The sequence below is a fragment of the Streptomyces sp. enrichment culture genome (genome assembly GCF_964272895.1).
In the GTDB taxonomy this organism is placed as follows: domain Bacteria; phylum Actinomycetota; class Actinomycetes; order Streptomycetales; family Streptomycetaceae; genus Streptomyces.
On the sequence record NZ_OZ186832.1, the window covers coordinates 1,813,537 to 2,041,794 of the forward strand.

195 protein-coding genes, 1 tRNA gene, 4 pseudogenes and 1 riboswitch (2 of these 201 cut by a window edge) are annotated in these 228,258 nt (G+C 72.0%); of the genes and pseudogenes, 86 read left to right on the plus strand and 114 right to left on the minus strand.

Annotated features, from left to right (window positions below; genetic code table 11):
- Window positions 1–445, minus strand: the 5' end (the start) of a protein-coding gene (uvrC, locus tag ACSU6M_RS08260) for an excinuclease ABC subunit UvrC (RefSeq protein WP_437068331.1). 1,679 nt of this gene lie to the left of the window's left edge; only the first 445 of its 2,124 coding nucleotides appear in the window; it begins with the start codon at window positions 443–445; its stop codon lies beyond the left edge, outside the window.
- Between the two features lie 534 nt (window positions 446–979).
- On the opposite strand from uvrC, the gene ACSU6M_RS08265 reads away from it, so the two are divergent.
- Window positions 980–1,927 (plus strand): hypothetical protein, encoded by a 948-nt coding sequence (locus ACSU6M_RS08265; protein ID WP_437068333.1) that lies wholly within the window; start codon window positions 980–982, stop codon window positions 1,925–1,927.
- A gap of 22 nt (window positions 1,928–1,949) precedes the next feature.
- Here ACSU6M_RS08265 and ACSU6M_RS08270 read toward each other — a convergent pair whose 3' ends face one another.
- The gene (locus ACSU6M_RS08270) at window positions 1,950–2,390 is read right to left on the minus strand and encodes a Rieske (2Fe-2S) protein (RefSeq protein WP_437068335.1); all 441 of its coding nucleotides are present in this window, start codon (window positions 2,388–2,390) and stop codon (window positions 1,950–1,952) included.
- A 322-nt stretch (window positions 2,391–2,712) separates the two neighbouring features.
- Here ACSU6M_RS08270 and ACSU6M_RS08275 point away from each other — a divergent pair, with 322 nt between their 5' ends.
- Together ACSU6M_RS08275 and ACSU6M_RS08280 are read left to right on the plus strand one after the other, a co-directional pair.
- On the plus strand, window positions 2,713–3,843 hold the full coding sequence (locus ACSU6M_RS08275) for a LacI family DNA-binding transcriptional regulator (RefSeq protein WP_437068337.1): 1,131 nt from the start codon (window positions 2,713–2,715) through the stop codon (window positions 3,841–3,843).
- Window positions 3,840–4,757, plus strand: a complete 918-nt coding sequence (locus tag ACSU6M_RS08280; RefSeq protein ID WP_437068338.1) for a carbohydrate kinase family protein — start codon at window positions 3,840–3,842, stop codon at window positions 4,755–4,757. The genes ACSU6M_RS08275 and ACSU6M_RS08280 overlap by 4 nt, the downstream gene beginning before the upstream one ends.
- A gap of 15 nt (window positions 4,758–4,772) precedes the next feature.
- On the opposite strand, the gene ACSU6M_RS08285 is transcribed toward ACSU6M_RS08280, so the two are convergent.
- On the minus strand, window positions 4,773–5,636 hold the full coding sequence (locus tag ACSU6M_RS08285; protein WP_437068339.1) for a helix-turn-helix domain-containing protein: 864 nt from the start codon (window positions 5,634–5,636) through the stop codon (window positions 4,773–4,775).
- A gap of 101 nt (window positions 5,637–5,737) precedes the next feature.
- On the opposite strand from ACSU6M_RS08285, the gene ACSU6M_RS08290 reads away from it, so the two are divergent.
- Complete coding sequence (locus ACSU6M_RS08290) at window positions 5,738–6,301, plus strand: YceI family protein (RefSeq protein WP_437068340.1); 564 nt, start codon at window positions 5,738–5,740, stop codon at window positions 6,299–6,301.
- A 242-nt stretch (window positions 6,302–6,543) separates the two neighbouring features.
- Here ACSU6M_RS08290 and uvrA read toward each other — a convergent pair whose 3' ends face one another.
- Window positions 6,544–9,591, minus strand: a complete 3,048-nt coding sequence (gene uvrA, locus ACSU6M_RS08295; RefSeq protein ID WP_437068342.1) for an excinuclease ABC subunit UvrA — start codon at window positions 9,589–9,591, stop codon at window positions 6,544–6,546.
- Between the two features lie 222 nt (window positions 9,592–9,813).
- Here uvrA and ACSU6M_RS08300 point away from each other — a divergent pair, with 222 nt between their 5' ends.
- On the plus strand, window positions 9,814–10,500 hold the full coding sequence (locus tag ACSU6M_RS08300) for a maleylpyruvate isomerase family mycothiol-dependent enzyme (RefSeq protein ID WP_437068344.1): 687 nt from the start codon (window positions 9,814–9,816) through the stop codon (window positions 10,498–10,500).
- Window positions 10,501–10,578: 78 nt separating this feature from the next.
- Window positions 10,579–11,235 carry an MBL fold metallo-hydrolase gene (locus ACSU6M_RS08305; protein WP_437068345.1) on the plus strand — a complete coding sequence of 219 codons (657 nt, stop codon included), beginning with the start codon at window positions 10,579–10,581 and terminating at the stop codon, window positions 11,233–11,235.
- A gap of 315 nt (window positions 11,236–11,550) precedes the next feature.
- Here ACSU6M_RS08305 and aroQ read toward each other — a convergent pair whose 3' ends face one another.
- The gene (gene aroQ, locus ACSU6M_RS08310) at window positions 11,551–12,024 is read right to left on the minus strand and encodes a type II 3-dehydroquinate dehydratase (protein WP_437068347.1); all 474 of its coding nucleotides are present in this window, start codon (window positions 12,022–12,024) and stop codon (window positions 11,551–11,553) included.
- Window positions 12,025–12,127: 103 nt separating this feature from the next.
- Here aroQ and ACSU6M_RS08315 point away from each other — a divergent pair, with 103 nt between their 5' ends.
- Window positions 12,128–13,174, plus strand: coding sequence for a S66 family peptidase (locus ACSU6M_RS08315; protein ID WP_437068348.1), 1,047 nt, complete (start codon window positions 12,128–12,130; stop codon window positions 13,172–13,174).
- 104 nt (window positions 13,175–13,278) lie between these two features.
- A complete protein-coding gene (locus tag ACSU6M_RS08320; RefSeq protein ID WP_437075048.1) occupies window positions 13,279–14,556 on the plus strand; it encodes an MFS transporter in 1,278 nt (425 codons plus the stop codon).
- Window positions 14,557–14,574: 18 nt separating this feature from the next.
- Here the strand turns inward: ACSU6M_RS08320 and ACSU6M_RS08325 are convergent, their stop codons facing one another.
- The 7 genes from ACSU6M_RS08325 to ACSU6M_RS08355 form a co-directional block, all read right to left on the minus strand.
- Complete coding sequence (locus ACSU6M_RS08325) at window positions 14,575–15,675, minus strand: calcium:proton antiporter (RefSeq protein ID WP_437068349.1); 1,101 nt, start codon at window positions 15,673–15,675, stop codon at window positions 14,575–14,577.
- Between the two features lie 94 nt (window positions 15,676–15,769).
- A complete protein-coding gene (locus ACSU6M_RS08330; protein ID WP_437068350.1) occupies window positions 15,770–16,072 on the minus strand; it encodes a hypothetical protein in 303 nt (100 codons plus the stop codon).
- Between the two features lie 159 nt (window positions 16,073–16,231).
- Window positions 16,232–17,233: a TerC family protein gene (locus ACSU6M_RS08335; RefSeq protein WP_437068351.1), complete on the minus strand. Its 1,002-nt coding sequence runs from the start codon at window positions 17,231–17,233 to the stop codon at window positions 16,232–16,234.
- Between the two features lie 281 nt (window positions 17,234–17,514).
- The gene (locus ACSU6M_RS08340; RefSeq protein ID WP_437068353.1) at window positions 17,515–19,623 is read right to left on the minus strand and encodes a TerD family protein; all 2,109 of its coding nucleotides are present in this window, start codon (window positions 19,621–19,623) and stop codon (window positions 17,515–17,517) included.
- Window positions 19,624–19,792: 169 nt separating this feature from the next.
- Entirely contained in the window at window positions 19,793–20,371 is a 579-nt protein-coding gene (locus tag ACSU6M_RS08345) for a TerD family protein (RefSeq protein ID WP_437068354.1), read from the minus strand.
- A gap of 183 nt (window positions 20,372–20,554) precedes the next feature.
- Entirely contained in the window at window positions 20,555–22,708 is a 2,154-nt protein-coding gene (gene uvrB / locus ACSU6M_RS08350; protein WP_437068356.1) for an excinuclease ABC subunit UvrB, read from the minus strand.
- Window positions 22,709–22,906: 198 nt separating this feature from the next.
- Window positions 22,907–23,761, minus strand: a complete 855-nt coding sequence (locus ACSU6M_RS08355; RefSeq protein WP_437068357.1) for an MHYT domain-containing protein — start codon at window positions 23,759–23,761, stop codon at window positions 22,907–22,909.
- A gap of 311 nt (window positions 23,762–24,072) precedes the next feature.
- Here ACSU6M_RS08355 and ACSU6M_RS08360 point away from each other — a divergent pair, with 311 nt between their 5' ends.
- Entirely contained in the window at window positions 24,073–24,627 is a 555-nt protein-coding gene (locus ACSU6M_RS08360) for a methylated-DNA--[protein]-cysteine S-methyltransferase (protein WP_437068359.1), read from the plus strand.
- A gap of 9 nt (window positions 24,628–24,636) precedes the next feature.
- On the opposite strand, the gene ACSU6M_RS08365 is transcribed toward ACSU6M_RS08360, so the two are convergent.
- The gene (locus ACSU6M_RS08365) at window positions 24,637–25,065 is read right to left on the minus strand and encodes a VOC family protein (RefSeq protein WP_437068361.1); all 429 of its coding nucleotides are present in this window, start codon (window positions 25,063–25,065) and stop codon (window positions 24,637–24,639) included.
- A gap of 120 nt (window positions 25,066–25,185) precedes the next feature.
- Between ACSU6M_RS08365 and ACSU6M_RS08370 the strand changes: the two genes are divergently transcribed.
- A complete protein-coding gene (locus ACSU6M_RS08370; RefSeq protein WP_437068363.1) occupies window positions 25,186–26,094 on the plus strand; it encodes a pseudouridine-5'-phosphate glycosidase in 909 nt (302 codons plus the stop codon).
- A complete protein-coding gene (locus ACSU6M_RS08375; protein ID WP_437068365.1) occupies window positions 26,091–27,056 on the plus strand; it encodes a carbohydrate kinase family protein in 966 nt (321 codons plus the stop codon). Before ACSU6M_RS08370 ends, ACSU6M_RS08375 begins: the two co-directional genes overlap by 4 nt.
- 159 nt (window positions 27,057–27,215) lie before the next feature.
- On the opposite strand, the gene ACSU6M_RS08380 is transcribed toward ACSU6M_RS08375, so the two are convergent.
- The gene (locus ACSU6M_RS08380) at window positions 27,216–28,151 is read right to left on the minus strand and encodes a methyltransferase domain-containing protein (protein ID WP_437068367.1); all 936 of its coding nucleotides are present in this window, start codon (window positions 28,149–28,151) and stop codon (window positions 27,216–27,218) included.
- A 259-nt stretch (window positions 28,152–28,410) separates the two neighbouring features.
- Between ACSU6M_RS08380 and ACSU6M_RS08385 the strand changes: the two genes are divergently transcribed.
- Window positions 28,411–29,538 (plus strand): magnesium and cobalt transport protein CorA, encoded by a 1,128-nt coding sequence (locus ACSU6M_RS08385; protein WP_437068369.1) that lies wholly within the window; start codon window positions 28,411–28,413, stop codon window positions 29,536–29,538.
- 116 nt (window positions 29,539–29,654) lie between these two features.
- On the opposite strand, the gene ACSU6M_RS08390 is transcribed toward ACSU6M_RS08385, so the two are convergent.
- Window positions 29,655–30,074 (minus strand): CBS domain-containing protein, encoded by a 420-nt coding sequence (locus ACSU6M_RS08390; RefSeq protein ID WP_437068371.1) that lies wholly within the window; start codon window positions 30,072–30,074, stop codon window positions 29,655–29,657.
- A gap of 195 nt (window positions 30,075–30,269) precedes the next feature.
- Window positions 30,270–30,902 carry a uridine kinase gene (locus ACSU6M_RS08395; protein WP_437068373.1) on the minus strand — a complete coding sequence of 211 codons (633 nt, stop codon included), beginning with the start codon at window positions 30,900–30,902 and terminating at the stop codon, window positions 30,270–30,272.
- Between the two features lie 121 nt (window positions 30,903–31,023).
- Here ACSU6M_RS08395 and ACSU6M_RS08400 point away from each other — a divergent pair, with 121 nt between their 5' ends.
- The 7 genes from ACSU6M_RS08400 to ACSU6M_RS08430 all read left to right on the plus strand — a co-directional run bounded on the left by ACSU6M_RS08400 (window position 31,024) and on the right by ACSU6M_RS08430 (window position 40,774).
- Window positions 31,024–31,722, plus strand: a complete 699-nt coding sequence (locus ACSU6M_RS08400; RefSeq protein ID WP_437068375.1) for a DUF2293 domain-containing protein — start codon at window positions 31,024–31,026, stop codon at window positions 31,720–31,722.
- A gap of 274 nt (window positions 31,723–31,996) precedes the next feature.
- Entirely contained in the window at window positions 31,997–32,476 is a 480-nt protein-coding gene (locus tag ACSU6M_RS08405) for a DUF1772 domain-containing protein (RefSeq protein WP_437068376.1), read from the plus strand.
- Window positions 32,477–32,626: 150 nt separating this feature from the next.
- Window positions 32,627–34,114 carry a glutamate synthase subunit beta gene (locus ACSU6M_RS08410; protein ID WP_437068378.1) on the plus strand — a complete coding sequence of 496 codons (1,488 nt, stop codon included), beginning with the start codon at window positions 32,627–32,629 and terminating at the stop codon, window positions 34,112–34,114.
- 121 nt (window positions 34,115–34,235) lie between these two features.
- Window positions 34,236–35,702, plus strand: a complete 1,467-nt coding sequence (locus tag ACSU6M_RS08415) for a PLP-dependent aminotransferase family protein (RefSeq protein ID WP_437068380.1) — start codon at window positions 34,236–34,238, stop codon at window positions 35,700–35,702.
- A gap of 318 nt (window positions 35,703–36,020) precedes the next feature.
- Window positions 36,021–38,855 carry a PEP/pyruvate-binding domain-containing protein gene (locus ACSU6M_RS08420; protein ID WP_437068381.1) on the plus strand — a complete coding sequence of 945 codons (2,835 nt, stop codon included), beginning with the start codon at window positions 36,021–36,023 and terminating at the stop codon, window positions 38,853–38,855.
- The gene (locus tag ACSU6M_RS08425; RefSeq protein WP_437068383.1) at window positions 38,852–39,772 is read left to right on the plus strand and encodes a hypothetical protein; all 921 of its coding nucleotides are present in this window, start codon (window positions 38,852–38,854) and stop codon (window positions 39,770–39,772) included. The genes ACSU6M_RS08420 and ACSU6M_RS08425 overlap by 4 nt, the downstream gene beginning before the upstream one ends.
- A gap of 363 nt (window positions 39,773–40,135) precedes the next feature.
- Window positions 40,136–40,774, plus strand: a complete 639-nt coding sequence (locus ACSU6M_RS08430; RefSeq protein ID WP_437068385.1) for a fused DSP-PTPase phosphatase/NAD kinase-like protein — start codon at window positions 40,136–40,138, stop codon at window positions 40,772–40,774.
- A gap of 169 nt (window positions 40,775–40,943) precedes the next feature.
- Here the strand turns inward: ACSU6M_RS08430 and ACSU6M_RS08435 are convergent, their stop codons facing one another.
- Both ACSU6M_RS08435 and ACSU6M_RS08440 read right to left on the minus strand, forming a co-directional pair.
- The gene (locus ACSU6M_RS08435) at window positions 40,944–41,219 is read right to left on the minus strand and encodes a DUF397 domain-containing protein (RefSeq protein WP_437068386.1); all 276 of its coding nucleotides are present in this window, start codon (window positions 41,217–41,219) and stop codon (window positions 40,944–40,946) included.
- Window positions 41,220–42,080: a helix-turn-helix domain-containing protein gene (locus tag ACSU6M_RS08440; protein WP_437068387.1), complete on the minus strand. Its 861-nt coding sequence runs from the start codon at window positions 42,078–42,080 to the stop codon at window positions 41,220–41,222.
- 286 nt (window positions 42,081–42,366) lie between these two features.
- On the opposite strand from ACSU6M_RS08440, the pseudogene ACSU6M_RS08445 reads away from it, so the two are divergent.
- The 3 genes and pseudogenes from ACSU6M_RS08445 to ACSU6M_RS08455 all read left to right on the plus strand — a co-directional run.
- Window positions 42,367–42,969, plus strand: a pseudogene (locus ACSU6M_RS08445) (ATP-binding protein); the annotation flags it as partial.
- Window positions 42,970–43,334: 365 nt separating this feature from the next.
- Entirely contained in the window at window positions 43,335–43,763 is a 429-nt protein-coding gene (locus ACSU6M_RS08450) for a hypothetical protein (RefSeq protein ID WP_437075049.1), read from the plus strand.
- A 423-nt stretch (window positions 43,764–44,186) separates the two neighbouring features.
- Window positions 44,187–45,998: an ABC transporter ATP-binding protein gene (locus ACSU6M_RS08455; RefSeq protein ID WP_437075050.1), complete on the plus strand. Its 1,812-nt coding sequence runs from the start codon at window positions 44,187–44,189 to the stop codon at window positions 45,996–45,998.
- A 46-nt stretch (window positions 45,999–46,044) separates the two neighbouring features.
- Here ACSU6M_RS08455 and ACSU6M_RS08460 read toward each other — a convergent pair whose 3' ends face one another.
- From ACSU6M_RS08460 to ACSU6M_RS08485, 6 genes are all read right to left on the minus strand, one after another.
- Window positions 46,045–46,218, minus strand: a complete 174-nt coding sequence (locus ACSU6M_RS08460; RefSeq protein WP_437068389.1) for a hypothetical protein — start codon at window positions 46,216–46,218, stop codon at window positions 46,045–46,047.
- Between the two features lie 177 nt (window positions 46,219–46,395).
- Window positions 46,396–47,085: a DUF899 domain-containing protein gene (locus ACSU6M_RS08465; protein ID WP_437068391.1), complete on the minus strand. Its 690-nt coding sequence runs from the start codon at window positions 47,083–47,085 to the stop codon at window positions 46,396–46,398.
- Between the two features lie 67 nt (window positions 47,086–47,152).
- On the minus strand, window positions 47,153–48,343 hold the full coding sequence (locus ACSU6M_RS08470) for a cytochrome P450 family protein (RefSeq protein WP_437068393.1): 1,191 nt from the start codon (window positions 48,341–48,343) through the stop codon (window positions 47,153–47,155).
- A 10-nt stretch (window positions 48,344–48,353) separates the two neighbouring features.
- Window positions 48,354–49,742 carry an amidohydrolase gene (locus ACSU6M_RS08475; protein WP_437068395.1) on the minus strand — a complete coding sequence of 463 codons (1,389 nt, stop codon included), beginning with the start codon at window positions 49,740–49,742 and terminating at the stop codon, window positions 48,354–48,356.
- Window positions 49,743–50,049: 307 nt separating this feature from the next.
- Window positions 50,050–51,960 (minus strand): FUSC family protein, encoded by a 1,911-nt coding sequence (locus tag ACSU6M_RS08480; protein ID WP_437068396.1) that lies wholly within the window; start codon window positions 51,958–51,960, stop codon window positions 50,050–50,052.
- A gap of 108 nt (window positions 51,961–52,068) precedes the next feature.
- Entirely contained in the window at window positions 52,069–52,842 is a 774-nt protein-coding gene (locus ACSU6M_RS08485) for a nucleotidyltransferase domain-containing protein (protein ID WP_437068397.1), read from the minus strand.
- A 372-nt stretch (window positions 52,843–53,214) separates the two neighbouring features.
- On the opposite strand from ACSU6M_RS08485, the pseudogene ACSU6M_RS08490 reads away from it, so the two are divergent.
- Together ACSU6M_RS08490 and ACSU6M_RS08495 are read left to right on the plus strand one after the other, a co-directional pair.
- Window positions 53,215–53,547: pseudogene (locus ACSU6M_RS08490) on the plus strand (RidA family protein); the annotation flags it as partial.
- 39 nt (window positions 53,548–53,586) lie between these two features.
- Window positions 53,587–54,063 carry an N-acetyltransferase family protein gene (locus ACSU6M_RS08495; RefSeq protein ID WP_437075051.1) on the plus strand — a complete coding sequence of 159 codons (477 nt, stop codon included), beginning with the start codon at window positions 53,587–53,589 and terminating at the stop codon, window positions 54,061–54,063.
- A 96-nt stretch (window positions 54,064–54,159) separates the two neighbouring features.
- On the opposite strand, the gene ACSU6M_RS08500 is transcribed toward ACSU6M_RS08495, so the two are convergent.
- On the minus strand, window positions 54,160–55,032 hold the full coding sequence (locus tag ACSU6M_RS08500) for a uracil-DNA glycosylase (protein WP_437068399.1): 873 nt from the start codon (window positions 55,030–55,032) through the stop codon (window positions 54,160–54,162).
- A 138-nt stretch (window positions 55,033–55,170) separates the two neighbouring features.
- Here ACSU6M_RS08500 and ACSU6M_RS08505 point away from each other — a divergent pair, with 138 nt between their 5' ends.
- Window positions 55,171–55,695: an RNA-binding S4 domain-containing protein gene (locus ACSU6M_RS08505; protein WP_437068401.1), complete on the plus strand. Its 525-nt coding sequence runs from the start codon at window positions 55,171–55,173 to the stop codon at window positions 55,693–55,695.
- 24 nt (window positions 55,696–55,719) lie between these two features.
- Here the strand turns inward: ACSU6M_RS08505 and ACSU6M_RS08510 are convergent, their stop codons facing one another.
- From ACSU6M_RS08510 to rpsA, 6 genes are all read right to left on the minus strand, one after another.
- Complete coding sequence (locus ACSU6M_RS08510) at window positions 55,720–56,196, minus strand: DoxX family protein (RefSeq protein ID WP_437068403.1); 477 nt, start codon at window positions 56,194–56,196, stop codon at window positions 55,720–55,722.
- 126 nt (window positions 56,197–56,322) lie between these two features.
- Window positions 56,323–57,027, minus strand: coding sequence for a class I SAM-dependent methyltransferase (locus tag ACSU6M_RS08515; RefSeq protein WP_437068404.1), 705 nt, complete (start codon window positions 57,025–57,027; stop codon window positions 56,323–56,325).
- Window positions 57,028–57,261: 234 nt separating this feature from the next.
- On the minus strand, window positions 57,262–57,642 hold the full coding sequence (locus ACSU6M_RS08520) for a tetratricopeptide repeat protein (RefSeq protein WP_437068406.1): 381 nt from the start codon (window positions 57,640–57,642) through the stop codon (window positions 57,262–57,264).
- Window positions 57,643–57,743: 101 nt separating this feature from the next.
- Window positions 57,744–58,358 carry a dephospho-CoA kinase gene (gene coaE, locus ACSU6M_RS08525; RefSeq protein WP_437068407.1) on the minus strand — a complete coding sequence of 205 codons (615 nt, stop codon included), beginning with the start codon at window positions 58,356–58,358 and terminating at the stop codon, window positions 57,744–57,746.
- A gap of 262 nt (window positions 58,359–58,620) precedes the next feature.
- Complete coding sequence (locus tag ACSU6M_RS08530) at window positions 58,621–59,559, minus strand: PAC2 family protein (protein WP_437068409.1); 939 nt, start codon at window positions 59,557–59,559, stop codon at window positions 58,621–58,623.
- 186 nt (window positions 59,560–59,745) lie between these two features.
- Entirely contained in the window at window positions 59,746–61,236 is a 1,491-nt protein-coding gene (rpsA, locus tag ACSU6M_RS08535) for a 30S ribosomal protein S1 (RefSeq protein ID WP_437068410.1), read from the minus strand.
- Window positions 61,237–61,794: 558 nt separating this feature from the next.
- Between rpsA and ACSU6M_RS08540 the strand changes: the two genes are divergently transcribed.
- Window positions 61,795–62,430 carry a class I SAM-dependent methyltransferase gene (locus ACSU6M_RS08540; RefSeq protein WP_437068412.1) on the plus strand — a complete coding sequence of 212 codons (636 nt, stop codon included), beginning with the start codon at window positions 61,795–61,797 and terminating at the stop codon, window positions 62,428–62,430.
- A 192-nt stretch (window positions 62,431–62,622) separates the two neighbouring features.
- On the plus strand, window positions 62,623–65,148 hold the full coding sequence (gene hrpB / locus ACSU6M_RS08545; RefSeq protein ID WP_437068414.1) for an ATP-dependent helicase HrpB: 2,526 nt from the start codon (window positions 62,623–62,625) through the stop codon (window positions 65,146–65,148).
- 82 nt (window positions 65,149–65,230) lie between these two features.
- On the opposite strand, the gene ACSU6M_RS08550 is transcribed toward hrpB, so the two are convergent.
- From ACSU6M_RS08550 to ACSU6M_RS08560, 3 genes are all read right to left on the minus strand, one after another.
- The gene (locus ACSU6M_RS08550) at window positions 65,231–66,223 is read right to left on the minus strand and encodes a DUF3068 domain-containing protein (protein ID WP_437068416.1); all 993 of its coding nucleotides are present in this window, start codon (window positions 66,221–66,223) and stop codon (window positions 65,231–65,233) included.
- 20 nt (window positions 66,224–66,243) lie between these two features.
- The gene (locus ACSU6M_RS08555; RefSeq protein WP_437068417.1) at window positions 66,244–66,378 is read right to left on the minus strand and encodes an SPW_0924 family protein; all 135 of its coding nucleotides are present in this window, start codon (window positions 66,376–66,378) and stop codon (window positions 66,244–66,246) included.
- Window positions 66,379–66,538: 160 nt separating this feature from the next.
- The gene (locus ACSU6M_RS08560; protein WP_437068419.1) at window positions 66,539–68,314 is read right to left on the minus strand and encodes a lytic transglycosylase domain-containing protein; all 1,776 of its coding nucleotides are present in this window, start codon (window positions 68,312–68,314) and stop codon (window positions 66,539–66,541) included.
- 365 nt (window positions 68,315–68,679) lie between these two features.
- Between ACSU6M_RS08560 and ACSU6M_RS08565 the strand changes: the two genes are divergently transcribed.
- Entirely contained in the window at window positions 68,680–69,525 is an 846-nt protein-coding gene (locus ACSU6M_RS08565) for a DUF4184 family protein (protein ID WP_437068421.1), read from the plus strand.
- On the opposite strand, the gene ACSU6M_RS08570 is transcribed toward ACSU6M_RS08565, so the two are convergent.
- Together ACSU6M_RS08570 and polA are read right to left on the minus strand one after the other, a co-directional pair.
- Complete coding sequence (locus ACSU6M_RS08570) at window positions 69,455–69,889, minus strand: hypothetical protein (protein ID WP_437068422.1); 435 nt, start codon at window positions 69,887–69,889, stop codon at window positions 69,455–69,457. The genes ACSU6M_RS08565 and ACSU6M_RS08570 overlap by 71 nt on opposite strands.
- Window positions 69,890–70,248: 359 nt before the next feature.
- A complete protein-coding gene (polA, locus tag ACSU6M_RS08575) occupies window positions 70,249–72,975 on the minus strand; it encodes a DNA polymerase I (protein WP_437068423.1) in 2,727 nt (908 codons plus the stop codon).
- A 425-nt stretch (window positions 72,976–73,400) separates the two neighbouring features.
- On the opposite strand from polA, the gene ACSU6M_RS08580 reads away from it, so the two are divergent.
- The 7 genes from ACSU6M_RS08580 to ACSU6M_RS08610 all read left to right on the plus strand — a co-directional run bounded on the left by ACSU6M_RS08580 (window position 73,401) and on the right by ACSU6M_RS08610 (window position 82,680).
- Window positions 73,401–75,680 carry an FdhF/YdeP family oxidoreductase gene (locus ACSU6M_RS08580; protein WP_437068425.1) on the plus strand — a complete coding sequence of 760 codons (2,280 nt, stop codon included), beginning with the start codon at window positions 73,401–73,403 and terminating at the stop codon, window positions 75,678–75,680.
- 52 nt (window positions 75,681–75,732) lie between these two features.
- Entirely contained in the window at window positions 75,733–76,221 is a 489-nt protein-coding gene (locus ACSU6M_RS08585) for a hotdog fold thioesterase (RefSeq protein WP_437068426.1), read from the plus strand.
- A 781-nt stretch (window positions 76,222–77,002) separates the two neighbouring features.
- A complete protein-coding gene (locus tag ACSU6M_RS08590) occupies window positions 77,003–78,235 on the plus strand; it encodes a branched-chain amino acid ABC transporter substrate-binding protein (protein WP_437068427.1) in 1,233 nt (410 codons plus the stop codon).
- 113 nt (window positions 78,236–78,348) lie between these two features.
- On the plus strand, window positions 78,349–79,278 hold the full coding sequence (locus tag ACSU6M_RS08595; RefSeq protein ID WP_437068429.1) for a branched-chain amino acid ABC transporter permease: 930 nt from the start codon (window positions 78,349–78,351) through the stop codon (window positions 79,276–79,278).
- 5 nt (window positions 79,279–79,283) lie between these two features.
- Window positions 79,284–81,095 (plus strand): branched-chain amino acid ABC transporter permease, encoded by a 1,812-nt coding sequence (locus ACSU6M_RS08600; protein WP_437068430.1) that lies wholly within the window; start codon window positions 79,284–79,286, stop codon window positions 81,093–81,095.
- Window positions 81,092–81,967 carry an ABC transporter ATP-binding protein gene (locus ACSU6M_RS08605; RefSeq protein ID WP_437068432.1) on the plus strand — a complete coding sequence of 292 codons (876 nt, stop codon included), beginning with the start codon at window positions 81,092–81,094 and terminating at the stop codon, window positions 81,965–81,967. Before ACSU6M_RS08600 ends, ACSU6M_RS08605 begins: the two co-directional genes overlap by 4 nt.
- Window positions 81,964–82,680 carry an ABC transporter ATP-binding protein gene (locus tag ACSU6M_RS08610; protein WP_437068434.1) on the plus strand — a complete coding sequence of 239 codons (717 nt, stop codon included), beginning with the start codon at window positions 81,964–81,966 and terminating at the stop codon, window positions 82,678–82,680. The genes ACSU6M_RS08605 and ACSU6M_RS08610 overlap by 4 nt, the downstream gene beginning before the upstream one ends.
- A gap of 78 nt (window positions 82,681–82,758) precedes the next feature.
- On the opposite strand, the gene ACSU6M_RS08615 is transcribed toward ACSU6M_RS08610, so the two are convergent.
- Entirely contained in the window at window positions 82,759–83,427 is a 669-nt protein-coding gene (locus tag ACSU6M_RS08615) for an ANTAR domain-containing response regulator (protein WP_437068435.1), read from the minus strand.
- A gap of 102 nt (window positions 83,428–83,529) precedes the next feature.
- On the opposite strand from ACSU6M_RS08615, the gene ACSU6M_RS08620 reads away from it, so the two are divergent.
- Window positions 83,530–83,602 (plus strand) — tRNA-Leu (locus ACSU6M_RS08620).
- A gap of 288 nt (window positions 83,603–83,890) precedes the next feature.
- Here ACSU6M_RS08620 and pyk read toward each other — a convergent pair.
- Together pyk and ACSU6M_RS08630 are read right to left on the minus strand one after the other, a co-directional pair.
- A complete protein-coding gene (pyk, locus tag ACSU6M_RS08625) occupies window positions 83,891–85,321 on the minus strand; it encodes a pyruvate kinase (RefSeq protein WP_437068437.1) in 1,431 nt (476 codons plus the stop codon).
- Between the two features lie 196 nt (window positions 85,322–85,517).
- Window positions 85,518–86,237, minus strand: a complete 720-nt coding sequence (locus tag ACSU6M_RS08630) for an SIMPL domain-containing protein (protein WP_437068438.1) — start codon at window positions 86,235–86,237, stop codon at window positions 85,518–85,520.
- A 208-nt stretch (window positions 86,238–86,445) separates the two neighbouring features.
- Between ACSU6M_RS08630 and ACSU6M_RS08635 the strand changes: the two genes are divergently transcribed.
- Entirely contained in the window at window positions 86,446–88,251 is a 1,806-nt protein-coding gene (locus ACSU6M_RS08635) for a bifunctional metallophosphatase/5'-nucleotidase (RefSeq protein ID WP_437068439.1), read from the plus strand.
- A gap of 38 nt (window positions 88,252–88,289) precedes the next feature.
- Here ACSU6M_RS08635 and ACSU6M_RS08640 read toward each other — a convergent pair whose 3' ends face one another.
- The 6 genes from ACSU6M_RS08640 to ACSU6M_RS08665 all read right to left on the minus strand — a co-directional run bounded on the left by ACSU6M_RS08640 (window position 88,290) and on the right by ACSU6M_RS08665 (window position 96,310).
- Window positions 88,290–89,711 carry a lysine N(6)-hydroxylase/L-ornithine N(5)-oxygenase family protein gene (locus tag ACSU6M_RS08640; protein ID WP_437068440.1) on the minus strand — a complete coding sequence of 474 codons (1,422 nt, stop codon included), beginning with the start codon at window positions 89,709–89,711 and terminating at the stop codon, window positions 88,290–88,292.
- Window positions 89,708–91,075 (minus strand): pyridoxal phosphate-dependent decarboxylase family protein, encoded by a 1,368-nt coding sequence (locus ACSU6M_RS08645; protein WP_437068441.1) that lies wholly within the window; start codon window positions 91,073–91,075, stop codon window positions 89,708–89,710. The genes ACSU6M_RS08640 and ACSU6M_RS08645 overlap by 4 nt, the downstream gene beginning before the upstream one ends.
- Window positions 91,076–91,461: 386 nt before the next feature.
- Window positions 91,462–93,957, minus strand: a complete 2,496-nt coding sequence (gene pepN, locus ACSU6M_RS08650) for an aminopeptidase N (protein ID WP_437068443.1) — start codon at window positions 93,955–93,957, stop codon at window positions 91,462–91,464.
- A gap of 449 nt (window positions 93,958–94,406) precedes the next feature.
- Window positions 94,407–94,925, minus strand: a complete 519-nt coding sequence (locus tag ACSU6M_RS08655; protein ID WP_437068445.1) for a response regulator — start codon at window positions 94,923–94,925, stop codon at window positions 94,407–94,409.
- A gap of 200 nt (window positions 94,926–95,125) precedes the next feature.
- Window positions 95,126–95,476 (minus strand): chorismate mutase, encoded by a 351-nt coding sequence (locus tag ACSU6M_RS08660; RefSeq protein WP_437068447.1) that lies wholly within the window; start codon window positions 95,474–95,476, stop codon window positions 95,126–95,128.
- A 399-nt stretch (window positions 95,477–95,875) separates the two neighbouring features.
- Window positions 95,876–96,310 (minus strand): GNAT family N-acetyltransferase, encoded by a 435-nt coding sequence (locus tag ACSU6M_RS08665; RefSeq protein WP_437068449.1) that lies wholly within the window; start codon window positions 96,308–96,310, stop codon window positions 95,876–95,878.
- Between the two features lie 167 nt (window positions 96,311–96,477).
- Between ACSU6M_RS08665 and ACSU6M_RS08670 the strand changes: the two genes are divergently transcribed.
- A complete protein-coding gene (locus ACSU6M_RS08670; protein WP_437068450.1) occupies window positions 96,478–97,389 on the plus strand; it encodes a hypothetical protein in 912 nt (303 codons plus the stop codon).
- A gap of 56 nt (window positions 97,390–97,445) precedes the next feature.
- Here ACSU6M_RS08670 and ACSU6M_RS08675 read toward each other — a convergent pair whose 3' ends face one another.
- Window positions 97,446–99,854, minus strand: coding sequence for a polysaccharide lyase 8 family protein (locus ACSU6M_RS08675; RefSeq protein WP_437068452.1), 2,409 nt, complete (start codon window positions 99,852–99,854; stop codon window positions 97,446–97,448).
- Window positions 99,855–100,071: 217 nt separating this feature from the next.
- Between ACSU6M_RS08675 and ACSU6M_RS08680 the strand changes: the two genes are divergently transcribed.
- The 6 genes from ACSU6M_RS08680 (at window position 100,072) to ACSU6M_RS08705 (ending at window position 107,570) form a co-directional block, all read left to right on the plus strand.
- A complete protein-coding gene (locus ACSU6M_RS08680) occupies window positions 100,072–101,142 on the plus strand; it encodes a substrate-binding domain-containing protein (RefSeq protein WP_437068454.1) in 1,071 nt (356 codons plus the stop codon).
- Between the two features lie 47 nt (window positions 101,143–101,189).
- Window positions 101,190–102,980 carry a glycoside hydrolase family 35 protein gene (locus ACSU6M_RS08685; RefSeq protein ID WP_437068455.1) on the plus strand — a complete coding sequence of 597 codons (1,791 nt, stop codon included), beginning with the start codon at window positions 101,190–101,192 and terminating at the stop codon, window positions 102,978–102,980.
- A gap of 124 nt (window positions 102,981–103,104) precedes the next feature.
- Entirely contained in the window at window positions 103,105–104,421 is a 1,317-nt protein-coding gene (locus ACSU6M_RS08690) for an ABC transporter substrate-binding protein (RefSeq protein ID WP_437068457.1), read from the plus strand.
- A gap of 292 nt (window positions 104,422–104,713) precedes the next feature.
- Window positions 104,714–105,634, plus strand: coding sequence for a carbohydrate ABC transporter permease (locus ACSU6M_RS08695; RefSeq protein WP_437068459.1), 921 nt, complete (start codon window positions 104,714–104,716; stop codon window positions 105,632–105,634).
- Between the two features lie 2 nt (window positions 105,635–105,636).
- Window positions 105,637–106,551: a carbohydrate ABC transporter permease gene (locus ACSU6M_RS08700; protein ID WP_437068461.1), complete on the plus strand. Its 915-nt coding sequence runs from the start codon at window positions 105,637–105,639 to the stop codon at window positions 106,549–106,551.
- A gap of 38 nt (window positions 106,552–106,589) precedes the next feature.
- Window positions 106,590–107,570 (plus strand): hydroxyacid dehydrogenase, encoded by a 981-nt coding sequence (locus ACSU6M_RS08705; RefSeq protein ID WP_437075052.1) that lies wholly within the window; start codon window positions 106,590–106,592, stop codon window positions 107,568–107,570.
- A gap of 63 nt (window positions 107,571–107,633) precedes the next feature.
- On the opposite strand, the gene ACSU6M_RS08710 is transcribed toward ACSU6M_RS08705, so the two are convergent.
- Together ACSU6M_RS08710 and ACSU6M_RS08715 are read right to left on the minus strand one after the other, a co-directional pair.
- Complete coding sequence (locus ACSU6M_RS08710) at window positions 107,634–108,545, minus strand: SDR family oxidoreductase (protein WP_437068463.1); 912 nt, start codon at window positions 108,543–108,545, stop codon at window positions 107,634–107,636.
- 65 nt (window positions 108,546–108,610) lie between these two features.
- The gene (locus tag ACSU6M_RS08715) at window positions 108,611–109,387 is read right to left on the minus strand and encodes an SDR family oxidoreductase (protein ID WP_437068465.1); all 777 of its coding nucleotides are present in this window, start codon (window positions 109,385–109,387) and stop codon (window positions 108,611–108,613) included.
- 98 nt (window positions 109,388–109,485) lie between these two features.
- Between ACSU6M_RS08715 and ACSU6M_RS08720 the strand changes: the two are divergent.
- The 4 genes and pseudogenes from ACSU6M_RS08720 to ACSU6M_RS08735 form a co-directional block, all read left to right on the plus strand.
- A pseudogene (locus ACSU6M_RS08720) lies at window positions 109,486–110,217 on the plus strand (enoyl-CoA hydratase family protein); the annotation flags it as partial.
- A gap of 469 nt (window positions 110,218–110,686) precedes the next feature.
- Window positions 110,687–111,499, plus strand: a pseudogene (locus tag ACSU6M_RS08725) (CoA transferase subunit A); the annotation flags it as partial.
- Window positions 111,500–111,721: 222 nt separating this feature from the next.
- Entirely contained in the window at window positions 111,722–112,408 is a 687-nt protein-coding gene (locus ACSU6M_RS08730; protein ID WP_437075054.1) for a CoA-transferase subunit beta, read from the plus strand.
- On the plus strand, window positions 112,408–113,457 hold the full coding sequence (locus ACSU6M_RS08735; protein ID WP_437068466.1) for an NAD(P)H-dependent flavin oxidoreductase: 1,050 nt from the start codon (window positions 112,408–112,410) through the stop codon (window positions 113,455–113,457). Before ACSU6M_RS08730 ends, ACSU6M_RS08735 begins: the two co-directional genes overlap by 1 nt.
- 90 nt (window positions 113,458–113,547) lie before the next feature.
- Here ACSU6M_RS08735 and ACSU6M_RS08740 read toward each other — a convergent pair whose 3' ends face one another.
- The 3 genes from ACSU6M_RS08740 to ACSU6M_RS08750 form a co-directional block, all read right to left on the minus strand.
- Window positions 113,548–114,705: an acetyl-CoA C-acetyltransferase gene (locus ACSU6M_RS08740; protein WP_437068467.1), complete on the minus strand. Its 1,158-nt coding sequence runs from the start codon at window positions 114,703–114,705 to the stop codon at window positions 113,548–113,550.
- Window positions 114,706–114,875: 170 nt separating this feature from the next.
- Complete coding sequence (locus ACSU6M_RS08745) at window positions 114,876–115,487, minus strand: TetR/AcrR family transcriptional regulator (RefSeq protein WP_437075055.1); 612 nt, start codon at window positions 115,485–115,487, stop codon at window positions 114,876–114,878.
- 262 nt (window positions 115,488–115,749) lie between these two features.
- Window positions 115,750–116,535 carry an SDR family oxidoreductase gene (locus ACSU6M_RS08750; protein ID WP_437068469.1) on the minus strand — a complete coding sequence of 262 codons (786 nt, stop codon included), beginning with the start codon at window positions 116,533–116,535 and terminating at the stop codon, window positions 115,750–115,752.
- A 49-nt stretch (window positions 116,536–116,584) separates the two neighbouring features.
- Here ACSU6M_RS08750 and ACSU6M_RS08755 point away from each other — a divergent pair, with 49 nt between their 5' ends.
- Both ACSU6M_RS08755 and ACSU6M_RS08760 read left to right on the plus strand, forming a co-directional pair.
- Window positions 116,585–117,724 (plus strand): acyl-CoA dehydrogenase family protein, encoded by a 1,140-nt coding sequence (locus tag ACSU6M_RS08755; RefSeq protein WP_437075057.1) that lies wholly within the window; start codon window positions 116,585–116,587, stop codon window positions 117,722–117,724.
- Window positions 117,724–118,713, plus strand: a complete 990-nt coding sequence (locus ACSU6M_RS08760) for an acyl-CoA dehydrogenase family protein (protein WP_437068471.1) — start codon at window positions 117,724–117,726, stop codon at window positions 118,711–118,713. The genes ACSU6M_RS08755 and ACSU6M_RS08760 overlap by 1 nt, the downstream gene beginning before the upstream one ends.
- Here the strand turns inward: ACSU6M_RS08760 and ACSU6M_RS08765 are convergent.
- Complete coding sequence (locus tag ACSU6M_RS08765; protein WP_437068473.1) at window positions 118,691–119,026, minus strand: MerR family transcriptional regulator; 336 nt, start codon at window positions 119,024–119,026, stop codon at window positions 118,691–118,693. The two genes, ACSU6M_RS08760 and ACSU6M_RS08765, sit on opposite strands and share 23 nt — an antisense overlap.
- 73 nt (window positions 119,027–119,099) lie before the next feature.
- Here ACSU6M_RS08765 and ACSU6M_RS08770 point away from each other — a divergent pair, with 73 nt between their 5' ends.
- Complete coding sequence (locus tag ACSU6M_RS08770; RefSeq protein ID WP_437068475.1) at window positions 119,100–119,963, plus strand: aldo/keto reductase; 864 nt, start codon at window positions 119,100–119,102, stop codon at window positions 119,961–119,963.
- 1 nt (window position 119,964) lies between these two features.
- Here the strand turns inward: ACSU6M_RS08770 and ACSU6M_RS08775 are convergent, their stop codons facing one another.
- The gene (locus ACSU6M_RS08775) at window positions 119,965–120,687 is read right to left on the minus strand and encodes a vWA domain-containing protein (RefSeq protein WP_437068477.1); all 723 of its coding nucleotides are present in this window, start codon (window positions 120,685–120,687) and stop codon (window positions 119,965–119,967) included.
- 250 nt (window positions 120,688–120,937) lie between these two features.
- Between ACSU6M_RS08775 and ACSU6M_RS08780 the strand changes: the two genes are divergently transcribed.
- A complete protein-coding gene (locus ACSU6M_RS08780; RefSeq protein WP_437068479.1) occupies window positions 120,938–121,852 on the plus strand; it encodes a chitosanase in 915 nt (304 codons plus the stop codon).
- Window positions 121,853–121,971: 119 nt separating this feature from the next.
- Here the strand turns inward: ACSU6M_RS08780 and ACSU6M_RS08785 are convergent, their stop codons facing one another.
- The 3 genes from ACSU6M_RS08785 to ACSU6M_RS08795 all read right to left on the minus strand — a co-directional run bounded on the left by ACSU6M_RS08785 (window position 121,972) and on the right by ACSU6M_RS08795 (window position 129,120).
- Window positions 121,972–123,432, minus strand: coding sequence for a glutamate synthase subunit beta (locus tag ACSU6M_RS08785; RefSeq protein ID WP_437068480.1), 1,461 nt, complete (start codon window positions 123,430–123,432; stop codon window positions 121,972–121,974).
- Complete coding sequence (gene gltB / locus ACSU6M_RS08790) at window positions 123,425–128,017, minus strand: glutamate synthase large subunit (RefSeq protein WP_437068481.1); 4,593 nt, start codon at window positions 128,015–128,017, stop codon at window positions 123,425–123,427. Before gltB ends, ACSU6M_RS08785 begins: the two co-directional genes overlap by 8 nt.
- Window positions 128,018–128,388: 371 nt before the next feature.
- Complete coding sequence (locus tag ACSU6M_RS08795; RefSeq protein WP_437068483.1) at window positions 128,389–129,120, minus strand: VIT1/CCC1 transporter family protein; 732 nt, start codon at window positions 129,118–129,120, stop codon at window positions 128,389–128,391.
- A gap of 274 nt (window positions 129,121–129,394) precedes the next feature.
- Between ACSU6M_RS08795 and ACSU6M_RS08800 the strand changes: the two genes are divergently transcribed.
- The 7 genes from ACSU6M_RS08800 to ACSU6M_RS08830 all read left to right on the plus strand — a co-directional run bounded on the left by ACSU6M_RS08800 (window position 129,395) and on the right by ACSU6M_RS08830 (window position 137,569).
- Window positions 129,395–130,477, plus strand: coding sequence for an ADP-ribosylglycohydrolase family protein (locus tag ACSU6M_RS08800; protein ID WP_437068485.1), 1,083 nt, complete (start codon window positions 129,395–129,397; stop codon window positions 130,475–130,477).
- Window positions 130,474–131,880 (plus strand): ADP-ribosylglycohydrolase family protein, encoded by a 1,407-nt coding sequence (locus ACSU6M_RS08805; protein WP_437068487.1) that lies wholly within the window; start codon window positions 130,474–130,476, stop codon window positions 131,878–131,880. The genes ACSU6M_RS08800 and ACSU6M_RS08805 overlap by 4 nt, the downstream gene beginning before the upstream one ends.
- Entirely contained in the window at window positions 131,880–133,175 is a 1,296-nt protein-coding gene (locus ACSU6M_RS08810; protein WP_437075058.1) for an ADP-ribosylglycohydrolase family protein, read from the plus strand. The genes ACSU6M_RS08805 and ACSU6M_RS08810 overlap by 1 nt, the downstream gene beginning before the upstream one ends.
- Window positions 133,163–134,521 carry an ADP-ribosylglycohydrolase family protein gene (locus ACSU6M_RS08815; protein WP_437068489.1) on the plus strand — a complete coding sequence of 453 codons (1,359 nt, stop codon included), beginning with the start codon at window positions 133,163–133,165 and terminating at the stop codon, window positions 134,519–134,521. The genes ACSU6M_RS08810 and ACSU6M_RS08815 overlap by 13 nt, the downstream gene beginning before the upstream one ends.
- Window positions 134,518–135,411, plus strand: a complete 894-nt coding sequence (gene rbsK / locus ACSU6M_RS08820) for a ribokinase (protein ID WP_437068490.1) — start codon at window positions 134,518–134,520, stop codon at window positions 135,409–135,411. The genes ACSU6M_RS08815 and rbsK overlap by 4 nt, the downstream gene beginning before the upstream one ends.
- A gap of 119 nt (window positions 135,412–135,530) precedes the next feature.
- Window positions 135,531–136,748 carry a CaiB/BaiF CoA transferase family protein gene (locus tag ACSU6M_RS08825; protein ID WP_437075059.1) on the plus strand — a complete coding sequence of 406 codons (1,218 nt, stop codon included), beginning with the start codon at window positions 135,531–135,533 and terminating at the stop codon, window positions 136,746–136,748.
- Entirely contained in the window at window positions 136,745–137,569 is an 825-nt protein-coding gene (locus ACSU6M_RS08830; RefSeq protein WP_437068492.1) for an HpcH/HpaI aldolase/citrate lyase family protein, read from the plus strand. The genes ACSU6M_RS08825 and ACSU6M_RS08830 overlap by 4 nt, the downstream gene beginning before the upstream one ends.
- 111 nt (window positions 137,570–137,680) lie before the next feature.
- Here the strand turns inward: ACSU6M_RS08830 and lgt are convergent, their stop codons facing one another.
- The 11 genes from lgt to hisI all read right to left on the minus strand — a co-directional run bounded on the left by lgt (window position 137,681) and on the right by hisI (window position 146,710).
- On the minus strand, window positions 137,681–138,688 hold the full coding sequence (lgt, locus tag ACSU6M_RS08835) for a prolipoprotein diacylglyceryl transferase (protein ID WP_437068494.1): 1,008 nt from the start codon (window positions 138,686–138,688) through the stop codon (window positions 137,681–137,683).
- A 98-nt stretch (window positions 138,689–138,786) separates the two neighbouring features.
- Complete coding sequence (locus ACSU6M_RS08840; RefSeq protein ID WP_437068496.1) at window positions 138,787–139,557, minus strand: DsbA family protein; 771 nt, start codon at window positions 139,555–139,557, stop codon at window positions 138,787–138,789.
- 77 nt (window positions 139,558–139,634) lie between these two features.
- Complete coding sequence (gene trpA, locus ACSU6M_RS08845; protein WP_437068498.1) at window positions 139,635–140,450, minus strand: tryptophan synthase subunit alpha; 816 nt, start codon at window positions 140,448–140,450, stop codon at window positions 139,635–139,637.
- The gene (gene trpB / locus ACSU6M_RS08850) at window positions 140,447–141,730 is read right to left on the minus strand and encodes a tryptophan synthase subunit beta (RefSeq protein ID WP_437068499.1); all 1,284 of its coding nucleotides are present in this window, start codon (window positions 141,728–141,730) and stop codon (window positions 140,447–140,449) included. Before trpB ends, trpA begins: the two co-directional genes overlap by 4 nt.
- 110 nt (window positions 141,731–141,840) lie before the next feature.
- Entirely contained in the window at window positions 141,841–142,014 is a 174-nt protein-coding gene (trpM, locus tag ACSU6M_RS08855; RefSeq protein WP_437068501.1) for a tryptophan biosynthesis modulator TrpM, read from the minus strand.
- Between the two features lie 19 nt (window positions 142,015–142,033).
- Window positions 142,034–142,843, minus strand: a complete 810-nt coding sequence (trpC, locus tag ACSU6M_RS08860; protein ID WP_437068503.1) for an indole-3-glycerol phosphate synthase TrpC — start codon at window positions 142,841–142,843, stop codon at window positions 142,034–142,036.
- A gap of 140 nt (window positions 142,844–142,983) precedes the next feature.
- Window positions 142,984–143,520, minus strand: a complete 537-nt coding sequence (locus tag ACSU6M_RS08865) for a DUF2752 domain-containing protein (protein WP_437068505.1) — start codon at window positions 143,518–143,520, stop codon at window positions 142,984–142,986.
- 137 nt (window positions 143,521–143,657) lie between these two features.
- The gene (locus ACSU6M_RS08870; RefSeq protein ID WP_437068507.1) at window positions 143,658–143,936 is read right to left on the minus strand and encodes an HGxxPAAW family protein; all 279 of its coding nucleotides are present in this window, start codon (window positions 143,934–143,936) and stop codon (window positions 143,658–143,660) included.
- Between the two features lie 191 nt (window positions 143,937–144,127).
- On the minus strand, window positions 144,128–144,787 hold the full coding sequence (locus tag ACSU6M_RS08875) for a TIGR02234 family membrane protein (RefSeq protein WP_437068509.1): 660 nt from the start codon (window positions 144,785–144,787) through the stop codon (window positions 144,128–144,130).
- Between the two features lie 52 nt (window positions 144,788–144,839).
- Window positions 144,840–146,318, minus strand: coding sequence for an anthranilate synthase component I (locus ACSU6M_RS08880; RefSeq protein ID WP_437068511.1), 1,479 nt, complete (start codon window positions 146,316–146,318; stop codon window positions 144,840–144,842).
- A gap of 11 nt (window positions 146,319–146,329) precedes the next feature.
- Entirely contained in the window at window positions 146,330–146,710 is a 381-nt protein-coding gene (gene hisI, locus ACSU6M_RS08885; RefSeq protein ID WP_437068513.1) for a phosphoribosyl-AMP cyclohydrolase, read from the minus strand.
- 98 nt (window positions 146,711–146,808) lie between these two features.
- On the opposite strand from hisI, the gene ACSU6M_RS08890 reads away from it, so the two are divergent.
- Window positions 146,809–147,444 (plus strand): TIGR03085 family metal-binding protein, encoded by a 636-nt coding sequence (locus tag ACSU6M_RS08890; protein WP_437068515.1) that lies wholly within the window; start codon window positions 146,809–146,811, stop codon window positions 147,442–147,444.
- A gap of 111 nt (window positions 147,445–147,555) precedes the next feature.
- Here ACSU6M_RS08890 and hisF read toward each other — a convergent pair whose 3' ends face one another.
- Genes hisF through hisD form a run of 8 tightly spaced genes read right to left on the minus strand, consistent with a single transcriptional unit; the run spans window position 147,556 to window position 153,266 of the window.
- Complete coding sequence (gene hisF, locus ACSU6M_RS08895) at window positions 147,556–148,311, minus strand: imidazole glycerol phosphate synthase subunit HisF (RefSeq protein ID WP_437068516.1); 756 nt, start codon at window positions 148,309–148,311, stop codon at window positions 147,556–147,558.
- Entirely contained in the window at window positions 148,308–148,727 is a 420-nt protein-coding gene (locus tag ACSU6M_RS08900; RefSeq protein ID WP_437068518.1) for a RidA family protein, read from the minus strand. The genes hisF and ACSU6M_RS08900 overlap by 4 nt, the downstream gene beginning before the upstream one ends.
- Complete coding sequence (gene priA / locus ACSU6M_RS08905) at window positions 148,724–149,449, minus strand: bifunctional 1-(5-phosphoribosyl)-5-((5-phosphoribosylamino)methylideneamino)imidazole-4-carboxamide isomerase/phosphoribosylanthranilate isomerase PriA (protein ID WP_437068519.1); 726 nt, start codon at window positions 149,447–149,449, stop codon at window positions 148,724–148,726. Before priA ends, ACSU6M_RS08900 begins: the two co-directional genes overlap by 4 nt.
- A complete protein-coding gene (hisH, locus tag ACSU6M_RS08910; protein WP_437068521.1) occupies window positions 149,446–150,090 on the minus strand; it encodes an imidazole glycerol phosphate synthase subunit HisH in 645 nt (214 codons plus the stop codon). Before hisH ends, priA begins: the two co-directional genes overlap by 4 nt.
- Window positions 150,087–150,251, minus strand: a complete 165-nt coding sequence (locus ACSU6M_RS08915) for a hypothetical protein (RefSeq protein ID WP_437068522.1) — start codon at window positions 150,249–150,251, stop codon at window positions 150,087–150,089. The genes hisH and ACSU6M_RS08915 overlap by 4 nt, the downstream gene beginning before the upstream one ends.
- Complete coding sequence (gene hisB / locus ACSU6M_RS08920; RefSeq protein ID WP_363158125.1) at window positions 150,248–150,841, minus strand: imidazoleglycerol-phosphate dehydratase HisB; 594 nt, start codon at window positions 150,839–150,841, stop codon at window positions 150,248–150,250. Before hisB ends, ACSU6M_RS08915 begins: the two co-directional genes overlap by 4 nt.
- The gene (locus ACSU6M_RS08925) at window positions 150,838–151,947 is read right to left on the minus strand and encodes a histidinol-phosphate transaminase (protein ID WP_437068524.1); all 1,110 of its coding nucleotides are present in this window, start codon (window positions 151,945–151,947) and stop codon (window positions 150,838–150,840) included. Before ACSU6M_RS08925 ends, hisB begins: the two co-directional genes overlap by 4 nt.
- Window positions 151,944–153,266, minus strand: a complete 1,323-nt coding sequence (gene hisD, locus ACSU6M_RS08930) for a histidinol dehydrogenase (RefSeq protein ID WP_437068525.1) — start codon at window positions 153,264–153,266, stop codon at window positions 151,944–151,946. The genes ACSU6M_RS08925 and hisD overlap by 4 nt, the downstream gene beginning before the upstream one ends.
- Before the next feature lie 159 nt (window positions 153,267–153,425).
- Between hisD and ACSU6M_RS08935 the strand changes: the two genes are divergently transcribed.
- The 4 genes from ACSU6M_RS08935 to ybaK all read left to right on the plus strand — a co-directional run bounded on the left by ACSU6M_RS08935 (window position 153,426) and on the right by ybaK (window position 157,699).
- Window positions 153,426–154,994, plus strand: a complete 1,569-nt coding sequence (locus tag ACSU6M_RS08935) for an oxidoreductase (protein WP_437068527.1) — start codon at window positions 153,426–153,428, stop codon at window positions 154,992–154,994.
- A 378-nt stretch (window positions 154,995–155,372) separates the two neighbouring features.
- Window positions 155,373–156,422, plus strand: coding sequence for a hypothetical protein (locus ACSU6M_RS08940; RefSeq protein ID WP_437068528.1), 1,050 nt, complete (start codon window positions 155,373–155,375; stop codon window positions 156,420–156,422).
- A gap of 11 nt (window positions 156,423–156,433) precedes the next feature.
- Entirely contained in the window at window positions 156,434–157,174 is a 741-nt protein-coding gene (locus tag ACSU6M_RS08945; protein WP_437068530.1) for an LON peptidase substrate-binding domain-containing protein, read from the plus strand.
- A 24-nt stretch (window positions 157,175–157,198) separates the two neighbouring features.
- Complete coding sequence (gene ybaK, locus ACSU6M_RS08950; protein WP_437068532.1) at window positions 157,199–157,699, plus strand: Cys-tRNA(Pro) deacylase; 501 nt, start codon at window positions 157,199–157,201, stop codon at window positions 157,697–157,699.
- A 200-nt stretch (window positions 157,700–157,899) separates the two neighbouring features.
- On the opposite strand, the gene ACSU6M_RS08955 is transcribed toward ybaK, so the two are convergent.
- From ACSU6M_RS08955 to ACSU6M_RS08970, 4 genes are all read right to left on the minus strand, one after another.
- Window positions 157,900–158,574 (minus strand): AAA family ATPase, encoded by a 675-nt coding sequence (locus tag ACSU6M_RS08955; RefSeq protein WP_437068533.1) that lies wholly within the window; start codon window positions 158,572–158,574, stop codon window positions 157,900–157,902.
- A 34-nt stretch (window positions 158,575–158,608) separates the two neighbouring features.
- Window positions 158,609–159,433: an ABC transporter permease gene (locus ACSU6M_RS08960; protein WP_437068535.1), complete on the minus strand. Its 825-nt coding sequence runs from the start codon at window positions 159,431–159,433 to the stop codon at window positions 158,609–158,611.
- A 67-nt stretch (window positions 159,434–159,500) separates the two neighbouring features.
- Window positions 159,501–160,475: an ABC transporter ATP-binding protein gene (locus ACSU6M_RS08965; protein WP_437075061.1), complete on the minus strand. Its 975-nt coding sequence runs from the start codon at window positions 160,473–160,475 to the stop codon at window positions 159,501–159,503.
- 305 nt (window positions 160,476–160,780) lie between these two features.
- Window positions 160,781–161,992: an NYN domain-containing protein gene (locus ACSU6M_RS08970; protein ID WP_437068537.1), complete on the minus strand. Its 1,212-nt coding sequence runs from the start codon at window positions 161,990–161,992 to the stop codon at window positions 160,781–160,783.
- 224 nt (window positions 161,993–162,216) lie between these two features.
- Between ACSU6M_RS08970 and ACSU6M_RS08975 the strand changes: the two genes are divergently transcribed.
- Entirely contained in the window at window positions 162,217–162,381 is a 165-nt protein-coding gene (locus tag ACSU6M_RS08975) for a hypothetical protein (protein ID WP_437068538.1), read from the plus strand.
- 88 nt (window positions 162,382–162,469) lie between these two features.
- On the opposite strand, the gene dnaE is transcribed toward ACSU6M_RS08975, so the two are convergent.
- Window positions 162,470–166,009, minus strand: a complete 3,540-nt coding sequence (gene dnaE, locus ACSU6M_RS08980) for a DNA polymerase III subunit alpha (RefSeq protein ID WP_437068540.1) — start codon at window positions 166,007–166,009, stop codon at window positions 162,470–162,472.
- Window positions 166,010–166,212: 203 nt separating this feature from the next.
- Between dnaE and ACSU6M_RS08985 the strand changes: the two genes are divergently transcribed.
- From ACSU6M_RS08985 to ACSU6M_RS09005, 5 genes are all read left to right on the plus strand, one after another.
- Window positions 166,213–167,538, plus strand: coding sequence for a DUF2252 domain-containing protein (locus tag ACSU6M_RS08985; protein WP_437068542.1), 1,326 nt, complete (start codon window positions 166,213–166,215; stop codon window positions 167,536–167,538).
- A 71-nt stretch (window positions 167,539–167,609) separates the two neighbouring features.
- On the plus strand, window positions 167,610–168,305 hold the full coding sequence (locus tag ACSU6M_RS08990) for a hypothetical protein (protein WP_437068544.1): 696 nt from the start codon (window positions 167,610–167,612) through the stop codon (window positions 168,303–168,305).
- 87 nt (window positions 168,306–168,392) lie between these two features.
- Window positions 168,393–169,193, plus strand: coding sequence for a DsbA family protein (locus tag ACSU6M_RS08995; RefSeq protein WP_437068545.1), 801 nt, complete (start codon window positions 168,393–168,395; stop codon window positions 169,191–169,193).
- A 123-nt stretch (window positions 169,194–169,316) separates the two neighbouring features.
- Window positions 169,317–170,978 carry an alkaline phosphatase D family protein gene (locus ACSU6M_RS09000; protein ID WP_437068547.1) on the plus strand — a complete coding sequence of 554 codons (1,662 nt, stop codon included), beginning with the start codon at window positions 169,317–169,319 and terminating at the stop codon, window positions 170,976–170,978.
- A gap of 351 nt (window positions 170,979–171,329) precedes the next feature.
- The gene (locus tag ACSU6M_RS09005) at window positions 171,330–172,298 is read left to right on the plus strand and encodes a zinc metalloprotease (protein ID WP_437068549.1); all 969 of its coding nucleotides are present in this window, start codon (window positions 171,330–171,332) and stop codon (window positions 172,296–172,298) included.
- A 36-nt stretch (window positions 172,299–172,334) separates the two neighbouring features.
- Here ACSU6M_RS09005 and ACSU6M_RS09010 read toward each other — a convergent pair whose 3' ends face one another.
- On the minus strand, window positions 172,335–172,904 hold the full coding sequence (locus ACSU6M_RS09010) for a dienelactone hydrolase family protein (protein WP_437068551.1): 570 nt from the start codon (window positions 172,902–172,904) through the stop codon (window positions 172,335–172,337).
- Window positions 172,905–172,939: 35 nt separating this feature from the next.
- On the opposite strand from ACSU6M_RS09010, the gene ACSU6M_RS09015 reads away from it, so the two are divergent.
- The gene (locus ACSU6M_RS09015) at window positions 172,940–174,043 is read left to right on the plus strand and encodes a mechanosensitive ion channel family protein (protein ID WP_437068552.1); all 1,104 of its coding nucleotides are present in this window, start codon (window positions 172,940–172,942) and stop codon (window positions 174,041–174,043) included.
- A 7-nt stretch (window positions 174,044–174,050) separates the two neighbouring features.
- Here ACSU6M_RS09015 and ACSU6M_RS09020 read toward each other — a convergent pair whose 3' ends face one another.
- From ACSU6M_RS09020 to ACSU6M_RS09045, 6 genes are all read right to left on the minus strand, one after another.
- Complete coding sequence (locus ACSU6M_RS09020) at window positions 174,051–174,791, minus strand: SDR family NAD(P)-dependent oxidoreductase (RefSeq protein ID WP_437068554.1); 741 nt, start codon at window positions 174,789–174,791, stop codon at window positions 174,051–174,053.
- A gap of 31 nt (window positions 174,792–174,822) precedes the next feature.
- Window positions 174,823–176,397 carry a Na+/H+ antiporter gene (locus ACSU6M_RS09025; RefSeq protein ID WP_437068556.1) on the minus strand — a complete coding sequence of 525 codons (1,575 nt, stop codon included), beginning with the start codon at window positions 176,395–176,397 and terminating at the stop codon, window positions 174,823–174,825.
- Between the two features lie 72 nt (window positions 176,398–176,469).
- Window positions 176,470–176,940, minus strand: a complete 471-nt coding sequence (locus ACSU6M_RS09030; RefSeq protein WP_437068558.1) for a GNAT family N-acetyltransferase — start codon at window positions 176,938–176,940, stop codon at window positions 176,470–176,472.
- Entirely contained in the window at window positions 176,937–177,881 is a 945-nt protein-coding gene (locus ACSU6M_RS09035; protein WP_437068560.1) for an RluA family pseudouridine synthase, read from the minus strand. The genes ACSU6M_RS09030 and ACSU6M_RS09035 overlap by 4 nt, the downstream gene beginning before the upstream one ends.
- A gap of 53 nt (window positions 177,882–177,934) precedes the next feature.
- On the minus strand, window positions 177,935–178,597 hold the full coding sequence (lspA, locus tag ACSU6M_RS09040; RefSeq protein ID WP_437068562.1) for a signal peptidase II: 663 nt from the start codon (window positions 178,595–178,597) through the stop codon (window positions 177,935–177,937).
- A 61-nt stretch (window positions 178,598–178,658) separates the two neighbouring features.
- Window positions 178,659–179,804 carry a TraR/DksA family transcriptional regulator gene (locus tag ACSU6M_RS09045; protein ID WP_437068564.1) on the minus strand — a complete coding sequence of 382 codons (1,146 nt, stop codon included), beginning with the start codon at window positions 179,802–179,804 and terminating at the stop codon, window positions 178,659–178,661.
- A gap of 586 nt (window positions 179,805–180,390) precedes the next feature.
- On the opposite strand from ACSU6M_RS09045, the gene ileS reads away from it, so the two are divergent.
- Entirely contained in the window at window positions 180,391–183,528 is a 3,138-nt protein-coding gene (ileS, locus tag ACSU6M_RS09050) for an isoleucine--tRNA ligase (protein WP_437068566.1), read from the plus strand.
- A 160-nt stretch (window positions 183,529–183,688) separates the two neighbouring features.
- Here the strand turns inward: ileS and ACSU6M_RS09055 are convergent, their stop codons facing one another.
- The 17 genes from ACSU6M_RS09055 to rsmH form a co-directional block, all read right to left on the minus strand.
- Complete coding sequence (locus ACSU6M_RS09055) at window positions 183,689–184,804, minus strand: DivIVA domain-containing protein (protein WP_437068568.1); 1,116 nt, start codon at window positions 184,802–184,804, stop codon at window positions 183,689–183,691.
- Window positions 184,805–184,859: 55 nt separating this feature from the next.
- A complete protein-coding gene (locus ACSU6M_RS09060) occupies window positions 184,860–185,147 on the minus strand; it encodes a YggT family protein (protein ID WP_004001943.1) in 288 nt (95 codons plus the stop codon).
- A gap of 59 nt (window positions 185,148–185,206) precedes the next feature.
- Window positions 185,207–185,848, minus strand: coding sequence for a cell division protein SepF (locus ACSU6M_RS09065; RefSeq protein ID WP_437068569.1), 642 nt, complete (start codon window positions 185,846–185,848; stop codon window positions 185,207–185,209).
- 128 nt (window positions 185,849–185,976) lie between these two features.
- Window positions 185,977–186,696 carry a YggS family pyridoxal phosphate-dependent enzyme gene (locus tag ACSU6M_RS09070; protein ID WP_437068570.1) on the minus strand — a complete coding sequence of 240 codons (720 nt, stop codon included), beginning with the start codon at window positions 186,694–186,696 and terminating at the stop codon, window positions 185,977–185,979.
- Between the two features lie 6 nt (window positions 186,697–186,702).
- Complete coding sequence (gene pgeF / locus ACSU6M_RS09075) at window positions 186,703–187,434, minus strand: peptidoglycan editing factor PgeF (protein WP_437068572.1); 732 nt, start codon at window positions 187,432–187,434, stop codon at window positions 186,703–186,705.
- Window positions 187,431–188,621 (minus strand): cell division protein FtsZ, encoded by a 1,191-nt coding sequence (ftsZ, locus tag ACSU6M_RS09080; RefSeq protein WP_437068574.1) that lies wholly within the window; start codon window positions 188,619–188,621, stop codon window positions 187,431–187,433. Before ftsZ ends, pgeF begins: the two co-directional genes overlap by 4 nt.
- Window positions 188,622–188,909: 288 nt before the next feature.
- Window positions 188,910–189,701 (minus strand): cell division protein FtsQ/DivIB, encoded by a 792-nt coding sequence (locus ACSU6M_RS09085; RefSeq protein ID WP_437068576.1) that lies wholly within the window; start codon window positions 189,699–189,701, stop codon window positions 188,910–188,912.
- Between the two features lie 35 nt (window positions 189,702–189,736).
- Window positions 189,737–190,834: an undecaprenyldiphospho-muramoylpentapeptide beta-N-acetylglucosaminyltransferase gene (gene murG, locus ACSU6M_RS09090; protein WP_437068578.1), complete on the minus strand. Its 1,098-nt coding sequence runs from the start codon at window positions 190,832–190,834 to the stop codon at window positions 189,737–189,739.
- Window positions 190,835–190,840: 6 nt separating this feature from the next.
- Window positions 190,841–192,205: a putative lipid II flippase FtsW gene (gene ftsW / locus ACSU6M_RS09095; RefSeq protein WP_437068580.1), complete on the minus strand. Its 1,365-nt coding sequence runs from the start codon at window positions 192,203–192,205 to the stop codon at window positions 190,841–190,843.
- 20 nt (window positions 192,206–192,225) lie between these two features.
- On the minus strand, window positions 192,226–193,644 hold the full coding sequence (gene murD, locus ACSU6M_RS09100) for a UDP-N-acetylmuramoyl-L-alanine--D-glutamate ligase (RefSeq protein WP_437068581.1): 1,419 nt from the start codon (window positions 193,642–193,644) through the stop codon (window positions 192,226–192,228).
- A complete protein-coding gene (gene mraY / locus ACSU6M_RS09105; protein WP_437075063.1) occupies window positions 193,626–194,696 on the minus strand; it encodes a phospho-N-acetylmuramoyl-pentapeptide-transferase in 1,071 nt (356 codons plus the stop codon). The genes murD and mraY overlap by 19 nt, the downstream gene beginning before the upstream one ends.
- Complete coding sequence (locus tag ACSU6M_RS09110; protein WP_437068582.1) at window positions 194,696–196,111, minus strand: UDP-N-acetylmuramoyl-tripeptide--D-alanyl-D-alanine ligase; 1,416 nt, start codon at window positions 196,109–196,111, stop codon at window positions 194,696–194,698. The genes mraY and ACSU6M_RS09110 overlap by 1 nt, the downstream gene beginning before the upstream one ends.
- A gap of 4 nt (window positions 196,112–196,115) precedes the next feature.
- Window positions 196,116–197,636, minus strand: coding sequence for a UDP-N-acetylmuramoyl-L-alanyl-D-glutamate--2,6-diaminopimelate ligase (locus tag ACSU6M_RS09115; protein WP_437068584.1), 1,521 nt, complete (start codon window positions 197,634–197,636; stop codon window positions 196,116–196,118).
- Between the two features lie 183 nt (window positions 197,637–197,819).
- On the minus strand, window positions 197,820–199,781 hold the full coding sequence (locus ACSU6M_RS09120) for a peptidoglycan D,D-transpeptidase FtsI family protein (protein WP_437068586.1): 1,962 nt from the start codon (window positions 199,779–199,781) through the stop codon (window positions 197,820–197,822).
- A gap of 5 nt (window positions 199,782–199,786) precedes the next feature.
- A complete protein-coding gene (locus ACSU6M_RS09125) occupies window positions 199,787–200,293 on the minus strand; it encodes a hypothetical protein (RefSeq protein ID WP_437068588.1) in 507 nt (168 codons plus the stop codon).
- Entirely contained in the window at window positions 200,290–200,910 is a 621-nt protein-coding gene (locus tag ACSU6M_RS09130; protein WP_437068590.1) for a hypothetical protein, read from the minus strand. Before ACSU6M_RS09130 ends, ACSU6M_RS09125 begins: the two co-directional genes overlap by 4 nt.
- Before the next feature lie 86 nt (window positions 200,911–200,996).
- Window positions 200,997–201,953 carry a 16S rRNA (cytosine(1402)-N(4))-methyltransferase RsmH gene (gene rsmH / locus ACSU6M_RS09135; RefSeq protein ID WP_437068591.1) on the minus strand — a complete coding sequence of 319 codons (957 nt, stop codon included), beginning with the start codon at window positions 201,951–201,953 and terminating at the stop codon, window positions 200,997–200,999.
- A gap of 273 nt (window positions 201,954–202,226) precedes the next feature.
- Between rsmH and ACSU6M_RS09140 the strand changes: the two genes are divergently transcribed.
- The 4 genes from ACSU6M_RS09140 (at window position 202,227) to ACSU6M_RS09155 (ending at window position 208,058) form a co-directional block, all read left to right on the plus strand.
- Entirely contained in the window at window positions 202,227–202,778 is a 552-nt protein-coding gene (locus tag ACSU6M_RS09140; RefSeq protein WP_437068593.1) for a beta-class carbonic anhydrase, read from the plus strand.
- 287 nt (window positions 202,779–203,065) lie between these two features.
- Complete coding sequence (locus ACSU6M_RS09145; protein ID WP_437068594.1) at window positions 203,066–204,100, plus strand: AAA family ATPase; 1,035 nt, start codon at window positions 203,066–203,068, stop codon at window positions 204,098–204,100.
- Window positions 204,100–205,575, plus strand: coding sequence for a DUF58 domain-containing protein (locus ACSU6M_RS09150; protein ID WP_437068595.1), 1,476 nt, complete (start codon window positions 204,100–204,102; stop codon window positions 205,573–205,575). Before ACSU6M_RS09145 ends, ACSU6M_RS09150 begins: the two co-directional genes overlap by 1 nt.
- Window positions 205,572–208,058 carry a transglutaminase TgpA family protein gene (locus ACSU6M_RS09155; RefSeq protein WP_437068597.1) on the plus strand — a complete coding sequence of 829 codons (2,487 nt, stop codon included), beginning with the start codon at window positions 205,572–205,574 and terminating at the stop codon, window positions 208,056–208,058. Before ACSU6M_RS09150 ends, ACSU6M_RS09155 begins: the two co-directional genes overlap by 4 nt.
- A 439-nt stretch (window positions 208,059–208,497) precedes the next feature.
- On the opposite strand, the gene ACSU6M_RS09160 is transcribed toward ACSU6M_RS09155, so the two are convergent.
- The 3 genes from ACSU6M_RS09160 to ACSU6M_RS09170 all read right to left on the minus strand — a co-directional run bounded on the left by ACSU6M_RS09160 (window position 208,498) and on the right by ACSU6M_RS09170 (window position 210,763).
- The gene (locus ACSU6M_RS09160; RefSeq protein WP_437068599.1) at window positions 208,498–208,890 is read right to left on the minus strand and encodes a DUF3040 domain-containing protein; all 393 of its coding nucleotides are present in this window, start codon (window positions 208,888–208,890) and stop codon (window positions 208,498–208,500) included.
- A gap of 277 nt (window positions 208,891–209,167) precedes the next feature.
- Complete coding sequence (locus tag ACSU6M_RS09165) at window positions 209,168–209,938, minus strand: methyltransferase (protein WP_437068600.1); 771 nt, start codon at window positions 209,936–209,938, stop codon at window positions 209,168–209,170.
- Between the two features lie 243 nt (window positions 209,939–210,181).
- The gene (locus ACSU6M_RS09170; RefSeq protein ID WP_437068601.1) at window positions 210,182–210,763 is read right to left on the minus strand and encodes an SAV_6107 family HEPN domain-containing protein; all 582 of its coding nucleotides are present in this window, start codon (window positions 210,761–210,763) and stop codon (window positions 210,182–210,184) included.
- Between the two features lie 236 nt (window positions 210,764–210,999).
- Between ACSU6M_RS09170 and ACSU6M_RS09175 the strand changes: the two genes are divergently transcribed.
- From ACSU6M_RS09175 to ACSU6M_RS09190, 4 genes are all read left to right on the plus strand, one after another.
- The gene (locus ACSU6M_RS09175; protein WP_437075065.1) at window positions 211,000–211,908 is read left to right on the plus strand and encodes an ATP-binding cassette domain-containing protein; all 909 of its coding nucleotides are present in this window, start codon (window positions 211,000–211,002) and stop codon (window positions 211,906–211,908) included.
- Window positions 211,880–214,024 (plus strand): YhgE/Pip family protein, encoded by a 2,145-nt coding sequence (locus tag ACSU6M_RS09180; RefSeq protein ID WP_437068602.1) that lies wholly within the window; start codon window positions 211,880–211,882, stop codon window positions 214,022–214,024. Before ACSU6M_RS09175 ends, ACSU6M_RS09180 begins: the two co-directional genes overlap by 29 nt.
- Before the next feature lie 23 nt (window positions 214,025–214,047).
- Window positions 214,048–214,677, plus strand: coding sequence for a TetR/AcrR family transcriptional regulator (locus ACSU6M_RS09185; RefSeq protein WP_437068604.1), 630 nt, complete (start codon window positions 214,048–214,050; stop codon window positions 214,675–214,677).
- 382 nt (window positions 214,678–215,059) lie between these two features.
- A complete protein-coding gene (locus tag ACSU6M_RS09190) occupies window positions 215,060–216,577 on the plus strand; it encodes a phytoene desaturase family protein (RefSeq protein ID WP_437068605.1) in 1,518 nt (505 codons plus the stop codon).
- 92 nt (window positions 216,578–216,669) lie between these two features.
- Here ACSU6M_RS09190 and ACSU6M_RS09195 read toward each other — a convergent pair whose 3' ends face one another.
- The 6 genes from ACSU6M_RS09195 to ACSU6M_RS09220 form a co-directional block, all read right to left on the minus strand.
- The gene (locus ACSU6M_RS09195) at window positions 216,670–217,626 is read right to left on the minus strand and encodes a hypothetical protein (protein ID WP_437068607.1); all 957 of its coding nucleotides are present in this window, start codon (window positions 217,624–217,626) and stop codon (window positions 216,670–216,672) included.
- A gap of 56 nt (window positions 217,627–217,682) precedes the next feature.
- Window positions 217,683–218,606, minus strand: coding sequence for a methylenetetrahydrofolate reductase [NAD(P)H] (metF, locus tag ACSU6M_RS09200; protein ID WP_437068608.1), 924 nt, complete (start codon window positions 218,604–218,606; stop codon window positions 217,683–217,685).
- Window positions 218,607–218,752: 146 nt separating this feature from the next.
- Window positions 218,753–219,400 carry a thiamine phosphate synthase gene (gene thiE / locus ACSU6M_RS09205; RefSeq protein WP_437068610.1) on the minus strand — a complete coding sequence of 216 codons (648 nt, stop codon included), beginning with the start codon at window positions 219,398–219,400 and terminating at the stop codon, window positions 218,753–218,755.
- A gap of 76 nt (window positions 219,401–219,476) precedes the next feature.
- The gene (locus tag ACSU6M_RS09210; protein WP_437068612.1) at window positions 219,477–219,842 is read right to left on the minus strand and encodes an Rv2175c family DNA-binding protein; all 366 of its coding nucleotides are present in this window, start codon (window positions 219,840–219,842) and stop codon (window positions 219,477–219,479) included.
- A 155-nt stretch (window positions 219,843–219,997) separates the two neighbouring features.
- Entirely contained in the window at window positions 219,998–221,218 is a 1,221-nt protein-coding gene (locus ACSU6M_RS09215; RefSeq protein WP_437075067.1) for an NAD(P)/FAD-dependent oxidoreductase, read from the minus strand.
- A 59-nt stretch (window positions 221,219–221,277) separates the two neighbouring features.
- Window positions 221,278–221,628 (minus strand): hypothetical protein, encoded by a 351-nt coding sequence (locus tag ACSU6M_RS09220; RefSeq protein ID WP_437068613.1) that lies wholly within the window; start codon window positions 221,626–221,628, stop codon window positions 221,278–221,280.
- Between the two features lie 54 nt (window positions 221,629–221,682).
- Window positions 221,683–221,794, plus strand: a riboswitch (TPP riboswitch).
- Between ACSU6M_RS09220 and thiO the strand changes: the two genes are divergently transcribed.
- The 6 genes from thiO to ACSU6M_RS09250 all read left to right on the plus strand — a co-directional run bounded on the left by thiO (window position 221,792) and on the right by ACSU6M_RS09250 (window position 227,699).
- The gene (gene thiO, locus ACSU6M_RS09225) at window positions 221,792–222,940 is read left to right on the plus strand and encodes a glycine oxidase ThiO (protein ID WP_437068615.1); all 1,149 of its coding nucleotides are present in this window, start codon (window positions 221,792–221,794) and stop codon (window positions 222,938–222,940) included. (Overlaps the previous riboswitch by 3 nt.)
- Complete coding sequence (thiS, locus tag ACSU6M_RS09230) at window positions 222,937–223,137, plus strand: sulfur carrier protein ThiS (RefSeq protein ID WP_437068616.1); 201 nt, start codon at window positions 222,937–222,939, stop codon at window positions 223,135–223,137. The genes thiO and thiS overlap by 4 nt, the downstream gene beginning before the upstream one ends.
- A 3-nt stretch (window positions 223,138–223,140) precedes the next feature.
- Window positions 223,141–223,938: a thiazole synthase gene (locus ACSU6M_RS09235; protein WP_437068618.1), complete on the plus strand. Its 798-nt coding sequence runs from the start codon at window positions 223,141–223,143 to the stop codon at window positions 223,936–223,938.
- Window positions 223,939–224,109: 171 nt separating this feature from the next.
- A complete protein-coding gene (pknB, locus tag ACSU6M_RS09240) occupies window positions 224,110–226,035 on the plus strand; it encodes a Stk1 family PASTA domain-containing Ser/Thr kinase (RefSeq protein WP_437068620.1) in 1,926 nt (641 codons plus the stop codon).
- Window positions 226,036–226,082: 47 nt separating this feature from the next.
- Window positions 226,083–226,973 carry a deoxyribonuclease IV gene (locus ACSU6M_RS09245; protein WP_437068622.1) on the plus strand — a complete coding sequence of 297 codons (891 nt, stop codon included), beginning with the start codon at window positions 226,083–226,085 and terminating at the stop codon, window positions 226,971–226,973.
- 198 nt (window positions 226,974–227,171) lie between these two features.
- Window positions 227,172–227,699: a DUF4396 domain-containing protein gene (locus tag ACSU6M_RS09250; protein ID WP_437068623.1), complete on the plus strand. Its 528-nt coding sequence runs from the start codon at window positions 227,172–227,174 to the stop codon at window positions 227,697–227,699.
- 19 nt (window positions 227,700–227,718) lie between these two features.
- Here ACSU6M_RS09250 and ACSU6M_RS09255 read toward each other — a convergent pair whose 3' ends face one another.
- Window positions 227,719–228,258: the 3' portion of a sulfite oxidase-like oxidoreductase gene (locus ACSU6M_RS09255; RefSeq protein ID WP_437068624.1), read on the minus strand. The gene runs 93 nt beyond the window's last position; only the last 540 of its 633 coding nucleotides appear in the window; its start codon lies beyond the right edge, outside the window; the stop codon is at window positions 227,719–227,721.

Consider the following 228,258-nt stretch of genomic DNA (forward strand, 5'->3'; position numbering starts at 1 on the left):
GCAGCAGCAGGTCGACGGTGTCCCGGATCGCCCACGCGTGCGCGTACGGCCCGAAGTAGCGGACGCCCTTCTTCTTGTGGCCGCGCATGACCTGGACACGCGGGAACTCCTCGTTCATCGTCACCGCGAGGTAGGGGTAGCTCTTGTCGTCGCGGTACTTGACGTTGAACCGGGGGTCGTACTCCTTGATCCAGGAGTACTCCAGCTGCAGGGCCTCGACCTCCGTGGACACGACGGTCCACTCCACGGACGCGGCCGTGGTGACCATGGTGCGGGTGCGCGGGTGGAGGCCCGCCAGGTCCTGGAAGTAGTTCGCCAGGCGCTGGCGCAGGCTCTTCGCCTTTCCGACGTAGATCACCCGGCGGTGCTCGTCGCGGAACCGGTACACCCCGGGGGAGTCCGGGATCTCACCCGGCCTGGGGCGGTAGCTGGAGGGGTCGGCCATGTCTCACACCCTACTGGCGAGCAGTGACACTCCGGTGGGGCTGTGGACAAGCGTCCGGGATCGTCGATCGGCAGTCCGGGGCGGGGTGCCGGACCGGGGTCGGGAGGGCGGGGCGCCGGACGCGGTCTGGGAGCAGCGGGGCGGCCGGAGGAGGTCGGAGGAGCGGGACGGCGGGCGCCCGGCGCGCCCGGAAGGGGCCTGGTGACGCTGCCGGAGGGCGCCTGGTGACGCTGCCGGGGGGTGCCTGGTGAGGCTGCCGAAGGGTCCCGAGCGGGACGGGGGAATCTCCGGTCAATCGGCCGCTCCCCGTGTCGACTTGGTCCCTTGGTGACACGGCGTGGCCCATAGTGCGCCGCGGTTGGCCCCGCGGTGTTGTCGGGACCAGGTCAACACGCTTCAATGCGGGGGAACTCGGGGCCGTGCACGACGGCGCGCGGACGTGAGGAACCTCCCGGCGCCGTGACGGGGTGGCCCCGGCAGCACTCGCGTGAACGGTCTGACCAGCCGTTGTGAACCACACAGAAAGGCCCCCGCATGCCGCACGCCACACAGCACGCGGACGTCGCCCCCACGGAACTGGACTCGGCTCTGCGCGGCGGCCCCTTCCATGTCGCCCTGCGCGCCGCCATCGCCGCCCGTGGTCTGCCGTTGCAGCGCGTGCAGCACCATCTGTCGCGCTACGGGGTGAGAGTGGGCGTGACCAGCCTGAGCTACTGGCAGCAGGGCGCCCGCCGACCGCAGCGCCCCGAGTCGCTGCGGGCCGTCCGCGCGCTGGAGGAGATACTCCAGCTGCCGGACGAGTCCCTGATCCGGCTGCTCGCCAAGGCCGACGACGGCACCCCCGGCCAGCACCCCGCCGCCCGCTCCTACCGCTCGCTGGTGGAGGCATCCGGCGTCCTGGAGCGCCTGCTGCGCGAACTGGAGTCCCCACGGGACGGCGGACTGCACATGCTCGGCCACCACGAGCAGGTCCGCATCGGGGCGCGCCGCCAGCTGCTCCGCCGCGAGTCCCACCACGTCGTGCGCGCCCACCGCGACGGGGTGGACCGTTTCCTCGCCGTGCACCAGGGCGACCCCGGCTGCGCACCCGAGCACATGTCCGTGCACGCCCTGGAGAACTGCCGTACCGGCCGGATCCGCCGCCACCACGACACCGGCGTCCTGGTCGCCGAACTGCTCTTCGACACGCGCCTGCGCGCGGGCGACACCTTCCTCTTCCGGTACGCCGTCCAGGACGGCACGGCCGGTGTCTCGTACGAGTGCGTGCGCGGTTTCGGTCCCCCCGGCGGTCAGTACGTCCTTCAGGTGCGGTTCGACGAGCGCGCCCTGCCGGTGCGCTGCCACCGGTTCACCCAGCACTCCGCGGCGGCCCCGCGCAGCGGCCGTCAGGCGCTGCCGCTGACCGCCCGCCACCACTGCGCCCACCTCGTGGAACCCCGGGTGCGCTCCGGGATCGTCGGGATCGGCTGGGACTGGGAGTAACCGGTCCCCCGCGGCGCCGCCGTCAGACCTCGGGCCCCGCGACGACCCTGCCGTTCTCCACCCTGACCGGCAGCTCCGCCAAGGGGACCGTCGCCGGGCGTTGCAGCACCTCTCCGGTCGTCGCGTCGAACCTGCTGCCGTGGCAACGGCACACCAGGGTCGTGCCCTCCAGGTCGCTGATGGGGCAGCCGCCGTGGGTGCAGATCGTGCTGTACGCCTTCAGGGTGCCGTCCGCGGTCCGGCTGACCACCACGTTGTGGTCGAGGTGCAGATCGGCGCCGTCCTCGGCGACCTCGCCCTCGGCGCCGAGGTCCACGGGCGCGGTCGGCCCGGCGGGCCTCCGCTCAGCTCCCGCGCCCGGCGAGCAGGCGGTGAGCCCCGCGGCCGTGGCCAGGCCGGCGACCGGGGTGAGGGCCGCTCCGCGCAGGACGGTACGACGGCTGGCGGACGGGCGGCCGGGCATGCGGAACTCCACTGGTCGGGGGCGGTGCGGCCGACGATACCGGGAGGGGGTGGGGGTGGGTCGGGTGGGTCACCTGTGAGACGTAAACGCTTGCGTAAGCGTTTACGTCGGGCGCCGAATGGGATACGTTCCCGCCCTGAAGGCCGATGGTGGCGAGCGCCGTGGGTCAAGGCCGGCGGTGGCAGTCCGTGGGTCAAGGCCGACGGTGGCGAGTCGTACGGCAAGGCCGACGGTGGTGATCCGCAGGTCGTGGCGGGCCGCCGTTGAAAGCCCACCGCGGCGGGCGCCGGTCCGCCGTGGCCCGCGTCGAGGAGGGGTGTGCATGCCGACCATGGCCGATGTCGCGCGCAGCGCAGGCGTCTCCGTGGCGACCGTCTCGCATGTGCTCAACGGCACCCGGCCCGTGCTGCCCCACACCCGGCAGGCCGTACTGGACGCCGTCGAGCAGCTCGGGTACACGCCCAACACGCTGGCCCGATCGCTGGTGACCTCGCGCACCCGCTCCATCGGCCTCGCGGTGTCGGCGATCAGCAACCCGTACTTCACGGAGATCCTGCAGGGCGTCGAGGCGAGCGCCCTGGAGCAGGGCTACAGCCTCCTGCTCGCGGATCCGCACGACGACCCCGGCCATGAGCGCAAGGTGGTCCAGCTGCTGCACGAGCGCCGGGTGGACGGCGTGATCGTCGCCCCGTCCGCGGACCCGCGCGAGCTGGTCGCCTACCTGCGCCGCCATGACGTACCGGCGGTGTTCCTGGACCGGCTGGCCGGCACCCGCGCGGACGGCGGCCCGCCCTTCGACCAGGTGTGCGCCGAGAACGCCGGGCCGATGGCGGAGCTGGTCACCCATCTCGCGGGGCTGGGGCACCGCCGGATCGGCCTGGTCGCCGGTCTGCCCGGACTGAGCACCACGAGCGAGCGGATCACCGGCTACCGGCACGGCCTGGCCGCCGCGGGCCTCCCCCACGACGAGCGGCTGGTGGTCCACGGCGACTCGGCCGCGACCGGCGGTGAGCGCGCGACCGCCGCCCTGCTGTCCCTCGGCGCTCCACCGACCGCGCTGGTCACCGCCAACAACGCGATGACCATCGGCGCGCTGCGCGCCCTGCGCGACCGGGGGCTGTCCGTCCCGGACGACATCGCCCTGTGCTGCTTCGACGACTTCGCCTGGGCCGACCTGTTCTCCCCGCGGCTCACCGCGATCGCCCAGCCCAGCAGGGAGATCGGCGCGCGGGCGGTCCAGGTCCTGCTGGACCGGCTCGCCGAGCCCGGGCGCCCGGCCCGGACCGTCCGGCTCCCGTGTGCCTTCGTGCACCGCACCTCGTGCGGATGCCCCGAGCGGCCGTCCGCCCGGCAGACCTCTTCCCAGCAGACCTCTTCCCAGCAGCCCCTTTCGCAGCAGACCTTTTCGCAGCAGACCTTTTCCGAGCAGCCCCCGAAAGGAACCGCATCGTGATCGTCGTCGCCGGTGAGGCCCTGATCGACCTGGTACCGCGGGGCACGGGTGCCCTCGCCGACCTGCGGCCCGCGCTCGGCGGCGGCCCGTACAACACGGCCGTGGCCCTCGGCCGCCTCGGCTCCCCCACCGCCTTCTGCTCGCGCACCTCGGAGGACCCCTTCGGTGAGGCGCTGCTGGACGGGCTGCGGCGGGCCGGAGTGGACGTGTCGGGTGTCCAGCGCGGTCCGGAGCCGACCACGCTCGCCGTCGCCACGATCGACGACGGCGGTTCGGCCGCCTACTCGTTCTACGTCGACGGCACCGCCGACCGCATGTTCAGCACTCCCGCGGCGCTGCCGGCCGGGACCCGCGCGGTGTCCTTCGGGACCTGCTCACTCGTACTGGAGCCGGGGGCGAGCGCGTACGAGGAGCTGATGCGGACGGCGGCGGCGCAGGGCGTGTTCACCGCCCTCGACCCGAACATCAGGCCGGGCCTGATCCCGGACGCGGACGCCTACCGGGCCAGGTTCCGCGGCTGGCTGCCGTCCGTGTCGCTGCTCAAGCTGTCCGAGGAGGACGCCCTGTGGCTGGGCGGCAGCCCGAAGGAGTGGCTCGCCGCCGGGCCCTCCGCCGTCGTGATCACCCACGGCGGCGACGGGCTGAGCGCGTTCACCCCTGACGGCGCGGTGCACTCCGTGCCCGGCGAGCAGATCGACGTCGTGGACACCATCGGCGCCGGGGACACGGTGAACGCGGCCCTGCTGCACGGGCTGGCCGTACGGGACGCCCTGTCCGCCGAGGGGGTCGCCGGCCTCGGGCGCGACGGGTGGACCGAGCTGCTGCGGTTCGCGGCGCGCGCGGCGGCGATCACGTGCTCACGGGCGGGGGCGGAGCCGCCGTACGCCCATGAGCTGGAGGCCGTGCGTCCCTGACGAGCCCCGAGGAGGTCAGCCCGCGTCCCCCACCGCGCGCAGCGCGCCGGGGCGGCGGCCGGTGAGGTGGTCCAGGGCGGTGGCCGTGGCGTCGTCGGCGGGCAGGTGCACCACGACGTGCTGGCCGTCGTCCGGCAGCGTGAGCGTCTCGTGCAGCAGCCGCAGCGGCCCGGCCTCGGGGTGCTCGATCTGCTGGGTCCCGACGCTGCGGGGCGTCACGGCCAGGTCCGCGAACCGGTCGGCGAACTCCGCCCCCGCGATCACCGTCAGCTCCTCGGCCAGCTCGGTGAGGTAGGGGTCGCGCAGGGGTACGGCGTGCCGCAGGCGGGCGATCAGGTCGTCGGCGACGCGGTCCCAGTCGGGGTAGGCGGTGCGGGCGCGCGGGTCGGTGAACAGGTGGCGGAGCAGATTGGGGCGTTCCGCGTCGAGCAGCCCGATCGGGCCGAACAGGAGTGCGTAGCCGTCGGTGTGGGCGATGACGTCGCCGATCCAGTTGATCACCGCGGCCGGGGCGGGCTCCAGGCGGTCGAGCACGGCCCGTACGGTGGGCCGCGGGGTGCGGCTGAGCGGCGGTGCCGCCGCGCAGAGCAACGGGTCGCCGCCCTCCGCCTCCTTGGTCAGGCGGCGCAGCAGGACGCGGTCGGTCAGGGACAGGTTCAGCGCGTCGGCGAGCGCTCCGAGCACCTGGGGGGAGGGGTTGCGGTCGCGGCCCTGTTCGAGCCGGGTGAGGTATTCGACGCTGATGCCGGCGAGCATGGCCAGTTCGGCGCGGCGCAGACCGGGCGTACGGCGTCGGGGGCCGGCGGGCAGACCCACCTCGGCCGGGGTGACGGCTTCGCGCCAGGTGCGCAGGAACGTGCCCAACTCGTTGTCGCTCACGACGTCGAACGTACCAATCGCCGCGCGCCGAAGGGTGGCCCCGCGACTACCAGGCTCAGCCCGGTCTCCCTCCGGAGCCGCCGACTCCGCAGGGTGGAGGCATGACACATGACACCGCTGCTTCCACCGCTGTCCCCGCCCTGCCGCTCGTTCCGGGCCACTGGGCCCTGGATCCCTTCCACTCCTCCGTCAACTTCGCCGTTCGCCACCTCGGCATCGCCAAGGTGCGCGGGCAGTTCACCTCCCTGCGCGCCGAGCTGTACGTGGGGCGGACGGCGGAGGAGATCCGGGTGTCCGCGACGGTCGACCTGGCCTCGATCGACACCGGGAACCCCGACCGGGACGCGCATGTGCGCGCTCCCGACCTGCTGGACGTGGCCAGGCGCCCCACCATGACGTACCGCTCGACCCGGGTGTCGGGCGAGGGCGAGGACTGGACGATGGAGGGTGAGCTGACGATCGGGGACGTGACCCGGCCGGTGACGTTCGCCGTGGAGTTCGGCGGGCTGGTCGACGTGCCGATGGACGGCAGCCGGCATGCCGGGTTCGAGGCGACGGGCGAGATCCGGCGCAGCGAGTTCGGGCTGGACTTCGCCCCCGGTCTGCTCGGGGACGTGATCAAGGTCCAGCTCGACATGCAGTTCGTGGAGCCGAAGGAGGCGTGAGGACGCGCCGACGCCTCGGGCCCCGCGGGAGCTGTCCCGCGGGGCCCGAGGCGTCATGGGGTCGGAGGCGTCGTGGCCCCCTGTCCGTGCGGCCGGCCTCGGCCGACGTCAGCCGTGGGCCACTCGGTCTTGGGCGACCTCGGTCTCGGCCGGCGCCGGTCTCGGCCGACGTCAGGTCTCGGCCGACGCCGTACACGGCTGACGTCGTACACGGCCGACGTCGGCCTCGGGGCCGCGCCGCGTCAGGCCTTGGGCGACCTCGTCGACTTCTTGGCGGCCGCCTTGGTGGCCGTCTTCGTCGCGGTCTTCTTCGCGGTCCCGGCCTTCTTGGCCGCGGCCGTGCTGTCGACCGCCTTGGTGGCCGTCCTACGGGCGGTGGACTTGGCGGCGACGGTCTTCTTCGCCGGCGCCTTCGAGCGCGCCGCGGGAATGGCCGCGTCGCTGATCCGGTCGGCGCCGAGGATCTCCCGCAGGAACTTGCCGGTGTGGCTCGCCGGGACCCCGGCGACCTCCTCCGGCGTGCCCTCGGCGACGACCAGGCCGCCGCCCGCGCCGCCCTCGGGACCCATGTCCACGATCCAGTCCGCGGTCTTGATGACATCGAGGTTGTGCTCGATGACGATGACCGTGTTGCCCTTGTCGACCAGTCCGGCGAGGACCTTCAGCAGCTTGCTGATGTCCTCGAAGTGCAGACCGGTGGTCGGCTCGTCCAGGACGTAGACGGTACGGCCGGTGGAGCGCTTCTGCAGCTCGCTGGCGAGCTTGACGCGCTGCGCCTCACCGCCGGACAGCGTGGTCGCGGACTGGCCCAGGCGGACGTAGCCGAGACCGACGTCGTGGAGGGTCTTCAGGTGGCGGTTGATCGCCGGGACCGCCTCGAAGAAGTGCATCGCCTCCTCGATCGGCATGTTCAGGACCTCGGCGATGGACTTGCCCTTGTAGTGGACCTCCAGGGTCTCCCGGTTGTACCGGGCGCCGTGGCAGACCTCGCACGGGACGTAGACGTCCGGGAGGAAGTTCATCTCGATCTTGATGGTGCCGTCACCGGCGCAGTTCTCGCAGCGGCCGCCCTTGACGTTGAAGGAGAAGCGGCCCGGCAGATAGCCGCGCACCTTCGCCTCGGTGGTCTCCGCGAACAGCTTGCGGATGTGGTCGAAGACGCCGGTGTACGTCGCCGGGTTCGAGCGCGGGGTGCGGCCGATGGGCGACTGGTCGACGTGCACGACCTTGTCGACGAGGTCGTCGCCGTCCACGCGCGTGTGCCGCCCCGGAACATTGCGGGCACCGTTCAGCTCGCGCGCGAGGTGCGTGTAGAGGATGTCGTTGACCAGCGTCGACTTGCCGGAGCCGGAGACGCCGGTGACGGCGGTGAAGACGCCGAGCGGGAAGGAGACGTCGATGTCCTGGAGGTTGTTCTCGCGGGCGCCGTGCACCGTGAGCTGCCGGGACGGGTCGATCGGGCGGCGGATGTCGGGTACCGGGATGGCCTTCTTGCCCGACAGGTACTGCCCGGTCTGGGACTCGGCGTTGGCGAGCAGTTCCTTCAGGGAGCCGCTGTGCACGACCTTGCCGCCGTGCTCGCCGGCGCCGGGGCCGATGTCGACGATCCAGTCGGCGACCTTGATGGTGTCCTCGTCGTGCTCGACGACGATGAGCGTGTTGCCCATGTCGCGCAGCCTGACCAGGGTCTCGATCAGCCGGTGGTTGTCGCGCTGGTGCAGACCGATGGACGGCTCGTCGAGGACGTAGAGCACGCCGACGAGTCCGGAGCCGATCTGGGTGGCCAGGCGGATGCGCTGGGCCTCGCCGCCGGAGAGGGTGCCGGCCGCGCGGTTGAGCGAGAGGTAGTCGAGGCCGACGTCGACCAGGAACCGCAGCCGTTCGTTGACCTCCTTCAGCACGCGCTCGGCGATCTTCTTGTCGCGGGCGCTGAGCTTGAGCTCGCCCAGGAAGTCCGCGCAGTCGCTGATCGACATCGCGGAGACCTCGGCGATCGACTTCCCCATGATCGTGACCGCGAGGACGATCGGCTTCAGGCGCGTGCCCTCACAGGTGGGGCAGGGCACCTCGCGCATATAGCCCTCGAAGCGCTCACGGCTGGCGTCGGACTCGGCCTCGCTGTGGCGTCGCTTGACGAACGGCACGGCACCCTCGAAGGGGGTGGTGTAGACGCGCTCGCGGCCGTACCGGTTGCGGTAGCGCACCTCGATCTGCGTCTTGTGCCCGTACAGCAGGGCCTTCTTGGCGCGCTGGGGCAGACCGGCGAACGGGATGTCCGTACGGAAGCCGAGGGCGTCGGCGAGGGCGCCGATCAGGCGGCCGAAGTAGTCCTTGGTGTGGCCGTGCGACCAGGGGTGGATGGCGCCCTCGTCGAGGGACTTGTCCTCGTCCGGGACGATCAGCTCCGGGTCGACCTCCATGCGCGTGCCGATGCCGGTGCACTCGGGGCAGGCGCCGAAGGGCGAGTTGAAGGAGAAGGAGCGCGGCTCCAGTTCCTCGAAGGAGAGGTCGTCGTACGGGCAGTACAGGTGCTCCGAGTACATCCGCTCGCGCTCGGGGTCGTCCTCGGGGAGGTCGACGAAGTCGAGCACGACCATGCCGCCGGACAGGCCGAGGGCGGTCTCGACGGAGTCGGTGAGGCGGCGCTTGGCGGAGTCCTTCACGGTGAGGCGGTCGACGACCACCTCGATGGTGTGCTTCTCCTGCTTCTTCAGCGTGGGCGGGTCGGACAGCTGGATGGTCTGGCCGTCCACGCGCGCGCGGGAGTAGCCCTTGGTCTGGAGATCGGCGAAGAGGTCGACGAACTCGCCCTTGCGCTCGCGCACCAGCGGCGACAGCACCTGGAAGCGGCTCCCCTCCGGCAGCTCCAGGACCTTGTCGACGATGGCCTGCGGCGACTGGCGCGAGATGGGCCGGCCGCACTCGGGGCAGTGCGGCTTGCCGATGCGCGCGAAGAGCAGACGGAGGTAGTCGTAGACCTCGGTGATGGTGCCGACCGTGGAGCGCGGGTTGCGCGAGGTCGACTTCTGGTCGATGGAGACCGCGGGCGAGAGGCCCTCGATGAAGTCGACGTCCGGCTTGTCCATCTGGCCGAGGAACTGGCGCGCGTACGAGGAGAGCGATTCCACATAGCGGCGCTGGCCCTCGGCGAAGATGGTGTCGAAGGCCAGGGAGGACTTGCCCGACCCGGACAGGCCCGTGAAGACGATGAGCGAGTCACGGGGCAGGTCGAGCGAGACGTTCTTCAGGTTGTGCTCGCGCGCGCCACGGACGATGAGACGGTCGGCCACGCCGGTCCGCACCTTTCTTGAGAGAAGTGACAGGGGCGGGGCCCCCGTCTTTCCCAGACTAGGGGGAGCCACTGACAGCGCCGGTCGGATTCACCGGTTGTCAACAATCCCCGGCCTTCCAGCATGCCCGACGCCGAGACCGACCATATAGCACGTGCATTCGATTTGCGGGCGTGGCCGGAGTCCTTCACCCGAACGTGTGGCGGCACTAAGGTCAGCACCATGATTGATCACGCTCATGACCTGGCCTCTGTACAGGACGCGACCGAGCGGCTCCTCACCGCAGTCGCCAAGCTGGACAACGCCGCTGTGGCGGAACCGTCACGCCTGCCCGGCTGGAGCCGGGGCCATGTGCTCGCCCACCTCGCGCGCAACGCGGACGCGCTCGTGAACGTCCTGGAGGGGCGCCCCATGTACGTCTCCGCCGAGGCCCGTGACGCCGACATCGACGAGGGCGCCCCGCGTCCCCTGCAGGCGCAGCTGACGGACGTGCGCGAGAGCGCCGCCCGCCTCCGGGCGGCGGCCGAGGTGCCCGCCGACTGGTCGCGCACGGTGGAGCTGCGCAACGGTGTGACCGACACGGCGGCCCGCCTGCCGTTCCGGCGCTGGGTCGAGGTCGAGCTGCACCACGTGGACCTCGGGATCGGCTACGAGCTGGAGGACCTGCCGGCGGAGTTCACCGAGCGGGAGATCGACTTCCTCGCCGACCGGTTCTCGGGGCACCCCGACGTCCCGCCGACCCGGCTGACCGACGGCACGCGCGCGTGGAGCACGGGCCGGGCGGCGGAGCGGCCCGAGGTGACGGTCACCGGCACCCCCGCCGACCTGCTCGGCTGGCTCGCCGGACGCCGGGACGGCTCGGCCCTGTCGGTGGAGGGCGGCTCCCTGCCGAAGCTGCCGCCGCTGTAGCGCGGCGACGGGCGGGCGCCCCTGGGGCGAGACCTCCTCCGCGGGCCCCGCCCACCCTCCCGGCGATAGGCTGCCGCCATGACGTACAGCGGACAGGTGACGGTCGGCGGCCCGGCGGACGTGCACGAGCTGAAGGACCTGATGATCACCAAGATCGCGGTCGGCCCGATGGACAACAACGCCTATCTGCTGCGCTGCCGGGCCACGGACGAGCAGCTGCTGATCGACGCCGCCGCCGACCCGGAGGCACTGCTCGGCATGATCGGTGACGACGGGATCGCCTCCGTCGTCACCACCCACCGGCACGGGGACCACTGGCAGGCGCTCGCCCGGGTCGTCGCGGCCACCGGCGCGCGCACCTACGCCGGCCGGTACGACGCCGAGGGCATCCCCGTGCCGACCGATGTGCTGGTCGACGACGGCGACACCCTCCGCGTGGGACGCGTGGAACTGACGGCACGCCACCTCGTGGGCCACACACCGGGATCCATCGCCCTGGTCTACGACGACCCGCACGGCCACCCGCATGTCTTCACCGGGGACTGTCTGTTCCCGGGAGGTGTGGGCAACACCCATAAGAATCCCGAGGCGTTCGCCAGCCTCATCCGCGACGTGGAGACGAAGATCTTCGACGTGCTTCCCGACGAGACCTGGGTCTATCCGGGACACGGCAACGACACCACGCTCGGCGCGGAGCGCCCGCACCTGCCGGAGTGGCACGCGCGCGGGTGGTGAAGTCCCCGCACAGGTACGGCGGCGTGCGGGTCGTGAGGTCCCGCACGCGTACGACGGCATACGGGTGGTGAGGTCCCGCACGCGTACGACGGCGCGCGGGTGGTGCGCCCCCGTTGCCGCGCGGCGCGCGCCGCACAGCGCGCGCCCCGTGTGAATCGTGTGCACGCGCCGGGCAGGCGCACGCGCTCCCGGCGCGCGCCCTCGCGCGGTCCACTGGAGGCAGCCCCGCGCGGGACGACGGCGCCTGTGCGGCAGGGGCCGCCGGTCTCCCGAATTCCCCGCCCTCGACCGGCGGCCCGGGCGTACGCCCCCGTCTCAGCCCTCGGCGCCGCCCGCCCCCACCAGCGCCGCCACGCGCTCCACGCCGAACACGTACCCCTGCACCCCGCAGCCCGCGATGACACCGTCGGCGCGCAGCGACACATAGGAGTGGTGCCGGAACGACTCCCGCCGGTGGATGTTGGAGATGTGCACCTCGATCACCGGCATCCCGTCGCAGGTGTTGAGCGCGTCCAGGATGGCGACCGAGGTGTGCGAGTAGGCGCCGGGGTTGATCACGATGCCGCAGTGGTTCAGCCGGGCCTCGTGGATCCAGTCGACCAGCTCGCCCTCGTGGTTGGACTGCCGCAGGTCCACCGTGCCGCCGTGCGCGGCCGCCGCCTTGGCGCACATCGCCTCGACGTCGGCGAGCGTGTCGGAGCCGTAGATCTCCGGCTGGCGCTGCCCGAGCAGGTTCAGGTTGGGGCCGTTGAGGATCATGATCGGGGCGTTGGCCAGGGTGCGGGGCACGGCTTCCTCCGGTCCGTCGGGATGGGGCGGCCCTGCCGGGACCGCTGTCGGCACCCGGTTTATCACGGTGCACCGGAGCCGCGGGCGCTCCTAGCATCCCGTCATGACCCTGCCCGAGTACCCTCCCAAGCCCGCCCCGGGCGACCGCATAGCCGTCGTCTCCCCGTCCGCCGGTCTGCCGGAACTCTTCCCCCGCCCCTACGAACTGGGCCTGGAGCGGCTGCGGAAGGACTTCGGCCTGGAGCCGGTCGAGTATCCGACGACCCGGAAGATGGGCGCCACGCCCCAGGAGCGCGCCGCCGACCTGCACGCCGCGTTCGCGGACCCGGACATCAAGGCGGTCATCGCGTCGATCGGCGGCGACGACCAGATCACGGTGCTGCCGTATCTGGACCGGGAGCTGATCCGGGCGCACCCGAAGCCGTTCTTCGGCATGAGCGACAACACCAACCTGCTGGCGTTCCTCCACAACACCGGCATCGTCGGCTACCACGGCGCCACCGTGATGTGCGAGCTGGGCCGGCCCGGCGCGATGCACCCGCTGACCGAGGAGTCTCTGCGGGCCGCGCTGTTCACCTCCGGCCCCTACGAATTGCGGCCCGCCGAGCGGTGGAACGACGTCAACGGCGACTGGGCGGACCCCGCGACCTTCGCCTCGGAGCCCCGGATGCGGCCCGGCACCGGGTGGAGCTGGGTGAACCCCGACCGCGTGGCGGAGGGCCGCAGCTGGGGCGGCTGTCTGGAGATCGTGGCCTGGCTGCTGATGGCGGACCGGGAGATCGCGCCCGATCCCGCGCGGTACGACGGTGGCGTACTGATCCTGGAGACCTCGGAGGAGATGCCGAGCGCCACCGAGGTCTTCCGCACCCTGCGCACCATGGGCGAGCGCGGGCTGCTGGGCCGGTTCTCGGCGCTGCTGATGGGCCGTGCCAGGACATGGTCCTTCGCGCACCCCAACACCCCGGAGGAGGCCGCGCGTTACGCCACCGACCAGCGCGAGGCCGTACTGCGGGCCATGCGTGTGTATGCGCCCAACACCCCGATCGTCTTCGACGTGGACTTCGGACACACCGATCCTCAGCTGGTACTCCCCTACGGCGGCCTGGTCCGCGTCGACGGGCCCGCGCGGCGCATCACGGTCACCTACTGAGACGCGGTCCGCACCTCCGCGCGCCCCCGTAACCCATGGTCACTGTGGGTAGTTGACGCGGCATGCACGACGTACGCACCGTAAGGAAGCCCGGCACGCCCAGCATGCTGCGGCTCGCTGCCGCCTCGCTCGCCGGGACGGCCATCGAGTTCTACGACTTCTTCGTCTACGGGACGGCGGCGGCGCTCGTCCTGGGCCCGCTGTTCTTCCCGACGTTCTCTCCGCTGGCGGGGACGCTGGCCGCCTTCGGGACGTTCGGGGTGGGGTTCGTGGCGCGGCCGCTGGGGTCGGTGCTGTTCGGGCACATCGGGGACCGGCACGGCAGACGGCCGGTTCTCGTCGTCTCCCTGTTGCTGACCGGGGCCTCGACGGTCGCGGTGGGCTGCGTCCCGACGTACGACACCATCGGGGTGGCGGCGCCGGTGCTGCTGCTGGTGCTGCGCTTTCTGCAGGGGCTGGGGCTCGGCGGGGAGTGGGGCGGGGCGGTGCTGCTGACCGCCGAGCACGCCCCCGCCGCGCGGCGCGCGCTGTGGTCGAGCTTTCCGCAGGTGGGGCCCGCGGTGGGCTTCGTACTCGCCAACGGGGTGACGCTGGCGCTGGCGGCCTCGCTGTCCGAGGCGCAGTTCGCGCAGTGGGGCTGGCGGGTGCCGTTCTGGGCGGCCGGGGTGCTGGCCCTGCTGGGGCTGTGGCTGCGCTCCTCGCTCACCGAGAGCCCCAGCTTCCTGGCGATCGAGGACCACGCGCGCGTGCCGCTCGCCGAGGTGGTGCGCGACCACTGGCGGCTGGTGCTGCTGACGGCCGGCGGTCTCGCCATCGGCTACGCGATCTTCTACGCGGTGACGACGTGGTCGCTCGCCTACGCGACCGAACGGCTCGGGGTGAGCCGTACCGTCATGCTGGTCTGCATCATGGCCGTGGTGGTCGTGAAGGGAGCGCTCACACCGGTCGCGGCCCTACTGGGCGACCGGTACGGGCGGCGGCCCATGTGTCTGGCCGGCTGCTCGGCGGGCGCGCTGTGGATGTTCCCGATGGTGGCGCTGCTGGCGACCGGGGAGCCGCTGCTGATCTTCCTGGGGTTCCTGGGGGCGATGCTGTCGTTCATCACCATGTTCGCGGTGATCGCCGCGTATCTGCCGGAGCTGTACGCGCCGCGGGTGCGCTGCACGGGTGCGGCCGTCGGCTACAACCTCGGCGGGGTGCTCGGCGGCGCCCTCACCCCCATCGCCGCGACCGCGCTCGCCGAACAGGGTGGCCGGGTGCCGTGGGGGGTGGCCGGCTATCTGACGGGTATCGCGCTGGTCAGCCTGTGCTGCTTCGCGCTGCTGCCGGAGACGCGGCCGGTGGAGGTGCGCGGCGTGGAGGCGGAGGCGACGGTCGGGTGAGCGGGCGCGCGCTCGGCGCTACGGGTTGATCGCCAGCTCCAGGTACGCCGCGAACAGCACCAGGTGCACGCCGCCCTGGAGCGGGGTGGCCCGGCCCGGTACGACGGTCAGCGAGCCGACGACGACGGTCAGGGCGAGCAGCACCATGTGGGTGGCACCGAGGCCCAGGACGAGTGGGCCGGACAGCCAGATCGTGGCCAGGGCGACCGCGGGGATGGTCAGGCCGATGCTGGCCATGGCGGAGCCGAGGGCGAGGTTGAGGCTGGTCTGGACGCGGTCGCGGCGGGCGGCGCGCAGCGCGGCGATCGTCTCCGGGAGCAGCACCAGCAGCGCGATGATCACACCGACGACGGCTTGCGGCAGCCCGGCCGCCTCGACCCCGGACTCGATGGTCGGTGACACGCCCTTGGCGAGTCCGACCACGCCGACCAGCGCGAGTCCCAGCAGACCGAGGCTGATCAGGGCGGTGCGTGCGGACGGCCTGGAGGCGTGGTCCTTGGCGGTGATCACCTCGCCCTCGCGGGTTATCGGCAGGAAGTAGTCGCGGTGGCGGACGGTCTGGGTGGCCACGAACAGCCCGTAGAGGACCAGCGACGACAGTGCGGCGAAGGTCAGTTGGACGGAGGAGAACTCGGGGCCGGGCTTGCTGGTGGTGAAGGTCGGCAGCACCAGGCTGAGGGTGGCGAGGGTCGCGACGGTCGCCAGGGCGGCGCCGGTGCCCTCGGAGTTGAACACCGCGGTGCCGTGGCGCAGCGAGGACACCAGCAGACAGATACCGACGATGCCGTTGCAGGTGATCATCACGGCGGCGAAGACCGTGTCCCTGGCCAGCGTCGAGCTCTTGTCGCCGCCGTCCGCCATCAGGGTGACGATGAGGGCGACCTCGATGACGGTCACGGCGACGGCCAGGACCAGGGAGCCGAAGGGTTCGCCGACGCGGTGGGCGACGACCTCGGCGTGGTGGACGGCCGCCAGTACGGCCCCGGCGAGGACCAGCGTCACCACCGCGACGACCGGTCCGGGCAGATCGCGTCCCCAGGTGAGGACCAGCAGGATCACCGCGAGCACCGGCACGAGAGCCGTCCAACGAGCGACGAGCGACCGGAGCCTGACGATCATGCGGTGATCCTCCCAGAGGTGATCGGGCCCCGCATGCGGGGCGTCGTGTGGTGCGCACGACCTGGGTGTCGTGCGCGGCCCGCCGTTCGCGTGGCTATCTCAGGTCGCGCGAGTCCAGCAGGTCGCAGTTGGTGTAGCGGCGCTCGCCGACGCACAGGGCGCCGAGCCGTTCGGCGAGCTCGGTGGTCTCCGGGGCGTCGCTGTTGCGCATGGCCTCGTCGTAGGAGTCGAACTCGATCAGCGCCAGATAGCGGTTCGGCTTGTCGCGGTCCTTGAGGAGCATGCGATGGGTGGGGCCGCCGGTCCGACCGGCCGCGCGCTGCCCGGCCTCCTGGAGCAGCTGCTCCATCTCGTCCAGGCGCTCGGTCTCGAAGTCGATGATCTGTACGAACTTCATGGATGCCTCCCTGTGGCGCGGCACCCCCAGGGCCGGGAGTGCGCTCGGCACCCCCGAGCCGGGAGTGCGCTCGGCACCCAAGCAAGCACCGGGAGGGGAGCTCGGCAATCCGACGCGGCTCCCCTCCCGGTGTGCTGGCTGTTCCCGCGGCGAACGCCGTCAGACGTCGACGCTGTCCTTCCGGGCGTCTTCGCCGCCGTCCGGTGCCGTCGCCAGCGCCGCCTGCTTCTTCGACGCCATCAGGCTGGTGATCGTGGTGACGATCAGGACCGCGCAGATCACGCCGAGCGAGACGGGGATGCTGATCTCCGGGACATGGACGCCGGACTCGTGCAGCGCGTGCAGCACGAGCTTGACGCCGATGAAGCCCAGGATGATCGACAGGCCGTAGGACAGGTGGACCAGCTTCTTCAGCAGGCCGCCGATGAGGAAGTACAGCTGCCTGAGACCCATCAGGGCGAACGCGTTGGCCGTGAAGACGATGTACGGGTCCTGCGTCAGGCCGAAGATCGCGGGGATCGAGTCGAGGGCGAAGAGCACATCGGTGGTGCCGATGGCGAGCATCACGACCAGCATCGGGGTCATGACCCGCTTGCCGTTCTGCTGGATCCACAGCTTGGTGCCGTGGTAGCGGTCGGCCACGCCGAACTTGCGCTCGGCCGCCTTGAGCAGCTTGTTCTCCTCGTACTCCTCGTCGTCCTGCTCCGCGCGGGCCTCCTGGATGAGCTTCCAGGCGGTCCAGATCAGGAAGGCGCCGAAGAGGTAGAACACCCACGAGAAGCTGGCGATGATCGCGGCTCCGGCGGCGATGAAGACGGCGCGCAGGACCAGGGCTATCAGCACACCGATCAGCAGCACCCGCTGCTGGTACTGCGACGGCACCGCGAACTTCGCCATGATCAGGACGAAGACGAAGAGGTTGTCGACGCTCAGCGACTTCTCGGTGATGAAGCCCGCGAAGAACTCACCGGCGGGCTGGCCGCCGCCGAAGATCAGCAGGCCGACTCCGAAGAGGGCGGCCAGCACGATCCAGACGACCGTCCAGATTCCGGCTTCCTTGATGGACACGTCGTGCGGCTTGCGGCCGATGAAGAAGTCGACCGCGATCAGGGCGGCGAGGCCCACGACCGTGAGGACCCAAAGGGTCACGGAAACATCCACTGCGCCTCCGGCAGTACGTAACGGCAAACAGTCAGTCAGCGTCGTCGCTGCCGGAGGTCTCTTCCACCCGGGAGCACCGTACGGGCTCGGGCCGACGCCCCGGGATCTGGCCTGATCCGTATTGACGGGGTCGCCGCAGTTGGCAGGGAGTACTCCCCTCCGTGTGGAAAAGAGTACCCCAATCACCAAGGAAAGGTAAAGAGCAAGGTAAAGGAAAGGGTAAATGGCCAGGTCAGGCAGGCTTTACCGGTGCTTGGTCGAGGCGGTGGTCCAGGACCGGGTCAGGGGTTCCACGATCGGCGGGCCGCCGCGACCTGGGTGAGCACCTGCTGGAGCACCTGGCTGCCGGGCGGCACGAGCGGCGGCTCGTACGTCCAGCAGTGTCCGACCCAGGGGTCGGCCAGGTGGTCGTCGGGCACCGGCGTCAGTCGCATCAGCGAACGCCACAGCGGGTCCAGCAACGGGCCGTAGGCCGCCGCGTCCTCGCGGTCGGCGACCATCATCAGGTGGACGCCGACGGCAGGGCCCTCGTCCGCGAGATAGCGCAGCTGGGTGACGGCACGGTCGTCGAAGCCGTGCGGGAAGTCGTTGACCACCAGCAGCTGCTGGGAGGTGTCAAAGCCGGGCGGGAGCGCGTCGGACGCGCCGCCGCGCACCGCCATCTGCACCAGGTCGACCCGCTGGGTGAGCCGGGTCAGCACGTCCGTGACCCCGGCCGCGCCGAGGGCGGGCGGGCCCGCCAGCACGCCGGTCCCCACCAGCGGGGCGAGCGCCTGGGCGCCGGAGCCGGCCGGGTCGATGACATGCACCGTGAACTCGCCCGCCGGGTAGGCCGCGAGCAGCCGTGCCGTGTGCGCGACGGCCGTCTCCATCGCCAGGCGCCGCCGGTCGTGGGCGTCGGTGAAGGCCCCGTCCTCAAGGCCCGCCCGACCGCTGTCGATCCACAGGCCGCGCTCCAGCGGCAGCCGGAGCAGCATCGGGATGCGCAGCTCGGCGCACTCGGGCAGATGGAGGTCGCCCAGACGCACGGCCATCGGCATCTCCATCGGGACGCGGTAGCCGTGCCACACCGGGCTGTCCCAGCGGGCGTAGGCGGCGGGCAGCGCCGGCTCGACGACCTCCGCCTCGGCGACGAGCTGGGCGACGTCCCGGTCCAGGGCCTGGCGGGCTTGGTCGACGAGCTGCGTGCGCTTGGCCTGCGCGGCCTGCCGGGCGGCGTCGCCCTGGCCGCCGATCCGCGCGCGCGGGTCGGACAGCACCTGGTCGAGTTCCTTCTCCATTCGGGAGTCGGCGAAGTCGACCGCGCTGCGGTACGAGGCCGTGGTGCGGGCCAGGTCCTCGAACATGCCCCACACCTGGTTGTACAGCCGCTCGTCCATGGACCAGCCGCTCGCGTCCCCCGCCACCGGTGTGGCGGGCTGCCCGGGCTGGGCCGGGGGCGCGGTGGGCGGGGGCGGCGGCGGGGCCGCGTTCCGCCGGCGCGGGTGGCTGTAGTCGATGGGGCCGCCGGAGGCGGGGGTGCCGGGCGTGGACGCGCCGGGCAGGCCGCCGGAGGTGGGCATCGAGGGCTGGGTGACGGCCGAGGGGTCGACGGGGGCCGGTCCACCGGGGTGGCCCGGGGTCGGCTGGGGAGTGCCCGGAGCGGGTGCCTGGCCGGTGTGCGCGTTCGGTCCGCCGTAGGGCGGTCCCGGCTGCGGGCTCACACCGCCGTACGGCGATCCTGACTGCGGGCCGGCGCCACCGTACGAGGCGTCCGCCACGTCGGGACCCGGTGCGGCCGGCTGCCGGGAACGGTCGCCGTCCGCCGTACGGGCCGGGGGTGCCGCCACGGACCGGGCGACGCCCTGGACCACGGCCTCGTGGATGGCGCCCGCGAGCTGCTGGGCCTCGGCGAGGCCCTGGTCGGCGAGGAGTTCGGCGAGGCCGCCCGCGTAGCCCTGGCCGACCGCGCGCACCTTCCACGCGCCCTGCCGGCGGTACAGCTCCAGGGCGACGACGGCCGACTCGGCGTCGAGGCCCGTGATGGTGTACGTGGCGATCTCGCCGCCGTCGAGGCCGGTGACGGCGGCGAACGGGGCGGCCAGGGCGCCGAAACTGGCCGGACCCCCGACGCCCGGCGGGAGGGCGAGCAGGACGCTGACGCGGTGCACGGCGTCGGGCAGGGCGTCCAGGTCCACGCCGAGACGGTGATCGGCGGCCGCCTGGCGGGATGCCTCCAGCCCCGGCACGGTGGGCGCGCCGGGATGGGCGACCCATGCGGCGCCGTGCACCGTGCCCTGCTCGTCGCTCAGCGTGGCCGCGGCCACGATCGGCTTGCCGGCCGAGACCCGGATCTCAAGACGGGTCTGGGAGAGCGGGTGGTTCTGCCCCCGCACCAGCTCGGCCGTCATCGCCTTCGTCCCCCTGTGTCGCTGTATGTCGCTGTGTCGCTGGTGGTGGTGCGGTGCGGTGCGGTGTCGTGTGCCGCTCGCGGTCCGGACGGTGTCCCGTCGGACCGGGTCGGCCGTGAGGTGCGGAGCGCGCTCCGGCCGGCACCGGTCCGAACGGCGGGTCCGGGTCCTACAGGACCGGCAGGATGGCCGGCATCAGGTCCTGGAAGGTGCGGCCGTTGGCCGGGGTGCCCAGGGCCGTCATCGACCAGCCGGTGCCGGTGCGGTGCACCTTCGCCATGATCTGGGCGGTGTACGCGCCGCCGCCGGCGAGGGTGTAGCGGGCCAGCTCCTGGCCGTTGGTCTCGTCGACCAGACGGCAGAACGCGTTCTGCACCTCCTGGAAGGTCTGGCCCGTGAAGGAGTTGACGGTGAACACGATCTGGTCGATGTGGACCGGGACACGCTGGAGGTCGACGAGGATGGCCTCGTCGTCACCGCCCTGGCCGACACCGCCGACGAGGTTGTCGCCGGTGTGACGCACCGAGCCGTCGTCGCTCACCAGGTGGCGGAAGAAGACCACGTCGACCGGCTGCTTGTCGGCGAAGAGGACCGCGGAGGCGTCCAGGTCGACCTCCCGCGTCCGCGAGCCGAACAGGCCACGCCGGGGGGCCGCCTGCCAGCCGAGACCCATGCGCACCGCGGTCAGGCTGCCGCCGTCGTTCTTCTGCAGACTGATGGCCTGACCCTTGGTCATGTTGACGGTCACGCGCTGATTCCCCTCTCGAACTTCCCCTGTTGCCGCGAAGTGGGCGGCTGACCGAAACCCTACGCAGGGGCACTGACACTGCCGAACCCCGCCCCGTACTTTGTGTCGGTCTTGCAACACAGCGCGTGCCGTGCTGCGCCGCGGGCGCCGGCCGCAGTGCCGGCCGGCGCCGCACGAGCCGCGTCAGGCCAGACCGGCCTCGCGCATCTGGCGCAATTCCTTCTTCATCTCGGACACCTCGTCGCGCAGCCGTGCCGCGATCTCGAACTGGAGGTCCGCGGCGGCGGCCCGCATCCGCGCGGTCAGCTCCTCGATCTGCTCGGCGAGCTCGGCGGCCGGGCGGTCGGTCGGCACCGTCTCCTGGGCCTTGCCCCTGGCGGGCTTTCCGGCCTTGCCCTTCGCCGCCTTGGCGGCCTTGTCGCCCAGCGAGGGCACGGGCGCCTTGGTGCCCCGGCCGTCCTTCTTGGCGCGGTAGCCGCTGCCGAGCAGCTGCTCGGTGTCGACCTCCTCGCGGGCGATCTGCGCGACGATGTCGTTGATCTTCTTGCGCAGCGGCTGCGGGTCGATGCCGTTGGCCTTGTTGTAGGCGATCTGCTTCTCCCGGCGGCGATTGGTCTCGTCGATGGCCTTCTCCATCGCCGGGGTGATCTTGTCCGCGTACATGTGCACCTGGCCGGAGACATTGCGCGCCGCGCGGCCGATGGTCTGGATCAGGGAGGTCCCCGAGCGCAGGAAGCCCTCCTTGTCGGCGTCCAAGATCGCCACCAGGGACACCTCGGGCAGGTCGAGGCCCTCGCGCAGCAGGTTGATGCCGACCAGGACGTCGTACTCGCCCGCGCGCAGTTCGCGCAGCAGCTCGACACGGCGCAGGGTGTCGACGTCGCTGTGCAGGTAGCGGACGTGGATGCCGAGTTCCAGGAAGTACTCGGTGAGGTCCTCGGCCATCTTCTTGGTCAGGGTGGTGACCAGGACGCGTTCGTCGCGCTCCACGCGGGTGCGGATCTCGTGCACCAGGTCGTCGATCTGTCCCTCGGTGGGCTTGACGACGACCTCGGGGTCGACCAGGCCGGTCGGGCGGATGATCTGCTCCACGACACCGTCCGCGCGGGACAGTTCGTAGGTGCCGGGCGTCGCCGACAGGTACACGGTCTGGCCGATGCGCTCCTGGAACTCCTCCCACTTCAGCGGGCGGTTGTCCAGCGCGGAGGGCAGCCGGAAGCCGTGCTCGACGAGGGTGCGCTTGCGGGAGGCGTCGCCCTCGTACATGGCGCCGATCTGCGGCACCGTCACATGCGACTCGTCGATGACGAGGAGGAAGTCCTCCGGGAAGTAGTCCAGGAGGGTGTTGGGCGGGGAGCCGGGCTGCCGGCCGTCGAAGTGCATCGAGTAGTTCTCCACGCCGGAGCAGGTGCCGATCTGGCGGAGCATCTCGATGTCGTAGGTGGTGCGCATGCGGAGGCGCTGGGCCTCCAGGAGCTTGCCCTGCTTCTCCAGCTCGGCGAGGCGCTCGGTGAGCTCCTTCTCGATGTCGTTGACGGCCCGCTCCATGCGCTCGGGACCGGCGACGTAGTGGGAGGCCGGGAAGACGTACAGCTGCTGGTCGTCGCTGACGATCTCGCCGGTGATGGGGTGCAGCGTGGACAGCGCCTCGATCTCGTCGCCGAACATCTCGATGCGGACGGCGAGCTCCTCGTAGACCGGGAAGATCTCGATGGTGTCGCCGCGCACCCGGAAGGTGCCGCGGGTGAAGGCCATGTCGTTGCGCGTGTACTGGATGTCCACGAAGCGGCGCAGCAGCTGGTCGCGGTCGATCTCGTCGCCCACGCGGAGCGGGACCATGCGGTCGACGTACTCCTGGGGGGTGCCCAGGCCGTAGATGCAGGAGACGGAGGCGACCACGACGACGTCGCGGCGGGTGAGCAGCGAGTTGGTCGCGGAGTGCCTGAGGCGCTCGACCTCCTCGTTGATCGAGGAGTCCTTCTCGATGTAGGTGTCCGACTGCGGGACGTACGCCTCGGGCTGGTAGTAGTCGTAGTACGAGACGAAGTACTCGACGGCGTTGTTCGGCAGCAGCTCGCGGAACTCGTTCGCCAGCTGCGCGGCCAGCGTCTTGTTCGGCGCCATCACCAGGGTGGGGCGCTGGAGCTTCTCGATCATCCACGCGGTGGTGGCGGACTTGCCGGTGCCGGTCGCGCCCAGCAGCACGACGTCCTTCTCACCGGCCTCGATGCGCTTGGCCAGGTCGGCGATCGCCGCCGGCTGGTCGCCGCTGGGCTGGTAGGGGCTGACGACCTCGAAGGGCGCCACCGTGCGTTCGATGTTGGAAACGGGCCGCATGGAATCCACCGTACGACCCGCCACTGACAACCGGGCGGGCTCAGGGGTTCCGCCGGGCCGGATCAAGGGGTGCGAGAGGCGGCCTCAGGAGCTCTGCGGGGGGCGGGCCGGGGTTGCCGCCGGGCGGGCTCAGGGGTTGCGCGGGGCTCGGTCGGTCGGTGCCGTCCCTCGGGGCCGGGCCCGCCGGGTGGGGGTGCCCTAGCGGTTCTGCGGGGTGCGGTGGGCGTGGACGTTCGCCGGGCGGCCGGGGCGGCGGCGGGGGGTGGAGGTGAGCGGCGGGTGGGCGGGGACTCCGGGTTTGGGGTCCGCGCGGGGAACGGGCTTGCCCATGATCATCAGGGGGTCGAAGAGCACGACGACGCCCGCCAGGCACAGGAAGGCCAGCGGACCGATCATCATCGGGGCGAGCAGGGCCGCGGGGGACTCGCCGGCGGCCGGGTCGGCGGTGCCGTGCAGATGCACGCTGAGCGCGGCCATGCCGGTGTAGTGCATGCCGCTGACGGCCAGCCCCATGACGAGGCTCGCACCGACGCTCCAGGCGAAGCCCCTGACCTGACCGGCGGCCCACAGCGCGGCGGTGGCGGCGGCCATGGCTATGACGACGGAGGCGGCGACGGTGAGGGTGTTGTACTGCAGCCGGCCGTCCAGGCGCATGCCGGCCATGCCCAGGTAGTGCATCGAGGCGACGCCGAGTCCGGTGATGGTGCCGCCGGTGAACAGGGCGGCCCCGCGCGCGCCCTTGTAGCCGACGATGAAGATCCCGATGCCGACCATGACGACGGCGACGCCGAGGCTGGCGTAGGTCGTGGGCCGGTCGTAGTGGATCGGGGCCTCCTCGACGGTGAAGCCCATCATGGCGATGAAGTGCATCGTCCAGATGCCGGAGCCGATGGCGGCGGAGCCCAGGGCGAGCCATCCGGGCCGCCAGGACTGCGTGACCAGCATGGACCTCGTGGTGCAGCGCAGGCCGAGGGCACCGCCGAGGCAGGCCATCAGATAGGCCACCACCGGGGTGACCAGGCCGTAGCTGAATCCGTCGACCGTGCCTTGCATGCGCGGCTGCCCTTCCGCCCTTTGCGTCCCGCAAATCTCTGAATGCGCCCCTGCCCGACCGCTCGGGCGGTCAGGGCCGAGTGCAGGAAGTATGACTCCCACAGGAATGCTCGAACGACTTTCCGGAAAACAAACACGGCCCCGTTTCAGTTGTGCGGCGGGCGTGAGCGGCCGCAGGCCGGTCCCTCCCCTGTGTGTCCGTGCCGTACCCGCCGCCGGTGTCCGTCCACGGCCTGGCGCGGAGGGTCCGCGATGGGGGTGAAATCCCTGGTCAGGGGGCGTTGTCAGTGGCGGGTCGTACGGTGGGGCGCATGGACAGCCATGGGCGGTACGGGCAGCAGGTCGTGTGGACCGTCGTCGGGACCGACATCGGTCCGCTGCTGCTCGCGGCGACCGGCGAGGGTCTGGTCAACGTCGTGTTCCACGCCGACGAGGCGGTGCGCGGCAAGGCGCTGGAGCGGCTGGCGTCCCGGCTGGGCGCCGACCCGGTGGAGGATCCCGGCTCGCCGCTGCTCGCCGAGGCGATACATCAGGTGCGGGCGTACTTCGCGGGTGAGCGGCGGGACTTCGAGCTGCCCCTGGACTGGTCGCTGATCTCGGGCTTCAACCGGCAGGTGCTGCGCGAGCTGGCCTCGGGTGTCCCCTACGGCACGGTGGTCGGCTACGGGGATCTGGCCAAGCGGGTCGGCGAGCCGAGAGCCGCGCAGGCGGTCGGCGTCGCGATGGGATCCAACCCGCTGCCCGTGGTGGTGCCCTGCCACCGGGTGGTGGAGAGCGACGGCGGCATCGGGGGCTTCGGCGGCGGCCTGGAGACCAAGCGGAAGCTGCTCGCCCTGGAGGGTGTGCTGCCCGAGCCCCTGTTCTGAGGCGCGCGGTCAGTCGTAGTGCCGTACCTCGACGACATTGGCGTCGGGGTCGCGGAAGTAGAAGCTGCGCCGAGCGTGGCCGCGGGCCCCGAAGGCGCCGTGGGCGTAGTCCGAGACGGGCACGGAGCTGTCCTGGAGACGGGCGCGCAGCGCCTCGAAGCGCTCCGCAATGAGGGCCAGGCAGATGTGGTTGACGGGGTGGCCCGCGCTGTCCGCGGCGCCCGGCAGCATGGTCATGCGGGCGGCCGCGTCGAGGGGCATGAGGTCGAGCAGGCTGTCGTCGTTCAGGCGCACGGAGGGGAAGGGCGCCTCGCCCTTGAGGTAGTCGGTGAGGCGCACGGGGAGGAGACCGACCGTCGTCTCGTAGAAGCGTGCCGAGGCGACGGGGTCGCGCGACCAGAGGACGACATGGTCGAGACGTGCCGTGTTGTCCGTCATGTACCCCAGGCTGCGGGTCCGCCCGGCCTGCCGCAAGGGTCGGCCGGGGCGTCGCGGGGGTTTGGCCGGGGGTGCCGCCCGCCAGAGATGAGGGAAGACCGACAGACAGGAGGCAGGCGCGTGGTGCTGGTGGTGTCGGAAGAGGTGCGGGAGGCGGTCGAGGCACGGCGACCGGTGGTGGCGCTGGAGTCCACGATCATCGCGCACGGGCTGCCCCGCCCGCGCAATCTGGAGGTGGCGCAGGAGCTGGAGGCGGCGGTACGGCGGGAGGGCGCGGTACCGGCCACGATCGCGGTGCTGGACGGGCGGCCGCTGGTCGGCCTGGACAAGCTGCAGCTGGAGAGGGTCGCCAACGAGGAGGGGATCCGCAAGCTGGGCCACCGTGATCTGCCGCTGGCGGTGGCGTCCGGGGCGAGCGGCGCGACCACGGTGTCGGCGACCGCGGCGCTGGCCGCGCTGGCCGGCGTGCGGGTGTTCGCGACGGGCGGGCTGGGCGGTGTGCACCGGGAGTGGACGGTGACCCAGGACGAGTCGGCCGACCTGGGGCTGCTGGCGCGCACCCGGATCACGGTGGTGTGCGCGGGGGTGAAGTCGATTCTCGACGTACCGGCGACGCTGCAGCGGCTGGAGACGCTGGGCATCGCGGTGGCCGGCTACGGCACGGACCGCTTCCCCGGCTTCTACCTGTCCGACTCGGGGCATCCCGTGGAGTGGACGCTGGACAGCCCCGAGCAGGTGGCCGCGGTGATGCGGGCGCAGGACGCGCTCGACGCGGCGGAGTCGGCGCTGATCGTGGCCAACCCGGTGCCGCAGGCGGAGCAACTGGATCCGGAGCTGCACGCGCGTGTGCTCGCCGACGCGTTGCGGGCCTGCGAGGTGGAGGGGGTCAGCGGCCAGGCGGTGACGCCGTTCCTGCTCGACTATCTCGTGCGGCACACCGACGGTGCCTCGCTGAGCGCCAATCTCGCGGCGGTGCGCGGCAATGTGCGGCTGGCCGCGCGGATCGCGGCGGCCTGGACCGAGGAGTGACCCGGCCGCGGGGTGCGGCGGCGGAGCGGGGGGCGCTGCTGGTGGTGGGCGATGTGATCACCGATGTCGTCGCCCGCCATCGGGGGCCGCTCGCCGCGGGCACCGACACGGCCGCGGCGATCCGGTCGGTGCCGGGCGGGGCTGGCGCCAATGTGGCCTGCTGGGCGGCGTACCGGGGGTGCCCGCAGGTGCGGATGTTCGGGCGGGTCGGCGTGGACTCGGCCGCCTGGCACGAGGGGGAGCTGAGAGCGCACGGCGTCGAGCCCCTGCTGGTCGTCGATCCGGAGGCGCCGACCGGGACCGTGGTGTGCCTGGTCGACACCGAGGCGTTCGCGGAGCGGACGTTCCTCACCGACAGCGGCGCGTCCCTGCGGCTCTGCGCCGACGACTGGTCGCAGGCGCTGCTGGACGGGGTGGGCCGGCTGCATCTGTCGGGCTATCTGCTGTTCTCCGAGCCGAGCCGCGCGCTGGTGGCGCGGGCGATCGAGTCGGCCCGCGCGCGTGGGGTGCCGGTCAGCCTGGACCCGGCCTCGGCGGGCTTCCTCAAGGGGCTGGGGGTGGAGCGGTTCCAGGCGCTCGTGGAGGGGGTGGACGTGCTGTTGCCGAGCCGGGACGAGGCGTGCCTGCTGACCGGTCTGCCGGACGCGGAGGACGCGGCGGCCGAGCTCAGCCGCCATGTTCCGCTGGTCGTCGCCAAGCAGGGCGCGGCGGGGGCGCTGGTGGCCTGGTCGGGCGCGGTACGCGCGCGTGTGCCGGCCGTGCCCGCGGTACCCCGTGACACCACCGGCGCCGGTGACGCCTTCACCGGCGCCTTCCTCGCCGCGCTCCTCGGGGGCGCCGAGCCCGCGGCCGCGGCGGCGGAGGGGGCGCGGGCCGGGGCAGCGGCGGTCGAGCGGGTGGGGGGACGGCCGCCGAGGGGTGGGGGCGGCCGAGGAGACGCGTGCCGGGGAGACGCCCGCTAGGGATGCGTCCACCGCGGGGAGACGCCCTCTGGGGAGACGTGCGCCGGGGAGACGCCCTCTGGGGAGACGTCCGCCGGGAGACGCCTGAACGGCGGTGCCGGCGCGTCGGAGCCCGCCTCCCCCCGGCCCGACGTGGTTCGACGCAGGGGGCCGCCGGTCCTACGGCTTGCGCCCCCACGCCGAGATCATCGCCGGTGCGGCCAGGTCCAGGCGGCCGGCGGAGACGTGGGAGAGGTGGAGTTCGATGTCGTGGTCGGTGGCGAGGCCCGCGGCGACGAGGGGCTTGCGCAGTTGACGGATCGTCGTCGTCTCCAGGGCGGCGCAGGCCGGGGAGGTGACGGGGAACGAGGCGTCGGCCTCGACCTGGCGCAGGCCGGCGGCGCGGAGCAGGCGCGGCAGGGTGCGGCCGTGGGCCAGGGCCACGCCGTGGTCGGCGAGGAGGGTGCGGACGCTCTGCCGCAACCGGTTGGCCAGTTGCTGCTCGGGGCCGTGCTCGTCGGGGCAGATCAGCGGTTGGAGGGCGGCGTCGGTGTCCTCGACCAGGAGTCGCCCGCCCGGCCGCAGAGCCTTGACCATGGAACGCAGCGCCCGCTCCCGGTCGGGGACGCGACCGAGGACGAGTCGGGCGTGGACCAGGTCGAAGCCCTCCCCCGGCGGCTCCTGGGCGGCCACGTCGTGCACCCGCACCTCGACCGGGGGGCGGGAGGGCGAGTCGGCCCAGGACGTGTCGGTGGCGGTCGCCACGACCTTGCCGGTGGGGCCGACCCTCTTCGCCAGCCAGGAGACGACGGTCGTCCCGCCCGCGCCGACCTCCCAGCAGCGCCAGCCGGGTCCGACGCGGAACTCCTCGAAGTGCCGGAAGGTGACGGGGTCGTAGAGCGCGGCGAAGGCGGCGCGCCACTCGGCCGCCTCGGCGCGTCGGCGGGCGCGCTCCTCGCGGCGAGGGTCGGGCTCGCGCTGTTCCTGGGGCTCGCGCGGGGCGAGATGGCCGAGGAGTCCGGCGTGGTCCTCGTGCGGGACGGGCTGTTCGCCGGGTTCGGGGCGGTGGTCGCGGTGATCCAGGTCGTCGAGCAGGTGTCCGTCGGTTTGCGTCATGCCGCGATCATCCCAGTTGTCCGTGTTGTCACGATGTGGCGACGCTCGGGGACGACCGGATGTCCACCGGCCGCGCAGGCCGACGGCACGTCAGCCGGCGGCGGAGGCCCGGAAATCGACCGATCGGCCCCGTCGTCCACAGGCGGGAACAAAGCGGAATCCGTGCTACCCACAGGCTCCCCCGCGGCGTGCGGCTTGCTGGCACACTGACGCGACAAGGCGCGGGAAGGTGGCGCGAAAGAACCACGCAAGGAGTCCGATGTCCATGGCTGGGAATCTGCGAAAGGTCACGAGCCTCGGCGCGGTCGACGGCCTGCGCAGAGTGGCACGCCTGGCGCGGCGGCGGCGCCGGGTCGACCTCAGCCACCCCGCCCGGTCACCGCTGGGTTCCTCGGTGGTCAACTGCGTCGCCTACGAGGACGGCGCTCGCGTGCCCGTCGACGGCGACCTGGCCGACGCCGTGAAAAGGGTCCGCAAAGGCGGCACGGGATTCGTCTGGCTGGGGTTGCACGAGCCGACGAACCGTGAGTTCGCGGGCGTGGCCGAGCTGTTCGACCTGCATCCGCTGGCCGTCGAGGACGCGGTCGAGGCGCATCAGCGCCCGAAGGTCGAGCAGTACGGCGACATACTGTTCGCCGTCTTCAAGACCGTCTGCTACGTCGAGCACGAGGAGTTGACGGCCACCAGCGAGGTGGTCGACACCGGCGAGATCATGGTCTTCGTCGGCCCCGACTTCGTCGTCACGGTGCGCCACGGCCGGCACGGCTCGCTGGGACCGCTGCGCGAGGAGTTGGAGGCCGACCCGGACCAGCTGGCCAAGGGCCCCTCGGCGGTCCTGCACGCGGTGGCCGACCATGTGGTCGACGACTACCTCGGCGTCATCGAGTCGGTGCAACTGGACATCGACCAGGTGGAGACGGACGTCTTCGCGGAGAACGGGGCACGGGCGGATCCCGGCCGTATCTACCAGCTCAAGCGCGAACTCCTTGAGCTGAAGCGCGCCGTGGTCCCGCTGGGCCGTCCGCTCCTGGACCTCGCCGACCGGCCCATGCGCGTGATCGACCCCGAGATACAGGCATACTTCCGCGACGTGTCCGACCACCTGATACGGGCGACCGATCAGATCGCGTCGTTCGACGAACTGCTCAACTCGATCCTCCAGGCGCATCTCGCCCAGGTGACGGTGGCGCAGAACGAGGACATGCGGAAGATCACGGCGTGGGCGGCCATCGTCGCCGTACCGACGATGGTGTGCGGGGTGTACGGCATGAACTTCGAGCACATGCCGGAGCTCCGCTGGCGCTACGGCTACGGCATGGTCCTCGGCCTGATCACCCTGGCCTGCCTCGCGCTCTACCGGGGCTTCCGGCGCAACGGCTGGCTCTGAGGGGCCGGGCGGACCCTCGCGCCGCACGGTCGGTCCGGGCCGTCCCAGGCCGTCCCGCCCGGCGTCGCGGTCCGGGCGGAACGGGGGCTGAGGCGACGAGGGGGGAGGGGCGAGGGTCAGGGCCGGGCGTAGACCCGTTCCGCCCACTCGGCGATCTGGTCCTCCGGCAGGTGCCGGGCCAGGTCGGCCTCGCTGATCATGCCGACGAGACGCTTGTTCTCGATGACGGGCAGCCGGCGGATCTGGTGGTCCTCCATCTCCCGGAGCACCTCGCTGATGTCGGCGTTCGCGTCGATCCAGCGGGGCGTTCCCTGGGCCATCTCGCCGCAGGTCACCCTGGACGGGTCGCGCCCCATCGCCACACAGCCGACGACGATGTCGCGGTCGGTGATGATGCCGCAGAGGCGGTCGTTCTGGTCGCCGATGGGCAGGGCGCCGACGTTGAGCTCACGCATCAGCTGCGCGGCTCGGTCGAGGGTCTCGTGGGCGGGGATCCACTGTGCACCGCGGTGCATGATGTCTCCGGCGGTGGTCATGAAGGTACCTCCCGGTGCCGGACGGCCGGCGCGGAGCGGGACGCACCGCTAGTCCCGGCGCCCTCATTCTCACCGCGCGGCAGAAGCCCCGCACCCCGAGCCCGGACCCCTGGCACACGGCCGGAGCACGCGCGGTTCGCAGCCGCGGACGCATCGGCTCCCCGCCGCCTCGGCCCCGCCGCGTCGAAGCGGTGGTCAGCCGCTCCACGCCGGATGGCGCGGATCGTCGGCCCGTACGACCACGTCCGCGACCGCCGCCGGATCGGTCTCCTGGGCGTAGCGCTCGTAGGCGGGCAGGGTCCAGCGTTCGGGCTCGGGGGTGCGGCGGTGCAGGGCGGCCGGGGAGAGGAGGACGTGGACGGTCAGATCGAAGGGGAACCAGTTCTTCAGCAGGAGCGGACCATGGAGCAACAGCAGGGAGCCCGGAGCGAGCTGGACGTAGGGGCTGCGGGTGGCGCGATCGGTGGCCGGGTCCCACAGGTCGGGCAGGACACGGCCGTCGCCGCCCGGTTCGAGGGGGCCGAACACCTCGCGCCACAGGGCCCCGGTGTCGAACCAGCCTCCGTAATACGCCTCCACGTCCTGGCGGCCGTATTCCAGGCGGAGGGAGGCGGGGCGCAGAAAGCCCTCGGCCCCCACGACGAGCGACGAGCGCCCCCGGAGGCGCAGCGCCTCGGACACGCGTTCGGCCAGCTCGCCGGGGCGGGCCGCCGGTGCCCCGTCGAAGCCGACGCGCGGCCACGGGCTTCCGTCGGCCGGTTCCAGGTCCAGCAGCCGATCGGCGAGGGTGTCCGCGAGCCGGTCCCAGGTGATCGCTTCGAGTCGCACACGGCCATGATGCCGCGCGCGCGGGGTGTCCCCGCCGCAGGGTACGGCCAGGGCTCGGGCGGGCGGTCTCATGTGGGCACGTGCGAGTGGAGAGGGGGTGGTCGAAGGGCATGAAGCGGGTATGGCAGTTCCCGCAACGCACCCGTACCGGCCGGGACTTCTCGTCATCCAGCCGCTGAAGAGGAAACGCTGCTCCGTGTGCCGTCGTGGGCCGCTGTCCATGGTCGTCCTGGAGGAGCGGGCGCCACGCTGCCTCGACTGCGCGGACCTCGGGCACCTGGTGTTCCTGCCGCGCGGCGACACGGCGCTGACGCGCAGGTCACGGGAGGAGAGCGGGCTGTCGGCGGTGGTGGTGCGGTTCAACCGGCGCAAGAGCCGCTACGAACGTCAGGGCGTCCTCGTGGAGGAGGCGGCGCTGGCGCGGGCCGAGGCCCGGTGTCTGGCGGACGCGGAGGCACGGCGTCGGCGCCGGGCGCGGGACGCGCGTCGGCGGGCCGTGGAGGACGCGCGGTTCGTGGAGGCGTTCGCGGCGGAGATACGGCGGCTGTTCCCCGGCTGCCCCGAGGGCCGGGCCCGGCGGATCGCCGGGCACGCCTCGGTGCGCGGCAGCGGGCGGGTGGGGCGCAGTGCGGCCGGGCGGGCGTTGTCCGAGGGTGCGGTGATCTCGGCGGTGGTGGCGTCCGTGCGGCATGTGGACACGCCGTACGACGTGCTGCTGATGAACGGCGTGCCGCGGCACGAGGCCCGGCGGCGGATCATGCCGGCCGTGGAGACGGTGCTGCGGGGGTGGCGGGAGGCGGGGGCCGAGGCGGCGGGGTGAGTCGCCTGACGCGCCGCCCGGCGGAGGGGGCCGCACGGTGTTGCGGGGGGGCGCCCAGCGTGAGGGGGCCGGACGGCGTTGCTGGGCTGCCCAGCGTGAGGGGACGCCCGGTGTTGCAGGGCCGCCCGGTGTTGCTTGGGCCGCCCAGCGTGAGGGGGTCGCTCGGGCCGTGATGGACGCTCGCGTATGTCCGCGCGCTCGTCGGCCATGGTCCGGACGGGCGCGACGGCATTGACTGAGGGCAACGGGACGGAGAGGGAAGGAGGCGGTGGGCGTGATCGAGGGACCGTTCTTCTGGCTGACGGTGCTGGGGGTGCTCGGGACAGGGCTGGTGGCGGGGGCGTTCTGCGCCTTCTCGACGTTCGTGATGCGAGGACTGGCCGCGCTGCCGCCCGCTCAGGGCGTGGCGGCGATGAACGCGATCAACAGGGCGGCGCCGAGACCGGCGTTCATGAGCGTGTTCATCGGGTCGGCGGTGCTGTGTGCGGTGCTGGCGGTGGTGACGTTCGTGGTGTGGCCGCAGGAGGGGAGGGCGGAGGTGCTGGCGGGCAGTGCGTTGTATGTGTTCGGCTCGTTCGGGGTGACGGTCGTGGCGAACGTGCCGCGCAACGACGCGTTGCTGAGGCTGACGCCCGGGACGGCGGAGGCGGACGCGTACTGGTCGGCGTATGTGCGCGAGTGGACGCGCTGGAACCACATACGCACGGTCGCCTCGGCGGCCGCGGCGGTGCTCTTCGTCCTCGCCCTCGCCTGAGCGCCGGTCTGCCTCGGCAAAGTACCGGGGTCGGCCTCCTCCGGGCGCCGCTCACGCCTCTGCGATCCGGGCGAATGGGACGTATCGTTGCCGCAGGCGTGCCGCCGGACGGGGCACGGCCGGTCGGACGCGCAGGCAAGGAAGACGGCCATGGCAGATCCCAAGGGGTTCATGACCACGCCCCGCCAGGACTGGCCCCGGCGGCCGGTTCAGGAGCGGGTCCGGGACTGGGACGAGGTGTATGTGCCGGGGGCGCTGCTGCCGATCATCAGCAAGCAGGCGGACCGGTGCATGGACTGCGGGATCCCGTTCTGCCACGAGGCGTGTCCGCTGGGGAATCTGATCCCGGAGTGGAACGACCTCGTGTCGCGGGAGGACTGGCGGGCTGCGGCGGACCGGCTGCACGCGACCAACAACTTCCCGGAGTTCACGGGGCGGTTGTGCCCGGCGCCGTGCGAGGCGGGATGTGTGCTGGCGATCAACCAGCCCGCGGTGACGATCAAGAACGTGGAATGTGCGATCGCCGACCGGGCGTGGGAGGAGGGGTTCGCGCCGGCCCGGCCGCCGGACCGGCTGTCAGGGAAGACGGTCGCGGTGATCGGGTCGGGGCCCACGGGACTCGCGGCGGCGCAGCAGCTGACCCGTGCCGGGCACACGGTCGCGGTGTACGAGAAGGACGACCGGATCGGCGGGCTGCTGCGCTACGGCATCCCGGAGTTCAAGATGGAGAAGCGCCATCTGGAGCGGCGGCTGGAGCAGATGCGGGCCGAAGGGACCCGCTTCCGCGCGTCGACGGCGGTCGGGCGGGACGTCGGGGCGGACGAATTGCGGGCACGGTACGACGCGGTGGTGGTCGCGACCGGGGCGACGGCATGGCGGGAACTGGACGTGCCGGGACGCGAGTTGGCCGGGGTCCATCAGGCCATGGAGTATCTGCCGCTGGCCAACCGGGTGTGCGAGGGCGACCTGGAGACGTCGCCGTTGTCGGCGGCAGGACGGCATGTGGTGATCGTCGGCGGCGGTGACACCGGGGCGGACTGCCTCGGCACCGCGGTCCGGGAGGGCGCAGCCTCTGTCACCCAGCTGGACATCTACGCGCAGCCCGGTGAGGAGCGCGACCAGGACACCGAGCCGTGGCCGACGTATCCCAGGATCTACCGGCTGTCCGCCGCGCACGAGGAGGCCGGTGCGCTGCGGACCGCGCCGACCGCCGACGCGGACGCCCGGTTGTTCGCGGCGTCGACGCTGCGGTTCACCGGGGACGCCGAGGGGCGGGTACGGGCGCTGCGCCTGGTGGAGGTCGACGAGCGGCGCAGGCCGGTGCCCGGTACGGAGCGGGAACTGCCGGCCGACCTGGTGCTGCTCGCGCTCGGCTTCTCCGGGCCGGACCGGAAGGACGGGCTGGTGGAGCAGTTGGGGCTGGCGCTGGAGCCCCGCGGCACGATCGCCCGCGACGCGGGCTTCGCCACGAACGTGCCGGGGGTGTTCGCCGCGGGGGACGCCGCGCGCGGGCAGTCGCTGGTCGTGTGGGCGATCGCGGAGGGCCGGGCGGTGGCGGCGGCGGTGGACCGCTTTCTGACGGGGAGTTCGCGGCTGCCGGCGCCTGTCTCGCCGTACGACCGCCCGATGTCGGTGTGAACGCCTCGTCCGCACGGCACCCCGCCCGCGTAGCAGCCTGCGGCCCGCCCCACCGGCCGCACAGGCCACCCACCCCACAGGCCACCGACTGTAGAGGCCACCGACTGTAGGGTCCCGATCCATGACGGAGTCATGGGCCGACGCGGCGGAGCGGATCGGGGCCGACCTGCATCTGGAGCTGTCGGGGCCGGGGGGCCGGCGGGCGGCGCTGATCGGGGCGCTGCGCGAGGCCGTACGCAGCGGGCGGCTGGCGCCGGGGACGCGGCTGCCGCCGTACCGGTCGCTGGCGGCGGATCTCGGGGTGGCCCGCAACACGGTGGCCGACGCGTACGCGGAGCTGGTCGCGGAGGGGTGGTTGACGGCCCGTCAGGGTTCGGGCACGCGGGTGGCCGAGCGGGCGGAGGCGGTGCGCCCCGCCGTACGGGTGGCCCCGAGGACCCGCGCGCGTGGGGTGCGGCACGATCTGCGGCAGGGGACGCCGGACGCGTCACGGTTCCCGCGGACGGCCTGGCAGGCGTCCTATCGGCGGGCGTTGCAGCAGGCTCCGAACGAGGTGTTCGGGCCCGGCGATCCGGCCGGCCGGATCGAGTTGCGCGAGGCGCTGGCCGAGTATCTGGCCCGCGCGCGTGGGGTGCGCACGGAACCGGGGCGGATCGTGGTCTGCTCGGGGTTCGCGCACGCGCTGCGGCTGCTGTTCGGAGGCGGGGTGCTGCGCGGGCCGCTGGGGGTGGAGGCGTACGGCCTGGGCTTCCACCGGGAGCTGCTGGCGGGCGCGGGGGTGCGGACGGTTCCGCTGCCGCTGGACGAGCACGGGGCGCGCGTCGATCTGCTGGGGCGCGAGCGCGCGGTGCTGCTCACGCCGGCGCATCAGTTCCCGACGGGCGGACCGCTGCACGCGGCACGGCGCTCGGCGGTCGTGGACTGGGCCCGCACGCGGGGCGGCGTGGTGCTGGAGGACGACTACGACGGCGAGTTCCGCTACGACCGCAAGCCGGTCGGCGCGCTCCAGGGCCTCGATCCGGAGCGGGTCGTGTACATCGGCTCGGTGAGCAAGAGCCTGTCACCGGCGTTGCGGCTGGGCTGGATGGTGCTGCCGGGGCACCTGGTCGATCAGGTCCTCGGCGTCAAGGGCGAGCGGGAGGGCTGGGCGAGCGTGCTGGACCAACTGGCGCTCGCCGACTTCCTCGCCGCCGGGTCGTACGACCGTCATGTGCGGCGGATGCGGCAGCACTACCGTGGCCGCCGGGACCGGCTGACCGCGGCGCTGGCCGCGCAGGCCCCGCACATCGAGGTCACGGGCGTGGCCGCCGGGCTGCACGCGGTGCTGCGGCTGCCGCCGGGGACCGAGCCGAGCGCCGTCAAGGGGGCGGCGTGGCAGGGGATCGCCCTGGACGGTCTGGCGGAGTTCCGTCATCCGGAGACGGACATGGAGCCGATGGACGGCCTGGTGGTGGGCTACGCAACTCCGCCAGAGCACGCCTACGCCGCGGCGTTGGAGGCGCTGTGCGGTGTGCTGCCGGCGGCCCCGGACGGCGATGGCCACCACGGGGGTCTCGGGACCGGACGGGAGGGCCGACGCGTCGGGTGAGCAAGAGCCCACGTCCCCGCGCCGACGCGTCGGGTGAGAGCCCACGCCCCCACGCAGACGCGGCGGGTGAGCAAGAGCCGACGCCCTGCGACGGGTAAAAGTTGAGCGAATTCCAGGCGAGCCCGAATTGGCCGGAATGTGACATCGAACAGAGGTGTTCCCCTGGAGTAAGTGGGATCATTTGGTCCCAGGAGGTGTTTCGTCGCCGCAGCCCGTGAAACGGCTCGGCAGCGCTCGCCCCATCCTTCGTTCCGCCGTCAGGCGCAGGGCCAACCCCGCGCGTCCCCCCTGTTGGCGGTCGGTCCTGGAGGGTGCTCGATGACGACTCTCGACGAACGTCACGGAGAAGGTGCGTACGAGGGAGAAGGTCCGCGGGGCCCGGCCGCGCGCGGCGCGTCGTCGCCGGCGCACGGCGCGGTGGCCGTCGCGCTGGACCAGCCCGCCGCGTCGGACCCGGCCGTGGCCGGTTCCAAGGCCGCCAATCTCGCCCGTGCGGCCCGCGCCGGACTCCCTGTACTCCCCGGTTTCGTGATCCCGGCCGGTGTACCCGAGGCCTCCCCCGCCCTGCGCGACGCCTGGCACGAACTCTCCGACGGAGGCGAACGCCCCCTGGTCGTGCGGTCCTCCTCCTCCCAGGAGGACACCGGTGAGTCGTCCCAGGCGGGGCGCTTCGACTCGGTGCTGGACGTGCGGGGACTCGCCGACTTCCGCGCCGCGGTACGGGCCGTGCGGGCCTCGGCCGAGCTGCCGGACGGCACGAGGGCGCCGATGGCGGTGCTGGTGCAGCCGATGCTCAGGGCACGGGTGGGCGGTGTGATGTTCGGGGCCGACCCCGTCGCGGGTCGAACGGACCGGCTGCTGGTGAGCGCGGTGCCCGGCGGGCCGGACACCCTGGTCGGCGGGGTGCTGGCGGGTACGGACCACTGGCTGAGCCCGCGCGGACGGCTGCTGCGGGTCGAGGCGCCGGCCGATACGACGGCGTCCACCGGTTCCGGCCCGCTGCTCGGCCGCGCCGAACTGGGCCGGCTGGCACGGCTCGCGCGGCGGGCGCGGCGGGTGTTCGGCGGACCGCAGGACATCGAGTTCGGATTCGACGGGGACGGCCGGCTGTGGCTGTTCCAGAGCCGGCCGATCACGGCGATGGCCGCCCGGCCGCCGCGTGGCGCCCGGCTGCTGGGCCCCGGCCCCGTCGCGGAGACGCTGCCCGACCCGCTGGCCCCGCTGGAGGAGGACCTGTGGGTGGCGCCGATGGCCCGCGGTCTCGCCGCCGCGCTGGACCTCGGCGGCACCGCGCCGCGCCGGCTGCTGCGGTCGGTGCCGGTCGTGACGTCGGTCGGCGGGCGGGCGGCCGCGGATCTACGGCTGCTCGGCGCGCTGCCGCCCCGCCGGCGATGGCTGGCGCTGCTCAACCCGGCGCCGGGTGCGCGGCGGCTGGCCGCGGCCTGGCGGGTGGGCCGGCTGACGGGGGCGCTGCCCGGACTCGCCCTGGACCTCGTCGCCGACGTCGACCGCCGCCTCGCGGAGATACCCCGGCCCTCCGAGCTGCCCGGCACGGAGCTGGTGGCCACGCTGCGCTGGACGCGCGCCACGCTGGTCTCCCTGCACGCGCAGGAGAGCCTCGCGGGTGCCCTGCTGCGCGACGCGGCCCACAGTACGGCCGCGGGAGCGGCCCTGGCCGCGCTGGCGGACGCGCGGGCCCGGCGAACGCCGGACGACCAGGTCGTCAGCAGCGAGCCGGTGGTCCTCGCCCTGACCACCCCGAGCCTGCGGGGGAAGCCCCTGCCGCGGGAGACGGGAGGGTCGGGTCCGTACGGGCCCGACGCTGGCGTCCGGACGTCCGGGACGGGGACCGCAGAGGCGTTCCCGTCAGGGACAGGGACCGCAGAGGTGTTCCCACCGGGGTCGGGGACCGCAGAGGCGTTCCCGTCGGCGCCGCTGCCCCCGGTCGAGGGCGTGAGCGACAGCTCGTACCGCGGCTCCGGCGGCCCGTCCCGCACGGCGACCCCGACCACCGGGCCCGCCGGCAACGGCCACGCGCGCGTGCGGGCGCTGACCACTCCGGGCGCGATGGACGTCGTACGCCCCCGCCGGGACCCGGGCGAACCTGCCGGCCCTTACGACCCTTACGACCGGGGTGGTGTCCCCGCCTCGCCACGCCCCGCGACCCTGCCCTCGCTGCCGCCCCGCGAGGCCCTGCGGCTGCGGATCCGGTGGGTGCAGGAGCTCCAGGTGCGGCTGGTGCGGGAGGGAGCGCGCCGACTGGCGGTGCGCGGCGTGCTGGACGACCCCGCGCGGGTCGGCCTGCTGCGGTGGCCGGAGCTGATCGCGGCCCTGGAGGGCGGTCCGCTCCCCGGTGACGTACGGGAGCGGGTGCCGAGGCCGCTGTCCGCCCCCTTGCCGGACGCGTTCCGGATCGCCGCGGACGGCGCGATCGTCGCCGAGCGGCCGCGGGGCCGCGGGGCGGAGCGGCACGGGTCGGCCGGCGCCGGCGCGGGCCGGGGCGTGTCCGGCGGGCGCGCCGTCGGCACGGCCTGGGACGGCACCGGGCCCTGCCCCTCCGACGCGGTGCTGGTCGTCCGCACACTGGACCCCGCGCTCGCCCCGCTGCTCCCCCGGCTGACCGGCCTCGTCGCCCAGACCGGCAGCCCGCTCTCCCACCTCGCCGTCCTGGCCCGCGAGTTCGGGCTTCCGGCGGTCGTCGGCGCCACGGACGCCGTGGACCGCTTCCCGCCCGGCACCCGGCTGACCCTCGACGGCAGGACCGGCGACCTGCGCGCGGAGGCCGCGCCGCCCGACGACCCGCTCCCCGAGGCGCGCCCCGGCCCGGTCGACGGCGGCCGATTCCCCGACGCGCACCCGGCCCCGGTCGACGGCCGAAACCTGGACGCGGTCCCCGGACCGCCGTCGCCCCCGGTGGACGGCCACCCCGTCGGCAGACACGCCCAGCCCCCGAAGGGTCTGACCCCCACCCGGCTCACCGGCGACGCTTCCCCGCCCCCGGCGCCCGGCCGCCACGTCGACACGCCCCCGACCTCCACGCACGATCGGCACGTCGACACGCCCCCGTCTCCCCGGCACGACTGGCACGTCGACACGCCCCCGTCCCCCGTACACGTCCACCGTGCCGACACGCCCCCGGGAGGCCCCCGATGAGACGGCTGGCCTATGCCTTCGGGGCTGCTGCCGCGGCGGGCGCGGCGGTGTACTTCGTCGTGTATCTGTACCGCTGGCAGTGGCAGCGCGCGGTGCTGTGCGGTGTGGTGCTGCTGGTGGTGGAGGTGCTGATGCTCGGGCTGGTGATGCTGGGGCGGCTGTCGCGCATCGAGGAGCGGGTCCGGGACACCGACCGCCGTCAGCGCGAGTTCACCGAGCGGCAGCGGGACGTACTGGCGCGGCTGCGCCAGGGGCAGCGGGCCGAGGAGAGCGGGCCGCGGTTCCGCTGGCTGGACGAGCCCGCCGAGCGCACCTTCGTCTTCGTGCCGGTCCTGATGGTCACCGGTGTGCTGCTGTCGGGCATCGCGTGGCTGGTGCAGCGGGTCGCGGCGTCGACGTCCCGGCCTGCGGAGCGGCATCTGGCCGGGCGGCTGGCGGTGCTCGCCGCGCCCGACCCCGCCGTCGGCGCCGACCTGGACGACATACCGCCGCCGGGCGGCCGGCGCTCCCCCCGCCGGACGGCCCGGCTGGTGGTCGCGGGCGCCGTGGGCACGGCCCTGCTGGGCGGGCTGGTCGTCGGCCTGGCCGAGCTGACCCAGACCCGGCACGAGCCGGAGGACGCCTCCGCCGCGACGTCGGTACTGGTCCGTATCGACGTACGCGGCGACGACATGACACCGGAACGCCGGGCCCTCGCCGCACGGCAGCTGTGGGAGGGCTGCCGCGACTCCACGTCCGTGCCGCTGAGCAAGGCGACGCTGGGCGATCTCGGCGACGGAGTGTTCGCCGGGGTGGTGCGGCCGGCGCTGACCGAGCACGACCGCCTGCGGCTGCGCGGCTGCCTGGAGGACACGGGCCTGGAGCGGGCCCACCTGACGGTGGTGGGGATGGGCGACGCGGAGGCGTACGGGCGCTGAGGACCACGAAGGAGCGGGAGGAGCGGGGACGGGGCAGCCCGCGCGCGCGTGACGGGAGCAGCCCCCGCGTGCGACGGGCGCAGCCCGCGGACGGGACGGGAGCAGCCCGTACGTGTACCACGTGCGCGGCGCGGTACTCGTACCCTGCAGGCATTCCGAAATGAGAGATAGGTCATATCTATCTTTATCGGACATGCCGGGCAACGCTACGATGCCACAGATCTCCCCGTCCCCTAGCCCCCTGGGCCCTTCATGGCTGTCACCGCCGAAACCATTTCCGCCGAAACCCATCCCCTCTCCACCGCCCCCGTCCCCACCGTCCCCGTTCCGGTCCGTCCGAAGCGCAGCGTCAAGAAGCGCGTCGTGCGGGCTCTGGTCGCCGTCGTGATCGGTTATCTGGCCCTGTGGGCCGTCGGTACGCTCGGCATCCTCGCCGTCCACCAGTGGGCCAAGGCGGATGTCCCGGCGCCGGCCGGCACGCGGACGGTCCAGGGCGTCCACAACTTCCAGCCGGTCGACTCCCAGGGCCATCTGTGGCGTGGTGCCGCGCCCTCCCCCACCGGCTACCGCAACCTCGCCGACATGGGCATCACCACCGTCGTGGACCTGCGCGCCGAGAAGCTGAGCGCGCACCAGCTCGCCGGACCGGAGAAGGCGGGCCTGGAGGTCGTGCGCATGCCCATCCGGGACGGCCAGACGCCGACGCCGGACCAGGTGAAGCAGTTCATGGACACGGTGAACTCGTCCGCCGGACCGGTCTTCGTCCACTGCGGCGCGGGCGTGGGCCGGACGGGCACGCTGGCCGCGGCCTATCTGGTGCAGAGCGGCGAGGAGCCGGCGTCGACGGCGGTCTGGCGCAACCTCTCGGTCGGCCCGCCGTCGATCGAGCAGATCTGGTACGGGCTGCACCTGGACAAGGACAAGGCCGAGCAGCCGCCGGCCGGCGTGGAGGCGCTGAGCCGCCTGGTGGACGCGCCTCGCCGGATCTGGTCGTACCTGTAACGCTTCCTGTACGACGTTGCGCGGTCACCCTCGGCGGGGTGGCCGCGCAACTGCATGTTCGGCCCGAGCCAACCGCCCCATGAGACAGCGGCTCCGCAGGACAACAGCTCGGGCCCGGGTTTAAAAGGCGCTCGCGCACAAAGTCGCTCAGGACAGCAGGAAGTGTCGCTCAGGACAGCAGAAAGTCCGCCTCACCCGCCTTCGCGCCCTCGATGAACGCCGTCATCTCGGCGGAGGTGTAGATCAGCGCCGGCCCGTCGGGATCGGTGGACTGCCGCACCGCGATACGGCCGTCGGCGAGCTTCATCGCCTCAAGACAGTTGCCCCCATTGCCGCCGCTCCACGGCTTGTGCCAGCCCTCGCTGCCCAACTCCCGCGCGGGCATGCCGTTGTAGATCCGCTTTCCGCGGATCCGCGGGGAGGACTGGGGGTTGATGCGATCCATTCAGAGCTCCTTGCGGAGATCCCGGAGGATCTCCTTCGTGCGTGGTGCCGTAGCGGCCTGCGCCGCCATGCGGTCCATGACCTCGAGGTAGGTGGCCACCTCGGAACGCGCGTCGAGATAGACGGCTCCGGTCAGGTACTCGCTGTAGACCATGTCCGGGAGTTCGGGCACGGCGAATCGGAACAGCACGAACGGCCCGTACGTTCCGGGGTGCGGCCCCGTGGCGAACGGGACGACCTGGAGCGTCACGTTGGGCAGCTTCGTCGCGTCGAGCAGTTTGTCGATCTGGGCACGCATCACCTCCGGGCCGCCGACGGGGCGGCGCAGTACGGTCTCGTCCATCACGACCCAGAACCGCGGGGCGCCCTCGCGGGTGAGCAGTTCCTGGCGTTGCATGCGCAGGGCGACATGGCGCTCGATGTCGTCCGGACTGGTCTGGCCGACGGCGCCGGAGAGCATCACCCCGCGCGCGTAGTCCTCGGTCTGCAACAGGCCGGGGACGAAGTGGGGTTCGTAGCCGCGGATGAGGCTCGCGGCCCCCTCCAGGCTGACGTGCATGGAGAACCAGCCCGGCAGGATGTCGTGGAACCGCTGCCACCAGCCGGGTTTGTTGGCCTCCTCGGCCAGCCGCACGAATGCCTCGGCCTCGTCCTCGGGTACGCCGTACGCCTTCAGCAGCAGTTGCAGATACGGGATCTTGAGCGCGACCTCGGCCATCTCCATCCGGCGGACGGTGGCCGGGGCGACATGGAGGACACGGGCGGCCTCCTCACGCTTGAGGCCCGCGCGTTCCCGCAGGTCCAGCAGGCGCCGACCGAGGACGACCTGTCCCACCGTCGGCGCGGACCGCGGCTCGCTCACCCTCCACCTCCACCTCCACCGAAGACTCCCGACAGCCCTGCGGCGCCATCCGAAGACCCGTTCGAAACCTCGGGTCGTCACCTTCGACGCCCGTCACACCGGTCGGATCCGGACGCATGACGTACAGATCAGGCCGGGCCGGACATGTCCGGCCGAGGTCTCGGCGATCCCAAGTGGCGCCGCTCGACGTGCTGTTGCGAGCAGTGTGCCACGGCCGTCCACCGCGTCACACAGCACTCTGCAATTTTCAGAGTGACACTTGCCAAGTGTTCACGGCGGGGAGATAGTGGCAAGCGTGATTCCGTCCGCGCCCTTAGGAACAGACGCCGCGCGAGGTTCTTACGACCTCGGCGCCGCCTCAGGAGCCGCTCCCCACGGGGACGGGCCAGAGCGCCGGTTCCGCTTCGAGCTGGCCGCACATCCGGGCTCTCCCGCGCAGGCCAGACGCCTGACGCGGGCACGGCTGGCCGGCTGGGCGGTCTGCGAGGACACCCGTGACACCGCGGCCCTGGTCATATCCGAGCTGGTCACCAACGCCGTCGTGCACACGGCGAGCACCGTCGTCGCCTGCGAGCTGCAGGACGGCGTCGACATCGTGCGCATAGCCGTGCGCGACGAGGGCTGCGCGCCCACCGAGCCGCATCCCTGTGCGCAGCGCACGGAGGAGGAGCAGGGGCGGGGACTGCTCCTCGTGGAGCACCTCTGCCGTGCCTGGGGCGCCCAGGAGAGCGGCACGGGGCTGCTGGTCTGGGCGGAGGTACCGCGTCAGACGACGGCCGACGAGCCCCGCGGCGACCTGGGCTGGGGCGCCCGCCCGAAGCCGGGGCCCGCGCAGGACGACTCCGAGGAGGAGGACGAGGCGGAGGCATACGGCCGCGACGCGGGGCGTACGCAGGGCCTCGGCCGTGACGCCGGGCATGCGCAGGGCTTCGGTCGCGACGCCGGGCGTGCGCAGGGCTTGGGTCGCGACGCCGGGCATCCGCAGGGCTTCGGTCGCGACGCCGAGCAGATGGAGAGCTACGGCGACGGGCACATAGAGAGCTACGGCGCCACGCACGCCGAGGGCTACGGCCGCGACGTCCCGCACGCGGAGAGCTACGGCCGCGACGCCCGGCGAGGCGCAGGTCACGGCCACGGCATCGGCATCGGCATCGGCGGAGCCGAGGGCCCCGACCATCACGCCGGGCGAGCCGAGACCCACGGGCACCGCCCCGGCCACGGCACGGGCTACGGCCATGACGCCGGGCGGAGGATCTGGTGAGTGCCGCCGTCTCGGGCCGGGTGCTCAGCCTGGACACGCTGATCCGCCTCGGGCGCGACGCCCGACCCACCCCCTCACCGCGGCCCCTGTCCGTACCCGCGGGCATGACCGCCCCGCTGGGCTGCGACGCGGTGGTGATACCCGCGCGGCTCGGCCCGCTGCTCATGCCGCGCCTGCCCCGCGTGGGGTGCGTCTACGCCGACGACGACCAGTGGTGGTGGCTCGTCCCCTCCGAGTCCGACTACGCCCTGGACTGGCCCTCCCCCGCGCACTACGCCCGCGGCGCCGTCGCCCCCGACGCCCCGCGCCTCATCCACCGCCCCGAGGGCACGCTCCCGTACACCCCGCCCATCCCCCTCTACCTCGCCCTGTGCCGGCTGACGGGGACCGCACCGAGCTGGTCGCACCCGGTCACGGCGTAGGGCCGCCGCAGTGCCCGCCGCCCGGTCACTTGGGAGCCGTGACCGGGCGGCAACGTTCACCCCGGCGCATCCCCCGCCCCCACCACCCCAGCCGAATCCGCGCCTCCGCTACAACCCCAGGCGCGTCCGCACTTCCAACACCACCCCGGACCCATCCCGCACCCCGCCCCCGCCCGGCGCACGCCCGCGCACAGCCGGCCCCCGGTCCCGCGCCCTCCCCAGCACCCACGCGTCTCGCGATAGTGGCCCTCCGCAGGCGAGCGGTCACGGGGAGGTCGGCGGGTGGGAAAGGCGGGACGGAAGGACGACGTGGGGCGGACGGACACGTCCGAGTCGGAGCGGCTGCTGTTCGGCGGGCCGCTGCGGTACGACACGGGATGGAACCAGCACTCGGACGCCTTCCTGGAGCTGGGCTTCCGGGCGATGATCACCCGGCTGCCGTCCCTGCTGGGCGCCAGCGTGACCCTCGCCTGGCACGCCGACCGGCGTGCCGCGCGGGTCGTGCTGGCCGCCGAGGCGGGCCGGGGTGTCGCGCAGGCGGTGAGTCTGCTGGCGATGAACAGCGTGCTGGCCCGGCTGATGACCGGCGGCCCGATCGAGGACCGGTTGCGCGGCGCCGCCCCCGCGCTCACCGCCATCGCCGCCGTCCTGCTGCTCGGGGCCCTGCTGCGCGCGGCGTCCACGTACGCCACCGGCCGCCTGGAGCCCAAGGTGGAGCGGCTGGCCACCGAGCGGTACCTGGAGCGCGCCGCCGCCGTCGAGCTCGCCGCGATCGAGGACCACACCTTCCACAAGCTGCTGGACACCGCGCAGTACGGCGCCTCCGCCTCCCGGCGCATGATCGCGCACGCGACCCGGCTGGTGAACGCGATCATCTCGCTGATCGCCGCGGCCGGCGTGCTCACCGTGCTGCACCCGGCCCTGCTGCCGCTGCTGATGACGATGACGCTGCCGAGCGCGTGGGGCGCGCTGACCAACGCTCGCCGCCGCTACGAGTCCTTCCACGCCTGGGTGCAGCACGCGCGCGCGGGCTATCTGCTCCAGGGCCTGCTGACGGAACCCGCCGCCGCCCCCGAGATCCGGCTGCACGGCGTCGGCCCGTTCCTGCTGCGCCACTTCCGCGCGATGTCGGAGACCGCGGAGGCGGAACAGGCCCGGCTGGCCCGGCTCGCGGCCCGGACCGGGCTGATCGCGGCGGCGTGGACGGGCCTGGCCACGGTGGCGACGTACGCGACACTCGGCGGCCTGCTGCTGTCCGGCGCGATGGCGCTGTCGGTGGCGGGTACGGCGGTGATCGCGATCCGTACCGGTTCAGGCAGCCTGGACAGCCTCGTCCTGGAGGTGAACCAGCTGCACGAGGAGGCCCTGTTCGTGGGCGACCTCCAGCGGCTGAACGTGGAGGCGGCCGCGCGCGCGATCCCGGTCGGCGGGGTGGCGCTGCCGGAACGTCCACGGGAGATCAGATTCGAGAACGTCACGTTCCGCTACCCGGGTGACACCGCCCGCCCGGCCCTGGACCGCGTCAGCCTCACCTTGCCCCTGGGCCGGATCATCGCCCTGGTCGGGGAGAACGGGTCCGGCAAGACGACCCTGGTCAAACTGCTCGCCGGGCTCTACACACCCGACGAGGGCCGCATCCTGTGGGACGGCGTGGACGCGGCGACCGCGGACCGTGCGCGGCTGGCCGAGCGCATCGCCATGGTCGCGCAGGACTTCAAGCGGTGGCCGTTCACCGCGAAGGTCAACGTCGCGATCGGCCGCCCCGCCGCGCCCCTCACCGAGGAACGGCTGGCGGCCGCGACAGCCCAGGCGGGCGCCGAGAACGTGGTGGCGGATCTGCCGCGCGGCCTGGACACCCTGCTGGCCCGCAACTTCAGCGGCGGGCACGAGCTGTCCGGTGGCCAGTGGCAGCGGCTGGGCATCGCGCGGGCGGCGTACCGGCGCGGAAGCATCCTGATCGTCGACGAGCCGACCGCCGCCCTGGACGCGCGCGCCGAACTGGAGGTCTTCGACAGGATCCGGGCACTGGCCGGCACCGGCCAGACCGTCGTCCTGATCACCCACCGGCTGGCGTCCGTCCGCCACGCCGATCTGGTGCACGTACTGGCGGAGGGCCGGCTGGTGGAGTCCGGCAGCCCGGACGAGCTGCTGGCCTCCGGCGGTGTCTACGCCGAGCTCTACGGCCTGCAGGCCGAGCAGTTCACCACGCGACTGCCGACGCCCGAGCCCGGCTGAACGGCCCGCCGGCACCCGAGGCCGACTGAGCCCACCGCAGGCGCCCTCAGTCCGTCCCGTCGCCGCGGACGATCACCAGGAACGTGTCCGTCGACAGGTCCATCACGACCTCGGCCGGCAGGCCCTCCATGCGGCGCGCGTGCGCGAACTCCTCCGCGGGCCAGGAGCCACGGGGCCCGCCTGCGGGAAAGCGCTCGAGCACCTTTCGCCCGTTCACCATCCTGCACCTCCACAAAGCGTCGTACTTGTATGAGTTAACGCCCGCGGAAGCCCAAGGGCCTCGCTCGGAGACAGGACTGAGACATAGTTGACACTCGTCCACCGCAGAATGTGAGCCGCGTCTCAGAAACGTACGCATACCGGCTACGGTGCGCCTCGGCCGCGGCACTCGGCGTGATCAGTCCTCGTATTCGTCGTGATACCGGATCCTCTCGCTCCCCGCAGGCGCCCCGAAGACCGACGCGCGCCCCTTGGGCTCCTCCCACTCCTCCTGCCGACCGAGTGCCGTCAGGTCGAGCAGGGTCGTGGTCGAGCCGAGTCCGTCCAGGCCGCGCTCGAAGGCCGAGTAGGTGTGGAAGATCCGGTCGAAGTCGCGCAGGAAGCAGCTCACCCCGGGCCGCTCCACCAACTCGCCCTCCCGCTCCAGGGTCACCTCGAAGTCCAGGTTGAAGTCACTGTCGTAGGACGAATACCAGGGCAGCGTCCACCCCATGCGTGCCTTGAACGGCAGGATCCGGGTGTACGGCGCCCGGGAGACGGCCGCGAACGACGTGTTCCGGGCATGCAGATGCGCCAGATGTCCGATCTGGTCCAGGAACGCGGAACAGCTGCGGCAGCCCGCCTCCCACTCGGGGGCGAACATGAAGTGGTAGACGACGAGTTGGTCCCGCCCCTCGAACAGGTCGAACAGTGTGGCCTTGCCGTCGCCGCCCTCGAAGAAGTAGTCCTTCTCCACCTCGACCATGGGCAGTCTGCGCCGCTCGGCGTTCAGCGCGTCCCGCGCGCGCGTCACCGCCTTCTCCTTGAGCAGCAGTTCCTCGCGCCGCGCACGCCACTCGGCGCGCGAGACGATCTGCGGAAGCGACATGGCCCCTCCTGTGCAACGGTCCCGTTGCGTGTGGTGACCGGCAGGAGGGGCCGAACTCATCGCCGCGTCACAAGATTTTTTCCCGCACCGTCGCGTACGTCACCGGGAGCGCCGTCAGACCGCGGGCGCGCAGCGACGGACGCCACCGCGGTTCGGGCTCGGCGAGGGCGAGCTCGGGGAACCGGTCCAGGAGCGCGGCCAGCGCGATCTCGGTCTCCGCGCGGGCCAGCGGGGCGCCGAGGCAGTAGTGGATGCCGTGGCCGAGGGCGAGATGGCCGGAGGTGTCGCGGTCCAGGAGGAGCCGGTCGGGGTCGGGGAAGCGGGCGGGGTCGCGGTTGGCCGCGGCGAGCGAGAGCAGCACGGTCTCCCCGGCGGGCACGGTGACGCCGCCGAGGGTGACGTCCTCGGTGGCGAAACGCCGGATCGCGAGGAGGGCGGGGCCCTCATGGCGTACGAACTCCTCGACCGCCGCGGGGATCCGCGCCGGATCCTCGCGGAGCAGGTCCAGCTGCTCGGGGTGCCGGAGCAGCCCGAGGACGGCGTTGCCGATGAGCTGGACGGTGTTCTCGTAACCGGCGAAGAGGATGAGGAAGGCGAGCGAGGTCAGTTCGTCCTCGCTGAGCCGGTCGCCCTCGTCGCGTACGGCGATGAGGTCCGAGAGCAGATCGTCCGCGGGCTTCTCCCGCTTGGCGGCGAGCAGTTCGGTGAAGAACCCGAGCAGTCCCCCGACCGCCTCCTTGGCGGCGTGCGGGCGGCTGGGGTCCGGATGCACCAGGGTGTCGGTCCAGCCGCGGAAGTCCCGCCGCTGGCCGTCCGGCACGCCGAGCAGGTCGCAGATGACGGTGATGGGCAGCGGCGCGGCGTAGGAGCCGATCAGGTCGGCGGTGCCGTGCGGGCCGAGCGCGTCGAGCAGCCGGTCGGCGGTACGGCGGATGGGGGCGCGCAACCTCTCGACACGGCGCGGAGTGAACGCCCGCACGACCAGCCGGCGGATGCGGGTGTGGTCGGGCGGGTCCATGTTGAGCAGATTGGCGTCGAGGGCCGACGGCAGCGCGAACCCCTGGTAGTTGCCGGGCGCCGCATGTCGTTTGTCGAGGGAGAACCTAGGGTCGGCGAGGGCCTGGCGCACATCGTCGTACCGGGTGACGAGCCAGGCGGGGTTGCCGTCGGTGCCGGTGATCCGGTGCACCGGCGCGCTCTCACGCAGGCGTCGGTACGTGTCGTGCGGGTGGTCGATGAGGCCGTCGGCGGGATCCATGGAGGTCAGCCTAGGCGCCGTACTCCTGGATCCGCTTACCGTGCCCGCGGTCCACGAGCGCGGGCAGCCGCCGGTTCAACTCCCCCACCACCGCGGGCACATCGATGGTCAGCAGCTCGCGGTCGCGCATCAGGACCCGGCCGTCGACGATCGTGGTGGTCACGTCCGAGGCGCGGGCGCTGTGCACCAGGGTGGCGGCGAGGTCGTGGACGGGCTGGGTGTGCGGTCCGGACAGGTCCACCAGGACGAGGTCGGCGCGCATACCGGCGGTGATCCGGCCGACGCGGTCACCGAGCCCGACGGCCTGGGCGCTCTGCACGGTGGCGTGGTGCAGGGCCTGGCGCGAGGTCAGCCAGCGGGGGTCGCCCTCGGTGGACTTCTGCACCAGGGCGGTGAGCGCCATCGACTCCCACACGTCCAGGGAGTTGTTGGAGGCGGCTCCGTCCGTGGCGAGCCCGACCGGGATACCGAGGGCGCGCAGGGCTCGCACCGGGGTCGTGGTGGGCCACGCGAACTTCAGATACCCGCGCGGCGCACTCGCCACCGCGACCCGGCCGCCCGCCCGCCCCAGTACGGGCAGGTCGCGGTCCAGGATGCCCGTGCCGTGGGCGATGAGCAGGTCGGTGTCCAGGAGGCCGGTGCGGTCGAGGACCTCGACGGGGGTGACACCGTGGCGGGCGAGGCCGGCCTCCGCCTGGTCGCGGTTCTCGGCGGCGTGCAGGTGGACGGGCAGGCCGTGCTCGTGGGCCAGTTCGGCGGTCGCGGCGAGGTCGGCGTCGGTGACCGTGTAGGGGGCGTGCGGGGCGAGGGCGGTGGTGATACGTCCGTCCGCGCCCCCTCGGTGGCGCAGCGCGAACTCCAGTGACTCCTCCCGCCCTTGCGGCCCCTGCGACGAGAAGTACGCCTGCCCCAGGTGCGCCCGCATCCCGCACTCCGCGACGACCGCCGCGACCGCGTCCATGGCGAAGTAGTGGTCCGCGAAGCAGGTCACGCCTCCCCGGATCATCTCCGCGCACGCCAGCCGTGCGCCCAGCTCCACGTCCCGCTCGGTCAGGTTGACCTCGACCGGCCACACCACCTCGTTGAACCACTCCTCGGTCGGCAGATCCTCCGCCAGACCCCGCAGCGCCACCATCGAGGCGTGCGTGTGGCAGTTGACCAGGCCGGGCAGGGCGACCTGGCCTCGGGCGTCGATGTGCTCGGTGCGGCGGGTGGTGGGGGCGGGCGGGGGTGTGGGGGCGGGCGGGGGCGCGGGCGTGGTGTCCCCCGTGGTGACGGAGACGATCACTCCGTCCCGTACGGCGATCGTGGCGTCCTCCTGGAACGCGATCTGCTCGTTGTCGTCGTGCACGAGGACCGTGCAGCCGGTGATGAGGAGGTCGGCGGCAGACTGACTCACCACGCCAACGTACGCCGGGGTGGTGGGGGTGTGTGGGGTGAACTGCGCATCTGGTCGGGGGTGAGGGGGCGGGGGGACGCTACGGTGGCGTCGCTACGGCGGGACCGTCGGAACGGGGCCGTTACGTCGCTACGACTCCGCCCTCGGGACGCGACCGTTGCGTCGCTACGGGCGGGACCGCCGGAACGCGACCGTTGCGTCGCTACGACTCTACCCTCGGGACACGACCGCTGCGTCGCCACGAAGCCGTCGCGACGCAACCGTTGCGTCGTAACGCCCCCGCCCCGCAACCTGAGCCCCAGCCCCGTCACCCGGTAGCGCACTCGGGAAGCCGCACCTGGCCAGGAGCCGGAATCCGCAGCTCCGAGCGGGCCCGGTGGGCCGTGAGCCGGTCCAGGAGTTCGGTGAGGCGGCGGGCGTGGCGCGGCGTGAGCCGACCGGTGTCGTCGAGGTGCACGGCGCAGGCGGTGGCGGTGTCGACGAGCCGCTCCAGCAGGGCCGCGACCTCGTCGGCGCCGTGGCTGTGGCGGGCGAGGGCGGGCAGTTCGGCGGCGGTGAGGGCGATGGCGGCGCGGGCCTCGGCGAGGGTGCGGTATGCCTCGCGGCGCAGGACCCAGCGCCGGGCGCGGTCGTCGGAGCCGCTGAGAACGTGCGCGAGGTAGCGCTGGGCCGCCTCGGCCGCCACGGCGAGCCGCCCCCGTACACCCCCGCCCCGCTCGCCCGGCACCGGCAGATGGCCGACGAGGAGGACGATCGCGCAGGCCAGCAGGGTCTCGCCGATGCGGCCGGCGGATGCTTGCGGTTCACCGCCCACCATGACCAGCGCGAGCACCAGGACGGTCACCACTGCGGTCTGGGCGGCGAAGTGCCGCGTGGCGACGGGGATCAGCGCCCCGCACACCGCCACGACCGCCACGAGTCCGGCCGGCCGGGGAAGCACGGCGGCGAGCGCGGCGAAGGCGAGCGCCCCGAGCACGGTGCCCGCCGCGCGGCACAGCACTCGGGAGACCAGCGGCCCGAGGTCGGGTTTGACGAGGAAGACGGCGGTCGCGGGCAGCCAGTACCAGTGCGGGTGGGCCCCGTACCACTGGGCGTGGTGGAGCCACTGGGCCACGGCCGCGCCGGCTCCGAAGGACAGCCCGACCCGGAATCCGTACTCGCGTCCGGCGGGCCCGAACGCCGTCCGGACCAGCTCGGCCGGCCCGCGCGCGCGGGTGTGCAGATCGCCGCCGTCCCCTTGGTCGAATGCCTCGGCGGCGGCGAGCAGCGCGTCGTCCAGTGCGCGCAGCGCGGGCCCTGAGCGGCGGGGCGCGGGCAGCGGGCCGGGATGGGTGCCGCGGCGCACGGCCGCGGCGAGGCGGCGGGGCCCGGCCGAGGCGCGGGGCGTGAGCTTCCGCCCGGTCCACGCGAGCGCGGTGGCCGCCTCGGCGAGCGGCAGGGCGGCGGCGTACTGGGCGTGCAGTCGCCGTTCGGCCGTGGAGGAGGCGAATCGGCGCAGTCGGGGGCCGCCGAGGGCGTCCTGTGCCTGGTCGAGTGCGGCGGTCAGGGCGGCACGGCGGGCGTCGGCCTCGGCGGTCCCCGCCGCGTCGAGCAGGTCGGCCGTCGCGTCGTACACCCGCGCGACGGCGACCCTCTCCCCGTCGAAGCGGAAGTCACCGGCGAGCGAGCCGGGCGTGGGCAGTACGAGCCGCAGCACCAGGAGCCACCCCGCGCCGGCGAGAAAGGCGAGCGCCCGCTGCCATCCGCTCTCGGGCAACGGCATCCCGGCTCCGACCGCCGCGGCGACCAGCACCTGCGTACCGGCGGCGGACGCCACCGGCCCCACCGCACTGGCGCAACCGGCGAGCAGCCCGAGCACCAGCAGAGCGAGCGTCAGCGCGAAGGCCCCCGTGTACGGTCCGCCACGCCCGTCCAGCCCGTCGGCGAACTGCCCGGCGTACGTCCCCCCGGCCAGCCCCGCCGCACCCGCGAGCGCGGGCACGCCCAGCCGCTTCACTGCCGAACGCCGGCTGCCGGGCCGGTCGTTGATCCCGGCCAGCATCGCCGCGATCGCCGCCACGACACCCACCGAGGCCCGCCCGACCAGCACGGCCGCCGCCAGCAGGGGTCCGGCGGCCAACGCTCCCCGCAGCACCGCGTTCCACGGGACCGGCCCCTTCTGCGCACGCAGGGCGTGGGCCAGCCAGGGCGGAAGAACGACGGCGGCGCGGCGCGACACGGGGCTCCTGTTCTCCGGGGATGGGTGATCCACCGTAGAGCGCCCTCTTGGAAACGAAGGTACGAACGTGTTTCCGGCGTGTGACAGATGGCGGTGCAGCGGTTTTCTTTATGAACTAAAGGGATCGGGAGGTGTGCCGAGCAGGGCCTCGACGGCCTCCACCACCGCGACCAGCCGACCGGGATCGGGCTCCAGCCCGCTCAGCAGGCGGTCCACCTCCCGCAGTCCCGCCCGCTCCAGCAGCCGCTTCTCGTTCGTCACCCACTCACCCCGCGCCGCCAGCAGGGCGTGCGCGGCCTGGGCGGCGGCCGTGGCGACGGCGCCGGCGACCTCGGTGAGGCGGCCGGCGGGAGCGTGGTGGGCCTTGGCGTAGCCGAGGGTGGCGAGGGCGGTGCCGTGCCAGCGCTCGGCGGCGGAGGCACGCAGCTTGTCGGGGTAGGCGGCGGGCCGGGGCAGTTGCCCGCGCAGCACCTGGTTGACGGCCAGTTCGGCGACGACCAGATAGCTGGGGATCCCGGCCAGATGGAACAGCAGCGGCTCGGCCCGGAACCGCCCCGCCTCCGCCTCCGCCAGCTCGTGCTCGACCACGTCGAGGTCCCGGTAGTGCACGTCCACGCGCCGCCCGTCGATCGTCAGCCAGGCGCCGCCGTTGAAGACACCTCCGCCCCAGCCCCCGACCTCGGAGACCTCGCCCTCCCAGCCGACGGCACGCAGGTCCTCGGGGTCGAAGGGGCCCCGGTAGTAGACGGCGAGGTCCCAGTCACTGTCCGGACGGTGCGTGCCCTGCGCCCGGGACCCGCCGAGAGCCACGGCGCGGACGGCGGGGAGAGCGGCGAGGCGGTCGGCGGTCGCGTCGAGGAAGGCGCGGTCGGCGGATGGCATACGGGCAGCCTAGGGAGCGGTGTCGGCCGCCTCCACCGGTTTGGACCGGCACGCTCACCGCGCTGCCGGGGCGAGGGCGGGCGGCCGAGAAGCGCAGGCATTTCCGTGCCGCTCCGCGGACGCGGCTCCGTCTCCACGGCATATCCCGACCTGGCCCAGGAGTGCGAACGGCGGCTACGGGAGAAGGGGTTCGGCTCGGTGCGCGAGTGATGCCGATGCCGGTACGGCCGCTCCCTCGCCGCCCGCGATCCCCAAGTCCTGCTCGGCCGCAAAAAGAAGGTGCGAAGGTTCTCCGCGTCCCGGAGGATCGAGGGTCGGCGTGCCGAGCATCCACACGCCCACCCGTCCGACGCTCACGAGGAGCCGCCCCGCATGATCCGGCGCGTCACCGTCCCCACCCTCTTCCCGCCGCCCACGTACTCCCATGCCTCCGTCGTCGAGGCCGGCACCAGACTCGCCTTCCTCGCGGGCTCGGTGCCGGTCGACGCCGACGGAAAGGTGGTCGGCGAGGGCGACCATGTACGGCAGGCCGAGCAGGTGATCGCCAACCTCGGGGAGCAACTGCGGGCCGTGGGCAGCGGTTTCGCCCACGTCGTGGCCACCGAGGTGTACGTGGTCGCCCATGAGCCCTCGGTGCTGACATCCGTGTGGGACGTCGTCGAGGCGTCCGGCCTGAGCACGGGACCGCACTCCTCCACGCTGCTCGGTGTGACCTGCCTCGGCTACAGCGGCCAGCTCGTGGAGATCACGGCCACGGCGGTCGTCCCGGACCCGGCGGACGTCACGCTGCGCCGGGCGGACGCCGCCGACGCGGACGCCGTGGCCGAGGTGTATCTGCGGTCCTTCGACAGCGCGCTGCCCACCGTCGTAAGGCCGCACTCCGACGACGAGGTACGCGCCTACCTCCGCGATGTCGTCGTGCCCCGGGGGACGACCTGGGTAGCGGAGGCGGAGGGCGTGATCGTGGGGCTGATGGTCCTCGACGGTGAGGAGATGGCGCAGCTCTATCTCGACCCCGACTGGCGCGGTCGCGGCATCGGCGACCGGTTCGTCGCACTCGCCAAGGAGCGCTCTCCGCGGGGGCTGAGCCTGTGGACCTTCCAGGTCAACAAGCCCGCCCACCGCTTCTACGAACGTCACGGCTTCCGCGCGGTGGAGCACACCGACGGCAGCCGCAACGAGGAACGGGAGCCGGACATCCGGTACGAGTGGCGGCCGTAGGCCAGGCGCCGGGTGGGCAGCTCTTGACCGCGTCGACGCCGACCACCGCTCGGCGATGCGGCACCTGTCCGGCGCGGACGCCGCCTTGCGCCCCCTTCACCGCGTCGGCCGCAACCCCGCCGCCTCGGCCGCACTGCCCAGCACCTCCCGCAGCATCTCCGGCGTCAACCGGCCGGTGAAGGTGTTGCGCTGGCTGACATGGAAGCAGCCGAAGAGCGCGAGCGGGTCACCGCCCTCACCGTCCCGAAGGCTCACCCGCGCCCCGTGCGCGAACGCCGGCCGTGGTCGCGGCACCGTCCACCCCGCCTCCGCCAACGCCGGCAGCGTCGCCTGCCAGCCGAACGCGCCCAGCACCACCACCGCCCGCACCGTCGGCCTGAGCAACCGCAACTCGCGCACCAGCCACGCCCGGCACGTGTCCCGCTCGCCGGGCGTCGGCCGGTTCTCCGGCGGCGCACAGTGCACCGGCGCGGTCACCCGCACCCCGTACAGCTCCAGCCCGTCGCCGACCGCCACCGACGTCGGCTGCGACGCCAGCCCCACGTCGTACAGCGCCTGATACAGCACGTCCCCCGACCGGTCCCCGGTGAACATCCGCCCGGTCCGATTGCCCCCATGCGCCGCCGGAGCCAACCCCACCACCAACAGCGCCGCATCCTCGGCCCCGAACCCGGGAACCGGCCGCCCCCAGTACGTCCACTCCGCGAACCCGGCCCGCTTGGTCCGCGCCACTTCCTCCCGCCACTCCACCAACCGGGGGCAGGCCCGACAACCGGTGATGCGGCGGTCGAGGGCACGCAGGTTCGTGGGGTCGGTGGGGTGGGAGGGGCCAGAGTGGTTCGGGAGCGGGCGGTCAGGCAGTGGGGGGTCGTTCAGGAGCGGGCGGTCCGGCAGTGGGGGGTCGCTCCGGTCGTGGGGATCAGGCAGTGGGAGGTCGCTCCGGTCGTGGGGATCAGGGGTGGGGGTCATGGTTCCACGGTAGGGCCGGGCGGCCCGTCGCCCCGGAGGGCCCAGGGCCCTGCCGGGCCGCGTCACAGGCGGCAGCTCTCCCTCACCGCGTCGAAATGCAGTCCAGGTCTCGGCTCCTGGCGAGCTAAGGTCGATGCCATGGTTTCCTCGGACGCGGACGACACGCAGCAGGCCGTCGCCGGTGACGGCGCCACCCCGCCCGACCCGAAGATCGCCGCTGCCGTGGCCGCGGCCGAGGCGGCGGGTCCGGCGAACGGTGAGAGCGTACGGGTCGACAGCTGGATCTGGTCCGTACGGCTGGTCAAGACCAGGTCCATCGGCGCCACCGCCTGCAAGGGCGGCCACGTCCGGGTGAACGGCGACCGCGTCAAGCCCTCCCATTCCCTGCGCGTCGGCGACGAGGTCCGCGTCCTGCACGAGGGCCGGGAACGCGTCGTCGTCGTCAAGCGCCTGATCCGCAAGCGGGTCGGTGCCCCGGTGGCCGCCCAGTGCTACGTCGACAACAGCCCGCCCCCGCCGCCCCGCGAGGCCGTCACGCCCGTCGGCCTCCGCGACCGCGGCACCGGCCGCCCCACCAAGCGCGACCGCCGCGAGCTGGAGCGGCTCCGTGGCATCGGCGGCCTGGGCTTCCTCCCGGACGGTCGGTCTCCTCGGGACCGCTGACGTACGGGCGGGTGCCCTGGGCTCTCAAGCACCCCGACGGACCAGTCGAAGCAGCTCCGCGTTGTGGCTGCGCCGAGCCCAGGCGATCAGAGCGAGCGGCACGATCAGGATCAGCGGGGTCGCCGCGTTCTCCCCGTCGAAGACGGTCAGCTGGAAGACGAACGCCCCGACCATCAGACCGCTCAGCGCCACGGCCGCCACCGACTGAAGCACCGGCACCAACAGCGCGACCGCACCGGCCAGTTCGAGCACCCCGATGCCGTACATCCCCACGCTGCCCCAGCCGATCTCGTCGAAGACCTCGGCCGCGGACGAGTGACCGATGAGCTTGGGCAGGGCACTCGCGATGCCGAAGAAGAGCGTGAGCACGATCTGCAGGCCACGCAGGGCGATACGAGCGCGGCGCCCGCGGGTGCCGGCGGACTCGGCGACACCCGTACCACGGACCGCGGGTCCAGCAGGGGAATCGGCGGCGGTGACGGCGGCGGTGGTCTCGGACATGAGCTTCTCCTGCACAGGCGATCCGTTCTTCTGTCACAGGGACAGACCCGCTCACCTACCAGAACTCATCGCTCGCCGAGGCCAGAACTCATCGCTCGCGAGGCGCTGTCCGAACGATCCCTAGCCCTAGCCCTCCCGCACCTCCACCGCGGGCACCGCCGGTACGGCCCGCACCCATATCCGGTCCGGCGTCAGATACTTGTCCACTCTCAACCCCGCCTCCGCCAACGCCTCCTCGAACTGCTCCTGCGTCAGCGGACGCGCCAGGAACGTCTGGGTCCACACGGCGTCGGGGAAGACGTACTCGGCACGGACCGAGTTGACCCCCTCGCCGACCGGCTCCGAGGACAGCATGCGCACGGTGAAGCCGGTGGGGTCGACGCGCTCGCGCGGCAGGTTCGTGTGGTAGTCCTCCCCTTCGCGCTGGATGAGCACACAGCCACCGTCGGCGACATGCCGTGCGCAGGTACGCAGCATCCCGCGCCGCACCTCGACGTCCCCGGCGTGGACCAGGAACGACGCGAGCAGCACCACGTCGAACGTCTCGCCCAGGTCGAGGTCCTCGATGGAGCCGCATATCGTGCGCGCCCCGCGGACCCGGGCGAGCATCTCCGGTGACTCGTCCACCGCGGTGACCGTGAAGCCGCGCTCCACCAGGGGGTGCGTCATGCGCCCCACTCCGCTGCCCAGCTCCAGGATGTGCGCGCCTGCCGGGACGGCCCCGGCGACGATCTCCGGCTCGTCCCCGATCGGCAACCGGGAGTAGAGCTCCACCGCACAGCCGTCGGGGGTGATCGCGCCCGGCCCCGTACCTTCGTATCCGTCTCGCATGTCCAGCCTCATGCCCGTCCAACGGCCCACGCCGGCACGGCCGTTCCCCACCCCGCGCTCGTTCACTCGTTCGTGTGAGTGCGCCACGATGAGGCAACCGATCGAGACCGGAGGCGGTCCGCCGAGGCATGCGCACGCCCCCGATGCACGCACAGTGAACCATCGATCACGGGCCGGATCCACCTGTCGGACGCCGGGCGACGCCGTCACCGTCCCCGCACTCCCGCGACCCGGTCACGCGTCGAAGCGGGCCGCCTTGAGGTACTGCGGGTTCGGATCGAGCGCGGCAGCCAGCCGGAAGTGGCGCTTGGCCTGGTCCGGGCGCCCCTGGCGTTCATAGGTGCGGGCAAGGGCGAAGTGGGCGAAGGCGTTGTCCGGCTCCCGCTCCAGCACGACGGTGAACTCCAGCTCGGCGGGTCGCAGTTGCGCCGCCGCGAAGAAGGCGCGCGCACGCAGCAGCCGGGCGGCCGTGTTCTCGGGGTGCGCGGCGATGACCCGGTCGAGCAGCTTCACCGCGCCCCTGGGGTCCCGTGCGGCGAGCAGCTGCTCAGCGGCACGGAAGTCGATGACATGCGTCTCCGGAGTACGTCCGGTCGAACCGCTGATCTCGGGCACGGCACAGTCCTTCCCACGCTGCAGCGTCCAACGCCCGCGGCGGACAGCGCTATTCCCCGCCCGTCCCTCCGCCTCGCCGCGACGGCACCCCGCGGGGCGTGTCAGGACCGGCTCGTACGAGCGCGGGCCCGCTCCGCGAGGTCCTCCCACACCTCGTGTACCCGGCGACGGAGTTCCGGAAGCGGCACGTCGTTGTCGATGACGATGTCGGCGATCTCCCGGCGCTGCTCTCGGGTGGCCTGGGCGGCCATACGCGCGCGTGCGTCGCCCTCGGACATGCCGCGCAGCCGTACGAGCCGGTCGAGCTGGGTCTCGGGTGCCGCGTCGACGACGATGACGACGTCGTACATCGGCGCCAGCCCGTTCTCGGTCAGCAGCGGCACGTCATGAACGACGACGGCGTCCGCGGGGGCCGCCTCCTCCAGCTCACGGGAACGGGCGCCGACCAGGGGGTGGACGATGGAGTTGAGCAGGGCCAACTTCTCCGGGTCGCTGAAGACGACGGAGCCCAGCTTGGGCCGGTCGAGACCGCCGTCCTCGGCGAGGATGTCCTTGCCGAAGGCGTCGACGACGGCCGCGAGGCCGGGCGTCCCCGGTGCGACGACCTCGCGCGCGATACGGTCCGCGTCGATCAGTACGGCTCCGCACTCCACGAGCAGCCGCGACACCTCGCTCTTGCCGGCACCGATACCGCCGGTCAGGCCCACTGTCAGCATGAGCGGAAGCTTAGGGCCTGCCACCGCGGCCCCCCGCACCAGCACCGGCGGAGCCGACGGCACGGCGCCGGTACGGCGGTACGGCGGTACGGCGATACGGCGTGGCGGTACAGGAATACGGCAGTACGGCCGTCCCGTACGACCGTAGGCCCGTACCGCAGCCCCGACAGGACCCGACGACCACCACCGGCAGCCCTCAGCAGCCCCCGCCCACTCGCCTCACGCGGGCCAGCACAGCGCTCCCCCCGCCGCCCCGGTCGCCTCAGAGGTCTCCCTCCCGCTCCGCCAGGAACCGCTCGAACTCCCGCCCGATCTCGTCCGCCGACGGGATGTCCACGGGTTCGGCGAGCATGTTCCCCCGCGTCTCCGCGCCCGCGACGGCGTCGTACTGGTGCTCAAGGCCCTGCACGAGCGCGGTGAGCTCCTCGTCCCCCTCCCGGATCTGCCGGTCGATCTCGGTCTGGGTGCGCTGGGCGTCGGTGCGCAGCGCGTGGGCGATGCCCGGCAGGACGAGTCCGGTGGCCCCCGTGATGGCCTCCAGCACGGTCAGGGCCGCGTCGGGATACGCGGACCGGGCGATGTAGTGCGGGACGTGCGCGGCGACGCCGAGGACGTCGTGACCGGCCTCCATGAGGCGGAACTCGACCAGCGACTCCGCGCTGCCGGGCACCTGGGCCTCGTCGAAGGGGCTGCGGTGGCCGGGGATCAGGTCGGTGCGGTTGCCGTGGGGCGTGAGCCCGACGGGCCGGGTGTGCGGGACGCCCATGGGGATGCCGTGGAAGTTCACGGCGAGCCGGACACCGAGCCGCTCCACGATCTGCTCCACGGCGGCGGCGAAGCGCTCCCACTCCACGTCCGGCTCGGGTCCGGACAGCAGCAGGAACGGCGCTCCGGTCGCGTCCTGGACCAGGCGTACGGCGAGCGTGGGCTCCTCGTAGTCGGTCCAGCGGTCGCGCCGGAAGGTCAGCAGCGGGCGACGGGCCCGGTAGTCCACGAGCCGGTCGTGATCGAAGCGCGCCACGACCTGGTGGGGCAGCGCGTCGAGGAGCCGGTCGACGATCTGGTCGCCGGTCTCACCCGCGTCGATGTATCCGTCGAAGTGGTAGAGCATGACAAGGCCGGCGGACTCCTGGGCGAGCGCCATGTCGACGACGCCCAGGCCCTTCGGTTCCCACGTGTACAAATCCTGCGGATCAAGCACAGTGACCGCTCCTCCTCGTGTTCACAGTGAACAACGAGGCACAGCCGGTACTCATTCCCGAGATCAACGACAACGCCCTCAAGGGCTGCGGGGCACTGCGCGACACCCCGAGAACCGCACGACGAAGGGGCCGCACCCCGAAAGGTGCGGCCCCTCACATCAGCGGCTAGGCCGAGCGGCGAGCGATCAGCTCTGGCCGCCCGCCAGCTTCTCGCGCAGAGCGGCGAGCGCCTCGTCCGACGCCAGGGCGCCGGAGTTGTCGCCACCCTCGGAGGAGTACGAGCCACCGGTCGCGGCCGGAGCCGCAGCCTCGCCACCCTCGGCCGCGGCAGCGGCGTCGGCCTCGCGGGACTTGATGACCTGCTGCTGGTGCTGCTCGAAGCGGGCCTGCGCCTCGGCGTACTGGCGCTCCCACTCCTCGCGCTGCTTCTCGTAGCCCGGCAGCCAGTCGTTGGTCTCCGGGTCGAAGCCCTCGGGGTAGATGTAGTTGCCCTGGTCGTCGTAGGACGCGGCCATGCCGTACAGGGTCGGGTCGAACTCGACCGCCGACGGGTCGGCACCGAAGGACTCGTTGGCCTGCTTCAGCGAGAGGCTGATGCGGCGGCGCTCGAGGTCGATGTCGATGACCTTGACGAAGATCTCGTCGTTGACCTGGACGACCTGCTCCGGGATCTCCACGTGGCGCTCGGCCAGCTCGGAGATGTGGACCAGACCCTCGATGCCCTCGTCCACGCGGACGAACGCACCGAACGGAACCAGCTTCGTGACCTTACCGGGCACGACCTGGCCGATCTGGTGGGTGCGGGCGAACTGCTGCCACGGGTCTTCCTGGGTCGCCTTCAGCGACAGGGAGACGCGCTCGCGGTCCATGTCGACGTCGAGAACCTCGACGGTGACCTCCTGGCCGACCTCGACAACCTCGGAGGGGTGGTCGATGTGCTTCCAGGACAGCTCGGAGACGTGGACCAGACCGTCGACGCCACCCAGGTCCACGAAGGCACCGAAGTTGACGATCGAGGAGACCACACCGGAGCGGACCTGACCCTTCTGGAGGGTCGTGAGGAACGTCTGGCGGACCTCGGACTGGGTCTGCTCCAGCCAGGCACGGCGGGACAGGACCACGTTGTTGCGGTTCTTGTCCAGCTCGATGATCTTGGCCTCGAGCTCCTTGCCCACGTAGGGCTGGAGGTCGCGAACGCGGCGCATCTCGACCAGGGAGGCCGGGAGGAAGCCACGGAGGCCGATGTCGAGGATGAGACCACCCTTGACGACCTCGATGACGGTACCGGTGACGATCCCGTCCTCTTCCTTGATCTTCTCGATGGTGCCCCAGGCACGCTCGTACTGGGCGCGCTTCTTCGAGAGGATCAGGCGGCCTTCCTTGTCCTCCTTCTGGAGGACCAGGGCCTCGATCTCGTCACCGACGGCGACGACCTCGTTGGGGTCGACGTCGTGCTTGATCGAGAGCTCGCGGCTCGGGATCACGCCTTCGGTCTTGTAACCGATGTCGAGCAGGACCTCGTCCCGGTCGACCTTCACGATGACGCCGTCGACGATGTCGCCGTCGTTGAAGTACTTGATCGTCTCGTCGATCGCTGCGAGGAAGGCTTCCTCGTTACCGATGTCGTTGACCGCTACCTGCGGGGTGGTGGCGGTGGTCTCGGTGCTGCTCGTCATGTGGGAAAGGGCTCCGGTACGGACATTGAAGTCGTAGGTACTGCTACGCCGGGAGCCCGTTTCGCTCTGCAGAAGCCGGACAGCCAAGGAAGCGCCCCACCTGGTGAAACCGGTGGTGCGCCTCGACAACCGAGGGGACATACAACAGATGCGAGCGCAGCCTGCTACGTCTGAGGTGCGCAGGCCCGCAGCGCAACTTGTAGCATACGGGGGCAGCCGGGCAGGGTCAATGCGCGAAGGCGCACACCCGGGGCGGAACACCGCATACCCGGCACAATTCCTGTCTTCTGAGGCCACGCAGGGCTCGGGGCGCCCCTCTTGTGACGCCACCGGGACGAGGCTGGACGGAAGAGTACGACGAGGGAGCCGATCATCCAAGAGCCCGTTTCTTCCGAGTACGCCGCCGAGCCGGAGGCCACCCGGCGGGAGGCCGGCGCGGCCGAGAGCTCCCGGGCCAACCGCGGCTGGTGGGACCGCAACGCCGACGAGTACCAGACCGAGCACGGCACGTTCCTCGGCGACGACCGCTTCGTCTGGGGTCCCGAGGGCCTGGACGAGGTGGAGGCGGAGCTGCTGGGGCCGCCGGAGGACCTCAAGGGCAAGGACGTCCTGGAGATCGGTGCCGGCGCCGCCCAGTGCTCGCGCTGGCTGGCCGCCCAGGGCGCCCGCCCGGTCGCCCTGGACCTCTCCCACCGCCAGCTCCAGCACGCGCTGCGCATCGGCGGAACGTTCCCCCTGGTCTGCGCCGACGCCTGCGCCCTCCCCTTCGCGGACGCCTCCTTCGACCTGGCGTGCTCGGCCTACGGGGCGCTCCCCTTCGTCGCCGACCCGGTCCAGGTGCTGCGCGAGGTCCACCGGGTGCTGCGGCCCGGCGGCCGCTTCGTCTTCTCGGTGACCCACCCGATCCGCTGGGCCTTCCCCGACGAACCCGGCCCCGAGGGCCTGAGCGTGTCCGGGTCCTACTTCGACCGCACGCCCTACGTCGAGCAGGACGAGGACGGCCGCGCGGTCTACGTCGAACACCACCGGACGATCGGCGACCGGGTGCGGGACGTCGTCGCCGCGGGCTTCCGGCTGGTGGACCTCGTGGAGCCGGAGTGGCCCGCGTGGAACACCGCGGAGTGGGGCGGCTGGTCACCCCTGCGCGGAAATCTGATCCCCGGCACGGCGATCTTCGTCTGCACACGAGACTGATCGACCGCACATGAGGCCGATCGTCACCTGCGCATGAGGCCGATCCTCGTCTGCGCACGAGACTGATCGTCGTCTGCGCATGAGACTGGTCGTCGTCTGCGCATGAGACTGGTCGTCGTCTGCGCATGAGACTGGTCGTCTGCTCACGAGACTGATCGACTGATCGTTCGCGCTCGTACGAGACTGAGAACCGTGATCCGTTACGACGCCCTGGACGCGCTGCCCGTCCGCAGCGCCCTGCCCGGTCTGGACGACGCCCTGGAGGGCCACGGCACCGCCGTGCTGGTCGCGCCGCCCGGCACGGGCAAGACCACGCTGGTGCCGCTCGCCCTGGCCGGACTGCTCGGCGAGGGGCCCGCTCGGCGGGTGGTCGTGGCCGAACCCCGGCGCATCGCGGCCCGCGCGGCGGCCCGGCGCATGGCATGGCTGCTGGGCGAGAAGGCCGGCGACAGCGTCGGCTACACCGTGCGCGGTGAGCGGGTGGTGGGACGGCACACGCGCGTGGAGGTCGTCACGACCGGTGTGCTGCTGCAGCGGCTGCAGCGTGATCAGGAGCTGACGGGCGTGGACGTGGTGGTGCTCGACGAGTGCCACGAGCGGCATCTGGACGCGGACACCGCAGCCGCCTTCCTGTGGGACGTGCGCGAGGCCCTGCGCCCCGAGCTGCGGCTGGTGGCGGCCTCGGCGACGACGGACGCCCAGGGCTGGGCGCGGCTGCTGGGCGATGCGCCGGTGGTGGAGGCGCCGGGCGTCTCGCACCCGGTGGAGGTGGTGTGGGCGCCGCCCGCGCGTCCGGTGCGGCCGCCGCACGGCATGCGGGTGGATCCCGCGCTGCTGACCCATGTGGCGTCGGTGGTGCGGCGGGCGCTGGCCGAGCGGGAGGGGGACGTGCTGTGCTTCCTGCCCGGAGTGGGTGAGATCGCGCGGGTCGCCGGGCAGCTCGGTGATCTGGGGGACGTCGAGGTGCTCCAGGTGCACGGCCGGGCTCCGGCAGCCGTTCAGGACGCGGTGCTCTCGCCGGGTGTGCGGCGCCGGGTGGTCCTGGCCACGGCGGTGGCGGAGTCGTCGCTGACGGTTCCCGGCGTACGGGTGGTCGTGGACGCGGGCCTCGCGCGTGAGCCACGGGTCGACCACGCGCGCGGGCTGAGCGCGCTGACGACGGTACGGGCCTCACAGGCCGCGGGACGGCAGCGGGCGGGGCGTGCCGGGCGTGAGGCTCCGGGCACGGTCTACCGCTGCTGGGCGGAGGCCGAAGACGCGCGTCTGCCGCGGTTCCCCTCCCCCGAGATCAAGGTGGCCGACCTGACGGCATTCGCCCTCCAGGCGGCGTGCTGGGGTGATCCGGACGCCTCCGGGCTGGCGCTGCTCGACCCGCCGCCGGCCGGGGCGATGGCGGCGGCACGCACCGCTCTGACGGCGGTGGGCGCGGTGGACGCGGCCGGGCGGGCCACCGAGCGGGGCCTGCGGCTGGCGCGGCTGGGCCTGCACCCAAGGCTCGGACGGGCGCTGCTGGACACCTCCGGTGCGGGCGCGGAGGTCGTGGCCCTGCTGTCCGAGGAAGCGCCTCGGGAGTACGGCGACGACCTCGCGGGCGCTCTGCGCGCCGCCCGGCGTGGCGGTGACGCCTACTCCGCACGGTGGCGTGCGGAGGTACGGCGGCTGCGGGCCGCGGTCGGCGAGACGCCCTCCGCGCCCGAGGGGGGCTTCCCCGCCGGGGACGGGCCTGAGGCCGGCTCCCGCACCGGGGACGACCGGGTCGCCGGGGTCGTCGCGGCCCTCGCCTTCCCCGAGCGCGTGGCCAGGCTGGACGGCGGGTCCTACCTCATGGCGTCCGGCGCCCGCGCCGAGCTGCCCGACGGCTCCGCGCTGCGCGGTGGCCCGTGGCTGGCGATCGCCGTGGCCGACCGGCCCGTCGGCAGGGGGCACGCGCGCGTGCAGCTCGCCGCCGTGATCGACGAGGACACGGCCCGGTCCGCGGCGGCACCGCTGCGCTCGGAGGCCGAGGAAGTCCTCTGGGCGGACGGGGACGTCGTCGCGCGCCGGGTGGAACGGCTCGGGGCGATCGAGGTGGCGGTGCGCCCGCTGAGGGACCCCGGCCCGGCGCTCGTCCGCGAGGCGCTTGTGGAGGGGCTGCGGCAGGAGGGGTTGGGTCTGCTGCGCTGGTCCCCCGACGCCGAGGTGCTCCGGCAGCGGCTGGCGTTCCTGCGGCTGCACCTGGGGGACCCGTGGCCGGACGTCTCGGACGCATCGCTGCACGCGCGCGTGGACGAGTGGCTGGAGCCGGAGCTGAGCCGGGCCCGGCGGCGGGCGGACCTGGCGCGGATCGACGCCGGTGAAGCCCTCGGCCGGCTGCTGCCCTGGGCGTCGGGCGAGGCGGCGCGCCTGGACGAGCTGGCGCCGGAGCGGATCACCGTACCGAGCGGGTCCAGAATCCGGATCGACTACACGGACCCCGAGCGGCCGGTGCTCGCGGTGAAGCTCCAGGAGATGTTCGGGCTGGACGATTCTCCGAAACTCGCCGGGGTGCCGGTCCTGGTGCATCTGCTGTCGCCCGCCGGACGGCCCGCCGCCGTGACGGCCGATCTGGCCTCCTTCTGGCGGGACGGCTACAAGGCTGTACGGGCGGAGCTGCGCGGCCGGTACCCGAAGCACCCGTGGCCCGAGGATCCGGCCGGAGCGCAGCCGACCCGGCACACCAACGCGGCGCTCAGGCGCTGAGCCGTTCACACGCTCAGCCGCTGGACGCGTGACCGTTCAGCCACGTGGCGCTCGAACGCTCAGCCGCTGGGCGTTTGACCGCTCAGCCGCCGACCGGCTCCGTCGTCACCGCCGTGTCCGGCGCCGCTCGCGACGGACGCCGGCCGCGTGCCTCCAGCCACAGGGCGAGAACGAACAAAAGGACGCCGAGCGTCAGGAACGACCAGGGCAGGTACGAGACGAGCAGCAGAACGAGCATGCGCTGGGACCTGACCAGATCGACCGTGTGCTCGATGTAGTCCTCGCGCATTTTCACGTGCCCGGCGAACGCCGTGACCCTGTCGCGGTCGCCGAGCAGCGTGCCACCGCGCAGTTCCTCCTGGTGGATCTCCTCGCCGTAGACGGGGGCGCCGGTGACGGGCTCTACCCAGAAGCGGCGGACGGTGGTGTACCAGCGGGTGGTGCCGGTGGCGGCGACGGACTCGGGGGTGATGCCCTCGACGGGCATGGTCCGGGGGAACTTCACCTGGGTCCAGGGGACGGTCTGCTCGAAGTAGTAGACGTCCAGGCCCCGGAACGTGCGGGTGCCTCGGTAGTGGATGGGTGCGGAGGTGCGAGTCTGGGCGTCGAAGTACTCGTAGTTCCGTTTTTCGGTCAGAAACGGCCATTTGAACTCGATGCCCTCGCGTCTGACCGGATCGCCGTCGACCATCTCACCGGTGACGTGGACGGGCTCCTGGGTGTGGGCGTCGAAGATGTAGCGCTCGGGGATGCGGGAGACCATCCGGCCGTCGGGTCCCTGGACGTAGGAGAGGGTGTCCCAGACGACCACATCCCGGCCCGCTGTTCGTTCGATCCGCTCGGATGCCTCCACGTTCCCTTTGAGCGTTTGCACGATGGTGACTTTGGGAACCTTGCGCGCCTTCATGGTGCCGTAGTCGAGGAGGGTGGCGTCCTCGGCCTCCAGCACCATGTCCTGGTACTGGTGCGGCGGGACCTTGGCGAGGCGCGGGAAGGCGTACCAGCGCAGCAGCGGGGACAGGGCGGCGAAGAACACGGCGAGGGCGAGCAGGACCAGTCCGGACGTGCGGCGCATCTCGGCCTCCCTCGGGGCGGCTACGGGCGGGCGGGGACCGTGGTCAGCAGAGGCTTGTCGGACGTCTCGCCGGCGGGTGAGCCGAGGGCGGTGAGGGCGAGGACGACGGCGAGCGCGAGGGCGAGACCGGTCGCGGCGGCGATGAGGGCGCGCATGCGGGCCTCCCGGCGGCGGGGACGTTCGATCGAGCTGACATACCGTCAGGTCCGGGCACCGTAGCAACGGGCCGCCGAGATGAGAACACGTCGGTGCGCACGGACGAGGGCGCCCCCATCGCCGTAGCGGAAGGGGCGCCCTGGTGATGTGCGCGGCCGGTCAGGCGGTCGCCGACGGGGAGGGGCTCGTCGTCTCACCGGTCGTCGGGGTCGGCGACGGCGACGCGGTGGCCTCCACCGTCAGTTCGACGGTGAGTGTGGCACCGCCGGTGGTGGTGATGCGCAGCAGATACGTGCCGGCGGCGTCGTCGGCGTACAGCTTCGGCAGCGTCAGCAGGCCGTCGGCGCCCGTCTCCAGGCCGGCGAGGGTGCGGACGGGCTTGCCCTCGGCGTCCTTGAAGTAGGGGCCCTTGTCGTTCTCGGTCGGGTCCTCCGCCGACTTGATCAGGGTCGCGGTGGCCGCGACGCGGTCCGCGACGGCACCCTTGTACGTCGCCTTCAGCTGCACCTGTTCGGCGAACTCGCCGCCCGCCGGGCAGGTCAGCGGGGCTGTGCCGACGCGGGTGAGTGTGTCGGCGGCGCGGGCGGTGACCGTGGCGGTGTAGTCGACACCGGGGACCGACCGGCCGACGACGGTGGCCCGCACGGTGAACGTGCCGGTCTTCTCCCCGGCGCGCAGCACGGGCGCGGCGGCGACACCGGAGCCGTCGGTGACGATCGTGGCGACGTTCTCGCCGCCGGTGAAGGTGGCGTCGGTGTCACCGGTGATCGTGAACCGGACGCGCACCTTGCCGACGGCCTCGCCGGACCGCGTCTCCGCCCTGGTGCTGATCCGCTGGGTGAAGGCGTCGCCCGCGGTCGCGGTGAGCTTGGGCGTGTCCGCGTCCTCCAGGTGGTGAACGGTGTCGGTGGGCGTGGCCGGCGGGATCGTCGGGACCGGCGGTGTCGTCGGGCGGGTGGGGTTCGGGGTCGGCGTACCGCCGCCCGGCTTGTCGCTCGGCCTGTCGCTCGGCTTGTCGCTCGGCCTCTGGCTCGGCCGGGTCGGCGACGGCTTCGGGTCCGGGCGCGCGGACGGCGGCGTAACGGGGCGTCCGCCGGGCCTGTTGTCGCTGCGGTCGGCGGGCAGCGCGCCCGTGCCGTCGGGGATCTCGTGGGTGCCCTTGCGGTAGTACTCCAGCCACGACAGGACCGTGTTCAGGTAGTCCCGCGAGTTGTTGTAGCTGAGGATCGCTCGGTCGAGGTCCTGCTGGCTGGACAGGTCCCAGCCGAAGCGGCACAGGTAGTGGCCGGCGGCGAGTGCGGCGTCGTAGATGTTGTTGGGGTCCTTCAGACCGTCGCCGTTGCCGTCGCGTCCCGCCCACTCCCAGGTGGAGGGGATGAACTGCATGGGCCCGACGGCCTGGTCGTAACTCGCGTTGCCGTCGTAGGCGCCGTCGTCGGTGTCCTTGATGAGCGCGAAGCCGTTGCCGTCGAGCTGCGGGCCGAGGATCTGGCTGGTCGTGGTGCCGGTGGCGTCCACGCGGCCGCCGCGCGCCTGGCCGGACTCCACCTTGCCGATGGCGGCGAGGAGCTCCCAGGGCAGGTTGCAGCCGGGCTTGGACGCGTTCAGCCGGGCCGCGGCCTTCTTGTACGCGTCCAGGACCGTCGCCGGTATGCCGGCCTCGGCGCTGCCGGTGCCCAGCGGGGTGCCCGACGCGGTGGGCGCGGGCGCCGGGGTGTTCAGCGGCGGCAGGTCCGTGTAATAGGGCGAATTGCCGGTCGCGCTGTCGTCGGCGCTGACATCGGGTGTGGGCTGGGAGTCGGCGGTGGTCTGTCTGACCTCGCCGTCGGTCGTCACTCCGGGAGCCTGGGACGCGGACAGAGCCGCGACCGCTGCCGCGGCCACAGCGGTCGTGGCCGCTCCCTTGCGCAGACGCCTGCTGATTTGCGCCGCCATGAAGTGAACCCCTCCTGTGGGCGCCGAGCGCCCGACTCTGCCTGTTGTTCCCGCCACTGATGTGACTGCCGAGGCCCGGGGGCGGTTGCATCGGCGTCCGTTTTCAGCGCTTTGTTCGTTTGCACTTCCGGATGCGCGCGTCCGATCGGTCGCACCCTCCGACATATGGCCCCAGGTGACCCTACGACAAGTTCCTCGACGGGGGGACCGGTTGGTGTTCCGTTTTCACCGGTTGGCCACATGATGTCGACCCATGTCCGTATGCCCAGGTCGGCGGCCGTTCGTTCACACCGGTTCACGCATACTGAACTGCCCGGACGACCACCGGGCGACGACTCGCTCAACTTTCATCACGGGGAGCACACTTGCCGTTCACCTTGAGCCATGCGGCGGCCGTGCTGCCCCTTGTGCGCGGCGACGGAACCGGCCGAGGAGCGTTCGTACCGTCCGTCCTGATCGCGGGTACGTTCGCACCCGATCTGACCTATTACGCGGCAAGTGTGCTGCCCGGTGCGATGGAGTTCGGCGATGTGACGCATTCCTTCCCCGGGGTGTTCACGATCGATGTGCTCATCTCCTGGGCGCTGGTGGGCCTGTGGCTGCTGGTGCGCGAACCGCTGGTGGCCCTGCTGCCGCGATCCCGGCAGCAGGGCCCGGCCGCACTGCTGCGCTGCGGGGCGCCCCGCGCCCGTGTGCGGGCGAGGACGGTGGCGTGGTGGTACGCCTCCGCCGCGCTCGGCGCGCTCACGCACGTGGTGTGGGACGCGTTCACCCATCTCGACCGGTGGGGCATGCGGCTCTTCCCCGTGCTCGGCCGGGAGTTCGCGGGCTCGCCCCTGTACTGGTACCTGCAGTACGGCGGTTCCGCGGTCGCCGCCGCGGTGATCGCCGTGTTCCTGCTGCGGGCCCTACGGCGTATGCCGGCGGCCGAGCCGGTGGGTGTGCCGTCGCTGTCCCCGCGCGACCGATGGGCGGCGGGTCTCCTCATCGGTGGCTGTGCGCTGGTCGCCGCGGTGCAGCGGGCGGCGCGGTGGTGGGCCCACTGGGGATCCGCCGCCAAGCCGTGGGAGCTCGTCCCGACGCTGTGCTTCGGGGCGGGCGCGGGAACGCTGCTGGGCGTACTGCTGTACGCGGGTGCGGTCAGGGTGTGGCGCCCGGCCCCGGTTCCCAGCCGGACCAGCAGGGAGCCGAGCCGTCCGGCGGCCCGCTGAGGGCGGGGACACTCGCCACGAACACCGTCAGGGTGCCGGCCGGGCGGCTGCGCGGCAGCAGGGTCAGCAGCAGCGCGAAGTAGCCGCGGGCCAGGTCGGCCCACACCCGCCAAGGGGCGGTCTCCCCCGTGCGCTCCTCGGCGTCGGCGGATCGGACCCCGCCGAGCACGCCGGGAGGGAGGCATCGGCCGAGCGCGAGCACTGGCCGACATCGGCAGATCGCGCGCCCCAGGTCCACCGCGGCGAGCCGTACGGCTTCCGCCGGGCCGAGGACGATACGGGCGGTGCTTGCACCGACCGCGAAGGCCGGGACCGGCGCGAGCGGCGGATGCGCCGGCCGGCGGTTGAGCATGCGTATACCCATGCCCGCATCCTCAGGGCGAACGGCCCCCGCCTGCTTTTCCGCGGGGGCCACGCGGGTGACGGCCTTCCGGGGGTGGGGAGGGGTTCGGGGGCGTCGGGCGGCCCGTCGGCACGGTGCCGGGCGGCACAGCCGATCTGGGCACCGGGCAGCCGACCTGAGTGCCGGAACAGCCGGCCTGAGTGCCGGCACAGCCGGCCTGGGCACCGGGCGGCCGACGTGGGTGCCGGCACAGCTGACCTGCGTACCTGACGGCCGACCCGGATACCGGGCGGCCGACCTGATGCCGGGCGGCCGACCTGGATGCCGGGTGGCCGGCCGACGGGGGTGTCGGCCGGCCGGGCGGTCCCCGTTGTGTCCCGCTAGTGCGCCGCCGACTCCCAGTCCGGGCCCAGGCCCACCGAGACGTCCAGGGGAGCGCGGAGCTGGACGGCGTTCGCCATCTCGCGCCGGACGAGTTCCTCGGCCGCGGCGCGCTCGCCGGGGGCGATCTCCAAGACGATTTCGTCGTGGACCTGGAGGAGCATGCGGGACTTCAGGTCGGCCTCGCGGAGCGCACGGTCCACGTTGAGCATGGCGATCTTGACGATGTCCGCCGCCGTGCCCTGGATCGGCGCGTTGAGGGCCATGCGCTCGGCCGCCTCACGGCGCTGGCGGTTGTCGCTGTTGAGGTCGGGGAGGTAGCGGCGGCGGCCGAAGAGCGTGGCCGTGTAGCCCGTCGCCCGTGCCTCGTCGACGGCGCGGCGCAGATAGTCGCGCACGCCGCCGAAGCGCTCGAAGTAGGCGTCCATCAGCGCGCGTGCCTCACCCGCGTCGATGTTCAGCTGCTGGGAGAGGCCGAACGCCGACAGGCCGTACGCCAGGCCGTAGGACATCGCCTTGATCTTCCGGCGCATCTCGGCGTCCACCGCGGCCGGTTCCACGGCGAACACCTGGGCGGCGGCCGTGGTGTGCAGGTCCTCGCCGGAGGTGAACGCCTCGATCAGGCCCTCGTCCTCGGACAGATGGGCCATCACGCGCAGTTCGATCTGGCTGTAGTCCGCGGTCATCAGGGACTCGAAGCCCTCGCCGACCACGAAGCCGCGGCGAATGGCCCGGCCCTCGTCGGTGCGGACGGGGATGTTCTGCAGGTTGGGGTCCGTCGACGAGAGGCGGCCCGTGGCGGCAACGGTCTGGTTGAACGTCGTGTGGATCCGGCCGTCGGTGGCGATCGTCTTGATCAGTCCCTCGACGGTGACCCGCAGCTTCGCCTGCTCACGGTGGCGGAGCATGATCACCGGCAGCTCGTTGTCCGTCTGGGTCGCGAGCCAGGCCAGCGCGTCGGCGTCGGTGGTGTAGCCGGTCTTCGTCTTCTTCGTCCTGGGCAGGCCCAGTTCGCCGAAGAGGACCTCCTGGAGCTGCTTGGGCGAGCCCAGGTTGAACTCGTGCCCGGCCGCCGCGTGCGCCTCCTTCACCGCCTGCTGCACGGCGCCCGCGAACATCTGCTCCATCGCCTCGAGGTGGGCGCGGTCGGCCGCGATGCCGTGCCGCTCCATCCGCGCGAGCAGCGCCGAGGTGGGCAGCTCCATGTCGCGCAGCAGCTCGGCGGCGCCGACCTCCTCCAGACGGCTCTCGAAAGCCTGGCCGAGGTCGAGGACCGCGCGGGCCTGGATCATCAGCGCCTCGGCCTCGGCGCCGTCGTCCGCGCCGAAGGCCAGCTGACCGTCGGCGGTGGCCGCGGGGGCCAGCTCGCGGTGCAGGTACTCCATGGACAGCGCGTCCAGGTCGAAGGAGCGCCGGCCGGGCTTGACCAGGTAGGCGGCGAGTGCGGTGTCCATGGTGACGCCGGCGATGCTCCAGCCGTGCTCGGCGAAGACGCGCATCGCGCCCTTGGCGTTGTGGAACGTCTTGGGACGCGTCTCGTCCGCCAGCCAGGCCGCCCACGCCCGCTCGTCGGCCTCGTCCAGCTGGGACGGGTCGAACCAGGCGGCGGCACCGTCCGGCGCGGCCAGCGCGATCTCCGCGACCGAGCCGGAGCCCAGCGCCCAGGCGTCGACGGTGGCCACACCGAGCACCCCGGTGCCGTGCTCGGCGAGCCACCCGGCCAGCTCGCCGGTGCCCAGCACGGTGCCGTCCAGCTCGACGCCCTCGGCGACGACCGGGGCCGCCTCGGCCTCCTCGGCGCCCGGGTCGACGGCGAGCAGCCGCTCGCGCAGCGAGGGGTTCCTGATCTCCAGCGTGTCCAGGATCATGGCGACGGCCTTGCGGTCGTACGGCACGCGCGCGAGGTCCGCGACGGTCTTCGGCAGCTCCACCGTGCGCACCATCTCGGTGAGCCGCCGGTTGAGCTTGACCGCCTCCAGGTGGTCGCGCAGGTTCTGCCCCGCCTTGCCCTTGACCTCGTCGACGCGCTCGACCAGCTCGGCGAACGAACCGAACTGGTTGATCCACTTCGCGGCCGTCTTCTCGCCGACGCCCGGGATGCCGGGGAGGTTGTCGGACGGGTCACCGCGCAGGGCGGCGAAGTCGGGGTACTGGGCGGGCGTCAAGCCGTACTTCTCGAAAACCTTCTCCGGGGTGAACCGGGTGAGCTCCGAGACGCCCTTGGTCGGGTACAGCACCGTGACGTTGTCGGTGATCAGCTGGAAGTTGTCGCGGTCGCCCGTGACGATCAGCACCTCGAAGCCCTCGGCCTCGGCCTGGGTGGCGAGGGTGGCGATGACGTCGTCCGCCTCGTAGCCGTCGATCGCGAAGCGGGAGACGTGCATCGCGTCGAGCAGCTCGCCGATCAGCTCGACCTGCCCCTTGAACTCGTCCGGGGTCTTGGAGCGGTTCGCCTTGTACTCGGCGAACTCCTCCGAGCGCCACGTCTTGCGGGAGACGTCGAAGGCCACCGCGAAGTGCGTGGGCGACTCGTCACGGAGGGTGTTGGCCAGCATCGACGCGAAGCCGTAGATCGCGTTCGTCGGCTGGCCTGTCGCGGTGGTGAAGTTCTCCGCGGGCAGCGCGAAGAACGCGCGGTAGGCCAGCGAGTGCCCGTCCATCAGCATCAGCCGCGGACGGTCGCCGCCGGAGGTCTTGTCGGTCTGCTTCGGTGCTGTCTCTGCCACGCCCCCGATCCTGCCACGCCCCACTGACACTCCGGTCCCCAGCGAACCGGCACGACGTCTCCGCCACGGCCGCGGGCCCCGAGATCCGCCCACCGCCCCCTCGCGCCCGCCCCGCCCGCACACCAGCCGCCACCTCGGCCCGCCCCTCGTGGCCGACTCGCCGCACGCTCGCCGTCCCCTGGGCCCGCCCCAGACGCCCGCTCGCGGTCACTTTTGCCAGCACGCTCACCACCCCGCCCCCAGCCACCATCCCGGCCCGCCCCCTCACCGCCACCCCACCGCGCACCGCCGGTCACCCCCGCCCGGCCCCCGCGGACACCGGCCCGCCCCTCCCCCCGCTCACCCCGCCCGCCCCCTTCCCCTGTCAGTCCCCCGTGCGAGGATCGGAGACGTACCTCACAGCCACAGTCGAAGGAGACCGTGCGATGGCAACGAAGCCGCCCAAGGCCGATCCTGTCCAGGACGCGCCCCAGGTCGCCGGCCCGCAGCATGTGGCGGCGGGGCTTCCGGCCATCGGGCACACCCTGCGCGTCGCCCAGCAGCAGATGGGTCTCAAGCGCAGCGCGCTGACACTGCTCAGCGTCAACCAGAAGAACGGCTTCGACTGCCCCGGCTGCGCCTGGCCGGAGCCGGACCACCGGCACAAGGCGGAGTTCTGCGAGAACGGCGCGAAGGCGGTCGCCGAGGAGGCCACCCTGCGCCGGGTCACCCCGGAGTTCTTCGCGGCGCACTCGGTCGCCGACCTGGCCGACCGCAGCGGCTACTGGCTGGGCCAGCAGGGCCGGCTCACCCACCCCATGTATCTGCCCGAGGGCGGCGAGCACTACGAGCCGATCACCTGGGAGCGCGCCTTCGACATCGTCGCCGAGGAGATCGCCGGCCTCTCCTCCCCCGACGAGGCCGTCTTCTACACCTCGGGCCGTACGAGCAACGAGGCGGCGTTCCTCTATCAGCTCTTCGCGCGCGAGCTGGGCACGAACAACCTGCCGGACTGCTCGAACATGTGCCACGAGTCCTCCGGCTCGGCGCTCAGCGAGACCATCGGCATCGGCAAGGGCAGCGTCCTGCTGGACGACCTCTACCAGGCCGACCTGATCATCGTCGCCGGGCAGAACCCCGGCACCAACCATCCGCGCATGCTCTCCGCCCTGGAGAAGGCGAAGGCGAACGGCGCGCGGGTCATCAGCGTCAACCCGCTGCCCGAGGCGGGCCTGGAGAAGTTCAAGAACCCGCAGACCGCCAAGGGCCTGACCGCCGGCGCCTCGCTCACCGACCTGTTCCTGCAGATCCGCATCGGCGGCGACCAGGCCCTGTTCCGCCTGCTGAACAAGCTGATCCTGGAGACCGAGGGCGCGATCGACGAGACGTTCGTACGCGAGCACACCCACGGCTTCGAGGAGTTCGCCGCGGCCGCCCGCGCCGCCGACTGGGACGAGACGCTCGCCGCGACCGGCCTCACGCGCGCGGAGATCGACCGGGCCCTGGAGATGGTGCTGGCCTCGCAGCGCACCATCGTGTGCTGGGCGATGGGCCTCACCCAGCACAAGCACGCCGTGCCGACCATCCGCGAGGTGGTCAACTTCCTGCTGCTGCGCGGCAACATCGGCCGCCCCGGCGCGGGTGTGTGCCCGGTGCGCGGTCACTCCAATGTGCAGGGCGACCGCACCATGGGCATCTTCGAGCGGCCCGCGCCCGCGTTCCTGGACGCCCTGGAGAAGGAGTTCGGGTTCGCTCCCCCGCGCGAGCACGGCTTCGACGTCGTCCGCGCCATCCAGGCGCTGCGCGACGGCGAGGCGAAGGTCTTCTTCGCCATGGGCGGCAACTTCGTGGCCGCCTCCCCCGACACGGAGGTCACCGAGGCGGCCATGCGCCGCGCCCGGCTGACCGTGCACGTGTCCACCAAGCTGAACCGCTCGCACGTCGTCACGGGCGCGCGTGCCCTGATCCTGCCGACGCTCGGCCGCACCGAGCGCGACCTCCAGGCGAGCGGCGAGCAGTTCGTCACCGTCGAGGACTCGATGGGCATGGTGCACGCCTCCCGCGGCCGCCTTGAGCCCGCGAGCCGCCATCTGCTCTCGGAGCCGGCGATCGTGTGCCGGCTGGCGCGCCGGGTGCTGGGCGAGCGTTCGCGGACCCCGTGGGAGGAGTTCGAGAAGGACTACGCCGCGATCCGCGACCGCATCGCGCGCGTGATCCCCGGTTTCGAGGACTTCAACGCGCGCGTGGCCCGCCCCGGCGGCTTCACCCTGCCCCACGCCCCGCGCGACGAGCGCCGCTTCCCCACGGCCACCGGCAAGGCCAACTTCACCGCCGCGCCGGTGGAGTACCCCGAACTGCCCGAGGGACGGCTGCTGTTGCAGACGCTGCGCTCGCACGACCAGTACAACACCACGATCTACGGCCTGGACGACCGTTACCGGGGCATCCGCGGCGGCCGCCGGGTGGTGCTGGTCAACCCCGAGGACGCGCGGGAGCTGGGCGTCGCGGACGGTGCGTACGTGGACCTGGTCAGCGAGTGGAAGGACGGCGTGGAGCGCCGGGCGCCGGGCTTCCGGGTCGTGCACTACCCGACCGCGCGGGGCTGTGCCGCCGCCTACTACCCGGAGACCAATGTGCTGGTGCCGCTGGACGCCACCGCGGACACCAGCAACACCCCGGCCAGCAAGTCGGTCGTGGTCCGTCTGGAACAATCGGCCACCGACTGAGCGTTCGCTCAGTCAAGGTAGCCGTACTGATCGGACGAACGGAGCCGCACCCATGGGCGAGCAGCAGCATGTGAAGTTCCCGCAGGAGGTCATCGACGAGTACGCCTCCCTCGGCGTCGACCTGCCCGCCCTGTTCTCCGCCGGGCACCTGGGCACGCGAATGGGCGTGCAGATCCTGGAGGCGTCCGCCGAGAAGGTCGTCGGCACCATGCCGGTCGAGGGCAACACCCAGCCCTACGGTCTGCTGCACGGCGGCGCCTCCGCGGTGCTGGCCGAGACGCTCGGCTCGGTCGGCTCGATGCTGCACGGCGGCGTCTCCAAGATCGCCGTCGGTGTCGACCTGAACTGCACCCATCACCGTGGGGTGCGCTCCGGCCTGGTCACCGGCGTGGCCACGCCCGTGCACCGGGGCCGGTCGACGGCAACGTACGAGATCGTGATCAGTGACGAGGAGGGGCGGCGCGTGTGCACCGCGCGGCTGACCTGTCTGCTGCGCGAGGTCGGCCCGAAGGACGCCGAGCAGGTCGGCGCCGCCGGCTGACCGGCGTAGCGCAACGCCGCCGGCCGACTCCCGCAGGGGAACGCCGCCGGCCGACCGGCGCTGCGGATCCCGGACACCCGGACACCCGGCACTCCCGGACACCAAGGGGCGGTCGCCAAGAGGCGACCGCCCCTTCGGCGTCTCACCGCAGCCCGACGGGCCCCGTCGAAGCCCGGCGGGCCCGCCACCCCGCGTCAACGACCCGCCGTCCGAAGGCGGTTGACGCGCCGTCGGCCCCCACACCGCGGACGCGGACGGTCACCGGATCGTTCGCAATGCGCGGGTGCGATTCCCCCACCTGGTGATCGAATACGGAAAAGTGCCCCAGAACGCCGGACTCCCTTTCGCGCCCGTAACCCTGCGTAATTCACAAGCAATCAAGGAAAGCGGAATCCGAAGCTCCATGGGGGCTTCCTTTTCGGGCCGAACGTGGCATACTCCCCGCCCCTCTCCGGCCCCCAGTAGCCTCCGGCAACAAGTCGCGTCAGTACCAAAACAAAGAAACGGTGCTGCATTCCTTCAAGGCGCACGCTGCGCATTCTCACTATGCGGACAGCGCGAACCGGCCGGAATTCCCCCCTACCACCCGCGGTGTCGCGCTCTCCGATACTCCGCGGCATAACAAGAGCGTCACAGCCTTGGCCAGACCACTCCTGCATTTCCGTCGACGCGCCTAGAGTCACCGCCAGTCACCGCGCCACCGGATTCGAAGCCACTTCGGTCCAGCGCTCGACTCGGCGCGTTCCATGGGGAACCGCCGTGCCAGGGAAAGGACTGACTCGTGCGTCAACGTTCGCTCATAGCCATCACCGCCGCCCTCGCGGCGGGATCGCTCACCCTGACCGCCTGTGGGTCGCGCGACGACGACGGCGGCGGCAGTGGCGGCGGCGACAAGACCACTGTTGTGATCGGCCTCGACGCTCCGCTGACCGGCGACCTGTCGGCCCTCGGCCTCGGCATGCGCAACTCTGCCGATCTCGCCGCGAAGACCGCCAACAAGCAGGAGTACGTCAAGGGCATCGAGTTCAAGATCGAGCCCCTCGACGACCAGGCCCAGCCCTCCGTCGGCCAGCAGAACGCCCAGAAGTTCATCAGCAACAAGGACGTCCTCGGCGTCGTCGGCCCGCTGAACTCCAGCGTCTCCCAGCAGATGCAGAAGCCGTTCAACGACGCCGGCCTCACCCAGATCTCCCCCGCCAACACCGGCACCGAGCTGACCCAGGGCGACGGCTGGAAGACCGGCAACTCGGTCCGGCAGTTCAAGACGTTCTTCCGCACCGCCACCACGGACGAGATCCAGGGCGCCTTCGCGGCCGAGTACCTCTACAACAAGGCCGGCAAGAAGAGGGTCTACCTGATCGACGACCAGAAGACCTACGGCGCGGGCCTGGCCGCCTCCTTCAAGGAGAACTTCACCAAGCTCGGCGGAAAGATCGTCGGCAGCGACCACATCAACCCCGACGACCGCGACTTCAACTCCGTCGTGGCCAAGATCAAGAAGACCGGTGCCGAGGCGCTCTACTACGGCGGCGAGTACCCGGCCGCCGCGCCCCTGAGCCAGCAGCTCAAGGACAGCGGCCAGAACATCCCGCTCATGGGCGGCGACGGCATCTACTCCGGTGAATACCCGAAGCTGAACAAGAAGGCCGAGGGTGACCTCGCCACCTCCGTCGGCAAGCCCGTCGAGCAGCTCGACTCCGCCAAGGAGTTCATCAAGAACTACGAGGCCGAGAACTACGAGGACGCCTACGAGGCGTACGGCGGTCTGACCTACGACGCCACCTGGGCCATCATCGAGGCCGTCAAGCTGGCGGTCGAGGGCAACGACGGCAAGCTCCCGTCCGACGGCCGCAAGGCGGTCCTGGACGCCATGGCCAAGGTCAAGTTCGACGGCGTCACCGGCACCATCTCCTTCGACGAGTTCGGTGACACCACCAACACGCTGATGACCGCCTACAAGGTCACCAAGGGCGCGTGGGCGCCCGAGTACAGCGCCTCCCCCAAGGTGGGCTGACCAGGGGACGAGTAAGAGACCCCCACTCACACATTGATCCAGGCCGCGCGGGTAGCGCCCATCCAGCGCTCCCGCGCGGCGCCATATCCGAACCACTCCACGGAGGCCCTGCGGTGAACGAACTGCCGCAACAGCTGGCCAATGGACTCATCCTCGGCGCGATGTACGGACTCATCGCGATCGGCTACACGATGGTCTACGGCATCGTCCAGCTCATCAACTTCGCCCACGGCGAGATCTTCATGGTCGGGGGCTTCGGGGCCCTCACCGTCTGGCTCGTGCTCCCCGACGGCTTCGGCCTCGGCGCGGCCGTCCCCCTCATGATCATCGGCGGAATCATCGTCTCCGTCGCCGTCGCCACCGCGGCGGAACGCTTCGCCTACCGGCCACTGCGCACCGCGCCACGGCTCGCACCACTGATCACCGCGATCGGTCTGTCCATCGTCCTGCAGCAGGTCGTGTGGATGTGGTACCCCGACGCGAAGAAGGACCACCCCTTCCCACAGTTCGAGGGCGAGGCATTCGACATCCTCGGCGCCACCATCCAGCGCGGTGACGTGTTCGTCCTGATCGCCGCCCCGCTCTGCATGGTCGCCCTCGGGTTCTTCGTCACCAAGACCCGCTCCGGCCGCGGTATGCAGGCCACCGCCCAGGACCCCGACACGGCCAAGCTGATGGGCATCAACACCGACCGCATCATCGTCATGGCCTTCGCCATCGGTGCCGCGTTCGCCGCCATCGCCGCCGTCGCCTACGGCCTCAAGAACGGCCAGGTCGGCTTCCGCATGGGCTTCCTGATGGGCCTCAAGGCGTTCACCGCGGCCGTCCTCGGCGGCATCGGCAACATCTACGGCGCCATGCTCGGCGGCATCGTCCTCGGCGTGGCCGAGTCCCTCGCCACCGGCTACATCGGCGACATCCCCGGCATGGACCTGTTCGGCGGTGGCGCCTGGAAGGACGTGTGGGCCTTCTCCCTGCTCATCCTCGTCCTGCTCTTCCGGCCGCAGGGCCTGCTCGGCGAACGCGTCGCGGATCGGGCGTGATACCCATGACCAACACCACCGACACCACCAAGGTCTCCACCACCGAGGCCGCTCCGATCATCCCGCTGCCGCCGACCGCGGCACGCGCCCTCACCGTCCTCGGCTCGGCCGTCGCCCTCACCGGCACCTTCCTGGCCTGGACCTGGACCAGAGAGTTCCCCGGCAACCTCACCGTCACCGGCTACCCGGGCGGCCTTCAGGTGCTCACGCTCGTGGGGGCACTGCTCACGCTGCTCTTCGCCCTCGCCGGCTACGGCATCCGGGGCCTGGGCTGGCTCACCCCCGGCGGCAAGAACAGCCCCGTCCGGCTCGCCGCCCTCGGTGTCCTCGGCACCACCGGGTACGCCATGGGAGCCATCAGCGACGCCCTCGGCGGCCTCGTCAACCTCGAACCCGGCGCCTGGGTCTCCGGCATCGGCGCCCTGGTCGCCGTGATCGGCGCCCTCGGCCTGCCCGCCGACCTGCCCCACGACGCCCACGACCCGAACCCCAACCTCTGGGTCCGCCTGCGCCACGCGCTCAAGGCCCCCGAGCCGGGCCGTGCCGGGGAACTCCCCTCCTGGGCGGAGATCCTGATCATCGCCGCGGGCTTCGGCGTCGGCCTGTACGTCTTCGCGTTCGGCATCGGCACCGAGTACTCCGAGCTCTTCATCGGCTTCCTGATCATCGCGGGCTTCGGCTTCACCGCCGTCACCCGCGCGGGTCTCCTCAAGCGCCTGTCGGCACTGACCGCCAAGCACCGCAACGTGGCCATGGCGGCCGCGTTCGTCGCAGCGATCTGCTTCCCGTTCACTCAGTCGAACGATCAGTTCGCCCTGATCGGTGCGAACATTCTGATCTTCGCCACGGTCGCTCTCGGCCTCAACGTCGTCGTCGGCCTCGCCGGCCTCCTTGACTTGGGATACGTCGCCTTCCTCGGCGTCGGCGCCTACGCCGCCGCCCTGGTCTCCGGCTCGCCCCAGTCGACCATCGGCGTGGAGTTCCCGTTCTGGGCGGCGGTCCTCACCGGCGCGGCCGCCTCGCTGATCTTCGGCGTGGTGATCGGCGCACCGACCCTGCGGCTGCGCGGCGACTACCTCGCCATCGTGACGCTCGGCTTCGGTGAGATCTTCCGCATCACCATGAACAACCTGAACGGCAACAGCGGACCGGACGTCACCAACGGCTCCAACGGCATCCCGAACATCCCCGACCTGGAGATCTTCGGCTTCAACCTGGGCCTGCCGCACAACGTCCTCGGCCACGAGCTCACCCGCTCCGGCAACTACTACCTGCTGATGCTGCTGTTCACGGCCGTCGTCGTGCTGGTCTTCCGCCGCTCCGCGGAATCCCGCATCGGCCGCGCCTGGGTCGCCATCCGCGAGGACGAGACCGCCGCCACCGCCATGGGCATCAACGGCTTCCGCCTCAAGCTCCTCGCCTTCGCCCTCGGCGCCGCGCTCGCCGGCCTCGCCGGCACCGTCCAGGCCCACGTCTCCTACAGCGTGACGCCCGAGCAGTACCAGTTCGCCGGCTCCGTGCCGCCCAACTCGGCCTTCCTGCTCGCCGCCGTCATCCTCGGCGGCATGGGCACCATCAGCGGCCCGCTCATCGGCGCCGCGCTGCTCTACCTGATCCCGGCCAAGCTCCAGTTCATGGCGGAGTACCAGCTCCTCCTCTTCGGTGTCGCGCTCATGCTCCTCATGCGCTTCCGCCCCGAGGGCTTGGTCGCCGACCGCAGGAAGCAGCTCGAATTCCACGAGACCGGACAGCTCGACGTACCGGAGGACAAGCCGCTGCCCGAGGGCGCGACCGGCGTCGCGAAGGCAGGTGCGTGACCGCCATGACCACCACCGCAACCACCAGCACGACGGTCCTCGACGCCACGGGTGTCACCATGCGCTTCGGCGGCCTGACCGCCGTACGCTCCGTCGACCTCACCGTCAACACCGGCGAGATCGTCGGCCTCATCGGACCCAACGGCGCCGGCAAGACGACCTTCTTCAACTGCCTCACCGGCCTGTACGTCCCCACCGAGGGCACCGTCAAGTACAAGGACACCGTCCTGCCGCCCAAGCCGCACCTGGTCACCCAGGCCGGCATCGCCCGCACCTTCCAGAACATCCGGCTCTTCGCCAACATGACCGTTCTGGAGAACGTGCTGGTCGGACGGCACAGCCGCACCAAGGAGGGCCTGTGGTCGGCCCTCCTGCGCCTCCCCAGCTTCAAGAAGGCCGAAGAGGCGTCCCGCGAACGGGCCATGGAACTCCTGGAGTTCACCGGTCTCGCCGCCAAGGCCGACCACCTCGCCCGCAACCTGCCCTACGGCGAACAGCGCAAGCTGGAGATCGCCCGAGCCCTCGCGAGCGAGCCGGGTCTGCTGCTGCTCGACGAGCCCACCGCGGGCATGAACCCGCAGGAGACCCGGGCGGCCGAAGAGCTGATCTTCGCCATCCGCGACCAGGGCATCGCCGTCCTCGTCATCGAGCACGACATCCGGTTCATCATGAACCTCTGCGACCGGGTCGCCGTGCTCGTCCAGGGCGAGAAGATCGTCGAGGGCCCCGCGGAGGTCGTCCAGGCCGACGAGCGCGTCATCGCCGCCTACCTCGGTGAGCCCTTCGAGGGCGCACCGGGCACGGAGGAGGCCGCCGAGGTCGAGGCCGCGGAGGCCGACGCGCAGAGCACCACGGAAGGGGACGACAAGTGACCGCACTGCTGGAGGTCGAGGACCTCAGGGTCGCCTACGGCAAGATCGAGGCCGTCAAGGGCATCTCGTTCAAGGTCGACGCGGGCGAGGTCGTCACCCTCATCGGCACCAACGGCGCCGGCAAGACCACCACCCTGCGCACCCTCTCCGGGCTGCTCCAGCCGGTCTCCGGCGACATCCGCTTCGACGGCAAGTCGCTCAAGAAGGTCCCCGCCCACAAGGTCGTCTCCCTGGGACTCGCCCACTCCCCCGAGGGGCGGCACATCTTCCCCCGGATGACGATCGAGGACAACCTCCGCCTCGGCGCCTTCCTCCGCAACGACAAGGAAGGCATCGAGAAGGACATCCAGCGCGCCTACGACCTCTTCCCCATCCTCGGGGAACGCAGGAAGCAGGCCGCGGGCACCCTCTCCGGCGGTGAGCAGCAGATGCTGGCCATGGGCCGCGCGCTCATGTCCCGGCCCAAGCTGCTGATGCTCGACGAGCCCTCCATGGGCCTGTCGCCGATCATGATGCAGAAGATCATGGCCACCATCCAGGAGCTGAAGTCCCAGGGCACCACTATCCTGCTCATCGAGCAGAACGCCCAGGCCGCGCTGTCCCTCGCGGACCACGGCCATGTCATGGAGGTCGGCAGGATCGTCCTCTCGGGCACGGGCCGGGACCTGCTCCACGACGAGTCGGTGCGCAAGGCGTACCTCGGCGAGGACTAGAGGTCTCCCGTACGTGACTGAGGCCCGCGCCCCTGGTGTACACAGGGGGCGCGGGCCTCGGCCATGTCCGCGGGGCGTTCAGCCCTTGTCGCCGGCCTTAGCGGCCTTCTTCTCCTCGGCGTCCTGGATGACCGCCTCGGCGACCTGCTGCATCGACATCCGTCGATCCATGCTGGTCTTCTGGATCCACCGGAACGCGGCCGGCTCGGTCAGCCCGTACTCCGTCTGGAGGATCGACTTCGCCCGGTCCACCAGCTTGCGCGTCTCCAGGCGCTGGCTGAGGTCGGCGACCTCCTTCTCCAGCTCCTTCAGCTGCGTGTACCGCGAGACGGCCATCTCGATCGCCGGGACGACGTCGCTCTTGCTGAAGGGCTTGACGAGGTACGCCATGGCACCGGCGTCGCGGGCGCGCTCCACCAGGTCGCGCTGCGAGAAGGCGGTCAGCATCAGCACCGGGGCGATGGACTCCTCGGTGATCTTCTCCGCCGCGGAGATGCCGTCGAGCTTGGGCATCTTCACATCGAGGATCACGAGGTCGGGCTTGTGCTCCCGGGCCAGCTCGATCGCCTGCTCACCGTCGCCGGCCTCACCGACGACCGTGTAGCCCTCCTCCTCCAGCATCTCTTTGAGGTCGAGACGGATCAGCGCCTCGTCCTCGGCGATGACGACACGGGTCGTCAGCGGAGGCACGTGCGACTTGTCGTCGTCGGGCGCGTCTACGGGCTGGGGCGACTCGGGCGCGGTCACGGGGGCTCCTTGTTCAGGGCAGGGGTACTGCTGACAAGAGCCTACCTAGCTGCGGTAAGGTGGGGGCACGGCGGGTGACCGTCGTCCTTTATTTCAAAGGGAGCCCCGGTAGCCCAGCGGTAGAGGCAATGGTCTCAAACACCATACAGCGTCGGTTCGAATCCGACCCGGGGTACTTTTCCTCCGAATCCAAGGTCGCCATTATTCAGCGGATGTTCCCCTTCTCGTGAACATCCGCTTTTCGCTGTCCGCCGAAGCGATCGCTTTCTTCGAATGATCGACCGAGCGATCAGACTTACGGGATCCGATCAGACGCATGCCACCCGATCAGACGCATGTCATCCGATCAGACCACGTCAGCACGATCACACCACGTCATCACGATCAGATGCCCGACATCACGATCAGACGGCACGACATTCCATCAGGTCTACGACGTCAGCGCTCGGTCGCTGACGAGGTGTCACCCGGACGCCTCTCCGATGCGATGGACGCGGACCATGTTGGTCGTGCCCGACACCCCGGGCGGGGAGCCGGCCGTGATGACGACCATGTCGCCCTTCTGGCAGCGGCCGTACTTCTGCAGGAGTTCGTCGACCTGGTCGACCATCGCGTCGGTGGAGTCCACGCTCGGGCCCAGGAACGTCTCCACGCCCCAGGTGAGGCTGAGTTGGGAGCGGGTCGCCGGGTCGGGGGTGAAGGCCAGCAGCGGGATCGGCGAGCGGTAGCGGGAGAGGCGGCGGGCGGTGTCGCCGGACTGGCTGCACGCGACCAGGAACTTGGCGCCGAGGAAGTCGCCCATCTCCGCCGCCGCGCGGGCGACCGCGCCGCCCTGGGTGCGGGGCTTGTTCCGTTCCGTCAGCGGCGGCAGGCCCTTCGCCAGCATGTCCTCCTCGGCCGCTTCGACGATGCGGGCCATCGTCCTGACCGTTTCCACGGGGTACTTGCCGACACTCGTCTCACCGGACAGCATCACCGCGTCCGTGCCGTCGAGCACCGCGTTGGCGACATCGGACGCCTCCGCCCTGGTCGGACGTGAGTTGTCGATCATCGAGTCGAGCATCTGAGTCGCCACGATCACCGGCTTGGCGTTGCGCTTGGCCAGTTTGATCGCGCGCTTCTGAACGATCGGCACCTGTTCGAGCGGCATCTCGACGCCGAGGTCTCCGCGGGCGACCATGATGCCGTCGAAGGCGGCGACGATGTCGTCGATCGCCTCGACGGCCTGGGGCTTCTCGACCTTGGCGATGACGGGGAGCCGACGGCCCTCCTCGTCCATGATGCGGTGGACGTCCTCCACATCGCGTCCGCTGCGGACGAACGACAGGGCGATGATGTCGAATCCGGTGCGCAGGGCCCAGCGGAGGTCCTCCTCGTCCTTGTCGGACAGGGCGGGCACGGAGACCGCGACGCCGGGGAGGTTGAGGCCCTTGTTGTCGGAGACCATGCCGCCTTCGACGACGGTGGTGCGGACGCGGGGGCCGTCGACGGAGGTGACCTGGAGGCAGACCTTGCCGTCGTCGACGAGGATGCGCTCACCGGCTGCGACATCGGCGGCGAGGCCCTTGTACGTCGTTCCGCACTGCTCCCGGTCGCCTTCGGCGCCGTCCTCGACGGTGATGGTGAAGGTGTCGCCGCGTTCGAGGAGTACGGGCCCTTCGGCGAATCGGCCGAGGCGGATCTTCGGGCCTTGAAGGTCGGCGAGGATGCCGACGCTGCGGCCGGTCTCGTCGGCGGCCTTGCGGACGCGCTGGTAACGCTCCTCGTGATCGGCGTGGCTGCCGTGGCTGAGGTTGAAGCGGGCGACGTCCATTCCGGCTTCGACCAGTGCCTTGATCTGGTCGTACGAATCGGTGGCGGGGCCCAGGGTACAGACGATCTTTGCTCGGCGCATGGCCCGACCCTATGCCTTACCGACGGGTAGAGAATTGGCCGGGCGTGACCACTCAACAACCTTTGAATGAAGGGGTGTTGACAAGTGCTGAATTGTGCGGCGGCCCGCTCTGATGAGCATTCTCGTGGGGTGCGCGATCGGCATTCCGTCCTCCATTCGAATTCCGCTTCGGTGCATGAATTCCTACGGGAGGGCGCTAGAGCCGTGGTGGGTTCATCGTGAACCGCGCGTTGACCGCCGCGTACACGTGCTGGCGCTCGGGTTCGAGGTCCAGGGGTGCGGCCGCGGTGTCGGCCTCGGCGGCCATGGCGTAGGCGGCGGAGCGCATGCGGCCGGGGGCGGGTGGGTGGTGGGCGGGGTCCTCGGCGCCGATGTCGGCGAGTTCGACGAGGGCGGCGAGGGTGGCCCCGAGGGCGTCGGCGTAGTCGCGGGCGCGCTGGACGGCCTCGCGTACGGCCTGGCGGCGGGCCTCGCGGTGGGCGGGCGAGTCGGGGCGCAGGGTCCACCAGGGGCCGTCGACATGGGTGAGGTCATGGTCGGCGAGGCGGGTGGTGAGCTCGCCGAGGGCGGTGAAGTCGGTGAGTTCGGCGGTGATGCGGACGGCGCCGTGGTAGGTGCGGACGCGCTCGCCGCGGCCGTGGCGGGTGAGTTCGGGGCTGATGGAGAAGGCGCCGGTCTCCAGGCGTTCGACGGCGTCGCCGTAGGACTTGACGAGATCGAGGACGGCGGTGTTGCGGCGGGTCAGGTCGTCGAGCGCGGAGCGGCGGTCGCGGCCGCGGGCGCTGACGGTGATGCCGATGCGGGCGATCTCGGGATCGACTTCGAGGTGGGCCTCACCACGTACGGCGAGACGGGGGGCCTCGGGGGTGCCGTAGGGGACGGGGGGTCGGGGGGTGGCTCCTTCAGGCGGGGTCATACGTCCCACTCTGTCACCGCTCGCCCTGGTCAATGCCCCTCCTGCACCGGCCAGGTCACTCAATCGCAACCTGCGAGGTCTATTGCCGGTCGGGGTGGGCGGGTCAGAATCTACGCGCGTTATCCACGCGTGTTTCGAAATCTACGCGCGTTGTGCACGCGTCTCGTGTTCGTTTGATCGTTGTCTCGCTGGCCGAGGAGAGTTCGACATGGCGTTGGACCGCCGGAAGTTCCTGAAGAAGTCCGCCGTGACCGGGGCGGGGGTGGCGCTGGCGGGTGCCGCGGCGGCTCCGGCGGCCGAGGCCGTGGAGGCGCGCAAGGGCCCCCGGCCGGCCAAACGGTACTCGCTCACGGTGATGGGCACGACCGATCTGCACGGCAACATCTTCAACTGGGACTACTTCAAGAACGCGGACTACTCCGACGCCAAGGGCAACGCCAAGGGTCTGGCCCGGGTGGCGACGCTGATCGAGCAGGTGCGGCAGGAGAAGGGCCGGGAGAACACGCTGCTGATCGACGCGGGCGACACGATCCAGGGCACGCCGCTGACCTACTACTACGCGAAGGTCGACCCGATCACGGCGCCGGGCGGTCCGGTCCACCCCATGGCGCAGGCGATGAACGCCATCGGCTACGACGCGGTGGCGCTCGGCAACCACGAGTTCAACTACGGCATCGAGACGCTGCGCAAGTTCGAGGAGCAGTGCGACTTCCCGCTGCTGGGTGCGAACGCGCTGGACGCGAAGACGCTGAAGCCGGCCTTCCCGCCCTACTTCATCAAGACGTTCCGGGTGAAGGGCGCTCCGCCGGTCAAGGTCGCCGTGCTCGGTCTGACCAACCCCGGCATCGCCATCTGGGACAAGGCGTACGTGCAGGGCAAGATGACGTTCCCGGGCCTGGAGGAGCAGGCGGCGAAGTGGGTGCCGAAGCTGCGGTCGATGGGCGCGGACGTGGTGATCGTGTCGGCGCACTCCGGCTCCTCGGGCACGTCGTCCTACGGTGACCAGCTGCCGTACATCGAGAACTCCTCGGCGCTCGTCGCGCAGAAGGTGCCCGGCATCGACGCGATCCTGGTGGGTCACGCGCACACGGAGATCGCCGAGCTGAAGGTGACGAACGAGCAGACGGGCAGGACGGTGATCCTTTCGGAGCCGTTGTGCTACGCGCAGCGTCTGTCGCTGTTCGACATCGAGCTGGTGTTCGCCAAGGGCCGGTGGACGGTGGAGTCGGTCGCGGCGACGGTGCGCGACTCGAAGACGGTCGCCGACGACCCGGAGATCACCCGGCTGCTGGAGGCCGAGCACGAGATCGTCGTGGCGTATGTGAACCAGGTGGTCGGCAAGGCCACGGAAACGCTCACGACGGTCGAAGCGCGCTACAAGGACGCTCCGATCATCGATCTGATCACAAAGGTTCAGGAGGACGTCGTCAAGGCGGCGCTGGCCGGAACCGAGCATGCCGCGCTGCCGGTGATCTCGCAGGCATCGCCGTTCTCCCGGACCTCGGGGATCCCGGCCGGCGATGTGACGATCCGGGATCTGTCGAGCCTGTACGTGTACGACAACACGCTGGTCGCGAAGCTGATGACGGGCGCGCAGCTCAAGGCGTACCTGGAGTACTCGGCGGAGTACTTCGTGCAGACGCCGGCCGGCGCGCCGGTGGACGTGGCGAAGCTGACGAACGCGAACAACCGCCCGGACTACAACTACGACTACGTGTCGGGGCTGTCGTACGAGATCGACATCGCCCAGCCGGCGGGTTCGCGGATCAAGAAGCTCACGTACAACGGTGCTCCGCTGGACGACGCGCAGAAGTTCGTGTTCGCGGTGAACAACTACCGTGCGAACGGCGGCGGGGCGTTCCCGCACGTCGCCTCGGCCCAGGAGCTGTGGTCGGAGTCGACGGAGATCCGGACCCGGATCGCGGAGTGGGTGACCGCGAAGGGTGTGCTGGACCCGAAGGACTTCGCGTCGGTGGACTGGAGGCTGACGCGTGAGGGCACGCCGGTGTTCTGATCGTTTGTCGCTTTGAGCGTCTGGGTCTGAGCGTAGCCTCAGATTCCGTCCGCGAGGGGTGTGAGTGCCCTCGGCTGTCGTGCGGGCGGGATCTGGGGCTGCCGCTGTTCCAGGCCGAAGGTGGTGAAGGCGGTACGGGTGGGCAGGGGGTAGGGCTCTTTGCCGGTGAGGGTGTTGAGGATGGTGGCGCTGCGCCAGGCGGCGAGGCCGAGGTCGGGGGCGCCGACTCCATGGGTGTGACGTTCGGCGTTCTGGACGTAGATCGAGCAGCCGGCGCCGCTGACGGAGGGGTCGAGGACGAGGCGGAACTGCTCGTCGACACGGGGGCGTTCGCTGCTGTCGCGGCGCAGGTAGGGGTCGAGGGCGGCGAGGAGACGGCCGAGGGGGCGTTCGCGGTAGCCGGTGGCGAGGACGACGGCGTCGGTGGTGAGGCGGCTGCGGGTGCCCTGCTGGAGGTGTTCGAGGTGGAGCTCCACCTTGGTGGTGGCGATGCGTCCGGCCGTGCGGACGTGGACGCCGGGGGTGAGGACCGTGTCGGGCCAGCCGCCGTGCAGGGTGCGGCGGTAGAGCTCGTCGTGGATGGCGGCGATGGTGCCGGCGTCGATGGCCTTGTGGAGCTGCCATTGGGAGGCGACGAGCCCGTCGCGGACGGGTTCGGTCAGGGCGTGGAAGTAGCGGGTGTAGTCGGGCGTGAAGTGTTCCAGGCCGAGCTTGGAGTACTCCATGGGCGCGAAGGCGGAGCTGCGGCCCATCCAGTGGAGCTTCTCGCGGCCGGGTGGGCGGTTGCGGAGCAGGTCGAGGAAGATCTCGGCGCCTGACTGTCCGGAGCCGATGACGGTGACGTGCTCGGCCTTGAGCAGCGCCTCACGGTGGTCGCGGTAGTCGGCGGCGTGCAGGACGGGGACGCCGGGCGCGTCGGCGAGGGGCTTCAGCGGCTCGGGGACGTACGGCTCGGTGCCGATGCCGAGGACGATGTTCTTGGTGGTGGTGCGGCCGAGGGCCTCGGCTTCGCCGTCGTTGTCGAGCTGGGTGTAGTCGACTTCGAACACATCGCGTTCGGGGTTGAAGCGGACGGCGTCGACCTGGTGGTGGAAACGCAGGCCGGGGAGGTTTTCGGCGACCCAGCGGCAGTAGGCGTCGTATTCGGCGCGGTGGATGTGGAAGCGCTCGGCGAAGTAGAAGGGGAAGAGCCGCTCGCGCGTCTTGAGGTAGTTGAGGAAGCTCCAGGGGCTGGCGGGGTCGGCGAGGGTGACCAGATCGGCCAGGAAGGGCACCTGGATGGTGGCGCCGTCGATGAGCAGGCCGGGGTGCCAGTCGAAGGTGGGGCGCTGTTCGTAGAAGACGGCGTCGAGTTCGGCGAGGGGGTGGGCGAGGGCGGCGAGGGAGAGGTTGCTGGGGCCGATGCCGATGCCGACGAGGTCGCGTGGGCTGTCGCCGTCGGGGTGTGGGGGGTGGTTCATGGCGTGGCGTGTCCTTCCACGAGCTTGAGCAGTGCGGCCAGGTCCTCGGGCCGCGTGTGGGGATGGAGCAGGGTGGCCTTGAGCCAGAGGCGGCCGCCGCGGTGGGCGCGGCCGAGCACCGCGTGGCCGTCGGTGAGCAGGCGGCGGCGTACGGCGGCGACAGTGGTGTCGTCGGCGTGCACGGGTCGGAAGAGGACCGTGCTGATGGTGGGCCGGTCGTGGAGTTCGAAGCCGGGGTGCGCGGTGATCAGGTCGGCGAACTCTTCTGCTCGTTCGCACACGGCGTCGACGAGTGCGCCGAGTCCGCTGCGGCCCAGCGTTTTGAGGGTGACCGCCGTCTTGAGGATGTCGGGGCGGCGGGTGGTGCGCAGGGAGCGGCCGAGGAGGTCGGGCAGGCCCGCTTCGGTGTCGTCGTCGGCGTTGAGGTAGTCGGCGCGCTGGTGCAGTGCGGTGAGGTCGCTCGGGTCGCGTACGGCGAGGAAGCCGGCGGCGACCGGCTGCCAGCCGAGTTTGTGCAGGTCCAGGGTGACGGTGTGGGCGGCGTCGAGGCCGTCGAGCAGCGTGCGGCGGCGGTCGCTGAACAGCAGGGTTCCGCCGTAGGCGGCGTCGATGTGGAGCCGGGTGCCGTGGGCGCGGCAGAGGGCGGCGATCTCCGGGAGCGGGTCGATGAGGCCGGCGTCGGTGGTTCCGGCGGTGGCGGCGACGAGGCGGGGGCCGGTGACGCTGTCCAGGGCGGCGTCCAGCGCGGCGGGATCGAGGGTGCCGGCGGGGGCGGGCACGATGATCGGTTCGGGTAGTCCGAGCAGCCAGGCTGCGCGCATGAGCGAATGGTGAGCGTTCGCTCCGCAGAACAGCTGGACGCTTCCGCCGTGTGCCTCGCGGGCGAGGAGCAGGGCGAGTTGATTGGCCTCGGTGCCGCCCGTGGTGACGAGGGCGTCGCCCGCGCGGCCGGGGAAGACCTGGTCGGCCACCGTGCGGGTGACGAGTGCTTCGAGGGCGGAGGCGGCGGGGGCCTGGTCCCAGGAGTCGAGGGAGGGGTTGAGGGCGCTGGCGGCGAGGTCCGCGGCGGTGGCGACGGCGAGGGGCGGGCAGTGCAGGTGGGCGGCGCACAGGGGGTCGGCCGGATCGGCGGAGCCTTCGGCGAGGGCGCGGACGACGGTGTGCAGGGCGTCGGGGTGCGGGCTGTCGGGCAGTACGTCGCCGACGGCGGCGTTCAGCCGTGCGGCGACGGCGGTGGGGCCGCCCGCGGGCAGGGGGCCTCCGCGGGCGCGGCGGCCCGCGTCGAGGGCGTCGAGGACGGTGTCGAGCAACGGCCGCAGGGCGCCGGGGCCTTCCGGGCCCGAGGCGAGGGGTGGCGTGCTCATGGGCTTCCTCCTCGGCCGCGTCACGGGGTCTCCCAGCTTGTACCGGGATGGGGTGGCGCGTCCGGAAAGCCCAACGATCGGAACCCGAAAGGGGGTACTTCCGTGCGGGAATCGCGTGTCGGGTGTACGGGGGTGGGGTGGCGCGGGGTGGCGGGCCGAGGTCCGTCGGGGTCGGCCCGCCACCGTCGTAGGGGTGTTGCCTTTGGGGCGGCGGATGTTGCTGGTGCCGGTGTGCTGTTCGCCGGCGCGGCTGTTCTTGCTGCGACGCGAGTTGCCGGCGCGGCTGTTGTTGCTGGCGCGCCAGTTGCTTGGACGGCTGCTGTTGGGGCCGCTGTTGGGCGAGATGCCCGCCGTTGTCAGCGGCCCCTGTTGCGCTTGGCGCCCCGCTACATCTCGCCGCGCACCCGCAGGGCGCGGGCGAGGTCGTCGAGCTGGTCGACGAGCTTGCGGCGCAGGGCGGGGATGGGCTCGGCGTCCTTCAGGCACTGTTCGCCCAGGCGCAGCGTCTCGGTGTCGACGGCGTGCGTGGGGAAGGCCCAGCGGCCGGCGGCGTCCGCGATGGCGGGGCCTCGGCGGTCGGCGAGGGCGACGGCGTCCTGGTAGTAGCGCGGGATGTACGGCCGTACGAGATCGGCCTGTTCGGGCTGCCAGAAGCCCTGGGCGGTGGCGGTGAACAGGTAGTTGGACAGGTCGTCGCTGCCGAACATGGCCTCCCACGCGCGTGCCTTCGCCCCGGCGTCGGGCAGGGCGGCGCGGCAGCGGGCGGCGCCCTCCTGGCCGGTGGCGCTGGGATCGCGTTCGAGTTCGGCGGCGATGGCGGCCTCGTCGGTGGCACCGAGGACGGCGAGGCGCTCCAGGATGCGCCAGCGCAGCTCGGGGTCGAGTTCGGGCCCGCCGGGCACGGTGCCGTCGGCGAGCCAGGTGGCGATGGCCTCGGGCTGGACCGCGACGTCGATGAAGTGGCGTACGGCGATCAGGCGCAGGCCGGGGTGGTCGCCGTCCTCGGTGCGGCGGATGAGGTCGCGGCACAGGGCGCTGAGCGTGGACTGGGCGACGGGGCGGGCGTCCGGGGTGAGGTACCGGTCGGTGATCTGGGTGGCGGCGAAGCCGAGGACGCCCTGGACGAGGGCGAGGTCGGTCTCGTGCGGGAGGTGGGCGCGGGCGGTGTCGAGGTAGGCGGCGGGCGGGAGTTCGCCGTCGCGCACGGCGTCCCTGAGGGCGTTCCAGACGACCGCGCGGGTGAGGGGTTCGGGCAGGCCGGACAGGCTGGTGCGCAGGGTCTCGAAGGACTCGGGGTCGAAACGGATCTTGGCGTAGCTCAGGTCGCCGTCGTTGAGCAGCAGCAGGGCGGGCGGCTTGCCGAGGGGCAGCGGGGTGGTGTGGGGGATGTCGAGGTCGAGGCGTTCGCGCAGGGCGAGGCGGCCGTTGTCGGTGAGGTCGCGGTCGTAGAGGCCGACGGCGATGTGGTGGGGGCGGTCGCCGACGCGGTCGACGGTGAGGGCGCAGGTGCCGTTCTCGCCGGAGGTGATGCGGGGGGTGAGCTTGTCGACTCCGGTGGTGCGCAGCCAGGCGTCGGCCCAGGCGTGGACGTCGCGGTCGGTGGCGGCGGCGAGGGAGTCGATGAAGTCGGCGAGGGTGGCGTTGGCGAACTTGTGCCGGGCGAAGTGGTTGTTGATGCCGGTGAGGAAGTCCTTCTCGCCGAGCCAGGCGACGAGCTGGCGCAGCGCGGAGGCACCCTTGGCGTAGGAGATGCCGTCGAAGTTCAGCAGCGCGGAGGCGGTGTCGTCGACGGCCTCGGGGGCCACCGGGTGCGTGGAGGGGCGCTGGTCGGCGTCGTAGCCCCAGCCCTTGCGGACGACGCCGAAGTCGGTCCAGGTGTCGGTGAAGCGGGTGGCCTCGGTGAGGGTCTGGTAGCCCATGTACTCGGCGAAGGACTCGTTCAGCCAGATGTCGTCCCACCACCTGAGGGTGACCAGGTCGCCGAACCACATGTGGGCCATCTCGTGCGCGATCACCATGGCGCGCGTCTGGCGCTCGGCGTCGGTGACGGCGGAGCGGTAGACGAACTCGTCGCGGAAGGTGACCAGGCCCGGGTTCTCCATGGCGCCGGCGTTGAACTCGGGCACGAACGCCTGGTCGTAGGAGTCGAACGGGTACGGCTCGTCGAACTTCTCGTGGTAGCGGTCGAAGCACGCGCGCGTGACGTCGAGGATCTCGTCGGCGTCCGCGTCGAGGTAGGGCGCGAGCGAGCGGCGGCAGTGCAGGGCGAAGGGCAGTCCCCGGTGTTCGGTGCGTACGGAGTGCCAGGGGCCCGCCGCGACGGCGACGAGGTACGTGGAGATCAGCGGGGTCGGCGCGGCCTTCCAGCGGCCGTCGCCGAGGTGTTCGGTGACCGTGTTGGCGAGGACGGTCCAGCCTTCGGGGGCCTTGACGGTCAGCTCGAAGACCGCCTTGAGGTCGGGCTGGTCGAAGGCCGCGTAGACGCGCTGGACGTCGTCGAGGAACAGCTGGGTGTAGAGGTAGGTCTCGCCGTCGGTGGGGTCGGTGAAGCGGTGCATGCCCTCGCCGGTGCGCGAGTAGCGCATGGCGGTGTCGACGATCAGTTCGTGCTCGCCGGGGGTGAGGTTCTTCAGGGGCAGCCGGTTGTCGTCGAGGCTGTCCGGGTCGAGGGGCTGTCCGTCGAGGGTGGCGGAGCGCAGTACGGCGGGCTTGAGCTCCACGAAGGTGTCCGTACGGTCCTGGCCTTCGCGCACGGAGAACGTGATGCGGGTGCGGGAGTCGAAGGTGTCGTCGCCGGTGGTGAGGTCGAGGTCGACGCGGTAGCGGTGGACGTCGAGGAGCTGGGCACGGGTCTGCGCTTCGTCGCGCGTGAGTACGGACATGGTGGACATGCTGCCTGATGGCTCGGAGCGGGCACAGGGGCGGTTCGGTTCGTGAGCGGTCCGTGACACGGCGTGCGGGTTTCGGTGTGCGCCTGTGGGGGCGCTGGGTGTTCGTCCCTGGGGTGTGTGTTTTGGGTGGGCGGCGGGTGTTTCTCGGGTGGTGGGCGTTTGGGTGTGCGGGGCGGTGTTTGCGTGCGGGGCGGTGTTCGTTCGGGTGGTGCGTGGGTGTTTGTGGAGGGTGTGTTCGTTCAGGCGGAGGGCGTGGGCGCTTGTGGAGTATGTGTTCGTTCAGGCGGGGCATGCTCGTATGCGCGGCAGATGCTCGTTCGTGGGGTTTGTGCTCGTATGCATGGTGGGTTTCGTTTTGCCGCGCGCGTGTGCCGGGCGTGTTCGTGCGCCCGGTGATGTTCGTGCGCGCCGGTGATGTTCGTCTGCGCGGTAAGTGTTCGCTACGTCCGGTCGGGTGCGGCCGTGCTGCGGGGCTCGCGTTGCGGCGGGACTCGGGTCGGCGGGGATGGCGGCGGTGCGGCGAGCGGCCCGACCTGGGCGCGCAGTTCGCGCAGTTGCCGTTCCAGGGCGAGGTGGCGCTGGTGGGCGTCGTAGAGGTAGCGGACCTTGGTGCGCAGGGACCAGGGGTCGACGGGTTTGGGGATCAGGTCGGCGACGCCGAGTCCGAAGGCCGCGGTGGTCAGTTCGTGGTCCTGGCCGAAGCCGGTGAGCAGAACGACCGGAATGTGCTGGGTCAGCTCCAGGCGGCGCATGTAGCGCACCACCTCAAGGCCCTCGGCGCCGGGTGTGCGGACGTCGAGGAGCAGCAGGCCGACCCGGCCGCGCAGCACCTGTTTGAGGGCCTCGTCGTCGCTGGTGGCGCGGGTGAGGCGGTGGCCTAGCGGGGCGAGGGCACTCTCCAGTGCGTACAGCGTGTCCTCGTGGTCGTGGACGATGAGGATCGTGGCGTCCGACGCCATGGCCGGACCTCCCTCCCACTGGGTCCGCCGGGGGTGGTCCCGGGCCGGCGCGCCGTGCCTGTGGGCGGCGGGGAGTGCACGGCTCGGGTGGTGCGCGGCTCGGGTGGTGCGCGGCTCGAGGTGTGCTGCGGCGCCGGGCGTCTGCCTCGCCCGGCGGGGCGTGCGCCGGGCGCGGTCTCGCGCCCGGAGGGGCTGCCGGTTCAGCTCGTCGGGGCGGTGTGACCGTTGACGGTGTCCTCGGCGATGCGTTCGTGGTGGCGGATGACCTCGGCGATGATGAAGTTCAAGAACTTCTCCGCGAAGGCCGGGTCGAGCTTGGCGTTCTCGGCGAGCGTGCGGAGCCGGGCGATCTGACGTGCCTCGCGGGCCGGGTCGGCGGGCGGCAGCTGGTGGACGGCCTTGAGGTGACCGACCTGCTGGGTGCACTTGAAGCGCTCGGCGAGCATGTGGACGACGGCCGCGTCGATGTTGTCGATGCTCTCGCGCAGCCGGGCGAGCTCCTCGCGCACGGCGGGGTCGACCTCACCGGTTCCGTTGTTGCTGGTGGTCATGAGCGTCCACCCTACGTGGGGGGCGGGGGTCGGATCACCGGCGCACGGGGTGGGAGCGGGGCCGCTGGCCGAATCGGGCGCCTGGGCGGAGGCCGGAGGCGCGGTCGGCGGCGGTGTGCGGGGCGCGGCGGCGTGGGCTGTGGCCGGATCCTGCCAGGCGCGAGGTGACGGGCGCATGGGCGGGCGCGTGTGCGCCCACGCGCTCGGGATGCTGTTCCTCTTGCTCGGGCTTTGGGCGTCTGGGCCTTGTGCGCTGACCTGGACCTGATCGGTCGGCAGTGCGTGCGCGGGCCTACGCGTGCGCGTGCCTATGCGTCTGCGGGCCTGCGGGCGGCCTGTCGTCTGTGCGTCGTCTGTGCGTCTACGGGGCCTGCCGCCTGCGCGTCTGCTCGGTTGTGTTCAGTTTCCGATCGTCTTGTGCAGGTGGACGTCCTGGTGTCCGCCGGGGATCCCATCCGTGCGGCCGGTCTCGCGGAAGCCGAGGCGGCGGTAGAAGTCGGGGGCCTGGAAGGTGAAGGACGAGACGATCATGTCGGTGCAGCCACGGCGCACGCCTTCTTCCTCCGCGGCCCGCATGAGGCGGCCGCCCAGTCCGGTGCCGCGTGCGTCCTCGCGGACCCACAGCATGTCCACGGCGCACAGGCTGCCCCAGACCCAGCCGGTGAGCCCGCCGGCCGTCGCCCCGTCGGCGTCGGTGACGGCCACGCTGAACTCCTCGGGCGTACCGGCGCCGGTCGCCCGGTCGTTGAAGGCCGTCAGCTGTTGATCGAGGAGCTTCTCGAGCGCGTCGTCCTGGCCGCCCACGCGGAGCGTGAAGTCGTGATCACCGGTCATGGGGTCGGAGTATGCCAGCGGTGGGTGGGGCGCGACCAAGGGGCCCCGCTGGCCGGGCGGCCGGTGCCGGCGCATTTCCGCCCGCCCCGGCCGCCCGCCTCGCCTGGGGCAAACCGTCACTCTCCTCGTAGAGTGGAATCGGGTTCAGGCGTCTTGGGGGTACGGGCGTGGCGAACGGCGGGCCGGTCGAGCACGGCTACCCACATCTGGAGACGGTGCGGGCCGCCATCACCGCGCTGTATCGGCGGCTGTCGTACGACACGGTGCAGACGTTCGCGACGAGTGTGGCCCCGGCCGATGTGGCGTTCTGCGACACGGACGATCTGTACCTGGGCACGCAGCGGGTCGCACACGAACTCGTGCGGCACTTTCGGCTGCCGGATGCTCGAATGATCGTGAGTTTTCGTGAGATGACGCACGCGGCGAATGTCGAACTGACCGCGGGTCCGGAGTACTTCGTCGAGCTCAATGAGCGTTTTCGCACGCATCGCCGGGACATCGGAGCGGCGCTCGCGCACGAGATCATGCATGTCTATCTGCACAGACTCGATCTGTCGTTCGCCGGTACGCGGGACAACGAGATCCTCACGGACACGGCGACCACCTATCTGGGCGCGGGTTGGCTGCTGCTGGACGCCTACCGGGAGAACGGGACATCGTCGCAGAAACTGGGGTATCTCACGCCGGAGGAGTTCGGTTACGTCCTGGCCAAACGGTCATCGGTGTTCGGTGAGGATCCTTCGATCTGGTTCACCAGCGCGCAGGCGTACTCGGCCTATGAGAAGGGGATGGCACGGGCCCGGCGGGACGAGCAGCAGCCTCCGCTGACGGCGGCGGGCTGGGTGGGCCGCCGCCGCTATGCGCGCGACCGGCGGCATGCCCAGGAACGGTGGCGTGGGCCCGGGCAGGTCCCGGTCGCCGCGCCGGATGTGCCGTACGCCTTCACTCCGCAGGAGCCGGGTGCGCTGCGGGTGTCCTTCCCGTGCCCCACCTGCCATCAGCGAATCGGGGTGCCGGTGCGGGGGCGGGTGCGGGCGCGGTGCGGGTTGTGCCGGACGGTGTTGGAGTGTGACACGTAAGGGTCTGGTCGGCTGGGCTCGGGCGGTCCGGCGCGGCTCGGACCGTCCGGCCCCGTTCAGGCCAGGGTGACCACCGCCTTGTGCACGGCGCCGAGGGTGCCGGGCGTGATCCGCAGGGTGAGGGCGGCGCCGGTGCCGAGCACCTGGACCGTGGAGTCCTTCGACGTCACCGCGGACACCGGACGGTTCCAGGTGAGGTCGATGGTCGCGCCGTCGCGCAGCGGGCCGGAGACGCAGACGGTCGCCGAGCCCGCGCTCTCGCGGATCATGACGCTGGCGGGCGCGCCCGCGGTGACGTCTCCCGCGGTGCCGGCGAGCCAGAAGTTGACGCCGGTGTAGCCGAGGGCGGGGACGCGGATGCCCTGGAGTTCGTTCGTGTTGGCGAGGACGGTGATCCGGCCGGTGTCGGCGGCGCGGGCGGCGGTCTGCGCGCCGGTGGCGCCGGGCAGGACGGCGTAGGCGTAGTCGGCCCAGGTGGGGTCGGTGCCGTGGTCGAGCCAGAGGGTGAGGTAGCGGCGGGTGACGGGGGTGGTGGTGCCGCCGGTGTTGATGTCCGACCAGGCGCCGGTGCGGGCCTCGCGCTTGGCCTTGAGGGTGGCGCCGCCGAGGAGGACGTAGCCGCCGAATCCGGCGAGGTGGGCCCAGCGGGTGCCGGTGAGGGTGGCGGTCCAGCCGAGCGTGGTGGGCTGGACGGTGCCGTCGACGGTGAGGGCGTGGGTGCCGCCGGCGCCGAGGTTGCGGTTGTCGACGATCGTCTCGACGCCGGTGCCGTCGCGGCCGTGGATGCCGGCGCCGAGGCAGACGATCGTGTCGTCGAGGAAGAACCAGGACTTCTTGGCCAGCAGGGTGGAGGACAGGCCCTTGAGGTACTGGCCGACGGCGGCGTACGTGCCGTCGGTGGCGCCGCCGACCCAGCGCACGTCGGGACGGGGGGCGCCCCAGGCGCCGCCCTCTCCGTCGGCGAGTGCCTTGCGGGAGACGGTCGTGCCGGGCAGGCGCAGCGGGTCGACGGTGGGCCAGAAACTGTCGCTGTACTGGCCGTTTCCGTAGGTGTCGCCCCACCAGTAGAGCATTCCGGAACCGGTGTGCCAGCCGTGGAGGTTCTCGCCGTTGCCGTTCTCGTAGTGGGTGATGCGGTGCGAGGCCATGGAGACGGCGGCGGCCCAGCCGGGTCTGCGGTGGACGGCGCGGTCCATGGCGGGGAAGAGACGGTGGCCGGTGGGCTCGGGGGTGGCGCCGGCCGTGGAGTCGGCGATGGTCTTGAGGCGGGCGAGCTGGGCGACGCCGAGGGCGTCGGAGGTGAGGATCGGTCGGTAGTAGTCACGACCGATCCAACCCTTGATCATTCCTTCCCAGCGTGTTCGTTCGGCGGTGGAGGCACTCTGGGCGAGCAGTGCGACGCAGGCGATGATCGAATGACCGCGCAGATGGTCGTCCTGGAGGATCGCGCGTGTATCGCTCTTGGACACGCCACGGCTGATCGCCCGACCGGAGACACCGTCCATGACCAGGCCGTTGAACAGGAAGGGTGCGTACGCCTTTTCGACCGAGTCGAGGATGATCTGCCGCTTGGGGTCGGTGACTTCCCAGGTCGATCCCTTCAACAGGGCGAAGAGGAGAGACAGTCCCCCGAGCATGACCGCGCCGTAGGTGCCGGCGTAGGGGACGTAGGTGTGCTGGATGAAGCTGCCGTCGGCGTAGAGGCCGTCGCCCGATGTGACGTACGGGAAGACGGGGCTGAGGGCGTCCCTCGCGAGGGTGATCTTGGCGGGGTTCTTGCCGATGACGCCGCGCAGGGCGAGGACGCGGCACAGGTCGACCCGGTTGGCTCCGGTCGAGGTGCCGGTGTAGTTGGCGACCGCGCTGTCGGGGACGAAGTGGTCGACGGCCGCTGTCCAGTCGGCGATGCGGGTGGCGCCGAGGTGGTCGTGGAGGAAGGTGCTGATGTCCAGCAGCGCCTGGGGGATGCCGATCTGCCAGTTCCACCAGTTGCCGTAGCGGGTCTGGCCGGCGTTGTACGCCTCGTCGTGGAGGTGGTCGAGGCCCCTGAGGAGGTCGGCCAGCACGCCCGCGTCGCCGGTGAGGCCGGTTCCGGGCTGGGCGTATGCCTCGGCAAGGGTGCGCAGGCGGTTGTAGCTGGTGCCGAGGTTGCCGGAGTAGGTGTAGGACTCGCTGTCGGTGTCGGGTTCCGGGTCGGCGTAGACCAGGTCGGGCCACAGCGAGCCGGAGGTGGGGTTCATGGTGGCGCGCAGGTCGGCCGCGGTGGCGCCGAGTGCGGCGAGCCGGGTCTTGTAGGGCTCGGTGGTGGGGTCGTAGCCGGTGCCGAGGAGGAGGTCGCGCCATCTCAGGCGGAGCGTGTCGTAGGCGTCGGCGGCGTGGGCCGTGCCGGTGGCCGTCAGGGTGAGAGGGGTCAAGGTGGCGAGGGCGGCGCGCAGCAGGGTGCGGCGCGGCAGGAAGGAGGGCATGCGCTGGTACCTCCGAAGAGGGATGGGGGTGCGTCGTCGGGCCCGATTCCGCGCTAGGGTGAGCGGTTTCTAACACAAGCGCACACAGTGCAGCAATGAAGTGTGCGTTCCGCGCTCGAATTGATTGTTCGAGCATAAACGTTCACATTCGATCAGATGGGCACTAGACTCCAGGTCAGCCCGGACGACGACCGATGACGAGGGGAGCCCGGTCACCGTGCATGCCGAGGAAAGGCACCTGGAGATCCTCCACAGGGTGCGCGAGCGGGGATCGATCAGGGTCACCGATGTGGCCACGGAGCTCAATGTCTCACCGATCACGATCCGCCGTGATGTGGAGGCGCTGGCCGAACGCGGGTTGGTCACCCGAGTGCACGGGGGCGCGGTCCTGCCGGAGAACCGGCCGGAGCGGGCGGGCACGACGGAGCGCGGAGCCCCGTCGACCCGGATGCCGGGGCGGGAGTTCGTGGTCGGTCTGATCGTGCCGGCCGCCGACTACTACTACCCCGAGGTGATCAAGGGCGCCCGCGAGGCCGCGGCCGAGCGCGGTATCCGCCTGGTGCTGGGCATCTCCCAGTACAGCCCCGACGAGGAACGCGCCCAGGCGCGGCAGATGCTGACCGACGGCATCGACGGCCTGCTGATCACGCCGTGCGGCCCGGAGGGCACCCGCGACTGGCCGGCTGCGGAGCTCAAGGTCCCGTACGTCCTGGTCGAGCGGCGCCCCGACCACGACACCGGCGCCGAGCGGGTGGTCACCGACCATGCGCACGGAGCCCGGATCGCCGTACGCCATCTGGCCGACACCGACCGGATCCTGATCGGTCTGCTGCTGCGCGAGGACAGCCCGCACAGTTCGCTCGTCCTGGAGGGCTACCGGGCCGGACTCGCCGACGCCGGTCTTCCGGTCAACGACAACGCCCTGTTCCGGCTGCCGCCGCCGGGCGGTGACGCGGCCGAACGCGAGCGCGTGCTGGCCGAGTTCACCGAGACCGTCGCGGGCGGGCGGATGGAGGGCGCGCTCGTGCACAACGACCACGACGCCATCGTCGTCCTCCAGCGGCTGCGCTCGCGCGGCATCCAGGTGCCCGAGGACATGGCGATCGTCGCCTACGACGACGAGGTCGCCGCGCTGGCCGACATCCCCCTGACCGCGGTCGCGCCGCCCAAGCACGCGGTGGGCGCGGCGGCCGTGGAGCTGCTCGCGCAGCGCCTCGCCGACCCCGCGCGGCCCCGGCACCGCGTCGAGATCCTGCCGGAGCTGCATGTGCGCGCGTCCAGCGCGTAGCCGTACCGCTCCACCGACATCCCGGCTCCCCGACTGGAGAGACCCTCATGTTCGAGATATCGCCCGAGGGTTTCTCCCTCGGCGGCCGTCCGCTGCGCCTGCTCTCGGGCGCCCTGCACTACTTCCGGGTGCTGCCCGAGCAGTGGCCGCACCGGTTGCGGCAGTTGCGGGCCATGGGCCTGAACACGGTCGAGACGTACATCCCGTGGAATCTGCACGAACCACGCCCCGGTGTCTTCGACTTCGCGGGAATCGCCGACATTGATCGTTTTCTGCACGCATCACGGGAAGCGGGCTTGCACGCGATCGTTCGTCCATCCCCGTACATCTGCGCGGAGTGGGACAACGGCGGCCTGCCGTGGTGGCTGCTCACCGATCCCCAGGTGAAGGCGCTGCGCTGCTCCGATCCGGCGTATCTGGCGCATGTGGACCGCTGGTACGACCGGCTGGTGCCGCTGCTGGCCGAGCACCAGGCCACTCGGGGCGGAAACGTGCTCATGGTGCAGGTGGAGAACGAATACGGCTCGTTCGGCTGCGACACCGCGCATCTGGAGCACCTGGCGGACTCGCTGCGTTCGCGCGGAATCGACGTGCCGATGTTCACCTCGGACGGTCCGGACGACTTCTTCCTGACCGGCGGCACCCTTCCGGGCACCCTGGCGACGGTGAACTTCGGCAGCAGGGCGACGGAGGCGTTCGCGTCGCTCGCCCGGCTGCGGCCCAAGGATCCGCCGATGTGCATGGAGTTCTGGTGCGGGTGGTTCGACCACTGGGGCACCGAACACGTCGTCCGCGATCCGCGCGACGCCGCCGACACGCTCGCCGAGATCCTGCGGTCGGGGGCGTCGGTCAACGTCTACATGGCCCACGGCGGCACGAACTTCTCCACCTGGGCGGGCGCCAACACCGAGGACCCGGCGACCGGCGAGCGCTACCGGCCGACGGTGACCTCCTACGACTACGACGCCCCCATCGACGAGCGCGGGGCGCCGACGGAGAAGTTCCACGCCTTCCGTGAGGTGCTGGCCGCGTACGCGGACGGCCCGCTGCCCGAACCGGAGCCCGCCGCCGCGCTGCTGCCGCCGACGCGGGTGCACCTCGGCGAGGCACTGCCGCTGTTCGACGCGCTGGACGCGCTGGCCGGCCCGGAGCGTACGGCCCCGCAGCCGCCGTCCTTCGAGGAGCTCGGCATCGGACAGGGCCTCGCGCTCTACACCTCGCGCGTGCCCGGACCCCGGGGCCCTTACCCGCTGTCGGTGCAGGGGCTGGCCGACCGGGCGCATGTCTACGTCGAGGGCGCGTACGCGGGTGTGCTGGAGCGGGACGGCGTCGAGGCGATCGCGGACGTGACCGTGCCGGACGTGGGGGCGCGGCTGGAGCTGCTGGTGGAGTCCATGGGCCGGGTCAACTACGGGACGGCGCTGGGCGAGAGCAAGGGCGTGCGGCGCGTGCTGCACACCCAGCAGCAGGTGCACGGCTGGCGGGCGCGGCCGGTGCCGCTCGGGCACGGGACGACCGAGCGGCTCGACTGGGGGCTCGCGGGTGCCGCCGGGCAGCGGCCGGGCGGGCGGGGGCCGGTGTTCCTGCGTGGGTTCCTGGAGGTGGCCGAGCCGGGTGACGCCTACCTGGCGCTGCCGGGCGGCGGCAAGGGCTATGTGTGGGTCAACGGCTTCTGTCTGGGCCGGTACTGGGAGACGCGCGGCCCGCAGCGCGCGCTGTATCTTCCCTGGCCGCTGCTGCGCGCGGGGCGCAACGAGGTCGTGGTCCTGGAACTGGACGCCGACGCGGGGACGGTACCGGTGACGGTTCAGACGCGGGAACGACAGGAGCTGGGCTGACAGATGTTCGTTTCCCTGGAGCGATCCCAGGGAAACGAACACTGCACGATCGTTTGTGGCGCTTTCGCTGATTGATTGTTCGTTCCTATTGACTCTGATCGGTCCTGAGCGAAAGATGTGCGCCATGAAGCCCTCCTCCCTCGCTCTCGCCGCCGCGCTCGCGGGCCTCTCCCTCCTCGCCACCGCCTGCGGCTCCGATGGTTCCGACGACGCCCAGGCGGGCACCGGCACCGCCGGCAACCCCGTCGAGATCACGTACTGGTCCTGGATGCCCGGCACCAAGGAGATGGCCGCCGAGTTCAACAGAACCCACCGGAACATCAAGGTCTCGTTCTCCGAGATCCCGGCCGGCCTCAACGGCGGCTACGACAAGCTCGCCAAGGCGGTCAAGGCGGGCAACGCGCCGGACGTCGTCAACGTCGAGTACCAGGCGCTGCCCGACCTGGTCACCCAGGGCCTGCTGCGCGACTCCTCCACCGAGTTCGCCGGTCCGGTCGAGGAATACGCGCCCGATTCCGTGCGCGACCTGGTCACGCTCGGCGGCAAGAGCTGGGCCGCCCCCTACGACGTCGGCCCGCAGACGCTCTACTACCGCAAGGACCTGTTCCGGCGGTACGGCGTCCAGGTGCCCACGACGTGGGAGGAGTTCGAGGCCGCGGCCCGCAAGGTGAAGACCGCGTCCAAGGGCAAGGCCCGCATCCTCGACTTCTGGGGCGACGACACCGCCATCTGGGCGGGCCTCGCCCAGCAGGCCGGCGCCCGCTGGTACGGCGTCTCCGGGGACGCCTGGAAGGTGAACATCGCCGACCCGGCCACCAAGAAGGTCGCCGACTACTGGAAGAACCTGGTCCGCGACGACCTGGTGCTCAACCACAAGGCATGGAGCCCCGAGGCCACCAAGGCCGTCACCGACTCCAGGGCCATCGCCCTGATCGGCGCCTCCTGGAGCGCGGGCGGCATCAAGACGACGTACCCCGGGCAGGCCGGCAAGTGGGCCGAGGCGCCCCTGCCGCACTGGGGCACACCCGCCACGGGCGCCGTCGGAGGATCCTCCTTCGCACTGACCAAGGACACGAAGAAGGCCGCGGCCGCCGCCGAGTTCGCGCTGTGGGCGACCACCGACAAGGCCGCCGTCAGCTCGCGGCTCGCCGCCGGCACCTCCAGCGGCCTGCCCGCCGCCGAGGAACTGCGCGCCACCGCCAAGGAGTCCTTCGACGCGTCCTTCTTCGGCGGCCAGGACATCTACGCCGTCGCGGGCGCCGAAGTGCCGAAGATCGCCGCGGGCTGGGTGTGGAGCCCCGTGCACAACTCGACCACGCTCACCCTGCAGAGCGAGTTCGGCAAGGTGGCCAAGAGCGGTGACTTCTGGGCGGCGTTCCAGGCCGGCCAGCGCGCCGCCGAGAAGGCGATCACCGACCGCGGGCTCAAGCTCGCGGAGTGACCGCCCGGCGCGGGGACCCGCGACGCGCACACCGTCGCCACGCGCAGCACGAGCACCGTCCGTAACGCACACCGCGAAAACCCGTCGCCGTGCGCAGCACGAACACCGTCGTCACGCGCAGCACGAAGACCGTCGCCACGCGCGGCACGAACACTGTCGCAACGCACACCGCGAACACCGTCGCCATGCGCACCGCGAACACCACCCCCACGCCCTCGGCGTCCCCGCGCCCCTCCGAGCGCCCCGCCCCTCCCCCGCGGCCGGGCCGCACCGGCCCCAAGGAGTTCCACCCATGGCACAGTCGACAGCCCCCGCGCCGAGCCGCCTCGGGCGCGGCCGGCGCGCCGCACCCGCCCTCTTCCTCGCCCCCTTCCTGCTGCTCTTCGCCGCCACCCTGCTGGCCCCCATCGGCTACGCGGTCTGGATGAGCCTCTTCCGCGAACAGGCCGCCTCCGGGCTCGGCTTCGGTGGCACCGAGACCCTCTTCGTCGGCTTCGACAACTACCTGCGGGCCGTGGACGATCCAGGTTTCCGACGGGGTTTTGTTCATATCGCGCTGTATTGCGCGATCTACATCCCGGTGATGGTCGGCGGTGCGCTCGCGCTGGCGCTGATGCTGGATTCGGCACTCGCACGCGCGAGACGGTTCTTCCAGCTGGCGTACTTCCTGCCGCACGCGGTGCCCGGTCTGATCGCGGCCATGGTGTGGGGCTTTCTGTACACGCCGGGCCTGAGTCCCGTGATCGATTTCCTGTCCGTGTTCGGTTCGGACTGGGATCTGCTCGGACCTGATGCGGTGATCTTCTCGATGGCCAATGCGGCCACCTGGCAGTGGCTCGGCTACAACATGGTCATCTTCTACGCGGCGCTCCAGGCCGTTCCGCGCGAGACGCTGGAGGCTGCCGTGATGGACGGCGCGGGCGGGCTGCGCACGGCGTGGTCGGTGAAGGTCCCGATGATCCGCTCGTCGGTGGTGCTGACCGTGCTGTTCACCGCCGTGGGTTCGATCCAGCTGTTCAACGAACCCGAGGTGCTGCGCACGCGCGCGTCCTCGATCTCTCCGGAGTGGAGTCCGGTGATGTTCATCTACCAGGCCGCGTTCACCGAGCACGACTACGGCCTGGCGGCAGCGGCCTCGCTGTTGCTGGCGGTGCTGGGCGCCGCGCTGTCCTTCGTCATCACCCGTCTGGGCAACCGCTGGAAGGAGGCGTGAGCATGGCCGTCGACACCGCCCCGAGGGCGACTCGCCCACCCGCGCCCGCACCGGCCGAGGCGGGGCTCCCCCGCCGCACGGGCACCGGCTGGTCCTCGCGGATCGCCGTCAACACCCTGCTGGCCGTGGTCGCGGTGTACACCTTGATGCCGCTGAGCTGGCTGCTGGTGAACGCCACGAAGGACAACGGCGATCTGTTCGGCCGACCGGGTTTCCGGCTCGGTGAGTTCCATCTGTTCGCGAACATCGCGGATCTTTTCAGCTACCAGGACGGCATCTTCGGCCGCTGGCTCGCCAACAGCCTGCTCTACTCCGGGGTGGGGGCGCTCGCGTCCACGCTGGTGTCGCTGCTGGCCGGGTACGCCTTCGCCACGTACGACTTCAGGGGCAAGGAGAAGCTGTACGGGCTGGTGCTGCTCGGCATCCTGGTGCCGCACACGGTGGTGTCGCTGCCGATGTATCTGCTGGCCTCGGAGGCGGGGCTGGTGAACACCTACTGGGCGGTGCTGATCCCGGGCTTGGTCAATCCGTTCGGTGTGTACCTCGCGCGGGTGTTCTGCGAGGGCTATGTGCCGGGCGAGACGCTGGAGGCGGCCCGTATGGACGGAGCCGGCGAACTGCGCGTTTTCCGCTCAGTCGCGCTGCCGATGCTGTCCCCCGCGTTCGTCACGATCTTCTTGTTCACTTTCACCGGTAGCTGGAACAATTTCTTCCTGCCGCTCGTCATGCTCAATGACTCGTCCCTGTACCCGGTCGGCCTCGGCTTGTTCGGCTGGAACGCGATCCTGCCGCAGGAGCCGCAGCTGTACGCGCTCGTCATCACGGGCTCGCTGCTGTCCGTCGTCCCGCTCGCCGTCGCCTTCCTCACGCTGCAGCGCCACTGGCGCTCCGGCCTGACCGCGGGAGCCGTCAAGTGACCTCTCCTTCCGTCCGCCGTCCGACCACCGTCCTCGCCATGGACGCGCCCGTGCGCGAGGCCCTCTTCGACACCGCCGCGCTCGAACGCCTGATCGCCGTCGCCGACACCGACCCTTCGCTGGTCGTACAGGACTTCAGCGATCCGGTGGCGGCCGAGGCCCTGGCCGGGGCGGAGGCGCTGCTGACCGGCTGGGGCTGCCCGCCGCTGACCGCCGAGGCGCTGGAGCGTATGCCCAGGCTGCGTACGGTCGTGCACGCGGCCGGCTCGGTCAAGCACCACATCACCGACGCCTGCTGGGAGCGGGGCCTGACGGTCGCCTCCGCGGCGCGGGCGAACGCGCTGCCGGTGGCCGAGTACACGGTCGCCGCGATCCTCTTCTCCGGCAAGCGAGTCCTGCACTCCGCGCGCGTGTACCGCGAAAAACGATCCTGGGTGAGCCCGCTCGACGTGATCGGCGCGGGCGGCAACCACCAGCGCACCGTGGGTGTCGTCGGCGCCTCACGGATCGGCCGCCGGGTCATCGAACTGCTGCGGCCGTACGACCTGAGGGTGCTGCTGTACGACCCGTACGTCGACGCCGAGCAGGCGGCCGCCCTGGGCGCACAGGCCGTCTCCCTGGACGTCCTGGCGCGTTCGAGCGACATCGTCACCGTCCACGCGCCGGAACTCCCCGAGACCCGGCATCTGTTCGATCGCGCGCGGCTCGCCCTGCTGCCGGACGGGGCGACGCTGATCAACACCTCCCGCGGCTCCCTCGTCGACACCGCGGCGCTGACCGAGGAACTGCTCACCGGCCGCCTCAACGCGGTGCTCGACGTCACCGATCCGGAGGTGCTTCCCGCCACGTCCCCGCTCTACGACCTGCCCAACGTCCTGCTCACCCCGCATGTCGCCGGTTCACTGGGCAACGAGCTGCCGCGGATGGCACACGCCGCCCTGGACGAACTCGAACGGTACGCGCGCGGTGTGCCGTATCTGGACCCGGTCCGCGCGGAGGATCTGACGCGCTCGGCGTGAGCGCCGGCCGTGCGGGCCGATCCGCGCACGGCCCCGGTGACAGCGCGCGGACCGCCGTACCGGCTAGCCCTCGGCCCCGTAGACCGGCCACGGCCGCTCGGCGGCCGACAGCAGTTCGCGGGCCCTCTCCCCCGCCTCCGCCGGGGTCCACCGCGCCGCCTTGTCCGCGGTGGGCCCCGGCCGCCAGCCCTCCATGACGGTGATCCGCCCGCCCTCGGCCTCGAACACCCGCCCGGTCACCCCGGCGCTGGCGGCCGAGCCCAGCCAGACGACGAGCGGGGAGACGTTCTCGGGCGCCATGGCGTCGAATCCGGACGCCGGTGCCGCCATGGCGTCGGCGAAGGTGCGCTCCGTCATCCGGGTGCGGGCGGCCGGTGCGACGGCGTTGACCTGGACGCCGTATCGGCCGAGTTCGGCCGCCGCGACGAGGGTCAGCCCCACGATCCCGGCCTTCGCGGCGCTGTAGTTCCCCTGTCCGACCGATCCGGCGAGCCCGGCCCCGCTGGCCGTGTTGACGATCCGCGCGACGGGCGTACGTCCCGCCTTCGCCTCCGCCCGCCAGTACGCGCCCGCGTGCTTCAGCGGCAGGAAGTGCCCCTTGAGGTGGACGCGTACGACGGCGTCCCAGTCGTCCTCGTCCAGGTTGACCAGCATCCGGTCGCGCAGGAAGCCCGCGTTGTTGACCAGGGTGTCCAGCCGTCCGTACGTGTCCAGGGCGCAGCGCACCAGGGAGGCGGCGCCCTCGCTGGTGGCGATGTCCCCGGCGTGCGCGACGGCCGCGCCGCCCGCGGCCCGGATCTCGGCGGCGACCCGGTCGGCCGGGCTGCCGGAGCCGGGACTGCCGTCGAGGCGGACGCCGAGGTCGTTGACGACGACCCGCGCGCCCTCGGCGGCGAAGGCGAGCGCGTGGGCCCGGCCGAGCCCACGGCCGGCGCCGGTGATCGCGACGATCCGGCCCTCGCAGATTCCGCTCACGTCGGTGCCCTCCCTTTCCGTACCGGCAGGTTCGGCCCGCGTGTCCGTGTCTCTCTCTTCGCCGCTCATGTCCGTCCCGGCCTCCTTCGCCCCACGTCGTCCCGCTCGCCGGATGTCGCCGCGGCCAGGAACGCGGGCCGCTCCCCGCCCCCGTGGACGAGCAGGGAGGCGCCCGTGATGTACGCGGCGGCCGGGGAGGCGAGGAAGACGGCGGCGGTGCCCACGTCGGAGGGTTCGGCCAGGCGTCCGAGGGGGACGGTGCGGGCGACGGCGGCGACACCGGCCTCGTCGCCGTAGTGCAGAGAGGACTGCTCGGTGCGGACCATGCCGACGACCAGGGTGTTGACGCGGACATCGGGCGCCCACTCCACGGCCATCGAGCGGGCGAGACTCTCCAGGCCCGCCTTGGCCGCCCCGTAGGCCGCCGAGCCGGGCGAGGGGCGGCTGCCGCTGACACTTCCGATCATCACGATCGAGCCGCGGGTCCGGCGCAGTCGGCCGTACGCCGCGAGCGAGGCGGTCAGCGGTGCGAGGAGGTTCAGTTCGACGACCCGGGCGTGCCGTTCGGGTTCCGCGTCGGTCAGGAGCCGGTGAGGAGTCCCGCCCGCGTTGTTGACGAGGACGTCGAGGCGGGGCAGCGCCGCGAAGAAGGAGTGCACGGCGGTCGTGTCACGCAGGTCGAGCGGGCGGAACGCGACTCCCTGGATCGGGACTTGGGGAGGGCGTCGGGCACAGACCACGACCTCGGCCCCGGCCTGCGCGAACGCTCTCGCGATCCCGGCGCCGACGCCTCTGGTGCCGCCGGTGATGACGGCGGTCCTGCCTCGCAGCGAGTTATCCACAGGCTCTCCCACTCGGTTGCGCCGGCTGCTAGCTTCGAAGCGTCACCTAACAAATGTTTGGTGGAAAGGTGTCGAGTGCGAAGGTAGCTGATGTGCCGATGGGTGTCTCCACATCGAGCCCGGAAATCGGGATCCGTGTCATCACGGTCGACTTCCCGCCGGTGAACGCGCTGCCGGTGGCCGGCTGGTTCGCCCTGGCCGACGCGGTGCGGGCGGCCGGCCGTGACCCGGAGGCGCGGTGCGTGGTGCTGGCCGCCGCGGGGCGGGGGTTCAACGCGGGCGTGGACATCAAGGAGATACAGGCGCAGGGCCGCAGCGCGCTCATCGGGGCCAACCGGGGCTGCTTCGCCGCCTTTTCGGCGGTGTACGAGTGCGAGGTCCCCGTGGTGGCGGCGGTACGGGGCTTCTGTCTGGGCGGGGGGATCGGGCTGGCCGGGAACGCGGACGCGATCGTGGCGAGCGAGGACGCCGTCTTCGGGCTTCCCGAGCTGGACCGGGGAGCGCTGGGTGCGGCCACGCATCTGGCCCGGCTCGTCCCGCAGCACCTGATGCGCGCCCTGTACTTCACCTCGCGCACGGCGACCGCGGCGGAGCTGCACGCGCACGGGTCGGTGTGGCGGGTGGTGCCGGGGGACGAACTGGAAGGGGCGGCCATGGAGTTGGCCGGTGAGATCGCCGCGAAGGACGGCGAGTTGCTGCGGCTGGCCAAGGCAGCGATCAACGGCATCGATCCGGTGGACGTGCACCGCAGCTACCGCTTCGAGCAGGGCTTCACCTTCGAGGCGAGCGTGAGCGGAGTGGGCGACCGGGTCAGGGACGGCTTCGGGAGGGGGTGGGGGAGGTCTGAGCGGGGGCGGGGGGCGGACGCGTCAGCGCCCGCGCAAGGGCCGGGGACCAGCGCATCGGCGCCTGCGCAAGGGCCGGGAACCACCACCCCAGCGCCCGCACAAGGGCCAGGGACCAGCACCTCAGCGCCCGCACAAGGGCCGGGAACCACCACCTCAGCGCCCGCACAAGGGCCGGGAACCACCACCCCAGCGCCCGCACAAGGGCCGGGAACCACCACCCCAGCGCCCGCACAAGGGCCGGGAACCACCACCCCAGCGCCCGCACAAGGGCCGGGAACCGCCGCCTTGACGCCCGCGCACCGGACCGCCGCCGCGGCCACCCAAGAGTCGCGCGCCGATGCCTCCGCGCCTGCGCAAAGTCCACGCACCGACGCACCGGCACCGGCACCGGCACCGGCACCGGCACCGGCACCGAAAGCAACGTCCCGAGCACGGGAAGGGCGGTGACCGAGTGAGCGACAAGACGATGACCGCCGAGGAGGCCGTCTCCCGGCTGGCCGACGGCATGACCCTGGGCATCGGCGGCTGGGGTTCGCGCCGCAAGCCGATGGCGTTGGTGCGGGCGCTGCTCCGGTCCGGGGTCACCGACCTCACGGTGGTCTCGTGCGGCGGCCCGGACGTGGGGATGCTCGTCGCCGCCGGACGGGTCCGCAGACTGGTCGCGCCCTTCGTCACGCTCGACTCCATCGCGCTGGAGCCGCACTACCGGGCCGCCCGCGAGCGCGGCGCCCTGGAGCTGACGGAGATCGACGAGGCGATGTTCCTGTGGGGCCTGCGCGCGGCCGCGTACCGGCTCCCCTTCCTCCCGGTGCGCGCCGGACCCGGCTCCGATGTGATGCGGGTCAATCCGGGCCTGCGCACGGTGGACTCGCCCTACGAGGACGGGGAGACGTGCGTCGCGGTGCCCGCCCTGCGGTTGGACGCGGCCCTGGTCCACGTCAACCGGGCGGACCGTCAGGGAAATGGCCAGTATCTGGGGCCCGACCCGTACTTCGACGACCTCTTCTGCGAGGCGGCCGACGCGGCGTACGTCTCCTGCGAACGGATCGTGGACACGGCGGAGTTGACGCAGCAGGCCGCGCCCCAGACCCTCCTGATCGGGCGGCACACGGTCACGGGCGTGGTCGAGGCCCCGAACGGCGCGCACTTCACGTCCTGCGCCCCGGACTACGGCCGGGACGAGGCCGCGCAGAGGGCGTACGCGACGACACCATGGCCGGAATTCGCCGAGCACTACCTCGCAGGGGACGAGCGCGATCTCCGGGGCGGACCGACAGACGGTCCCAGCCCGACCAGCGCCCTCCGCCGTACAGCTCCCCAACCCGCCGCCACGGCCGCACAAGCCCCCGCGCCCGGCGAGGCAGAACGCCTCGGGGAGGCAGAACCCCTCGGGGAGGCAGAACCCCTCGGGGAGGCAGAACCCCTCGGGGAGGCAGAACCCCTCGGCGAGGCCACCGCGCCCCCCACCCGTGCCGAGTACTGCGTCATCGCCTGCGCGGAGGCGTGGCGGGGCGCGGGGGAAGTCCTCGCGAGCCCCATGGGGCTGATCCCGTCCGTCGGTGCGCGTCTGGCCCGGCTCACGTTCGCTCCCGATCTGCTGCTGACCGACGGGGAGGCGATGCTCGTCCGCGCGGACGGCACGGTGGAGGGCTGGCTGCCCTACCGGCGGCATCTGACCCTGCTCATGGGCGGCTGGCGGCACGTGATGATGGGGGCGAGCCAGATCGACCGCTTCGGCAACCAGAACATCTCCTGCATCGGCGACTGGGAGAAGCCGCGACGGCAGCTGCTCGGTGTGCGCGGGGCGCCCGTCAACACCCTGAACAACTCGACGAGTTACTGGATCCCACGGCACTCTCGACGGGTGTTCGTCGAGCAGGTCGACATGGTGTGCGGAGTGGGCTACGACCGCGCCGGCGGCGCCCGCCACCACCGCATCGCGCGGGTCGTCACCGACCTGGGCGTCTTCGACTTCGCGACCCCCGACCGCTCGATGCGCCTGGCCTCTCTGCACCCCGGAGTCGGCGTCGAAGAGGTCCAGGAGGCGACCGGCTTCGCGCTGACGGTCCCGGAGCAGGTGCCGTACACCCGTGACCCGACGCCCGAGGAGCTGCGCCTGATCCGCGAGGTGATCGATCCGGGGAACAGCCGGGCGAGGGAGGTCGACCGCTGATGGAGACGGCACTGACGAGGCTGGTCGGCGTCCGGTACCCGCTCGTGCAGACCGGCATGGGATGGGTGGCGGGCCCCCGTCTGGTCTCCGCGACGGCGAACGCGGGTGCGCTCGGGATCCTGGCCTCCGCGACCATGGGCGTCGACCGGCTGCGCGAGGCGATACGGGAGGTCAAATCCCGTACGGACGCGCCGTTCGGGGTCAACCTGCGCGCGGACGCCGCCGACGCGGGCGACCGGGTCCGGGTGATCGTCGAGGAGGGGGTGCGCGTCGCCTCGTTCGCCCTCGCGCCCTCCCCGGAACTGATCGCCGAGCTCAAGGGGGCCGGGGTGGTGGTGATCCCGACCGTCGGGGCCCGCCGGCATGCCGAGAAGGTCGCGGCCTGGGGTGCGGACGCGGTGATCGTGCAGGGCGGTGAGGGCGGCGGTCACACCGGCGAGGTGGCGACGACGGTGCTGCTGCCGCAGGTGGTGGACGCCGTGCGGATCCCGGTCGTGGCGGCGGGCGGCTTCTTCGACGGGCGGGGGCTGGTCGCCGCGCTGGCGTACGGGGCGGCGGGGGTGGCGATGGGAACGAGGTTCCTGCTGACGTCGGACTCCACCGTGCCGGACACGGTGAAGGCGCGGTATCTGGCGGCGACGGTCCGGGACGTCACGGTCACCACGGCGGTGGACGGCCTGCCGCACCGCATGCTCCGCACCGACCTGGTCGAGACGCTGGAGCACTCCGGGCGCACGCGGGCCCTGTTGCGCGCGGTGCGTCACGCGGCCGCTTTCCGGCGGCTGTCGGGGCTGTCCTGGCTCCGGATGATCCAGGACGGCCGGGCGCTCAGACACGGCAGGGACCTGACCTGGAGCCAGGTGCTGCTCGCCGCGAACACGCCGATGCTGCTCAAGGCGTCCATGGTGGACGGCCGTACCGACCTGGGGGTGATGGCGTCCGGTCAGGTCGCCGGGGTGATCGACGACCTGCCGTCGTGCGCGGAACTGGTGGAACGGATCATGAAGGAGGCCGAGGTGATACGGGACCGGCTCATGGCCTCACGCTGACCAGCCCGTCACTGCCCACCGCCCACTGCCCACCGCCCACCACCCCCGCCCACCGCCCACCGCCACGGGCAACGGGCGACGCGCCCGTCCTCACAGCCTCTCGATGATCGTCACGTTCGCCTGGCCGCCGCCCTCGCACATCGTCTGGAGCCCATAACGCCCGCCCGTGCGCTCCAGTTCGTGCAACAGGGTCGTCATCAGCCGCACCCCCGTGGCGCCCAGGGGATGGCCGAGGGCGATGGCACCGCCGTTGACGTTGACCTTGTCGGGATCCGCGCCGGTCTCCTTGAGCCAGGCGAGGACGACCGGTGCGAATGCCTCGTTGATCTCGACGAGGTCGATGGCGTCGATGGTCATGCCGGTCTTCTTCAGGGCGTGCGCGGTGGCGGGTATGGGCGCGGTGAGCATACGGATGGGGTCCTCGCCGCGTACCGAGAGATGGTGGACCCGGGCGCGCGGCCGCAGCCCGTGCTCGCGTACCGCCCGCTCGGAGGCGAGCAGCATGGCGGCGGCGCCGTCGGAGACCTGGGAGGAGCAGGCGGCGGTGATGGTGCCGCCGTCGACGACCGGCTTCAGCGCGGCCATCTTGTCGAGGGAGGTGTCCCGGCGCGGCCCCTCGTCGGCCACGACGGCCCCGTAGGGCACGAGCTCGCGGTCGAAGCGGCCCTCGTCGATCGCGCGCACCGCCCGCTGGTGCGACCGCAGCGCGAACTCCTCCTGCGCGCGCCGGCCGATGCCCCACTTGGCGGCGATCATCTCGGCGCCGGCGAACTGGTTCACGGGCTGGGAGCCGTATCGCGCGCGCCAGCCCTCGCTGCCGGCGAAGGGTCCTTGGGTGAGGCCGAGCGGTTCGGCGGCCTGCCGGGTGGCGAAGGCGATGGGGATCATGGACATGTTCTGGACGCCGCCGGCGACGACCAGGTCCTGGGTCCCGGACAGTACGGCCTGCGCCGCGAAGTGCACGGCCTGCTGGGAGGAGCCGCACTGCCGGTCCACGGTCACGCCGGGGACCTCCTCGGGCAGCCCGGCCGCGAGCCAGCTGGTCCTGGCGATGTCCCCGGCCTGCGGGCCGACCGCGTCCAGACAGCCGAGGACGACGTCGTCGACGGCCGCCGGGTCGACGCCCGAGCGTTCTATCAGCGCGCGCAGCGCATGGGCGCCGAGGTCGGCGGGGTGGACACCGCTCAGCCCTCCCCCGCGCCGCCCGACGGGCGTACGGACCGCTTCGACGATGTATGCCTCGGCCATGGCGACTCCCCTCAGCTGATCTCCCCGAAGCTCCCCGAAGCTCCAAAGCTCCCCGAACCTCCGAAGCTCCCTGAACCCCGAAGTTCCGTGAACCTCCCGGAACTCGTCGGAACTCGAAACTCGTCAGAACTCGGAACTCGTCGGAACTCACGGAAAGACCGCATCAACGGCTATGTACGTACGGCGATCCCGTCCAGCACCATCGACAGGTACTGCCGGGCGATCTCCTCCGGGCTGTGGTGTCCGCCCGGCCGGTACCAGGACGCGGCGACCCACACCGTGTCCCGGACGAACCGGTAGGTGAGCCGGACGTCGAGATCGGAGCGGAAGACCCGGTCCGCGACGCCGCGCTCCAGCGTGGCCAGCCACGCCTCCTCGAATCGGCGCTGGGACTCGGCGAGGAACGCGAACCGCTCCTGCGCCACCAGCTGTCTGCTCTCCTTCTGGTAGATCGCGACGGCGGCGCGGTGCCGGTCGATCTCCCGGAACGACTCGGTGACCAGTGCTTCAAGGGTCTCCCGCGGTCCGAGCCCGGCGCCCAGGACGGCGTCGTAGCCGCCCCACAGTTCGTCGAGGAAGGTGCGCAGGATCTCCTCCAGCATCGACTCCTTGGAGTCGAAGTGGTAGTAGAGGCTGCCCGCGAGCATCCCCGCGTGGTCGGCGATCTTGCGGACGGTGGTGGCGTTGTAGCCCTGCTCGGCGAAGACGTCGGCGGCGATGTCGAGGAGTTCGCGGCGGCGGGCGGCGGCCGGGGCGGAGCCACCCGCGGTCCGGCCGGCCACGGGCTTGCCCACCGCGCCCTTACCGGCCGCAGGCTTGCCCACCGCACCCTTACCGGCCACAGGCTTGCCCGCACCGCCACCGGCCGCGGACGTCCCCGCGCTCTCCCTGGCCGAGCTCCCGCTCCCCGCGCTCTCCCTGGCCGAGCTCCCGCTCACCGCGCTCTCCCTCACCACCCTCCCGCTCACCGCACCCTCACCAGCCGCACTCTCACTCACCACGTTCACCTGGGGCTTCTTCTTGGTCGGCACGCCGCTCATTGTCCTAGGGATGCCGGCTGCTGACGGAGACGACCTCGCCCGTCATGTACGAGGAGTAGTCCGAGGCCAGGAACACGATCACGTTGGCCACCTCCCAGGGCTCGGCGTGCCGCCCGAATGCCTCGTGGGACGTCAGCTCGGCCAGCAGTTCGGGGGTCGTCACCTTGGCGAGATGGGGGTGCAGGGCGAGGCTCGGGGCGACGGCGTTGACCCGCACGCCGTACGCGGCCGCCTCGATCGCCGCGCAGCGGGTCAGGGCCATCACGCCGGCCTTCGCGGCGGCGTAGTGGGCCTGTCCGGCCTGGGCGCGCCAGCCGAGGACGGAGGCGTTGTTGACGATCACACCGCCGGTGTCCCGCATCCGGCGCAGGGCGGCGCGGACGCAGCGGAAGGTGCCGTTCAGGGTGACGTCGAGGACCTTGGTCCACTGCTCGTCGGTCATGTCGAGGAGCGGGGTGGTCCCGCCGAGGCCGGCGTTGTTGACGACGACGTCGAGGCGCCCGTGTTCCCTCAGCGCCGCGTCGAACAGCGCGCGGACCTGGGTCTCGTCGGTGACGTCACAGGGCCGTGCGGCCACCGCCCGAGCCCCGAACTCCCCGGCCAGCTCCGCCTCGTACTCCTTCAGCCGCCGCACATGGGCGTCGCTGATCAGGACCCGCGCGCCCTCCTCCAGCAGGCGCCGGGCGGTGGCGCCGCCGATCCCGGCGCCGGCCGCCGCGGTGACGACGGCCGTGCGCCCCGCCAGCAGCCCGTGCCCCGGCACGTACGCCGGACTCTCGACGACTGTCATACCCCCACGCTAACCTACCAAACACTTGTTAGGGAAGGACGGGGTGACGATGGATCTGGCGTTCACACAGGAGGAGACGGCCTTCCGCGCCGAAGCCCGCGCCTGGCTGCGCGCGCATGTGCCGCCGGATCCGCTGCCCTCCCTGGAGACCGAGGAGGGCTTCGCGGCGCACCGCGCGTGGGAGGCCGAACTCGCCGCGGACCGCTGGTCGGTGGTGACCTGGCCGGCGCGCTACGGCGGCAGGGACTCCGGTCTGATCAAGTGGCTGCTGTTCGAGGAGGAGTACTGGGCGGCGGGCGCGCCCGGCCGCGTCGGGCAGAACGGCGTCAGCCTGCTGGCCCCGACCCTCTTCGACCACGGCACGCCGGAGCAGCGGGACCGGGTGCTGCCGCCGATGGCCACCGGCGAGGTGGTGTGGGCGCAGGCGTGGTCGGAGCCCGAGGCCGGTTCCGACCTGGCGTCCCTGCGCTCGCGGGCCGTGCGCACGTCCGGCGGCTGGCTGCTCAGCGGCGTCAAGACGTGGTCGTCGCGCGCGGCCTTCGCCGACCGCGCCTTCGGGCTGTTCCGCAGCGACCCGCACACCCCGAGACGCCACCAGGGGCTGACGTATCTGATGTTCGACCTGCGCGCACCCGGAGTCACCGTGCGCCCGATCGCCCGCCTGGACGGCAGACCCGCGTTCGCCGAGCTCTTCCTGGACGAGGTGTTCGTCCCCGACGAGGACGTCATCGGCGCCCCCGGCGACGGCTGGCGCATCGCGATGTCGACGGCGGGCAACGAGCGCGGCCTGATGCTGCGCTCCCCCGGCCGCTATCTCGCGAGCGCCGACCGGCTGCACCGCCTGTGGCGGGACCGGGGCCGCCCCGAGAGCACGGCAGGGCGCGTGGCCGACGCCCTGATCGGCGCCCGCGCCTACCAGCTGTTCACCTACGCCGCCGCCTCCCGCCTCCTCGACGGGCACGCGACGGGCCCGGAGTCCAGCCTGAACAAGCTGTTCTGGTCCGAGTACGACATCGCCCTGCACGAGACGGCCCTCGACCTCCTCGGCGAGGACGGCGAGTCGGCCGGCTCCGCCTGGGCCGAGGGCTATGTCTTCGCGCTCGCCGGCCCCCTGTACGCGGGCACCAACGAGATCCAGCGCGACATCGTCGCCGAACGCCTGCTGGGCCTGCCGAAGGGACGCCGCTGATGCGCTTTCTCCTCGACGCCGAGCAGCAGGCGTTCGCCGGCTCGCTCGCCGCACTGCTGAAGGCCGCGGACACCCCGTCGGTGATACGGGACTGGAGCCGCGGCGAGCGGACGAGCGGGCGCGCGCTGTGGTCGCGTATCGCCGACCTGGGCGTGTTCGCCCTGGCCGCGCCGGAGGAGTGCGGCGGACTGGGGCCGCGTCCCGTGGAACTCGCCGCCGCGTTCGTGGAGTTGGGGCGGTACGCCGTGCCGGGCCCGCTGGCCGAGACGGTCGCGGCGGTCGCGCTGCTGGCCGAGGCCCGCACCGACACCGGCGCCGGGCGCCTCCTTCCCGCCCTCCTCGACGGCACCCGTCTGGCCACCGTCGCCCCGCACGGCGCGTACGCCCTGGACGGCGACGCGGCGGACCTCCGTCTCTCCCTCACCCCCGAGGGCCCGCGGCTCGCCCCCGGGCACGGCCCGGTGCGCCCGTCCCTGGACCCCGCCCGCCGCCGCACCCTGCTCTCCCCCGGCGGCGAACTCCTCACCACGGGGACCGGTGGGCAGCACCTGGCCCGTACCCTCGCCCGCCTCACCACCGCGGCCCAGGCACTCGGCGTCGGCGAGGCGCTGCTGGAGCGGACGGTGGCGTACGTCCGCCGGCGCACGCAGTTCGGCGTGCCCGTCGGCTCCTTCCAGGCGGTCAAGCACCGTCTGGCCGACGCCAAGCTGGCGCTGGAGTTCGCCCGGCCGCTGGTGTTCGGGGCCGCGCTGACGCTGGCCCCGTCCGACACCGCCGCCGCGAAGGCGAGCGCCGGCGAGGCGGCGTACGCCACCGCGCGCGCCGCGCTGCAGTGCCACGGCGCGATCGGCTACACCGCGGAGTACGACGTGTCGCTGTGGCTGACCAAGGCCCGCGCCCTGCGCACCGCCTGGGGCGACCCGGACACCTGCCGGGCCGAGGTGCTCGACGCCCGTGCCCGTGAGGCTACGAGGCGAGCAGCCGGGTGAGCGACCGCCGTGAGACCTCCAGGGTCGCGATGCGCTCCTCTATGCCCTGGAGCTGCTCCCGCAGCATCGGTGTCAGACAGGGCTCGACCTCGGCGTCACTGCCGCACACGCAGTCCAGCACCTCGCGGATCACCTTGGTGGGCAGACCCGCGCCGAGCAGGGTGCGGATGCGGCGTACCGTCTCGGGCGCGCCGTCGTCGTACACGCGCTGTCCGCCCGGCGTGCGCCCGGCGTCCAGCAGGCCCTGTTCCTCGTAGTAGCGCAGCAGCCGGACGCTCACCCCGGTCTCGCGCGCCAGCTCGCCGATCCTCAAGCGATCCCCCTCATGTGACCTCGCTCACACGCCCTTGAACCTCACATCGGTGTGAGCTCCTAGGGTCGTGATCATGACGAACACAACGACCCCCACGATATTCCGGATCGGCGGCGATCTGGAGGTCCGCCGGATCGGCTACGGCGCGATGCGGCTGGCGAACGCCCCGCACGAGCGCTCCGGCACGACCGCGCCCATCTGGACCGCCCCCACCGACCGCGCCGAGTCGATCGCCCTGCTGCGCAAGGCGGTCGAGCTCGGGGTGAACCTGTTCGACACCTCCGACGCCTACGCTCTCGGCGCGAACGAGGAGCTGCTGGCGGAGGCCCTCGCCCCGCACCGCGACGAGGTCGTGATCGCCACCAAGGCGGGCGTGCTGCGCCCGAGCCCCGCCGAGTGGATCCCGCACGGCCACCCGGCGTATCTGCGCCAGCAGGCGGAACTCAGCCTCCGCCGCCTGGGCACCGACCGGATCGACCTCTTCTATCTGCACCGCATCGACCCCCAGTACCCGCTCGCCGACCAGATCGGAGCTCTCCGACAGCTCCAGGAGGAGGGCAAGGTCCGGCACATCGGCCTGTCCGAGGTGACGGTCGACGAGATCGAGCAGGCCGCGCGGATCGCGCCGATCGCGAGCGTGCAGAACCTGTACAACCTCACCGAACGCGGCCACGACCCGGTCATCGACCACACCGCCGCACGCGGCATCGCCTTCGTGCCGTACTTCCCGGTCAGCACGGGCGAGCACGGGCCGCTGGCGAAGGTCGCGGCGGAGCTGGGCGCGACGCGCTCCCAGACGGCACTCGCCTGGCTGCTGCACCGCGCGCCGAACGTGATCCCGATCCCGGGCACCTCCTCGCCCGCGCACCTGGCGGAGAACACCGCGGCCCTCGGACTCGGCCTCACCGAGGAGCAGATCGAGCGCCTGGCGGGATGAGTCAGCCGCGTACGATCCCCTGGGCGCGCGCCGCCACCAGCCACTTCGGGAACTCGCCGACGAGGCGGTCGTACAGCTCGGCGTCGGACACCTTCCCCGGGTCCGAACCGGCGTGGAAGAACCCGGCGTTGTCCACGACCCGCTTGCCGGGCACGGACAGCTCGTCCAGCTTGCGCAGGTAGTCGAACTGCTTGCTGTGCGGGTCGCCGAACCCGATGAACTGCCAGAACAGCGGCAGCCGCGCGGACTTGCACAGATAGCGCTCGGCGGCCAGCTTGTTGATGGGCCCGCCGTCGGTCTGGAAGACGACCAGGGCGGGTGCGCGCGAGCCGCTGTCCAGGTAGTGGTCGATGACGGCGTCCATGGCCAGGTGGTAGCTGGTCTTGCCCATGTGTCCGAGTCCGGCCACGATCCGGTCGATCCGGCCCCGGTGGTCGGCCAGCGCGATGTCGGTGACGGCGTCGACGTCGGTGGAGAAGAACACCACCGGCACCCGTCCGTCGTCGTCGAAGTGGGCGGACAGCCCCAGCACCCGGTCGGCGAGCGCCTGGACGCTGCCGTCCTGGTAGTACGGCTTCATGGAGCCCGAGTAGTCGACGACGAGGTAGACGGCGGCCCGCTGCCCGTCCAGCCCGTGCCGGGCGAGCGACTTCCCGGCGGTCTTGTACAGGCTGACCAGCGCGGGTGCGGTCTCCTCGACCTTGCTGAGACTGATCGCCGCCATGCACAAGCTCCCCTCGCTCCAGGACCGGAGCCCGAGGCTACGCCAACGACGGGGCGGTGCGTGCGGTGATCGCCGGTGGCGGGGTGCGGTGATCGACGATGGCCGCCGGCGGTGATCGCCGGTGGCGGGGTGCGGGATACTGGTGGTGCTGCCGGGGGCGGCAGCTCTGGGGGTGCCACCGGGCCGGGCCCGGTCGCGCGTGACGGAACTGACAAGGGGGATGGCCCGAGACGGGTCATAGGGTGACGCCATGAAGAAAGCCGCTCTGCTGTTCGCCGCCGTGCCCGTGGCCGTGACGGCGGCCGTGTACTTCCTCGGGCCCGCGAGCTCGGACTCCTCACCACAGGACAGGGCGGCCGTCGAACAGCTCGCCCGCGACCAGGCGAAGGCGAAGGCCGAGGGGGACGCGGCCGCCGCCGAGCGGGCCGCCGACGACAAGCTGATCGCCTCGCTGCCGCCCGGGCTCGCCGCACCGGCGAAGAAGGAACTGGCCCACCAGATCGTGTCCACGGCCGCGATCTCGTCGCTGGACTGGCGCCGCTCCTACGCCGCCATCGAGGACCACGGCAACGGTCAGGGCTACACCGCGGGCATCGTCGGCTTCTGCACCGGCACCCACGACCTGCTCGTCCTCGTCGAGAACTACACCAAGGCCCACCCGGACAACGGCCTCGCCCGCTACCTCCCCGCGCTGCGCAAGGTCGACGGCACGGACTCCCACGAGGGCCTGGACCCCGGCTTCACCGCCGCCTGGAAGGCCGAGGCGAAGGTCCCCGCGTTCCGCGCGGCCCAGGACGCCGAGCGCGACGAGGTGTACTTCGACCCCGCGGTCCGGCTGGCCAAGCTGGACGGCCTGGGCACGCTGGGCCAGTTCGTCTACTACGACGCGATGCTCTACCACGGCCCCGACACGAGCCCGTCCGGCTTCTACGGCATGCGTGAGCGCGCCCTGGAGAAGGCCGAGCTGCCCTCCGAGGGCGGCACGGAACGGGAGTTCCTCGACGCCTTCCTCGATGTGCGCCGCGAGGCCATGCTGGCGAAGAAGCCCGACACCGACACCAGCCGCATCGACACCACCCAGCGCCGCTTCCTGAACGAGGGCAACCTCGACCTGAAGACCCCGCTCCAGTGGGAGATGTACGGCGACACGTTCAAGGTGCCGTAGCCCCGGAAGACGTGCCGTAGCCGAAAATGCGGCGGCGCCTGCCCAAGGTCCGGTCGGGGACAGGGCAGGCGCCACCAATGTTCCGTACGCCTTTGTACGGGACGTCTCTACAGGCCGGTTCAGACCGTCAGCGCACGGTCCGTCGGACGGATCGGCGCCGGAAGGTCACTCGCCCCGGTCAGGAAGCGGTCGACACCACGCGCGGCCGAGCGGCCCTCCGCGATCGCCCACACGATGAGGGACTGACCACGGCCGGCGTCACCGGCGACGAACACTCCCGGAACGTTCGTCTGGAAGTCGGCGTCGCGAGCGATGTTACCCCGCTCGTCGAGCTCCAGCGCGAACTGCTCCACCAGCCCGTTCTCCCGGTCGGTCCCGGTGAAGCCCATCGCGAGGGTCACCAGCTGGGCCGGGATCTTGCGCTCGGTGCCCGGCTTCTGGGTCAGCTTGCCGTCGACGAACTCGACCTCGACCAGGTGCAGCCACTGCACATTGCCGTCCTCGTCGCCCTCGAAGTGGGTGGTGGAGACGGAGTAGACCCGCTCACCGCCCTCCTCGTGCGCGGACGTGACCTTGTACAGCATCGGGAAGGTCGGCCACGGCTGGTGCGGCGCCCGGTCCTCGCCCGGCTTCGGCATGATCTCCAGCTGGGTGACGGAGGCCGCGCCCTGGCGGTGGGCGGTGCCCACGCAGTCCGCGCCGGTGTCACCGCCGCCGATCACGACGACGTGCTTGCCCTCGGCCGAGACGGGCGAGGTGACGTAGTCGCCCTCCTGCACCTTGTTGGCCAGCGGCAGGTACTCCATGGCCTGGTAGATGCCCTTGAGCTCGCGCCCCGGCACCGGCAGGTCACGCGCGGTGGTGGCACCGACGGCCAGCACGACCGCGTCGTACCGCTTCTTCAGATCGGTCGCCTTGAGGTCGCGGCCGATCTCGATGCCGGTGCGGAAGCGGGTGCCCTCCGCGCGCATCTGCTCGATACGGCGGTTGATGTGCCGCTTCTCCATCTTGAACTCGGGGATGCCGTACCGCAGGAGGCCCCCGATCCGGTCCGCGCGCTCGTAGACGGCGACGGTGTGGCCGGCCCGGGTCAGCTGCTGGGCGGCGGCCAGACCGGCCGGGCCGGAGCCGACGACGGCGACGGTCTTGCCGGACAGGCGCTCGGGGATCTGCGGGGCGACGTCCCCGGTCTCCCACGCCTTGTCGATGATCGAGACCTCGACGTTCTTGATGGTGACGGCCGGCTGGTTGATGCCGAGCACACACGCCGACTCACAGGGCGCCGGGCACAGGCGGCCGGTGAACTCCGGGAAGTTGTTGGTGGCGTGCAGGCGCTCCTGCGCGGCCGACCAGTCCTCGCGGTAGGCGTAGTCGTTCCACTCGGGGATGAGGTTCCCCAGCGGGCAGCCGTTGTGGCAGAACGGGATGCCGCAGTCCATGCAGCGGGACGCCTGCTTGCTGATGATCGGCAGCAGCGAGCCGGGGACGTAGACCTCGTTCCAGTCCTTGACGCGCTCCTCGACGGGGCGGGACTTGGCGACCTCGCGGCCGTGGTTCAGAAAGCCCTTCGGGTCAGCCATTGATCGCCGCCTCCATCATCTTCTCGGTGATCTCGGACTCGGAGAGACCGGCTCGCTCGGCGGCGTCCTTGGCGGCGAGCACTGCCTTGTACGTGCTGGGGATGATCTTGCTGAAGCGCTCGGCGGCCGCGTCCCAGTCCGCGAGCAGCTTCTCGGCGACCGTGGAGCCGGTCTCCTCGGCGTGGCGGCGCACCACGTCGTGCAGCCACTGCTTGTCGGCGTCGTCCAGGGCCTCGATCGCGTCGAGGTTGCCGACGTTGACGTTGTCCCGGTCGAGGTCGATGACGTAGGCGACACCGCCGGACATGCCGGCCGCGAAGTTGCGGCCCGTCTCACCGAGCACCACCGCGTGGCCGCCGGTCATGTACTCGCAGCCGTGGTCGCCCACGCCCTCGGAGACCACCAGCGCACCGGAGTTGCGGACGCAGAACCGCTCACCGGTCCGGCCGCGCAGGAACATCTCGCCGCCGGTCGCACCGTAGGCGATCGTGTTGCCCGCGATCGTCGAGTACTCGGCGAGGTGGTCGGCGCCCCGGTCCGGGCGGACGACGATCCGGCCGCCGGAGAGGCCCTTGCCGACGTAGTCGTTGGCGTCGCCCTCCAGGCGCAGTGTGATGCCGCGCGGGACGAAGGCGCCGAAGGACTGGCCGGCGGAACCGGTGAAGGTGATGTCGATGGTGTCGTCGGGCAGGCCCGCGCCGCCGAACTTCTTCGTCACCTCGTGGCCGAGCATGGTGCCGACCGTGCGGTTGATGTTGCGGATGGCCACCTGGGCGCGTACCGGCTGTGCGTCCGTCGCGCTCTCGGCGGCCAGCGCGTCCGCGGCCAGCTTGATCAGCTCGTTGTCGAGCGCCTTCTCCAGGCCGTGGTCCTGGGCGACCAGCTGGTGGCGCACCGCGCCCTCGGGCAGCGACGGCACGTGGAACAGCGGCTCCAGGTCCAGGCCCTGCGCCTTCCAGTGGTCCACCGCACGCTCGACGTCCAGCACCTCGGCGTGGCCGACGGCCTCCTCGATGGAGCGGAAGCCCAGCTCGGCGAGGAGCTCGCGGACCTCCTGCGCGATGAACTCGAAGAAGTTCACCACGAACTCGGCCTTGCCGGAGAAGCGGTCGCGCAGCACCGGGTTCTGGGTGGCGATGCCGACCGGGCAGGTGTCCAGGTGGCAGACGCGCATCATGACGCAACCGGAGACGACGAGCGGCGCGGTCGCGAAACCGAACTCCTCGGCGCCCAGCAGCGCGGCGATGATCACGTCACGGCCGGTCTTCAGCTGACCGTCGGTCTGCACCACGATCCGGTCGCGCAGGCCGTTGAGCAGGAGGGTCTGCTGGGTCTCGGCGAGACCGAGCTCCCAGGGACCGCCGGCGTGCTTCAGCGAGGTCAGCGGGGAGGCACCCGTACCACCGTCGTGACCGGAGATCAGCACGACGTCCGCGTGCGCCTTGGACACACCCGCGGCGACCGTGCCGACGCCGACCTCGGAGACCAGCTTCACGTGGATCCGCGCCTGCGGGTTCGCGTTCTTCAGGTCGTGGATCAGCTGGGCCAGGTCCTCGATGGAGTAGATGTCGTGGTGCGGCGGCGGGGAGATCAGGCCCACGCCCGGCGTCGAGTGACGCGTCTTGGCGACCCACGGGTAGACCTTGTGGCCGGGCAGCTGGCCGCCCTCGCCGGGCTTGGCGCCCTGGGCCATCTTGATCTGGATGTCGTCGGCGTTGACCAGGTACTCCGAGGTGACGCCGAAGCGGCCGGAGGCGACCTGCTTGATCGCCGAGCGGCGCGCCGGGTCGTACAGGCGCTCCGGGTCCTCGCCGCCCTCACCGGTGTTGGACTTGCCGCCCAGCTGGTTCATGGCGATGGCGAGGGTCTCGTGCGCCTCCTTGGAGATGGAGCCGTACGACATGGCGCCGGTGGAGAAGCGCTTGACGATCTCGGAGACCGGCTCGACCTCGTCGATGGAGATCGGCTGGCGGTCCGACTTGAAGCCGAACAGGCCGCGCAGCGTCATCAGCCGCTCGGACTGCTCGTTCACGCGCTCGGTGTACTGCTTGAAGATGTCGTAGCGCTTGGTGCGGGTCGAGTGCTGGAGGCGGAAGACCGTCTCCGGGTCGAACAGGTGCGGCTCGCCCTCGCGGCGCCACTGGTACTCGCCGCCGATCTCCAGCGCGCGGTGCGCCGGGGCGATGCCGGAGGCCGGGTACGCCTTGGCGTGGCGGGCGGCGACCTCCTGGGCGATGACGTCGATGCCGACGCCGCCGATCTTGGAGGCGGTGCCGTTGAAGTACTTCTCCACGAACGCCTCTTCGAGACCGACGGCCTCGAAGACCTGGGCGCCGCGGTAGGAGGCGACGGTGGAGATGCCCATCTTGGACATGACCTTCAGGACGCCCTTGCCGAGGGCGTAGATCAGGTTCTTGATGGCCTTCTCGGGCTCGATGCCCTGGATGAAGGTGCCGGCGCGCAGCAGGTCCTCGACCGACTCCATCGCCAGGTACGGGTTGACGGCGGCGGCGCCGTAGCCGATGAGCAGGGCGACGTGGTGGACCTCGCGGACGTCACCGGCCTCGACCAGCAGGCCCACGTGGGTGCGCTGCTTGGTGCGGATGAGGTGGTGGTGGACGGCCGCGGTGAGCAGCAGCGACGGGATCGGCGCGTGCTCGGCGTCGGAGTGGCGGTCCGACAGGACGATGAGACGGGCGCCGTTCTCGATGGCCGCGTCGGCCTCGGCGCAGATCTCCTCGATGCGGGCGGCCAGCGCCTCGCCGCCGCCGTGCACCCGGTACAGGCCGGAGAGGGTCGCGGCCTTGAAGCCGGGCATGTCGCCGTCGGCGTTGATGTGGATGAGCTTGGCCAGCTCGTCGTTGTCGATGACCGGGAAGGGCAGCACGACGGAGCGGCAGGACGCGGCGCTCGGCTCCAGCAGATTGCCCTGGGGGCCCAGCGACGAGCGCAGGGAGGTGACCAGTTCCTCGCGGATCGCGTCCAGCGGCGGGTTGGTGACCTGGGCGAAGAGCTGGGTGAAGTAGTCGAAGAGCAGCCGCGGGCGCTCGGACAGGGCCGCGATCGGCGAGTCCGTGCCCATGGAGCCGATCGGCTCGGCGCCGGTGCGGGCCATCGGGGCGAGGATGACGCGCAGCTCCTCCTCGGTGTAACCGAAGGTCTGCTGGCGGCGGGTGACCGAGGCGTGGGTGTGCACGATGTGCTCGCGCTCGGGCAGGTCGGACAGCTCGATCTCGCCGGTCTCCAGCCACTCCGCGTAGGGGGCTTCGGCCGCGAGCTGCGCCTTGATCTCGTCGTCCTCGATGATGCGGTGCTCGGCGGTGTCGACGAGGAACATCTTGCCGGGCTGCAGGCGGCCCTTGCGGACCACCTTCGCGGGGTCGATGTCGAGGACGCCGACCTCGGAGCCGAGGACGACGAGGCCGTCGTCGGTGACCCAGTAGCGGCCGGGGCGCAGGCCGTTGCGGTCGAGCACGGCGCCGACCTGGGTGCCGTCGGTGAAGGTGACACAGGCGGGGCCGTCCCAGGGCTCCATCATCGTGGAGTGGAACTGGTAGAAGGCGCGCCGGGCCGGGTCCATGGAGTCGTGGTTCTCCCACGCCTCCGGGATCATCATCAGCACGGAGTGCGGCAGCGAACGGCCGCCGAGGTGCAGCAGCTCCAGGACCTCGTCGAAGGAGGCGGAGTCGGAGGCGTCGGGCGTGCAGATCGGGAAGATCCGCTCCAGCTTCTCGCCGCCGAACAGGTCGGAGGCCAGCTGCGACTCACGGGCGACCATCCAGTTGCGGTTGCCCTTGACGGTGTTGATCTCACCGTTGTGCGCGACGAAGCGGTACGGGTGCGCCAGCGGCCACGACGGGAAGGTGTTCGTGGAGAACCGGGAGTGCACGAGCGCGATCGCGGAGGCGAAGCGGCGGTCGGACAGGTCCGGGAAGAACGGCTCCAGCTGACCGGTCGTCAGCATGCCCTTGTAGACGATCGTCCGGGCGGACAGCGACGGGAAGTAGACGCCGACCTCGCGCTCGGCGCGCTTGCGCAGCACGAACGCCTTGCGGTCGAGGGCGATGCCCGCGGACGAACCGTCGGCGACGAAGATCTGCTGGAAGACAGGCATCGTCGAACGGGCGGTGGCGCCGAGCAGCTCCGGGGCGACCGGAACCTCACGCCAGCCGAGGACGGTCAGGCCCTCCTCGGCCGCGATCGTCTCGATGCGCGCGACGGCGTCCTCCGTGCCCTCCTCGGGCAGGAAGGCGATACCGGCCGCGTAGGCGCCGGCCTCGGGCAGCTCGAATCCGGCCACCTCACGGAAGAAGGCGTCCGGCACCTGCGACAGGATGCCCGCGCCGTCGCCCGAGTCGGGCTCGGAGCCGGTGGCACCGCGGTGCTCCAGGTTGCGCAGAACGGTCAGAGCCTGCTCGACCAGGGTGTGGGACGCCTCGCCGGTGAGGGTGGCGACGAAACCGACGCCGCACGCGTCGTGTTCGTTGCGGGGGTCGTACATACCCTGCGCAGCAGGGCGAGCATCCATGAAGGACCAGTTCTGGCCATTCGCGGAATGCTGGGACGGCTGGCGCGGCGTACGCATCGGCTCTCCCGTCGTCGTCTGTGGCATGTGCGTGTGCCGAGGGACGACGTTGGCCCTCTGCGTGGAGTGCAAAATTTCGTGCAGGTTACATGATGGAGCGGTTCTCGGGAACCGGGATAGTCCGTTCCAACATGCGGACGCCGCGGGTATCGGCGCAGGTGCCGCGCTTGGCGGTCGACGTATGTGGGGACCGACGGGAACAGATCGATGTTCCTCGGTCCTGGGGGGCGGGAGGGGCTTCTTCGCCCGTCCCGCGAGTGCGCCGCAGGCCTCATTGCCCACAGCGCTTACGGCTCATGCCCCGTGGTCATGCGGTCGAAACCAGCGGGTAACGGCTACTTATGCGGCCCAACGCATAAGTTCCAGCCGCGTCATCCTACGGCGATTCCGAACAGGTTGCCCAGGGCGTACGTCACACCGGCCGCCGCACCGCCGAGCGCGAGCTGCCGGAGCCCGCTGAACCACCAGCTGCGCGCGGTCACCTTGGCGACCACGGCACCGCACAGGAACAGACCGAGCAGCGCCAGCAGCACGGCGGGCCACAGCGCGGTCGCCCCGAGCAGATACGGCAGTACGGGGAGCAGGGCGCCCAGCGCGAAGGAGCCGAAGCTCGACACCGCCGCGACCATTGGGGACGGCAGGTCGCTCGGGTCGATGCCCAGCTCCTCGCGGGCGTGTATCTCCAGGGCCCGCTCGGGGTCCTGCGACAGCTGCCGGGCGACCTGCCGGGCCAGCTCCGGCTCCACGCCGCGGGACACGTACAGCGCGGCCAGCTCGGCCTCCTCGCCCTTGGGATGCTTCCTCAGCTCCCGCCGCTCGACGTCCAGCTCGGCCTCGACCAGCTCCCGCTGGGAGGCGACGGAGGTGTACTCGCCCGCGGCCATGGAGAAGGCGCCGGCCGCGAGACCGGCGAGCCCGGTGAGCACCACGGTCTGCTGGCTCACGGACCCTCCGGCCACACCGGTCATCAGCGCCAGGTTGGAGACCAGACCGTCCATCGCACCGAAGACGGCGGGGCGCAGCCAGCCGCCGTTCACATCGCGGTGCGTGTGGTTGTCCCGGTGCGCCTCGTGCAGCACCGCCTCGGTCTCGATGATGGCCATTCCGGCATCCCCCATTGAGCTTAGCCAAAGCTAACTTTGGATGAGTTCTACTTTTCGACAACGCCAAGACTACGCCCCGGCATTCCCCTCCGCCAGCAAGGAAAGGCTGGGCTAACCTGCGGTTTTACCGTCGAACGCTCATCCGAGCACCTATTGACACATATGTCGACCGGGTGACAGTGGGACGGATGAGGCTCGGGTCAACCGCTGTCGGTGGGACACATCCGCAAAGGGTCCGCCGCCACGCGGACCCCCTCAGCAACGGAGGCCGCGTATGGCATCCCTCGCCCGCAGCCCCTCGGTCCCGGCGTCCGCCGCCGCCCTGCGCGAGCGGGCCCGCGGCGCCCTCCTCGGCCTGGCCGTCGGGGACGCGCTCGGGGCCCCGGCCGAGAACCTGAAGCCGTCGGAGATCCGGGCCCGCTGGGGCCGTATCACCGGCTACGTCAGCGACACCCCCTGCGGCACGGACGACACGGAGTACGCGATCTTCTCGGGGCTGCTGCTGGCCCGGCACGGCTCGGCCCTCACCCCGGCGCATGTGGAGGCGGCCTGGCACGAGTGGATCGCCGACCGCGCCGAGGGCCCCTTCCGGGGCGCGGGCTTCAGCGAGCGCGGCACCCTGGAGAACCTGCGCCGGGGGCTCGCCGCCCCCATCTCCGCCCAGCACCGCCACGCCTGGAGCGACGGCCTGGCGATGCGTGCGGCCCCGTTCGGCGTGTTCGCGGCCGGCCGCCCGGCGGAGGCGGCCCGGCTGGTGGCGATCGACGGCTGCGTCAGCCATGACGGCGAGGGCATCTACGGCGGCCAGGCGGTCGCCGCGGGCGTGGCGGCGGCGATGGCGGGCGCCCCGACCGTCGCGGTGGTCGCCTCGGCCCTGGCGGTGGTCCCGGAGGACTCCTGGACGGCCCGCTCGCTGCGGCGGGCCGTGGCCGTCGCCCATCACGGCGAACGGGCGGTCCGCTCGGCCGTCGTCATCGGCGGCTACCCCTGGACCGACCTCGCCCCCGAGGCCGTGGCCCTCGCCTTCGGCGCGTACGCGGCGGCCGACGGGGACTTCCCCGAGTCGGTGCTCACCGCGGTGAACATGGGCCGGGACGCCGACACCACGGCCGCGGTGGCCGGCGCCCTCGCCGGCGCGACCCGGGGCGCGAGCGCGATCCCACCGGACTGGGCGGCGGCCATCGGCCCCGCCAGAGGCAGCTGCCTGCCCTCGATGGTCGGCCACCACGTCCTGGAGGTCGCGGACCTCCTGACCCCGAACGACGACACGGCCGCGCAAACCCCGCTCACCGGCACCCCACCCGACCCGGCCGCCTTCACTCTGGCGGCCGAGAACGAGGGAGGAACCCCGGCATGACCCCCCACCCCTGGGACGCCCTCCCGACGACCACCACCACCCAGGCCCCCGAGGCGGCCGACGGCGAGAACCCGCCACAGTGCCCACCCGGACCCGACGGCGAGAGCCCGGTGCAGTGCCCGCCCGAACCCGACGACGCAAGCGGCACGGGCAGGCCCCCCGAGCACGACACGGGCAAGCCCCCCGAGCACCACCACGGACCCGAGGCCGCCGACGGCGAGAACCCGCCCCAGGAGCCACCCGCACCCGACGACGAGCCCCGCACGGGCCGTACGGGCGGGAGACAGACCCCCGGAAGAACCGCCGGTCTCCTCCTCGGCCTGGCCGCGGGCGACGCCGCCGGCTGGCCCGCCGCCCGCCACCGAGCCGCCCGCATGCCCGACTGGACCCGCCGCCTCACCCGCGAACTGGACACCTTCGCCGAACAGAACGCGACCACCACCCTCCCCGTCCCCATCGCCCTCAACCAACCCCCCGAACCCCTCCGCCTCGGCCCCTCCGACGACGCCGAATGGGCGGTCTTCGCCGCCGAGGCCCTGCTGCGCGCAGGCGACGACACCGCCCTCGGCGACCTCAGCCGGGACCGCCGTACCAGAGCCGCCATCGACCTCACCTGGAACGCCCTCGCCAGCGAGGTGGCCGCGGCAGCGGACCGCGCCCCCGAGATCGAGTCCGCCGTCCTCCCGCTGCGCGCCCGCATCTCCGTCCGCGCCGGCCTCGGCAACCTGGCCAACGGCCTGCGCCCGCCCGCCACCGGCCACGACAACCCCCACTACTTCGACGACGCCGCCTGCGTCCGCGCCTGCGTCCTCGCCCTCGCCCACCCCGGCGATCCCGAACGCGCCGCCGGCCTCGCCGAGTTCGACGCCCGCTACACCCAGGACGGCGACGGCGTCCACGGCGCCCGCGCGATGGCCGCCGCCCTCTCCCTCGCCCTGACCGGACACGACGTCACCGACTGCACCGAGGCCGCCCTCGCCCAGCTCCCCGACGGCACCGAGATCCGCCGCAACGCCCTCCACGCCCTCACCCTCGCCCGGCACACCGACAGCGCCTTCGCCCTGGTCCCCCTCCTGGAGCACCAGATCGTCGACCACGTCTACAGCTACGGCATCGCCGCCGCCGAAACCGTCCCCGTCACCCTCGCCCTGGCCGTCGCCGCCCACGGCCGTATCGCCGAGGCCGTCCCCGCCGCGGCCTGCCTCTCCCGCGTCGCGGACTCCGCCCCGGCCCTCGTCGGCGCGCTGACCGGCGCCCTCGGCGGGGGCGACGCCGTCCCCGCGTCCTGGCGCGACGCCTGCCGCACCCTGCCCGGCTGCGTCCTCCCCCGCCTCACCGGAACCGACCTGGTGGAACTCGCCGAACTCCTGGAAGCCGCACAACCGGCCCCACCAGGAGGATGATTCGGGGCATGACGCCCAAAGGAGAAGAAGCCCACCCCCGAAGCCACACCCCAAGTCACCCCCGAAGCCACACCCAGGCCCCCACCGCATCCCCTGCCGGATCCCCCAGATCCCTCGAATCACCCAGGTCCCCCGGATCCCCCGACTCCCCCACCCTGGACGAACGCATCACCGCCGCCCTCGTCGGCGCGGCTGTCGGCGACGCCCTCGGCGGCCCCGTCGAGGGCTACTCCCCCGAGCAGATCGCCGAACGTCACGGCGGCCGCGTCCACGGCATCGTCGGCCCCTGGCACGGCGCCGACTGGCGCACGGCCCGCCCCCTCGCGCCGTACCACAAGGGCGACGGGCACGTCACCGACGACACCTTGATGACCCACGCCCTGATCAGGGTCTACGCCCGCGTCCGCGACCACCTCGACGCGTACGCCGTCGCCGACCACCTCGTCCCGGACCTGATCACCACCCCGCGCTGGATCCCGGAACTGGAGACCGAGGCCCTGCCCCTCCAGCGGATCTTCCTCGCCGAGAAGTGGCTGGTCACCCGGATCCACTACGGCCATGCCGACCCCCGCGAGGCCGGCGTCGGCAACATCGTCAACTGCGGCGCGGCGATGTACATGGCCCCGGTCGGCCTGGTCAACGCGGCCAACCCGCGCGCCGCGTACGCCGAGGCGCTGGACGTCGCCGGTGCGCACCAGTCGTCGTACGGCCGTGAGGCGGCCGGCGTGTTCGCGGCGGCGGTCGCCGCGGCCTGCGCACCCGGCGCCACCCCGGAGTCGGTCGTGGAGACCTGCCTGTCCCTGGCGAAGGACGGCACGCGGACGGCGATCGAGAAGGTCTGCGAAACGGCCGTCCGCCACCGGGACTTCGAGTCGGCGCTCACCCCGCTCCGCGAGGCGATCACCCCGTACGACACGGTCGGCCCCGACTACCGCGCCCCCTCCCTCGGCGCCCGCCGCCCCTCCCGCCTGCACGCGATCGAGGAACTCCCCGTCGCGCTCGGCATGTTGCTCATCGGCGGGGGCGACTACCGCCACGCCGTCCTCGGCTCGGTCAACTACGGCCGCGACTGCGACTCCATCGCCACCATGGCCGGCGCCCTCGCCGGCGCCCTCGGCTCGCCCGTCCCCGAGGACTGGTCCAAGACGGTCGCCGAGGCCAGCCGTCTGGACCTGTGGGCCCCGGCCGCCGTCCTCACCGAGGTCACCCGTGAGATCTTCGACAAGGACGTGAGCCGCCACCGGGCCCACGCACGGGCCTTCGCCGCACTGGGAGGCACCCCATGCTCCGCCTGACCTGGGTCCAGCCCGAGGACCTGATCGCCCACGAACTGGCCCAGGCCCGCCAGGACGGACGCGAACCCAAGGCGATCGCGGCCCGCTGGAAGGCGGCCGGCGGCAGCGAGGCCCCGGAGCGGGCGGGCGCCTCGCAGCGCCCCGCCTCCCGCTACCTCCGCACCCTGGCCGAGGACCTTCTGGACGAACTGGCCGACCTGCCGAGCAGGTCGGCGGACCAGGAGCCCACGGACCTGGCGGGCATCAAGGCCCTGTGCCCCGACTGGCCGACGGACGACCGCACCCCGTCGCCCTCCGCCTCCGCCCTCCACGCCGCCTGGCTGGGCCGGGCCGTGGGCTGCCTCCTCGGCAAACCCGTCGAGAAGCTCCCCCTCCACGCCATCCGCCGACTCGCCCGGTCCACCGGCAACTGGCCCCTGACCGCCTACTTCACCGCCCGAGGCGTCCCCGAGGCCCTCCTCGCCGAGCACCCCTGGAACCGCCGCTCGGCCGCCACCTCCCTCGCCGAGAACATCGACGGCATGCCCGAGGACGACGACCTGAACTACCCCCTGCTGGGCGTCCTCCTCCTCCAGCGCCACGGCAGAGACTTCACCACCACCGACGTGGCACGCCTGTGGCTCGACGAACTCCCGGCCGGCCGCACCTTCACCGCCGAGCGCGTCGCCTACCGCAACCTCCTCACCGGCATCGAGCCCCCGCACACCGCCCGCCACCGCAACCCCTTCCGGGAATGGATCGGCGCGCTGATCCGCGCCGACGTCCACGGCTGGACGAACCCGGGCGCCCCCGCGGCCGCCGCCGAGCAGGCCCACCGCGACGCGACCCTCACCCACACCGCGAACGGCGTCTACGCGGCGATGTTCACGGCGGCCGTCATCGCGACGGCGGCCACCGGCAGACACGACGTGCACACCTGTCTGCGTACCGGCCTGACCGTCGTACCGCCCCGCTCCCGCCTCGCGAGCGCCCTCACCCACGCCGTCGAACTGGCCCGGCACACCAGGGACTTCGACGAGGTCGTGGACGCACTCCACGCACACCACCACGGCACCCACTGGGTCCACGCGATCCCCAACACCGCCCTGCTCGCCGCCGCCCTCACCCACGCCGACGGCGACTTCACCGGCTCGATCACCCGAGCCGTCTCCGGCGGCTGGGACACCGACTCGGTCGGCGCCACGGCCGGCAGCGTCGCCGCCCTCCTGGCCGGCTCCCCCGCCGCCCTGCCGCCCCACTGGACGGCACCCCTGAAGAACCGGCTGGCCACCTCGGTCGCCGACTTCGACGGCACCGGCTTCGACACCCTCGCCCACCTCACCCACCTGGAGGCATCCCGCCCATGACGCACATCGCCGTCCTCGGCAGCACGAACATGGACCTCGTCGCGTACGTCGAGAAGGCCCCGCAGCGCGGGGAGACCGTGACCGGCCGGGAGTTCCGCACGATCCCCGGCGGCAAGGGCGCCAACCAGGCCATCGCCGCCGCCCACGCGGGCGCCACCGTCTCGATGATCGGCGCCGTCGGCAACGACTCCTTCGGCGCGAAGCTGCGCTCCACCCTGGAGCACTCCGGCGTCGAGACCGACAGCCTGCGCACGGTCGAGGGCCCCTCCGGCACCGCCCACATCGTGGTCGACGACGAGGGCGGCAACGCCATCGTGGTGATCCCCGGCGCCAACGGCACCGTCGACCACCTCTCCCCCGGCGACGAGGGCCTGATCGCCAACGCCGACGCGCTGCTGCTCCAGCTGGAGATCCCGCTGCCCGGCGTCCTCGCGGGCGCCCGCGCCGCCCGCGCCCACGGTGTCCGCACCGTCCTCACCCCGGCCCCGGCCCAGCCGCTGCCCGCCGAACTCCTCTCCGCCGTCGACCTGCTGGTGCCCAACGAGCACGAGGCGGCCACCCTCACCGGCCGCACCGACGCCCGCTCGGCCGCCCTCGCCCTGCTGGAACAGGTCCCCGAGGTCGTCGTCACCCTCGGCTCGGCGGGCTGCCTGTACGCGGCCCGCGGCGCCGACCCGGTGACCGTGCCCGCCCCGCAGGTCACCGCCGTCGACTCCACCGGCGCCGGCGACACCTTCGTCGGCACCCTCGCGGTCGCCCTCGGCGAGGGCCGCCCCATGCCGGATGCGCTGCGCTGGGCGGCCGGGGCGGCGGCACTGTCGGTGCAGCGGGCGGGCGCGACGACGTCGATGCCGTACCGCTCCGAGATCGACGCGCAGTTCACGTCATGACCGCGCCGGACAACACCGCGCCGGAATCGACCGAGCCGCACAAGGCCGCGCCGGAACCGACCGAGCCGGACCGGACCCGGCCGGAGGTGACCGTGCCGGGCGGCGGACGCGGATGCGCAGTGACCGAGCCGGACCAGACCCGGCCCCCGAACACCGCGCCCCTCTGCGGCCTGCGCGTCCTCGACCTCGCCACCCTCTTCGCCGGTCCCCTCGCCGCCACCCTGCTCGGGGACTTCGGTGCGGAGGTCGTCAAGGTCGAGCACCCCACGAAACCCGACCCGTCCCGCGGCCACGGCCCCGCCAAGGACGGCGTGGGCCTGTGGTGGAAGGTGCTGGGCCGCAACAAGCGGACCATCACCCTGGACCTGTCCAGGCCCGGCGGCCGGTCCACGCTGCTGAAGCTGGCCGCGACCGCGGACGTCGTCATCGAGAACTTCCGCCCCGGCACCCTGGAGAAGTGGGACCTGGGCTGGGAGGAGCTGTCCGCCGTCAACCCCCGGCTGATCCTCACCCGCGTCACCGCCTTCGGCCAGTTCGGCCCCTCCTCGCGCCGCCCCGGCTTCGGCACCCTCGCCGAGGCGATGAGCGGCTTCGCCGCGATCACCGGCGAACCGGACGCGCCCCCGACCCTCCCCCCGTTCGGCCTGGCGGACTCCATCGCGGGCCTGGCCACGGCCTACGCGGTCATGACGGCCCTCGCCGCCCGCGACCGCACGGGCGAGGGCCAGGTCGTGGACATGGCCCTCATCGAGCCGATCCTCGCCGTGCTGGGCCCCCAGCCCACCTGGTACGACCAGCTCGGCTACGTCCAGGAGCGCACCGGCAACCGCTCCGCGAACAACGCCCCGCGCAACACCTACCGCACCGCCGACGGCGGTTGGGTCGCCGTCTCCACCTCCGCCCAGTCGATCGCCGAGCGCGTGATGCGCCTGGTCGGCCGTCCGGAGCTGATCGACGAACCCTGGTTCGCCTGCGGCGCCGACCGCGCCCGGCACGCCGATGTCCTCGACGAGGCCGTCGGCGGCTGGATCGCCGAGCGCACCCGCACCGAGGTGCTCCAGGCATTCGAGAAGGCGGAGGCGGCCGTCGCCCCGATCCAGGACGTACGGGATGTGATGACCGACCCCCAGTACGCGGCCCTCGACACCATCACCACCGTCGACGACCCCGAACTGGGGCCCCTGCGCATGCAGAACGTCCTCTTCCGCCTGTCCGCGACCCCCGGCGCGATCCGCTGGGCCGGCCGCCCGCACGGCGCCGACACCGAGGCCGTCCTCACCGAACTCGGCCTCACCGCCACCGAGCTCGCGGCCCTGCACGAGGAGGGCGCCCTGTGATCCCGCTGACCTGGCTGTACGTCCCCGGCGACCGGCCGGTGACCGTGACCAAGGCCCTCTCCGCGGGCGCCGACGTGGTCGTGATCGACCTGGAGGACGCGGTCGCCCCGGACCGCAAGGACTACGCCCGCACGGCCACCGCCGAACGCCTCGCCGAACCCCAGCCCGTCCCCGTCCATGTCCGCGTCAACGCCCTGGACAGCCCGGCGGCCGAGGCCGACCTCAAGGCCCTGGCCGGTCTGCCGGGCCTCTCCGGCCTGCGCCTGCCCAAGGTCACCTCGCGCGAGCAGATCGTCCATGTCGCCGGCCACACGACGCTCGCGACCGGCAGCGCACCCCCGCTGTACGCCCTCCTGGAGTCGGCCCTCGCCGTGGAGTGCGCCCACACCATCGCCACCGCCCACCCCGCCCTGCGCGGCATCGCCCTGGGCGAGACCGACCTACGGGCCGACCTGGGCGTACGCGAGGACCGCGGCCTCGACTGGTCGCGCTCCCGCGTGATCCTCGCCGCCCGCGCGGCCGGCCTCCCGGCCCCCGCCCAGTCCGTCCACCCCGACACCCGCGACCTCGACGGCCTGGCCACCACCTGCGCCCACGGCCGCGCCCTCGGCTTCCTGGGCCGCGCCGCGATCCACCCCCGCCAGCTCCCGGTCATCGAGCGCGCCTACCTGCCGACGCAGCGGGAGATCGAGCAGGCGGAGCGCGTCCTCAAGGCGGCGGCGGAGCAGGAGGGCGCCCAGGCCCTGCCCGACGGCACCTTCGTCGACGCGGCGGTGGTGGCGGCGGCCCACACGACGATGGCCCTCACCCGACGCCGCTGAGCTCCGGCCGCACCGCCGGGAGTCCCTCTCCCACGCCGCCGGCGATCCTCTCCGCAGACGACGAAGGGCGCCCGGAGAACCCGGGCGCCCTGCACACCGTAGGACCGGCCGTCAGCCCTTCTTCGCCGACTCGGACTTCGACTCGGACTCCGACTCGGCCTCGGACGCGGACTCCGATTCGGCCTCGGATGCGGACTCCGACTCCGCTTCCGCCTCGGCCTTCTTCCCGCCTTCGGCGTCGGTCTCGTCCTTCACCTCGGCTCCCTCGCCCGGCTCCGCGTCGCCCTCCGCGGGCGCCGGCTGCGCACCGGGCTCGACCACCGGCTCGCGTCCGGGCCGCTTCCTCGCGGAGACCACGATGTAGGTCACGGCGAGCAGGAGGACGAACAGCGCGGTCCAGTTGTTCAGCCGCAGACCGAGGATCTCGTGGGCCTCGTCGACGCGCAGGTACTCGATCCAGAACCGGCCCGCGCAGTACGAGGCGACATAGAGCGCGAACGCCCGCCCATGGCCGAGCTTGAAGCGCCGGTCGGCCCAGATGACCAGCAGCGCGACGCCGATGCACCACAGCGACTCGTAGAGGAACGTGGGGTGGTAGTACCCCGGCTCGCGGCCGTCCGTGGAGGAGGTGATGTGCAGCGCCCAGGGGACGTCCGTCTCCCGGCCGTACAGCTCCTGGTTGAACCAGTTGCCCCAGCGGCCGATGGCCTGCGCGAACGCGATGCCGGGGGCGACGGCGTCGGCGTAGGCGGGCAGCGGGATGCCGCGGCGGCGGCAGCCGATCCAGGCACCCACCGCGCCCAGCGCGATCGCACCCCAGATACCGAGGCCGCCCTCCCAGATCTTGAAGGCGTCCACCCAGTCACGGCCCTCGCTGAAGTACCGCTCGTAGTCCGTGATCACGTGGTAGAGCCGGCCTCCGATCAGGCCGAACGGCACCGCCCAGACCGCGATGTCGGCGACGGTGCCGGCCCGCCCGCCGCGGGCGATCCAGCGCTTGTTGCCGAGCCAGACGGCCACGAAGACACCGATGATGATGCAGAACGCGTAGCCTCGCAGCGGGATGGGGCCGAGGTGGATCACCCCACGCGACGGGCTTGGAATATAGGCAAGGTCCATGGCAAGGACGACGCTACCCTGCCGGGCACTCCCGGCGTCGGGTGCCCCGGCTACGGGTCCATAACGAGCCGGGGCCCCACCCGCGCCGCGGCGCGGGCTCAGCCCTGGGCGGCCTCCACCATCTGCTTCAGCTTCGCCGGGGTCATCGACTGGTCCTGGTAGATGTTCTTGCCGTCGAGCAGCACCGTCGGGGTGCCGCTGAAGCCGCCCTCGCGGAAGGCGGCGGCGGACTTCTCCACCCAGCCGTCGTGCCGGCCGTCGTTGACACAGGCGCGGAAGGCGGGCGTGTCCAGGCCGTCGACCTTGCCCGCCAGCTCGATGAGCTTGTCCTCCTCGGCGAACGCGTCGTCGGGCTCGGGCGGCTGGTTGTCGAAGAGCACGTCGTGGTACGCGGTGAACTTGCCCGCGTCCTGGGCGCAGGCCGAGGCGTTCGCCGCCTTGCGGGAGCCGCTGCCGCCCATGTTGCCGTCGATGATGGTGGCCAGGTGGTACTCCACCTTCAGCTTCCCGGCGGCCGTCAGCTCATGGATGACCGGACGGTACGCCGTCTCGAAGCCCTTGCAGGCGGGGCAGCGGAAGTCCTCCCAGACGGTGAGCGTCGACTTGGCGCTCTCCTTGCCGACCGGGATGGCGAGACCGTCCTTGCCCCGGGCTCCCGAGGGCGCCACGACCGGACCCGCGCTGTCGCCGTCGTCCTTGCCCGCGTTGGCCGCGACCACGCCGATCACCGCGGCGAGGCCCAGCACACAGACCACGCTCGCGCCCACGATCAGCGCGCGCCGTCGCTTCTCGGCGGCCTTCTGCTTCTCGCGCTCGACCGCCAGCCGCTCGCGGGCCGTGCGCTTTCCGTCACGATTCTTCTCGCTCACACCCCGGAAACGAACCGGGGAGGCACAGCGCGCCTCCCCGGTCCCAGGTCCACCCGTTCGAGTGACCGATTCTTCCGTTACGCCCGGCCGCGCACGCCCTTCGCGAGGTCGCCCGCGAGCGCCCGCACGGCCTCGACTCCGGCCGCGTGGTCGGGGGCGTCCAGCATCCGCTTGACGAAGGCGGAGCCGACGATCACCCCGTCGGCGAAGCCGGCGACCTCGGCGGCCTGGGCGGCATTCGAGACGCCGAGGCCGACGCAGACGGGCAGTTCCGTGGTGGCGCGGGTGCGGTGCACCAGCTGCTCGGCCTGCGCGCCGACCGACTCGCGGGTGCCGGTGACGCCCATCAGCGAGGCGGCGTAGACGAAGCCGCTGCCCGCCGCGGTGATCTCGGCGAGCCGCTCGTCCTTGCTGCTGGGCGCCACGACGAACACCGTCGCGAGGCCGTGCTTCTCGGCGTGCTCCCGCCACAGCGCCGACTCCTGCACGGGCAGGTCGGGCAGGATGCACCCGGCGCCGCCCGCCTCGGCGAGCTCGGCGGTGAACCGCTCGACGCCGTAGCGGTCGATGGGGTTCCAGTACGTCATGACGAGCACCGGCTTGCCGGTCGCCGCGAACGCCTCGCGGACCGTGCGCATCACGTCGGCGATCCGCACCCCGCCGCGCAGGGCGATGTCGTCGGCGGTCTGGATGACCGGGCCGTCGAGCACCGGGTCGCTGTGCGGCAGGCCGACCTCGACGACGTCGGCGCCGCCGTCGAAAACGGCCTTGATCGCCTCGATGCCGCCGTCGACGGTCGGGAACCCGGCCGGGAGGTAGGCGATGAGCGCGGCGCGGCCCTCGGCCTTGGCGCCGGCGAGGGTGTCGGTCAGCAGTTGGATGTTCCCGCTCACTTGGCGTCCCCCTCGATCTCCGCGACGTCGGCGGCGTCGGCCGCGACCTCGGCGTCGGTGTCGTACAGGCCGAAGTAGCGCGCGGCCGTGTCCATGTCCTTGTCACCGCGGCCGGAGAGGTTGACCACGATCAGCCCGTCGGGGCCCAGCTCACGGCCGACCTCCAGGGCGCCGGCCAGCGCGTGCGCGCTCTCGATCGCCGGGATGATGCCCTCGGTGCGGGACAGCAGGCGCAGCGCCTGCATCGCCGCGTCGTCGGTGACCGCGCGGTACTCGGCGCGTCCGGTGTCCTTGAGGTAGGAGTGCTCCGGGCCGATGCCGGGGTAGTCCAGACCGGCCGAGATCGAGTACGGCTCGGTGATCTGGCCCTCGTCGTCCTGGAGGACGTAGGACCGCGAGCCGTGCAGGATGCCGGGCTCGCCCGCGGTGAGGGTGGCCGCGTGCTCGCCGGTGTCCACGCCGTGTCCGGCCGGTTCGCAGCCGATGAGGCGGACGCCGGTGTCGGGGATGAAGGCGTGGAACAGGCCGATGGCGTTGGAGCCGCCGCCGACGCAGGCGATCGCGGCGTCGGGGAGCCGGCCGGCGCGCTCCAGGAGCTGGCGGCGGGCCTCGACGCCGATGACGCGGTGGAAGTCGCGGACCATGGCCGGGAAGGGGTGCGGGCCGGCCACCGTACCGAAGAGGTAGTGGGTGTGGTCAACGTTGGCCACCCAGTCGCGGAACGCCTCGTTGATGGCGTCCTTCAGGGTGCGGCTGCCGGACTTCACGGCGATGACCTCGGCGCCGAGCATGCGCATCCGGGCCACGTTCAGGGCCTGGCGCCGGGTGTCGATCTCACCCATGTAGATCGTGCAGTCCAGGCCGAACAGGGCGCAGGCCGTCGCCGTCGCCACGCCGTGCTGGCCGGCGCCGGTCTCGGCGATCACGCGGGTCTTGCCCATGCGCTTGGTGAGCAGGGCCTGGCCGAGGACGTTGTTGATCTTGTGGGAGCCGGTGTGGTTGAGGTCCTCGCGCTTGAGGAAGACGCGGGCGCCTCCGGCGTGTTCGGCGAACCTCTTGACCTCGGTCAGGGCACTGGGGCGGCCGGTGTAGTTGACCAGGAGGTCGTCCAGCTCGCGGGCGAACTCCGGGTCGTTCTTGGCCTTGTCGAACTCGACGGCCACCTCGTCGACGGCGGCGACGAGGGCCTCCGGGATGAACTTGCCGCCGAAGGCCCCGAAGTAGCCCTCGGGGCTCGGTACCTGGCCTTCGGGGTCAGGGATGAAGTAGGTGCTGGGCATGCTTGAGCCTCACGGTGAGTGTGGTGAAAAGACACTGATCGCCGTGGGGGTGCAGGGATGGTTCGTTGGCCGCGGGCCCGTGGGGGCTTGTCGCGCAGTTCCCCGCGCCCCTAGAAGCCTTGCCATCGACGGCCGTTCACCTGCCCGGGTTCGTCTCCGATCACGTACCGCACTCGGCGGCCGTGGACCCGGCGTGCGGGCGCGCGGCAGCCTCGGGGACGGCAGCCGCGCGCGAGGCGGGCGTACGGGTCCCTGGCGGTCTCGGTGATCGGAAACGTCATCATCGGTCAGCCTAGCGAAGGATCAGTCCCGGCCGTGGCGGATGGCCGGGTGCTCGCCCGCGGCCACCAGGTCGGCGACGGCCGACTTGGGGTCCTTGCCGGTGACCAAGGACTCGCCGACCAGGACGGCGTCGGCGCCGGCGTTGGCGTAGGCGATGAGGTCGTGCGGGCCGCGGATGCCGGACTCGGCGATCCTGACGATGCCCGCGGGGATCTCGGGGGCGACGCGCTCGAAGGTGGAGCGGTCGACCTCCAGCGTCTTGAGGTTGCGCGCGTTGACGCCGATGACCTTGGCGCCCGCGTCCACGGCACGCTCGACCTCGTCCTCGTCGTGGACCTCGACGAGCGGGGTGAGGCCGATGGAGACGGCCCGCTCGATCAGGGACTCCAGGGCGGGCTGGTCGAGGGCGGCGACGATCAGCAGGGCGAGGTCGGCACCGTAGGCGCGGGCCTCCCACAGCTGGTACGAGGTGACGATGAAGTCCTTGCGCAGGACGGGGATGTCCACGCGCGCGCGGACCGCCTCAAGGTCGGCCAGGGAGCCGCCGAAGCGGCGCTCCTCGGTGAGGACGGAGATGACGGCGGCGCCGCCCGCCTCGTAGTCCGCGGCGAGTCCGGCCGGGTCGGCGATCGCGGCCAGCGCGCCCTTGGACGGGCTGGAGCGCTTGACCTCGCAGATCACCTTGACGCCGTCGCCCTTGAGCGCGGCGACCCCGTCCTTGGCCGCGGGAGCCTTCGCCGCGCGCTCCTTGAGCTCGTCGAGGCTGACGCGCGCCTGCCGTTCCGCAAGGTCGGCACGGACTCCGTCGATGATCTCGTCGAGCACACTCACGCGAGCGGCCCCCTTCCAGACGGTGGACAGTTCGGGTGACCAGGGGCGAAGCAATGGTCACTGCGATGGTATCCGCAGGACGGCGCAGGCCCCGCATCCGGTCGACGGCAGTCCCACTACCTGGACATTCCCGCCATCGGTCAAGGATGGAGCCAGCTTCCGAAGGGGAGGTTGCGGACCACCGTGAAGACCAGCAACAACACCCCGACGGCCCACAGGTGCGCCGGGCCGAGGTCGAGGCGCAGCGGCCGGCCGCGGGCCGCGCGGACCACCCAGACGGTCCACAGCACCACGAAGAGCGCGTAGGCGAGGACGGCGGGCGCGTTGGCCTGGAGGGCGGCGGTCAGGTCGCCGTGGACGAAGGCGTGGGCGCTGCGCAGTCCTCCGCAGCCGGGGCAGTACAGGCCGGTGAGGCGCAGCAGCGGGCAGACCGGGTAGTGGCCGGGTTCGTTGGGGTCGACCGTTCCGACGTAGGCGAAGGCGCCGGCGACGGCCGCGAGGACCCCGACGGGCACGGCGAGCCGGCGCAGGGGGCGAGCGGGGGCGCGGCGGGGCGCGTGGGTGCCGCGGGCGGGGGCGGCCAGGCGGGGCGCGGAGGCCGTGGGGATGGTGCGGGCCGTGGGGGTGTCGGGGGCGGTGGGGGCCGTGGGCCCGCTGTCGGCGGTCACGCCTCGCATTGTGCCGGGGGCACGGGGCGGGCGCGCGCCGGAGCAGGGGCGGGTACGCCGAAGGGGCGGCCCGGCGTGGGGCCGCCCCTTCGGGGTGCTGGTTCCGCGAGCGTCGTCACGCGGCCGCACTCGGCGGCGTACGGGGCTCAGCTCTCCGCGGCCACCGGCTCGCGGGTCGCGACGGGCGCCGCCTTCGCCGGGGCCTTGACCATGGCCAGCGGCTCGGCCTTCGGGGCACCCATGCCCATGGCGCGCATCACGCCGCCGACGACGCCGGCGAGGACCACGATCGCCATGCCGCCCCAGAAACCGAGCGGGTTGTCCATCACCATGAAGGCGCCCGCGACAGTGAAACCGATGAAGGCGATGATGACACCCGTCCAGGCGGCCGGGGTGTGACCGTGACCGTGGCTGCTGCCCGCCATGTGCTTGCTCCTCGTAGCCGTATGCGTGTGTGAGCCTGACGCTCGTCGTCCATTGTCCCGTACGCGCGCGCGTGCGGGACGCGGGGGTGGCTTCCGATCACGTCGGTTTCACCACATCGGGAACCGTTGCCCCGGCCGGTGCTCCCCGCTGGGGCCCTGCCGTCCGGAGCGGCGTGGTGTCCCGGCAGGTCCTAGGCCGGTCCGGGTTCGGTGGGGTCCTCGCCGCGGTCGAGGGCCTTCCACAGGTCCTCGGGGCGGTCGGGGTCGGTGGCGGCGGGGCCGGCGGCACGGGGCCGCGGCGCACCGCCTCGCTCGTAGCGGCCGGACATGGCGGGCCACAGCTTGCCGTAGCGCAGGGCGAGCAGGCCGGCCAGCAGGATCAGCAGGCCGCCGACGGCCGCGACGTAGGGCCAGGCGGTGTGGCTGAGGGAGCCGACCGTGGCGGAGGTGTCGCCGGTGACCTGGGCGGCCTTCTCGTCGAGGGCGGAGCTGTCGGAGGCGCCGGCCAGGGCCGCGGCGACGGTGCCGGCGCCGCACAGGGTGAGCAGCGCGGCGACCAGGAGCCGGCCGGCCCGGCGGACGGCGAAGACGGCGACGAGCGCGGCGAGGCCCACTATGGCGAGGGAGGCGGGGACGCCGGTGACGTCGCTGCCCTTGGCGGTCAGCGGGAAGGCGCCGCCGGTGGCCACCGTCGCGGCGCCCTCCGACCAGCGCTGACGGGTGGCCAGCAGCGTCACGGCCGCGCCGAGCGCCCCGAACAGCAGGGCGAGGGCGAGGCTGCGGCGCCCGGACCTGGTGGGTCCTTCGGCTTCGGTACGGGGGTGAGGTACGGCAGCAGTCACGTACTCCACTATCGCCCGAACCCCGGGCGACACGTCACCCGGGGTTCACGTGACGCCCGTCCTACTTTCCGAGCCGGTTGGCGGTGTGCACCGCGCGCAGCACCGCGGCGGCCTTGTTGCGGCACTCCTGGTCCTCGGCGACCGGGTCGGAGTCGGCGACGACGCCCGCGCCGGCCTGCACATAGGCGGTGCCGTCGCGCAGCAGGGCGGTGCGGATGGCGATGGCGGTGTCGGAGTCGCCCGCGAAGTCGAGGTAGCCGACGCAGCCGCCGTACAGGCCGCGCCGGGACGGCTCCAGTTCGTCGATGATCTGCATCGCCCGCGGCTTGGGCGCGCCGGAGAGGGTGCCGGCCGGGAAGCAGGCGGTGAGGACGTCGAAGGCGGTGCGGCCGGGGGCGACCTTGCCGGTGACCGTGGAGACGATGTGCATCACATGGGAGTACCGCTCGATGGACATGAAGTCGACGACCTCCACCGAGCCGGGCTCGCACACCCGCCCGAGGTCGTTGCGCCCGAGGTCGACGAGCATCAGGTGCTCGGCACGCTCCTTGGGGTCGGCGAGCAGTTCGTCGGCGAGGGCCTGGTCCTCCTGCGGGGTCGCCCCGCGGTGCCGGGTGCCGGCGATGGGGTGGACCATGGCCTGTCCGTCCTCGACCTTGACCAGGGCCTCCGGCGAGGAGCCGACGATGTCGAAGCCCTCGAAACGGAACAGGTACATATACGGCGACGGGTTGGTGGCCCTGAGCACCCGGTACACGTCCAGCGCGCTCGCCGTGCAGGGCGTCTCGAACCGCTGGGAGGGCACGACCTGGAATGCCTCGCCCGCGCGGATGCGCTCCTTGATGTCCTCGACGGCCTCCTGGAAGTCGGGGCCGCCCCAGAGCGCGGTGTACTCGGGCAGTTCGGAGGGCGGCAGGTGCGCCGGGGGCTGGGCGACCGGGCGGGCGAGGTCGGCCTCCATGGCGTCGAGGCGGGCGACGGCGTCCGCGTACGCCTCGTCGACGCCGGTGTCGAGGTCGTTGTGGTTGATCGCGTTGGCGATCAGCAGGACGGAGCCCTCCCAGTGGTCCATCACCGCGAGGTCGCTGGTGAGCAGCATGGTCAGCTCGGGCAGCCGCAGGTCGTCGCGCTCGCCGGGGCCGATCTTCTCCAGGCGGCGCACGATGTCGTAGCCGAGGTAGCCGACCATGCCGCCGGTGAAGGGCGGCAGGCCCTCCTGGTGGGGGGTGTGCAGGGTCTCGACGGTGGCGCGCAGGGCGGCCAGCGGGTCGCCGTCGGTGGGGACGCCGACGGGCGGGGTGCCGAGCCAGTGGGCCTGGCCGTCGCGGGCCGTCAGGGTGGCGGCGGAGCGCACGCCGACGAAGGAGTACCGGGACCACGAGCGGCCGTTCTCCGCGGACTCCAGCAGGAAGGTGCCGGGGCGCTCGGCGGCGAGCTTGCGGTAGAGCGCGACCGGGGTGTCGCCGTCGGCGAGCAGCTTGCGGGTGACGGGGATGACGCGGCGGTCGGTGGCCAGCTTGCGGAAGGTGTCGAGGTCCATGGCGGCCGACCTTACTGATCCGAGGCCGGTGCGCCGGCGTCCTTGAGCAGTACGTCCGCGTCGAAGCAGGTGCGCGCGCCCGTGTGGCAGGCGGCCCCCACCTGGTCGACCTTGACCAGCACGGTGTCGGCGTCGCAGTCCAGGGCCACGGACTTCACCCACTGGAAGTGGCCGGAGGTGTCGCCCTTGACCCAGTACTCCTGGCGGCTGCGGGACCAGTAGGTGCAGCGGCCCGTGGTGAGCGTGCGGTGCAGCGCCTCGTCGTCCATCCAGCCCAGCATCAGCACCTCTCCGGTGTCGTACTGCTGGGCGATGGCGGGCACGAGTCCGTCCGGGCTGCGCTTGAGGCGCGCGGCGATCTCGGGGTCGAGGCGGCTGGATGAGCTGGTCATGTGGCCATTGTGCCGTGCGGCACCGACAGTGACGGCGCATGTCCACTGGACGGACCTCGGTACGGCCACCGGCTGCCGTACGGTCGTAGGCTGGCCGTATGTCGACCTTCGCCAAGCGTGAACGGCTTCTGCTCGCCGATCTCTTGGAAACCGCCGGTCCCGACGCGCCGACCCTGTGCGAGGGCTGGCGCACACGCGATCTGGCCGCGCACGTGGTGGTGCGCGAGCGCCGCCCGGACGCCGCCGGCGGCCTGCTGATCAAGCAGCTCGCGCCGCGCCTGGACAAGGCGATGGAGGAGTTCACGGCCAAGCCGTACGAGGAGCTGATCCAGCTCATCCGCACCGGCCCGCCGCGTTTCTCCCCCTTCACCCTCAAGCAGCTCGACGAGGCGTCCAACACCGTCGAGTTCTACGTCCACGCCGAGGACGTGCGCCGCGCCCAGCCCGACTGGACACCGCGCGAGCTGGACCCGGTCTTCCAGGACGCCCTGTGGTCCCGCCTGGAACGCACCGCCCGCCTCATGGGGCGCGGCGCCCCCACCGGGCTCGTCCTGCGCCGCCCCGACGGCCAGACCGCGGTCGCCCACCGTGGCACCCCCGTGGTCACGGTCACCGGCGAACCCTCGGAACTGCTCCTGTTCCTCTACGGCCGCCAGACCGCCGCCAAGGTGGACCTGGACGGCGACGAGGCCGCGATCACCAAGCTGAGCGAGGGCAAGCAGCTCGGCATCTGAGCAACCTCAGCGGGGGCGGTTCGGCGCGGCGGCCACGCCGTTCCTCCGTCCGGGGATGCGTGAGCCCCGGCCTCCAGGAGACCGGGGCTCACCTCAGCCGCGTGATGGGGCTCACCGCACCGGGTGGCCCGCCTCCCGCAGCGCGTTCTTCACCTCGCCGATCCGCAGGTCGCCGAAGTGGAAGACGGAGGCCGCGAGGACGGCGTCCGCGCCCGCCTCGACGGCCGGGGCGAAGTCGGCGAGCTTGCCGGCGCCGCCGGAGGCGATCACCGGGACGGTGACGTGCTTGCGGACGGCCTCGATCATCTCGATGTCGTAGCCGTCCTTGGTGCCGTCGGCGTCCATGGAGTTCAGCAGGATCTCGCCGGCGCCCAGTTCGGCCGCCCGGTGCGCCCACTCGACCGCGTCGATGCCGGTGCCCTTGCGGCCGCCGTGGGTCGTCACCTCGAAGCCGCCCGAAGCGGTGCGGCGCGCGTCCACCGACAGGACCAGCACCTGGCGGCCGAAGCGCTCGGCGATCTCACGGATCAGGTCGGGACGGGCGATCGCGGCGGTGTTGACGCCCACCTTGTCCGCGCCCGCGCGCAGCAGCTTGTCCACGTCCTCGGCCGTGCGGACGCCGCCGCCGACGGTCAGCGGGATGAACACCTGCTCGGCGGTGCGGCGCACCACGTCGTAGGTGGTCTCGCGGTCGCCCGACGAGGCGGTGATGTCCAGGAACGTCAGCTCGTCGGCGCCCTCGGCGTCGTACACCTTGGCCATCTCGACGGGGTCGCCCGCGTCGCGCAGGTTCTGGAAGTTGACGCCCTTGACGACCCGGCCGTTGTCCACGTCCAGGCAGGGGATGACTCGGACCGCCAGGGTCATGAATCCACGGCTCCTCGGATGCTCTGGCCCCGGAAGGCTTCCAATTCCACTTCGACCAGGATGCGCGGGTCGACGAAGCCCTCCACGACCACCATGGTGGTGACCGGCCGCACGGAGTCGAAGACCTCCGCGTGCGCCCGGCCGACCTCGTCGACGTCCCGCTGATGGGTCAGGTACATCCGGGTCCTGATCACCGACTCGGGGCCCAGCCCGAACTCGGCGATCGCCGCCAGCGCGCTGGTGAACGCCACCTTCGCCTGCTCGTACGGGTCGCCCTCCCCGTACAGCACGGGGCCCTTGAAGGACGTCGTGCCGCCCACGACCACCCGGTCGCCCGCCGCCACCGCGCGTGCGAAACCGAAGGACTCCTCCCAGGGACTCCCGCTCTGCACCCGCCGTACGCCGTCGGACGTCATGACGCCACAGCCTCCAGGGCCTCTTCCAGCGTGAACGCCTTCGCGTACAGCGCCTTCCCGACGATCGCGCCCTCGACACCGAGCGGCACGAGCTCGGCGATCGCCCGCAGGTCGTCCAGCGACGAGACGCCGCCGGAGGCCACGACCGGGCGGTCGGTCGCCGCGCAGACGTTCTTCAGCAGCTCCAGGTTCGGGCCCTGGAGGGTGCCGTCCTTGGCGATGTCCGTCACCACGTAGCGCGCGCAGCCCTCGTTGTTGAGGCGCTCCAGCGTCTCGTAGAGGTCGCCGCCGTCGCGGGTCCAGCCGCGGCCGCGCAGGGTCGTGCCGCGTACGTCGAGGCCGACGGCGATCTTGTCGCCGTGCTCGGCGATGACCTTGGCGACCCACTCGGGGGTCTCCAGCGCGGCGGTGCCGAGGTTGACGCGGGTGCAGCCGGTGGCGAGGGCGGCGGCCAGGGAGGCGTCGTCGCGGATGCCGCCGGACAGCTCCACCTTGATGTCCATCGCCTTGGTGACCTCGGCGATCAGCTCCCGGTTGTCGCCGGTGCCGAACGCGGCGTCCAGGTCGACCAGGTGCAGCCATTCGGCGCCGGAGCGCTGCCAGGCGAGGGCGGCCTCCAGCGGGGAGCCGTAGGAGGTCTCGGTGCCGGACTCGCCGTGCACGAGGCGTACGGCCTGGCCGTCGCGGACGTCGACGGCGGGGAGGAGTTCGAGCTTGCTCACAGGGTTCCGATCCAGTTGGTGAGGAGCTGGGCTCCGGCGTCGCCGGACTTCTCGGGGTGGAACTGCGTGGCCCACAGGGCGCCGTTCTCCACGGCGGCCACGAAGGGCTTGCCGTAGGTCGTCCAGGTGACCTTGGGGGCGTCGATGCGCGGGTTGTGGGTCTCCAGCATCCAGTCGTGGACGGCGTAGGAGTGCACGAAGTAGTAGCGCGCGTCCGCGTCGAGCCCGGCGAACAGCTGGGAGTCGGCGGGTGCCTCGACGGTGTTCCAGCCCATGTGGGGCACCACGTCGGCCTGGAGCGGCTCGACCGAGCCGGGCCACTCGTCGAGGCCCTCGGTCTCCACACCGTGCTCGATGCCCCGCGCGAACAGGATCTGCATGCCGACGCAGATGCCCATCACCGGGCGCCCGCCGGACAGCCGCCGGTCGACGATCCAGTCGCCGCGCGCCTCCTTCAGGCCCTTCATACAGGCGGCGAACGCGCCGACGCCCGGCACCAGCAGGCCGTCGGCGTTCATCGCCTCGTCGAAGTCACGGGTGATCTCGACGTCGGCGCCCACGCGCGCGAGGGCACGCTCGGCGGAACGGACGTTGCCGAAGCCGTAGTCGAAGACCACGACCTTCTTGGATGCGGTGCTCAATTCCACACCTCCAGCCGCAGAATGCCCGCGGTGAGACACATCGCGGCACCGATGGACAGCAGCACGATGAGGCTCTTCGGCATCTGCTGCTTGACGAAGGAGATGATGCCGCCGACGAGGAAGAGGCCGACGACGATCAGGACGGTGGACAGCCCGTTCACAGCGCGCCCTTCGTGGAGGGAAGGATGCCCGCCGCGCGCGGGTCACGCTCGGAGGCGTACCGCAGGGCCCTGGCCAGCGCCTTGAACTGGCACTCCACGATGTGGTGCGCGTTGCGCCCGTAGGGCACGTGCACGTGCAGCGCGATCTGCGCCTGGGCCACGAAGGACTCCAGGATGTGCCGGGTCATCGTGGTGTCGTACTCGCCGATCATCGGCGCCATGTTCTCGGGCTCGGTGTGCACGAGGTACGGCCGGCCGCTCAGGTCCACGGTCACCTGGGCGAGGGACTCGTCCAGCGGGACCGTGCAGTTGCCGAAGCGGTAGATCCCCACCTTGTCGCCGAGCGCCTGCTTGAAGGCGGCGCCGAGCGCGAGGGCGGTGTCCTCGATGGTGTGGTGGGAGTCGATGTGCAGGTCGCCCTCGGTCTTCACGGTGAGGTCGAACAGACCGTGCCGGCCGAGCTGGTCGAGCATGTGGTCGTAGAAGCCGACACCGGTCGCCACATCGACCTGGCCCGTGCCGTCGAGGTTTATCTCGACGAGGACCGAGGTCTCCTTCGTCACGCGCTCCACGCGTCCTACGCGGTTCATGCGCTCTGCTCCTTCTTCAGTTCACGGACCGCGTCGAGGAACGCGTCGTTCTCTTCGGGCGTCCCGGCGGTGACCCGCAGCCACCCCGGCACGCCGTTGTCCCGGACCAGCACACCCCGGTCGAGGATCTTCCGCCAGGCGGCATGGGCGTCGTCGAAGCGCCCGAACTGCACGAAATTGGCGTCCGAGGCGGTCACCTCGTAGCCGATCGCCTTCAGCTCGGCCACCAGCCGGTCCCGCTCGGCCTTCAGCTGCTCGACATAGCCGAGCAGGGTGTCGGTGTGCTCCAGGGCGGCCAGCGCGGTCGCCTGGGTGACGGCCGACAGGTGGTACGGCAGCCGTACGAGCTGCACGGCGTCCACGACGGCCGGGTGCGCGGCGAGATAGCCGAGCCTGAGCCCCGCCGCGCCGAACGCCTTCGACATCGTGCGCGAGACGACCAGGTTCGGCCGCCCGTCCAGCAGCGGCAGCAGCGAGTCACCGTGGCTGAACTCGATGTACGCCTCGTCGACCACCACCATCGACGGCTTCGCCGCCTGCGCGGCCTCGTACAGCGCGAGGACCGTCTCGGGCGGAACCGCGGTACCGGTGGGGTTGTTGGGGGTCGTCACGAACACGACATCGGGCCGATGCCCGGCGATGGCCTTCTCCGCCGCCGCCAGGTCGATCGAGAAGTCCTCGTTGCGCGGACCGGAGATCCAGCGCGTGCCCGTCCCCCGCGAGATCAGTCCGTGCATCGAGTACGACGGCTCGAAGCCGATGGCGCTGCGGCCCGGACCGCCGAAGGTCTGCAGCAGCTGCTGGATGACCTCGTTGGACCCGTTCGCCGCCCACACGTTGGCCGGCCCCACCTCGTACCCGGACGTGTTCGTCAGATACTCGGCGAGCTTCGTCCGCAGCTCCACCGCGTCCCGGTCCGGATAGCGGTTGAGGTTGCGGGCAGCCTCGCGCACCCGCTCGGCGATCCGCTCGACCAGCGGCTCGGGCAGCGGATAGGGGTTCTCATTGGTGTTCAGCCGTACGGGGACGTCCAGTTGGGGCGCGCCGTAGGGGGACTTGCCGCGCAGCTCGTCCCGTACGGGGAGATCGTCGAGACCGAAAGTCACTTGCCGGGCACCTTCCAACCGAACCGTGCCTTGATCGCCGCCCCGTGGGCCGGCAGGTCCTCCGCCTCCGCCAGCGTCACCACGTGGTGCGCGACCTCGGCCAACGCGTCCCGCGTGTAGTCGACGATGTGGATGCCGCGCAGGAACGACTGGACGGACAGCCCGGAGGAGTGGCAGGCGCACCCGCCCGTGGGCAGGACGTGGTTGGACCCGGCGGCGTAGTCGCCGAGGGACACGGGCGCCCAGGGCCCGATGAAGATCGCACCGGCGTTGCGCACCCGGTCGGCCACGGCGGCGGCGTCGGCGGTCTGGATCTCCAGGTGCTCGGCGCCGTACGCGTCGACCACCCGCAGCCCCTCCTCGACCCCGTCGACCAGGACGATCGCGGACTGCTTGCCCGTGAGCGCGGGCACGATCCGGTCGTCGATGTGCCTGCTGGCCGCGACCTGGCTCTCCAGCTCCTTCTCCACCGCCTCCACGAGATCCAGGGAGTCGGTGACCAGCACGGCGGCCGCGAGCGGATCGTGCTCGGCCTGGCTGATCAGGTCGGAGGCGACGTGCACCGGATCGGCCGTGGCGTCGGCCAGGATCGCGATCTCGGTCGGACCGGCCTCGGCGTCGATGCCGATCTTGCCGGTGAAGTAGCGCTTGGCGGCGGCGACCCAGATGTTGCCGGGCCCGGTGACCATGTTGGCGGGCGGGCAGGACTCGGTGCCGTACGCGAACATCGCGACGGCGGTGGCGCCACCGGCGGCGTACACCTCGTCGACGCCGAGCAGCGCGCACGCGGCGAGGATCGTCGGGTGCGGGAGTCCGCCGAACTCCGCCTGCGCGGGCGAGGCGAGCGCGATCGACTCGACCCCGGCCTCCTGGGCGGGCACCACATTCATGATCACGGACGACGGATACACGGACCGGCCACCCGGCGCGTACAGCCCGACGCGGTCGACCGGCACCCACTTCTCGGTGACCGAGCCGCCGGGCACCACCTGGGTGGTGTGGGTGGAGCGGCGCTGCTCGCGGTGGACCAGCCGGGCGCGGCGGATGGACTCCTCCAGGGCCGCGCGCACGGCCGGGTCCAGCTCGTCGAGCGCCTCGGTCAGCGCCTCGGCGGGGACCCGCACCCGCTCCAGCCTGACTCCGTCGAACTTCTCGGCGAAGTCGATCAGCGCCGCGTCGCCACGATGATGCACGGCCTCGCAGATCGGACGCACCTTCTCCAGGGCGGCCTGAACGTCGAACTCGGCTCGGGGCAGCAGGTCGCGCAGGGCGGGACCCTCCGGGAGGGCGTCGCCGCGCAGATCGATTCGGGAGATCACGGTCCCCATTGTCCCAGACCGTCGTCCCACGCCGTCCGCGCGTATCAATGGCTGATACAGCCCCTGGGACATCTCCTTCACCACACGCGTTCGGAGCGTCACCCACCGGGCATCACCAGCATATCCATGCACGCGCAACAAGACAGGAGGGACCCATTCGTGACCGAGGGGGACGGGGAGCCGCCGGAGGACCTCACGGCCACCGAGGTCGGCATGTGGCAGGCGTTCCGCAACGGCAGTGTGTACGACCTGAGCAGCGGTGACGCGCTCGTGGACGATCCGCACGGCGGGCGGCCGTGGGGCCCCGAGCGGACCGTGCGGGCGCGGATCGTGTGCTGGCTGCTGCTCGACGGGCCGCCCGCGCTCGCCGGGCGGGTGTCGTCGCTGAAGCTGGTCGGGGTGACGATCAGCGACACCATGGACCTGGCGGGCGGCATCGTGGTGCCCTACGTCGAGCTGCGCGGCTGCCGGTTCGAGAACGAGGTGCGGCTGCCGGAGGCCCGCTTCACCACCGTGCGGATGGTGGACTGCGCGGTGCCGCGGCTGGAGGCGGCCCGCGTGCACACCGAGGGCGATCTGCATCTGCCGCGCTCCCGGTTCCGGGGCGGCATCCGGCTCACCGACGCGCAGATAGGCACCGATCTGCTGCTGAACCAGGCCGTCGTGCACGGCGACCGGCGGGGCCGGTCCATCACCGGGGACGGGATGAGCGTCGGCCAGGACGTGCAGGCCGAGCTGCTGGAGTCGTACGGCGAGCTGAGCCTGCGCGGCGCCAGCGTCGGCGTGTCCCTGAGCCTGCGCGGGGCGAGGCTGGTCAACCCGCACGCACGGCTCGCGCTGAACGCGCCCCAGCTGACCGTGGGCCGCACCCTCTATCTGACGCCGGCGGCCGTCGGCGGCGGGGTTCCGGGTGGGGTGACACCACCGCGCGGGACACGGATCCGCCCCTTCGAGTGCGTGGGCGGGGCGCGGCTCGACGACGGCCGGTTCGGAGACGCGGTCGACCTGGAGGGGGCACGCCTGGGCCTGGCCGCCGACCAGGAGCTGTCCCTGCGCCGCGTGCAGACACCCGAGCTGCGCTTCCTGGGCGAGGAGCCGGCCCAGGGCCGGGTGGTGCTGTCCGGGGCGCGCATCGTCACCCTGGTCGACCGCGCGACCAGCTGGCCCGGCCCGGGCCGCCTGCACATCGGCGGCTTCACCTACGAGAACCTGGTGCCCCACGGCCCGTTCTCCCCGGCACAGCGCCTGGAGTGGGTGGCCGCGGCGACCGCCGAGTACAGCCCGGAGCCGTACGAGCGCCTGGCGGCCGTCCTGCGCGCGAGCGGCGAGGACGAAGACGCCCGCGAGGTACTCCTCGCCAAGCAGCGCCGCCGCCGCGAGACCCTGCCGCTGGGCCCCAAGATCTGGGGGTACCTCCAGGACCTGACCGTGGCCTACGGCTACCGCCCCGGCCGGGCCGCCCTCTGGATGGCGGTGCTCTGGGCAGCGGGCTCACTGGCCTTCGCCCACGCCGGCCGCCCGCCCACCGGAGCAGGCGCCGGCGACCCCCCGTGGAACCCGGCCCTGTTCGCCCTGGACCTCCTCCTGCCGGTCATCGACCTGGGCCAGGTCGGCGTATGGCACCTCCAGGGCGGCTGGCAATGGCTGGGCGCGGCCCTGGTCCTGATGGGCTGGGTCCTGGCGACAACGGTCGCAGCGGGCGCCACACGCCTCCTCCGCCCCACCTGACGAAGAGCCGCGCCACGACGGCGGGAAAGCCGCCGACGGGCAGGAGCGGGGCGTGGGGGGTGCGGCGCAGCCCGGCGCTTACGCGGTCACCAGCAAGCAGCAAGGCACCAACCTGCCGAGCCCCGGACCCGCGCCGGGCTCGCCGCACCCCCCACGCCCCCGACCCACCCACGCACCCCCGCCCCGCAAGGCGCCACCACCCGCGCCCCGCAAGGCGCCACCACCCGAGCCCCGCAAGGCGCCACCACCCGAGCCAGAAACCGCCCCGCGTCCCCTGGGACCGATGGGACGGCTCTTTACCGGCCCTTGACCCCAACCCGTACAACCTTCGACAGGTTCCGTGAAGGCTCTGGCGCAGCCCCGAACCCCCGACTTTCAATGGTCGACACCATGGCTCTGCTGCCCCCGTTCATCCGCACCGCCCGGATGTCCAAGGCTCCCGCGCGCGTCCCGCACCTCACCCCCGGACTGCCGGCCGACGACGAGGTGCTTCTCGACGCGCCCGACGACCACCTGGGCCCGGCACTCGTCGGCGCCGGACGCGGCGAGTACACCCCGGCCGCCGCCCTGCTCGCCCGCACCCGCGCACGGGGCGAATGGGAGCTGCGCGACCGGTACGTCGTACGCCTGGCGTGCTTCGCACAGGCACGCCCCGAGTGGTTCCAGGAGTGGCGCACGGCAGCCCCGCACGACCCGGACGCCCTCCTGGTCGGCGCGCAACTCGCGGTGGACCGCGCCTGGGGCTCACCGGCCCGCGAGGAACTGCTGCGCGAGCTGAGCCCGGCGATCACGGCGACCGCGCACGGCGACCACCGCGACCCGGTGCCGTGGCGGCTGGCGCTGGACCACGCGCGCGGCTCCAGGGCCGGGCACAAGTACTTCGGCGAGCTGTGGGAGGCCGCGGTACGCCGCGCCCCGCACCACTACGGCTGCCATGTGGCCGCCCTGCGCTACCTCGCCGCGTCCTGGCACGGCTCGCACCACGCCTGCTTCGACTTCGCCGACCGGGCCGCGCAGGACGCCCCGGAGGACTCCCTGGTGCAGGCACTGCCGGTACGGGCGGCGCTCGGCTATCTCACCGACGGCTGCGGACCGGAGGTCCCGCGCGCCCGGCTGGACGCGGCGGCCGACCGGGCGATCGCCCTGTCCGCACGGTTCCCGGCGGCCGACCCGTGGCCGGCGCAGATACGCAACCTGCTCGCCTGCGTGCTGCTGCGTCTGGACCGGCGCGCGGACGCCCTGGACCAGTTCCGGCTGACCGGCCCGTACGCCACGTCGTTCCCGTGGGACCGGGCCGGGGAGGACCCGCTGGGGGTGTTCCTCCGGGTGCGCGCCGGGCTGCTCGCGGGGGCCCGGGCGCCGGAGGTCGACGGCCGCGGGCATCCACACGGTGGGCACGCGGGACGGGCCCGCTCGGCCGACCATTAGGCTTTGGCGCCGTGACCACCGTCCGGCTCCCGCTCTTTCCGCTGAACTCGGTACTGTTCCCGGGGCTCGTGCTCCCGCTGAACGTCTTCGAGGAGCGCTATCGCGCGATGATGCGCACCCTGTTGAAGACCCCCGAGGAGGAACCACGCCGGTTCGCCGTCGTGGCGATCCGCGACGGCCACGAGGTGGCACCGAGCGAGCCCGGTCTGCCGGACCCGACGGCCGTCACCGAGCGCGGGGCAGCCGCGGGGTTCGGGCCCGACCCGGCCAAGGCGTTCCACCGCATCGGCTGTGTCGCGGACGCGGCGACGATCCGGGAGCGGGCCGACGGGACGTTCGAGGTGCTGGCGACGGGGACGACGCGGGTGCGACTGGTGTCGGTGGACGCGTCGGGGCCGTTCCTGACGGCCGAGCTGGAGACGCTGCCCGAGGAGCCGGGGGACGAGGCGGGGGCGCTCGCCGAGGGGGTGCTGCGCGCGTTCCGGCAGTACCAGAAGAGGCTGGCGGGGGCGCGGGAGCGGTCGCTGTCGACGGGGGCGGAGCTGCCCGACGAACCGTCGGTGGTGTCCTACCTGGTGGCCGCGGCGATGGTCCTGGACACGCCGACCAAGCAGCGGCTGCTGCAGGCGCCGGACTCGGCGTCCCGGCTGCGGGACGAGCTGAAACTCCTTCGCGCCGAGACCTCGATCATCCGTAGCCTGCCGTCGTTGCCTGCGCAGGATCTGACGCGCGGGCCGACGAGTCTGAACTGACGTTCCGAACCGAGACGACGGAGCATGGCGAAGAAGCCGAAGAAGCAGCAGGCCGGTGGCACACCGGCGACGGTCGCCCTCACGGCGGCGGGCGTGGACTACACGGTCCACGCCTACGACCACGACCCGTCCCACCCCTCCTACGGCGAGGAGGCGGCGGAGGCGATGGGCGTGTCCCCGGAGCGGGTCTTCAAGACGCTGGTCGCGGACGTGGACGGGGCGCTGACGGTCGCGGTGGTGCCGGTGGCGGGCTCGCTGGACCTCAAGGCGCTGGCGTCGGCGGTGGGCGGCAAGAAGGCGACGATGGCCGACCCGGCGCTGGCCGAGCGCACGACGGGGTATGTGCGGGGCGGCATCTCGCCGTTGGGCCAGCGGAAGAAGCTGCCCACGGTTCTCGACGCGTCCGCCTCCGGTCACGACACCATCTGTGTCTCGGCGGGTCGCCGGGGCCTGGAGGTGGAGCTGTCACCGGGGGACCTCGCGGCGCTGACGGGGGCGGTGCTGGCACCGATCGGGCGAGCGTAGGGGGTGGCACCGCGCGTCCCCGGCCGCGGGTGACGTGGCTGGTCGCGCGGTTCCCCGCGCCCCTAAGGATGACGGTCGCCGCTCGCCCGGCGCGACGAGCACGGGGCGGTCGCCGCTCGGCCCGCGGGACGAGCACTGCGGGTCACCGCTCGCCCGCGCGACGAGCCAACCCCACCCCGGCCCGCACCGGCCCAGGCCCCCTACGACCGGGCGGTCTCGTACCCCGTGACCTCAGGATCCCGGGGCCCGAAGAGCGCCGTGAGCCCCAGATGCACCAGCAGCGCCCCCACCGACCACGCCAGAAGCGCCCCCTTGGCGCCCAGCTTCAGCGGGGCCGAGAAGGTGACGCCCTTGCCGACCTCCTTGGCATGGGCGAGGACGTCCTCCGCGGGGCCGAGCCACATGCCCAGCCGCCAGGCGAGCAGGGACCCGAGGAGCCCACCGAGCCCGAGGGCGACGACCAGCGGGACACCGCCCCGGCGCCGCCAGAGGAACACGGCGACCGCGGTCACGGCACCGAAGGCCAGCGCGAGCAGCGTGAACGTTCCGTCGACCCCGATCGCCTGCTCGCCCTCGGTGTCCTTGACGTAGACGACCCAGGCCCCGTCGGCGACGTCCCCGACCAGCGGTATCCGGGGCGCGAGCCAGTTCCACAGCAGCCCGAGGAACACCCCGCACAGCGCGAGGGCGACGGTGATCACCGCGGCTTCCCGCAGTTCGGTCTTCATGCCGGGACCGTCCTGGACGTACTCCCCGTGGCCATGCCCGTATCCGGCCCTGTGCGCCCGCGGCGGCCGGCCGGCGTGCGGCGAGGAGCCGTGGTGATGCGAGGACTGTTCGTGCGGCGGCGGAGGCGGAGTCAACGGTGCGGTCACCCTGACATCGTGCCAGGCCCGCCCGCACCGCGCGTCACCGGACGGCGGCCCGGCGGTACGCCCACGTCGCCACGGCCAGCGAGAACACCCCGACCCCGGCGCACACGGCGAGGTTCACGGCGACCAGCGCCCAGTCGGGGTGCGCGGAGAAGGTGCGCGCGTACGCCTCGACGCCGTAGGTGGACGGCAGCAGATCGCGGGCGAACAGCACGATCCCCGGCATCCGCTCGGGCGGCAGCACGCCGAGCAGCAGGGCCGCCGACATCCCCAGCTGCCCCAGCACGGTCGCCAGCTCCGGCCGGGGCGCGAGCAGCCCGAGGGCCGCGCCGAGCCCGGACAGCGCCGCCCCGGCCAGCGGGACGACGGCGAGCAGCATCCACAGGTTGGTCAGCGGCAGCCCGAACAGGACGCAGCCGAAGGCGGCCGTGACGAAGGTGCCCGGCACGGTGAAGGAGGCGTAGGCGCCGGCCGCGCCCAGGACGACGGCCGCCGGCGGCACCGGCAGGGTCGCGTAGTGGTCGAGCCCCCCGGTCGCCCTCAGCTGCCCGAAGTACTGCGCGAGCAGGTTCAGCGCGACGAAGGCGACGACCAGCACCGCCGAGCCGGCCACGACCGACTCCGCCTGGCTGCCGCCGTCGACGACCCCGCGCATCATGATCAGGATGCCGATGGACTGGAAGGTGGCCACGAACAGCAGCGGGATGCGCGCCACCCGGGCCCGCGACAGCTGCGCCCGGTAGACGGCCGCCATGGACGGCCACAGCCGCGCCCGCGGCCCGAGCTCGGCCGCCTCCCGGGCGGCCGGCTCCTCGACGTCCGGGGCACTGCCCGTCAGCGCCTCTGCGGGTACGACACTCACCTCGCGCTGCTCCCCTTCCTGGGGTTCACTGCGGTCCAGTCACGTACGGACACACCGGCCCTGCTGTTCATGCCTTCACCAGCCCCTGCCGTGCCGCCCCGCCCAGCGCCAGATAGACGTCCTCCAGGCTGGGCGTGGCCAGCGTGAAGTCGTCCAGCGCGGAGAACGCGGCCCCGCCGGTGACGGTGGCGACCACCGTACGGGCCTCCTCCGGGGCGAGCCGCAGTGTCCAGCGGCGCCCGGACTCCACGGCGCCCTCGCGCAGCGCGGCGACCTCGGGCACCTCCAGGGGCGCCCGCTCCCGCCACACCAGTTCGACGCGGACCTCGCCGGCCACGCGTTCCTTCAGCCCGGCCGGGGTGTCACAGGCGATCACGCGGCCCTGGTCGAGGACGGCGACCCGGTCCAGTACCGTCTCGGCCTCGATCACGTTGTGGGTGACGAGCAGCACCGTCGTCCCGTGCTCGGCGCGCCGCCGGTCCACCGCGGACCACACGGCCCGGCGGGCGACGGGGTCCATGCCGGTGGTCGGCTCGTCGAGCACGAGCAGCGGCCGCTCCCCCACCAGCGCTGCGGCGAAGCAGGCCAGTCGGCGCTGTCCGCCGGACAGCTTCTTCAGCGGCCGGGCGGCGATCGGCGTCAGTCCCAGCTCCTCCAGGACGGCGTCACGCTCGGCCCGTGCCCGCCGGGTCTCCAGTCCGCGCAGACGGCCGGTCGTCTCGGCGGCCAGCGACACGGTCAGCTCGTCCAGGGCGGTCGACTCCTGCCCGAGGTAGGCGAGGATCCGCGCGGCCCGCTCCGGGTGCCGCACGATGTCGTGGCCGAGGATGTGCACGCTGCCGCTGTCGGGCCGCATCAGCCCGGTGAGCTGCCGTACGAGGGTCGTCTTGCCGGCGCCGTTCGGTCCGAGCAGGCCGAAGATCTCACCGCGCCGGATGTCCAGCGCCACGTCGTCGGTGGCCCTGACCTCGGGGGTCGCGGGTACGCCCCGCCGCCCTCGGACCGCCGGATAGGTCTTGGTCAGCCCGCGCACCGCGCACACGACATCACCGGTGTCTCCAAGTGGCTGTCCCGCGCGCGCATTCACAAGGGACGAGCCTAAGGGGTCCGCGCACCGTGGATGTCCCCGGGTGGCCCATAACCCCAAAACCGGTCGTTCCCCCTTTTCCACACCGCCCCCGCCGGGCCGGCCCACCCGCGAACCGCCCTGCCCACCCATACGCCGCCGTCCCCCCGAACCCTGTAAGACTCCGCCTGCACGTCAGGCACTCCACCCCGCACACCGGACGCGCCACCACCCCCGGACCGGACGCTCCACCTCGCCCCCGGCCCCAGACGCCCCGTCCCTCACTCCGCCGCCGGAGCGTGCTCCGCGGCGGTCGGCACGTCGATCTCGCGCCAGAAGCCGGCCCGGATCGCGTACCGGTCGTGCTCGTCGATCTGGTCGTCCTTGTGGGCGAGCAGCCCGAACCGCGCCGCGTACCGCAGCAGCTCGCCGTCGATGCGGTGCGGAATGCGCGGGTACATCCCGGACAGCCGCTGCAGATGCGACTGGTCCCCCAGCCGGGCCATCCACCGCCGGGCGAACACCTGTCCCACCTCGTACGGGTCACCGCCGACCGTGGTGATGTCCTCCTCGCGGTCGGCCCACCGCTGCTCCGCCGTGGTCAGCTGGGCCAGCGTCGGCATGGACGCGATCTCCGGCGGCTCGGCGGGAACGCCCGGCCGGTCCACCCACCCCTTGTCGGAGGACCAGCGCAGGGTCGCGGTGGGCGGCTGCTGCACAGGGTGGGCGCCGGGCGCGCGCAGGGCCGCGAGGTCCTTGGGGGTGGGCACGCCCTTGGGCGCGGGCACCCGTTCGTCCGCGGAGGCCGGCGCGGCGGCGCGCGGCGTGGGGGCGGCGTCCTCGGCGGGCCGGTCGGCGGCGAGCGGGGAGTCGGGCAGCGGCGCGGAGAGGATCGCGGCGATCTCGGGGCGCGGCGCGGGCGGCGGCGCGCAGATGCCGGTCAGTTCCTTGGCGCGTACGGCCTTGGTGATCCAGGCCCGGTCCAGGACGCGGCGTTCGTCGGCCTCGGCGACCAGGTCCTCGGACTGGTTGTAGTCGCCGTCGGCGGCCTGGACGGCCCACAGATGGACGGCGACGCCGTGCTCCTTGGCGGCCATCATGCCGGGCAGCAGATCGCCGTCGCCGGTGACCAGGACGACGTCGGAGCAGGCGCGGTTGCGGGCCAGCTCGGTGAGCTCGGCGTGCATCGCGGCGTCCACCCCCTTCTGCGCCCAGCGCCCGTCGCTGCGGGTCAGCGCGCCCAGCCGGACGGTGACCCGAGGCATCACGCGCAGTCTGCGGTGTTCGGGCTGGGGGACGCGGTCGGGGGCGCCGTCGAACCAGTAGATGCGCAGCAGGGGGCGCTCGGTGTCGGACTCGGCGCGTTCGCGCAGGCCCTGGATGAGGGCGGCGTGGTCGACGCTGATGCGGGACCTGGAGGGCTCCCCGGCGAGGAGACTGGCGGCGGCCCCCAGCAGATACCCGGCGTCCACCAGGACGATGCAGCGGTCCACGCGACTCACCCTCTTCCTGGGAGGCTTGCTTCGGGCTTCCTTCGAGTCTGCCCGACCGCGCGTGGGTTAACGGCCGGAACTCGATCTTCGGCGTGGCGTTTCGAGGCGTCCTCGTGCGACCGGCCCTGTCACACACGGTAATTATCCGAAATGCGTTCTCTGTCAGCCTATGTGAATCTGGTCGCGGCCCTGGCCCCTAGATCCCCCACAGGAGGCAGATCACCATGGCCAAGAACAAGAACCGTGAGCGCAAGCAGCCGCAGTCCGAGCGCGCCCAGCAGACCGTCTCTCAGGGCTCGATGCACTCGGAGGCGGAGCACATGGCGAGCCCGGTGACGCCCGCCGACGTCGCCCGCAAGGGCCGGCAGAAGCGCTTCGGTCACAACTGACATCTTCATAAAGGGTTGTTGAGACCCAGGCACACCACAAGGGGCGCACCCGGCGACGGGTGCGCCCCTTGCGCTGCGGTACGGCCGCTCAGCCGGCCAGGCAGGACGGGCCGAGCAGGACCTTCAGGTCCCCGAAGAGGGCGGGGTCGGGCTTCACCCGGTGCCTGTCCAGGCGCAGGACCGTCGTCTTCGTCGGGCCCTGGAGCCTGATGCGGACCTCGCTGTCGCCCTTGTGGTGGCTGAGGATCTCGCCGAGGCGGCTGACCATCGGCGGGGTGACCTTCACGGCCGGGATGGTGAGGACCACCGGCGCGTTGGTCCCGGCCGTCGACAGGTCGGGGACCATCAGCTCCATGGCGACCAGCCGCGGCACGTCCTCGCGCTTGTCGAGGCGGCCCTTGACGAACACCACCGCGTCCTCGACGAGTTGCGTCGAGACCAGCTGGTACGTCGCCGGGAAGAACATGCACTCGATGGAGCCGGCGAGGTCCTCGACGGTGGCGATGGCCCAGGCGTTGCCCTGCTTGGTCATCTTGCGCTGCAGGCCCGAGATGATGCCGCCGATGGTGACGACCGCGCCGTCCGCGTGCTCACCGCCGGTGAGCTGGGCGATCCCGGCGTCGGCCTTGTCGGACAGCACATGCTCCAGGCCGAAGAGCGGGTGGTCGGAGACATAGAGGCCGAGCATCTCCCGCTCCTGGGCGAGCAGGTAGGTCTTCTCCCACTCCTCGGTGGAGAACTCCACGTCCAGCCCGAAGCCCGGCTCGCTGCTCGCGTCGTCGCCCATGCCGCCGAAGAGGTCGAACTGGCCCTCGGCCTCCTTGCGCTTGACCGCGACCACGTTGTCGATCATCGGCTCGTACTGCGCCATCAGGCCCTTGCGGGTGTGCCCCATGGTGTCGAAGGCGCCGGCCTTGATCAGCGACTCCGTGGTGCGCTTGTTGCAGACGACCGCGTCGACCTTGTCGAGGTAGTCCGGGAAGGAGGAGTACTTCCCCTTGGCCTTGCGGCACTTGATGATCGACTCGACGACGTTGGTGCCGACGTTGCGCACGGCGGACAGGCCGAAGAGGATCACGTCGTCGCCCTGGGCCGCGAAGTTGGCCTCGGACTCGTTGACGTTCGGCGGGAGCACCCGGATGCCCATGCGGCGGCACTCGTTGAGGTAGATCGCCGACTTGTCCTTGTCGTCCTTCACGGACGTCAGCAGCGCGGCCATGTACTCGGCGGGGTGGTTGGCCTTGAGGTAGGCGGTCCAGTACGAGACCAGGCCGTACGCGGCGGAGTGCGCCTTGTTGAACGCGTAGCCGGCGAAGGGGACCAGCACGTCCCAGAGCGCCTGGATGGCTTCGTCGCTGTAGCCGTTCTTGCGGGCGCCGGCCTGGAAGATGACGAAGTTCTTCTCCAGCTCCTCCGGCTTCTTCTTGCCCATCACGCGGCGGAGGATGTCGGCCTCGCCGAGCGAGTAGCCGGCGATGATCTGGGCGGCCTTCTGCACCTGCTCCTGGTAGACGATCAGGCCGTAGGTGACGTCCAGGACCTCCTTGAGCGGCTCCTCCAGCTCGGGGTGGATGGGTGTGATCTCCTGCTGCCCGTTCTTGCGCAGCGCGTAGTTCGTGTGGGAGTTCATGCCCATCGGGCCCGGGCGGTACAGGGCCGACACGGCGGAGATGTCTTCGAAGTTGTCCGGCTTCATCAGCCGCAGCAGCGAGCGCATGGGGCCGCCGTCGAACTGGAAGACGCCGAGGGTGTCGCCGCGCTGGAGCAGCTCGAAGGTCGTGGGGTCGTCGAGCGGGAGGCTGAGGAGATCGATGTCGATCCCCTTGTTGGCCTTCACCATCTTGACGGCGTCGTCCATGATCGTGAGGTTGCGCAGGCCCAGGAAGTCCATCTTCAGCAGGCCGAGCGACTCACAGCTCGGGTAGTCCCACTGCGTGATGGTCACGCCGTCGGTGTGCCTCACCCAGACCGGGACGTGGTCGGTGATGGTCTCGCTGGACATGATCACGCCGGCCGCGTGCACACCCATCTGACGGACCAGGCCCTCCACACCGCGCGCGGTGTCGATCACCTTCTTCACATCGGGCTCGTTCTCGTACATCGCCCGGATCTCGCCCGCCTCCGAGTAGCGCGGGTGGCTGGGGTCGGTGATGCCGGAGAGCGGGATGCCCTTGCCGAGGACGTCCGGCGGCATGGCCTTGGTGAGACGGTCGCCCATCGCGTACGGGTAGCCCAGCACGCGCGCGGAGTCCTTGATCGCGTTCTTGGCCTTGATGGTGCCGTAGGTGCCGATCATGGCGACCTTGTCGGCGCCGTACTTCTCGGTCACGTACCTGATCACCTCGACGCGCCGACGCTCGTCGAAGTCGATGTCGACATCGGGCATCGAGATGCGCTCGGGGTTGAGGAACCGCTCGAAGATCAGGCCGTGCGGGATCGGGTCGAGGTCGGTGATGCCGAGGGCGTAGGCGACGATCGAGCCGGCCGCGGAGCCTCGGCCGGGGCCGACGGCGATGCCCTGCTTCTTGGCCCACATGATGAAGTCGGCGACCACCAGGAAGTAGCCCGGGAAGCCCATCGAGATGATGGTGTCCATCTCGTACTCGACCTGCTTCATGCGGTCCTCGGGGATGCCGTCCGGGAACCGGCGGTGCATGCCCCGCATGGTCTCCTCGCGGAACCAGCTGACCTCGGTGTAGCCCTCGGGGATGTCGAACTTGGGCATCAGGTCGCGCTTCTCGAACATGCCCGTGGTGTCGACCTGCTCGGCGACCAGCAGGGTGTTGCGGCAGCCCTCCTGCCAGGCGTCCGAGGAGTCGATGGCGTACATCTCGTCCGTGGACTTCAGGTAGTAGCCGGTGCCGTCGAACTTGAAGCGGTCGGGGTCGGAGAGGTTCTTGCCGGTCTGGATGCACAGCAGCGCGTCGTGCGCCCCCGCCTCATGGGCGTAGGTGTAGTGCGAGTCGTTGGTGACCAGCGGCGGGATGCCGAGCTTCTTGCCGATCTCCAGCAGGCCGTCGCGGACCCGGCGCTCGATCTCGATGCCGTGGTCCATCAGCTCCAGGAAGTAGCGGTCCTTGCCGAAGATCTCCTGGTACTCGGCGGCCGACTTCAGGGCCTCGTCGAACTGGCCGAGGCGCAGCCGGGTCTGGAGCTCGCCCGAGGGGCAGCCGGTGGAGGCGATCAGCCCCTCGGACCACTTGGCGATGGTCTCCTTGTCCATACGCGGCCACTTCTGCAGCCAGCCCTCGGCGTAGGCGTCGGAGGAGAGCCGGAAGAGGTTGTGCAGACCCGTCTTGTTCGCCGCCCAGATCGTCTTGTGGGTGTAACCACCCGAACCGGAGACGTCGTCCTTCTTCTGGTGCGGCTGGCCCCACTGGATCTTGCGCTTGTTGCGCCGGGACTCGGGGGCGACATACGCCTCGATCCCGATGATCGGGGTGATTCCGGCCTTCTGCGCGGAGTGGAAGAAGTCGTACGCCCCGTGGAGGTTGCCGTGGTCGGACATGGCGATGTGCGTCATGCCCATCTCGTTGCACGCGTTGAACATGTCCTTCAGCCGCGCGGCACCGTCCAGCAGCGAGTACTGGGTGTGGACGTGCAGGTGCGTGAACGGCGGCTTTGACACGGTGGGCCCTCCAGGGAGAACACTCGGCGACGGGCGGGCGGACAGTTCTGGGGTCAGCGTCGAAGTCTATGCCTCGCCACTGACACTCGGCCCGCTCCCCCGCGTACCTTCACGAGAGGGTCGCGGGCACTCCCGGGCGCCCTCGCCCGTTGATGACGACAGAAACGCTGTCGTACACGTCACGCACCAGGAGGCACCCAGCGATGTCGGTCCACCCGCTCAACGACGAGCAGCGCGGCGAGGAGATCCTCGCCGTCTTCGAGACCGCCTTCGGCGAGCTCCTGGCCGCCGACCCCGCAGCGTTCCGTGTGAAGTTCCGCAAGATGGCGGCCTCCGCGTTCGCCTTCTACCGGGGCACGGCGGGCCTCTTCTACCACGACCTGACCGCCGAGCAGCACAGCGGCCCGTACCTGGACGAGCGCACCTCGCGCGTATGGATCCACGGCGACCTGCACGCGGAGAACTTCGGCACCTACATGGACTCCACGGGCCGGCTGATCTTCAACGTCAACGACTTCGACGAGGCGTACGTCGGCCCCTTCACCTGGGACCTCAAGCGCTTCGCCGCCTCCATTGCGCTGATCGGCTACGCGAAGGCCCTCAGCGACGAGCAGATCACCGAGCTGGTGCGGATCTACGCGGGCGCGTACCGCGAGCGCATCCACGCGCTGGCCACCGGCGCCAAGACCGACGAGGTGCCGCCGTTCACCCTGGACACCGCCGAGGGCCCGCTCCTGGACGCGCTGCGCGACGCCCGCTCGCTGACCCGCTTCGGGCTGCTGGAGTCGATGACCGAGATCCGTGACTTCGAGCGCCGCTTCGCCCCCGGCGGCGGCTCCATAGAGCTGGACGCGGCCACCCGTTACAAGGTGCTGGCGGCCTTCGACGGCTATCTGGAGACCCTCCCCGACGCCTCGCTGGCCCGGCCCGACTCCTACCGGGTCAAGGATGTCGTCGGCCGCCGCGGCATCGGGATCGGCTCGGCCGGTCTGCCGTCGTACAACATCCTGCTGGAGGGCCACAGCGACGCCCTGGAGAACGACGTGGTGATCTACGTCAAGCAGGCGCAGACCCCGGCGGTCTCCCGGCACATCACCGACCCGGCCATCCGCGCGTACTTCCAGCACGAGGGCCACCGCACGGTGATCTCCCAGCGCGCCCTGCAGGCCCACGCCGACCCGTGGCTGGGCTGGACCGAGCTGGACGGCGCGGGCCAGCTGGTCGCGGAGGTCTCGCCGTACGCCGTGGACCTGGACTGGGGCGACATCGACGACCCGGAGGAGATCGCCGCGGTGGTCGCCGACCTGGGCCGGGCGACCGCCTCCATGCACTCCGCCGCCGACGACACCTCCGGCGAGTCGCTGGTGCCGTTCTCCACCGAGCGGGCCATCGACGCGGCGATCGCCGCCGACGAGGAGGGCTTCGCCCCGCTGCTGGTGGACTTCGCGCACAGCTACGGCGCACGCGCGCGTGCCGACCACCAGATCTTCGTCGACCTGTTCCGCAACGGCCGCATACCGGGGCTGTGACGCCGGCCGGGAAAGCTCACAGGGAACCTTTAGGGGTCCCTTATCCGGGCGCGTGCCACACTTTCCGGGCGATGGACATATCAGGGACCCAGCTCAGAGCCGTGCGCGCGGCGCTGTTCACGACCATGGTCGTGACGATCGGCACCGCGTCGCACGTGCTGCTGTCCGGGGCCCCGCTGCCGGCGGGCACGGTCGCGGTGGTCGCGCTCGCCGTGTTCGCCGTCGCCTACGCCCTCGCGGGCACCGAGCGCGGCTTCGGCCGGATCGCCGCCGTGCTGATCCCGCTGGAGCTGGCCGCCGACACGGTCTTCACCACCGGCCAGCACACCTGCTACGGCCAGGCGGGCGGCCCGGTCGCCGGCCCGCTGCGCTCGGTCGGCCTGGACCTGCTGTGCGCCGGCGAGGTCGGCGGGCCGCTCGCCCGGGTCACCGGCTCCGACGGCGCCGAGCAGGTCAGTGCCCTGCTCGCCCAGGCCGGTCCCGGCACCGCCTGGCTGCTGCTGGGCGCCCATGTCGGCACGGGACTGCTGGCCGCCCTGTGGCTCGGGCGCGGTGAGCGGGCCCTGGCCCAGGTGGTCCGGGCCGCCGCCGCGACCACCTTCCGGCCCCTGTTCCTCGGGGTCGCCGCGGTCGCCGTACGACGCTCCCCGGTCCGCCCCCGGCAGCCGCGCCCGGTCCGCCGTACGGCCCCGGTACGCGATCTGCTGCTCGCGCACTCCCTGGGACGGCGTGGACCGCCGTGCTCCCGGGCCTGCGCCGTCGCCTGAGCGACGGCCCCGGCCCTCCCCGAGCACAAGCGGTCCCCCGTACATCCCGCGTACGACCTGTGCGCGTCCCCCATGGAGAGCATCAGCATGAGCAAGCGGAACAGCCAGTCGGCCAAGCAGGCGGCCCGGGAGCGGCTGCGCATCGAGCGCGAGCGCGAGGCCAAGCGGGCCAAGGTCAGGCGTCAGGTCATCGTGGCCTGCTCGGTCGTCGGTGTCCTGGCGGTGGCCGGCGGCATAGGCTTCGCGGTCGTCAAGGCCAACGAGCCCGGCCACTGGGAGGAGGCCGCGAAGGCGACCGTCGTCGCCCCGGCCAACACCTCCGGCAAGGACGGCACCACGGTCCTCCTCGGCGACTCCACGACCGACCACGTCGTCCACCTCTACGAGGACCCGCGCTGCCCGGCCTGCGCCAGCTTCGAGCAGACCGTCGGCGAGAGCGTCAACAAGGGCATGGAGGACGGCGACTACAAGCTCTCCGTCACCCTCGGCACCTTCCTCGACGGCAACCTCGGCGGCGAGGGCTCCAAGAACGCCCTCAGCGCGCTCGGCGCCGCGCTGAACGTCGGCCCCGAGGCGTTCCTGGACTACAAGGCCGCGCTGTACTCGGCCAAGTACCACCCGTCGGAGTCCACCGACGACTTCGCCGACGACAGCTACCTGATCAAGGTGGCGAACACGGTCGACGCCCTGAAGAACAACAAGAAGTTCCAGGACGCCGTGCGGCAGGGCACGTACGACGCCTGGGCGATGAAGATGAGCAAGTCCTTCGACGACACGGACGACGTGAACCAGACGCCCACCGTCAAGATCAACGACAAGGTGATCAAGAACCCGAGCAGTGTCGCCGAGTGGCAGGCGGCGCTGAAGGAAGCCGGCGTCACCAAGTAGCCCGGCGGGCCCGCCGGACAAGGAAACAGGCCGCGGAAGAGCGGGCGAACTCTTGGCAGTTCGCCCGCTCTCGCCGTCCGTATGTCTTACCCATACGACTACCGGTCAGTAATCTGATCGGCCGTGACCAGTCGCCACAGATCTCACATAGATCCCAACACACCTGCTCCGCGCCGCCGTTCGGTCGTCAAGGCCGCGGCCGCCGGAGCCGTCCTCGCCGCTCCGCTCGCCGCCGGCCACCCCGCGCGCGCCGCCGAGTCGGCCCCCGCCTTCCTGCACGGCGTCGCCTCCGGCGATCCGCTGCCCGACGGCGTCCTGCTGTGGACCCGGGTGACCCCGGCCCCCGAGGCGGTGCCCGGATCCGGGCTCGGTCCGGACACCCCGGTCAGCTGGGTCGTCGCCACCGACCAGGCGCTGACGAACATCGTCGCCAAGGGCACGGTGACCGCCACTGCCGCGGCCGACCACACGGTCAAGGCGGACGTGCGCGGCCTCGCCCCCGCCACCGACTACTTCTTCCGCTTCTCCGCGGGCTCCACCGACTCGCCGACGGGCCGCACCCGCACGGCGCCGGCCGCCGACGCCGCCGTCGCGAACCTGCGCTTCGGCGTGGTCTCCTGCGCCAACTGGGAGGCCGGCCACTTCGCCGCGTACCGCCATCTCACGGCCCGCGGCGACCTGGACGCCTGGCTGCACCTCGGGGACTACATCTACGAGTACGGATCCGGCCAGTACGGCACCCGCGACACGGTCGTACGGCCGCACGCCCCCGCCCACGAGATCCTCACCCTCGCCGACTACCGCACCCGGCACGGCCGTTACAAGACCGACCCCGACCTCCAGGCCCTGCACGCCAAGGCGCCGGTCGTGGCGATCTGGGACGACCACGAGATCGCCAACGACGCCTGGTCGGGCGGCGCGGAGAACCACACCGAGGGCGCCGAGGGCGCGTACGCGAACCGCCAGGCGGCCGCCAAGCAGGCGTACTTCGAGTGGATGCCGGTGCGCCCGGCGATCGCCGGCACCACCTACCGCCGGCTGCGCTTCGGCAAGCTGGCCGATCTGTCGCTGCTGGATCTGCGCTCCTTCCGCTCCCAGCAGGTGGCGTTCGGCGGCGGCGCGGTCGACGACCCGGAGCGCACCCTGACCGGGCGGGCCCAGCTGGACTGGCTGAAGGCGGGGCTGACGTCCTCCGACACCACCTGGCGGCTGGTCGGCAACTCCGTGATGGTGGCGCCGTTCGCCATCGGCTCGCTCTCCGCGGAGCTGCTCAAGCCGCTCGCCGAGCTGCTGGGCCTGCCCAAGGAGGGCCTGGCGATCAACACCGACCAGTGGGACGGCTACACCGACGACCGCCGCGAGCTGCTGGCGCATCTGCGCGCCCACTCCATCCGCAACACGGTGTTCCTCACCGGCGACATCCACATGGCGTGGGCCAACGACGTCCCGGTGAACGCCGGGACCTATCCCTTCTCGGCCTCCGCGGCCACCGAGTTCGTCGTCACCTCGGTCACCTCCGACAACCTCGACGACCTGGTCAAGGTCCCCGAGGGCACGGTCTCGGCCGTCGCCGCCCCGCTGATCCGCGCCGCCAACCGGCACGTCCACTGGGTCGACACCGACCGCCACGGCTACGGCGTCCTGGACATCACCGCCGAGCGCGCGCAGATGGACTACTACGTGCTCTCCGACCGCACGAAGGCCGACGCGACCGCCGCCTGGGCCCGCTCGTACCGCACCCGCAGCGGCACCCAGAAGGTCGAGCGCAGCTACAGCCCGGTCTGAGCCAACCCCAGCAAGGGCGATTTTCAGCCAATCACCGAATGTTACTGACCAGTTAAGGCGAGATCACATCGCTACGGCGGGTGGTGTGAGCCGGGGCCCTAATCCGGACACACCACCCGCGCCGGTCACCGCTGTCGTTACATCGGGGTCCCGAACTCCGGACAACGCGATAGTTAACTTTCCCAATCATCCCTGTTCGCCGGGAATTTGATTGGGCCTGATCACTTCTCTTGTCGGGTCGGCATGTCCACGTAATCTCCGGGCGGCGGCCAGGAAGATCCCTGGCTCAACTACTCCCCACCGAACCCCACAGGAGTCAGCATGCGCGCGCTCGCCCGGATATCTCCCCGTATGCGCAGACGTTTCCTCGGCACGGCCGTCGTGGCCGGAACCCTGCTCTTCACCCCGCTGTCGGCGCCCACCGGTGTCGCCGCGGCCGCCGGCACCCCCAGCGCCGAGTGCGTCGAGGACGCCCACGACGACCACGCGCACGCCGCGGCCCGTGAGGCCAAGCCGGGCGCGGGCGAGCACGCCGCCGAGCCCAACGAGGTCAGCGCCGCCAAGGCCCAGGCCATGGACGCGGACCTGAAGAAGAAGCTGGACAAGCTGCGCTCCAGCGGCCGCCTCTCCGCCGCCGCCGCGACGACCATCCCGGTCTACTTCCACGTCATCCACGACGGCACCAAGGGCCAGCTCAGCTCCGCCGACATCAACGCCCAGATGAACGTGCTGAACTCGGCGTTCAGCGGCGTGGGCACCGGCAACACCGACTCCGGCTACCAGTTCTCGCTCGTGAGCACCGACTACACGAACAACGCGGCCTGGTACAACGTCAGCCACGGCTCGACGGCGGAGAAGGAGATGAAGGCCGCGCTGCGCAAGGGCGGCGCCAACGCGCTCAACATCTACACCGCCAACCTCGGCGGCGGCCTGCTCGGCTGGGCCACCTTCCCCAGCTCCTACGCCTCCAACCCGACCATGGACGGCGTGGTCCTGCTGGACGCCTCGCTGCCGGGCGGCTCCGCGGCCAACTACAACCAGGGCGACACCGCGACCCACGAGGTCGGCCACTGGATGGGCCTGTACCACACCTTCCAGGGCGGCTGCAACGGCAACGGTGACTACGTCACCGACACCCCCGCCGAGAAGAGCGCGGCCTACCAGTGCCCCGAGGGCCGCGACAGCTGCGCCAGCAAGCCGGGTGTCGACCCGATCCACAACTTCATGGACTACACCTACGACGCCTGCATGTACCAGTTCACCGCGGGCCAGGTGAGCCGCATGCAGCAGCACTGGGCGGCGTACCGCGCGGGCGTCTGAACCGTCTGACGGCTCACAGCGAGTCGGGCTGACGGCTCACAGCGAGTCGAGGAAGCCGAGCGCCACCCGCCAGGTGGCCTCGGCCGCCTCCGCGTCGTAGTCCGGCAGGTCGGGGTCGGTGTACAGATGACCGGCCCCGGCGTACCGGTAGACCTCCACATCGGCGCCCGTGCGGCGCATCTGGAGATACCAGGAGCTCAGCCAGTCGTCCGGCTCGAACGGGTCAGGCTCGGCGACATGCAGCTGCACCGGCAGCTCGTCCGCCGTCGCGTTCGGCGCGATGTCCGAGGTGCCGTGCAGAAGCAGCAGACCGCGCGCCTTGTCGTCGCCGAGGGCGAGGGTCTGCGCGACGGAGGCGCCCAGCGAGAAACCGGCGTACACCAGCCCACGCTCCGAGTAGGGCGCGGCCGCCAGCACGGCCCGCTTGAGCAGTTCGTCCTTGCCGATCTCGTCCTTGATCGCCATGCCCTCTTCGACCGTCTCGAACGTACGTCCCTCGAAGAGATCGGGCGTCCACACCTCGTGACCGGCGGCGCGCAGCCGCTCGGCGGCGGCGCGCACCGCGGGCCGCAGACCGTAGGCCGAATGAAAGAGCATGATGTTCATGAGGCCATCGTGCCAGTTTGGGTACGGTCCAGGGCATGGAGAACGTACTGCGCCCGCTGATCGTCATCGGCGGCTCGGTCGTCCTCACGCTGCTCATAGGCTGGGCGACCGACCGACTGCTGAGCCAGGCGGACCGCCGGCACAGCGAGACCCCGCTGTGGGGGCTGCTGCGCCGCGGCCGCATCCCCTACCACCTCGTGCTGTTCGCGGCCCTGCTGAGAGGGTCCTACGACGAGGCGAAAGTCCTGGAGGCCCATGAGGTCGGCATCGGGCGGACGCTGACGCTGGTCCTGATCGGGTCGGCCGCCTGGCTGGTGATCCGGATCGCCGCGGCCGTGGTCGAGACGACGTACTCCCGCTACGCCCGCGCCCACCACGACGCGGCCCGGGTCCGGCGGGTGCGCACCCAGGTGACCCTCATCACACGTGTGGTGGCCGCGATCGTCGGTGTCGTGGCGGTGGCCGCGATGCTGCTGACGTTCCCGGCGATGCGCGCGGCCGGTGCCTCGCTGCTGGCCTCGGCCGGCATCATCGGCATCGTCGCCGGTGTGGCCGCGCAGTCGACGCTGAGCAATATGTTCGCGGGGCTGCAGATCGCCTTCGGCGACATGGTGCGCATAGGGGACACCGTGGTGGTGGACGGCGAGTGGGGCACCGTCGAGGAGATCACGCTGACCTTCCTGACCGTGCGCACCTGGGACGAGCGCCGGATCACCATGCCGGTGTCGTACTTCACGTCCAAGCCGTTCGAGAACTGGTCGCGCGGCACCCCGCAGATGACCGGCATCGTCCACTGGCACCTGGACCACTCGGCGCCGGTGGAGGCGATGCGCGAGAAGCTGCGCGACATCCTGCGCGAGTGCCCGGCCTGGGACGGCCGCGCCTACGGTCTGGACGTCACGGACACCACGCCCAACACCATGGAGGTGCGGGCGCTGGTGACCGCCAAGGACGCGGACGACGTGTGGACGGTACGGGTCACGGTGCGCGAGGCGATGATCCGCTGGCTGGTCGCCGAGCACCCGTACGCCCTGCCGCGGGTCAACACCGCCGACGCGGTGCTGCCCGGACCCCGGCCCTCCCCCGACGGGGCGCGGCCCCGCCGGGCCGTGGACACCCCGCGGACCGAACGGGGCTGATCCGCCGTCAGTGGCCGCGCTCCGCGCCGCCGTTGACCTGGAGGATCTGCGAGGTGATGTGCCCGGCGCCCGGGGACGCCAGCCAGTGGAGCGTGGCGGCGACGTCCCCGGGCGTCCCCGCGCGGCCGGTCGAGGTCTCCCCGATCAGCCGCTCCCGGCGCGCCGCGTCGATGGGTCCGCCGAAGAACTCGGTGTCCTCGATGTAGCCGGGCGCCACCGCGTTCACGGTGATCCCACGCGGGCCGAGCTGCCGGGCCAGATCGTGCACATACGGGTGCAGCGCGGCCTTCGACGCCGCGTACGCCCCGCTGCCCGAGCCCCGGTAGGCGGCGATGGAGCTGAGGAACAGCACCCGCCCGCCGGGCTCTGCCAGCCGCTCCTTGAGCGCCTCGGTGAGCAGCACCGCGGTGAGCACATTCAGCCGGAAGTTCACGTTCCAGTCGTGCAGGACGCCGTCCAGCGGGTCCTCGCCCGCGGACCGCGGCTCCAGCCCTCCGTTCCCGCCCGCGCTGTGCACCAGCACGTCGACGGTCCCGATCTCCTGCCGTACGAACTCCACGACCCGCCGCACCTCGCCGGGTTCGGCGAGATCGGCGGCGCAGATCAGCGCCCCCGGCACCGCGGCCTTCTCCAGCACCTCGGCCCGCCGCCCCAGCAGCACCACCTGGTCCCCGTCGGCCGCGAACGCCTGAGCCGCGGCGAGCCCGATCCCCGTACCGCCACCACTGATCACCACATTGCGTGTCATGATCACAGCGTACGAAGGAAGGCCGCCGCGGTCATCTGAGGCTGCGCACGTCCAACTGCCGCAGCACCCGGTCCACCACCTCGGGGTCCGCCCCCGGCTCACTGCGCGCGGCCAGCACCTCGTGCCGCGCGGCGCTCAGCATCTCCCCCTCGATCCGCCGCAGCCGCTTCACCCGCCGCAGGGCCTCGCGCCGGTCCTCCTCGCCGATCTCGGGAGCGATCCGCACCCCGATGTCGTGGGCCCGCCGCAGCATCCGCTCGGACAGCTCCTCCGGCAGCTCCTCGACCTCCTCGATCTCCCGCAGCCTCGCCTTCGCCGCCTTCGCCGCCCGCACCGCCAGCGCCTTCTCGAACGCCTTCTCGCGCTCGGTGTCGGCCCGCACCCCCAGCCGCCTCACCAGCCACGGCAGCGTCAGCCCCTGCACCACCAGCGTGGCCATGATGACCCCGAAGGCGATGAAGACGATCTCGTCCCGGTCGGGGAACGGCACCCCCGCGTCGGTCTCCAGCGGAATCGCCAGCGCCAGCGCCACCGAGGCCACCCCGCGCATCCCCGACCACCACATCACGACCGTCTCCCGCCAGCTCGTCGGGATGTCCTCGTCGTGGTCCCGCCGCGCGTGCAGCCGTTTGGTGAGCCAGGTCGCCGGCAGCAGCCAGGCCAGCCGTACGAAGATCACGACGGCCGCGACCGCCGCGGCCCAGCCGAGCATCTCGCCCCAGCGCCCGGACGCGGTCCGCACCGCGATGTGCAGTTCGAGTCCGATCAGCCCGAACGCCACCCCGGTGACCAGGGTGTCGACGATGTCCCAGAAGGTGTGCCCGGCGAGCCGGGTCATCACATCGTCGGCGTCGGAGGCGTACTCGGCGAGGAACAGCGCGGCGGTCAGCACCGCCAGCACCCCCGAGCCGTGCATCTCCTCGGCCAGCACATAGGAGGCGTACGGCACCAGCAGCGTCAGCCCGATCTGCAGGGTCGGGTCGCCGAGCAGGTCCAGCAGCCGGTTGGCGCCCCAGCCCAGCGCGATCCCGACGGCGAGGGCGACCACGGCGGACAGCAGCAGGTCCAGGCCCGCCTCCCAGGGCGAGAAGCTGCCGGTGACGACGGCGGCGATGGCCACGTGGTACAGCACGATGGCCGTCACGTCGTTGAAGAGCCCCTCGCCCTCCAGGATGGACACCAGCCGCCGGGGCAGCCCGAGCTGTCCGGCGACGGCGGTCGCGGCGACCGGGTCGGGCGGCGCCACCAGCGCCCCGAGCGCGAACGCGGCGGCGAGCGGCAGCCCCGGCACGATCGCGTGGGCGACGGCGGCCACGCTCACCATCGTGACGAACACCAGCGCCACGGCCAGCAGGAAGATCGGCCGCCGGTTCGCCGCGAACTGCCGCCAGGACGTGCGCCGTACGGCCGCGTACAGCAGCGGTGGCAGCAGCAGCGGAAGGATCAGATCCGGCGGTACGTCGACGTTCGGCACGAACTCCAGCAGGGCCAGGGCGATGCCGAACAGCGTCATCAGCACCGGCGCCGGCAGTCCCAGCCGGTCCCCCAGCGGGACGCTCAGCACGGCCCCGAGCAGCAGCAGGAAGACCAGGGCCAACTGTTCCACGCTGGGCGCTCCGGGAGTCCGACGATCACATGGCAGACCTCAAGCCTGCCACGCCGTCCCCGCGCCGAACGGTTACAGCGCGCGGCGCATCGCCCGGTGCGGGATCCCGGCCTCGGGGTACTCCGGTCCGTACGCCTCGTAGCCGAGCCGCTCGTAGAAGCCCAGCGCGTGCGTCTGCGCGTGCAGATCGACGGCGGTCAGGCCCCGCGCGCGTGCCGCGTCCTCGATGGCGCGGACCAGCGCCGCGCCGACGCCCAGCCCCCGGGCCTCCCGCGTCACGGCCAGCCGCCCGAGCGCGCCGACCGCCGGATCGCCGCCGACCCGGTCGGCGGCCGCCTCTCCGTACAGCAGCCGTCCGGTGCCGAGCGGCACCCCGTCCTCCCGGACCGCCAGGACATGGACCGCGACGGCGTCGTAGGAGTCGTACTCGATCTCCTCCGGCACCCCCTGCTCGGCCACGAAGACCTGCTTGCGGACGGCGAAGCACGCCTCGCGGTCCGCGGGGTCCTCGGCGACCCGGACGGTGTACGGGGCCGGGCTCATCCGTAGGTCTCCTCGCGGACCTGGTCCAGGGCCTGCTGCAGGTCGTCCGGGTAGTCGCTGGAGAACTCCACCCAGCTGCCGTCCCCGGGGTGCTCGAAGCCGAGGCGCACGGCGTGCAGCCACTGGCGGGTCAGACGCAGCCGCTTGGCGAGCGTCGGGTCGGCGCCGTAGGTGAGGTCGCCGACGCAGGGGTGGCGGTGCGCGGACATGTGGACGCGGATCTGGTGGGTCCGGCCGGTCTCCAGCTTCACATCGAGCAGGGAAGCGGCGCGGAACGCCTCGACGAGGTCGTAGTGCGTGACGGAGGGCTTGCCCTCCGCGGTGACCGCCCACTTGTAGTCGTGGTTCGGGTGGCGGCCGATCGGCGCGTCGATGGTGCCGCTGGTCGGGTCCGGGTGGCCCTGCACGAGCGTGTGGTAGCGCTTGTCGACCGTGCGCTCCTTGAACTGGCGCTTGAGCGAGGTGTACGCGCGCTCGGACTTGGCGACCACCATCAGGCCGGAGGTGCCCACGTCCAGGCGGTGCACGATGCCCTGGCGCTCGGCGGCGCCGGAGGTGGAGATGCGGTAGCCGGCCGCCGCGAGGCCGCCGATGACGGTCGGGCCGCTCCAGCCGGGCGAGGGGTGGGCGGCGACGCCGACGGGCTTGACGATGACCACGATGTCGTCGTCGTCATGGACGATCTCCATGCCCTCGACCGGCTCGGCCACCACCTGCACCGGCGCGGCCGCCTGGGGCATCTCGACCTCCAGCCAGGCCCCGCCGTGCACGCGCTCGGACTTGCCGACCACCGTGCCGTCGACCAGCACCTTGCCCGCGGCGGCCAGCTCCGCCGCCTTCGTACGGGAGAAGCCGAACATGCGGGAGATGGCGGCGTCGACGCGCTCGCCCTCCAGGCCGTCGGGCACGGGCAGGGTACGGATCTCGGGAATCGTGCTCACCCGTCGAGTATGCCGGACGGGTGAGACAGTCCCGTACGAGAGCCCTTGCGCGCTCAGTCCTTGTGGACGGTTCCGTCCGGGTCCAGGCCCCGGAAGGACAGCAGCACGATCAGGATGCCGCCGCACACGATCGCCGAGTCCGCGAGATTGAACACGGCGAAGTGCTTGGGCGCGATGAAGTCCACGACCGCGCCCTCGAAGACACCGGGGGCGCGGAAGATGCGGTCGGTGAGGTTGCCGAGCGCGCCACCGAGCAGCAGACCGAGGGCGATGGCCCAGGGCAGGCTGTAGAGCTTGCGGGCCAAGCGGATGATCACGACGATCACGGCCGCCGCGATCAGGGTGAAGATGATCGTGAATGCCTGGCCGAAGCCGAAGGCCGCGCCGCGGTTGCGGATGGCGTCGAACTTCAGCCACTCGCCGAAGATCTCGATCGCCTCCTGGTGCTCCAGCTTCGCCACCACGATCATCTTGCTGACCAGGTCGATCAGGTACGCGAAGGCGGCGACCGCGAACAGCACCGCGATCTGGCGCCGCCCCCGCGGCTGCTCGGCGGGCTCCTGTCCGCTCTGCGCGGGGGCCTCGGAGTCGCCGGAGGCGCCGGCGTCCGCGGACGCGTCCGAGCGCGCCCGAGTGCCGTCGTCGTCCCGCTCCTGTGCGGACCGTGCCGCCTCGGGGATGTCCGGCGTACCGATGATGCGCTCCGCCTCTGCCACGTGAGTCCCTCAACCTAGGTGCCTGACTGAGGACGAGGGTACGTCACGCCTCCCCGGTCGATCAGTACCGGCGTTCCTGCTTCTGCTTGCACTCCACGCACAGCGTGGCCCGCGGGAAGGCCTGCATGCGCGCCTTGCCGATGGGCTTGCCGCAGTTCTCGCACAGACCGTACGTGCCCGCGTCCAGCCGCTCCAGGGCCCGCTCGGTCTGGAGCAGCATCTCGCGCGCGTTGGCGGCCAGCGCCAGCTCGTGCTCGCGCGTGATGTTCTTCGCGCCGGTGTCGGCCTGGTCGTCCCCGGCGCCGTCGCCGGACTCGCGCATCAGGCCCACCAGGGACTGCTCGGAGGAGGCCAGCTCGGCGCGCAGCCGCTCCAGCTCCCCGGTCAGCTCCGCGCGCGCCTCCTCGACCTCTTCCGGGGTCCAGGGGTCCTCGCCGGGGCGTACGGCGAGCTCACCCGGCTCCACCGCGGCGCCGCGCGCCTTGGGTACGGCCGTCTGGGCGGCGGCCGTGGCCGTGCCAGGAGTCTTCTTCGCAACCACTGTCGTGGCTCCCGTCTGCTCCGCGGCCTCGGCCGCACCCGCCTGCTTCGCCGTGCTCTTCGCCGCCGCGGTCTTCTTGGCGGCGCTCTTGGTGGAGGTGGTCGTGGTGGAGGTGGTCATGGTGGAGGTGGTCTTCCCGGAGGTGCTCGCCTTCTTGGCAGCGGCCTTCTTGGCAGCGGCCTTCTTGGCAGCGGCCTTCTTCGCGACGGTCTTCTTCGCGACCGCCTTCTCGGCAGGCGCCTTCTTCGCGACCGCCTTCTTCGCGGCTGCCTTCTCGGCAGGCACGTCCTTGGCCACCGCCTCCTCGGCCGGCGCCTTCTTCCCGGCCACCTTCTTGGCAGGCGCCTTCTTGGCAGGCACCCGCGTCTCGGCTCCCCCCTCCGACACCGTCCTCTTCGCAGCGACCTCCTTCGCCGCAGCCTTCTTCGCAGCGACCTCCTTCGCCACAGACTTCTTCGCAGCGATCTCCTTCGCCACAGACTTCTTCGCAGCGACCTTCTTCGCCACAGCCTCCTTCGTGGCGACCTTCTTCGCCGCAGCCTTCTTCGTGGCCTTCCTCGCAGCCGTGCTCTTCTTCCCACCGACGTCCTTGGCGGAACCGCCGGAGGCAGCCGCAGGTGTGGACCCGCTGGACGCCGACTGTTCGGCGGTCTTCTTCGCCACCATGGCCGCGGCCCCTTCACATATTGTGATCTTGCTCGCGAATCGTGCTGGGACGATAAATCGACACGAGTCCCGCGGCAACGGGGCACGCCGCCCGATTCGGCCACCCCGCGCGTGCGCGAGGCCGGCATGCATGCGTTGTGCCCAGCTCCCCGCCGGGTAATCCGCCGGACCCACCACCCCAGGACCGAACCCGGCACATCTGGCCATTCGGGTCATCTCGGACAGGTTCCGCGCGGGTCCGAGGGACCCCCCGAAAACCGGTCGGCCGCTGTCCGCGCGGCGCCGTACACTGGGCGGAGCGAAAAGCGTGGATGGGGACGAGTAGCGGCGTACGCAGCCCAGAGCGACCCGGGGACGGTGGGAGCCCGGGGGCGAGCGCGACGTGAAGATCACCCCGGAGCCGCCGGAAGAACGCCCCGAGGGGCCAGTAGACCCGGCATCGCGACCCCAATGAGGGGGCTCACCGGCGCCGCACCCGGCATCGGAGGGCCAAGGAGGGTGGTACCGCGGGAGCGCGCCGAAACCGGCGCAGCAGCTCTCGTCCCTCCGGACGGAAGGCAGCAAGTCCGCCGGAGGAAGCTCGCTGATGACATCGCCTACGTACCGCCAGGTACCCGCCCAGGTCGACCTGCCCGCTCTCGAGCACGCGGTGCTCGACTTCTGGCGCGAGCAGAAGATCTTCGCCAAGAGCCTGGAGCAGTCCGAGGGCCGCCCCGAATGGGTGTTCTACGAGGGCCCGCCCACCGCCAACGGCATGCCCGGCGCCCACCACATCGAGGCGCGTGTCTTCAAGGACGTCTTCCCCCGCTTCCGCACCATGCGCGGCTACCACGTCGCCCGCAAGGCCGGCTGGGACTGCCACGGTCTGCCGGTCGAGCTGGCGGTCGAGAAGGAGCTGGGCTTCAGCGGCAAGCAGGACATCGAGGCATACGGCATCGCCGAGTTCAACGCCAAGTGCCGCGAGTCGGTGACCCGGCACACCGACGCCTTCGCCGAGCTGACGACCCGCATGGGCTACTGGGTCGACCTCGACGACGCCTACCGCACGATGGACCCCGAGTACATCGAGTCGGTCTGGTGGTCGCTGAAGCAGATCTTCGACAAGGGCCTGCTGGTCCAGGACCACCGCGTCGCCCCCTGGTGCCCGCGCTGCGGCACCGGCCTGTCCGACCACGAGCTGGCCCAGGGCTACGAGACGGTCGTCGACCCCTCCGTCTACGTCCGCTTCCCGCTGACCTCCGGCCCGCTGGCCGGCGAGGCCGCGCTCCTGGTCTGGACGACGACCCCCTGGACCCTGGTCTCCAACACGGCCGTCGCCGCCCACCCCGAGGTCAGCTACGTCGTCGCGACGAACGGCGAGGAGAAGCTGGTCGTCGCCGAGCCGCTGGTCGCCAAGGCCCTCGGCGAGGGCTGGGAGACCACCGGCCAGACCTTCACCGGCGCCGAGATGGAACGCTGGACCTACCAGCGTCCCTTCGAGCTGGTCGAGTTCCCCGAGCCGGCCCACTTCGTGGTGAACGCCGAGTACGTCACCACCGAGGACGGCACGGGTCTGGTCCACCAGTCCCCCGCCTTCGGTGAGGACGACCTCAAGGTCTGCCGCTCCTACGGCCTGCCGGTGGTCAACCCGGTCCTCCCGGACGGCACCTTCGCGCCCGAGGTCCCGATGGTCGGCGGCGTCTTCTTCAAGAAGGCCGACGAGAAGCTCACCGCGGACCTCGGCGACCGCGGCCTGCTCTTCAAGCACCTGCCGTACGAGCACAGCTACCCGCACTGCTGGCGCTGCCACACCGCGCTGCTCTACTACGCGCAGCCGTCCTGGTACATCCGTACGACGGCCGTCAAGGACCGCCTGCTCCAGGAGAACGAGAACACCAACTGGTTCCCGGACACGGTCAAGCACGGCCGCTACGGCGACTGGCTGAACAACAACATCGACTGGGCGCTGTCCCGCAACCGCTACTGGGGCACCCCGCTGCCGATCTGGCGCTGCGAGGACGACCACCTCACCTGCGTCGGCTCCCGCGCGGAGCTCACCGAGCTGACCGGCACCGACCAGTCGGAGCTCGACCCGCACCGCCCGTTCATCGACGACGTCACCTTCGCCTGCCCGCAGTGCGCCAAGCCGGCCACGCGCGTGCCGGAGGTCATCGACGCCTGGTACGACTCGGGTTCCATGCCGTTCGCGCAGTGGGGCTACCCGTACAAGAACAAGGACCTGTTCGAGTCCCGCTACCCGGCGCAGTTCATCTCCGAGGCCATCGACCAGACGCGTGGGTGGTTCTACACGCTGATGGCGGTCGGCACGCTGGTCTTCGACAAGTCCTCCTACGAGAACGTCGTCTGCCTCGGCCACATCCTCGCCGAGGACGGCCGCAAGATGTCCAAGCACCTGGGCAACATCCTGCAGCCCATCCCGCTCATGGACCAGCACGGCGCCGACGCGGTCCGCTGGTTCATGGCGGCCGGCGGCTCCCCGTGGGCCGCGCGCCGCGTGGGCCACGGCACCATCCAGGAGGTCGTCCGCAAGACGCTCCTCACGTACTGGAACACGGTCGCCTTCCAGGCCCTGTACGCCCGTACGTCGGGCTGGGCGCCGTCCGAGGCCGACCCGGCCCCGGCCGACCGCCCGCTGCTGGACCGCTGGCTGCTGTCCGAACTGCACGCCCTGACCGACCAGGTGACCCAGGCGCTGGAGGCGTACGACACCCAGCGCGCCGGCAAGCTGCTGTCCGCGTTCGTCGACGACCTGTCCAACTGGTACGTCCGCCGCTCCCGCCGCCGCTTCTGGCAGGGCGACAAGGCGGCGCTGCGCACGCTGCACGAGGTCGTCGAGACGGTCACCAAGCTGATGGCGCCGCTGACCCCGTTCATCACCGAGCGGGTGTGGCAGGACCTGGTCGTGCCGGTCACTCCGGGCGCGCCCGAGTCGGTGCACCTGGCGTCCTGGCCGGAGGCGGACCTCGGGGCCATCGACCCCGAGCTGTCGAAGCAGATGGTGCTGGTGCGACGGCTGGTGGAGCTGGGGCGTGCCACGCGCGCGGAGTCGGGTGTCAAGACGCGTCAGCCGCTGCGGCGGGCGCTGATCGCCGCGGCGGGCTTCGAGGCGCTGGACCCCGAGCTGCACACGCAGATCACGGAGGAGCTGAACGTCGAGTCGCTGGCGTCGCTGTCCGAGGTCGGCGGATCGCTGGTCGACACCACCGCCAAGGCCAACTTCCGTGCCCTGGGCAAGCGGTTCGGCAAGCGGGTGCAGGACGTCGCCAAGGCCGTGGCGAACGCGGATGCCGCCGCCCTGTCGCTGGCGCTGCGCGAGGGCACGGCGTCGGTGGAGGTCGACGGGGAGACCATCACGCTCGCTCCGGACGAGGTGATCATCACCGAGACGCCTCGGGAGGGGTGGTCGGTGGCGTCCGACTCCGGCGCGACCGTGGCGCTGGACCTGGAGATCACGGAGGAGCTGCGGCGGGCGGGTCTCGCGCGGGATGCCATCCGGCTGATCCAGGAGGCCCGTAAGAACAGTGGGCTGGATGTGGCGGACCGGATCGCGCTGCGATGGGTGGCCACGGACCCGGCGACGGCCGCCGCGCTGGCCGAGCATGCCGGGCTGATCGCCGACGAGGTTCTCGCCACCGACTTCGGTCAGGGCGAGGCGGACGACACGTTCGGGGCGCCGTTCACCGACGAGGGGCTGTCGCTGACGTTCCGCCTGCGCAAGGCGTAAGTCACAGAGAAACGGCGGCTGCCCATCGGGCGGCCGCCGTTTCGCGTGCTCGTCCCCTACGAGTCCCCCCGCAACGCGCGTAAAAGGGGCGAGCCCCGGACCGTGGTCCAGGGCTCGCCCCTTGTGAACGCTGCCGACGCCTACGGCGTACTACCGGCCGTCAGTTGTCGTCCTCGTCGATGAGGAAGCCGCGCATCGGCGACGGGGCCTGGCCCATCGGGGAGGGGCCCTGCGGGCGGACCGGCGCCATGGGCTGGGTCATGGCCGGGGACATCTGCTGCTGGCCGCCGTAGGACGGGGCGGACGGAGCCGGGGCGCCGCCACCCATCGTCTGGTTGCCGCCGTACGACGGGGCGCTCGCACCGGCCGGGGCCATGGAAGGCGCCGGGGACGGCGGGAGGGACGCGGTCGCGGGCGTGCGCGGCGGGGCGAGGGAGTCGTCGGCCTGGGTCTCCAGCTGACGCAGCTGGGACTCCAGGTAGGACTTCAGCCGCGTGCGGTACTCGCGCTCGAAGCCGCGCAGGTCCTCGACCTTGCGCTCCAGCGTGGCGCGGGCGGACTCCAGGGAGCCCATCGCGACGCGGTGCTTCTCCTGCGCGTCCCGCTCCAGGGCGTCGGCCTTGGCACGGGCGTCGCGCTCCAGACCCTCGGCGCGGCTGCGGGCCTCGCCGACGATCTTGTTGGCCTCGGAGCGGGCCTCGGCGATCGCCTGGTCGGCGGTCTGCTGGGCCAGCGAGAGGACACGGGCGGCGCTGTCGCCGCCGGGGCCCTGACCGGGACCGCCCATGGGGCCGCCCATCGGACCGCCCATGGGGCCGCCCATCTGCTGCGGCATCGGGGGCTGGCCCATCGGACCGGGACCCTGACCCATCGGGCCGGGACCCTGCGGACCCTGACCGCCGGGGCCGGCGGGCAGCTGCGGGGCACCGCTCGGCAGCTGGGGCGGGCCACCCATGGGGCCGCCCATCTGCTGCTGCGGCGGGCCCGATATGCCGGCCGGCACCGGGGCGCCGGGGCCTCGCATGCCCTGCTGCGGCATACCGCCCTGCTGCTGGTCCTGCTGCTCCGGGGGCTTGCGCATGTTCTGCTGGTTCTGGGCAGCAGCGCGCGTGGCCGCGGCCAGCTTGGCGCGCAGGTCCTCGTTCTCGCGGAGCAGGCGGGTCAGTTCGGCTTCGACCTCATCGAGGAAGGCATCGACCTCGTCCTCGTCATAGCCTTCTCGGAGGCGGACGGTCGTGAACTGCTTGTTCCGCACGTCCTCGGGGGTCAACGGCATCTCTTCACCTCAACGTTGTCGTCGGCAGTCGGCAAGACCGTATCTGTCACATCGCTCACATCGCGCTCCGCACGAGCGTGATCAGGATGTAGACGATGATCATCAGTACGAAGAAGGACAGGTCGAGCGCCACGCCCCCGAGACGCAACGGCGGGATCACCCGCCGCAGAAGCTTGAGCGGTGGATCGGTGACAGTGTAGGTGGCCTCCAGAACGACCACCATCGCCTTGCCGGGTTGCCACGAGCGGGCGAACTGGAAGACGTAGTCCATGACCAATCGGAAGATCAGCACGATGAGGAACACCATCAGCGCGATGTAGAGAACCTGCAGGACCACGCTCATAGCTGGTGCTTCCCTCTCCCCTGTTCCTGTGCCGTGCTGTGCTTTTCCGGTGGTGCGTCTCAGCTCTGGTTGAAGAACCCGCCCTCTGCGATGCGGGCCTTGTCCTCCGCCGTGACATCGACGTTAGCAGGAGACAACAGGAACACCTTCTGCGTCACCCGCTCGATGCTGCCGTGAAGACCAAACACCAAACCTGCCGCAAAGTCGACAAGTCGCTTCGCGTCTGTGTCGTCCATCTCAGTCAGATTCATGATCACCGGGGTGCCCTCACGGAAGTGTTCCCCGATGGTACGGGCCTCGTTGTAGGTCCGCGGGTGAAGTGTGGTGATCCGGTAAGGCTCTCGTTCGGACACGACCTTGGGCATGATCACCGGTGCGTTCTTCTCCAGGCTTGCGCGTTCTTGTGTGATGGACGCCACGGGCGCGATGCGCGCCGGGCGGCCGGATTCCGCGGGTAGCGAAGCGGATCGGGCGACCGGTTCGCGCGGCGCGGGCGGCTGCACGATTCGCACCTCTTCGTCCCTTTCGGGCTGATGTGCGATGTGCGACTGATGCGACGGCTCGTGCCGCCGGTGGTCCCGCTCCGGCTCCGGGTCGAGTTCGGGCTCGAAGTCGTCGTCGGGATCGAATCCCCGGCCGTCGTACCCATCGTCCTCCACGAGGCCGAGGTAGACCGCCATCTTGCGCATCGCGCCGGCCATGCTCTGAGTCCTCCGCTCTGTGGTGGATCGGCTGACGACTGCCAAGTGCCCGCGATCCACGAGGTCGTTGTGCCACCTTTCGGCGGTAATGACCATATTTTCTGCTGTGGTCCGACTTCCTGGCGACGTTACCCGAGCCCGGCGCGGACTCCGAGTACCGCAGTGCCGACGCGTACATGTGTCGCTCCGGCCGCCACGGCCTCCTCGAGGTCCGCACTCATTCCTGCCGAGACCATGTTCGCAGCCGGATGGGCTCGGCGCAGGACAGTCGACAAATCCATCAACCGCTCGAACGCCGCCCGTTCGCGCCCCGCGTACTCCCCGGTCAGCGGTGCGACGGTCATCAGTCCGTCGAGCCGCAGCCCCTCGGAGGCGGCGACGAGGTCGGCCAACTCTTCGATTCCGCCCGGAGCGACACCGCCCCGCTCCCCCCGGTCGCGCTCCCCGGCGTCCAGCGCGACCTGGATCAGACACCCCAGCTCGCGCCCCGCCCGCACGGCCTCCTTGGAGAGCGCCGTCACCAGCCGGGCCCGGTCCACGGACTGCACGACGTCCGCGTAACCGGCCACGGAGCGCACCTTGTTGGTCTGCAACTGGCCCACGAAGTGCCAGGTGAGCGGCAGATCCGAACATTCCGCGGCCTTCGGCGCGGCGTCCTGGTCACGGTTCTCGGCGACATGGCGCACACCGAGTTCCGACAGGATCCGCACATCGCTCGCCGGGTAGGTCTTGGTGACCACGATCAGCGTCACCTCGTCACGCGCGCGCCCGGCGGCCTCGCAGGCGGCGGCGATGCGTTCCTCCACCTTCGCCAGGTTCGCGGCGAGTTCGTCCTTACGGTCCGTCATGCCCCATCAGTCCAGCCAGACATAGCCCGCGAGCCGCCCGGTGGCGTTCTCACGGCGGTACGAGAAGTGGTCCCCCGACTCCAGCGTGCACACCGGCGACTGCGCCCGGTCGGCGACCCCGAGCCGGGCGAGCTGCGCGTGCACTCCGGCGGCGACGTCCACCGCGGGTGTGCCCCAGCTCGTCTCGGCGTGCGCCGCCGGTTCCACCGCGGCCACCTCGGCGCGCATCGCCTCCGGCACCTCGTAGCAGCGGCCGCACACCGCGGGTCCGGTGCGGGCGACGATCCGCGCGGGGTCGGCGGCGAGTTCGGTCATCGCGGCGACGGCGGCGGGGACGACCCCGGCGGTCATGCCGGGCCGGCCCGCGTGGGCCGCGGCGGCGACTCCGGCGACCGGGTCGGCCAGCAGCACCGGCACGCAGTCGGCGGTCAGGACGGCGAGGGCGAGTCCGCGACGGGCGGTGACGACCGCGTCGACCTTCGGGATCCCGGCGCCGGCCGGCCAGGGTCCGTCGACGACGGCCACGTCCGCGCTGTGCACCTGGTTCATCCAGACCACGCGCGCCGGGTCCAGGCCCAGCGACTTGGCGGCCAGCTCCCGGTTGGTGCGGACCGCCTCCGGGTCGTCGCCGACGGCGCCGCCCAGATTGAGCTCCTCATACGGAGCGGCGCTCACCCCGCCCCACCGGTCGGTGAAGGCGAAGTGCGCGCCGCTCACGCTCTCGCGCTGTCCTATCACTTGAGGAAGTCCGGCACGTCCAGCTCCTCGGCCGCGCTGCTGTCGTAGGTCCGCGACGGCGGCACGGGCGGGGCGACCTGGATGTCGGCCACCGGCTCGGGCGCGGGCTCCGGCTCCTCCTTCGGCGTGACGCTGCCGAGCGTGCCGAAGGACGGGCGGGTCTCGGTCTGCCGCACCGGAGCGGGCTCCTCGCGCTTGGCCGAGGCCGTGCCGAGGACGTTGTCCCGGCGGGCGGGGGGCTGGCCCCCGTCGAAGCCGGCCGCGATGACGGTGACGCGCACCTCGTCGCCGAGGGCGTCGTCGATGACCGCGCCGAAGATGATGTTGGCCTCGGGGTGGGCGGCCTCGCTGACCAGCTGGGCGGCCTCGTTGATCTCGAACAGACCGAGGTCGGAGCCGCCGGAGATGGACAGCAGCACACCGCGGGCGCCGTCGATGGACGCCTCAAGGAGCGGGGAGGAGATCGCCATCTCGGCCGCGGCCACCGCGCGGTCGTCGCCGCGGGCCGAGCCGATGCCCATGAGGGCCGAACCGGCCTCGGACATGACCGACTTGACGTCGGCGAAGTCCAGGTTGATCAGGCCGGGGGTGGTGATGAGGTCGGTGATGCCCTGAACGCCGGAGAGCAGGACCTGGTCCGCGGACTTGAAGGCGTCCAGGACCGAGACCTGACGGTCCGAGATGGACAGCAGTCGGTCGTTCGGGATGACGATGAGGGTGTCGACCTCTTCGCGGAGCTCGGCGATGCCGTCCTCGGCCTGGTTCGCGCGACGCCGTCCCTCGAAGGTGAACGGGCGCGTGACCACGCCGATGGTGAGCGCGCCGAGCGAGCGTGCGATGTTGGCCACGACGGGCGCCCCGCCGGTGCCGGTGCCGCCGCCTTCACCGGCCGTCACGAAGACCATGTCGGCCCCCTTGAGGACCTCCTCGATCTCCTCGCGGTGGTCCTCGGCGGCCTTGCGGCCGACGGCCGGGTTGGCTCCGGCGCCGAGTCCGCGGGTGAGTTCACGGCCGACGTCCAGCTTGACGTCGGCGTCGCTCATCAACAGAGCTTGCGCGTCGGTGTTGATGGCGATGAACTCGACGCCCTTGAGACCGACCTCGATCATCCGGTTGATGGCATTGACACCACCGCCGCCGACACCGATGACTTTGATGACTGCGAGGTAGTTCTGCGGTGCTGCCACGTCGAAGGCCTCTCGCCTCGAGTTACGTGTCGTCGGATCACCGGTACGCGCTGCGCCCCGCGATCAGACGACTGATGCCGAATGGGACGGTCCGTTTCGCCGACCCGAACCCTAACCCTGAAGTTTAGGGTTACCAGTGTGTCTGTTCCTTGGAGTCTTCTGAACGAGACACTAAGTCGACAAGTGGCGCGCGTTCAACGAACACGCCGAACCTCCCGTTTTTCTTTTCACCCTATGTGATCAGCCGTAGCGCTGCCCAACCAGGGTGCTGGCCTGCGCGGATGTGCGTCAACTCCCTGATGACGCAGGGGCGGTGGGAACGCTCACGTCGAAGTGCCGCGCACCGGGGGCGGCTTTCATCAGCGCGGTGAGCGTACGGGCCTTCGCGGCCCCCTTCTCCGAGCTCCCCCACACGACCGTCCGCCCGTCGCCCAACTCCAGTGAGACGGCGTCGTACGAACGCACCTTGACCAGCCGCGTCTGCCGGGCGACCCGGTCCGGGAGGTCACCGGCCACCCGCACCGCCTCGCGCACCAGCCGCCCCTCGCCGAAACGCCTCAGACTGGCCGCGGCGGAACTGGACCGGGAGACGGCCAATTCCAGAAGCGGAATCCCTTTCGGAGCCTCGGAAACCGTGGCGAAACGGACACCTTCATCGTCCACTTCGATGAACTTTCCGCCCTTTTCGACAAGAAGTACCGGAGTACGTTCTGTCACTTTCAGGCTGATTCCGTGCGGCCAGGAACGCTCCACGTCCACCGCGTCGATCCGCGGGAGTTTCCGCAGCAGACGTGACTCGATCGCATCGGTGTCGACGGAGACGAGCGGCTCCCCGAGCGGCACCTCGGCCGCCTCGCGCACCCGCTCCGGCGTCAGCACCCGGGTGCCGGAGACGGTGACCCGCTCGGCCCGCAGCCACGCGGAGCCGTACAACAGCCAGACGCCGCCCGCCGAGACCAGCAGGAGGGCGGCGAGGGCAGCGATCAGACGGAGGCGGCGCCGGAGGAACCTCCCCGCGGGGGGCGGGCCGGACGACTCCTGCTGGCGTTCACCGCGCTCCGCGGTGGTCGTTCCGGCCACGCTCCCTGCCCTCCGCCTACACAGAAATACGGTTCCTAACGGTGTGCACGGCCGGCGGCGATCGCCTCGTACACCATGCCGACGAGCAGGTCGTCGGCGTCGCGCCGGCCGAACTCACCGGCGGCGCGGGACATCTGGTACAGCCGGTGCGGGTCGGCGAGCACGGGCAGCACGTTCTGCTGCACCCACTCGGGGGTGAGGTCCGCGTCGTCCACCAGCAGACCGCCGCCGGCCTTGACCACCGGCTGGGCGTTCAGCCGCTGCTCGCCGTTGCCGATGGGCAGCGGGACATAGGCGGCCGGGAGCCCGACGGCGGAGAGCTCGGCGACGGTCATCGCGCCCGCGCGGCAGAGCATCATGTCGGCCGCGGCGTACGCGAGGTCCATCCGGTCCAGGTAACTTACCGGGATGTAGGGGGGCATCCCCGGCATCTGGTGCACCTGCGGCAGTTCGTTCTTCGGGCCGACCGCGTGCAGGATCTGGATGCCGGCCTGCTGCAGCCACGGGGCGACCTGCTGCACGACCTCGTTCAGCCGCCGGGCGCCCTGCGAGCCGCCGGAGACCAGCAGCGTCGGCAGGTTCGGGTCGAGCCCGAAGGCGGCGCGGGCCTCGGGGCGCACGGCGGCCCGGTCGAGGGTGGCGATGGAGTGGCGCAGCGGGATGCCGATGTAGCGCGCGCCCCGGAGCTTGCTGTCCGGGGTGGCCACGGCGACCTGTGCGGCGTACCGGGAGCCGATCTTGTTGGCGAGGCCGGGCCGGGCGTTCGCCTCGTGGATGACGATCGGCACGCCGAGCCGCTTGGCCGCCAGATAGCCGGGCAGCGCCACATAGCCGCCGAAGCCGACGACGCAGTCCGCCTTGGTGCGCTCCAGGATCTGCTCGGCGGCCTTGATGGTGCCGCGCAGCCGGCCCGGGACGGTGATCAGCTCGGGCGTGGGCTTGCGGGGCAGCGGTACGGCCGGGATCAGCGCCAGCTCGTAGCCCCGCTCGGGGACCAGCCTGGTCTCCAGACCGCGCTCCGTCCCCAGAGCCGTGATGCCCACGGTCGGGTCCTGCCTGCGCAGGGCGTCCGCGAGGGCGAGCGCGGGCTCGATGTGGCCCGCGGTACCCCCGCCGGCGAGTACGACATGCACCGAAATTCACCGCTCTCCGGACGAGCGCACCGCCGAGGTGCGCCGTCGCATCGTGTTCCATCTCCGGGGACTCCGACCAGCCGCAGTACCCCCAGCCCCCCGCTTTCTACCAAAGCGGGGTTGCCGCATCGCAAGCGCCGCCCGCGCAGCGGGCTCGTCACGCGCGAAGGCGATCAGCAGCCCGATGGCGAACATGGTCGGCAGCAGGGCGGATCCTCCGTAGGAGAACAGCGGGAGGGGGACACCGGCGATCGGCAGCAGCCCGAGCACCGCACCCATGTTGATCACGGCCTGGGCCGTGATCCAGGTGGTCACGCCTCCCGCGGCATACCTCACGAAGGGGTCCTCCGTGCGTCCGGCCACGCGAATACCCGCATAGCCTAGAGCGGCGAAGAGGGCGAGCACCGACAGCGTCCCCGCCAGGCCCAGTTCCTCACCGGTGACGGCGAAGATGAAGTCGGTGTGCGCTTCGGGGAGTTGACCCCATTTTTCCACACTCGCGCCGAGCCCGGACCCGAAGATTCCGCCGGAGGCGAGGGCGTAGATGCCGTGCACGGCCTGCCAGCAGACGTCCCCCGGACCGGGTTCGGTGGCGCCGATGCACTGCAACCGGGCCATGCGGTTGGAGCTGGTCTTGATCAGGATCACACCGATCACCGCGGCCACCGACAGCACTCCGGCGAACAGCCGGGTGGGCGCGCCGGCCAGCCAGAGCAGCCCGAACAGGATCGCCGTCAGGATGATCGCGGTCCCCATGTCGCCGCCGAGCATGATCAGCCCGAGCAGCATGAACGCGGCCGGCACCAGCGGCACCAGCATGTGCTTCCACTGGGTCAGCAGCTTCCTGTCCTGCTTGCGGGCGAGCAGGTCCGCGCCCCACAGCACCAGCGCGAGCTTGCCGAACTCGCTGGGCTGGAGCAGGAAGGGGCCGCCGACGGAGATCCAGTTCTGGTTGCCGTTGACCGAGACTCCTATCCCGGGCACCTGCACCAGCGCCATCAGGAAGACGGCGCCCGCCAGGATCGGGTAGGCCAGCGCCCGGTGCAGCTTGACCGGCATGCGGGAGGCGGCGAGCAGCAGCGCGCCGCCGATCAGCGCGGCCAGCAGCTGCTTGCGGAAGAAGTAGGAGCCCGGCAGGGACATCTGCAGCGCCTTGATCTGGGAGGCCGAGTAGACCATCACCAGACCCAGCACGATGATCAGCACGCTGCCGCCGAGGATCAGGTAGTACGCCGTCAGCGGCCGGTCCCACGCCCTGCGCGTGCGGGTGTAGAGGCGCAGCACCGGGTTGTCGCGCGGGGGGCGGGGGGCGGTGGACCGTGCGGCCGCCCGCTGGACGGGCGGCCTGCGGCCGGTTCGGCTACTGGGCATCAGCGCCTCCGCTACGTCGGTCAGGCGCCGAGTTCGCGAACCGCCTCCGCGAACGCGTCACCGCGCTTGTTGTAGTTGGCGAACATGTCCATGGAGGCACAGGCGGGGGCCAGCAGTACGGTGTCGCCGGGCTGCGCGAGCCGCTGGGCCTCCTGGACGGCCTGGAGCATCGCCCCAGTGTCGGTCCGGTCGAGGTCGACGACGGGTACTTCCGGGGCGTGTCGCGTCAGCGCCTCGCGGATCAGCGCCCGATCGGCACCGATCAGGACGACGCCGCGCAGCCGCTTGGCCGACCGGGCGACGAGCTCGTCGAAGGTCGCGCCCTTGGCGAGGCCGCCCGCGATCCACACGATCGACGGGTAGGCCGCCAACGAGGCTTCCGCGGCATGGGTGTTGGTCGCCTTGGAGTCGTCCACGTAGGCCACGCCGTCCACGTCGGCCACGTGCGCGATGCGGTGGGCGTCCGGGGTGAAGGCCCGCAGCCCGTCCCGTACGGCCGTCGCGGGCACCCCGAAGGCGCGTGCGAGGGCGGCCGCGGCAAGGGCGTTGGCGATGTTGTGCGGGGCGGGCGGGTCGACGTCGGAAACCTCGGCGAGCTCCTGGGCGTTCTTCTGCCGGTTCTCCACGAAGGCGCGGTCGACCAGGATGCCGTCCACCACGCCGAGTTGGGAGGGGCCGGGGGTGCCGAGGGTGAAGCCGATGGCGCGGCAGCCCTCCTCGACGTCGGCCTCGCGCACCAGGTCCTCGGTGGCCTTGTCGGCGACGTTGTAGACGCAGGCGACCTGGTTGCCCTCGTAGATGCGGCCCTTGTCGCGCGCGTACGCCTCCATGGAGCCGTGCCAGTCGAGGTGGTCCGGGGCGAGGTTGAGGACGGCGGCCGAGTGGGCGCGCAGGGAGGGCGCCCAGTGCAGCTGGTAGCTGGACAGCTCCACGGCGAGGACGTCGTAGCGCTCCTCGCCGAGGACCGCGTCCAGCAGGGAGACGCCGATGTTGCCGACGGCGGCGGTGCGCAGCCCGGCCGCCTTCAGGATCGACGCCAGCATCTGCGTGGTGGTGGTCTTGCCGTTGGTGCCGGTGACGCACAGCCAGGGGGCGGCGTCGGGGCCGCGCAGGCGCCAGGCCAGCTCCACGTCGCCCCACACCGGCACGCCGGCCTTCCCGGCGGCGGCGAACAGCGGCTTGTCGGGCTTCCAGCCGGGCGCGGTGACGATCAGCTCGGTGCCCTCGGGCAGGGTGTCGCCGTCGCCGAGGCGCACGGTGACGCCGAGCGCCCGCAGCTCGGCGGCCTGGGCGCGGGCCCGCTCGTCGTCGCCGTCGTTGACGACGGTGACGTGCGCGCCGAGCCCGTGCAGCACCTTGGCCGCCGGGACGCCGGAGACGCCGAGCCCGGCGACGGTGACGTTCTTCCCCTGCCAGTCGGTCACTTGTCCGCTGCCCATCCCGCGTAGAAGAGACCCAGTCCGACGATCACACAGATGCCCTGGATGATCCAGAAACGGACCACCACAAGGACCTCGGACCAGCCCTTGAGTTCGAAGTGGTGCTGAAGTGGCGCCATCCGGAAGACCCGCTTACCGGTCAGGCGGAAGGAGCCGACCTGGATGACCACCGACATGGTGATGAGAACGAACAGACCGCCGAGGATCGCGAGCAGAAGCTCGGTGCGCGAGCAGATCGCCAGACCCGCGAGCACACCGCCGAGCGCCAGCGAACCGGTGTCGCCCATGAAGATCTTGGCCGGCGAGGTGTTCCACCACAGGAAGCCGAGGCAGGCGCCCATCAGCGCGGAGGCGACCACCGCGAGGTCGAGCGGGTCGCGCACCTCGTAGCACGCGCCCGGATTCGTGAGCGTTTGAGCGTTCGCACACGATTCCTGGAACTGCCACACGCCGATGAACGTGTACGCACCGAAGACGAGCACCGAGGCGCCGGTGGCCAGGCCGTCCAGACCGTCGGTCAGGTTCACGCCGTTCGACATGGCGAGAATCATGAACAGCGCCCAGACAACGAACAGAACCGGTCCGATCGTCCAGCCGAAGTCCGTGATGAACGACAGTTTGGTCGAGGCCGGCGTGTTGCCGCGGTTGTCCGCGAACTGGAGCGAAAGCACCGCGAAGGCGATACCGACGATCAGCTGACCGGCCATCTTGGCCTTGGCCCGCAGACCGAGCGAACGCCGCTTGACGATCTTGATGTAGTCGTCCAGGAAGCCGACCAGGCCCATGCCGACCATCAGACCGAGCACCAGCAGACCCGAGAAGGTCACCGAGTAGCCGGTGATGACCTTCGACAGGAAGTACGCGGCGACCGTGGCCAGGATGAACGCGATACCGCCCATGGTCGGCGTACCGCGCTTGCTGGCGTGCTCGCGCGGGCCGTCGTCACGGATGTACTGGCCGTAGCCCTTGCGGGCGAGCAGCTTGATCAGCAGCGGGGTGCCGATCAGGGTGAGGAACAGACCAATGACTCCTGCGAACAGGATCTGCTTCATCATCGGGCGGCAACCTCACCCTCGGCACCGGACTCCAGCAGCGCCTGGGCAACGCTTTCGAGCCCGACCGAACGGGACGCCTTCACGAGTACGACGTCCCCCGGGCGCAACTCGCTGCGCAACAGGTCGACCGCCGCCTGTGCGTCGGACACGTGCACCGACTCCTCACCCCACGAACCCTCGTTATATGCGCCCAGTTGCAGCCAGGCGGCTTCCCTGCCCCCGACCGCGACGAGCTTGCTGACGTTGAGCCGGACGGCGAGCCGCCCGACCGCGTCGTGCTCGGCGAGCGCCTCGTCCCCGAGCTCGGCCATCTTGCCGAGCACCGCCCACGTGCGACGCCCCTTGCCCATGGCCGCCAGCGCGCGCAGGGCGGCCTTCATGGACTCGGGGTTCGCGTTGTAGGCGTCGTTGACGATCGTCACGCCGTCCGGGCGCTCGGTGACCTCCATGCGCCAGCGGGAGAGGGTGCCCGCCCCGGAGAGCGCGGTGGCGATCTCTTCCGCGGACATGCCCAGCTCATGGGCGACGGCGGCCGCGGCGAGCGCGTTCGACACGTGGTGCTCACCGTACAGGCGCATGGTCACGTCGCTGCACCCGGAGGGTGTGTGAAGGGTGAAGGAGGGCTGCCCGCTGTCCGTGAGTCGTACGTTCTCGGCCCGTACGTCCGCTTCGTCGCTCTCGCCGAAGAGGAGCACCTTCGCCTTCGTACGGGAGGCCATGGCGCGTACGAACGGATCGTCGGCGTTGAGGACGGCCGTACCGCCCTCCTCGGCCGGCGGCAGGGCCTCCACCAACTCGCCCTTGGCCTGGGCGATCTGCTCGCGGCCGCCGAACTCGCCGATGTGGGCGCTGCCCACGTTGAGGACCAGGCCGATCCTCGGCGGGGTCAGACCGGTGAGGTAGCGGATGTGGCCGATGCCGCGGGCGCCCATCTCCAGCACGAGGAACCTGGTCTCCTCGGTGGCGGTCAGGGCGGTCAGCGGCAGCCCGATCTCGTTGTTGAGCGAGCCCGGCGTCCACACCGTGGGCGCCTTGTGCTGGAGCACCTGGGCGATCAGGTCCTTGGTGCTGGTCTTGCCGGCGGAGCCGGTGAGGGCGACGAGGGTGGCGCCCAGCCGCGTCACGACGTGACGGGCGAGGGCGCCGAGCGCCGTCTGGACGTCGTCGACGACGATCGCGGGCACCCCGACCGGCCGGGAGGCCAGGACGGCGGCCGCGCCCGCCTCGACGACGTCCCGCGCGAAGTCGTGGCCGTCGACGCGTTCGCCGACGAAGGCGACGAACAGGCTGCCGGGCACCACCTCACGGGAGTCCCGGACGACGGGCCCGGTGACCAGCGCGGCCGGATCCGGTATGTCGTGCGTCTGCCCGCCGACGACTTCTGCGATCTCGGCGAGAGAGAGGGCGATCACAAGTTCATCCCTGGGTCTTCTGGATAGCTTCGCGAAGCACCTGGCGGTCGTCGAAGGGACGGACCACGCCGGCGATGTCCTGGCCCTGCTCATGACCCTTGCCCGCGACGAGCACGGTGTCCCCGGGCCGTGCGCGCTGCACGGCGGCGGCGATCGCGGCCGCCCGGTCCTCGAAGAGGAGCACCTCGCCGCGCTCGTGCGCCGGCACGGACGCCGCGCCCTGGAGCATGGTGGCGAGGATCGCGAGGGGGTCCTCGGAGCGGGGGTTGTCGGAGGTCAGTACGGCCGTGTCGGCGAACCGGGCCGCGGCGGCGCCCATCGGGGCGCGCTTGGTGGTGTCACGGTCGCCGCCGCAGCCGAGGACGATGTGCAGCTTGCCCTTGGTGACCTTGCGCAGCGCCTTGAGCACCGACTCGACCGCGTCGGTCTTGTGCGCGTAGTCGACGACCGCGAGGTAGTCCTGGCCGGCGTCCACGCGCTCCAGGCGGCCGGGGACCCCCGGCACGGCCGCGACACCGTCGGCGGCGGTCTGCGGGTCGAGGCCGGCGACGGCCAGGGCGACGATCGCGGCGAGGGTGTTGGCCACGTTGAACGGGCCGGGCAGCGGCGCCCTGGCGGCGACGCGCTCGCCGTTCGGGCCGAGCACGGTGAACGTGGAGTCCATCGGGCCCACTTCGACGTCCTCGGCGCGCCAGTCGGCGTCCGGGTGGCCCTCGGCGGAGTAGGTGACGACCGGGACGGTCGCCTCCTTGGCGAGCCGGCGGCCGTACTCGTCGTCGACGTTGACCACGCCGAGCCTGCTGCGTTTCGGCGTGAACAGCTGAGCCTTGGCCTGGAAGTAGTCCTCCATGCCGGAGTGGAACTCCATGTGCTCCGGGCTGAGGTTGTTGAAGAGCGCGATGTCGAAGACGCAGCCGTCGACCCGGCCGAGGACCAGGGCGTGGCTGGAGACCTCCATCGCGACCGCCTCGACGCCGCGCTCGCGCATGACCGCGAACAGGGCCTGCAGGTCGGTGGCTTCGGGGGTGGTGCGCTCGGACTTGATGCGCTCGTCGCCGATGCGCATCTCCACCGTGCCGATGAGACCGGTGCTGCGGGAGGTCTTCAGGCCGCCCTCGACGAGGTAGGCGGTGGTGGTCTTGCCGGAGGTGCCGGTGATGCCGATCTGCAGCAGCTCCTCGCCGGGCCGGCCGTAGATGTCGGCGGCCAGCTCGCCCATCCGCGCGCGCGGGTCGTCCACCACCAGCACGGGCAGACCGGTGGCCGCGGCGCGCTCGGCGCCGGAGGGGTCGGTCAGCACGGCCGCGGCGCCCAGGCCCGCCGCCTGCGCGACGAAGTCGGCGCCGTGCGCGCGGGCGCCCGGCAGGGCCGCGTACAGGTCGCCGGGGCGGACGGCGCGCGAGTCATGGGTGATGCCCGTGACCTCGGCGGCGCCCTCGGGCGCGGGGGCACCCAGCCGGCCGGCGAGCTCCGCGAGGGGTGTGGCGGGCACCCGGGCCGGTCGCGGCGGTCCCGGGTAGGTCACGGGAGCGCCCTTCTGGGTGGTTCGGGACTGATCAGCGTGTGGCACGGCGGTGAGCGTACCGGGCGCACCCGCTCCGGGGCGAAGTGAGGGGCGGGGGGCGCTCTGGTTCCCGGGATCGGGGGTGATCGTTGTCACGAGCTCGTTCCTGGATGTTCCGTGCTGATCAGGTCGGGTCGGTCGGGGTCAGGGCGTGTACTCGACGGGCAGCCGGGCGGGGGCGGCTCCGGTGGGCGGGACCTGGAGGGTCTTCAGGGCGAAGGCCATCACCTTCTTGTAGATGGGACCGCAGATCTGGCCGCCGAAGTAGTCGCCCTCGGTGGCGTTCTGGATGGCGCAGTAGACGGTGATACGAGGCTTGTCGGCGGGGGCGAACCCGGCGAAGGAGGACGTGTAGCCGTGGTACTTGCCGGTGGCCGGATCCACGCGGTTGGCCGTACCGGTCTTGCCCGCGACCCGGTAGCCGGGGATGCGGGCCTTGGTGCCGGTGCCCTGCTCGTCGTCCACGACGGACTCCAGCATCCGGGCGAGCGTCTTGGCGGTCTTCTCGCTGATCACCCGGCTCTTCTCGGGTTCCGGGGCGGGGGTGAAGCGCCCGTCGGGGCCCTTGGTGCCGCGGACGAGCGTCGGTTCGATCCGGACGCCGCCGTTGGCGATGGTCGAGTAGACGGAGGCGGCCTGGACGGCGTTGATGGAGACGCCCTGGCCGAAAGGGATCGTGAACTGCTGCGAGGTGGACCACTTGTCGGGCGGCGCGAGGATGCCGGGGGTCTCGCCGGGGAAGTCCAGGCCGGTGTAGCGGCCGAAACCGAACTTGCGCAGGTAGGAGTACAGGACCCGGTTGACCTCGGGCTGGGTCTTGCCGAGCTGGCCGGTGGCGAGGATGGTGCCGATGTTGCTGGACTTGGCGAGCACGCCGTTGAGCGTGAGGTACCAGGTCTCGTGGTCGATGTCGTCCTTGAACAGCCGGTCGCCGCGGTGCAGCCGGTTGGGCACGATCACATGCGTCTCGGGGGTGGCGACGCCCTCCTCCAGCACCGCGGCCATGGAGATGACCTTGGCGGTGGAGCCGGGTTCGTACGCGTCCAGCAGGGCCGCGTTGGCCAGGGCGTTCGGGTCGGCCCGGCTGAGGTCGTTGGGGTCGAAGCCGGGGGCGTTGGCCATGGCGAGGATCTCGCCGGTGCGGGTGTCCTGGACGATGACATAGCCGCGGTCCGCCCGGGACTTGCGCACCTGCTCGCTGATGGCGTTCTGCGCGGCCCACTGGATGTCCCGGTCGATGGTCAGCTCGATGTCGGAGCCGGGCACGGCGGGCGTCTCGGTGGAGCCCGCGGTGGGCACCTGGCGGCCGCCGGACTGGGCATAGCGGATCTTGCCGTCCTTGCCGGCCAGCTGCTTGTCCAGCTGCTGCTCGATGCCGCCGCCGCCCTTGCCCTCGGCGTTGACCCAGCCCAGTATCCCGGCGGCGAGGTCCCCGTTGGGGTACACGCGCTTGCTGCTGGGGACGGCGAGGACGCCGGCCAGCACATTGGCGGTGGTGGGGTCGGTCTGGGCCTTGGTGGCGAGGGCCGACTTCAGGTCCTTGATCTGCTGCCAGACCAGCGGGGTCTGGCGGCTGGCCAGCAGGGCGTAGCGCAGCTTCTTGTTCTCCGGCCGCAGCTTCTTCACCAGGTCCGCCTGGTCCTGGCCGAGGATCGGCGCGAGCAGGGCGGCGGCCTGCTCCGGCCCGTCGTCGATCTTCAGGGTCTCGCGGTTGAACAGGGTGGGATCGGCCGTGATGTCGTACGCGTCCACGCTGGTGGCGAGGGCCACGCCGGCGCGGTCGGTGATCTCGCCGCGCTCGGCGGCCAGCACCTGGCCGACGTAGCGGTTCTGTTCGGCCATCGCCGCGTAGGTGCCGGCGTCGACCGCCTGCACCTGCAGCAGCCGGACGACGAAGACCAGCAGGACCAGCGTCAGCGCGAGCCCGACCATGCGCAGCCGGGGCCGCGGGCTGCCCAGCCGCAGCGGCCGCGGTCCCGCGGGGCGCGGTACCGCCGGCCGCCGGACGGGGCGCGCGCCGGGCCGCTGGGGCCGGTGCCCCGCCGAACGGACGCCGGGCCGTGCGGGCCCGGGCACGCGGCGGCGCGGGGGTTCCCTGTCGGACACTTCCGTCACCTGCCGGGGGTCGGGGTGGGGGTGGTCGGGGGCTGAGCGGTGGGGGGCGCCGCGGGTGCGGTGGGGGCGGGCGCGGGTGCCGACGGCATCGCCTCGGGGGCGAGGGCGAGCGGGTCGGGCACGGTCACCTGCTGCGGGGCCGCGGCCGGGGAGGGGACGCCCTTGACGCTGCCGTCGGGGGCCAGGAACGCCGGGTCACCGCCGGGGACCATGCCGAGCTCTCGGGCGCGGCGCTGGAGGGCGTCCGGGGCGGAGTAGGCGTCGATGTCGCGCTGGAGCGCCTGCTCCTGGTCGGTGAGGTCCTTGGTGGCCTTCTGCAGGTCGTCCAGCCGGAACGAGCCCTCGCTCAGCGCGGAGTTCAGCACCAGCAGGCCGATCAGACCGCCGCCGAGGAGCAGGACGACGAGGAGCACGAAGGGGGTACGGGCGGCCTGCCCGGGCCCCGCCGGAAAGATCTGCGCCAGCCGCGCGGCCCGGCCCTTCAACTCGGGTTTCCTGCTCACCGGCCCTCCCTTCGCCACGCCCGGATCCCGACGGGGAGGACGGGGACCACGGGGGCGACTCGCTGCGGACACACCTCGGGGGCGGGGGCGTACGGGGGCTGTCCGGCACGGGCGCGTCCGGCGTGGGGCGCGGGGCGCACCGCGAGGGCGGGGGTGCTGCCGTGCGGCAGGGGGGCTGCCGGGGTACGGGGGCTGCCGAACGACGGGCGGGCCGCCGGGGTGGGCGGGTTGCCGTACGACGGGCGGGCCGCCGAGGTACGGGGGCTGCCGAACGACGGGCGGGCCGCCGGGGCGGACGTGTCGCCGTACGACGGGCGGGCTGCCGAGGTACGGGGGCTGCCGTACGACGGGCGGGCCGCCGGGGCGGGCGGGTTGCCGTACGACGGGCGGGCCGCCCGGATGAGGGCTCCGCCGTGCGACGGGCGGGCCGCGAGCGTGAGGGCTCCGCCGTGCGACGGGCGGGCCGCCGGGGCGGGGAGGCGGTGCGCGGGCCGGCCTGCCCGCGCGGTGTGTACGGCGGTCAGGTCGGCGCCCCGGTCGGGACGCGCCGCGCGCGCGGGGATCCCGGCCGCCGCGCCCTGCCCGGAACGCGCCCCCGGCGCGGAGACCCGGTGCACGCGCTCCCCCGCGGTAGCCCCCCGCGGGCGCGCTGCCGTGCTCGCCCGTGCCGGAGTCCGTTCCGGCGCCCGCCCCTTCGGTTCGCTCACTCCACGTCCTCCCTGATGCGCTCGGCGCCGCGCAGTCGTGCCGGAGCCGCGCGCTTGTTCTCGGCGATCTCCTCCTCGGTGGGAAGTTCGGCACCGCGCGTGAGCAGCTTGAGCCGGGGCTGGTAGCGCTCGGGGACGACAGGCAGCCCGGGCGGCGCCGTGGAGGCGGCGCCGGCCGCGAAGACCTGCTTGACCAGCCGGTCCTCCAGCGAGTGGTACGACAGGACGGCGATCCGTCCGCCCACCGCGAGTGCCTTCACCGCGCCGGGGATCGCCCGCTCCAGCACGGACAGCTCGCCGTTGACCTCGATCCGCAGGGCCTGGAAGGTGCGCTTGGCCGGGTTGCCGCCGGTGCGCTTGGCGGCCTGCGGCAGGGCGTCGCGGATCAGCTCGACCAGCCGGGCGCTGTTGCTGAACGGCTCCTTCTCGCGCTCGCGCACGATCGCGGCCACGATCCGCTTGGCCTGCTTCTCCTCGCCGTACGCCCGCAGGATCCGTACCAGCTCACCGGGCGGGTAGGTGTTCAGCACCTCCGCCGCGCTGATCCCCGTCGTCTGGTCCATCCGCATGTCCAGCGGAGCGTCCTGCGCGTAGGCGAAGCCGCGGTCGGCCTCGTCGAGCTGCATGGAGGAGACCCCCAGGTCGAACAGCACGCCCTGCACGCGCGGGATGCCGAGCCGGTGCAGCACCTCGGGCAGCTCGTCGTAGACGGCGTGCACGAGGGTCGCGCGCTCCCCGTACGGGGCGAGGCGCTCGCCGGACAGCCGCAGCGCCTCCGTGTCGCGGTCGAGGGCGACGAGACGGGCCTCGGGGAACTGCCGCAGCAGCGCCTCGCTGTGGCCGCCGAGGCCGAGGGTGCAGTCGACGACCACCGCGCCGGGCTGTCGCAGGGCGGGGGCCAACAGGTCCAGGCAGCGCTGGAGCATCACCGGGACGTGTCGACTGTTGCTCAAGGGGGCCCTCTCAGGTCCGGCGGGAGCCGCACGCACCGCCGGGTCCCCGCCCTCGTGGGGAAGAAGTCGGAAGCGGGCATGGCCGGGCCTCCCGCTTCGCGTCACTTTAGTCCACCCTGTCTTGCGGTCAATCAACCGGCCCGCGCGTGGCGGCGGGCCCCGTGAGCCCCGTCGTACCGCCTGTGTGCATTGCCTCACAGCGACAACTCGATGGCGTCCTTTGTCCGTCCTCACACCAGGCTCGGACCAGCGGTGACCAGTACGGTCGTCACCATGACGACTTCCGCATCGGTTCCCACCGGCTCCGAGGGCTCCGCGACCCGCGTCGGCACGGTCACCGACCGTCTCGTCGAGGCGAACGCGCGGTACGCCGCCGCCTTCGCCGACCCGGGGATGGACGCCCGCCCCGTTCTCCAGGTCGCCGTCGTGGCCTGCATGGACGCCCGTCTCGACCTGCACGCCGCGCTGGGTCTGGAGCTCGGCGACTGCCACACCATCCGCAACGCCGGCGGTGTGGTCACCGACGACGTGATCCGTTCGCTCACCATCAGCCAGCGCGCCCTCGGCACCCGCAGCGTGGTCCTCATCCACCACACCGGGTGCGGTCTGGAGACCCTCACCGAGGAGTTCCGGCACGATCTGGAGATGGAGGTCGGACAGCGGCCCGCCTGGGCGGTGGAGGCGTTCCGGGACGTCGACCAGGACGTACGGCAGTCGATGCAGCGGGTGCGCACCTCGCCGTTCCTGCTGCACACCGATGACGTGCGGGGATTCGTCTTCGATGTGAAGACCGGCCTGCTGCGCGAGATCGACCCGGCAGGCTGAGCCGGGGCAGACCGGCCGCAGGACCACTCGCAGAGGCCGGCCGGAGAGACCGGCCGCAGGGGCCCATCCTGCGCCGATTCCCGGCTCTTCAGGACACAAAAGGTCCTAAGGCCCGACATATCGCGGCCAGTTGTCCACAGTCGAGTGACACGAACCGGTAACGGCAACAAGAATGCGGTTGTGGCGTCACGCGGAACTTTTCTCGCGTGCTGTCCGTGTTTCGGGGTGGGCCGGTTTCGCGTCGCAGAGCGTCGGCCCGGCAAAGTGAACGTGCCGAGGAGGGCCGGGTGACGACCTATGACGATCGAGCGAGCCTCACAGATCTGACCGCCACTGTGGAGCGGGTGCGCAGCTCGGTGGAAGCGGTGATCGAGGGCAAGCCCGAGGTCGTCCGGCTCTCGCTGACCGTGCTGCTCGCCGAGGGGCACCTGCTGATCGAGGACGTTCCGGGCGTCGGCAAGACCATGCTGGCCAAGGCCCTCGCGCGGTCCATCGACTGCTCGGTGCGGCGCATCCAGTTCACCCCCGACCTGCTGCCCTCGGACATCACGGGTGTGTCCATCTGGGACCAGCAGCGCCGGGACTTCGAGTTCAAGCCGGGTGCGATCTTCGCGCAGATCGTGATCGGCGACGAGATCAACCGCGCCTCGCCCAAGACCCAGTCCGCCCTCCTTGAGTCCATGGAGGAGCGCCAGGTCACCATCGACGGCCAGACCTACGAGCTGCCCAGCCCCTTCATGGTGGTGGCCACCCAGAACCCGGTCGAGATGGAGGGCACCTACCCGCTGCCGGAGGCCCAGCGCGACCGCTTCATGGCCCGGGTCTCCATCGGCTACCCCAGCGCCGAGGCCGAGCTGCAGATGCTCGACGTGCACGGCGGCGTCAACCCGCTGGACGACCTCCAGCCGGTGGCCCACGCGCACGAGATCGTGAAGCTGGTCGAAGCCGTGCGCGGCGTCCATGTCGCCGACACCGTCCGGCGCTACGCCGTCGACCTGGTCGGCGCCACCCGCACCCATCCCGACCTCAGGCTCGGCGCCTCCCCGCGCGCCACGCTGCATCTGCTGCGCGCGGCGAAGGCGTCCGCGGCCCTCAGCGGCCGGGAGTACGCGCTGCCGGACGACGTCCAGGCCCTCGCCGTCGCCGTCCTGGCCCACCGGCTGCTGCCCACCGCGCAGGCCCAGCTCAACCGCCGCACCTCCGAGCAGGTCGTCCAGGAGATCCTCCAGCACACGCCGGTTCCCCAGGCGCCCCAGCAGCACGGCTACGGGATGGGCGGCGCCGCTCCGGCCTACCCGCAGCAGCCGCCGCGGAGGCTGTGATGAGCGACCCGGCGACGAAGGGGCTGAGCCACGCGGAGGCGGAGGGCGGTGGCAAGGGCGCGGTCCGCACCGCGCTGGCCGGCCTCACCACCCGCGGGCGCTCCTTCCTGGCCGCGGGCGTCGCGGCGGCCGTGTGCGCGTATGTGCTCGGCCAGAGCGACCTGCTGCGGGTCGGTCTGCTGCTCGCCGTGCTGCCGCTGGTGTGCGCGACCGTCCTGTACCGCACCCGCTACCGGGTGGCGGGCAGCCGCCGCCTGTCCCCCGCGCGCGTGCCCGCCGCCTCCGAGGCGCGGGTCCACCTGCGCATCGACAATGTCTCGCGGCTGCCCACCGGTCTGCTGATGCTCCAGGACCGGGTGCCCTACGTCCTCGGGCCGCGCCCCCGCTTCGTGCTGGACCGGGTGGAGCCGGGCGGCCGCCGCGAGGTCTCCTACCGGGTCCGCTCCGACCTGCGCGGCCGCTATCCGCTGGGCCCGCTCCAGCTGCGCCTGACCGACCCGTTCGGCCTGTGCGAACTGACCCGGTCCTTCTCCGCGTACGACACCCTGACGGTGATCCCGCGCGTGGAGCCGCTGCCGCCGGTGCGGCTGGCCGGTGAGGCGACCGGGTACGGCGACGGACGGCAGCGCTCCCTGGCGCTGGCCGGCGAGGACGACGTGATCCCGCGCGGCTACCGCTACGGCGACGATCTGCGCCGCGTGCACTGGCGCTCCACCGCGCGGTACGGCGAGCTGATGGTGCGCCGCGAGGAGCAGCCGCAGCGTTCGCGCTGCACGGTGCTGCTGGACACGCGCGGGCTCGCCTACCGGGGGGCGGGCCCCGACTCGGCCTTCGAGTGGGCGGTGTCGGGCACCGCCTCGGTGCTGGTGCACATGCTGGAACGGGGCTTCTCGGTACGGCTGCTGACGGACACCGGCAGTTCGGTGCCGGGCGAGGGCGCCGACGGGTTCGCGGGCGCCAGCCAGGAGTCGGCGGACGCGGCCGGGCTGATGATGGACACCCTCGCGGTGATCGACCACTCCGACGGCACCGGTCTGTCCCGCGCCTACGACGTGCTGCGCGGCGGCAACGAGGGGCTGCTGGTGGCGTTCTTCGGCGACCTCGACCAGGAGCAGGCCGCGATCGCCGCCAAGATGAGCCGGCGCAGCGGAGGCGCGCTCGCCTTCGTGCTGGACAGCGACACCTGGACCCGTGAGCCGTCCGACGTACCGGTGGCGGGCAACCGCGCCGAGGAGCGGCTGCGGCTGCTGCGGGAGGCCGGCTGGACGGCACTGGCGGTACCCAGGGGCGTCGCGCTGGCGGACCTGTGGCGCCAGGCGGACCGCGAGCGCTCGGGCGTGGTGTCGATGGCCGGAGCGAGCGTTCCCGGCGCCGGCGACAGCATGCCCGCGGGGGCGCGGGGAACCACACGACGGGCCCACCACGACCAGCAGCCGCGCACCGCGCGAAGCACCCACGGGGAGGCGCGCCCATGAGCACCCGCGCACGCATCGCCCTGTGCGCCCTCGCCGCGACCCTCCTGGCGTCCTGCGCCCTGCTGCCCCTCGTCGACACACCCGGATGGCTGCTGCACGCCGCGCTGCTGCTCACCGTGCAGTCGGCCGTCGGTGCGGCCGCCCGCAGGGTCCCGCTGGCGCGGGCCCTCACCGTGGCGGCGCAGGCGCTGGTGTCGCTGCTGCTGCTCACCCTGTCCTTCGCCCGCGAGCAGGCCGTCGCGGGGGTGCTTCCGGGACCGGAGACGTTCCGCCGGTTCGCCGATCTGTTCGAGCAGGGCACACAGGACGTCGAGCGGTACGCGATCCCGGCGCCCATGTCGGACGGCATCCAGCTGATGATGGTCGGCGGGGTGCTGCTGATCGGTCTGCTGGTCGACGCCCTGGCGGTGACCTTCCGCAGCGCGGCCCCGGCCGGACTGCCGCTGCTCGCGCTGTACTCGGTCGCCGCGGGGCTGGCCGACGGCGCCGGCGGCTGGGTGTGGTTCCTGCTGGCGGCGGCGGGCTATCTGATGCTGCTGCTGGCCGAGGGCCGTGAGCGGCTGTCCCAGTGGGGCCGGGTCTTCGCCGGCGGCCCGCGCACCCCGGGCTCCCTGAGCGCCCCCGGCGGCGCGGTGGCGCCGGTGCGCACCGGGCGGCGGATCGGTGCGGTGGCGCTGGGCGTGGCCCTGGTGGTGCCGCTGGGCCTGCCCTCGATGCAGGGCGGCCTGCTGGACACGGCCGGGGGCGGCGTGGGGCCCGGCGGCGGGGGCGGCGGCACGATCTCCGCGATCAACCCGCTGGTCTCGCTGCGCGACAGCCTGAACGTGGACGAGGACCGCACGGTGCTGGTGCTGCGCACCAACTCCGAGGACGTGTCCGGCATGTATCTGCGGATCGTGTCCCTGGACGAGTTCGACGGCTCCACGTGGAAGCCCGCCAAGCGGCAGATCGTCGGCGTGCCGGACGAGTTCCCCACGCCGACCGGGCTCGGCCCGGACATCCGGCGCACCGAGGTGCGCACCCGGATCGCCGCCGCCGACTGGTACGCGCAGGACTGGCTGCCGATGCCGTATCCGCCGAGCGGCGTGGACATCGACGGCCGCTGGCGCTACGAGCCGATCGGCATGACGGTGGTCGGCGACCGCGGCGAGAACACCCGCGGCAAGACCTACGAGGTGCGCTCCCTGGAGGTGCGGCCGACGTCCCGGCAGCTGGCCGACGCCCCGGAGCCGCCGTCCTCGATCGAGCGCCCGTACACCGAGGTGCCGGACTCGGTGCCGTCGGTGGTGGCCCGCACGGCCCGTGAGGTCACCGAGGCCGCGGACGCGAAGAACCCTTATGAACAGGCGGTCGCGCTCCAGGAGTACTTCTCCCTGACCGGCGGGTTCCAGTACGACACCGAGGTGGAGGTCGGCGACGACCGGCAGGCGATCGCCCGGTTCCTGCGCGACAAGCGGGGTTTCTGCGTCCACTACTCGTTCGCGATGGCCACCATGGCCCGCACGCTGGGCATTCCGGCCCGGGTCGCGGTCGGTTTCGCGCCGGGCACGCCGCAGGCGGACCGCACGGTGACGGTGGGGCTGCGCGACGCGCACGCCTGGCCGGAGCTGTACTTCGAGGGCGTGGGCTGGACCCGCTTCGAGCCCACCCCGACCCGCGGCTCGGTCCCCCCGTACACCGTTCCGGAGAGCTCGGGCGGCAACGATCCCGAGCTGCCGGAGGACGCCCGTCCGACGGACGCGGCGCCCTCCGCGGAGCCCTCGGAGAGTGCGAGCTGCTCGGCGGAGGACAAGCGGCTGGAGGCATGTGCGGGCGCCCTGCCGCTGGACCCGGGCTCCTCGGCGGACGAGGGGGCGCCCTGGTACGAGACCACCGGCTGGGTGCTGCTGGGGCTGGTGCTCGTCGCGGTGCCGCTGGCGCCGATGCTGTATCGGCTCAGAAGGCGCGCGGTGCGCCTCGCCTCGGCCCGGCACACGCCGTCCGCGCCGCCGCCGTCCGACGACGGGGTCGACGTGACGGTGCTGCCGCCGGGTGCTGTGCCGTCGCCCGAGGGGGCCTCGGCCGAGGTGGCCGCCGGGCATGTGCTCGCCGTCTGGCGCGAGCTCACCGACACCGCGTGGGACTACGGCATCCCCCCGGACGACGCGCTCACCCCGCGCAAGGCGGCCGCGCGGATCGTCCGGCTCGGACAGCTGGACGAGGCGGCGGCCCAGTCCGTGCACCGCGTGGCCGGAGCGGTCGAGCAGGTGCTGTTCGCCCCGCGGCCCCAGGCCGTGTCCGGGCTCGCCGACGACGTCCGCCGGCTGCGGGTCGCGCTGCGGTCGCGGGTCAGCCGCTCGACCCGGGTCCGCGCGGTCGTCGCCCCGCGTTCCGCCATCCGGGCGGTCTGGGACCTCACCGACCGCTGGACGGCCTTCAAGCAACGGCTGTCCGCCCGCCTGACGGCCCTGCTGCGCAGACCGTCCGACCAGCACAGCACCTGACGGCACCCCGCTCCAGAACGCGGCCCCGACACGACGCTTTCCGTGCCGGGGCCGCGTTCATGGGGCCAGGGGGTGACGCGAGCCGTGCCGAGCGGTGGGGCGGGAGCCGGGCCGCCGCCCCGTACGGGCCCGGTCTGGCCGCGGGCGTCGGGCGGGGCGGGCTGGGGTGACGGGCTGCGCGCGCCGAGGCCGCGACGCCCCTCGGAGGTGCGGCCGGCCGGCGGCCGGGTGCCGATGCGGCGACGTGCGCAGGGCACCGCGTGATCGGAGCCGGGCGGGTGGGCCGTACGCGTGAGCGGGCGCGGGATCGAAGGCTCGGGCACCCTTCCCGGTAGGGCGGGCCGGGTCTCACCCGGCCTGCACGCATGCGTGAGGGGGTTGCCGCTCATCTGCGGCAACCCCCTCACGCATGTCTACGTCGAAGGAGCGAGGTCGCGGTTCAGTGGCCCTGCTCGTCGCGGCGCCGCTGCCAGCGCTGTTCGATGCGATCCATCATCGAACGCCGCTGATGGTGGCCCTGCCGACCACCCTGGGGACCGGCGGCGTGCTGCTCACCGGGCCGGGGGGCCTTGCGCCAGCCGGTCACCGCGAGTACCGCACAGCCCAGCATGACGAGGAAGCCCACCACGCTGAGCCACACCTGCTTGGCGACCATTCCGGCCATGAGGAGCGCGATACCTACGAGGAAGCCCGCGACCGCCTGGTAGACCCGTCGCCGGGTGTACGTACGCAGCCCGCTTCCCTCAAGCGCTGTCGCGAACTTGGGATCTTCGGCGTACAGCGCTCGCTCCATCTGCTCGAGCATGCGCTGCTCGTGCTCCGAGAGCGGCACGGAGTCCTCCTCATCGTGCAGTCGCCGGGGCGACTCGGGGGGTCTCTTCAGGATAGGCAGGGAATCGCCCCCGTGAAACCCGCCCCTCTGCGCCAATTGGCCAACCGGTTCCCGTCACGGCGTACCGGCCCGCTGAGGTGTCCATTCCCCGGCGGCCGACCCGTCATGCCAGGGCGGTCTCCCTCGATCATACGGCGGGAACCGCCCGATCGGGGGGCCTGTGGCGCACTCCATCCGGAGCCGTGCCCGCTGATCAGCGGGGCGCCACAGCTACCGCTCAGACCTCGCCGGTCCCTCTGGTCTCACCGAGCACATGCAGCTGCGTGGCCACCGCATGGAACGCGGGCAGTTCGGCCGCCGCCTCCTCCAGCTTGAGCAGGGCTTCCATGGCGCCCGGCTCGGTGTCCACCAGCACTCCGGGGACGAGGTCGGCGAACACCCGCACGCCATGGACCGCGCCGACGGCGAGGCCCGCGCCCTCGACGAGTCCGGTGAGCTGTTCGGCGGTGAAGCGGCGCGGCATCGGGTCGCCCTGGCCCCAGCGGCCGGCCGGGTCCTCCAGCGCGTGCTTGGCCTCCTTGAAGTGCCCCGCGAGGGCACGGGCCAGCACGGCACCGCCGAGCCCGGCGGCGAGCACGCTGAGGACGCCCTCGGACCGCAGCGCGGCCACCGCGTTGCGGACGCCCTCGGCCGGGTCGTCGACGTACTCCAGCACGCCGTGGCACAGCACCACGTCGTAGCCACCGCGCTCGACCACGTCGAACAGGCCGTGGGCGTCGCCCTGCACGCCCTTCACCCGGTCGGCGACCCCGGCCTCGGCGGCGCGGCGCTCCAGGGCGAACAGCGCGTTGGGGCTCGGGTCGACGACGGTGACGCGGTGGCCGAGGCGGGCCGCGGGCACCGCGAAGTTGCCGCTGCCGCCCCCCGTGTCGAGGACGTCCAGCGACTCCCGGCCCGTGGCCTTGACCCGACGGTCCAGGGCGTCCCGGAGGACCTCCCAGACCACGGCGGTACGGAGAGAGGAACGGGGTCGCATCGGGTCCGACACGGCAGTTGACTCCTCGGCGCGGCACCGCCACGTACGGGGCGGAGCGAACGGGCACCCTCGCGGCACCCCGGGTGACGGGAAGGGAGGGCTTCAGGCGACTCCACCCTATTGCCTCGGACGCCACAGCAGGTCATCGCCGTTGCGTACCGGAGGCATGGGTCCGCACTGCGAGACGCCGGGACGGCCGCGCGGGGCCCGGACGGCGGGCGTCCACGCCGGCGCCGGCGACTCGCCGCCGCGGTCTCACCCCGCGTCCGGCATCTCGGGGTGCGCCTCGCCGGGGGTCGGCGGTCGTGGCGCGGCCGCTGTGTCCGTGTCGGGGCGCGGCTGGGGCAGGACCGGCTGGAGGACCAGCATCCGCTCGACGATGCGCAGGAACATCGCCACGTCGCGTATGAGGTCGTCGGCGTCCCGGCGGCTGGCCGCGCCCTGGATGCCCGCCTCGGCGCGGGCGCGGCGGGAGGCGCCGGAGGCGAACAGGGCGCTCCACTCGGTGAGCTCGGGCGCTATCTCGGGGAGCACTTCCCAGGCGCTCCGGATGCGGGCGCGGCGCCTGGGACTGGTCTCGGGGCGGCCGCGGGCGGCGAGGACGGCCGCGGCGGTGCGCAGCGCGGCGAGGTGGGCGGTGGCGTAGCGCTCGTTGGCGGTCTCCAGGACGGCGGCCTCGTCGAGTCCGGCGCGGGCCTGGGCGAGCAGGTCGAGGGCGGCGGGAGGAGCCGAGGAGCGGCGCAGCACGGGGTGCACGTCGCTCGCCGGGCCGGTCAGTGAGGGGGCAGGGCCGGTGGCGCGGCGCCGACGGGCGGCGGCTGCGTGGTAGCTGGCCATGACGAACCTCCTGTCGTCTGCGTGACGGCACGTCCTGATACGGGGTGCCGTATGTGCCCATCGTGGGGTATGCCACTGACAATCCGTTCTGACCTGGGCTTTTGCCTCGATCGAAGGTTCGGGCTAGCTTTTGCACTGACCAGTCAGTCCAAAACACTGGGCCCCGCTGCCGGCGGGCGAGGCAAGGGGAGGGCATGGGGGAGGACGGGCGCAGCGTGGCCGAGGGCGGGGAGGGCATGCGGGACGCCGAGGCCGGTGACGACCGCGGTGCGGCCGTGGTGGCCCGCGGCTTCGGGGTGCGGGGCCCCCGCGGATGGGCGTTCCGCGGGATCGGCGTCGACGCGCCGCCCGGCTCGCTGATCGCGATCGCGGGGCCGTCCGGCTCGGGCCGCACCTCGCTGCTGCTCGCGCTGACCGGCCGGATGAAGGCCACCGAGGGCACCGCCGCCGTGGGCGGTCTGGAGCTGCCCCGGCGGATGGCGGCCGTGCGCCGGATCAGCGCGCTCGCGCACGTGCCCGGGGTCACGGACCTGGACCCCGCGCTGACCGTCGGTGAGCACCTGCACGAACGGGCGCTGCTCCAGCGCCGCTTCACCGGTTCCGTCCGCGCTCTGCTGCGGCCGCGCCGGGAGCGGGTCGCCGAGGAGCGGCTGCGGATCGACCGGGCGCTGGACGCCGCCGGCCTCGACCGCGCGGCCCTGCCCAAGGGCTCCCGGACGGCCGTACGCGACCTGGAGCGGCTGGAGGCGCTGCGGCTGTCCGTCGCCCTGGCGCTGATCGGCCGGCCGCGCCTGCTGGGCGTGGACGACACCGACCTCAAGCTGTCGGACGCCGAGCGGGCCGCTGCCTGGTCCCTGCTCGGCTCGCTGGCCGCGGACGGCACGACCGTGCTGGCCGTGTGCAGCGAGGCCCCCGAGGGGGCGGTGGTCGTGTCCACCGGGACGGCGCCGGGGGGCGACCCGGCGGACACGGCCACCGGGACGGACGACGGCGGCAGGACCGCGGCCGCGGCCGACGAACCCATGACCGGTGACGACGAGGGGGACGGGCCCATGACCGGTGACGACGAGGGGGACGGGTCCATGACCGGTGACGACGAGGGGAAGGAGGCGGCCGATGCGTGCGCCGAGACTGGCCGCTCTTGAGCTGCGGCGCTTCGGCCGCGGAAAGCTCCCGCGCGCGGCCCTGGTCGCGCTTCTGCTGCTGCCGCTGCTGTATGGCGCGCTGTACCTGTGGTCCTTCTGGGACCCGTACAGCCGGCTGGACCGTATCCCGGTGGCGCTGGTCAACGACGACAAGGGCGCGACCGCCGACGGCAAGAGGATCCGCGCGGGCGACGACATCACCGAGGGGCTGCGGGAGAGTGAGGTCTTCGACTGGCGGGAGGTGAGCGCCGAGGAGGCCCGCGCGGGCGTGGAGGACGGCACCTACTATCTGTCGCTGACCATGCCGGCCGACTTCAGCCGGCGGATCGCCTCCAGCTCGGGCGACTCTCCGCGGACGGGCGCCCTCCAGGTGCGGACCAATGACGCCAACAACTACATCGTCGGCCAGATCTCGCGGACGGTGTTCAGCGAGGTGCGCACGGCGGCGTCCACCAAGACCTCGCGGTCGTTCCTGGACAAGATCTTCATCAGCTTCTCCGACATCCACGGCGCCACCGAGAAGGCCGCCGACGGGGCCGACAAGCTCAAGGGCGGCATCGGGAAGGCGGAGAAGGGCTCCAAGGACCTCGCCGACGGCCTGAAGGAGGCCAAGAGCGGCAGCGGCTCCCTGTCCAAGGGCATCGGGAAGCTGCACACGGGCGCGGGCGACCTTCAGACCGGGTCCGCGAAGGTCGCCGAGGGGACGCAGGCGCTCGCCGACAAGGTCAACACGTACGCGGACGAGGTGGGTCCGTTCGTCCGGAAGAACGAGAAGGCCATCGGGAGGACGGCCCAGGCCGTCGCCGACGCCGCCGGGACCGTCCGCGACAACCTGGACGACCTGGCCGACCGCGCACCGGCCGCCGCGCGGGACGCCCGTGACGCCTCCGACCGGCTGGCCGGGGTGTACCGCACGCGGTGCGAGAACCCCGCGCCCGCGCCCTCTCCGTCGGGCCCCCTCGGCGACGTCCTGCCCGAGGCCGGGACCGTGCCCGACCCCGACCCCGCCTGCCCGGATCTGAGGACCGCCAAGGACGCCGCCGCCGATGTGGCGGCCGCGGCCGGGGTCGTGGAGTCCCTGGCCTCCGACGGGGACGGGCGGCTGAAGAAGCTCGACCGGCACCTGGCGGCCCTGCAGAAGCAGGCCCAGGCGCTCGCCGACCGGGCCCCGCGCCTGTCGGAGGACCTGGACGACGCCGTCAAGAAGATCAACGAACTGAACGCGGGCGCCGGGAAGGTCGCCGCCGGCGCCAAGGAGCTGCACTCCGGGCTGGGCACGGCCAAGACCGGCGCGGTCGACCTGGACGAGGGCGTCGGAGAGCTGAAGGCCGGTGCGAACGACCTGAACGGCGGCCTGTTCAAGCTGGTCGACGGCTCGGTGCGGCTCGCCGACGGGCTGCACGACGGCGCCGCGCGGATCCCCGACTACGACAAGGGCGAACGCGATCTGCGCACCGGCGTCATGGCCGACCCCGTCCAGCTCGTCAACCAGGCGCTGCACAAGGCACCCAACTACGGCACCGGATTCGCCCCGTACTTCATCCCGCTGTCGCTGTGGGTCGGCGCGATGGTCGCCTACATGGTGATCGCCCCGCTCAACCGGCGGGCCCTGGCCGCGGGCGCCTCCGCGTGGCGGATCGCGCTGGCGGGCTGGCTGCCGGTCGTCGCGATTGGCGTGCTCCAGACGGCCGCGCTGATGGCGGTGCTGCACTGGGCGGTGGGCCTGCGCATGGCGCGGGCGGCCGGGACGGTGGCCTTCCTGTGCCTGGTCACGGCGTGCTTCGCGGCGATCGTGCAGTGGCTCAACGCCCGCTTCGGGGCGGCCGGGCGGATCCTGGTCCTCGCCGTGCTGATGCTCCAGCTGACGTCGGCGGGCGGCACCTACCCCGTGCAGACCAGCCCCGGCTTCTTCAACGCGATCCACCCCTATCTGCCGATGAGCTACGTCGTCGAGGCGCTGCGGCGCCTGATCAGCGGCGGTGGTCTCGAACCGGTGTGGGGGGCCTGTGCCGTGCTGGCCGCCTTCACGGCCGGTGCGCTCGCGCTGACCGCGCTGTCGGCGCGCGGCAAGCAGGTGTGGACGCTGGACCGGCTGCATCCGGAGCTGAGCCTGTGAACGGACGCGGGACAATCATGACCATGGAAAGCAGCAGCGCCGCGTCGGGCGGCAGCACGCGTCGTGAGGCCACCCGGCAGAAGCTCTACGAGGCGGCCGTCACCCTCATCGCCGAGCAGGGCTTCTCCGCCACCACGGTGGACGAGATCGCCGAGCGTGCCGGGGTGGCGAAGGGCACCGTCTACTACAACTTCGCGAGCAAGTCCGTCCTCTTCGAGGAACTGCTCCGGCACGGCGTGGGGCTCCTCACCGACTCCCTGCGGGAGGCGGCGGAGGGCACCGCGCGCGCGGGCGGCGGTTCGGTGGACGCCCTGGACGCCATGATCCGCGCCGGGCTGGTCTTCATCGACCGCTATCCGGCCTTCACCCAGCTGTATGTCGCCGAGCTGTGGCGCACCAACCGGGCCTGGCAGTCCACGCTGATGGTGGTACGGCAGCAGGCCGTGGCCGTCGTCGAGAGGGTGCTGCGCGAGGGCGTGGACAGCGGTGAGCTGAGCGAGGAGATCGACATCCCGCTGACCGCCGCCGCGCTGGTCGGCATGGTGCTGGTGGCCGCCCTGGACTGGCAGGCGTTCCAGCCGGAGCGCTCGCTGGACGATGTGCACGCGGCGCTGTCCCGGCTGCTCCAGGGGCGGGTCAGCGGGCGCCGCTGAACGCCGTACGACAGGAAGGCGCCGGTCCGGTCCTGGCCGCGTCCCCCGCGGGCCGGTCCCGGACCAGCGCTTCCGTACTCCCCCGTACTCCCCCGTTGGGCCCCCGTTCGGTCGTTCCCCCGGGTTCCCCCGTGTCTCGCTCCCGCCGAGCGGGTCGGCGGAAGGAGCGGTCCGGGGCCGCACCGTTCCGCCGCCCCGTGTCGGCGGTGCCGGTGCCGTGCCCCTTTCCGTGCCTCCACTCTCCCGTCCGGGCGGGTCCCGGCCCATCCGTGCACGTACTCATCCGGGCGCCTAGGTACGGGTACTCATGCCTGAGCGCTCGTCCCCGGCCGCGGACGGCCCCCGGACCGGATTGTCAGTGGTGGCCGATAAAGTCGCAGGCATGGCACGGATTGCGGTGATCGGCGCCGGGCTGGGCGCGATGGCGGCCGCCGCCCGGCTGGCCGTCGCGGGCCACCGGGTGGCGGTGTACGAGGCGACGGACACGTACGGCGGAGCGGTGCGCCGACTCGAGCGCGAGGGGTTCCGCTTCGACACGGGCCCCGGTCTGCTGCCGCTGCCCGCGGTCTGGCGGGACCTGTTCATCAAGACCGGCAAGGAGCAGCTGGAGGACTGCGTCGAGCTGGTCCAGGTCGACCCGTCCGCGCGGCATGTCTTCGCGGACGGCACCGAGGCCGCCCTGCCGAACGCCTCGCGCGCGGGCGTGGTCGCGGCGCTCGACGAGGCGCTCGGCGCGGGGGCGGGGGAACGCTGGGGCGACTTCCTGGTCCGCGCCCGCGAGGCATGGGACCGCACGCGCCGGCCGCTGCTGGAGGAGCCGCTGTGGCCGAACTGGCAGGTGCTGGCGGACCGCGAACCGTACCCGTCCGTGCCGCACAAGCGGCTGCTGCGCACCCGCCGGGCGAGTACGGTGCGCGAGATCGGCCTCTGGGAGCTGCGGGACGAGCGGCTGGCCGCCCTGCTGGAGAGCCACGTCCTGTCCTACGGTCTCGACCCGCGCACCGCTCCGGCGAGCGCGGCCGTGCTGCCGTACATGGAGCACGCCTTCGGCACCTGGTACGTCCGGGGCGGGCTGCGTGAGCTGGCCCGCGCGGTGCACGAGCGGTGTGTGAAGCGGCGGGTGGAGTTCGCCTTCGGCGCCGAGGTGGCCCGGGTCCTGGAGAAGGACGGCCGGGCGGCGGGGGTGGAGCTGGCCGACGGGACCGTGGCCGAGGCGGACTTCGTGGTGGCCGGGGTGTCGCCCGGTGTCCTGGCCCGTCTCACGCCGGGCACGGCGCTGCGCGGCGAGGGCGAGGTGGCGCCCCGGTCGGGGCTGCCGAGCCGGCTGACGGTTCTGCTGGCGCTGCGCGGGGGGCGGCCGCAGGAGGCGGCTCATCGGACGGTGGTGCATGCGCAGGACCGTGCGGCCGAGCTGGAGCTGCTGTTCGGTCCCGCCCCGTCGGGGGCGGTGTCACGTCCCACGGTCACCGTCCTGCGGCCCGCCGACCCGGTGCTGGTGCCCGACAGCGGCCATGAAGCGGTCACCCTCACCTCGACGGTCCCCGCGCGGACCGACGGGGACCTGGCGGACGGACGAGTCCTCACCCGGCACGTCGAGAACATGATCACCGCGGCCGAGCGGGCGATACCCGGTCTGCGCGACCGCCTCCTGTGGCACGAGGTCCGCACCCCGGCCGACATCGCCGCGGAGACCGGCGCGGAGGCAGGCGCGGTGCCCGCGCCCTCGCTGGCCGCGGGCGCGGGAGCGCTGCTGCACCCGTCCAACTCCACCGCCCTGCCGGGGCTGTTCGGCGTCGGCGGCTGGTCCCACCCCGGCGGCGGCCTGCCGCACGCGGGCATGTCGGGCGCGCTGGTCGCCGGGCTGATCGTGGAGGGCCCGGAGTTCCGCGGCTCCCAGTGAGGCCGGGAGCGACACGCTGAGGGCGGGCGGGACACGCTGAGGGCGGGCGCCCTCGGGGAGGGGCCCGCCCGGGAAGCCGCCGCCGGGGCGGCTCAGTAGCGGTACTGCTCGTCGTAGCCGGTGCCCCGCGCCTGGCCGTTGCCGTCGTAGTAGCCCTGGTCCTGCGGGAGTTCGGCGCCGTACTGCTCGTCGGTGCGCTGCTGCGGCACCCACACACCGCCGGGCGGGGTCTCGCCGTAGCCGCCGCCGGAGTACTGGTCCTGGCCGTACGCCTGCTGGGCGAACTGCTGCTGACCGCCGTAACCGGCGTCGTACGAGGTGTCGCCGCCGTAGGTCTGGGTGCCGATGTACGGGTCGGAGTAGGCGGCGTACTGCTGCTGGCCGGTGCCGTCGTAGCCGTAGCCCTGCTGGCCGTAGCCGGCGTAGGCGTCGTAGCCGTAGGTCTGGTCGGGGCTCTGGGCGGCCGCGGCGTAGGTGTCCTGGGGCTGCTGCCGGGGCTGTTCGGCGGAGGCGTAGGAGGGGTCGCCGTATATGCCGTAGGAGCCGGTGTCCTCGGGGAGGGGCTGGGGCTCGTAGACGGCCGTGGTCTCCGCGGCGGACGGGTCGTTCAGGGGGCGGGCGGGCGTGAAGACGTCGTCGCGGTCGTAGTCGTCGTCCTGGCCGTAGGCGGGGGCCGGGCCGTCGTAACCGTCCGTGGCGGCGTCGTGCGCGTCGGCGGCCTCCAGGTCGGAGACCTCCAGGGTCGGGTCGCGGCGCTCGGCGCCACGGCCGCGGCGGGAGCCGCCGTCGGAGTCGGGCCGCTTGACCGCCCAGCCCGCCGCGAAGCCGCGGCGGAAGGACATCGTGACGTAGACCTGGCCGACGGCGAAGGCGCAGGCACCCAGGCCGATGACGACGACCGAGGAGATCAGCACACCGGCCACCACGCCGAGGAAACCCGCGAAGGCGAGCAGCCGCCAGCGCAGCCGCGCCTTGTACTGCAGCAGCACCTCGCCGAGCAGCCACAGCGCTACGACGCCGAACGCGATGTAGAGGACCGTCCAGCCCATGTACGCCCCTCTCCCAGTGACCGCTACGCAGTGTGTCGCAAACCGGAGCGGAAGGTCTAGGCCTGCGGGGGGTGGTGCAGGCCCAGGTTCTCGTAGATTTCCAGCGTCGCCGTGGAGTTGTTGAGCGTGATGAAGTGCAGTCCGGGGACACCCTCGGCCAGCAGCCGCGCGCAGAACTCCGTGGCGAACTCGATACCGATGGAGCGTACAGCGGCGGGATCGTCTTGTGCTGTGAGGATCCGCTCTTTCAGCTCGGCGGGGATATGGGCGTTGCTGAGCTGGGGCAGCCGCTCCAGCATCCGGACGCTGGTCACGGGCATGACCTCGGGGATCACCGGCGTCTCGCAGCCCGCGGCCGCCACGCGGTCGCGCAGCCGCAGATAGGACTCCGGCTGGAAGAACATCTGCGTGATGGCGTAGTCGGCGCCGGCCCGGCACTTGTCGACGAAGTGGGCGACATCGGTGTCCCAGTCCAGGGAGCGCGGGTGCATCTCCGGGAAGGCCGCGACGCCCACGCAGAAGTCGCCCGACTCCTTGATGAGCCGGACGAGTTCGGCGGCGTAGGTCAGCCCCTTGGGGTGGGGCACCCAGTCGCCCATGGGGTCGCCGGGCGGGTCGCCGCGCACGGCGAGCATGTTGCGGATCCCGGCGTCGGCGTACTGGCCGATGATGTTGCGCAGTTCCGCGATGGAGTGGTTGACCGCGGTGAGGTGGGCGACCGGGGTGAGGGTCGTGTCCACGACGATCTGCTGGGTCTCCTTGACGGTGCCCGCGCGGGTGGAGCCGCCGGCACCGTAGGTGACGGAGACGAAGTCGGGGGCGACCGCCTCGACCCGGCGGAGCGCGCTCCACAGGTTCTTCTCGCCCTTGGGGGTCTTCGGCGCCGAGAACTCGAACGAGTACGTCGTCTTGCCGGTGGCGAGGATGTCGCGCACGGTGCGTGCGCGATCAGTCCTGGTGGATGCGGTTCCTAGGGCCATACCCGCAGGTTAACCAGGGGTCGGCGGTCCCCCAACCAGATCACGGAAATTTGCCCGAATTGTCCATCTGCTGTCCAGCTGGTGGACATCTGACGTCCGGAATGAACCGATCCGGGCCGACGGCTGTCTCGCCATACGGCCGTGATCTACGCCGCCCGCAGCCGCTTGGCGAACTCCGCCGCCGCCGCTGCCGGGTCGTCGGCCTCGGTGATCGCCCGGACGACGACCACCCGCCGGGCGCCCGCGTCCAGCACCTCGTCGAGGTTGCCGAGATCGATGCCGCCGATGGCGAACCAGGGGCGGTCGGTGCCGAGGCCGGCCGTGTGGCGCACCAGGTCGAGGCCGGGGGCGTGGCGGCCGGGCTTGGTCGGGGTGGGCCAGCAGGGGCCGGTGCAGAAGTAGTCCACGCCCTCCTGGACGGCGGCCGCGGCGACCTCCTCCTCCGCGTGCGTGGAGCGGCCGATCAGGACGTCGTCGCCGAGGATCGCGCGGGCCGCGGGCACCGGCAGGTCGCCCTGGCCCAGGTGCAGCACGTCGGCGCCGGCGGCGTGGGCGACGTCCGCGCGGTCGTTGACCGCGAGCAGCTTGCCGTGCCGGGCGCAGGCGTCGGCGAACACCTTCAGGTGCTCCAGCTCCTCGCCGGCCTCCATGCCCTTGTCGCGCAGCTGCACGATGTCGACGCCGCCGGCGAGGACGGCGTCCAGGAACTCGGGCAGGTCGCCCTGGCGCCTGCGGGCGTCCGTGCAGAGGTAGAGCCGGGCGTCGGCGAGCTGGGCTCGGGCGTTCGCGGGCATGGGAGTCCCCCCGTGGTAGGCGGCGGTACGGGCCGAGGATCGCCCCCGGCCCGTACCTCCGGTGTTTCTGATCAGGTCAGACGGCGAGCGCCTGGGCGCGGCGCTTCACCTCCGTGCCGCGATTCTCGCTGAGCGCCTGCGCGGGGGTGCCGGGCAGGCTGTCGTCGGGGGTGAAGAGCCACTCCAGCATCTCTTCGTCGGTGAAGCCGTCGTCCCGCAGGAGCGTCAGGGTGCCGGTGAGGCCCTTGACGACCTTGTCCCCGTCGATGAAGGCGGCGGGGACGTGCAGCGCGCGGTTCTCACCACGGCGTACGGCGATCAGCTGGCCCTCCTTGACCAGCTGCCGGACGCGGGTCACCTCGACGCCGAGCTTTTCGGCGATGTCGGGGAGGGTGAGCCAGGCGGGGACGAGAGCATCGATCTTTGCGTCAATCTCGGTCACGGGTCCAGGGTAGGCGCTCCGCTCCGGGGACCGCGATGGGAAGTGCCGGGTGCCGCAGTGGGTCGTGCGCGCGTTCGTCGTGGCTGGTCGCGCCCACGCGGCGGTAGCCGCACATCGCATACAGCCCCGCACCCCTGAGTGCCGGCGCGCCCCTCCTAGGGCGTCGCGATCGCCGTTTTCAAAGGACGGGCCGCATCCGTCAACAGGTCTGCGTCCATCTCCGTTCCCGCCTCGATCAGCTTCTTGCCCTGGGCCAGGTCCCTCGGGCGGCCCACCGCCAGGAGGGCGACCAGGCGGCCCTCGCGCAGCCAGCACACCGACCAGGCGGGACCCGTCGGGTCGCCGCGCCACAGCAGCGTGTCGGCGGACGTGTGATGGCCGGCGTACTGGACGAAGCGGCCGAACTGCTCGGACCAGAAGTAGGGCACGGGGTCGTAGACGGCCGGGGGCTCGTCGGTCGCGGCGCCGACGATGTTGGCGGCGACCGTGCGGGGGCCCTGGAGGGCGTTGTCCCAGTGGTGGACGAGCAGGCGCTCGCCGTAGCGGCCGGAGGGGAAGGAGGCGCAGTCGCCGACGGCGTAGACGTCGGGCGCGGAGGTGCGCAGATGGGCGTCGGCGACGACCTCGCCGTGCTCACCCAGCTCGATGCCGGAGCCGGCGAGCCAGGCGGTGGCGGGGCGGGCGCCGATGCCGACGACGACCGCGCCCGCGGGCAGCCGGGTGCCGTCGTCGAGGACGACCTCGCCGGGCTCGACGTGCGCCACGCGCGCGCGGGTGCGCAGCTGCGCGCCGCTGTCGGCGTACCAGGAGGTCATCGGGGCGGCGACCTCGGCGGGCAGGGCGCCGGCGAGCGGCCGGTCGGCGGCCTCGACGACGGTGACCGAGCAGCCCGCCTCGCGCGCGGCGGTGGCGAACTCGGCGCCGATCCAGCCGGCACCGACGACCACGATGTCGTGCTGCCGCTCCAGCACCGGCCGCAGCCGTTCGGCGTCGTCCAGGGTGCGCAGCAGATGCACGCCGGGCACCCCTTCGGCGCCGGGCAGCCGGACGGGTTCGGCGCCGGTGGCCAGGACCAGGACGTCGTACGGGACCGGGCCCTGCTCGGTGTCCAGCTCATGGTCGGCCGGGCGCACGCCCAGGGCCTCACGGCCCAGGTGCAGTCCGATGTCCAGGGCCTCGAAGTCGACGTCGAAGGCGGAGCCCTCGGCGGTGCCGAGCAGGACCGCCTTGGACAGCGGGGGCCGGTCGTAGGGCTGGTGGGGTTCGGCGCCGATCAGCGTCACCGTGCCCGTGAAGCCCTGTTCGCGCAGGGCGACGGCGGTCTGCACGCCGGCCATGCCCGCGCCCACCACGACGACCCGCTCCGGCATGGCCATTCCCCGTTCCCGCGTCTGCTCGCTCACCTGATCACCATAGACACCTGACGAACTGTCAGTCAGTGGGCGGGTTCCGTGACCTGCTCCACAACGCTCGTCCCGCTCCCCGGCCGCGACTCCCACTCCCAGGTCTCCTCCAGCCGCACCCGCCCGTCGGGCAGCTCCACGACCCGTGACACACAGTGCCCGGAGGCGGTCGTACCGTCGGTCCGCAGCTGGACGTACCGGAAGTCCAGCCGGTCGCCGGCCCGGGTTCCCACCAGATGGCCGCGGACGACGTCGCCGCCCGTGTAGTCGGCCCAGATCACGCCGTCCTGCTCGTGGTAGGCGAACCGGGTGCGCGTGCCCACCTGGCCGGGGGCCTGATCGGCCACCGGGGCGAGGACGAGACCGTCGAGCGAACGGGCCATGGAGAGGGCTCCCTTACAGACGCGCGGAACCAGCAGCTAGGGTGGGGGCCAACGTAAAGCACTCGCGGGAGCCCGGACGCACCGGGCTGAGAGGGAGGCTGGCGGCCTCCGACCGTACGAACCTGATCCGGGTCATGCCGGCGAAGGGAGGGGCTGGACGCCCATGTCGCGTACGTCAGACGTCCTCGTGGTCGGGGGCGGCGTCATCGGTCTGGTCACGGCCTGGCGGGCCGCGCAGCGCGGTCTCGCCACGGCCGTCGTGGACCCCGAACCCGGCGGCGGGGCCGCCCAGGTGGCGGCCGGGATGCTGGCCGCCGTCACCGAACTGCACTACGGCGAGCAGACCCTGCTCGCCCTCAACCTGGCCTCGGCGCGCCGCTATCCGGACTTCGCCGCCGAGCTCACCGACCTCACCGGGCACGACCTCGGCTACCGGCAGTGCGGCACGCTCGCCGTCGCGCTGGACGCCGACGACCGCGCCCACCTGCGGGAACTGCACGCGCTCCAGCAGCGGTCGGGGCTGGACTCGCAGTGGCTGTCCGGGCGGGAGTGCCGGCGTCTTGAGCCGATGCTGGCGCCGGGGGTGCGCGGCGGGCTCCGGGTGGACGGCGACCACCAGATCGACCCGCGGCGCCTGGCCGCGGCCCTCCTGGCGGCCTGCGAACGGGCAGGTGTGGTCTTCCACCGGGAGTGGGCCGAGCGGCTCACCGTGGTGCACGGGCGGGCCGCGGGCGTCGTCACGCGCGCGGGTGGCCTCCAGGCCGGGCAGGTGGTGCTCGCCGCGGGCAGCCTCAGCGGGCGCCTCGGCGGGGTCCCGGACGAGGTGCTGCCGCCGGTCAGACCGGTGAAGGGGCAGGTGCTGCGGCTGACCGTGCCGAAGCGGTACGCGCCCTTCCTGAACCGCACGGTCCGCGCGGTGGTCCGCGGCAGCCATGTCTACCTGGTGCCGCGCGCGAACGGCGAGCTGGTCGTCGGCGCCACCAGCGAGGAGCTGGGCTGGGACACCACGGTCACCGCGGGCGGGGTGTACGAACTGCTGCGCGACGCCCATGAGCTGGTCCCCGGCATCACCGAGCTGCCCCTGACGGAGACGCGGGCCGGTCTGCGCCCGGGGTCGCCGGACAACGCGCCGCTGCTCGGCCCGACCGACCTGGACGGCCTGCTGCTGGCCACCGGCCACTACCGCAACGGCGTGCTGCTCACACCGGTCACCGGGGACACGATGGCGCATGTGCTGTCCACCGGCCGACTCCCCGACGAGGCCCGCCCCTTCACCCCCAAGCGATTCGCCCTCACGGAGCAGCCCGTATGAACATCTCGGTCAACGGCGAGCGTCGGCAGGTCGAGCCGGGAACGGCTCTCGACACGCTCGTGCGCTCCCTCACCGCGGCGCCCTCCGGAGTGGCGGCCGCGCTCAACGAGACCGTCGTCCCGCGCGCGCAGTGGGCGGCCACCGCGCTCGCCGAGGGCGACCGCGTCGAAGTGCTCACCGCCGTACAGGGAGGCTGACCCATGGCTGACGATCCGTTCGTCCTCGGCGGTACGACGTTCACGTCCCGGCTGATCATGGGCACCGGGGGTGCGCCGAGCCTGGAGGTGCTGGAGCGGGCGCTGGTGGCGTCCGGGACCGAGCTGACCACGGTCGCGATGCGGCGGGTGGACCCGTCGGTGCACGGTTCGGTGCTGTCCGTGCTGGAGCGGCTGGGCATCCGGGTGCTGCCGAACACGGCCGGCTGCTTCACCGCGGGGGAGGCGGTGCTCACCGCCCGGCTGGCGCGGGAGGCGCTGGGCACCGATCTGATCAAGCTGGAGGTCATCGCCGACGAGCGCACCCTGCTGCCGGACCCCATCGAGCTGCTGGACGCGGCCGAGACGCTGGTGGAGGACGGGTTCACGGTGCTGCCGTACACCAATGACGACCCGGTCCTCGCGCGCAGGCTGGAGGACGTGGGCTGTGCGGCGATCATGCCCTTGGGCTCGCCCATCGGGTCCGGGCTCGGCATCCGCAACCCGCACAACTTCCAGCTGATCGTCGAGCACGCGCGCGTGCCGGTGATCCTGGACGCCGGCGCCGGTACGGCGTCGGACGCGGCGCTGGCCATGGAGCTGGGGTGCGCGGGTGTGATGCTCGCCTCGGCGGTGACGCGGGCGCAGGAGCCGGTGCTGATGGCCGCCGCCATGCGGAGCGGGGTCGAGGCGGGGCGGCTGGCGTATCGCGCGGGCCGGATCCCGAAGCGGCACTTCGCGGAGGCGTCCTCTCCCACGGAGGGCAGGGCGGCGCTGGATCCGGAGCGGCCCGCGTTCCAGTGAGCGCACGCCGCCAGGGGCGCGGGGACGAGCGGCCACGAACCGGCCGCACCCGCCCGTCGGCGGCAGGCGCCTCGCTCCCTGAGGCGTCGCACGTCACAGGTCGGCTGCAGTACCGCCACTGTCCCGGCGGGCGGGGCAGGGGTGTCAGTCGTGGCTCGTAGACTCACCTGCGTGGACACGACCCTTCAGGACCCTCTGGTCGGGCAGGTGCTCGACGGGCGTTATCGCGTCGAGGCGCGGATCGCGGTCGGCGGGATGGCCACGGTCTACCGGGCCGTGGACACCCGCCTGGACCGCGTGCTCGCGCTGAAGGTGATGCACCAGGCACTGGCGGCCGACGGGGTGTTCGTCGAGCGGTTCATCCGCGAGGCGAAGTCCGTGGCCCGGCTGGCGCATCCGAACGTGGTGCAGGTCTTCGACCAGGGCACGGACGGGTCGTACGTCTACCTGGCGATGGAGTACATCGCCGGCTGCACCCTGCGTGACGTGCTGCGCGAGCGCGGTGCGCTGTCGCCGCGGGCCGCGCTGGACATCCTGGAGCCGGTGCTGGCCGCGCTGGGCGCCGCGCACCGGGCCGGGTTCGTGCACCGGGACATGAAGCCGGAGAACGTGCTCATAGGGGACGACGGCCGGGTCAAGGTCGCCGACTTCGGGCTGGTGCGCTCGGTGGACACGGTGACCAGCACCACCGGCTCGGTCCTCGGTACGGCCGCCTATCTCGCCCCCGAGCAGATCGAGCACGGCACCGCCGATCCGCGGGTCGACGTGTACGCGTGCGGTGTGATGCTGTTCGAGATGCTCACCGGCGGCAAGCCCCACCACGGGGACTCCCCCGCCCAGATCCTCTACAAGCACGTCCACGAGGACGTGCCCCCGCCCTCGGCCTCGGTGCCCGGCCTGCCGTACGCGCTGGACGAGCTGGTGGCCTCGGCGACCGCGCGCTCGGCGGACATCCGGCCGTACGACGCCGTGGCGCTGCTCGCCGAGGTTCGTGAGGCGCGCGCCGGGCTGACCGGCGAGCAGCTGGACGCGGTGCCGCCGCAGGCGGTCTCCGTGGAGCACGACAACGCCGAGGACCGTACGAGCGTGATCCCGCGCTCCCTGACGGTGCCCCGCCCGCTGCAGGCCGACGGGGACGAGCCGCCCGTGGACCGCACGAGCCGGCTGGCCTCCCCGCCGCCGCCGCTGCCGCCGCGCCGCCGGCCGCTGCCCCGGCGCGGGCTGGTGTCGGTCGTCGCGGCCGTGCTGCTGGTGCTCGGTCTCGGCGCGGGCGTCTGGTACATCAACTCCGGACAGTTCACCAAGGTCCCGCCGGTGCTGGCGAAGACCGAGGAGCAGGCCCGCGACCGGCTGTCCGACGCCGGTCTGGAGGTCGGCGATGTGAAGCAGGCGTTCAGCGACACCGTCCGGCGCGGCCTGGTGATCGGCAGCGACCCGGCGCCGGGCAGCCGTATCCGCTCCAACGACTCGGTGACGCTGACGATCTCAAGAGGTCCGCAGACCGTGCGGGTGCCCGCGCTCGGCGGGGAGCCGCTGGACGAGGCGCGGCGGACGCTGAAGCGCGAGGGGCTCCAGCCGGGCATGGTCACGCGCGAGTTCAGCGACGAGGTGCCGCGGGGCTCGGTGATCAGGACGGACCCCGAGGGCGGCGTCGAGGTGCGCGCGGAGTCGGCGGTCGCGCTGGTGGTCAGCAAGGGCAGCCCGGTGGACGTCCCCGATGTCGTCGGCGACGACCTGGAATCCGCCCGCGCGGAGCTGCTGGAGGCGGGCCTGAAGGTGAAGGTGGCCTCCGCGCAGATCCACTCCTCCGACATCGAGCGGGGCAAGGTGGCCCTCCAGTCGCCGGACTCCGGCCGTGAGGTCGCCGAGGGCGACACCGTGACGCTGACGCTGTCCAAGGGCCCGGTGATGGTCGAGGTGCCGGACGTGGTCGGCGACAGCGTGGACGAGGCCAGGGAGAAGCTGGAGGGGGCGGGCTTCGAGGTGGACGAGGACCGGGGGCTGCTCGGCCTGTTCGGTGACACCGTCAAGAGCCAGTCCGTGGAGGGCGGCGAGAGCGCGCCCAAGGGCTCGACCATCACGATCGAGATCCGCTGAGCGGGTGAGGGGACGGGGCATGCCCCGCGGCATGACAACCTGAACGGGTGAGTGTTGAACATCCCCGTCCCCTGCCCGGCCCCTCCCGCAACCCCGTCGGCAGCCATGTCCCCGTCGCCGGCGGCCTGAGCACCGTGGGCCTGGCCTACGCCCGTGATCTGAAGGCCGAGACCGTGCAGGTCTTCGTCGCCAACCCGCGCGGCTGGGCGACCCCGGCCGGGAACCCGCGGGAGGACGAGGCGTTCCGGGCGGCGTGCGCGGCGGAGTCGATCCCGGCGTACGTCCATGCCCCGTATCTGATCAACTTCGGCTCCCACACCGAGGCGACCGTGGAGAAGTCGGTGGCCTCGCTGCGGCACTCGCTGCGGCGCGGGCGGGAGATCGGCGCGCTCGGCGTGGTCGTGCACACCGGCAGCGCGACCGGCGGCCGGGACCGGTCGGTGGCGCTGAAGCAGGTGCGGGAGCACATGCTGCCGCTGCTGGACGAGCTGACCCGTGACGACGATCCGTATCTGCTGCTGGAGTCGACGGCCGGGCAGGGCTCCTCGCTGTGCTCGCGGACCTGGGACTTCGCGCCGTACTTCGAGGCGCTGGACGCCCATCCCAAGCTGGGCGTCTGCCTGGACACCTGCCACATCTTCGCCGCCGGGCACGATCTGGCCGGGCCCGGCGGGATGCACCAGACCCTCGATCTGCTGGTGGACACCGTCGGCGCGGGGCGGCTGAAGCTGATCCACGCCAATGACTCCCAGGACGTGGTGGGCGCGCACAAGGACCGGCACGCGAACATCGGCGCGGGCCACATCGGTGAGGACGCCTTCCGCGAGCTGATGACCCACCCGGCGACCGAGGGGGTGCCGCTGGTCATCGAGACTCCCGGCGGCAAAGAGGGGCACGCGGGGGATGTGGAGCGGCTGAAGAAGCTCCGCGACGGCTGAGGAAGCTCCGCGACGGCTCAGGCAGCTCCGCGACGACTGTGGGCTCTACGACGACCGAAGGCTCTACGACGACGAAGGCTCCGCGACGACAAGGCTCCGCGACCGGCAATCGAAGAGAAACCCTGGCGGGAATACCCCTGGGGGGTATACGGTTCTTGTAGCAGCGCAGGAACCGCTATCCGGCTATGGGGGCACACCATGGAGCACGAGGCACACACCACGCACCCGCACCACCGGCACGGGAACGACCACGCCGGTCACGCCCACCACGCCGGTCACGCCGGCGGTGACACCAGCTGGTCGATGGCCGCGCGAGCGACCCTGCACTGCCTCACCGGCTGCGCCATCGGCGAGGTGCTCGGCATGGTCATCGGCACCGCGCTGGGCTGGAACAACGTGGCCACCATGACCCTCGCGATCGTGCTGGCCTTCTTCTTCGGCTACTCGCTCACCCTGTGGGGCGTGCTGAAGGCGGGCCTGGACCTCAAGGCCGCGATCCGGGTGGCGCTGGCCGCCGACACGATCTCGATCGCGGTGATGGAGATCATCGACAACGGCGTGATCGCGCTGTGGCCGGGCGGCATGGACGCCCATCTCTCGGACGCGAAGTTCTGGTGGGTGCTGGCCATCGCCCTCGCCGCCGCCTTCGTGATCACCACGCCGGTCAACAAGTGGATGATCGGCCGGGGCAAGGGCCACGCGGTGGTGCACCAGTACCACCACTGACCCGCACGGACGCCAGGACTCAGAGCTCGGGGCCCTCCCCGGGCTCTTCCTGGTACGAGTAGCGCTGCTCCTTCCAGGGATCGCCGATGTTGTGATAGCCGCGCTCCTCCCAGAAGCCGCGGCGGTCGGCGGTCATGTACTCCACGCCCCTGACCCACTTGGGGCCCTTCCAGGCGTACAGGTGCGGGACGATCAGCCGGAGCGGGAAGCCGTGCTCGGCGGTGAGCAGTTCGCCGTCCTTGTGGGTGGCGAAGATGGTGCGCTCGGAGGCGAAGTCCGCGAGGCGCAGATTGGAGCTGAAGCCGTACTCCGCCCACACCATCACATGGGTGACGTCGTCGGCGGGCGGGGCGATCTCCAGGACGGTCCGGGCGGGGATGCCGCCCCACTCCGCGCCGAGCATGCTGAACTTCGTCACGCAGTGCAGATCGGCCACGACGGTGGTGTACGGCAGGGCCGTGAACTCCTCGTGGTTCCAGCAGTGCTTCGCACCGTCGGCGGTGGCCCCGAAGACCCTGAACTCCCAGCGCTCGGGCCGGAACTTGGGCACCGGGCCGTA

Excerpts from the sequence above, each read along its gene's own strand:
- ACSU6M_RS08265 (WP_437068333.1), top strand. The coding sequence starts at position 980 with ATGCCGCACGCCACACAGCACGCGGACGTCGCCCCCACGGAACTGGAC.
- ACSU6M_RS08270 (WP_437068335.1), bottom strand. The coding sequence starts at position 2,390 with ATGCCCGGCCGCCCGTCCGCCAGCCGTCGTACCGTCCTGCGCGGAGCG.
- ACSU6M_RS08275 (WP_437068337.1), top strand. The coding sequence starts at position 2,713 with ATGCCGACCATGGCCGATGTCGCGCGCAGCGCAGGCGTCTCCGTGGCG.
- ACSU6M_RS08290 (WP_437068340.1), top strand. The coding sequence starts at position 5,738 with ATGACACATGACACCGCTGCTTCCACCGCTGTCCCCGCCCTGCCGCTC.
- ACSU6M_RS08300 (WP_437068344.1), top strand. The coding sequence starts at position 9,814 with ATGATTGATCACGCTCATGACCTGGCCTCTGTACAGGACGCGACCGAG.
- ACSU6M_RS08305 (WP_437068345.1), top strand. The coding sequence starts at position 10,579 with ATGACGTACAGCGGACAGGTGACGGTCGGCGGCCCGGCGGACGTGCAC.
- ACSU6M_RS08315 (WP_437068348.1), top strand. The coding sequence starts at position 12,128 with ATGACCCTGCCCGAGTACCCTCCCAAGCCCGCCCCGGGCGACCGCATA.
- ACSU6M_RS08320 (WP_437075048.1), top strand. The coding sequence starts at position 13,279 with ATGCTGCGGCTCGCTGCCGCCTCGCTCGCCGGGACGGCCATCGAGTTC.
- ACSU6M_RS08325 (WP_437068349.1), bottom strand. The coding sequence starts at position 15,675 with ATGATCGTCAGGCTCCGGTCGCTCGTCGCTCGTTGGACGGCTCTCGTG.
- ACSU6M_RS08330 (WP_437068350.1), bottom strand. The coding sequence starts at position 16,072 with ATGAAGTTCGTACAGATCATCGACTTCGAGACCGAGCGCCTGGACGAG.
- ACSU6M_RS08340 (WP_437068353.1), bottom strand. The coding sequence starts at position 19,623 with ATGACGGCCGAGCTGGTGCGGGGGCAGAACCACCCGCTCTCCCAGACC.
- uvrB (WP_437068356.1), bottom strand. The coding sequence starts at position 22,708 with ATGCGGCCCGTTTCCAACATCGAACGCACGGTGGCGCCCTTCGAGGTC.
- ACSU6M_RS08355 (WP_437068357.1), bottom strand. The coding sequence starts at position 23,761 with ATGCAAGGCACGGTCGACGGATTCAGCTACGGCCTGGTCACCCCGGTG.
- ACSU6M_RS08360 (WP_437068359.1), top strand. The coding sequence starts at position 24,073 with ATGGACAGCCATGGGCGGTACGGGCAGCAGGTCGTGTGGACCGTCGTC.
- ACSU6M_RS08365 (WP_437068361.1), bottom strand. The coding sequence starts at position 25,065 with ATGACGGACAACACGGCACGTCTCGACCATGTCGTCCTCTGGTCGCGC.
- ACSU6M_RS08380 (WP_437068367.1), bottom strand. The coding sequence starts at position 28,151 with ATGACGCAAACCGACGGACACCTGCTCGACGACCTGGATCACCGCGAC.
- ACSU6M_RS08385 (WP_437068369.1), top strand. The coding sequence starts at position 28,411 with ATGTCCATGGCTGGGAATCTGCGAAAGGTCACGAGCCTCGGCGCGGTC.
- ACSU6M_RS08390 (WP_437068371.1), bottom strand. The coding sequence starts at position 30,074 with ATGACCACCGCCGGAGACATCATGCACCGCGGTGCACAGTGGATCCCC.
- ACSU6M_RS08400 (WP_437068375.1), top strand. The coding sequence starts at position 31,024 with ATGGCAGTTCCCGCAACGCACCCGTACCGGCCGGGACTTCTCGTCATC.
- ACSU6M_RS08410 (WP_437068378.1), top strand. The coding sequence starts at position 32,627 with ATGGCAGATCCCAAGGGGTTCATGACCACGCCCCGCCAGGACTGGCCC.
- ACSU6M_RS08415 (WP_437068380.1), top strand. The coding sequence starts at position 34,236 with ATGACGGAGTCATGGGCCGACGCGGCGGAGCGGATCGGGGCCGACCTG.
- ACSU6M_RS08420 (WP_437068381.1), top strand. The coding sequence starts at position 36,021 with ATGACGACTCTCGACGAACGTCACGGAGAAGGTGCGTACGAGGGAGAA.
- ACSU6M_RS08425 (WP_437068383.1), top strand. The coding sequence starts at position 38,852 with ATGAGACGGCTGGCCTATGCCTTCGGGGCTGCTGCCGCGGCGGGCGCG.
- ACSU6M_RS08435 (WP_437068386.1), bottom strand. The coding sequence starts at position 41,219 with ATGGATCGCATCAACCCCCAGTCCTCCCCGCGGATCCGCGGAAAGCGG.
- ACSU6M_RS08455 (WP_437075050.1), top strand. The coding sequence starts at position 44,187 with ATGATCACCCGGCTGCCGTCCCTGCTGGGCGCCAGCGTGACCCTCGCC.
- ACSU6M_RS08460 (WP_437068389.1), bottom strand. The coding sequence starts at position 46,218 with ATGGTGAACGGGCGAAAGGTGCTCGAGCGCTTTCCCGCAGGCGGGCCC.
- ACSU6M_RS08465 (WP_437068391.1), bottom strand. The coding sequence starts at position 47,085 with ATGTCGCTTCCGCAGATCGTCTCGCGCGCCGAGTGGCGTGCGCGGCGC.
- ACSU6M_RS08470 (WP_437068393.1), bottom strand. The coding sequence starts at position 48,343 with ATGGATCCCGCCGACGGCCTCATCGACCACCCGCACGACACGTACCGA.
- ACSU6M_RS08485 (WP_437068397.1), bottom strand. The coding sequence starts at position 52,842 with ATGCCATCCGCCGACCGCGCCTTCCTCGACGCGACCGCCGACCGCCTC.
- ACSU6M_RS08500 (WP_437068399.1), bottom strand. The coding sequence starts at position 55,032 with ATGACCCCCACCCCTGATCCCCACGACCGGAGCGACCTCCCACTGCCT.
- ACSU6M_RS08505 (WP_437068401.1), top strand. The coding sequence starts at position 55,171 with ATGGTTTCCTCGGACGCGGACGACACGCAGCAGGCCGTCGCCGGTGAC.
- ACSU6M_RS08510 (WP_437068403.1), bottom strand. The coding sequence starts at position 56,196 with ATGTCCGAGACCACCGCCGCCGTCACCGCCGCCGATTCCCCTGCTGGA.
- ACSU6M_RS08515 (WP_437068404.1), bottom strand. The coding sequence starts at position 57,027 with ATGCGAGACGGATACGAAGGTACGGGGCCGGGCGCGATCACCCCCGAC.
- coaE (WP_437068407.1), bottom strand. The coding sequence starts at position 58,358 with ATGCTGACAGTGGGCCTGACCGGCGGTATCGGTGCCGGCAAGAGCGAG.
- rpsA (WP_437068410.1), bottom strand. The coding sequence starts at position 61,236 with ATGACGAGCAGCACCGAGACCACCGCCACCACCCCGCAGGTAGCGGTC.
- ACSU6M_RS08550 (WP_437068416.1), bottom strand. The coding sequence starts at position 66,223 with ATGCGCCGCACGTCCGGACTGGTCCTGCTCGCCCTCGCCGTGTTCTTC.
- ACSU6M_RS08555 (WP_437068417.1), bottom strand. The coding sequence starts at position 66,378 with ATGCGCGCCCTCATCGCCGCCGCGACCGGTCTCGCCCTCGCGCTCGCC.
- ACSU6M_RS08560 (WP_437068419.1), bottom strand. The coding sequence starts at position 68,314 with ATGGCGGCGCAAATCAGCAGGCGTCTGCGCAAGGGAGCGGCCACGACC.
- ACSU6M_RS08570 (WP_437068422.1), bottom strand. The coding sequence starts at position 69,889 with ATGGGTATACGCATGCTCAACCGCCGGCCGGCGCATCCGCCGCTCGCG.
- ACSU6M_RS08580 (WP_437068425.1), top strand. The coding sequence starts at position 73,401 with ATGGCAACGAAGCCGCCCAAGGCCGATCCTGTCCAGGACGCGCCCCAG.
- ACSU6M_RS08585 (WP_437068426.1), top strand. The coding sequence starts at position 75,733 with ATGGGCGAGCAGCAGCATGTGAAGTTCCCGCAGGAGGTCATCGACGAG.
- ACSU6M_RS08600 (WP_437068430.1), top strand. The coding sequence starts at position 79,284 with ATGACCAACACCACCGACACCACCAAGGTCTCCACCACCGAGGCCGCT.
- pyk (WP_437068437.1), bottom strand. The coding sequence starts at position 85,321 with ATGCGCCGAGCAAAGATCGTCTGTACCCTGGGCCCCGCCACCGATTCG.
- ACSU6M_RS08630 (WP_437068438.1), bottom strand. The coding sequence starts at position 86,237 with ATGACCCCGCCTGAAGGAGCCACCCCCCGACCCCCCGTCCCCTACGGC.
- ACSU6M_RS08635 (WP_437068439.1), top strand. The coding sequence starts at position 86,446 with ATGGCGTTGGACCGCCGGAAGTTCCTGAAGAAGTCCGCCGTGACCGGG.
- ACSU6M_RS08640 (WP_437068440.1), bottom strand. The coding sequence starts at position 89,711 with ATGAACCACCCCCCACACCCCGACGGCGACAGCCCACGCGACCTCGTC.
- ACSU6M_RS08645 (WP_437068441.1), bottom strand. The coding sequence starts at position 91,075 with ATGAGCACGCCACCCCTCGCCTCGGGCCCGGAAGGCCCCGGCGCCCTG.
- pepN (WP_437068443.1), bottom strand. The coding sequence starts at position 93,957 with ATGTCCGTACTCACGCGCGACGAAGCGCAGACCCGTGCCCAGCTCCTC.
- ACSU6M_RS08655 (WP_437068445.1), bottom strand. The coding sequence starts at position 94,925 with ATGGCGTCGGACGCCACGATCCTCATCGTCCACGACCACGAGGACACG.
- ACSU6M_RS08660 (WP_437068447.1), bottom strand. The coding sequence starts at position 95,476 with ATGACCACCAGCAACAACGGAACCGGTGAGGTCGACCCCGCCGTGCGC.
- ACSU6M_RS08665 (WP_437068449.1), bottom strand. The coding sequence starts at position 96,310 with ATGACCGGTGATCACGACTTCACGCTCCGCGTGGGCGGCCAGGACGAC.
- ACSU6M_RS08675 (WP_437068452.1), bottom strand. The coding sequence starts at position 99,854 with ATGCCCTCCTTCCTGCCGCGCCGCACCCTGCTGCGCGCCGCCCTCGCC.
- ACSU6M_RS08685 (WP_437068455.1), top strand. The coding sequence starts at position 101,190 with ATGTTCGAGATATCGCCCGAGGGTTTCTCCCTCGGCGGCCGTCCGCTG.
- ACSU6M_RS08690 (WP_437068457.1), top strand. The coding sequence starts at position 103,105 with ATGAAGCCCTCCTCCCTCGCTCTCGCCGCCGCGCTCGCGGGCCTCTCC.
- ACSU6M_RS08695 (WP_437068459.1), top strand. The coding sequence starts at position 104,714 with ATGGCACAGTCGACAGCCCCCGCGCCGAGCCGCCTCGGGCGCGGCCGG.
- ACSU6M_RS08700 (WP_437068461.1), top strand. The coding sequence starts at position 105,637 with ATGGCCGTCGACACCGCCCCGAGGGCGACTCGCCCACCCGCGCCCGCA.
- ACSU6M_RS08705 (WP_437075052.1), top strand. The coding sequence starts at position 106,590 with ATGGACGCGCCCGTGCGCGAGGCCCTCTTCGACACCGCCGCGCTCGAA.
- ACSU6M_RS08735 (WP_437068466.1), top strand. The coding sequence starts at position 112,408 with ATGGAGACGGCACTGACGAGGCTGGTCGGCGTCCGGTACCCGCTCGTG.
- ACSU6M_RS08740 (WP_437068467.1), bottom strand. The coding sequence starts at position 114,705 with ATGGCCGAGGCATACATCGTCGAAGCGGTCCGTACGCCCGTCGGGCGG.
- ACSU6M_RS08750 (WP_437068469.1), bottom strand. The coding sequence starts at position 116,535 with ATGACAGTCGTCGAGAGTCCGGCGTACGTGCCGGGGCACGGGCTGCTG.
- ACSU6M_RS08755 (WP_437075057.1), top strand. The coding sequence starts at position 116,585 with ATGGATCTGGCGTTCACACAGGAGGAGACGGCCTTCCGCGCCGAAGCC.
- ACSU6M_RS08760 (WP_437068471.1), top strand. The coding sequence starts at position 117,724 with ATGCGCTTTCTCCTCGACGCCGAGCAGCAGGCGTTCGCCGGCTCGCTC.
- ACSU6M_RS08770 (WP_437068475.1), top strand. The coding sequence starts at position 119,100 with ATGACGAACACAACGACCCCCACGATATTCCGGATCGGCGGCGATCTG.
- ACSU6M_RS08775 (WP_437068477.1), bottom strand. The coding sequence starts at position 120,687 with ATGGCGGCGATCAGTCTCAGCAAGGTCGAGGAGACCGCACCCGCGCTG.
- ACSU6M_RS08780 (WP_437068479.1), top strand. The coding sequence starts at position 120,938 with ATGAAGAAAGCCGCTCTGCTGTTCGCCGCCGTGCCCGTGGCCGTGACG.
- ACSU6M_RS08785 (WP_437068480.1), bottom strand. The coding sequence starts at position 123,432 with ATGGCTGACCCGAAGGGCTTTCTGAACCACGGCCGCGAGGTCGCCAAG.
- gltB (WP_437068481.1), bottom strand. The coding sequence starts at position 128,017 with ATGCGTACGCCGCGCCAGCCGTCCCAGCATTCCGCGAATGGCCAGAAC.
- ACSU6M_RS08795 (WP_437068483.1), bottom strand. The coding sequence starts at position 129,120 with ATGGCCATCATCGAGACCGAGGCGGTGCTGCACGAGGCGCACCGGGAC.
- ACSU6M_RS08800 (WP_437068485.1), top strand. The coding sequence starts at position 129,395 with ATGGCATCCCTCGCCCGCAGCCCCTCGGTCCCGGCGTCCGCCGCCGCC.
- ACSU6M_RS08805 (WP_437068487.1), top strand. The coding sequence starts at position 130,474 with ATGACCCCCCACCCCTGGGACGCCCTCCCGACGACCACCACCACCCAG.
- ACSU6M_RS08815 (WP_437068489.1), top strand. The coding sequence starts at position 133,163 with ATGCTCCGCCTGACCTGGGTCCAGCCCGAGGACCTGATCGCCCACGAA.
- rbsK (WP_437068490.1), top strand. The coding sequence starts at position 134,518 with ATGACGCACATCGCCGTCCTCGGCAGCACGAACATGGACCTCGTCGCG.
- lgt (WP_437068494.1), bottom strand. The coding sequence starts at position 138,688 with ATGGACCTTGCCTATATTCCAAGCCCGTCGCGTGGGGTGATCCACCTC.
- trpB (WP_437068499.1), bottom strand. The coding sequence starts at position 141,730 with ATGCCCAGCACCTACTTCATCCCTGACCCCGAAGGCCAGGTACCGAGC.
- trpM (WP_437068501.1), bottom strand. The coding sequence starts at position 142,014 with ATGATGACGTTTCCGATCACCGAGACCGCCAGGGACCCGTACGCCCGC.
- ACSU6M_RS08865 (WP_437068505.1), bottom strand. The coding sequence starts at position 143,520 with ATGCGAGGCGTGACCGCCGACAGCGGGCCCACGGCCCCCACCGCCCCC.
- ACSU6M_RS08870 (WP_437068507.1), bottom strand. The coding sequence starts at position 143,936 with ATGGCGGGCAGCAGCCACGGTCACGGTCACACCCCGGCCGCCTGGACG.
- ACSU6M_RS08880 (WP_437068511.1), bottom strand. The coding sequence starts at position 146,318 with ATGGACCTCGACACCTTCCGCAAGCTGGCCACCGACCGCCGCGTCATC.
- hisI (WP_437068513.1), bottom strand. The coding sequence starts at position 146,710 with ATGACCAGCTCATCCAGCCGCCTCGACCCCGAGATCGCCGCGCGCCTC.
- ACSU6M_RS08890 (WP_437068515.1), top strand. The coding sequence starts at position 146,809 with ATGTCGACCTTCGCCAAGCGTGAACGGCTTCTGCTCGCCGATCTCTTG.
- hisF (WP_437068516.1), bottom strand. The coding sequence starts at position 148,311 with ATGACCCTGGCGGTCCGAGTCATCCCCTGCCTGGACGTGGACAACGGC.
- ACSU6M_RS08900 (WP_437068518.1), bottom strand. The coding sequence starts at position 148,727 with ATGACGTCCGACGGCGTACGGCGGGTGCAGAGCGGGAGTCCCTGGGAG.
- hisB (WP_363158125.1), bottom strand. The coding sequence starts at position 150,841 with ATGAACCGCGTAGGACGCGTGGAGCGCGTGACGAAGGAGACCTCGGTC.
- ACSU6M_RS08940 (WP_437068528.1), top strand. The coding sequence starts at position 155,373 with ATGGTCGACACCATGGCTCTGCTGCCCCCGTTCATCCGCACCGCCCGG.
- ybaK (WP_437068532.1), top strand. The coding sequence starts at position 157,199 with ATGGCGAAGAAGCCGAAGAAGCAGCAGGCCGGTGGCACACCGGCGACG.
- ACSU6M_RS08975 (WP_437068538.1), top strand. The coding sequence starts at position 162,217 with ATGGCCAAGAACAAGAACCGTGAGCGCAAGCAGCCGCAGTCCGAGCGC.
- ACSU6M_RS08985 (WP_437068542.1), top strand. The coding sequence starts at position 166,213 with ATGTCGGTCCACCCGCTCAACGACGAGCAGCGCGGCGAGGAGATCCTC.
- ACSU6M_RS08990 (WP_437068544.1), top strand. The coding sequence starts at position 167,610 with ATGGACATATCAGGGACCCAGCTCAGAGCCGTGCGCGCGGCGCTGTTC.
- ACSU6M_RS08995 (WP_437068545.1), top strand. The coding sequence starts at position 168,393 with ATGAGCAAGCGGAACAGCCAGTCGGCCAAGCAGGCGGCCCGGGAGCGG.
- ACSU6M_RS09005 (WP_437068549.1), top strand. The coding sequence starts at position 171,330 with ATGCGCAGACGTTTCCTCGGCACGGCCGTCGTGGCCGGAACCCTGCTC.
- ACSU6M_RS09010 (WP_437068551.1), bottom strand. The coding sequence starts at position 172,904 with ATGAACATCATGCTCTTTCATTCGGCCTACGGTCTGCGGCCCGCGGTG.
- ACSU6M_RS09015 (WP_437068552.1), top strand. The coding sequence starts at position 172,940 with ATGGAGAACGTACTGCGCCCGCTGATCGTCATCGGCGGCTCGGTCGTC.
- ACSU6M_RS09020 (WP_437068554.1), bottom strand. The coding sequence starts at position 174,791 with ATGACACGCAATGTGGTGATCAGTGGTGGCGGTACGGGGATCGGGCTC.
- ACSU6M_RS09030 (WP_437068558.1), bottom strand. The coding sequence starts at position 176,940 with ATGAGCCCGGCCCCGTACACCGTCCGGGTCGCCGAGGACCCCGCGGAC.
- ACSU6M_RS09045 (WP_437068564.1), bottom strand. The coding sequence starts at position 179,804 with ATGGTGGCGAAGAAGACCGCCGAACAGTCGGCGTCCAGCGGGTCCACA.
- ileS (WP_437068566.1), top strand. The coding sequence starts at position 180,391 with ATGACATCGCCTACGTACCGCCAGGTACCCGCCCAGGTCGACCTGCCC.
- ACSU6M_RS09055 (WP_437068568.1), bottom strand. The coding sequence starts at position 184,804 with ATGCCGTTGACCCCCGAGGACGTGCGGAACAAGCAGTTCACGACCGTC.
- ACSU6M_RS09060 (WP_004001943.1), bottom strand. The coding sequence starts at position 185,147 with ATGAGCGTGGTCCTGCAGGTTCTCTACATCGCGCTGATGGTGTTCCTC.
- ACSU6M_RS09065 (WP_437068569.1), bottom strand. The coding sequence starts at position 185,848 with ATGGCCGGCGCGATGCGCAAGATGGCGGTCTACCTCGGCCTCGTGGAG.
- ACSU6M_RS09070 (WP_437068570.1), bottom strand. The coding sequence starts at position 186,696 with ATGACGGACCGTAAGGACGAACTCGCCGCGAACCTGGCGAAGGTGGAG.
- ftsW (WP_437068580.1), bottom strand. The coding sequence starts at position 192,205 with ATGCCCAGTAGCCGAACCGGCCGCAGGCCGCCCGTCCAGCGGGCGGCC.
- murD (WP_437068581.1), bottom strand. The coding sequence starts at position 193,644 with ATGGGCAGCGGACAAGTGACCGACTGGCAGGGGAAGAACGTCACCGTC.
- mraY (WP_437075063.1), bottom strand. The coding sequence starts at position 194,696 with ATGAAGCAGATCCTGTTCGCAGGAGTCATTGGTCTGTTCCTCACCCTG.
- ACSU6M_RS09140 (WP_437068593.1), top strand. The coding sequence starts at position 202,227 with ATGACGACTTCCGCATCGGTTCCCACCGGCTCCGAGGGCTCCGCGACC.
- ACSU6M_RS09150 (WP_437068595.1), top strand. The coding sequence starts at position 204,100 with ATGAGCGACCCGGCGACGAAGGGGCTGAGCCACGCGGAGGCGGAGGGC.
- ACSU6M_RS09155 (WP_437068597.1), top strand. The coding sequence starts at position 205,572 with ATGAGCACCCGCGCACGCATCGCCCTGTGCGCCCTCGCCGCGACCCTC.
- ACSU6M_RS09170 (WP_437068601.1), bottom strand. The coding sequence starts at position 210,763 with ATGGCCAGCTACCACGCAGCCGCCGCCCGTCGGCGCCGCGCCACCGGC.
- ACSU6M_RS09175 (WP_437075065.1), top strand. The coding sequence starts at position 211,000 with ATGCGGGACGCCGAGGCCGGTGACGACCGCGGTGCGGCCGTGGTGGCC.
- ACSU6M_RS09180 (WP_437068602.1), top strand. The coding sequence starts at position 211,880 with ATGCGTGCGCCGAGACTGGCCGCTCTTGAGCTGCGGCGCTTCGGCCGC.
- ACSU6M_RS09185 (WP_437068604.1), top strand. The coding sequence starts at position 214,048 with ATGGAAAGCAGCAGCGCCGCGTCGGGCGGCAGCACGCGTCGTGAGGCC.
- ACSU6M_RS09190 (WP_437068605.1), top strand. The coding sequence starts at position 215,060 with ATGGCACGGATTGCGGTGATCGGCGCCGGGCTGGGCGCGATGGCGGCC.
- ACSU6M_RS09195 (WP_437068607.1), bottom strand. The coding sequence starts at position 217,626 with ATGGGCTGGACGGTCCTCTACATCGCGTTCGGCGTCGTAGCGCTGTGG.
- metF (WP_437068608.1), bottom strand. The coding sequence starts at position 218,606 with ATGGCCCTAGGAACCGCATCCACCAGGACTGATCGCGCACGCACCGTG.
- thiE (WP_437068610.1), bottom strand. The coding sequence starts at position 219,400 with ATGCCCGCGAACGCCCGAGCCCAGCTCGCCGACGCCCGGCTCTACCTC.
- ACSU6M_RS09215 (WP_437075067.1), bottom strand. The coding sequence starts at position 221,218 with ATGGCCATGCCGGAGCGGGTCGTCGTGGTGGGCGCGGGCATGGCCGGC.
- ACSU6M_RS09220 (WP_437068613.1), bottom strand. The coding sequence starts at position 221,628 with ATGGCCCGTTCGCTCGACGGTCTCGTCCTCGCCCCGGTGGCCGATCAG.
- thiO (WP_437068615.1), top strand. The coding sequence starts at position 221,792 with ATGTCGCGTACGTCAGACGTCCTCGTGGTCGGGGGCGGCGTCATCGGT.
- thiS (WP_437068616.1), top strand. The coding sequence starts at position 222,937 with ATGAACATCTCGGTCAACGGCGAGCGTCGGCAGGTCGAGCCGGGAACG.
- ACSU6M_RS09235 (WP_437068618.1), top strand. The coding sequence starts at position 223,141 with ATGGCTGACGATCCGTTCGTCCTCGGCGGTACGACGTTCACGTCCCGG.
- ACSU6M_RS09250 (WP_437068623.1), top strand. The coding sequence starts at position 227,172 with ATGGAGCACGAGGCACACACCACGCACCCGCACCACCGGCACGGGAAC.